Origin of the sequence: Arthrobacter sp. Soil782 (assembly GCF_001428435.1) — a bacterium.
GTDB classification, from domain to species: Bacteria; Actinomycetota; Actinomycetes; order Actinomycetales; family Micrococcaceae; genus Arthrobacter_D; species Arthrobacter_D parietis.
On sequence record NZ_LMSO01000001.1, the window covers coordinates 458,474 to 687,088 of the forward strand.

The following is a 228,615-nucleotide window of genomic DNA, read 5'->3' on the forward strand; positions in this document are numbered from 1 at the left end:
AACGGCACTGAACCCACCGAAAAAACSCTGCGTGCCAGGCAGGGCGTGTTCCTGCGCGGTAGGCGCCACGGCCTGCACTTCATGGAAATCGGCGCCACCGACGAACAATACGAACACCTCATCACCGTCATGAACACARCCACCAACCCCCGAACACAGGGCACAGCTGGCACCACTGGCGACGGAGACCGCACGAGGGACGGCGACAACGAAGCTGGCCCAAGCCCCGATCAGCCGACCCGTGAACAGAACCTCCTCGACGGACTCGTCTCAGCATGCCGGATCGCACTGGSAGGTGATGGCCTTCCAGCAACCGGAGGACACCGACCCCAAGTGATGGTCACCATCAACTACCGCGACCTCCTCAACGACCTGACAGACAGCGGACACGRCGGACACGGCGGACACSACGGCCACTCAATCTTCGCCCAACAGATAAGYGCCCGCAGCATCCGCAARCTYGCCTGCGACGCCGACATCCTCCCCCTCGTCCTCGGCGGCAARGGTCAGGTCCTGGACATCGGCCGAACCCAACGTCTCTTCCCACCGCACCTGCGACGGGCGCTCGTGGCCCGCGACAAGGGCTGCGCGTTCCCCGACTGCACYAYGCCYGCAACCTGGTGCGAAGCCCACCACATCATCCCCTGGGCTGCAGGCGGAACCACCACCATCCACGACGGCGTGCTGCTCTGCACCCGACACCACCACCAGATCCACGAAGGACACTGGACNTGCGAAGCCCACCACATCATCCCCTGGGCTGCAGGCGGAACCACCACCATCCACGACGGCGTGCTGCTCTGCACCCGACACCACCACCAGATCCACGAAGGACACTGGACCGCCGAATCAATCCACGGAATCCCCTGGTTCACACCACCGACATACCTCGACCCGCAACGAACACCCAGACGCAACCGCTACTGGCAAGTAGAACAAGCCATCCACGACCAACTCGCAGACACCGTCAGTCAACTACGCCAGCACCAAAGCTGCAATCAACAACTTCACNATCAATCCACGGAATCCCCTGGTTCACACCACCGACATACCTCGACCCGCAACGAACACCCAGACGCAACCGCTACTGGCAAGTAGAACAAGCCATCCACAACCACCTCGCGCGCTCTGACACCGGCATGAACTCCAACGTGTCCAGGAGCACCCGCACCCACATCGGCACCGGCACCGATGCCGGCACCGGCGTCCGCACGGCACCACCGTGATCAGCGGCAGTGTTGCGGCAGCCAGTAACTTACTGGCTTGGGCCTACTCACCGGACGCACGGTCCCCGGCCTCACGGCGCCGGGTGGCCGCGTGTTCCACGACATCGTCAAGGTCGTCCATGCTGAGCAGGTCCTTGCGCAGGTGCTTGGTGCGGTATCCGGCGCGTCCCACCATGTGTGCCGACACCGGCGCAGTGAGCAACTGGAAGATCCAGCAGACGATCAGGACGGGCACAACTGCCCAGGAGCGCTGTTGCACCGCGATGGCCAACAGGAACAACAACAGTCCCAGCACCTGGGGTTTGGTTGCCGCGTGCATGCGGCTCAGCAGGTCAGGAAACCGCAACAGCCCGACGGCGGCAGCCAGCGACATGAGCGCTCCACCGAGAAGCAAAACGGCGGTCAGGACATCCAGGGCAGCATCCATCAGCGGCTCACTTCTTTTCCGTGACGAACCGGGCGACCGTCACCGAAGCAATAAATCCGACGACGGACGTTGCCACGAGGATCACGAGGCTGTTGGTGTGCCCGTTGAAGACCATGTCAGCAGCGAGCGCGCCACCCACGATCGCGAGCAGAACGTCAACGGCCAGCACCCGGTCGAGGATCGAAGGACCACGCGCCACCCGGTAAATGGCGCACAACGCCGAGACTCCGAGGATTACAGCGATGATTCCGAGAATCACGTTCACGGGTGTCCCCTTCCGTCGAGGTGGTGCGGCGCATCGGTGCCGAGCAGCGCCAGGTCCTCTCGAGTGCCCATGACCCGGATGAGCCATTCCTCGGTACGCCGGGCGTTCTGGCGCACCTTCTCGGCGTCGTCCCTGGTAGTGACATTCAAGCAGTGCAGATACAGCGTCGAAGTGGAGCGGTCCACCTCCACCACCAGGGATCCCGGAATCAGGGATAGGACATGCCCGGTCGCGGTGACCAGCAGGTCGGACGGACTGCGCAAGCGCACGGCCACAACTGCGTTCTGCATCTTCGGGCCGCGGGTGAGTGCCAGCCAGAATACCTGAAAGCTTGCCAGCACCAACTGGTGCAGAAACCGCCCGGCGAATCCGACGGCATAGAACACGTTGAACCGCCCACTGAGCTCAACTGGCGGAAGATACAGCAGGTTGGCGACAGCAAACGCGATGATCGCTCCGAACACCATGTTCCCCAGGCTGAAGTCCTGCCACAGCGCCCCCCACACAATGACGAGCCAGACCAGCAGCGGCAGCTCGACCCGCAGCGGAATCTTTTGTCTGGACATCATGGCGTTGCTCCTGCCGCTTCAGTAGCGCCTTCGCCGAGGACAGCGTCAATATAGGGTGTCCGCTCAAGCATCTGCTGTGCGGCCTGGTCGCTGAGGGCAAACAGCGGACCTCCCAACAGGGTCAGGCTGACGCCCAGCAGCACCAGCCCGGCTGTAGCCCCGACCATGCTGCGGGGCAACAGGTTCACGGCAGTCCGGCCAGCAAATTTTCCGGTGCTATGCCCTGAAACCCTCCGTGAGGTTCGAACGGCTGAGCCGTCGGCTGACGTTGCCATCAGGATGGGATCGGGGTGGGTTGCATCCTCCGGCCGGCGCCAGAAGGCACGGTTCCACACACGTGCAATCACCAGCAGCGTCAGCAGGCTCGTCAGCACTCCCGCGCCCACCAGCACGTACGCCAACGGCGTTCCCAATTCCACACCGGCCTGCAGCAGTCCCAGCTTGCCAAGGAAGCCGGAAAACGGCGGAATGCCGGCCAGGTTCATGCCCGGAACAAAGAACAAGAGAGCCAGTAGCGGGGAGATTTTCGCGAGTCCACCCAGCCGGTCCATGTTGGCCGTCCCACCCCGGCGTTCAATCAGCCCGGTCACGAGGAACAGGCTGGTCTGCACAATGATGTGGTGCGCAACGTAGTACACCGCCGCTCCCAGACCGATAACCGTCGAAATGGCGAGCCCGAAGACCATGTAACCGATATGGCTGACCAGCGTGAAGGAGAGCATACGTTTGATGTCCGACTGCGCCAGCGCACCAAGTATTCCGACGATCATGGTGAGCATCGCAACCACCATCAGCAGCGTGTTGATGCGGTCTCCGGGAAACAGGAGGGTTTCGGTCCGGACCATGGCGTACACGCCGACCTTCGTCAGCAAACCCGCAAACACAGCGGTGACGGGCGCAGGGGCAGTCGGATAGGAGTCAGGGAGCCAAAAGGACAACGGGAAGATCGCAGCCTTGATGCCGAAAGCGACCAGCAGCATCAGGTGCAGGATCATCTGCGTTCCGTGATCAATGTCCGCAAGCTTCAGCGCAAGGTCCGCCATGTTGATCGTGCCGGTAGCCGCATAAATCATTCCGATACTGATGAGGAACAGCATCGATGACACCACACTGACGACGACGTAGGTCACCCCCGCACGGATGCGCGGCGTGGTGCCTCCGAGGGTCATGAGCACGTAACTTGCGGTCAGCAGGATCTCGAATCCCACGTACAGATTGAACAGGTCACCTGCGAGGAACGCGTTGGAGACCCCTGCCACCAGGATCAGGTAGGTCGGGTGGAAGATCGAGATGGGGCCGTCTTCGTCCCCGTCGGTCATTCCCTGGCCGGTGGCATAGATCAGGACTGCCAGGCTGACTGCGGAGGACACCACGAGCATCAGGGCAGAAAACTGATCCACAACCATCGTGATGCCGAACGGCGCCGCCCAATTGCCGATGAAGACCGCCGTGGTGCCTTTCCCGCTGGTGTCGATCAGCAGGAAAATCTCGATCAGGAGGGTCACACACAGTGTTGTGATGCTGACGGCCCGTTGGGAACGGGAATGCCGGATAAGCACGAACGCCAGTGCCGCTCCGAGAAACGGAAGAACGACGGCCAGGGGCGCAAGATTTGCTATATTCATCGCCCCTCCGTCCGTGGCTTGTCTGCTCTTCTGGCGGTTGCCGTACGTTGGGCACCCGGCGCTTCTTCGGCTTCCTCAACCGGCGTGAATTCTGTGGTCTCGATGGGCACCTCGGCGTCGTCTTCGGCGTCAAAGCTGCTCTGCGACGCCACCCGCCGGTCTTCAATGTCATCCTGCACTTCGTCCTGGCGTCCGAGGACCCACGAACGGTAGATGATGCCGAGCATGAAGGCGGTGACGGCGAAGGAAATCACAATGGAGGTAAGGATCAAGGCCTGCGGGAGGGGATCGCTATATTCCTCGGCCGGAATATCAGCCGAGTACAGCGGCGCCTTGCCCGCCGCTCCGCCTCCGGCAAGAAGCAGCATGTTCGCTCCATTGGTGAGCATGATCAGCCCGAGCAATACCCGGGTCAGACTCCGCTCGAGCAGCAGATAGATCCCGGCGGCAAAGAGCGCCCCCATGATGACCAGCAGTGTGATGTTGACGCTCACTGAGCCACCTCTTCTTCCGGGTCCCTGGTCTTCGCCTGCGACGTCTTCGCCTGCGAGGTTTTCGCCTCAGGCGTCTTCGTCGATTCAGGCGTTCCTGCATCGATGGTTGCGGTGACGCCTTCGCTGCGTTCGTCGATCTCGGAGCCCAGGCTGCGCAGCACGTCAAGCACCAGTCCGACCACCACCAGGTAAACCCCGATGTCGAAGATGGTCGACGTCACGAACTTGATGTCCCCGAATACGGGCCAGGTTGTCTCGATGATCGCGCTTTGAAACACCTCACCGCCCAGGAACACCGGCACGATAGCCGTCAGCGCCGCCGTTGCAAGACCTCCGCCAAGGAGCAGGCCGGCACTGATCGGCGTAGCCTCAGCCAGTTCAAAGCGGCCGCCGGCGAGGTAGCGGATGGTCAGGGCCAGCCCTGCCATCAATCCGCCGGCAAACCCACCGCCCGGAAGGTTGTGCCCGGCAAGCAGAAGGTAGATCGAGAAGATGATCACCGAGTGGAAAAGCAGACGGGTGATCACCTCGAAGATGATGGAGCGTCGTTCCGGTGCAAGGGTCCGGCCCGCAACCAGCCAGGCATCGTTCGCGGAGCTCGCGAACTTCTTGGCCAGCTCCAGAGCTGCGGCCTCCCTACCGTACGCGTCGATCGGTTCCTTACCTCGCCCGACCGTACCGCTCTTGACGCCGTCCGCCCGCACTCTTCCGTCGCCACGGCCACGAATGAAAATCAGGCTGGCGACTCCTGTCGCAGCGATCGCGAGCACACTGATTTCGCCGAAAGTGTCCCATGCCCGGATGTCCACGAGAGTGACGTTGACGATGTTGGCGCCTCCGCCGTCGTCGTAAGCAAGCGAGGGAAAGCTCAGCGAGATGGGTTCCGCTACCCGGGAAGCCATCGCCGACATCGCGATCGCCACCATCACCGAGCCGAAGGAGATGCCCAGGACCGCGCGGAGGAGCCGGTATTTGCGGCCAGGCGCACGCTGCCACAGGCGCGCTGGGAGGGACCGCAACGCGAGGACGAACGCAACCAGCACGATCGTCTCGACCAGCAGTTGGGTCAGCGCCAGGTCCGGTGCGCCCTGCAGCGCGAAGATCAGCGCGATCCCGTAACCGGTGACGCCCACCATGATCACGGCCATGAATCGCTTGGTCGCCCGAAGCGCAGCAAATGCACCAAGGATGATGACGACGCCGGCAATGAGCTGAGCCGGCGAGTCCGCCAGGTACCAGTCCTGCGGAACCGGTGCATCAAAGAAGATCAGGGCGCTCAGGGGCGTGACAATCGCCATCGTGAGGATGACAAACAGGTAGAACGCCAGCGAACCTCGCTGAGTTCGGCCGGTGAGCCAGACCGCCACGTCATCGAGCACACCGATAACGGCCTTGTAGTTCCGCTCGGCGTCGACGTCGGGGGCAACCCTGGTCTGAAGCCGTTCGAAGCGATCACGCAGCAGGAAGAGCGTCAGGCCGCCTGCGATCGACAGCAGGGACAGGAACAACGCCGGCGTGACCCCGTGCCAGAGCAGCAGGTGAGGAGTCTCCTCGCCCGCCGGAAAGGTGCTGAGGTAGGGCTGGATCGCCGAGTCCAGCGGCGTCGGCCACAGCCCAAAGACGACCGATGCACCGGCCAGCAGCGCCGGAGCGAACAGGAAGGACGGCTCAACCCGTTTGAATGGCGTTGGGTTCGCGGACTTCCTGGCGAAACCACCCCAGATAAAGCGGGCGCTGTACGCGAAGGTCAGCATGGAGCCCAGAACGATTCCGACGAGCATCACCACGCCTGCCGGCCCCTCCTCCGCCCGGTGGACAAAAGCCTCGAAGACGGATTCCTTGGCCACGAACCCCAGGAGCGGAGGTATTCCGGCCATTGACGCGGCCGCGAGAACAGCGACCACGGCAAGCACCGGCGCAGACCGGCCGATCCCGCACAACTTCCGGATGTCACGGGTAGCGGACTGGTGATCGATGATGCCGACCACGAGAAAGAGCGTCGCCTTGAAGAACCCGTGGGCAAGCAGGAGCCCCAGTCCGGCAAGCGCAGCTTTCTGGCCACCCAGACCAACAACGATGGTCAGGAAACCCAGCTGGCTCACGGTGCCGTAGGCGAGAAGGAGCTTCAGGTCATGCTGGCGCAGGGCGCGCCACCCGCCGAAGATCATCGTTGCGAGACCGAGGCTCAGGACGATCGGCGGCCACAGCAGGGTGTCGGAAAACCCAGGCGCGAAACGGGCAATGAGATAGATGCCGGCTTTCACCATTGCGGCAGCGTGCAGGTAGGCACTGACCGGCGTGGGTGCTGCCATGGCGCTGGGAAGCCAGAAATGGAATGGCACCAATGCGGATTTGGAGAGCGCTCCTACCAGGATCAGGACGATCGCCGTCTCCACTGCAGGGCCGGTGAGCGAGTCTGCACGCGCAAGGATGTCCGAGAGCCGGTAGGTCCCGGCTGACTGACCCAAAACGATGAGGCCCACGAGCATGGCCAGCCCGCCGAGCGTGGTCACAATGAGCGCCTGCAGCGCAGCACGCCTCGCGGAGAGGCGATGCCTCGAATATCCGATCAGTAAGTAGGACAGAACCGTTGTCAGTTCCCAGAAGATGAACAGGAGGATGAGGTCATCGGCGATGACCAGGCCGAACATGGCCCCCGCGAAGGCAAGCAGCTGTGCGCCGAACGGGCCGATGTCGGCGTCGTCCTGCTTGAAGTAGCGCGCACAATAGAACAGCACCAGAGACCCGACGCCGAGAACAAGGATGCTGAGCACCGCGGCCAGCGCGTCCATGCGGAAGGCCAGTTCCAGTTGAAGCTGGGGAATCCAGGGGACGACGACGGACGGCGGTGCGTTGGGTTGGCCGTTGCCGCTGAGCTGGTCCGCGTCGATGTAATCGGCGAAGGTCACCAGCAGCCACACGAATCCCGCTGCAGGTACCGCAGCCAGGAGATAGAAGGCCGAGCGCCCCATCAGGCGGAAGATCGAGGGCGCTATTGCGGCCACCGCGAAGAGGGCGATGAGCACGGATAGCACGATGATCTCCTGATCTCTCAGAGTGAGACGGTCAGCCGGCGGTCAAGGGCATGTGTCCATTCTACCCGTGGCATACACGATGCTGCCTCCTAGTTCTGCCCAGCGCACAAGTCGTCCGTAAGGGAATAAAAGCGGCCCTCACCCAGTTGTCGGTCCGCAGCGGATAGCATGCAGCCTATGAGCACGGACTCCCAACATCCCCCTGGACGACTCCTTTCCAAACCCGTGCTTGCGTGGGCTTCATGGGACTGGGGGTCAGCGGCTTTCAACGCAGTCATGACCACCTTCGTCTTCACCGTCTACCTCACGTCCGACGCCTTCGGTGGGGAAACCTACGCGTCGGAGGTTCTCGGTTGGGGCCTGGCAGTTGCGGGCCTGCTCATTGCGCTCCTCGCGCCCGTAACGGGTCAACGCTCAGATGCGGGCGGTCGCCGCAAACTCTGGCTGGGCGTGAACAGCCTGGCCGTCGCGGCATTGACCGCCCTGTGTTTCTTCGTCTTTCCCCGCCCTGAACTACTGATCCTCGGCGTTGCGCTGATCGCGGCCGCGAATATCTTCTTTGAGTTCGCCGGCGTCAACTACAACGCCATGCTTGCCCAGATCTCCACCCCGTCCAGCGTGGGACGGGTCAGCGGGTTCGGGTGGGCAATGGGATATGTGGGCGGGATCGTGGCCCTGGTGATCGTTCTGGTCGCTTTTGTCCAGCCGGTTTTCGACTGGTTCGGGTCCAGCACAGAGGAAGCGTTGAACATCCGATTGGTCGCTGTGTTCTCCGCCCTTTGGTTTCTTGCCTTCGCACTCCCGGTGATGTTCGCGGTTCCTGAAGTCCCCCGCCAGCGGCAGACCAACCGCCTGAGTTTCCTCGCCTCCTACGGTTTACTCTTCCGGCGCATCAAGGCGATTTACCGGACCAGCCCGCACACCATTTTCTTCCTGCTCGCGAGCGCCATCTTCCGTGACGGTTTGGCGGCGGTGTTCACTTTCGGCGGCATCATCGCTGCCGGAACATTCGGTTTCGAGCTCAGCGAAGTTATTCTGTTCGCCATCGTGGGTAATGTCATCGCTGCAATCGGTGCAGTGATCGGCGGCTACTTCGATGACCGCGTCGGTCCCAAGCTGGTCATCATCGTGTCGCTGATCGGTCTTTTGGTCGCGGGCACCGCCGTGATGGTCCTTGGAGCGGCGGAGCAGCACATGTTCGGGTTGAGCTGGAGCGGAGATACGACGTTCTGGATCTTCGGGCTCCTGCTCACCCTGTTTGTGGGTCCGGCACAGGCTTCTTCCCGCGCCTACCTCGCACGCCTGTCACCACGGGGTGAGGAGGGCGAGATGTTCGGGCTGTATGCCACCACCGGCCGTGCGGTGAGCTTCCTGGCTCCGGCACTGTTCTCCCTCTTCATCGGCATCTTCGGGGAACAGCGGTTCGGGATCCTCGGCATTCTGGTGGTGTTGCTGGCCGGCCTGCTGGTACTGCTCCCGGTGAAGCCGCCCGCAAAGGTGACTCCCGCCGTCGTTCCTGCCTCTTAGCCCCGCTGGTTCTGAGGCGCGGACGCACGTCCGCGCTTCACAGCACGTCCCGCGCTGCACCGCATATCCGGTGCTGCGAAGCCCGCTCAGCAGGAACTCAGCGGGAAGCAGTTTCCTCGGCGATTTCGGTGCGGTGGAAGTTCAGGTGGCTGCGCGACGCCGTCGGCCCCCGCTGGCCCTGATAGCGGTTGCCGTACTGGCCCGAACCGTAGGAGTGCTCCGCGGGCGAGGTGAGCTTGAAGAAGCAGAGCTGGCCGATTTTGGAACCCGGCCACAATTTGATCGGCAGCGTTGCCATGTTGGACAGCTCAAGGGTGACGTGACCCGAGAAGCCGGGATCGATAAAGCCTGCCGTCGAGTGGGTGAGCAGACCCAGACGCCCAAGCGAGGACTTGCCCTCGAGGCGCGCCGCGATGTCGTCAGGAAGCGTGACCTTCTCATACGTGGAGCCGAGGACGAACTCGCCCGGGTGCAGGATGAACGGCTCATCCGGAGCGACCTCCACCAGTCGGGTCAGGTCCGGCTGATTCTCGGCCGGGTCAATGTGCGCGTACTTGTGGTTATCGAAAAGCCGAAAAAACCGGTCGATGCGGACGTCGACGCTCGACGGCTGCACCATTGCCGGATCATAAGGGTCGAGGTGGATGCGCTCGGCGTCAATTTCGGTTCGGATGTCGCGGTCTGAGATCAGCACCGTCTAAAAATACCGTACGCAGTTCATGCGGATCTCACTGGCATGCATCAGCGCCCGATCTCAGTCCTGACTGCGAACAGCTCCGGGAAGAACGTCAGCTCCAGCGCCTTCTGCAGGAACCCGACGCCGCTGGACCCACCGGTTCCGGTCTTGTGGCCGATGGTGCGCTCCACGGTCTTCAGGTGCCGGAACCGCCATAGCTGGAAGTTGTCCTCCAGGTCCACGAGCTCTTCACACGCCTCGTAGACGTCCCAGTGACCGGCAGCGTCCTCATACACCTCCTTGTAGACCTGGACCAGCCCGGGGTTGAACTCATGCGCGCGCGTTACGTCCCGTTCAAGCAGTTCCGTGGGGATAACGTAGCCGCGACGCGAGAGGTAGGCAATGAACTCGTCGTAGATGCTGGTTTCCCGAAGCAGCCGCGACAGGAGCTCGAAAGCTTCAGCGTCGCTTTCGAACACCTGCAGCATTCCCGCGTTCTTGTTGCCGAGCAGGAATTCGACGGCACGGTACTGGTAGGACTGGAACCCGCTGGCTGCCTGGAGCGCACCGCGGAACTCCGCGTATTCCGACGGCGTGAGCGTCGCCAGAACAGACCACTGTTCGGTCAGCGAGCGCTGAATGTGCTTGATGCGCGCTATGCCCTTCATGGCTGCCCGTAGATCATCCGCCTGCAGGTGCGTACGGACCGCACCGAGCTCATGCAGGACAAGCTTCAGCCAGAGTTCGGAGGTCTGGTGCTGGATGATGAACAGCATTTCATCATGGTGTTCCGGCCTACTGACCGGATGCTGCGCGGAAAGAATGGAGTCCAGAGCGAGGTAGGACCCATAACTCATCTTCCCCGAGAAATCCTTTTCGATGCCTGCTTCAAGGTTTCTGGTATTCCGCTCCACGCTCATGCGTCCCAGCGTAGTTCTTCGCACCAGTGAACTGCGCCACCGCGATCGCGCCTTTGGAGACTGCCATTGAAGACTGTCAGGGGCGGCCGCTAGGTTGGGGGAACCCGAGGAGGCACCATGATCCCACCCACACCGTCCCACGTTCGCTGCAGCATTGTTCCGCCCTACCTATTGGCACGGCTGGCTAAACTCGAAGCTCCGGAACATCAGGCTGCCGCGGCCGCCGCCCGGCGCGCACTGGTGGAGTTGGACCCGATCCATCATGCCCGCGCCACAGCTCCCAGGGATCCATCGCGAGGAGCCGGTACCGCCGTCGTCCTGGCCCTGCGCCGAACCATAGCGGACGCTGGCGGCAGCGAATCCCTGCCTGGACAGATTGTCCGCCGGGAAGGCGATCCGCCTATGGGCGATGCAGCGGTGGATGAAGCGTATGCCGGCCTTGGTGCGACGTATGAGCTGTTCAGCGAGGTGTACGGGAGGTCATCCATTGACAACTCGGGCCTGCCGCTGGATGCCACGGTTCACTACGGGCAGCAGTATGACAACGCGTTCTGGGACGGCACCCGGATGGTGTTCGGAGACGGTGACGGTGAGATCTTCGGGCGTTTCACGGCGTCGCTCACGGTGATCGGCCACGAACTGGCACATGGATTCACGCAGTACTCCTCCAACCTGCGGTACCAGGGCCAATCGGGTGCGCTCAACGAATCCATCTCGGATGTCTTCGGGGTGCTGGTCGAGCAGCGAGAGCTGGGGCAGTCCGCAGATGCAGCGAGCTGGCTGGTCGGTGAAGGTCTCTTCACTGACGAGGTAGAGGGGCGCGCGCTGCGCTCGCTGAAGGCGCCGGGAACCGCTTACGACGACGACGTCCTCGGCAAGGATCCGCAGCCCGCCACCATGGCGGATTACGTGGACACCACGTCAGACAACGGCGGCGTGCACATTAATTCCGGTATCCCGAACCATGCCTTCTACATCGCAGCCGCACGGCTGGGCGGAAATGCGTGGGAGCGCTGTGGTCAGATCTGGTATGACGCCGCGACCGGTGGCCGCGTTCCCACGGACTGCGATTTCTCGCTGTTCGCTTCCGTAACCGTTGAAGCCGCCATCGCCCGATTCGGGGACGGGTCACCGGAGGCGGACGCGGTCCGTTATGCGTGGCGGGAAGTGGGCGTGCTGTGACGCGGATTGAGGTGTCGCGTTCGGGCGGATTCGCCGGGCTGACCCGCACGTGGAGTGTGGAGGTGAGCTCCACTGAGGCGGAGGAACGCTGGCTGCCCCTCCTGGAGGGTGCGGACAACAGCGGAGTCGAGGATGCCGAACGCGATCGCTACGTCTACCACATCGCTATCGGCTACCGGGAAGTGACCGTCGCCGAGAGCGCGGTGGAAGGCCCCTGGAAGGAACTCGTGGAGTGGGTCAAAGACGCCTCGTCCAGCCAGCGTGGAGAAGACTCGGGTCAGGAATCCGGTCAGGCGCCTGGCTGATGCCCGCCAAGACGCCGGTTACCGCGCGGGCGCCTAATGCATCCCGCACATGTTGTAGTGTTTATGGAGCGGTTTCGGCCGCATGCGGGCGTAGCTCAATGGTAGAGCGCTAGCTTCCCAAGCTCGATACGCGGGTTCGATTCCCGTCGCCCGCTCCATAGATAGAATCGGCCGCTCCACAGTTGGATTGGACCTGCGCCTCCGAGGTACAACGGTCAGCTCGTAGAGCGCGGCCCAAACATGATTACCGCAACGCCCGCGAGGCAGACGGCGCTTCCGATCAAATCCCAGCGGTCAGGCCGGAAACCGTCAACGGCCATACCCCACGCAAGTGATCCCACAACGAAGACGCCGCCATACGCGGCAAGGATCCGACCGAAGTGAGCATCAGGCTGCAGAGTCGCAACGAAACCGTAAGCACCGAGGGCCATGACCCCCAAACCTGCCCACCACCACGGCTGGTTTTCCCGCACGCTCTGCCACACGAGCCACGCTCCCCCGATCTCGGCCACCGCTGCAACGGCAAAAAGGACAATGACGAGAAGGATGCTCATGACCCCATTATTTCGCTGCGCTGCAATTTACTGCGCTGCTATTTCCCAGCCACGTTCTGGGCGCGCGCACAAGCCAGCCGTCCGGCTACGAAACCTTCGGCACAATCGCAACCAACCGGCGTCGTTCATCGTGCGTTGATGTCCAGCGAAAGCGAACAGTCAACTGGCCGCGACGGGCAAGCACGACGGCGATGCATCCCGCCGCCACAACGGGAACCCCTCCGGCAATCACCATGGTGGGCTGTGCACCGATATTCTCCGCAAGCCACCCGATCATGGGACCACCGAGTGCCTGCCCGCCGATGAGCACCATCATGTAGAGGCTCATCACGCGTCCGCGGATGGCCAGGTTGGTGGATGTCTGAACCAGCTGGTTGGCTCCCGTGACAAACCACAGGCAGCCGATTCCTGCACAGAACATCAGCATCGTGAACACGAGTTGGCTAGGCACATACGCGGCGATCACCATGAACCCTCCAAACGCCGTCATTCCGCCAAGTACCCCGCGCAGCCGCAGCGTTGTTCGGCGGGTGGACGCGAGAGCACCGACCAGCGAGCCGCTCGCCAGAGCGGTATTGAGCAGGCCGTAGCCGCCCGCGCCCGATTCGAAGACGCTGTCGGCAAAAGCTGCCAGAAGCACCGGTGTGCTGAGCGCAAAGACGGCCACGAAGGCGGCGCAGACCGTGGTCCAGAAAATAGCCGGCTTGTTGAGAAGGTACCGTGCACCCGCACGCAACTGCCCCTTCGCGCGGGGTGCCGGCGCCGTCGCGTTGAGTTGGTCAGTACGCAGCCGGGCCAGCGTCAGCACTGTGTAGCAGCAGGCAATCGCATTGATGGCGAACGCCCACCCGCCTCCAACGGCAACAATGAGCAAACCACTGATTGCCGGACCCACCATGGCGCCGAGTTGGAAGATCGACGAGTTGAGGCTGATCGCATTTCGCAGGTGGATTGGCCCAACGAGGTCATTGACGAAGACCTGACGCGCGGGAGCGTCCACCACAGTCACCAGGCCGAGGACAAAGGCAATGAGGTAGACGTGCCACACCTCGATCAGACCCGAGAGCGCCAGCACCGCCATGGCTGCCGCCATGAGTGCCGCAACACTCTGCGAAATGATGAGGAGGGTGCGTTTGGAATAGCGGTCCGCCACCACTCCTCCCCAAGGCCCGAGAATCAGCATCGGAGCAAACTGCAGCGCAACGGTCACGCCTACGGCTGCCACGGATCCCGACAGCTCGAGGACCATCCAGTCCTGTGCGATGCGCTGCATCCAGACAGCTACGACGGCGATGAGGTGGGAGAGTGCGAACAGGCGGAAGTTCGGGATGCGAAGCGAGATGAACGTGTCGCGCCAGGCTGGGCGCTGCGAGGTGACGGGAATCGGGGCGGTCAGTGTGGGATCTCCGGCCGGTACGGAGGGCGGTGGGGGTGCCAAGGGAACTTTCCTGAACTTGGTGGGATAGGGATAGGAGCGGTCAGTACCCTTCAACGCTAACCAGCCACCCACCTATAAGGAATGGTGATCGAGCTTATAAGTACTATTGAGAAACGTAATGGCTGGACGAAGGGTAGCCCGTGTACGACTCCATCCAACTCAAATCCTTCCTGGCCGTCGCCGAGACCCGCAGTTTCACGGGAGCCGCAGCCAAACTCGGGCTGAGTCAGCCCACGGTCAGCCAGCATGTCCGGAAGCTTGAAAAGGCCGCCGGCCGGATGCTCATTGCGCGGGATACCCGGGAAGTCCGTCTCACCGACAACGGCGATGCGATGGCCGGGTTTGCGCGCACCATACTGGCGGCCCAGGAACAGGCACTCGCCTATTTCTCTGGATCCGCCATGCGCGGACGGCTGCGCTTCGGGGTTGCCGATGACCTCGCCATCACCCAGCTTCCCCGGATCCTCCGGCACTTCCGTCAGCTCTACCCACAGATCAACCTTGAACTGACGGTGTCTCAAAGCCCGCCGCTGCTGCGCCGCCTGCGTGCCGGTCAACTGGACCTGATCCTCATCAAGTACATGGCCGGTACGGGTGAGGGCACCCTGGTGCAGCGTGACCGCCTCGTGTGGGCGGGCCATGCCAAGACAACGCTCGACGACGGCGCCCCGGTCCCGCTGATTGCCTACCAGGCGCCCAGCCTCAGCCGGCAAATGGCCATCGAAGCACTTGAAAAGGCGGGCAGGACCTGGCGGATCACGTGCAATACCCGGGAAATCAACGGCGTGCTGGCGGCCGCACGCGCGGGAATCGGGCTGGCCGTTTTTCCCCAGTCCCTCATTCCCGATGACCTCGTCCAGGTGACCAACCGCTTCGATCTGCCTCCGCTGGGTGACGTGGACTTCACACTGCTGAGTAACCCGCTGGCAAACCAGGAGCTTGTCGAGACGTTGAGCACCGCCATCCTCGGCCGTGCGCTGCGCAAACCGACGGACTCCTGACCATTGACTCTTGACCACGGTCGCGTGGCAAGTCTCGGTGGACAGCTGAGCGTGCGCAAGGCCACATAGCAGGCCGGTGGTGGCCAGCGTAGACTTGACGCGATGAATCGCACAATGTTCAAGTCCAAAATCCACCGCGCTACGGTGACCCACGCGGACCTTCACTACGTGGGTTCCGTAACTGTTGATCTGGACCTGCTGGAAGCAGCAGACATCCTTCCCGGTGAGATGGTGTCCATTGTGGACGTCACCAACGGTGCACGCCTGGAAACTTACACCATTGCTGGAGAACGCGGTTCCGGCGTCCTCGGCATCAACGGGCCCGCCGCTCATCTGGTGCATGAAGGAGATACGGTCATTCTCATCACCTACGCTGCAATGACCACCGAAGAGGCACGGTCCTATGTGCCCACCATTGTGCACGTGGATACAGCCAACCGAATTATCGAACTGGGCAATGACCCTGCCGAAGGACTTACCGAGGGCTTGCAGCGGCCCCCCTTCGCCCTGAACAACGCCGCACTGCTCTAGTCTGCCGATCTCCGGAAGATGTAACATCAGGCCCCGCACAAATGTGCGGGGTCTGGTGCTTTTTTCCACTTCGATATCGGCTTGGCAACGGATCCTAGCGAATTTGTCCCTGAGGGCTTAGTGTCAGAAAGGCAAGGCTGCTTTCTTTCCTTTGACCGGCACAGGCTCTCAGGATCGGAGCGGACCAGACTCGAGGTGGAGGCGAGGTACGCATGCCGGGAAATCGCAGGATCAAGCAGCAGAAGAAGCGGATACGGAGGCGTTCGGGTGCCGTTACGGCAACCACGCTCGGGCTAGCTTCACTTCTCCTCAGTGGATGCGGACCAGCGGAATCAGGCGTCCCCACGCTCACCTGGTATATCAACCCGGACGCTGGCGGACAGGCCGCGATCGCGGAGCGCTGTACCGAACAGGCAAACGGTGAATACCGGATCGAAACCTCGCTACTGCCCAATGATGCGGCTGCCCAGCGCGAGCAACTGGCACGCCGGCTGGCCGCGAATGATGACTCCCTGGACATCATGAGCATCGACCCACCGTTCGTCCCTGAGCTGGCAACGTTCCTCGCTCCCGTACCCGAAGGGGTCGCCGAGCGCACCACCGAGAACACGTTGGAAGGCGCACTGCAGGGAGCAATGTACAAGGATGAGCTGGTAACGGTTCCGTTCTGGGCCAATACGCAGATCCTCTGGTACCGCGAGTCCGTCGCTGAGGAAGCCGGTCTCGACATGTCGCAGCCGGTCACCTGGGACCAGCTGATGGAGGTTGCAGCAACGCAGGACGTCGAGCTTGGCGTCCAGGGCTCACAGGCCGAATCGATGACCGTATGGATCAACTCCCTCATCGAGTCAGCCGGTGGAACCATCCTCGAAACTCCGGAAGCACCCGCTGACGAGATTGAGTTGGGCCTTGTCAGTGAGGCAGGGCGTGAGGCTGCCCGCATCATCGGGACAATCGGCGATCAGGAGCTGGGCGGACCGGGGCTGGCAACATCCACCGAGAACACTTCACTGAACCTCTTCCAGGGCGAGTCCGGTTCCTTCATGGTCAACTACCCCTTCGTCTGGCCTGCCACGCAGTCCGCAGTAGAGGGAGGCTCGCTTGATCAGGCAGTGCTCGATGACATCGGGTGGGCGCTATACCCACGGGTTTACGAGGACCAGGAAACTGCTCCCCCGCTGGGCGGAATCAACCTCGGCGTCGGGGCGGACAGTGACAACCCTGAACTGGCGTACAAGGCGATCGAATGCATCGTTCAGCCCGAGAACCAGACCGAGTACTTCCTGACCAACGGCAACCCGCCGTCCAACTCGGAATCCTACGAGGATCCCCGGATCGAGGAACAGTTCCCCATGGCTGAGACCATCCGCCAGTCACTGGAGCTCGCAGCACCGCGGCCGCAGACCCCGTTCTACAACGAAATTTCCACCGGCCTCCAGCAGACCTGGACACCGCCGGATGAAGTGGAGCCGGAAACCACTCCGGAGGAATCGGCGGAATTCATTACCGCCGTGCTGAGAGGGGAGAGGCTGCTGTGACCAGCGCAATCACCAAGAACCCGCGGGCCATGAAGTCCGACGACGGCCCTCACAACGATTACAGCGACCGGGCAAAAGCTGAGCGACGCCTGGGGTGGTTACTCGCCGGTCCCGCCTTCATCATCATGCTGGCGGTCACCCTCTACCCGATCATCCAGGCGTTCTTCGATTCGCTGTATGCCTTCCGGTTGACGGCTCCCGACGAGCGCGAGTTCATCTTCCTGCAGAACTACGTGACCATCCTGGGTGATCCGGTGTGGTGGCGGGATCTGGCAGTCACCTCACTGATCACGGTGGTGACGGTCGCCGTCGAACTTGTCCTCGGTTTTGCCCTTGCCCTGGTGATGCACCGGGCGCTGAAAGCCGTCCGGGGTTGGCTCCGTACCGCCATCCTGGTGCCCTACGGAATCATCACCGTGGTCTCGGCCTACGCGTGGTTCTACGCATTCGACATCAGTTCCGGATATGTGAACTCGTGGTTTGACTGGGTACCGGGCATCGATCAGGACCTGAACTGGTTTGCACAGGCCAGCACGGCTCTGCCGGTCATCATGGCCTCGGAGATCTGGAAGACCACACCGTTCATCTCCCTCCTCCTGTTGGCCGGACTGGCGCAGGTGCCTGATGAACTGACGGAAGCCGCCAAAGTTGACGGCGCCACCTGGTGGGAGCAGATGCGCAAGGTCATCATCCCGAACATGAAGGCGGCCATCATGGTTGCGGTCCTCTTCCGGGCGCTGGACGCGTTCCGAATATTCGACAACGTGTTCATCATGACAAACGGCCAGTACGGAACCGAGGTGCTTTCCCTCCTCGCCTACAGAACCTCCATCAGTAGGTTGGAGATTGGCCTCGGATCAGCTGTGTCAGTACTCCTGTTCGCCTGTGTCCTGCTGATCAGCTTCATTGCGATCAAGGTATTCAAGGTGGACCTGAGCGGATCAACAGGAGGAAAGCGATGAAGTCGACTGGCCGCGAAAAGCTCATCTGGACGATTATCTCGATTGCAGTTCTCATCTATGCCTTGTTTCCCGTGGCATCGATCTTCGCTACCTCGTTCAAGGCACCCGGGGATCTGACCAACGGGAACTTCCTTCCCACGCCGGGCTTGGCCACACTGGACAATTACGAACAGATTCTGGTGGGAGACGCTCAGGGACTCTTCCTCTCCGCGCTGCGGAATTCGATCGGAATCTCGCTGATTGCAACCTTCATCGCAGTTGTGCTGGCCACACTGTGCGCCTACGCCATTGCGCGTCTTGACTTCCCCGGCAAGAAACTCATCCTGACGACGGCGCTGGCAGTCTCAATCTTCCCGGTCATCTCGATCGTCACCCCGCTGTTCAACCTGTGGCGGAACATCGGTCTGTATGACACCTGGCTCGGGCTGATCATCCCCTACCTGTCACTCACGCTCCCGATTTCCATCTGGACGCTGGCGGCCTTCTTCCGCCAGATCCCCTGGGAACTGGAGCAAGCCGCACAGGTGGACGGCGCCACGACCTGGCAAGCGTTCCGCAAGGCAATTGTTCCGCTCGCCGCACCCGGCGTCTTTACGACGGCGATCATCGCCTTCTTCATCGCGTGGAACGACTTCGTGTATGGCATATCGCTGACCTCGACGGAAGCAGCGCGCCCCGTGCCCGCGGCGCTTGCGTTTTTCACCGGGGCCTCGCAGTTCGAGTCCCCCACCGGCGCGATCTCCGCGGCGGCAATCATCGTGACCATTCCGGTTGTGCTGCTGGTCCTGCTGTTCCAGCGGCAGATCGTCTCAGGCCTGACCCAGGGCGCAGTCAAGGGTTGAGTACCAAACACATCTTGAGCAACTGAAAGAAGAGGAACCAGAACATGGCTTCGATAAGGCTGAAGAACCTCGTCAAGAAGTATGGGGACGGGTTTCCCGCCGTCAATGACATCAGTATCGACATCGAGGACGGCGAATTCATCATCCTCGTTGGCCCTTCGGGCTGCGGCAAGTCAACCCTGCTGCGCATGATCGTGGGGCTCGAGGACATCACGTCCGGCGATCTCTACATCAATGACGAACGGGTCAATTCGAAGGCTCCCCGTGACCGGAACCTGGCCATGGTGTTCCAGAACTACGCGCTCTATCCGCACCTGACGGTGTATGAGAACATCGCTTTCCCGCTGCGCCTCGCCAAGGGCAAGCACAGCGAGGAAGAGGTGGACCGTCTGGTGACCGGGGCAGCCGAAACCCTCGAACTGACCGATCATCTGCAGCGCAAGCCCGCCAACCTCTCCGGCGGCCAGCGGCAGCGCGTTGCCATGGGCAGGGCCATCGTCCGGCAGGCAGATGCGTTCCTGTTCGACGAGCCGCTCTCCAACCTCGACGCCAAGCTTCGCGGGCAGATGCGCTCCGAGATTTCGCAGATGCAGCGGCGGCTGGGAACCACATCGGTCTACGTCACCCATGACCAGACCGAAGCCATGACCCTCGGGGACCGCGTGGCTGTCCTGAAGAAGGGTGAGCTCCAGCAGATCGCCTCGCCTCGGGAACTGTACGAACAGCCCGTCAATCTCTTTGTTGCAGGGTTCATTGGCTCCCCATCGATGAACTTCCTTCCGGCCACCATCGAAGGCGGCAAACTCCAGACCGCGCTCGGTGCGTTGGATATTCCTGCGGACCGCGCAGCGAAGGCAGAAGGCCGCAAGGTGGTCCTTGTGGGCGTCCGTCCGGAGTTCTTTGAGGACGCCAAGCTCGTGGATGAGGCAAAGAAGCCGCACGGTTCCACGTTCACGGCAACTCTCACCCATACGGAGTGGCTCGGTAATGAGCAGTATGGCTACATCAATTTCGATCCCGCCCCCGAAGTACGCGAACTCCTGAATAACCTCGCACGCGAGATGGATGCCGACGAGCTGCGGCCGCAGGTTGTGGTCACCCTCGACGCCGCAAGCCGCATCCGTGGCGGCCGCGAGTCGGAAATCTGGTTGGATACCCGCAAGCTGCATCTGTTTGACGCTGAGACCGGCGAGAATCTGACCCGCGATGCCGAGGCGGGAGCAGCGCTGACCGCGGAAGCGAGTGAGGAGCGGGCCGAAGAGATCGAGAATGCCCGTCAGGCCGAGAGCGCCCAGCACGAGCAGAGCGCTGTCACCGGAAGGAGCGGCGGCAGCCACGCGGCTGCGAGCTGATACGGGGACTGACGCGCAACCCGGCATCGGCACGGATCCGATTGACACCTGCACCGACACCGACTGAAGACAACCCGCCGCACGGCCTCCCTGGCCCGCGGCGGGTTGTACGCTGAGCATCATGGCGAGCAAAGAGGCAAAGCACACCCCGGCCCAGCACCTCGAGCAGATTACGACCGGGTACACATTCGATGAACCGTCCATCCAGCTGGGTGCGGCGATCGTCGACAGCGATGTGCATGCGGAAGCCGCCGTCCGGCTGCCGTTGGCCATGATGAATCGCCACGGGCTGGTATCCGGCGCCACCGGGACCGGCAAGACCATCACACTGCAGGTCATCGCCGAACAGCTGAGCGCCCACGGCGTTCCGGTCTTCCTCGCTGACATCAAGGGAGATCTCACCGGGCTCTCGACCCCCGGCACTGGCGCCGAGAAGCTGCTCAAACGCACCCAGTCAGTTGGTCAATCCTGGGCTGCCCAAAGCTTCCCGGTAGAGTACTTCTCGCTCGGCGGAGACGGCGTGGGTGTTCCAATCCGGGCGACAATCTCCGACTTCGGCCCCTTGCTCCTGGCCAGGGTACTGGACCTGAACGAGACGCAGGAGTCCAGTCTGCAGCTCGTATTCCATTACGCCGACAAGGCAGACCTTGAGCTGTTCAACCTCGCTGACCTGCGCGCGGTCATCTCCTTCCTCGTCTCCGACGACGGCAAGGACGCACTGGAGAACCTCGGCGGTCTCTCGAAAGCGACCGCGGGAGTGATTCTGCGCGAGCTCATCACCCTTGAAGCCCAGGGCATGGACCGGTTCTTCGGTGAGCCGGAATTCGACACGGCCGATCTCCTCCGCTCGGATGCCGAGGGGCGCGGAATCATCAGTTGCCTGGAACTGCCCACGCTGCAGCAGAAACCGCAACTGTTCTCCACCTTCCTCATGTGGCTGGTCGCAGATCTCTTCGCGGACCTCCCGGAGGTTGGGGACATCGACAAGCCGAAGCTCGTCTTTTTCCTCGACGAGGCACACCTTCTCTTCAACGGCGCCTCGAAGGCTTTCCTGCAATCCATCCAGACCACCGTCCGGTTGATCCGATCCAAAGGCGTCGGTATCTTCTTCGTCACCCAGACACCGCGTGATGTGCCCGCGGAGGTGCTGGGCCAGCTTGCCAACCGGGTGCAGCACGCCCTTCGCGCTTTCACACCTGATGACGCGAAGGCCCTCAAATCCACGGTTTCCACCTTCCCCATCAGCCCTTACGACCTCGAAGAAGTTCTCACATCAGCCGGCATCGGCGAGGCTGTGGTCACCGTCATGAATGAGAAGGGCGCTCCCACACCAGTGGCCTGGACGAGGATGTTCTCGCCGCAGTCCACCATGGGGCCATCCCCGGCAGGAGTAGTCGAGGGCATAGTGACAGCCTCGCCGCTCCTGGCGGACTACGGCACACCCATCGACAGCCATTCCGCCTTCGAGAAGCTCTCTGCATCCGAACCGGCGTCCACAAACATTCCTGCAGAACCGGGAACAACAGAAACGGGAACTGCAGAACCGCGTACGACGGCGGCTCCCCCTCCGGTCGGTACTCCGCCTCGCGGCCGCCCCTCCCAAGCGGAGATTGATGCCGAGGCACGCCGGATCGAGGAAGACATCCTCGGCCGGCCCAGTAGCCGTCCGCCGACCACCCGCCGGGAACAACCGGCTCCAGAGAACGGCCGGGCTCATCCTCCTGCTCCGCCCGCCGGGCAAAAGCAGCAGGAAAGGAACGAAATGATGGACTTCGCGCTCAAGACTGCGGGCACCATCGGTGTTGAACTGGTTCGCGGGCTTTTTGCTACGCAACGGAGGCGCCGCCGTCGTCGTTGGTAGGTCCGGCACCGCCATTGGGTAACGTAAGAGGGTGCATTCGTCCCGCCTGATCCGAGTCTTGGCCGCCTGGCTGCTCGGGCTCATGCTCGCGGTCGCCGCGGCGATCGTCACGGTGACCCTGGTCAACACCCACATGTTCGGCCCGCACCAGCAGGTGGAAAGCTACCTTGAGGCGCTCCGCCAGGGCGAGGGAGAACGGGCACTCGGGTTGTTGAATGCCACTGTTCCTGACGCAAATGCGGCACTCCTCGACGGGCCTGCCCTGCAGCGAGCTACGCAGGGTGTAGAGAACGTCGAGGTGGGTACGCCGCAACCGGCGGGCGAAAACCGCGTTGAAATTGGCGTCTCCTACACCATCAATGACACCGCGCACACCACCACGTTCCTCCTTGAGAAGACCGGCACTGAGTGGCTGTTCTTCAACCGGTGGGAGTTTGTCCCCTCAACTCTGCCCACGCTGGAAGTGTCGGTCATCAACCAGAACGAGGCCACACTCAACGGCACACGGGTGCTGATGCCCGAAGGACGCAACCGGTTTGCGGCCTTCTACCCCACCGAAGTGGAAGCCCACTACACAAGCGAACACTTTGCTGCGCCGGCCCAGACGGCCGCCGTCACCGGCCGTCAGCAGACGCCGGTCACCCTGAATCTCGCTACGGCAGCAACGCCGGCACTGACCGAGGCTGTGACCGCCCAGCTGAAGACGTTCCTCGACACGTGCGCCAAGCAAACCGTCTTCCAACCAGCCAACTGCCCATTTGGTTTCGAAACCGGGAACCGGGTAGCCGGGCCCATCACCTGGTCCATCACGGAATACCCGGAAGTACGCATTGAACCCTTCAACGGCGACTGGGTGATCTCTCCGCTCACCGGCACTGTCCTGCTGGAGACGAGCCTGCAGGACCTCTTTACGGGCCTCATTGAACCTGTCAGCGTGCCGCAGGAGTTCGGCTTCACCGCGCGCCTCGCCGTTACCGACGAGGACATCACCGTGACCCCCGTGGTGGAGTACTAGTCCAGCCCCCGCAGATCGAGCGTGAGTTCGGTTTCGCCGTTGGAATCGAAGGTCACCGGGATTCCCCAGTCCTGCTGGTAGAGGTGGCACGCGGCATGGTCCGGTATGTCGCCGCCGGGCTCACCGTCGCAGGCCGCAGCACGCGCGGTGATATGCAGGACGCCCTCGGGAACATCACCGGAGAGCACCAGGCGACGTGTCAGGCCCACTCCGGTCCCCGCACCTGAGACCAGGAGGGACTCCGGCGACGAGGAGATCTTGAGCTGCGTCGGATCTCCCCACCGGTCGTCAAGCTTCTGGCCCTTCGGCGCACTGAACCGGACTGTTACGCCAAAGTCCCCTGCAGCCACGGCCGTTTTTGGCCGCTGCGTCTGCGAGGCACCCTCATCCACCGCAAGAGCCTCCCTGGGAATCGGAAGCCGCACGAGCTGGTGCTTGTTCGCCTCGACAACAATGAGCAGCGGTTCGCCGCCTGATTCCAGCGGCGCGTGGTCAACAAGTACGTCAGAGGGCTCGGCCAACCCGCGCATGAGCGTGGAAACCTCACGGGTTGCCGGATCATACCGGCGGATAGCTCCGTTGTAGGTGTCGGCAATAGCAACCGACCCGTCCGGAAGGGCGGTGACACCGAGCGGGTGCTGGAGGCGGGCCTGCCCGGCCTCACCGTCGCGGAACCCGAAGTCGAACAACCCGGTACCGATGGCCGACTGCACCTGCGTCCGGCTCCTGCCGTTGACCGTCAGGAAGCTCAGGACCCGCAGTGCGGAGGTTTCGGAATCAGCGACCCAGATGTTTCCGTGCGCATCTTCAGCCAGCCCGGAGGACTGGGCAAACCAGGCAGCGGACGAATCACCGTCGAGCAGGCCCTCAAGCCCGGTGCCCGCGAGAATGTCCACAGCGTGGCTGAGCGGATCGAACGTGAAAATCTGGTGGGTGCCCGCCATGGCCACGACAACCCGCTCCAGGGTGGTGGACCAGATGACATCCCACGGCGAAGACAACGAGACTGCGAGGGCGTCCGTACCGAGGAACGCGTCCTCCAGCCGCGGCGTGGCGTCCTCCGGTATGTCAGCGGCGTCACCACCGAGATCGTGGGAGACCTCCTGCAGCTCCGCCGGGCGGGCCTTGACCTGGTTGCCGGCATCGAGCAGCCGCTGGACACCGTTGCCCGCGATAGTGGTCACCGTACCGGTTTCAAGCGACACCGCGCGCAGCCGGTGGTTCACGGTGTCCGCAATTACGACGTCGTAACCCACCTTCCGCGCGATCGGTGCCGGAAGGAGGGCGAGGCCCTGCGGTTCATTGAACTGGGCATCGCCAGGACCGCCGTCGGCAAAACCCCGCGTGCCGGAGCCGATGGTGCGCCGCACGGTCTCGAGATCAGCCTCAAGTTCCACCAGCCGGTGGTGGCCGCTGTCCCCCACCAGGAAGGTGTTGGTAGCAGGCAGTGCAAGTACCTTGCCCGGGAAGCGGAGATTGCCGGCGGTCGGTTCAGCGGGCACGTACGGACCGTCGCCGCGGTGCAGGGTGCCCTTCGCCTCGTGCTCGGCCACCAGTTCCTCAACGAGGGACTCCAGTCCCGCCGCGTGCCCCTCGCCGGACAGGTGGGCAACGATATAACCTTCCGGATCGATGACCACCAGAGTAGGCCAGGCGCGGGCGGTGTAGGCCTGCCAGGTGTCCAGTTCCGGGTCATCGAGGACCGGGTGGTGAATCTCGTAGCGCTCGACTGCCGCCGCGAGGGCAACGGGATCCGCCTCATGCTCAAACTTGGGCGAGTGGACGCCCACGGTGACGAAAACATCCGAGTACTTTTCCTCGAGCGGCCGAAGCTCATCGAGCACATGGAGGCAGTTGATGCAGCAGAAGGTCCAGAAATCCAGCAGGACAATCTTCCCGCGCAGATCCTCAAGCTTGAGCTGTTTGCCCCCGGTGTTGAGCCAGTTCCGGCCGACGAGTTCTGAAGCGCGAACGCGGTAGTCGACGCGGAGCGAGGTTTCGGTCATTCAAGGTCTCCTGTGGGGGTTGTGCGCTGTCCTGCGGGAGGGTCGTGTGGCCCACTGACTCTCGAGGACCCGGTGCGGTCCCGCTCTGCCAGTGAGGCGAACATGTTGTTATAAGCCGACAGCTCGGCGTTGTTATTCCGATCAGCGGCCCGGTCCGTGCGCCGCGACTCCTTCGCATCGCTCCGGGACCACATCACGGCCACGCCGATCGCCAGGAGGAGGGTCGGGATTTCACCGATGCCCCAGGTCACTGCACCGCCGATCTGCTGGTCCGCAAGCGCCGACGGCCCCCATTCCCTGCCCATGTTTCCGAACCAGGACGCCTGCAGCAGCGAGGTGCCGCCGGTCAGCGCAACACCGAAGAAAGCGTGGAAGGCCATGGTCGCGAAAAGGAGTACCAGTCGCAGCGGGTAGGGTGCACGGCGTGGGATCGGGTCTGTGCCGATCATCGTCAGCACGAAGATGTACCCGGTGAGCAGGAAGTGCAGGTTCATGAGTTCATGGCCCACATGCTCGCGCAGGGCAAAGCCGAACAGCGGCGAATAGTAGAAGATCACGATGGACCCGGCGAAGTTCGCCGCTGCGAACAGCGGGTGGGTGATCAGTGCCGAGAACTTCGAGTGGACGATCACGAGGATCCATTCACGGATGCCCCTGCTGCCGTCTCCGCGGGGTGTGAGCGCCTTCAGTGCAAGCGTGACGGGTGCGCCGATCACCAGGAACAGCGGAACCACCATGGTGAGCGCCATGTGGTCGATCATGTGAGCGCTGAAGAGCACCATGCCGTACACGGCGGGAGCTCCGGAGGTGAAGTACGTCAGCGCGATCAGCCCGATGAACCAGGAAACGATCCGGAGCACCGGCCAGGAATCACCGCGGCGGTGCAGTTTCATCACGCCCAGAATGTAGGCAACAGCAACAGTGACGGTGAACGCGATCCACAGCCAGTCGGGACGCCACTCGGTGAGCCAGCGCATCGGCGTCGGCTCCGGAGGCAACTCATAGCCGGTGAGGATGCGCGCAGGGGTGGCGTCAGGCTGCAATTCTTCGGAGCGCGGCGGCGCCGTCCTCGCCAGCGCAACGGCAACACCGGAAACGGCACCCATAATCACAAGCTCGACGGCGATGAGCTGCCACAGCACACGGCGGGCTGACATGTTGGTATCCAGCTGCGGAATGATCCACTGCCGGTGCATCAGTCCGATACCGCCGAGGAGAATGGTGGCGATCGCCTTGAAGGTCACCAGCAGGCCCCACTCGGAGCCGAGCTGGGAGAGGCTGCCGATGCGCAGGCTTGCGTTGATGACGCCCGAGAGGAAGACCAGAGCGAAGGCGAAGCCGGCAAGCGCGGAAAAGCGCTTCAGCACCGCCGTCGTCTGGGGTCCAAGTTTTCCGCCGATCGCAGCCAGGACAATGATCCCGCCTACCCACAGGCAAACGCCCACGAGGTGCAGCGCGATGGAGTTGATCGCGGCATAGTGGTCATCACCGCCCGCTGAGTGGCCGATCAGGGCCATGGGAACCAGGCCGCCGATCGACAGCACGAGCGTGAGTGCCAGCCATAGGCTTGACCGCGCGCCGAAGGTCATGGTGGCAACCACTGCGGCGATCATGGTGGTGGACAGCCAGGCCCGCCCGGTGTCGAAGTCCGTCAGGTAGGAGGCCAGACCCTGGGTGTACGCGGGATCGCTGCTGAGGGGCAGCCCTGCGGCATCAGAGTAGGTCAGCACCAGGACTGCCAGCGCCGAAAGGGTCCAGGCGACAGCTGCCCAGGACGCGAGCGCCATGACCCTGGCGAAGGCGGGAGTCTCCTCAGTATCGGGGGCCGGGTCATCCGCACGGCTGGAGCGGCTGGATCCGCTGCCCCGGCGGACGTGACGCGGCAGGATCACCACCGCGAAGACAAGGGAGCCGATGACCGCGGCGACGGAGACGTTGTGGAGTGCCTTTGAGACAGGCAGGCCCCACCGTGTCAGTACGCCCGGGTCGCTCAGCTGGCGTGGTGCTGCTGCTCCGGAGAACGCGAGCGCAAGCACCACCGCGAGAAGAACTGTTACTCCTGCGGCGATCAGCCAGCCCGGCTTGACGCCTCGCTCACCGGTGGCACCGGCGCTGCCGTGCTTCGACTGGTTCGTTGTTGTGGCCACGCTTCCCATTGTCTACCCGCAGTAGAACAACGGCCAACTAAGGGGGTTTGTCGCACGGACGGTGAAACTGGCTGTTCCCTGGGTTAAACGAAGCGAGGGCTGCCACCGGTTGGTGACAGCCCTCGAATCAGCTGACTACTTGACGGCAGCCTTGAGCTTGGAGCCGGCGGTGAGCTTGACGCTGCTGCCTGCTGCAATCTCGATGGTTTCACCCGTCTGGGGGTTGCGGCCGGTGCGTGCTGCGCGCTCGGTGCGCTCGACTGCCAACCAGCCCGGGATGGTGACCTTGACGTCGTTCTTGGCGGAGGAAGCGAGAACGTCGAACAGGGCATCCAGCACGCTGTTCACGGCAGTCTGGCTGGTGTCAGCCTTCGCTGCTACCTCGGCCACCAGTTCGCTGCGGTTCTTGGTCTCTTTCTTAGCCAATGTATGTCCTCCTGGACCTCGTACGGATTATTCAGAACCTCACCGTTCTGGCGAAGCTTCTGGAGGAAAACCTACCAGCTTCAATCGCAAAGTCCCGCAGATTGGGGGACTTTTGCCCGGTTTTTGGCCTTATTCAGGCCAATTCCACGCACCGAGACGGCCTCGGAAGATTTATCGGTCTGCTTAAAGCACTCAGGACAGCGACCGGAGTCGCCGTCCTGAGTTGTACTTCAACGGGGCAGTCTCAGCCCGTGGCTGCTTACCAGCTGGACTTGGTTACACCGGGCAGTTCGCCGCGGTGAGCCATGTCGCGGAAGCGAACACGCGAGATACCAAACTTCTGGAGCGTGCCGCGGGGGCGTCCGTCGATCTGGTCGCGGTTACGCAGGCGAACCGGCGAAGCGTTGCGGGGCAGCTTCTGCAGGCCGAGGCGTGCAGCCTCACGTGCCTCGTCCGTTGCGTTTTCATCGACAAGCGTCTTCTTGAGCTCGAGGCGCTTGGCAGCGTAGCGCTCAACAATGACCTTGCGCTGCTCGTTACGAGCAATCTTTGACTTCTTAGCCATGTTTAGCGCTCCTCTCGGAATTCAACGTGCTTGCGGATCTTGGGGTCATACTTCATCAGAACCATGCGGTCCGGGTCATTACGGCGGTTCTTGCGGGTCACATAGGTGTACCCGGTGCCGGCCGTGGACTTCAGCTTGATGATCGGACGTACGTCTTTGTCCTTTGCCATTAGAGCTTCACTCCCCGCGCCTGGATCTCGGCGACGACGGCGTCAATACCGCGCACGTCGATGGTCTTGATGCCACGGGCTGAAACCTGCAGCGTTACGTTGCGGCGCAGGGACGGAACCCAGTAGCGCTTCTTCTGAATGTTCGGGTCGAACCTGCGCTTGGTGCGCCGGTGCGAGTGCGAGATGCTGTGCCCGAAGCCCGGCTCGGCCCCAGTCACTTGGCAGTGAGCTGCCATGACGATCCTCCAAAGATTGAATAGAACAAGTAGCGGACAGTGCTACCTGCCATGGAATGCGTTCAGGGACGTCACCGTCATGACGGTCGAAAGACCGCCGGGTGTTCGCGATAAGAGCGCAACCTGAGCCCCTAACTACCGGCCTTCGGGAGAATAAATCTCCCGCCAGCCGGAGCAATTGCGCACGCTCCGCCACCTGATGCCCTTCCATTCTAGGAGGGAGCAGGCAATAAGACCAATCGCGGGAGCCTCAGCTGCCGTCCGACTCATCCGGGCGCGTCGCGTTTCCATCGACGTCAACGACGGTGATTGCGTCCGCTTTCCCGAGCTCCTGACCGGGAGCCAGCTGGGCGTTGGCATCGACAATGGTCCAGCGCAGCACCGCACCGGCGGCAATGTGGGCACCATTCAGCACCACCGAATGCTCGACGACGGCGCCCTCCTCCACCACTGCGTCCGGCCCGATCACGCTGTGCCGGACGGTTCCGGAGACAGTGGCACCCGGGGAGATGAGGCTTGATCCCACCTGCGCGGTATCAGTGATGAAAGCAGGCAGGCGGCGCGGGCTGGCGCTCAGGATCGGCCACGCGGGATCATCGAATGCCAGACCGTCCCCAGCGAGCAGGTCCATGTGTGCACGGTGATAGTTTTTCGGTGTGCCGAGGTCCAGCCAATAGGACTCGAGGCGATGCTCGGCGACGGTGAAGTGTTCCACCAGATGCGGGATGAGCTGGTCACCGTAGTCCTTCAGCTCGCCGTCGCGCTTGTGCAGTTCGACCAGCGTGTCCAGCAGCACGTCCGTGGAATAGAGGAAGATCTCCGCCGCCACCACATCGGTGCGGGGTTCCTCGGGCTTGTACTGGAATCCTGTGACCCTGCCGTTCTCCACCTCCGCTACACCATGTTGGGAGGCATCGCCGTCGAACTGCGTGGTGACCATGGTGAGGACAGCACCGGTCTCCTGATGGGTTTTCACCACGTCGCGGTAGTCGAGCTGGTAGAGGTGGTCTGCACTGAGTACAAGCACCAGATCCGGATTGAACTCGCGGATGAATTCGGCCTGCCGGTAGAGGCCGTCCGCGTTGCCCGCCGCGAAGCCCTCGCCGTGATCCCCTTGAAAGGGCGGCAATACCCGCAGACCGCCGTTGGTGCGGTCGAGGTCCCAGGGGCGGCCGTTCGCGAGGTGGTCATTGATGGACTTCGGCTGGTATTGCTCCACAACCCAGACATCCGAGATGTGGCTGTGGTGGAGGTTGGACAGCGGGATGTCGATCAGCCGATAGGTTCCGCCCACCGGAACCACGGGCTTGGCCTTACCGTCCGTCAGCGCACCCAACCTTCCGCCGGTACCGCCGGCGAGGATGATGGCCAGGACGGACGGCTCCGTCATGCCGATCCCACGGGCTGCGACTGCTTGAGGATCCAATGCGTCTCATCGAGCCGCGCGAGGATCTTCTTGCCCACCCGCTCGAGATCCGCGATATCCCGCTCATCCAGCCCGTCGAAGACCAGCCGGCGGACGTGCTCGACGTGCTCGAGCGCCAGTTCCTGCAGGTTGGTGAGCCCCTCGGCCGTGATGGTGGCTGTGGTGACCCGGAGGTCACGGGTGCTCTGACTCCGCTGCACCCAGCCGCGGTTCTCCAGTTTGGTGACCACATGACTCAACCGTGACAGCGAGGCATTGGAACGTCCCGCGAGCTCACTCATGGGGAGTGTGCGTTCTTCGGCCTCGGACAGCATGGCAAGGACGTGATAGTCGAACAGAGTCACCCGGGCACGGCGGTTGAGGTCTGCGTCCAGCGTGCCCGGCAACAGCGTAGCCACCCCGTAGAGGGCAAGCCATGCCTGTCTTTCCGCGGGATTCAACCAGCGCGCGCCTGTCATGGTCCCCATTCTTTCAGAAGCGCCGCCGTCACGGGGACGTAGTTTCCTGCGTCCACACCGGATGGGTCAATTCGGGATATTTCACGGCGACCGTGTCTCCGGAGGACTGGCCGCGCAGCCGCCTGCCCACCCACGGCCCGAGGTAATCGCGGGCCCAGAGCGCGTCCGTCCGGAGCTGGGCGAGGCGTGTTGTCGCAGGCCGCGCCTCGAGCTCGGGAACCTCGATGCTGTGCGCGGCTTTCAGGACTTCCAGGACCCGGGCTGCCATCAGCGTGTGGCCGGCTGCGGCCATGTGCATGCGGTCCACGTCCCAGTACCCCCAGTTCTGGAACTCGCGCATCCGCCAGTAGTCCGCGATCTCGGCATCATGCCGATCAGCGATCTCGCGGACGAGTTCGTTGTAGATCGCCGTCCGGCCCCGGGTCTTGGCGAAGACTGCTGACTTTGATGAGTCAAACCCGGTGAACAGCACCACCGCGGCACCGCTGGCGCGCAGGCGGGCGATTCCGGCGTCGTACTCTGCCAACAGCGCGTCGAGATCAATGGAGGGCCGCAGGATGTCATTGGCGCCGGCGTAGATGGTCACGAGTGTTGGCTTGAGTGCAATCGCTGCATCCACCTGCTCGGCGAGGATCTGCCGCATTTTGCGGCCGCGGATGGCGAGATTGGCGTACCCCCAGGACGGGTCAGCGAGAATCAGTTGCTCGGCGACACGGTCAGCCCATCCCCGCACGCCATTAGGACTGCGTGGGTCCCAGTCCCCCACGCCTTCGGTGAAGGAATCCCCGAGTGCGACATAGCGGTGGGTAAAAGGGGTGGTTTCTTCGCCCAATTCTCTTAGTCCTCTTTCCTGAAGTCACTGTTCCTGGAATCGCTTGTCCCCGAATCGTTTCCGGGATCAGCTTCTGGGTTCTTCTGCTGATGCTCAGCGTCGTACTCGTTCTGGGTGTGGTGCTCGGTCTCCCCATAGGCGCCGTTGAAGCCGGTGGTGCTGCCCGTAGGGCGTGTATTCGAAGGGTCAGGGAAGGTGGGAGACCCGCCGAAGGGGTTGCCCTCCTGCCCGCCGTTCTCCTGTTCCCTGGCTTCGCCTGCGCTGGACTGGTCCTGAGTCATGGCTCCTCCTTCTATTTTGCCCACCCAGCATAGTCCCGCGCGGCCGCGCGTACACGTGACAGGCGCAGACGCTAAGCTCGGGAACAAACCCCTCGTCAGGAGAAAACCTATGACTTCCTTGCCGGATACCGAGTCTGAACAGCAGCGCACTCCTGAAGCCGAAGGCCAGCCGAAATCCCGGACCAGGCGCGCAGCCCTGATTCTCAATCCGGTGAAGCCCACCGACGAGGATATCCGGGCGATTGTCACCGAGCTGAGCCTCGAACAGGGCTGGGCGGAACCCCTGTTCCTGGAGACCACCGAGGATGACCCGGGCCACGGCCAGGCGCAGGAAGCGCTGAAGGCAGGAGTCGACGTCGTTATTGCGGCCGGCGGCGATGGCACCGTCCGGTGCGTGGCGGAAGAACTGGCAGGCACCGCGACGGCACTTGGCCTGCTGCCGCTGGGCACCGGCAACCTCCTCGCGCGCAACCTCGATATCGACGTCGATGATCCCCGTGGAGCCGTCGAAGCTGCGCTCGGAGGTACGGAGCGGATGATCGACGTGGTGCATGTGAACGTCGACAGGGCTCAGGACGCGCACGTGTTTCTGGTCATGGCGGGGCTGGGCTTTGACGCGGCGGTGATGGCGGATACCCGGGATGACCTGAAGGACAAGGTGGGCTGGCTGGCCTACGTCGACGCCGGCATCCGGAACCTTCCCGGAAAGCCGTCCAAGGTTTCCATCTCAATTGACGGAGGCAAGCGCACAACCCGCCGCCTGCGCAGTGTCATGGGCGGAAACTGCGGCAAGATCATGGGCGGGCTGGAAATCTTCCCGGGCGCGAAACTCAATGACGGACTGCTGGACATCATGACCATTGCGCCGAGCGGAAAGTTAGGCTGGTTTGCTGTACTCGGCAAGCTCCTTGCGCGTGGGAAGGGCAAGGACCCCTCACTCGAGTACTTCCAGTGCAAAACTGCCGAGGTGGAGTCTGAGACCCCGCTGGAAATCGAGCTGGACGGAGACTCCCTGGGCAAGGGCACACACATGGCTTTCCGGGTGGAGCCCGATTCCCTGAGGCTGCGGATGCCCTACGGGAAGAAGGACCCGGCGATCCTCGCCGACCCGACGCCGTAGGGCGCTTTAGCCCTCGGCTTGGGTAGCGCCCGTGTGTACTACCCCTCGGCTTTGCCCTGGCGCCAGTAGCCCATGAACGCGACCTGCTTGCGGTCGATGCCGACGTCGCGCACCAGGTAACGGCGCAGGCCGCGCACCACCGCTGCTTCGCCCGCGATCCACGCGTAAAAGGGCAATGCGCCAGAGGGCTTGTCCGGGTTGAGGGAGCCGTCAAGGGCAGCTGCGTCCAGGAGTTGCGGGGTCTCCCACAGGATGGTCTTGTCGACGTCGATGTCCTCCGGTTCCGGCCCGGCTGCACGCTCCGGTCCGCCCGCCCTGCCGGCTGCTGCAGCGAGCGCCTGGCCGGACGGGGTGTCACTTCCGAGGCTGACGCGGAACGGCGCAGCCAGGGATACCCAGCCCGGAACCCTGACGGCCTGCCGGACGGCGGCGTCGAGCAGTTCACCGTGCGGCCGGCCGCCACGCACCAGCCAGCTGATGCCTACCCCGGACCTGGTCTGGATGTCCTGGCAGTCCGAGCCATGCGGAACCTCCAGGAAAGCGTGACCCTTGATGTCCTTCGGCAGCGACTCGAGGATCGCGCTGATCGCCGGAACAGCGGTCTCATCACCTGCAAGCAAAACATTCTGGGCCAGCCCCGGACGCCACTCGATACCTCCGTAGGCGCCGGCAGTAGAGCAGCTTGCGGCATGGATGTTCGGCCCGATCAGCCACACCCGGTCCCCCGGTTCAGCCGCAGCGGCCCACTGGGAAGCCGGTCCGCCGTTGCCCGCTGCATCGAAGTGCATCACGAAGTCGACGTCCAGCTCGGGAGTCTCCTGATCACAGCGGGAATCACGGACCGTATAGGTGCGCATGTCACCGCGTTCTGACGGCTCAAGGGACAGCCACTGCTGGTACCAGCCGCTGCCCTCGCCGTCCATCAGGGCCCCCAGATCGGCACACTCGCCGTTGGCCGGCGGAATCATTACCTTGATGCGCAGGTCCAGGGTAGAACCCTGCACACCGAAATCCGACAGGCAAGCCCCGCCGAAGGTGATGCGCCGGAAGTTCGAACTGATGCGCTCCACGCGGTTCACCACCACGTTGAAGGCGCGGACAGCCGGGATGACCTCCTGATTCCCGGCGGAAGTCTTTGACGGTGCCGCCGCGCTGCGGTTACGGCGGGTACTGACTTCTGTCACGATGCTGCCTCCATTGTCAGTGCGGGTAGCCCGTCCTGCGGGTTCGCTAAAAAACCCGCGATGCCATCCCGGGTGGTTTCTGTGGTTACGTTTTTCGGTGCTGAGTGGTGCCGCCCCAGGGGCACCACCATGGGAGTACCCGAGACGGGATCCGGAATGACGCGGGATTCCAGACCGAAGACGTCCGCCACGGTCGCCTCCGTAACAACCTCTGACGGCGGTCCCTCGGCAACAATCCTGCCGTCCTTCATTGCGATGAGGTGATCCGCGTACCGTGCAGCGAGGTTGAGGTCATGCAGCACAATGGCGACCGTTGTGCCGGCACTGCGGTTCAGGTCAGTGATGAGGTCGAGGACTTCCACCTGATGCGCCACGTCGAGGAAGGTGGTGGGCTCGTCAAGCAGCAGGATGTCCGTCTGCTGCGCCAGCGCCAACGCAATCCAGACACGCTGGCGTTGACCGCCGGACAGCTCGTCGACGTTGCGGTCAGCCAGTTCAATCGTGTCGGTGACGCGCAGCGCGGAGGCGACCGCGGCGTCGTCGTCCGCGTTCCATTGGCGGAACCAGCCCTGGTGCGGGTAGCGGCCGCGGCCCACCAGATCCACTACCGCGATGCCGTCCGGCGCGACCGGCGTCTGTGGAAGCAGGCCAAGGGTCTTCGCCACCGAACGGGTGGAGAGCGAATGGATGTCCTTGCCGTCCAGCAGCACCGTACCGGCCGCCGGCTTGAGCAGCCTGGCCAGACCGCGCAGGAGCGTGGACTTGCCGCATGCGTTCGCCCCGACGATGACGGTGACTTTTCCAGCCGGCAGTTCTACCGTCAGGTCTTCCACCACCCGGCGGTTGTCATACGCAAGCGTCAGGTTTTCAGCGTTCAGCCTCATGTCAGCCTCCCCGGCCTGAGCGGTTGGATGTAGCGAGCAGCCAGAGGAGGAACGGGGCGCCGAGGACGCCCGTAATTACTCCCACCGGCAGGGAGACACCTGGAATCAGGTTGGCACCCAGGAAATCTCCCGCGAGGACAAGCACGGCCCCGACCAGGGCGGCCGTCACCAGCGGACGGTAGCCGCCCAGGAAACGCCGCGCGATCGGCCCGGAGAGGAACGCGATGAAGGCAACCGGTCCGGCTGCCGCCGTCGCAACCGCCGCCAGAAGTACTCCGGTGACAATGAGGGCCAGCCGCGAGCGCTCCACGTTCACGCCCAGGCCGGCTGCGGTGTCATCCCCCAGTTCCAGCCCGCGCAGCGAACGGGACAGTACGACGACGGCGGGCGTCAGGACCGTTAGAGCAACGAACAGGATGGTCACCCGGTCCCAGTTGCTCGAGTTGAGCGAGCCATTGAGCCACGTGAGTGCATCTGATGCAACCCTGATGTCGGTGCGCGTCAGCAGGAAGCTGACCACTGACTGCAGGACCGCGGAGAACCCGATACCCACCAGAATGAGCCGGTAGCCGGCCACCGCGCCGCGCCGGGACAGGAAGTAGATGGCCAGGGCAACAGCGAGTGCTCCGGCCATCGCGAAACCGGACAGTACCAGGCCGGAAGCACCGAGGAAAGCGATTGCAAAGACGGCGGATGCACTGGCGCCATAACTGATCCCGATGATGTCCGGGCTGGCCAGCGGGTTGCGCAGCATCGTCTGGAACACCGCACCGGCTACCCCGAAGGCTCCGCCGATCATGATGCCGATCAACACGCGCGGAATCCTGTTCTCCATCACGATGAAGCTGGCCCCCGGAATATCGGCACCTGCCACGATGCGGAAGAAGTCGGGGATGGTCACGGTGTAACGGCCCAGCAGGAGCGTAACGGCGCTGAGCGCGATGACGAGGAATGCCAGGGCACCCATTTTCATCACCCGCTGGGTGCGCAGGTCGCGGCGTTTCCGGCGAACTGAAGCCTCGTTCTCCGTGCGCTCAGCGGCGGGCGTGGGACGGATGGCGAGGCTCATAGCTCGGCCATCTTCCGCCGTCGTACCAGCCAGATAAACACCGGCGCGCCGATGACGGCCGTGAGGATGCCGACCTGCACCTCGCCCGGCGGAAGGATGACGCGGCCAAGGATGTCAGCGCACAGCAGCAGGACCGGCGCGAGCACCATCGAGAAGGGCAGGATCCACCGGTAGTCAGGACCCGTGAAGGAGCGCACCACGTGCGGGATGACCAGCCCGATGAAGCCGATCGGGCCGGCAGCCGCCGTAGCGGCTCCACAGAGTACGACGACGCCAAGCGCCGTGAGCGCGCGGGCGAGGGCGACGTTCTGGCCGAGGCCGCGGGCAATGTCATCGCCAAGGGACAGGCTGTTCAGAACCTTGCCGGTGAGCAGGGTGAGCACGAATCCAAACGCGAGAAACGGCAGCACCGGAACGATGACGTCCCAGCCGCGCCCGGCAACGGAACCCACCTGCCAGAACCGGAACGTATCGAAAGTCTGCTGGCTGGAGACCAGCACCGCATTGAGCAGCGACACCATGCCTGCTGAGAGCGCTGCCCCGGCGAGGGCCAGTTTCACTGGAGTGGCGCCGTCGCGTCCCAGGCTCGCGATCGCGTAGACCAGGACCGCGGCAACTGCGGCGCCGAGGAAGGCGAACCAGATGTAGCCGGTGAAGTTGGTGACGCCGAAGACGAAGATGCCGATCACCACGGCGAGCGCAGCCCCGGAGTTGACGCCGAGGATGCCGGGATCGGCGAGGGGGTTGCGGGCGACGCCCTGCATCGCTGCACCGGCCAGCCCGAGCGCGGCGCCGGCGAGCAGGCCCACGATGGTCCGCGGGATGCGGGAGAACACCACGGCGTGATCTCCGTTGGCAGGGTCGAAGGCAGTGAGGGCCTGAACCAGCGTGTCCATGCTGATTGGCCGGGCACCGATTGCCAGGGACGCAGCACTGGCAATTCCGAGGGCCAGGATGGCGAGGATGAGCTTCGGGCCCCGTGCTGATGGCCGCTTCGATGTGCGTTGCGGGCTGAGGACGGTCGGGGAGGCAGGCGCATCGAGTGCCATGCATGCCTCCTAAGCCAACACCTTAATTCGCCGGCTTATCACCGGGACTGACTTAAGTAAGGCTAGCCTATGCATGGCTGGATTAGGAAACGGTTATGTTCCCTATTTCTGGATCCACCACCCGGAAATTTTGTGCAGCTCCGGTGGGTCCGGCCCCTGCCGCACCCACCGGAGCTGCACAAAATTTCCTGTCAGGGGGCGGCGGTCGGCGCGGTTCCGCGCCCGAACGGGCTGCCGCCCAGGCGTTCGCGCTGGTGCTCGCTGTGCCAGTTCTCCAGGGAGGGACCCTTCGGCACGATCTGCGTGGGATTGATGTCCTCATGCACGATGTAATAGTGCTTCTTGATCTGCTCGAAGTCGATGGTGTCTCCGAAGCCCGGCGTCTGGAAGAGGTCCCGCGCGTATCCCCACAATGCGGACATCTCGGTCAGTTTGTTCCGGTTGCACTTGAAGTGCCCGTGATAGACCGGGTCGAAGCGCACCAGGGTGGTGAAGAGCCGCACATCGGCTTCGGTGATTGAATCGCCGACGAGGTAGCGCTGGTTGGTCAGACGCTCCTCAAGCCAGTCCAGCGCCGCGAAGAGACGGTCATAGGCATCGTTATACGCCTCCTGCGAGCCGGCGAAACCGCACCGGTACACGCCGTTGTTGACCTCGGTGAACACCCGCTTGTTGACGGTGTCGATCTCTTCACGCAGCTCCTCCGGGTAGAGCTCCGGAGCTCCCTCGCGGTGGTATTCCTTCCACTCAGTAGAGAAGTCCAGGGTGATCTGCGGGAAGTTATTGGTGACCACGGCGCCGGTAGGGACATCGACAATCGCGGGCACGGTAATGCCGCGCGGGTAATCCGGGTCCCGTTTGAAGTACGCCTCCTGGAGCCGCTCGATCCCGAGCACCGGATCCTTGCCGTCCGGATCAAGATCGAACGTCCAGGAGCGTTTGTCATGCGTAGGCCCGGGCGTTCCAAGCGAGATAGCTTCCTCGAGCCCGAGGAGCCGGCGCACGATGATTGCCCGGTTGGCCCAGGGGCAGGCGCGGGCGGCGATGAGCCGGTAACGGCCTGGTTCCACCGCAAAACCGTCGGCACCGTCCCGTGTGATCCGCGTTTCGATGTAGGCCGTATCCCGCTTGAATTCCTTGCCGGAGTCCACGTACGCGCCCTTCGTGCTGTGTTCGGATTCGCTCATGGTGCCACCCTAGTGGCTGGATTCGCCGCTGGAGCGCAGTTTCTCGAGCAGTGTCGAGCAGGCAGCTTCGCAGCGGCGGCAAGCCTCCGCGCAGATCTTGCAGTGATCGTGCATGGAGGCGTGCCGCTCGCATTCCTCGGCGCAGTTCCGGCAGGCCTGCAGGCACGCCTCGAGCAGCGGCGCCAGCACGGCGGGATGGTGGCCACCCTGGCGCTGGAGCATCCGGGCAGTGGCCAGGCAGATGTCAGCGCAATCCTGGTCCGTTCGGATGCAGTGCCGAAGGTCAGCAATACCCTCCTCGCCGAGACACGCGTCTGCACAGCTGCCGCAGGATGCCACACAGTCCAGGCATGCCTCAATGGCGATTGCGAGGTCTCCGGCCTCCAGATGCCCGGAGGGGTGCGGGTGGGCGATGATCATGTCTGCAATATGGGTCATGACTTACTCCTTGTCCGGGCATCACGATCGCGTCCGTACTTCTGGCGCAGTTCGCGTCCCTTGTCTACCAGTTCGATCTGCTTGTCGCGCTTCTTCTCCGCGGCCTTGGTGTCCCGCGGAGGAAGTTGCACTGTCTCTTCCGCCTCAATTCCCGCCTGCAGTTCGCGGCCGCGTTCCAGCTCGGCATCGAACTCCGCTCCGAAGAGCAGTGAGAGGTTCGCGAGCCACAGCCACAGCAGGAAGATGATGACGCCGGCAATGGCGCCGTAAGTCTCCTGGTAGCTGCCGAATCTGGACACGTAGAAGGAGAATCCGAACGTTGTGAGGGCAAGCACCAGAAGCGCGATGAGTGACCCAATACTCACCCATTTGAATTTGGGCTGCTGCAAGTTTGGCGTCGCGTAGTACAGCACCGCGATCATCAGCACTGCGAAAAACACCATGACCGGCCACTTGGCAATGTTCCAGATAGTCAGGGCTGTTGAGCCGAGACCGATTGCGCCGCCGATTGCTTCGGCCACCGGCCCGGAGAGGATCAGCAGCAGCGCCATCAGGACCACCAGGAGCAGTACGACGACGGTGATCAGCAGCATGACCGGACGCAGCTTCCAGAACGGGCGCCCTTCCTCAACCTCGTAGACCCGGTTCATTGCCCGCGAGAATGCGTTGACAAATCCCGAAGCCGACCACAGGGCGCCAAGAAGGCCGATGACGAACGTCAGGCCCGCGGTCTCCGACGAGGCCAACTGCGTAATGACGGGTTCAAGCGTGGTTTCGGCCTGCGACGAGACGTTCCCGAGAATGTTGAGCACGGTGTCCGTGGTGGTGCCGGCCTGTCCGAAGAACCCAAGAATGGAAACCAGCGCCAGCAATGCCGGGAAGATCGCCAGGACTGCGTAATACGTCAGTGCAGCGGCTAGGTCCGTGCACTGGTCCTTGCCGAACTCGCTGACGGTCCGTTTGAAAACGTAACCCCAGGCCGGCTTGGCAAGGTCAGTCGGTGCGTCCGGTTTTCGCGAATCATCAGGGTGGGGGCTCGAGGCTGCCTTGGCTTGCGTGGCTTCCTCCGCCGAATCCGCTTTCGCGGGATCTTTAGTGGTCACGTTTCTACCTCCGGTTCAGAATTGCCTACACCAACCGAACCATAAGGATACTTACTATTGCAATAAGTGGTCGACCCTTTAGTGTGGGTTTCAGGCCGCACATCGATTGAAGGGTTCCATATGCGCATCGCTGTTATCGGGGCAACCGGCAACGTAGGGACGGCGCTCCTCCGCCGCCTTCAGCAGGCCCGGCTGGAAAACCCGGACATTGAGCTGGTTGGCATCTCCCGGAGGAAGCCTTCGCAGGACCATGCGCCCTACGGCGGCGTCGAGTGGCACACGGCCGACGTCGGCACTGACGCCGGGCGCGCAAAGCTTACCGACGCGCTGAAGGGGACTGACGCCGTCGTACATCTTGCCTGGGCCATCCAGCCCAACCGGGATGAGGAGGCAATGCACCGCACCAATGTGACCGGCACGGAGAACGCGCTGCATGCAGCCGCGGACGCCGGCGTACGGCACTTCGTCTGCGCATCCTCGGTGGGGGCGTACAGCCCTGCGCGCAAGGACCAGGTGGTGACGGAGGACTGGCCCACCGGCGGTATCGCAACGTCCCACTACAGCCGGCACAAGGCCGAGCAGGAGGCCCTGCTGGACGCCTTTGAACGGGACTTCCCCGAGATTCCTGTGGCGAGGGTCCGTCCCGGCCTCATCTTCCAGGCCGACGCCGGCGAGGAAATCGGGCGGTACTTCCTGGGGCCGCTCATCCCGAAAGCCATACTCAACAAGCTGAGCCTGCCGGTGCTGCCGATTCCCTCGGAGCTTGTGTTCCAGGCGGTGCACGCGGCGGATATGGCCGATGCCTACTGGCGGATTGTTGACCAGCGGGCTTCGGGGCCCTTCAACATTGCGGCGGATCCCATCCTGACGCCGCGTCTGCTGGGCGGACTGCTCGGCGCCAAGCGTGTGTTCGATCTGCCGGTTCCCGTGCTGCGCGCGGTGGTGGCGGCGTCCTGGGCGCTTCACCTTCAGGCGACGGATCCAGGGTGGATCGACATGGCGTCACAGGCGCCGGTCATGAACACCGACCGCGCACGCACGCTGCTTGGTTGGGAGCCCACGCGGTCCTCGGTGGCTGCGATGCGCGAGGTGATTGACGGTCTGGCAGGTGGCGTGGGAGTGCACGGCTCCCCCAGCCTGCGTCCCGGCGGCTGACGGGACTCACTCTCCCCCGGCCTCGAAGCTGCCCTCACGCCCGGAGGTCAGCCACTCGATTGCCTCCGCCTCGTCGGTGAAGTACTGGCTGGGCGTCGCAGCGCGATAGTTGAAAGCGGTCATCACACGCGCCACCTCATCCGTTCCGAGGACTGCCGTGCGGCTGGAGCATGTTTCCTCCAGCAGGAGGTTCCGGGCCGGCGCGCTTATCCCGTCGACGAGGTCAATGTGTACAAGCAGCGGACGTCTGCAGGAGGGCGAGACTGCCTCCACGGCCATCACGCTCGCCTGCACGTCCCGCAGTTCCATGACTATTCCGGGGTTCCAGCACAGCCGAAGGAACGCGCCCTCGTCCGTCAGCTCGAAGCGCAGGCCGCCGTCGCGCAGATTGTCGTCGGAAATCGGTGCCATGATTCGGTTGTCCCCCAGCATTCACTGTCCCCCAGCATTTACATTTCAGATGTGTAGTGTCCCGGTGTCAGCAGCCAGTCAAGCGCGGCTTCCGGGTCAGAGAAATAACGCGTGGGGTACCGCGGACGGTGAACGCCGTCGAAGAACGCGGCAATCAGCCGGTCTACCGCTGTTGGTCCAACCAGTGCCAGCGCGGCCACGTTCAGGTGCTCAGCAAAGACGGTCTGCCCGGCGGCCTCCACCGAAACCATTGAGTTCAGGATTGCGAGCATCGGATCGCAGCGCTCCGGGTTCACTTCCTCCAGCCGCTGAACCAGATCCAGTGCATCCTGCTCGGTGACCGTGATGCCCTCGTTCCACTCCACGCGGACACAGCCGTTCTCGAGGGCAAGGGTGAAACGGCGGCCAGACTCCACTCCGTTCAACCCCTCCCGCGCTCAGCTGCTCCGGAGGCAAATGTATCCCACCTCACACGGATGCGTCAGGAGCCCGTGCGTGCCTCCCGCTCGTCGAGCACATCCTCGCCCGGTCCGCTGAAGTCCGCTCGTCTCTTCTCTGCCTCCGGGGAGCCGGTGAAGAGGCGGCCGTCGCTGGGGTGCGTGCCGGCGTCGTCGTTGGTTGCGCGGTTGCTGGTTGGCGCAGCCGATGACGACGGCGACACCGCCTCCCAGCGCTGGCGCGGCAGCGCGTCGGGGAACCGGCTCTGGATGAAGCCGACCATCTGCTCGCGGACCAGGCACTGCAGGTCCCATAGAGCTCCGCTGTCTGCCGCGCTGACCAGGATCCGGGCGCGGACCATGCCGTCGGTGGCCTTGGTGATCTGCAGCGTACCGGTGCGGTTGTCCCACAGGTCGGAGGCGTCGAGGATCTCGCGCAACCGGACGCGCATCTTCTCGATCGGCACGCGCCAGTCGAGATCAAGCTCAACGGTTCCCAGCAGCTCGGAGCGCCGGCGCGTCCAGTTCTCGAAGGGTGTGGAGGTGAAGTAGGTGGAGGGAAGGATGAGGCGGCGTTCATCCCAGGACTGAACCACCACGTAGGTCATGGTGATCTCCTCAATCGTTCCCATCTCGCCTTCAACGAGAACAACATCCTCCACTCGGATCGCATCGGTGAAGGCCAATTGCACTCCGGCGAAGACGTTACTCAGGGAGCTCTGGACGGCGAGGCCCGCAACGATCGAAATGAGACCGGCGGAGGCCAGAATTCCGGCTCCGAGCGCGCGGACTTCGTCGATCGTCAGGAGCACCGTGGCGAGCGTAAGGGTGATGATGACGGCAACCGCAACCCGCCGGGCGAGCATGATCTGCGTCTTGAGCCGCCGGGCACGCCGATTATCGCGGCTTGAGTTCTCGTAGTGTCGCAACACCACCGTCTCAACGATCGAGAGCACCGTGACCAACAGCCACGCGAGGGACACGATGAGAGCCAGCACCAGCGTGTAGTCCACGGGCGGATACCAGACGGTGTCCCGGGCAGTGGCGCCGAGGGCTATGCGGACGCCGAAAACCGCGAGTACGGCCTGCAGGGGAGCACGCGATTTCCGGGTGACCTCCTGAATCTGCGGCACTTTCCGGAGGGCGCGTGCTGCCACCCGGCGCAGGATCCAACCCAGTACGACGGCGGCAAGTACCGCGCCCGCCACGGCCAGAAACGGGGTGAGCACCTCAAGAAAATCCATTCCCCTACCGTCTCAGATGTCCCCGGGGGTCAGTCCAATCCCGCTCCAACCTGTTGAGGACCGGACGAGCCTGTTGAGGACCGGTCCACCTGACGGCGGCTAGTAGAGGAAGATCGCGAACCACTCGCGGTTGTGCGCGTGCAGCAGCACGAGGAAGAGCACGAAATCGAACAGCAGGTGCACGCTCACGATGTAGCTCAGCGACTTCGTCTTGGAGAAGATCCACGCCTGAATGAGGGCGAACGGAAAGATGAGGAACGGACCCCAGGCGTGAAAGCCCAGCTCCCAGAGGAACGAGGTGAACAGGACCGCCTGCAGGAGATTGGCCTGCCAGTCCGGAAGATGACGGCGCAGCAGCGTAAACGCTGTGCAGATGAAGAACAGCTCATCCCAGATCCCCAGGACGTTGGTCCCCAGGAATAGCCGCGCTATTGTTCCGGGATCCGAGGCCGCAGGCCAGTTCTCGTAGACACCGGTTGGGATCATGTAGACCGGCAGAAGCACATACCCGATGACGACGACGGCGAGCAGGTACCAGCGTTCCGTCCGGTTCCATTTCTCGCCGGTGAGGACCGGAAAGCGGATGGCGTGGTCTTTGAACACGAAGCGGGACAGGAGGTAGGGCACCGCGACGGCCAGGATCATTGCGGTACCCATGACGGTCATGTGGCTGAAGCTGATGTCCGTAGTGATGGGGACGGCGCTGATGATGACGAGGCCGATGGCCAGCAGCAGCAGATCCCGGAAAAGGCTTTTGCCATGCTGTGCTTTGCCGCTGAAGTAGGCGGTTGTCAGCGCTGCGGCAAGGACCAGGTAGCCGGGAATCCTCTGCTCGAGCGCGAAGATGAGGAAACCGGATGCGGATACCAGCGCTCCGGCGACGACAGGCAGTACCCGGGGGCGCGCGTCAAGGCTCGCCGTGGTGATCATGGTTCGAGCTTACGCCTTGCCCCGCTGTCAGGGCGCACCCCTAGACTGTCGAAATGGTAGAAAACAGCGAACGCGAATCGCTCATCGCCGACACCCTGGTCGAGGCGTTCAAACCCCTGATGGAAGCGGACCCGCATGGCTTCCGCACCAAGTTCCGCAAGATGGCGGCAGACCCCTTCGCGTTCTACCGGGGCAGCGCCTGCCTCTTCTACGCGGACATGCGCGAGATGACGGACCAGTGGGCTGATGACAACACCAGCCGAGTATGGATTCACGGGGACCTTCACGCCGAAAACTTCGGCACGTACATGAGCAGCACGGGCGAGCTCACGTTCGACATCAACGACTTCGACGAGGCCTATCTCGGGCACTTCTCCTGGGATCTGCGCCGGTTTACTACGTCCCTGGCGCTGATGTGCTGGCAGAAGGCACTCCCTGAGGAATCAGTGCGCTCCCTAGCCCGCACGTACCTTTCCGCCTACCTCGACCAGGTGAAACATTACGACGACGCCGGGCAGGATGATTTTGCGCTTCACCTCGGCAACACCTCGGGCACCATCCACGCGGTGCTGCTGACGGCGCGCGCCTCGCGGCGCACCGACCTGCTCGATGCAATGACCTTCGTGGAAGACCACGAGCGCCACTTCCAGAACAACCGCAAGACCCGCAGGCTCGAGGAGGCGGAGCACGCCATGGTGGCGAAGGCGTTCGAGGAGTACCTCAGTACCATTCCCGAAGACAAGCGGTCCACCAGGGAAATCTTCTACAACGTCAAGGACATTGTCGGCAGCTCGGGTTTCGGCATCGGCAGCGCAGGCCTGCCTGCCTACAACGTACTCATCGAGGGTTACAACGAGGCCCTGGAAAACGACATCATCATCTCGATGAAACAGGGCAACAAGGCTGCACCCAGCCGCATCGTCACGGATGATCGGGTGCGCTCGTACTTCGAGCATGACGGCCACCGCACCGTCATCAGCCAGCGGGCGCTCCAGGTTCACACCGACACTTTCCTCGGCTATACCACCGTGGACGGAGTCGGTTTCGTGGTTGATGAGCTCTCCCCCTACAAGGCGGACCTGCGGTGGGACAACCTCACCGAGCCGGACGAGATTGAGCCCGTGCTCGTTGATCTGGGCCGGGCCACCGCCAAGGTGCACTGCGCCTCGGATGAGGACAGCGACCAGGACCTGGTGGACTTCCAGACGGAACGGGCCATCATGCAGGTGATCGGGGGCCGCCGCGAAGAATTCATCGAGGACATCCTGGCGTTCTCCCTCGACTATGCGCGGACGGTCCGTGATGATCACGCCCTGTTCGTTGATGCGTTCCGGGAAAACCGCATCCCGGGCGTTCCGTCCACCTGAGGGATTGTCTGCGCGAAAAGTTGCGGTCAGGAAGAGGTCGTTATGGATTTTGATGTACTGGTGATCGGCGCCGGCCCCGCGGGCATGGCGGCAGCAACACGGGCGGCAGAGCTGGGAGCGCGTACTGCGGTCGTCGAACGCGCACGGCTGGGTGGCACGTGCGTGAACTCGGGCTGCGTGCCCACGCGGGTGCTCGCTAAGACCGCCCGCCTGTTCCGGGAAGTACGGACGGCGCGGGACTACGGGATTGTGGTGCATGAGCCCGCCGTGGATTGGACGCAACTGGTTCGCCGGGTCCGCACCACCGTGGACCGCGTTTTGGATGCCAAAGGCTACGGCGAGGCCATGCAGCAGCTGGACATCACGCTGCTGGAGGGTGAGGCGTCCTTCACCTCGCCGCATGAGGTGTCGATTGACGGGCGCACGGTCAGCGCCGCCTCTGTCATCCTGTGCGTGGGCGGAAGTGCACGACGGCTTCCCATCCCGGGGGCTGAGCACGCGGTGCTTCCCTCCGATGTCCTCGACCTCCCCGAGCTGCCGGGCTCAGTCGCGATTATCGGCGGCGGTCATACCGGCGCGCAATTGGCCACCATCTTTGATGCCCTCGGCTCAAGGGTCACCCTGCTGGACCTTGCGCCGCGCATCCTCACCACCGAGGACCACGACGTCTCCACCGCCGTCACGGATGGCTTCCGGTCCCGCGGCGTGACCGTGGATGTCGGCATCGGCGGTGTGGACGGCATTGAAAAGCATGACGACGGCGCCCTGGAAATCCGCTGGCAGGGAACCGGCGGCGCACAGTCAGTACGCGTGGGAGCGGTCATCATGGCAGCCGGCTGGCCCGCGAACATCTCTGGTCTCGGGCTGGAGGCTGCGGGCGTCGCCACCGCCCGGGGAGCCATACCGGTGGACAACTACCTTCGGTCAAATGTGCCGCACGTCTTTGTTGCCGGTGACGCTAACGGAACCTCCATGCTGGTGCAGGCGGCAGTCTTCGAGGGTGAAACAGCTGCGGAGAACGCGGTCCTGGGCGCACACCGCACCACACCGCACCATCTGCTCCCTGAGGGAGGCTTCACGGATCCGGATTACGCGGGGGTGGGACTCACCGAGGCGACGGCCAGGGAGCGGGACGCCCAGTGCGCCGTCGTCGTTGTTCCCTATGGCTCCGTGGAGCGTCCCATCATTGATGACCGGGAGCAGGGGTTCCTGAAACTGGTCACCGACAGGCACCGCGAGCTGATCCTCGGGGCGCACGCCGTAGGCGAGAATGCGGTCGAGGTCATTCAGGCCGTTGCGTCCGCAATGGCGGCCGGTACTGATGTCGCCACGCTGGCCCGCGTGAAGTTCGCCTACCCTACCTACAGCTCAATCATTGGCCACGCTGCACGCAAGGCGGTGCGGGGAGCAGGGAAAGACTCCTGGTGACCCGACTGCTACTGTGGGACGAGCATCACTACAAAGCTTGCTTATCAACGGGCGACGGCAGAAAGCCGCAGCATCGTCACGAGGGCAGTCAGGAGTAGCCATGGGCAGCGCGGAGAAGAAGTTCACAGTTACCGAGGAGTCGGACAGCAAGCACCCACAGGACTGGGGCCGGGCCATGGCCGTGGCAATCAGCCGTCTGGTGGAGTTGGCCCACGAGGCCGGGGATGTCGTAGAAGACGAGAACCTCTATGGGGAAGATCTGCACCTGTACCTCAGTGAAACCGAGGATGGTGCAAACATCACGATATCCTGGACCCCAAGGGCGTCGGCATCATCCGCATCGCCGGAACAGCCCGGGCAGGAGCTCGGATGAGCAGCCAGAATCCGGATCCGGAGAAAGACAGGGTCACCGGTCTGGAGCCGGGCGGCGGCGTTCCGCCGGGTGAGACTCCTCCGGCAGAGGCGAGCACCGGTGGGCCGCAAGGTCACGAGGAAGGTGCACCCGGGAAGGCCGCATCCCGCATCTGGCTGGTGCTGATCGGTATCTTCGTTTTGCTCGGCCTGCTGTTCTTTGTCGGTTATATCGTCGGGCTGTTCGACTAGGCCTGTTCAGTCAGGCGCTCTATTCCACAGCGAAGCGGCCGAAACCCATGGGGGACGGCCGCTTCACTGTTGCAATCTCAGACCCGGTAGTAGTCCCGCAGGGAAGCCTCCTGGTCAGCGGTCAGGCCTTCCTCTACCGTGAAGTCCGGTGAATCCTTGATGGCGTCCTTGGACACCGCGACATAAAGGTTCTCGCCATCAATCCGGGCGCCTGCGAGCGGCACGAAGTGCTCCCGCGTGTTCAACAGACCGAGACCAACAGTCACCCAGGCCGGCTCGTTCGAGAGCCCGTCGAGATGCACCTGGGTGACGTTCCCGAGTTTTTCTCCGCTGGCATCCCATGCCGTGGCGGCCTGCAGTTCTTCCAGTTCCAGGTTGTCCATGATGCCTCCGAGCTTCGATGAGAAGTACCCTGACCATTCCAGTGCATGAGGCTCAGAAAGGCAACGATGGAGCTCTCGCTGGACCTACGGAAGGGCGCCCCACCGAAGTGGAACGCCCTTCCGCCGGCGCGTGCCGGCGTCGTTCTGGTGTTGCCTGCCCTACTGGTGTTGCCTTGAGCGTTAGGCTGCTTCGGCGGCTTCTGCTGCTTCGTTGATCATCGGAAGCCACTTGTCCAGCGCCCAGACCAGGGACAGCGGGCTGGCGGCGGAGATGGACAGGGTGAGGGTGTTGTCGGCATCCGCGACGAGCGCGCCTGACTCCACAGCCGGAATCTGGCTCAGCAGCGGGTCTGCGGAGATTGCTTCCTTGGTGGCCTCGTCCGGAACCCAGGTCACGAAGATGTCTGACTCAAGCTCATCGGCACGCTCGGCTGACCAGGGAATGAAGAATTCCTCTCCGGTGGCGTTTTCTTCAACGACGCTGGCCATCTCCATTCCAATCTGGGTGAGGAAACGGGGGCGGTTGTCGCTGGCCGTGTAAATATTCACGCCCTCGGAGTTGGCCGGCTCCAGGTTGCCGAAGATGAAGGTCTTGCCGGCGATGGCCGGGTACTCGGCGGCTGCCTCGGCGATCTTGTCTTCGGTCTCGCTGACCAGCTGTTCAGCCTCTTCAGACAGGCCAAGCGCCTTACCGATCATTGCGGTGGAATCCTGCCACGCGGTGCCGTAGGCAACCTCGGGGTAGGCAACAACGGGGGCAATCTCGCTCAGGGTGTTGTAATCCTCTTCGGTGAGACCGGAATAGGCCGCGAGGATGACATCGGGGTTGGTGGCAGCGATCTCGTCGAACGCAATTCCATCAGCCTCGGAGTACTGGACGGGCGCGTTCTCGGTACCGATGGCAGCGCCGAGCTCTTCCAGCTTGGCATCCTTCCACGGGACGGAGCCCTGCTCGTTTCCGCCGTACTCATTGACCGGCATTCCTACGGGCACCACGCCGAGCGCCAACGCAATATCATCATTGACCCAGGACACCGTTGCAACGCGTTCAGGCTTTTCCTCGAGAACGGTCTCACCAAAAGCGTGCTCGATGGTGACGGGGAAGGCATCAGCAGAACCGGCCTCATTGGCTCCGGCTGCTTCCGAGCCGCCGCCTGCCGGACCGGTTGAGCATGCGGAAAGGGACATTACCGCGATGGCTGCTGCGGCTATCAGACCGCGCACACGGGTGGGGGCCATGAGGGCTCCTTGACTTTCGAGACGGCATGAACGGACCGTCGGAATGGTTACGAAAGTAAGGTTAGCCTACGCTTGCTGCTATTACGAAATGTTTGTGTTGCGTAATAGGCGCCTGGCCCTTAGTTCCGGGCTTTACGGGTCTCCCGCTCATTGGCCTTCTGGATGGCGTCGACCAGTTCCTTCTTGGTCATGGTTGAGCGCTTGGGAATCTCAAGCTTCTTCGCAACCTCGTAGAGGTGCTCCTTGGTGGCATTGGCGTTCACCCCGCCGGCGGTTTCCTTCGCCGTTCCGCGACCGCCTTCTGCCTGCTCATCGGAAGGTCCCTTGGCGTCCTTCTGCTCCCAGTGGTCGCCAACCTTCTCATGGGTGTGTTTCAGGGCGCTGTACGCAGTGCGGTGCGCCCGTTCGCCGTCACCATACTGTTCCTCCGCGGAATCGAGCGTCCGGGCATAGGTTTCCTGTGCCTTCTTGTCCGACCGCTGCAGAGTGCTGGGCAGCTCGTTGGTCTTCACCTTGCCTGACTTCGTTACCTTCGGCATTGCTTTTCGCTCCTTCCAAGGCGGGTGGGGCTCGCACTTTCGAGGCTACCGCTGAGCGCGCACTTTTACACGAACGACGGCGCCGGCCCGGCTGCCACCGCCGCCAGGTACTTCGCGAGCGCACGCGGCGCGGAGCGCGGCGCTTCGGCCTCCACCACTGCGTTGTAGTTGGTGTTGGTGTTCACGTCATAGGTCAGTACGCGCCCCTCTGCGGTTTCCATGAATTCGATTCCGCACACCTCGATGTTGTTCCGGCGTGCGAATTCGACGTACTTTCCAATGATCGGATGATCGAAGTCACGGCGGAGGCTGAACAGTTGCTGCCCGGCAACGGGTTCAATGGTGGCCCCCGGTGGCATGATCGGCTTTCCCGTGGCGGGATCGATGGCGCAGGCGTCCGCCGGGCATAGCTGGAAACCGCCGCGGGCTGTATCCGCCTGGATGGCGTAGATGAACTCGCCGCCCACAATCTCCACACGCGTGATGACCGGTTCGGCTGCCTAAATGAATTCCTGGATCAGCGTGATGCCGTCCTGCGGCTCCTCGAATTCATCCGACACCACATACTCGGCCAGTTCGGCGTGGCTCTCGAATTTGCGGACGCCGAGGCCCTTCCCGCCCTGATTGTGTTTGGTGATGAAGGGGGTCGGGAAGCCCTTCGCCGCTTCCAGGATGCGATCGCGTCCGATGGCCGCGACCGTCCGGGGTGTGTCGATGCCCGCCGCTTTCAACGCCGTCAGTTGGTCCACCTTGCTCATCTCGAGCTCAAGGACCCGCCGGCCGTTGATGGTCCGACGGCCGTGGGCTTCGAGCCAGGACAACACTGCCCGCGCATAGTCCTTGGACAGATCGTGGTCCCGCGTATGGGCCGAAGCGCTGATTCTCGACCAGAAAATCCCTTCCGGCGGCGTCGCGTCAAGGTCCAGAACACCGTCGGTCAGCAGCCACTCCTCGAACTGGAGCCCCTCCTGCTCGAAAGCACGGGCGAACGGAGGAAACCACTCGGGGTTCTCGTGCAGGGCATAGATCTTTGGAGCTTCCGACGTAGTCATGTTCGGTGCAACCTCTCTCCCGAAGGGGCTATTCCACCTCGCGCTTCCCGCCTGGAACCCAAAAGCGCCGGGGAGTGGCACGATCGTGGGGACGTCCCCACGAATCTGCCACTCCCCGGCGCTTTTGGCTCGGGCGTGCGCGAGTTAACGCGTGGGCTCGCGTTCGAGTGCGGCTTCATGCTCCTCGTGGGCACGGGTAAGGAGTGCCTTGAACTCGGTCTCGTTCCGGATATAGCGCTTGTACTTTTCCGGCTGCTTCTTGAGCATGGCCTCTTCGGCGCACATCTTCTCGAAGATACGCTCCCGCTCGTTGATGTCTGTCTCGTAGTTGAGGTCGAGGTACTCGATGGCGTGGCGCCGGGCACCGGAGATGAGGGTCTTGGCCTTCCCCTTCGGGCTCACCAGGGAAGCAATGACCGTCACCAACAAAATGCCGAGGATCAGGCTGAGGGAAAGCCCGGTGGAAATTTCCACCACGTTGACCGGCTGGCCATCGTTGATGAACGGGACGTTGTTCTCGTGCAGCGCGTGCAGCATCAGCTTCACCCCGATGAGACCGAGGATCGCGGCGAGGCCGTACGAAAGGTAGACCAGCCGGTCCAACAGCCCATCAAGAAGGAAGTACAACTGGCGCAACCCCATCAGGGAGAAAGCGGTGGCGGTGAAGACGATGAAGACGCTCTGCGTCAGACCGAAGATGGCGGGGATGGAATCAAGCGCAAACAGGATGTCCGTAGCGCCGATGGCCACCATCACCAGCAGCATCGGGGTAAGGACCTTCTTGCCGTTCTCAACGGTGAAGAGTTTGTCGCCGTCGTAATGTTCCGTGGCCGGCAGGAACTTGCGCGCCATCCGGACAATGAAGGTTTCTTCCTCCTCCATGTTTTTCGGCTTGAGGATGTTGCCGGCCGTGATCAGCAGGATGAGACCGAAGATGTAGAACACCCAGGCAAAGGAGTTAATCAGCGCGGCACCGAGAAAAATGAACCCGGTCCGTGCGATCAGCGAAAAGACGATGCCGAACAGGAGCACCTTCTGCTGGTCCGCCCGCGGCACCTTGAACGTGGTCATGATGATGAGGAAGACAAACAGGTTGTCCACGGAGAGTGCCTTCTCCGTGATGTACCCGGCGAAATATTCCGTGCCGTACTGGGGACCGGCAAAGATCAGCACTCCCACGCCGAACAGCACCGCGATGCCCACATAGATGGCGGACCAGACGCTGGCTTCCTTCAGGGACGGGGTGTGCGCCTTGCGCACGTGGAAGAAGAAATCGAAGAGAAGCAGCCCCACAATTCCTGCGATCGTCAGAATCCAAACAAGTGTGGGCACTTCCATGCGAATATCTCCTCGGCAGTGGGCTGTAACTTCACCGTAGTTCCACGTTCAGCACGCCTGCAAGCAGTTCAGCTACCGGTAGAAAGCCCGTCCCGCTGATTCTGCGCCGCAGCGATAATCCGGTCGAACGCTGCATCCAGTTCGTAATCGACCGCCTGGCGGTTGGGATCGGCGTCATACCAGGCGAGGATCTCACGCGCTCCAAGGACAAACGGGGTTGTGCAGGTGAAGTCCGGTACCAGCCCCTTGACCTTGGAGTTGTCGAAGATCACAGAGTGGGACTTGTCGCCGAGCAGTTGGGAACCGAGGTCCGGAAGGTGGGCGGCGATAGTCTCGGACGCGACATGGACCAGCTGGGGTTCCGGCACCCCCGCGGCCTCCGCGAACAACTGGTAGATCCGGTTCCAGGTCAGAAACTCGTCAGAGGTGATGGTGAAGCTGTCCCCGATCGCCTGCGGCAGTCCAAGCAGCCCGACAAACGCCTTCGCGAAGTCAGTGCTGTGCGTCAGCGTCCACAGGGAGGTGCCGTCACCGTGGACCAACACCGGCCGTCCCGCCCGCATCCGTGCGATGTCCGTCCAGCCGCCTGCGATGGCGATCTTCGTGTGGTCGTACGTATGTGACGGCCGCACGATGGTGACGGGGAAGCCGCGCTCCCGGTACTCGGCCACCAGCAGGTCCTCGCAGGCAATTTTCTCCCGCGAGTACTGCCAGAACGGGTTGCGCAGCGGAGTGGACTCACGAATGGGAAGGGCCGCCGGCGGTTTTTGGTATGCCGAGGCGGAACTGACGAACACGTATTGGCCGGTTTTCCCGGTGAACAGTTCAATGTCGGCAGCGATGTGGTCGGGGGTGAAAGCCACGAAGTCGACGACGACGTCGAACGTGCGGTTGCCGAGCGCAGCACGGACTTCGTCCGGCTTCCGGATATCAGCGGTCAACACTTCCGCTCGCGATGCCACCGGGCGCTCGGTGGTGGTTCCCCGGTTGAGGACTGTGACGGAATAGCCCTGCGCGAGCGCCCGGTCGACGACGGCCGTGCTGATGACACCGGTTCCGCCGATGCAGAGAATCCTCACGCGGGGCTCACCACGCGTAATCCTCGGGCGCAGTCTTGTGGCCCGGGAAGATGTCATCGAGCGTGGACAGGGTGTCGTCGTCGAGCTCTATCTCAAGCGCACGCAGGCCGCCGTCGAGCTGTTCCTGGGTTCGTGGGCCGATGATCGGCGCCGTGACGGCAGGCTGCGCAAGGAGCCAGGCAAGGCCCAGGTCCGCCGGCGAGTGGCCGAGCTTCTCAGCCAGATCCTCGTAGCGCTGAATCTGATCCCGGTGCTTTTCAAGGGTGTCGGCGGCGCGGCCCTCGAGACGGCGGACGCCTTCATTCTCCTTCTTCAGGACACCGCTCAGCAGCCCGCCATGCAGCGGCGACCAGGGGATGATGCCTAGCCCGTATTCCTGGGCGGCAGGGAGAACTTCGAGCTCCACGGTGCGGGTGAGCAGGTTGTAGATGGACTGCTCGCTGATGAGGCCCGTGTAGTTGCGGCGAGCAGCGGCCCCCTGCGCCTGGGCAATGTGCCAGCCGGCGAAGTTGCTGCTGCCGGAGTACAGTATCTTGCCCTGCTGGACGGCAACCTCGACGGCCTGCCAGATCTCGTCCCAAGGCGTGTCCCGGTCGACGTGGTGGAACTGGTAGAGGTCGATGTAGTCGGTCTGGAGACGCTTCAGGCTGGCGTCGAGCGCGCGGCGGATATTCAGTGCGGACAGTTTGCCGTTGTTGGGCCACTCATCCATGTCACCGTAGAGCTTCGTCGCCAGCACCGTCTTCTCACGGCGTCCCCCACCCTTTGCGAACCAGCGCCCCACAATCGCTTCGGTGCGGCCCTTGTTCACGCCCCACCCGTACACGTTGGCGGTGTCGAAGAAGTTGATCCCGGAGGCATGGGCCGAATCCATGATGGAGTGCGAATCCGCTTCTTCGGTCTTGGGCCCAAAGTTCATGGTGCCGAGGCACAGGCGGGAAACGGACAGGCCGGAGCGGCCAAGGTGGGTGTACTGCATCAGGAAGAGTTCCTCTCGGGGATGAACGTGCGGGAATCCGCTTTCCATCCTGCCAAGCTCGGCGCCCGTGCGCTAGGGGGTGACAGCTAGCGGGAAACAATTGCGCACCTCCGGTGACTTGGAGCGCTGGCGGACCCGCCGGATCTGCGCAAAAGTTCCCCGGCACCTAGGATTTCACCCATGACTTCTTCAAATCCGCTACCCGTGGCGCTTATTACCGGAGCCTCCCGGGGCATCGGCCGCGCCATTGCCGATGAGCTCGCGCCCACCCATCACCTACTGCTGGGCGGCCGGGACCGTGCGGCACTGGATGCCCTGGCGGCGTCCTACCCGTCAGCGGAATCCTTCGCCGTGGACGTCCGCGAGGTAACGGACGCCGACATCGCCGGCATCCACCGCCTGGATGTCCTGGTGCACTCCGCCGGCGTCCTGCAGATGGGCACGGTTGCCGATCTCGCTGACGAAACCTGGCAGACAAGCTTCGACATCAACGTCTTCGCCGTCGCAAAGCTGACCCGGCTCCTGCTGCCTGCCCTCCGCGAGGCCCGCGGGCAGGTCATCGCGATCAACTCGGGTTCGGGCTACAGCTCCGGCGCGGGCTCGTCTGTCTACAGCGGCACCAAGTTTGCCCTCCGCGCGCTCACTGACGCCCTTCGGGAAGAGGAGCGGCCCAACGGCGTCCGGGTGTCCTCGATCCACCCCGGACGGGTGGCGACGGACATGCAGGCCGAACTTCACGACTTCGAGGGCAAGGAGTACTCCCCCGGTGCCTGGATCCAGCCGGCCCAGGTGGCCAAGGCAGTGCGTCTTGCAGTTGACGCCTCGCGTGATTCGGCAGTGGAGTCCCTCAATATCCGTCCCTCGGGAATGGCATGAGCACGGTTCGGCTCACCGCGACGGTTACGGGCGAGGTGCAGGGCGTCGGCTTCCGCTACCGGACCCGGCAGCAGGCGGAGCATCTTGGGCTGGTCGGTTCGGCCACCAACCGGCCGGACGGTTCGGTGCTGGTTGTTGCCGCCGGACCGTCGTCAGCCGTTGAACAGCTGCTGAAGTGGCTGCGCTCCGCAGATGCTCCCGGCCGCGTTGAGAAGGTGGAAGCGGACCTGCACGACGACGGCGCCAGCGGACTCACAGGCTTCGTCACCGACTAGCGGCGGTCACCCTTAAAGCCTGCGGGGCATCCCGAACTGGGTCTGCACGCCCGGCGAATAGAGCACCGATTCCGGGGGTCCCTCCACTGCCAGGCCTGCAGCCTGCACCAGGGAACCATCCCAGTGCTGCAGTACCGCGCTTTGAAGCGGCCACGGCGTATGGGTGTTGGGGATGTAGAGGGTCCGGCCGGAGAACCGCGAGTGGAGGCCAAACCGCGCGGTCAGGTGGACGGACAGCGGATCGGCAGCAACGCTCCCGGTGGGCAGTACGGAGAATAGCGACGACGCGCCCCGGAACCTGTCCACTGAGTAGCCTGTGCCGTCCGGGCCGTGCCAGGCACGGCAGCGGGACCAGACGTACGGGATCCCTGCCGCCCGGGCGCCTAGCACCACGGCCAGCCGGGACGCGTCGAGCGTGAGGAAAACGACGCCGCGCACGCCGTTTCGGTCCCGCGAGTAGAGCCGTACATTCACTTCCGTGAACGTACCGAAGTACGGCACCGGCACCCCGCGCCCAAAACCTGCTCCGCGCATGCGGAAACCGATGAGCCCCACCCAGGAGTCGCCGTCGTACTCATCCGGAACGGTTCCCGCTGGCATGAAGCGGGCCGCCGCGGAGGAAGGGATGCGCCAGTGGAGGAAGACGGCATGGCCCCAGAACTGGTCCATGACCGCGGGCGTAAGTAGTGGCGGGGGCTCCGGCCACCGCGGAGCAGGGGCGAAGAGATCAGACATGGGTTATCGGCACGTCTCCCCCGCCATCAACCTGGGCCTTTCGCCGGCGGAGGCGATCGAGCGCTGTCATGACTGGGGTTGCCGTGATTCCGTGCAGCACAACGGAAAGCGCCACGACGAGGCCGACGAAACCCCAGACCTCGTTCGCTTCGGCGTCGAAATCACCGTTGCTCAACCCGTACCCGAGGTAGTAGAGGGAACCGATACCGCGGACTCCGAAAAACGCGAGCGCCACTTTTTCCCGCGTGCCCGTCTGGCCGCCGAGGAGTCCAAGGAATCCCGCAAGAGGCCGGACAAGGATCAGGAACGCGAGGGCAAGAACGACGTCGGTCCAGCCGATGGTCTCGAGAAGCCCCCTCGCGATAGCCCCGCCGAGCAGCACCAGGATGACCACGGACAGCAGCCGTTCGAGCTGTTCCACGTAGCTGTGCAGTACGCGGTGATAGCCGTGGTTCCGCTCCGCCGAGCGGATGGTGATGGCGCAAACGAAGACGGCTATGAAGCCGTACCCCTCGAACGTTTCGGTCACGCCGTATGCCAGGAACGTCGCAGCGAGCGCAACGAACCCCTCGGAGTGGGTGGACATCCGGAACGATTCCGCGCGGGAGGAAAAGAAGAGTCGGCCCAGGAGCTTGCCCGTGCCGTAACCCAGTAGGACGCCGAACCCGATGCGCCATAGGACGTCGACCAGGAACCACTGCGGGAACCAGACGCCGGGTGCAGCCCCGACCAGGCTGATGGTGATGGCGAGGTAGACGAATGGGAAGGCGAGGCCGTCGTTAAGTCCCGCCTCGCTGGTCAGCCCGAACCGGACCTCATCCTCGCGGTCGAACCCTTCCTCGCCGTCCGCGGGCTCACCAACCTGCACTTCCGAGGCCAGGACCGGGTCAGTCGGAGCCAGCGCGGCGGCCACCAGGATTGCACTGGCCAGCCCAAGTCCCAGGAACACGTAGCCAAGGACTGTGAAGACGAGGATGCAGATCGGCATGACGATTCCGAGGAGCCGCCAGGTGGTGGACCAGGACCGCCAGCCGGGAGGCCGGTCGAGGGCCAGGCCCGCACCCATCAGGGAGATGATGACGCACACCTCGGTGAAGTGCGTGGTGACCACCTCATACTTCACCGGATCGGGTGTAGGCAGGTACGGTATCAGCGCGAAGGCCAGGACCCCTGCGGAGAGAAAAACCATCGGCATGGAGATCGGGACACGGCGCAGCAGGCGCGGAAGCAACGCGGCAGCAAAGACGATGACGCCGAGCACCGTGTAGATAATGCTGGGTCCCTCAAAAAGCTTGAGCACTCTGGCTCCTTCTCGCATGGGTGTTGCCTAAAGATACTCGGGCAGAAGCTCTTCGTCGCGGGCAGCATCCCCGGATGGGATACTAGTGCCCATCTCGCTACCGCCGGGGGGCTCATGGAATTTCTTGATACGACCACGGTGCGTTTTGTGTTCGCTGTGGTTGCTGTGACGCTGCTGGGCCTCTTCTACTTCGTCACCTTTCAGCGCACGCGCTCGATCTACAGCGCCTGGTGGTGTATTGCCCTCGCACTGTTCCTCACCGGGTCCGCGGCCTACCTGCTGGATGGAACGGCCCACCAGGTCTGGGCCAACCCCACCGGGAACGCGCTGCTGGTGCTCGGCGTGGCCAGCGTCTGGGCCAGCGCCAGAACGCTGCGTGCCCGCCCCGCGCCCGTGTGGCAGCTTCTCGCCGGACCGGCGGTGACCCTGCTGGTCTCGGCACTGGACAGCCCGGCCACGAACGACTGGTCAGGCGGCCCTGTGTTCCTCGCCTTCATGTGCCTGTTGCTGGCCCTGGCTTCAGTGGAGCTCTGGGGTATCAAGCGCTCCTCCAGCAGGGTCACCAAATCCCTGGCGCTCGCCGCCGGCCTTCTCGCCGCTTACTATCTGGGGCGATGGCTCGTTTTCCTGACGGAAGGACCGGACGGACCCACGTTCACTACCTACTTCGATTCCGCGATCACCACACTCATCACCCTGGTACTTCTGGTTGTGGTCTCCTTCAGCATGGCAGCGCTCAGTAACGAGCAGGTGACCCATGACCTTCACCTTCGCGCTACCCGGGACGGGCTCACCGGCCTGCTTAACCGTTCCGGATTTACGGATCTGGCGCTGAACGAGCTGAACCGGATCCGCAGTAACGGGACTCCCGGCGCCCTGGTGCTGGCAGACCTCGACCACTTCAAGGCCGTCAATGACACTCACGGGCACGCCGCAGGAGATGGAGTCCTCCAGGCGTTCGCGGATATCTGTGTGGCCACGGTGCGCTCCACCGACCTGGTGGGCCGCCACGGCGGGGAGGAATTTGTCATCCTGCTGCCCGGTGCGGACTCGAACCGTGCCGAAGCGATCGTGAACCAGCTCAGCACCCGCTTTGCACGTGCCACGTTTGACGGGGGATTCGAGCCGCCGACCGTCAGTTACGGCATCGCTGCGATCAACGCGGAATCAACGGATCTCGCCGAGGTTATCGCCACGGCAGACGCCGCCCTGTACGAGGCCAAGTCGCTGGGCCGCAACCGGGCCGTTCAGGGCCCTCCCGGCCGCAGGAACTGAAGCCGTGGGCCGAGACAAAACTTCCGCCGCCACTCCTGCCACCGCGCTGCTGACACGGCTGGACATCCCGCACCGCACCCTGAGCTACGTGCATGACCCTTCGTCCGAACACTACGGAACCGAGGCCGCGGAGAAGCTGGCGGTTGACCCCGCACGCGTCTTCAAGACGCTCATGGTGGACACCGGCACCCAACTGGCCGTCGCCGTCGTTCCCGTCAACCGCCAACTGAACCTCAAAGCGATGGGCGCCGCGTGCGGAAGCAAGCGCGCCGCCATGGCGGACCGCGCTGCCGCTGAACGGCGAACAGGGTACGTGCTCGGCGGAATCTCGCCGCTGGGACAGCGGCACCGCAGCCCGCTGGTGCTCGACGAATCCGCGCTCGCCTTCGAAACAATCCTCGTCTCGGGCGGCCGCCGCGGACTTGAAATCGAGCTCGCGCCCGCTGACCTCCTCCGTGCAACTGACGGTACGACGGCGGCCCTCGCCTCCGCTTGACCGCCCGTACTAGTGTGGGGTCAGTTGTCCCCATCCCCAGCAGACGAGAGCACCTGTGCATAGTCAGGGCATATTGGCGGTCGTGAACGCGTCCGCCGGAACCGCATACCGCCGCAGTGTCGACGCCGTTGGCTCTTTCCTTGCCTCCGCTTCCGCCAGGCGGGGCACGTCCTTTGAACTTGCCCGCACCCAGGACCTGGGCGAGTTGGATTCAGCCCTCGGAAGCCTGGACGGCAGGCAGCTGGTGCTGTTGGGCGGCGACGGCTCGGTCCACGCCGCGATCCAGTGCCTGCACCAGACCGGCACACTGGCCTCCGCAGGGCCCATCGGCATCATCCCGGTGGGTACCGGAAACGACCTCGCACGGTCACTGGGAATTCCGCTCGATCCGCTGCAGGCTGCCGAGTGTGTGATGTCCGGCCCGGCACGCACCATGGAGCTGCTGGTCAGCGAAGACCGTGTTGCCGTCAACGCTGTCCACGTGGGGATCGGTGCGGATGCCGCAGCCAAGGGCGCGGACCTGAAACAGAAGCTGAAAAAGGTGAAGGCCGGAAAACTCGGGTACCCCCTGGGTGCCGTCGCTGCGGGGTTCAGCTCTCCGGGGCAGCACCTCAGCGTGCGGGTGGATGGTGAACTGCTCCATGATGGATCCCGTCCGCTGCTGATGGTGGCCCTCGGCCTCGGCGGCACCGTCGGCGGAGGCGCCCGGCTCATACCGGACGCCAATCCGCATGACGGGCTTGTCGACGTCGTGCTCTGGGAGTCGGTGGGTTCCGCTGCACGGGTGGGGTACGCGCTCGGCCTCAAGAGCGGCGACCACGCACGGCGCTCTGATGTGCGGATCGGGCGCGGGGAGACGGTGGAAATCACCGCGGTTGACGGCAATGGATTCAGGGTCAGCAATGACGGTGAACTGTGGGGGCCGTTCCCGCATCGCCGCTGGGACGTCGTGTGTGACGCCTGGCAGGTCATCGCCCCGCGGTAGCATGTGCCCTCCAGTAGCATCTGCACCGCAGCAATCAGCATGGGTTTCCGGGTATTGGCGCAGCGCTCACGAAGTTCACTCAAGGTTTCCACAAGAGTGGCGGAGCACTCTATCTCCATGGCAAACAGCCCAGTAGGCTGATTGTCAGCCACCAGCAATTTCGGGCCCCTCGCGGGCACCTGGCGAAGGCTGATTGTTCGGATTCCTCCCCGGGGTTCGGTCGTAACGGACCTTCATCAGGGGAAACACATGGGGAGTTACCAGTGAGTGAAGTCAGGCCGGCATCGGGCCACAGCGTTCTGAGGAGCCGTCGTCGTGCGGTTCGGTCTGGTGTGAGCGTTTGCCTTGCTCTGGCTGTCATCTACTCCTTTGGCTATCCCGGATCCACACCGTTGACCTCCGGTGCGGGTGCAACCGGCACCGTGCTCGCCCAGGGAGCAGGAAGTTTCTCTGACGCCATCGTTCCGGTGACCGGGTATGTGGGTGAGCAGCAGCTCGTGGGTCCAGGGACAGCGTTGCCTTTCGGCACCACGGATTCGCTGGTACCAGGGCGTGAGGTTCCCGGTGCGCAGGAGTCTTCACGTGCCACGGCTACCGCTGACAAGAGGTCGTCGGTTGAGTCCCTCAGCTCCACGCCGCGCCCTGGAAAGGGCATGCTGATCTCCCCCCTGCAGTTCCTGACCCCGAGTTCGCCGTTCGGTCTTCGAACCAGCCCCATCACCGGGGAACACGATGAATTTCACTCCGGCCAGGATTTCGCGGCACCCTGCGGAACCCGGGTCTTTTCAGCGGATGCCGGTGTTGTCCGTGCCGCCGGTTGGCATCCCTGGGGCGGCGGTAACCGCGTGGAGCTTGACCACGGCAACGGCCTCGTCACCACTTACAACCACCTGGAGGGAATCGGGGTAAAGGCCGGAGACCGCGTGGGAGCCGGGCAGGTCATCGCCACGGTAGGCACCACCGGCTGGTCCACCGGGTGCCATCTGCACTTCGAAACCATCCTCGACGGCGGTCACACTGATCCCGACGCCTGGAAGCTCATTCCGCTGGACGGCAGTGGCCCGGTTGAGATGCCGAGCCTGGTCAATTTCACCCCGGGGACCGGCAACGGGAACGACGACGACACCGCCTGGGTTGCCTACCTCGCCACCGCTGCGGCCATTGAGCCGGTTGCGCTGAAGTCACCCGCCCGTGTGGATGCGGAAGTGGCGGCTCAGGGTCCGCGAGCGAGCGGCAAGGCACTTTCCAGCACCAGGTCCTCGAGTAGCAAGTCCTCCGGCAGCACGTCTACGAGCAGCGCTTCTTCGGGCAGCACGTCTTCGGGCAGTAAGAAGGCTACACAGCCCTCGGATACGCCAAGCACGTCGGTTCCCGGAACGTCAACGCCTTCCAGGCCGGGCACGCCGTCGGGGACGCCCTCCGGGACTCCGACCAAGCCGGGTACGCAGCCGCCTTCGACGACAACTCCTCCGCCTACAGAGCCTGGAACGCTGCCGTCGACAGACCCCGGCACGCCGCCCGGAACTCTCGATCCAACGCCGCCGAACACGCCCGTTCCGACGCCACCCGTAAATCCTGTAACGCCGACGCCTCTACCTGTGGACCCGACGCCACCCGTCGACTCCACGCCACCCGTGGACCCAACGCCACCCGTGGACCCCCCGCCGGTCATTCCGGACCCGACACCACCGGTCGACCCCACGCCACCAGTGGATCCGGCGCCCGCCGATCCAACGCCGCCGTCTGCAGACCCCGGCACCCCACCTCCGCCTCCCCCGACGGTCTCGGTGACCGATCCTGCGGAGGCTTGCGATCCCGCAATCGACCCGGATTCCATCATCGTCGACCCGATCACCAAAGAGCCGGTACTTGACCCGACGACGAAGGAGCCGATCACGGCTGCGGAACTGTGCGCTTCGGCAGCCGTTTCACCGACGCCCGCGATCACCGGGACAGAGCCGGCGCGGGAAGCCGATCCAGGTTTGACCACCGCGCCATAGCGAGGTCACGCGCTCCGCATGGCCGAGAGAGCGTAGTCTCGACAGTAGGAAGCCCCTCCGCCATAGCGGTTCGGTGTCCTACGGGCAGGATGCGCATCGAGTAGCCTGCCGTCAGTCGGGGTAGTCGCTCTGGCGCTTGTACAGAATTGAGGCCGCATGGCCACCGACCGCGACATCCCTGACAGTGAAAAGTTGCAGGCTCTGCTTCTTGAGAGCCCGGGATTCACAGGTTTCCTGCTCGGTCTGGGTACCATTTCCGCTTCGCTGTTCAACCAGGACGTCCCAATGCACTGCGCCATAACGGTGGAACGTGACGGCGGGCCCACCACCGTTGCCAGCAGCAGCGCTCTGGCCCAGCGCCTGGACGAGCAGCAGTATGCGTTCGACGACGGACCCTGCCTCATCGCGCTGCGCACGGGCCACACAGTCCTGATCCCTCAACTCGCCGACGATCCACGCTGGCGGCGATACGCTCACGCGATTTCCGGCGAACAGATCCGGTCGGTTCTTGCGGTGCCGATAGTTACAGACGGATCCTCTGCCGCTGCTCTCAACTGCTATTCGCGGGATCTTGCCGGTTTCGACGCCACCATGGTTGCGTCTGTGGAAGAACATGCGGCGTCGTTATCCACCATCCTTCAGCAGGCTCTGCGTATCCATGAACCGGAACACTATCCCGACGACCTCTCTGACGTACTGAGATCACGCGCGGTGGTCGATGCGGCGGTGGCTCTGGTCATGGCTCAGAACCGCTGCAGTCGCGAAGCAGCAATGCTGATGCTGCACGTCGCAGCGCGGCATCATGACGCACGGGTGCACGGTGTTGCCCGTGAACTGCTCGACGCAACCCGGGCGACGACGCTGATCAGCGGCACCGCAAACCGGTCAGGGTGACCCGCGCGGCGCGGCCCGCGTCGCGCGAGCTGAAGTGCCGTCGGCGGACGCCCCACAGGGCTGAGAGCGCCCGCTACGCTGCCGGTGCTGCGGTGCTGGAGCGCACAATCATTTCGGTGTGGGCGGTGTGGTTGGAGCGGTCTCCCGACTCGGCGGGACCGGCGAAGAGCTGCAGCATTCGTTGCACGGCACGGCTTCCCTGCAACGCCGGGTACTGCGCGATGGTGGTCAACCCGAAAACCTCGCCGAGGTCATGTCCGTCAATGCCAATCACCGAGAGGGCATCCGGAACCCTGATTCCCAGTTCCCGTGCGGCAACAATGGCGCCGATCGCCATCTCATCCGAGGCGCAGAAGACGGCGGTGGGACGGTTCCGGGGATACCCGAGCACCTGTTTGGCGCTGGCATATCCACCGGGAATCGTGAAGTCCGCATAGGCAAGCCATGAGGGAAGAATTTCCAGACCGGCAGCTTCCATGGCTACCTCGTAGCCGCGGCGGCGGCCTTCCGAGATATTGAAGTCCCTGGCAGCGTCCTCAGGCCCGCCGATGTAGGCGATCCCGCGGTGTCCCAGACTGATCAGGTGTTCGGTGGCCAACTGGGCAATGGCGAACTCGTTGACGCTGATGGTGTCAGCGCCGGGAAGGGGACCACCGATACCGACAATCGGCTTGCCCACCGCCAGCAGCTGTCCGAGCTCAGTGTCGGACAGCTGTAGGGAAACGGAGATGACGCCGTCGCAGCGTTGGCGCAGCAGGAACTCGGAGAAGACGCGGTCCCGATGGCCTGCGCCGTCACTCACGTTGTAGAGCGTCAGGTCGTAGCCGGCGTCCAGAAGGGACGCCGCAACGCTGTCCACGATCTGGGAGAAGTACCAGCGATTGACGGACGGAACGACGACACCGACATTGCGGTTCCTGCCCGAGGCGAGTGATGACGCCGAGAAGGACGGCACGAAGTCCAGCTGCTTTGCAGCCTGAAGAACCTTCAGCCGTGCCCGCTCGGAGACCTGGCCGTTGCCGCTGAGGGCACGGGACACCGTGGCGGTTGAGACGCCGGCGAGCGCTGCAACATCCTTGATGCCAACCACAGAGCCCTCCCTCAGAGCAAAGGACGGGCGCGGTCCTCTTAGTTGAGTTTCAACCATACGCACCGGTTCGGCGCCAGGACGCCTTCTACACCGGCATCCGCGTGACTCGCTGCGATGACCGTGCCCGATGGTACGTAGGCAACCGATTCTCCCATGTTCATGATCACCATGACGTCATTGTTGAGAAACGCGATGGTTTCCGTGCCGTCGTAATCCGCGGCCCAGCTCAACGAACCGGCACCGAGACGGAGCTGTTTGCGAAGTGCGAGCGCCGAACGGTACAGGTTGAGGGTGGAATCTGGATCGGACTGCTGGACGTCGCGCGCCAGGGTGTACCAGTCTTCCGGCTGGGGCAGCCATCCGCCGCTGGTGGAGCCGAACCCGTAGTGCGGCTCGTCAGCCCGCCATGGCAGCGGAACCCGGCACCCGTCCCGGCCTACGCGTTCTCCGCCCGTGCGGATGAACGTCGGGTCCTGGCGCTGCTCGTCCGGAATCTCCAGGTGGTCCGGCAGCCCGAGTTCCTCACCCTGGTAGAGGTAGACGCCACCGGGGAGTGCCAGCATGGCCAACGACGCCGCCCGTGCACGGTCGAGCCCGACCTCCGGATTGTTTTCGCCTAACCGCGTAGCGTGCCGTGCGACATCGTGGTTGCTCAGGACCCAGGTGGTCGGCGCATCCACGCTGTCGAACGCCTGCAATGAGTCAGTAATGATCCTGCGAAGTTCAGCGGCATTCCAGGGGTGGTTCAGGTAGGCGAAGTTGAAGGCCTGGTGCATCTGGTCATGGCGGACCCAGTTCACCAGACGGGACAGCGGATCAATGCTGGCTTCCGCGCAGAGGATGCGGTCGCCGTCGTACTCTGCAAGAACTGACCGCCACCGGCGGTAGATGTCGTGAATCTCTTTCTGGCCAAACATCGGCGCGGCGTGGCCCGGGTATCCGTCCGAGGAGCAGCCGTCGGGGCGGCCGTGCCAATCCGGGAGCCCCTCGGCCTTGACCAGTGCGTGCGCAACGTCAACGCGGAAACCGGTGACGTTGCGGTCCAGCCAGAACCGCAGGATCCGCTCGAACTCGGCGTGGACGGCAGGGTTATCCCAGTTGAAGTCCGGCTGCGAGGAGTCGAAGAGGTGGAGGTACCACTGGCCGGGCGTGCCGTCGTCGTTCAGTGTGCGTGTCCACGCGGACCCGCCGAAGTGGGACTGCCAGTTGTTCGGCGGGTTTGAGCCGTCCGGTCCGGTGCCATCCCGGAAAATGAACATGGCCCGTTCGTCCGAGCCCGGCCCGGCGGCAAGGGCAGCCTTGAAGAGCGGGTGCTCGCTGGAGCAGTGGTTGGGAACGAGGTCGACGATCACCTTGACGCCCAGCTCGGATGCGCGGGCAGTCAGCTTGTCGAAGTCGTCGAGCGTTCCGAACATCGGGTCGACGTCGCAGTAATCGGCGACGTCATAGCCGCCGTCGCGCTGTGGCGAGGTGTAGAACGGCGACATCCAGATCGCGTCGATGCTGAGGTCGGCCAACTGGTGCAGCTCGGCGGCGATCCCCGCGAGGTCCCCCTGGCCGTCACCGTTCAGGTCCCGGAAAGACCGCGGGTACACCTGATAGATCACAGACGAGCGCCACCAGGCGTCGTCGTCGTGAGCGGTGTGAAGGGGTTCGTGGAAGGTGGGCGCTACAGTCTGCGCGGACACAGCAGGGGTCAGGGAAACAGCGTTGGGCATGGGGAACATGCTAACCCCGGTTGCTAAGAAAATGGAAGCGCTTACAGCTGTCGGGAAATGGCCAACACCGCTGAAACTCGAGTTTTCCGCGGAAACTGGGCGATCGTAGCCGTGGTGTTGTGCAGACCGGCCGCAAGCGCTTACGATGTGTTGTGCCTCACTCGTTCCGTTTCGGATTCGACGTGTTCGGCGCAACCAAATCGGTCTTCCATTTACCACCGCGCCATGCAGCGCAAACCCTCAGTATCGGCTGCCTCGCGGCGCCACAGAAAGGTTCACCAATGAAGGTGCAAACAACCAGACTCCTGAATCGCCGGACGCTGGCCACCGCGGCTTTGTCCGTCGCGATGTTGGCAGTCACCGCCTGCGGTGGCGGATCCACCGACACCGCCGCGGGAGAATCCGCAGCACCGACCGACCTCGCAGAAGGCGGCTCAACCACCCTGACCATGTGGGTCGATGCCGAGCGTGCTCCGGCCCTGGAGCAGATCGCTGCCGACTTCAAGGAAGACACCGGCATCTCGATCGATCTCGCTGTGAAGGACTTCGCAGCGGTACGCGATGACTTCATCACCCAGGTGCCTACCGGCAACGGACCGGACCTGATTGTCGGCCCACATGACTGGATCGGCACCTTCGTTGAGAACGGCGTTGTTGCTCCCATCGAACTGGGAGACAAGGCTGGAGAGTTCCAGGAGTCCGCAATCCAGGCCATGTCCTACGAGGGCAGCCTGTACGGCGTGCCGTACGCAGTCGAGAACATCGCGCTGCTGCGCAACACCGACATGGTCTCCGAGGCTTCCGAAACCTTCGATCAGGTCATCGAGAAGGGCCAGGCAGCGGTTGACGCGGGCGAGGCCGAGTTCCCGTTCCTGGTTGGCCTCGATCCCAAGCAGGCGGATCCGTACCACATGTACCCGTTCCAGACCTCGATGGGCGTTCCTGTCTTCGCTCAGAACGAGGACGGCAGCTACGATCCCTCGAAGCTGATGCTTGGTGAGCCCAACGGCGTTGAGTTCGCGAAAAAGCTTGTTGAGTGGGGCGACACCGGTTCCGGCGTCCTGAACTCCAACATCACAGGAGACATCGCCAAGGAGAAGTTCCTCGCCGGCGAGTCCCCTTACTACCTGACCGGCCCGTGGAACGTTCCTGCTGCACAGGAGGCAGGTATCAACCTGGCCATCGATCCGCTGCCCACCGTGGGTGATGAACCCGCCCAGCCGTTCATCGGCGTCAACGGCTTCTTCATCTCCTCGCAGAGCTCCAATGCTCTCGCAGCCAATGAGTTTGCGGTGAACTACCTGACCTCCGAAGAGGCGCAGGACGCGATGTTCAGCGTCGGCGGCCGTCCCCCGGCACTGACCGCGTCCTTCGACAAGGCAGCGTCAGATCCCGTAGTTGCCGCATTCGGTGAAATCGGCGCCAACGGCGTTCCGATGCCGGCGGTACCCGAGATGCAGGCAGTCTGGGCCGACTGGGGCGCAACTGAACTCGCGCTGATCAAGGGCGCCGTCAAGCCGGAAGAGGCCTGGCCGGCAATGGTGAAGAACATCGAGCAGAAGATCGCTGCCGGATAGTTCCACCCTTTGAAAGCCGTTGTGGGCCGGACAGACCCCGGCCCACAACGGCTTCGCTTTACCTCCATACCTGCCTTACCTGACTCACTGCCTTTTACCTGCCCCGGCCCGCTTCGCCGAAGTGCCCTCAACGAAAGCTCCGCCGCATGCCCACCACCACTGCCTCCCCCGCCGAGTCCACGAAGCGGTCCCGGACCCTTCGCCCTTCAGATTCCGTTGCCGGTCTCCTCGCAAAGATCATTCTGCTGGGACTCGTTGACGCCTTTGCCGTCTATGTCCTGATTGTCCTGTTTCTGCAGGAAAAGTGGATAGTGCTGGTGCTGGCCGCTGCGGTCACACTACTCATCAACTGGATCTACCTCCGGCGCGGCGGGCTGCCCGCCAAGTACCTGGCCCCGGGAATTTTCTTCCTCCTGCTCTTCCAGGTGTTCGTCATGATCTTCAGCGGCTACGTTGCGTTCACCAACTACGGTGACGGCCACAACAGCACCAAGGAAGACGCCATCCTGTCCATCCAGCTGGCGGCGCAGCAGCGGGTACCGGACTCCCCCGCCTACCGGGTCACCATCGTTGAGCAGGGCGGCGAGTTGCACTTCCTCACCACCGATCCCGACGGCGACATCAGCATCGGCAGCACGGAAGAACCGCTCGAAGAAGTTTCCAACGCCGTCACCGACGGCACCGGCAAGGCGACCGAACTCGAGGACTACCGCACCCTGCAGTTCGACGAGATCCTCGCGAACCAGTCCGAGATCCTTGCGCTGACCGTCCCGTTCTCTGAAGATCCCGACGACGGAACCCTGCGCACCAGCGACGGCTCCACTGCGTACGTGTTCAGCCCAACCCTCGTCTACGACGACGCGTCCGACACCTTCACCGACACTGAAACCGGAACGGTCTACTCAGACTCCGGCGAGGGAACCTTTGTCTCTGCGGACGGTCAGCAACTCAACACCGGCTGGAAGATCGACGTCGGCTTTGCGAACTTCGTCAAGGCATTCTCCAATGAGGACATCCGCGGACCCCTCCTGCAGGTGACCCTCTGGACGTTCACCTTTGCGCTGATCTCGGTGCTCTCCACGTTTGCGCTCGGCCTGTTCCTGGCCAACGCTTTCAACCACCCGAACCTTCGCGGCAAGAAGATCTACCGCATCCTGATGATCCTGCCCTACGCGTTTCCCGCCTTCCTTGCCGGCCTCGTCTGGTCCGGTCTGCTCAATCCGGAATTCGGCTACGTCAACAACACGTTCTTCGGCGGCGCGAACATCCCGTGGCTCACGGATCCATTGCTCGCGAAGTTCAGCGTGCTGCTGGTCAACTTGTGGCTCGGATTCCCCTACATGTTCCTGGTGTGCACCGGTGCGCTGCAGTCGCTGCCCGAGGACGTCAACGAAGCCGCACGGCTCGACGGCGCCAGCCCGTGGAAGCTCTTCACCTCCATCAAGCTCCCGCTCCTGCTGGTCTCGGTTGCTCCGCTGCTCATTGCGAGCTTCGCGTTCAACTTCAACAACTTCAACGTGATCTACATGCTTACCGACGGCGGCCCGCGGCTTTCGGACACCACGGTCAACGTGGGCGCAACGGACATCCTCATCACCATGGTTTACGAGGTTGCGTTCGGCAGCGGCGTGGGGCGTGACTACGGCCTCGCAAGCGCGCTGTCCATCATCATCTTCTTCATCGTTGCCGTGATCTCCGTGATCAGCTTCCGGCAGACAAAGTCTCTCGAGGAGATCAACTAATGGCTACCGAAACCCCCACACCGCTCCTCGCTACGCCCAGTCACGGCACGACGACGCCGCCACCGGAACGCCGTAAACAATCCTTCGGTGCGTGGTTCCGTGACAAGGGGTGGCGGCACTTGGTCGCGGTCATCACCACGGCGTTTGCGATCTTCCCGCTGCTGTACGTTCTGTCCGCTGCCCTTAACTCCACTGGCACCATGGCCGGTTCCAACGTACTCTTCAGCCGGATTGACTTCGGCAACTTCGAGGAACTGTTCAGCAATCCCAACCGCCCGTTCGGCAAGTGGTTCATGAACACGCTGGTGATCGGCGTTGTCACCTCGGCAGCAACGGTCTTCCTCGGGGCTTTGGCCGCCTATGCATTCAGCCGCATGCGGTTCAAGGGCCGAAGGGTCAGCCTGCTGTCCCTGCTGGTACTGCAGATGTTTCCGCAGCTGCTTGCCGTCGTCGCAATTTTCCTGCTGCTGAACTTCATCACCGATGTGGTGCCGTGGCTGGGACTGGGCAGCCAGCTAGGGCTGATCATGGTGTACCTCGGCGGTGCACTCGGTGTGAATACCTACCTGATGTACGGGTTCTTCAACACCATTCCGGCGTCCCTCGACGAGGCGGCGCGGATCGATGGCGCCAGCCACGTTCAGGTATTTTTCACGATCATCCTGCCGCTGGTGACGCCGATCCTGGCCGTCGTCGGGCTGTTGGCGTTTATCGGTCTTAGCAGTGAGTTTGTGATTGCCAGTGTGGTGCTCAATGACCCGGACAGCCAGACCCTCGCGGTAGGTCTCTACTCCTATGTGGGCCAGCAGCGTTCCGAGAACTGGGGAGTGTTCGCCGCCGGTGCTGTGCTGGCTGCCCTGCCGGTCATGGCGCTGTTCCTTTACCTGCAGAAGTACATCGTGAACGGGCTCGCGGCCGGATCGGTCAAGGGCTAAGGAACGATGTTCCAGGTTCCGCATCACGACGGATCGGCGCTGTATGTGCCGCCCTCCCCCGCTCTTGGTGCTGCGGTGCCGGTCCGTCTTCGGGTACCGCGGGGATACGGTTCGGTGGAGCGGGTGTTTGTCCGGTCGCTGCGTGATGCGGAGCCGCACTATGACGAGGCGGTCCCTCTCGGCACGGACGGTGCGTGGGACTGGTGGGAGGCCTCGGTTCTGCTGGTGAATCCTGTGACGCGGTACCGGTTTCTGCTGGAGGTTTCTGGTGCTGGCGATGCTTCCGAGGGCTCATCCTGGCACTGGCTGAACGCCGAGGGGTTCTTCACCCGGGATACGCCTGATGTGCACGACTTCCGGATGGTGACCCATGAGCCTGCACCTTCCTGGGCGCGGAGCGGCGTGATCTACCAGATCTTCCCGGACCGGTTCGGGCGTTCCACGTCGGCGGCATCCGAAGCCCCGGATTGGGCGGTTCCCTGCGAATGGGATGCTCCGGTTCACCCAACCGGCCCCGATACGCCGCGCCAGTTCTACGGCGGCGACCTCGACGGGATTACGGAGCGGCTCGATCACATCGTCTCGCTCGGCGCCACGGTGGTGTACCTGACGCCCTTCTTTCCGGCGCGTTCCAACCACCGGTACGACGCCTCGACGTTCGCCATGGTGGATCCGTTGCTCGGCGGCGATGAGGCGCTGATCCGGCTCGTTTCGGCGGCTCATGAGCGGGGCTTGAAGGTAATTGGTGATCTCACCACCAACCACACGGGAGCTGCGCACGAGTGGTTCCGGACGGCGTCGACATCTCCTGCCTCTGAGGAGGCCGGCTTCTACTACTTTTCCGAGGACGGCTCCGAGTACGCGTCGTGGTTCGGTGTGCCGAGCCTGCCCAAGCTGAACTGGCTCTCCCCTGCGCTGCGGGAGCGGTTCGTCAGCGGACCGTCGTCCGTCGTCGCGCGGTTCCTGGAGGCTCCGTTCAATCTGGACGGGTGGCGGATCGATGTGGCGAATATGACCGGCCGCCATGGGGACGTGGACCTGAACCGTTCGGTGGCTTCTGCTGTGCGATCCACCATGCGGTCAGTCAATCCAGACACCCTGCTCCTTGCGGAATCGACCAATGACGCGGCACGGGATTTCGACGGCGGCACCTGGCACGGTGCCATGACCTACTCAAACTTCACGAGGCCGCTGTGGCAGTGGCTGGCCGGGTCCTCGGACGTGAACTTCTTCGGGACTCCCCTGCCCGGGCCCAACCGTATTCCGGCCGAGCAGTTCGTGGAGCTGCATGCAGTGTTTGCGGCGGCGTTTCCGTGGCAGGTCCGGACGCAGAACATGATCGCGCTGAACACGCATGACACTGCCCGTGCTTCGACCGTCATGGTTCCTGGTGGACAGCTGATCGGGCTGGGCATTCTGTTTTCAATGCCCGGGATTCCGACGCTCTTTGCCGGTGACGAGTTTGGCCTCGAAGGCGTCAACGGTGAGGATTCCCGGACGCCGATGCCGTGGGACTCGCTCTCGACGGAACACCGGAACCTGTGCGACGCCGTTGCCCACCTTGGCAGGTTGCGTCGGGCGGTGCCGGCGTTGGTTGAGGGCGGGTTGCGGTGGGTGTATGCGCAGGGGGATGTGCTGGTGTACCTCCGTGAGCATGCGTCGGCGTCGGTGTTGGTGGTGGCTTCACGGTCTGGGTTTGACGAGGTTCAGCTTCCGTTGGACCTGATTGGTGTCCCTTTGGACGGTCAGCCTACAGAACTGTGGAGTACGGGCAGTATCTCGGCGGAGTGGGCTGCCGATTCGGTAGGTTTCAGCGGCGACGGGCTCGGGATTGGGCTGTGGCAGTTGCCGGGGGTCGGGTATGGTTTCAGCCCGTGATTCCCAGTACTGCGAGCGCCACCGCTATGGCAGCCAGCACAGCAACAACTACCACCACTCGTCGCGAACCGCGCAGTACTGTGAAGCACACCGCCGCTGGGAGAGCGATGCCGGCGACTGCACCTCCAATCAGCAGAGCTGAGTAGCCCGGACGCATTCCGGTATCCAGGGGAGAGCCCAGCTCTGATGATTCAACGTAGAGGGCGAGAACACAGCCAAGTGTGGCCAGTGCACCGGCGACAGCGAACGCGATACAGGCCCCCGCGACCAGCGGGGACGATCGCTGCTGACCAGGGCTACTTCGGGTAGACCTCATTTCACCCTGCTCGATTTCCCGCCAGATAGGCGACGCGATGATTCTGGATGCCTGTGAGGGGGTGCCAGCTCTCGAAGAGTATGCGTCGCGTCCGGCAAAGACAAGGGTCGAGCTGATTTTGCCTGTGGTCGACATTCCGACGTCGGATCCCCCCGGGGGCCAAGCGGTTGACCCGGCGAAACGCTCAGCCGGTGATGGTGAGCGGTTCTATCCGCGCCGCGCAGGACACTCGTTGCAGCGGCACGTCAGCCTCGGACACACGATTATTCCGGCCGGTGTCATCACACCAGTCAACGTTATGCGGGTAAGCCTCAACCGCTGCTTTCCCTGTCGCGGCCTCTTCCGGGACCTCGAACGAATAGCTGAAGCCGCCGGCGTCGTTCATGGGTGCGGTTGTGTCGATAATCTTCCGGCCAAGTGAGTCGGTGACGATTACCTGAATTTCGGCGCTCCCTCCGTAGCGGGGATCGCACTCAGCATCCTGCGCGTGGACCGTCACCGTTTCGCCGATTTCGACGGTTGACGGGCTCACCGAATGTGTGGGCGGCATGCAGGGCGGAGCGCCGGGGCCGAAAGTGCTGCACCCAGTCAGGGCGATACCCGCGCCGATCAAGCCGGCCGCGAGCATCGCCGCTGACCGCCGGGTCAGTGTGTGGTGAGACGTTCGAGGCATCCCCATCTGACCATTATGGCGCTGATCCGCCCTATTGCTTCTGCCAGGCTCCGCAGCGTGTGGTGTTGAAGTCCTGCCCATCGACGAGTGTCACCGTGGGACGGCCGCCACCAGGGATGTCGTTCTGCTGTATGTCATCGCCGTTGGTGCCGCTTGTGTAAATCGCCCAGTAGCAGGAAGAACCGACAGCTTCTTTCGTGCGGTACGTTCCCGGCTCTAGGTCGACACCAACCGTCCAAGTCCCCTCAGTGATCGTGTTGGCCGCCTGCTGAGCTTCGGCTCCAGCAACGGCTTCCTCGCGCTTTTTCACAGCGGCTTCGGCTGCTTTGACCTTTTCCTGTGCAGCTGCTGCTTCGGCTTCTCTTGCTTCAACCTCGGTGCGTTCGCTGTCTACGGCACGCTCGCGGTCCTTGATGTCCCCGAGCAGTTCTGCGTATTTGCCGCGCACACCCTGGTAATCCTCTTCAAGGCTGCGCAGGGAAGCATCCAGCTCAGTCTTCTCGGAACTCAGGGACACATACTCATCACTCTGTGTCGGATCCGGCAGGACCGTCCCGAATGCAGCACCGCCACTGAAGAGGACGACGACGGCCGCACCGGCGGCGATCCATCGTGCCCTGGAGTTGGAGGCAACCCCCTTGGCGCGCGTCAGCGTTTCCCCCGGCGCAGCCGGGGATATGTCCTGGCCATCGTTGGCCGGAGTCTGTTCATCAGTCATGTCTGGTCGTCCTTTCATTGAGTCAGTCGGCGCAGTGCGCTCGTGAGTAGAAGGCCGGCCGCGGGATGGGAAACGCCCCCACCCATCTCCCATCCCGCGACCGGGGTCAGGGCACCCGTGTCCAGGTGGTGGTCTGGAACCGCCCGCACCGTGAACACGGCGGCAGAGCATCATCAGGATCGTTGAGCGTAATGGTGTGGCCGGATTCGTCTCGATAGGAGCCGATACCCGGCTTCTCTCCAATTGCGTACATGGTGTTCCTCTCCTGTAGCTGTTGGGAGAAACGGTAGGGTCATTCCCTGCCCGCTCGTTATGGACAGCTGATAACCGTTGTTATCAGCTGTCCAAGATTGGAAGGTCCCTTCCAGCACGTACACTCAAAACCATCCAGCGGCGCGCCCGGGAAGGAGCAGCGTGAACACCGAAACCCTGGAGCAGCGCATCACGCTCTCCGACGTTGCCCGGCTCGCCGGCGTGCAACGTCCGGTCGTTTCCATGTGGCGCAGCCGCAGCAAGGACTCAGCCTTCCCTTTCCCGCCGGTGCGCGGGAACTCCAAGGGTCGTGAAGTTTTCGATGCCGGCGACGTGGTCGACTGGCTCACAGCCACAGGGCGGGGAAACAACTCAAACGCAGTCGACGACGTCGGTGCCTTCACCTTCGCTGCCACCTTCCAAGCCTCTGAAGCGGCAGAGCTATCCGGGTGCACGGCGCTCATTACCCTGCGGGAAGTGCTCGGGCACCCGCTCGCGGAAATGTCGGCTGCGGACCTCGTGGATGCAGCTGATGAGGTGGATCCGGACGACGCGTTCCTTTTCTCTGAAGTCCAGTTCCTGGAGCGGACAGGGAGCCTGATCCAAACTGCTGCTTACTGCGACAACCTGGTGCACGCGGCCTACAGCAACACGGCCGCTTTTGAACAGCTGATCCAGGAGAAGCGTCGGTTGAATCTCCGCGAGCAGGCAGCAACTGCCCTGGCTCCAGGTGCTCTTGAACTCCTTGCCTCCTCAGCCCTCGAGCTCGGAAGCCCGGCGGCGGACGGCGTCCTGGTCGATCCGTTCGCGAGCGCCGGAGACGTACTCCCCGCCGTCCTTCGACGCGCACCGGAGGCAGCGCCGATCACTGTGCTGAGCCCTCTCTTGGATGATCACGCGGTTCGTCTGGCACACCGGCGGTTGCGGCTGCACGGCGCCCTGCACCGGCCGCTCACCTCTGACCCGCTGGAATTCCAGGAAGGGTCCGTCATAGTGGCGCAGTTCCCCTCCGAGCGCGATCCCTCCATGACGCCGGCTGAGATGCTGGCGAAGGTCGAACTGCTTGTCGATGCCATGGACAACACCAACCGCGCACTGCTGGTCGCGCCGTCGTCGGTGCTGTCCGGCTCACTTCATAAGCGCAGCGAAGACCGCCGGCGCGCCGACCTTTTGCGCTCCGGCCGGGTGCGGGCCGCTGTGACCCTTCCGCGCGGGTTGGTGCGGAACAAGCCGCGGCAGCAATACACGCTCTGGGTTCTCGGGCAGGATCACCATGATGTTCCGCTCGCGGACCGGTGGACGCTGGTTGCGGATCTGACCGCTCACGCGCTCGACGACGTCGTCATCCAGGACCTTGTCGGCGACCTTGCAGCGGCGATGGGAAGCCGCCGGGACGTCTTTGCACACTCGTTTCGGTTCGGGCGGATCGTGCTAACCCGGTCGCTGCTGACCGCACGCGGATCACTGACCGGCGCGGCGTTGAAGCCGCGGGGCGCAGCGAGCGATCCCGCAGGAGCGCTGGCCCGGATTGACGCGCTTGCCGAGCTGTTGCAGGACAAAGAGTCGCTGCAGGACCATCCCGGGCCGTCGCTGTCACTCACCGCTGCCGTGCGGAGCGGAGGGAGAGACCTGCCGCCGCTTCTGGTCGGAGACGCAATCGTAGCCAAGACCCTGCGGTATTTCCCCGGCAACCGGGTCCAGGGTGAACACGTCTCAGGAACCACCGGCGTCCGTTTGCTCGGTGTACCGGAACTGCTCGGGGAACTTGAGGCCGGAACCCGGCGTATCGGCCAGCTGGAGCTTGCTTCCACGTACCCATCGGCACGCCGGACGGAACCCGGCGACATCGTGTTCTGCACTTCGCCGCAAACTGCGGCGATGGTGGATGAGGAGGGTGGCGCCGTCGTCGTCTTTCCTGCCCGAGTGCTTCGAATCGATGAAGGCGATCCGGGCGGCCTGGTGCCGGAGCTGGTGGCCCATGCGCTCCGCTGCGGCAAGGGCCCCGACTGGCGGAGTCGGGCGGTGCGCCGCGTGTCGGACGCGCAGCGGGAGCGGGTGCGGGCGGTGTTGGGCAGACTGGAGCAGGAGAAGCGCCGGGCGCAGGAGCGGCTGGCCCGGATCGAAGAGTTGGCCGGTCTGGTCCTGAAAACGGACGGCATTGAGTTTACGGATATCGAAGAGAGCGGAAGGTAGGGCCTGGTGCCACCGAAGAAGAAGGTCGACGCAACGCCGTCCACCATGAAGGAACTGAAGGACACGCTGTGGAAGGCGGCTGACAAGCTGCGCGGCTCAATGGATGCGTCCCAGTACAAGGACGTGATTCTGGGGCTGGTGTTCCTGAAGTATGTGTCGGACGCGTTCGAGGAGCGGCGGGGACAGATTGCTGCTGAACTGACGGCCGAGGGTTTCGATGAGTCGCAGATCGGGGACCTGCTCGACGACGTCGACGAGTACACCGGCCGTGGCGTCTTCTGGGTTCCGGCGGAGGCACGCTGGCAGTTCCTGGCCGAAAATGCGAAGGGGCTGCCGGCGTTTGACGGTGCTCCCGCGAAGTCGATCGGTCAGCTGATCGATGAGGCGATGGACGCCGTCATGACAGCCAACCCGTCGCTCGCTGCGACGCTGCCGAAGCTGTACAACCGGGACAATGTGGACCAGCGGCGGCTGGGCGAGCTGCTGGACCTGTTCAATTCGGCGCGGTTCACCGGGCAGGGCGCCACGAAGGCGCGGGACCTGCTCGGTGAGGTGTACGAGTACTTCCTCGAGAAGTTCGCCCGTGCCGAGGGCAAGCGGGGCGGGGAGTTCTACACACCGGCCGGCGTCGTGCGTGTGCTGGTGGAGGTGTTGGAGCCGGACCATGGCCGGGTGTATGACCCGTGCTGTGGTTCGGGCGGCATGTTTGTGCAGACGGAGAAGTTCCTGGAGTCGCACAAAAAAGAGGGCTCCAACATCTCCGTGTACGGGCAGGAGCTGAACGAGCGCACCTGGCGGATGGCGAAGATGAACCTTGCCATCCATGGGTTGAACGGAAATCTGGCGTCGCGGTGGGGTGACACGTTCGCGCGGGATCAGCATCCCGATCTGCAGGCCGATTTCATCATGGCGAACCCACCGTTCAACATCAAGGACTGGGCGCGGTCGGAGAGCGACCCGCGCTGGAAGTTCGGCGTCCCGCCGGCCGGTAACGCGAACTATGCGTGGATTCAGCACATCATTTCGAAGCTGGCGCCGGGCGGCAGCGCGGGTGTGGTGATGGCGAATGGCTCGATGTCGTCGAACTCAGGCGGTGAGGGTGATATTCGGGCGCAGCTTGTGGAGGCTGATCTGGTCTCCTGTATGGTGGCGTTGCCGACGCAGCTGTTCCGTTCGACCGGCATTCCCGTGTGCCTCTGGTTCTTTGCGAAGGACAAGAGTTCCGGTGCAGTTGACCGGTCAGGCGAGGTGCTGTTCATCGACGCGCGGAACCTGGGTTACATGGTCGATAGGGCCGAGCGTGCGCTGTCGGATGAGGACATCGCGAAGATTGCGAATGCGTACCACTCCTGGCGCGGGTCCCCTTCCGCTGTTTCATCCGGCCTTGAGTACGACGACGAGCCCGGCTTCTGCAAGTCCGTTTCGTTGGCGGAGATCAAGGCCGCGGATTACGCGTTGACGCCGGGCCGGTATGTCGGTGCGGCTGAGATCGCTGATGATGGCGAGCCGATCGAGGAGAAGATCGACCGGCTGAAGAAGGAGCTGTTCGAGCAGTTCGACGAGTCGGAGCGGTTAGCGGCTGTGGTGCGGGAGCAGTTGGGGAGGGTTTCGTGAGGACTATCCGCACGATCGAGGAAGTGTGCACCCAGATCGTCGATTGCGAGCACAAGACAGCGCCGCTTGACCCTGAGGGCGAATATTTCGCGGTTGGCACACCTGCCATGCGGGGAAACGCGATCAATTACGAAGAATCCCGGAGGATCTCGAAGGACACGTTCATAAGATGGACCCGCAGAATGGCTCCGCAGCAGGGCGACCTCCTGTTTGCTCGCGAGGCTCCGGTAGGACCAATCGTGATGATTCCCGACACGGGCAACATCGCTCCGGGACAGCGCACAATGCTTTTGAGGCCAGACCCCGAGCAGATCGACAGCCGGTTTCTCTATTACCTGCTGACCTCTCCCAGACAGCAAGAACTACTTCTTTCCCAAGCATCCGGTTCCACGGTCGCCCACCTCAATGTTGCCGATGTTCGTGCGTTCGAGCTCCCCCCGTTGCCTTCCGTTGACGAACAACGTGCTATCGCGGAGGTACTGGGCGCGCTCGACGACAAGATCGCCGCCAACACCAAGCTCGCGTCTACTTCCGCAGATCTCGCTGGCCTCATTTACGACACTGCTGTCTCGTCTCGAGAGACGCAACCGATGAGCCACGTACTCACGCCGATTCTAGGCGGGACCCCTCCACGGGCCAACCCTGCCTACTGGGAAGAGGAGTATCTTTGGGCATCCGCTCGGGACGTTACGTCGGCGCCCTTCGGCATGATCGTGGACACCGCCGAAAAGATATCGAACGCTGCGGCGACGACCACCAAGGCAAAGCCTCTTCCCCTCGGGAGTGTCATTCTTACCGCGCGTGGAACAGTAGGTGCAGTAGCCCGGCTAGCGGTCCCGTCGTCGTTCAATCAGTCATGCTACGGATTTGTACCGGATGCCTTACCGCCTGGAATTCTCTACTTTTCAATCCTTCGAGCGACGCAGCGAGCCAAGGCGATTGCGCACGGATCTGTATTTGACACCATCACCATGAAAACGTTCGATCACCTTGATATTCCCGTCTTGTGCGAGACCTCGGTCGAGACGTTGGAGTCTAGGATTGGACCGCTTCTGGATGTCATTTCCGAAGCAGTCAAGGAGAACGCAACTCTCGCCAACACCCGGGATGCTCTCCTCCCTCAGCTCATGTCTGGCAGGCTACGAGTGAAGGATGTCGCCGACGTCGTCGGGAGTCTCGTGTGAATCCCTTCCAGCACAAAAACTGCCCGAAGGTGCAGGGTCTCGCCGGTTCGAAGCGGCGATCCTGCACCTGCGGGACTTTTCTGAGCACTAAGTGGCCGTATATCCAACCCTGGAAGTGTCAGAACCGCGGGATAGCTTCGGAGAATCCACCGCGGATTCCTTCGAATGGAGACGCTCATGACCGCCCCTGAGAACAACTCGACCAACACCGCTTCGGAAGCGCCGGCGTCCTTTCCGGCAACGCCCGCGCGAGCGACGATGCCCCACTGGTACCCGGAGCTACTTGACACCATCACCGGGCGCATTGCCGCCGGGCGCACGAAAGCGATCACGGCAGCTAATCAGGAGCTTGCAGCGACGTACTGGGACATCGGACACGAGATCCTTCAGCGACAGAACGCTGAAGGATGGGGCGCAAAGATCATCGCTCGGCTGTCGACTGACATGCGCGAGAAGTTCCCAGATGCCAAGGGCTTCTCGCCACGGAATCTCAAATATATGCGGACCTTCGCCGACAGCTGGACGCTAGAAGCAATTGTGCAAGCACCACTTGCACAATTGCCGTGGTACCACCACGTCGCACTGCTTGAAAAGCTGGACCACCCTGACACGCGGCTTTGGTACGCCGGCAAGGCCGTCGAAGAAGGCTGGTCGCGGAACGTCCTTGTCCACCAGATCGAGAGCCGCCTGTACGAGCGCTCCGGTAAGGCTGTCACCAACTTCAAGGCGACCCTGCCGCCGTCGGACTCGGATCTTGCCCAGCAGCTAACAAAGGATCCGTACGTCTTCGACTTCGTCGCGATGACTGATCGGCGAAATGAGTCGGAGCTCCAACACCAACTGGTGCATCACGTTCAAAAGTTCCTGCTGGAGCTGGGCCAGGGTTTCGCCTTCGTAGGCGAACAGGTACGGCTGGTAATTGGGGGCGACGAGTTCTTTGCCGACCTGCTGTTCTACAACTTCAGGGTGCGCTCTTTCGTTGTAATCGAGCTCAAGGCTGGCAAATTTAACCCCAGCTACCTGGGTCAACTCGGCATGTACATGGCCGCCGTCGATGACCTGCTTGCGCACCCGGACGACAAGCCCACGATCGGTCTACTGCTCTGCAAGGAGAAGAACAACGTCGTAGCCGAGTATGCGCTCCAGGGTTACTCAGCGCCGATTGGTGTGGCTGAATGGGAAGCAGAGATCGTGGAGTCGCTTCCTGAAGAGTTCGCCTCGAGCCTGCCAAGCGTCGAACAACTGGAATCGGAATTGGCCGACGACGGTCCACCAGCATGATCATCAGGGGGAACAGATGACACTACAAACCAGCTACACCGAAGCCGACTGGGAGGGCCTCACCCTCGAGGTCCTCGCTGAACCGCTCGGCTGGGAACCGAAGGCCGGCGAATACATATCGCCCGGCTCCGGTGAACGGGATACCTGGGACGAACTGCTCATCCGCCCCCGCCTGCTCGACGCCCTGAGAAAGCTCAACCCCGACGTCCCCGCCGAGTACATCAAGCAGGCACTGGCTGACATCGCCTCCCCCAAGTCCCAGGACGCCCTCACCGAGAACCACCGCATCCACCGGTTCCTCGTCGAGGGCTACCGGCTCAGCTACATCGACGCCGACGGCACCGAGCAGAACCCCACGCTCCGCCTTCTCAGCTCCGAACCCGCCGATAACAACTGGCTCGCCGTCAACCAGGTCACCCTGCGGCAGGGCGATTACCGCCGGCGCCTTGATGTCGTCCTCTACTGCAACGGCATGCCCGTCAGCATCCTCGAACTCAAAAAAGCCGGCAGCGCCCACGCCGACGTTGGCGGCGCTCACGCCCAACTCCAGACCTACCTACGCGAATTCCCCATGGCGTTCCGGTTCTGCGTCTTCGCGCTCGTCTCGGACGGGATCATCGCCCGCTACGGCACCCCCTTCACCCCGTTCAACCACTTCTCCCCCTGGAACGTCGATGACGACGGCAACCTCATCAAGCCGGGACAGATCGTCGACGGCGAGCCGATGCAGCCGCTCGAAGCCGCGCTTCTCGGCCTCTACGAACAGCTCCGCTTCCTGCAACTGACGACGTCGTTCACCGCCTTCGATGAAGGATCCGACGGACTCTCGAAACGCATCGCCAAACCGCACCAGTACTTTGCCGTCACCAAAGCCGTCGGCAGCACCGTCCAGGCGGTCGAGAGCAACGGCAAGGCCGGCGTCGTCTGGCACACGCAGGGGTCCGGTAAGTCCATGGAGATGGAGCTCTACGCCAACCAGGTCGGCCGGCATCCACGGCTGCGCAATCCCACCATTGTGGTCATCACCGACCGCAACGAACTCGACGGACAGCTGTACGAGACCTTCGCACGGAGCCTGCTGCTGCCCGGAACGCCGCAGCAGATCCGCAAACGCTCCGAACTGCGGGAAGAACTGAGCAACCGCACCACCGGCGGCATCTACTTCACCACCCTGCAGAAGTTCGGCCGCAGCAAGGACGAGCGCGACGCCGGCCACGACCACCCGCTGCTGTCCGACCGGCGCAACATCATCGTCGTCGTCGACGAGGCGCACCGCAGCCACTACGACGACCTCGACGGCTACGCCCGCCACCTCCGCGACGCCCTGCCCAACGCCACACTCATCGCGTTCACCGGCACGCCGATCTCGTTCGAGGACCGCAATACCAAGGAGGTGTTCGGCGAGTACATCGACATCTATGACCTCTCCCGCGCGGTGGAGGACGGAGCCACCGTGCCGGTCTACTTCGAGCCGCGGCTGATCAAGGTCAACCTCGCTGAGTCCGTAACGCAGGAGGACCTGAACCTCGCCGCCGATGAAGCAACCCGCGGCCTCGACGATACGGAGCGTGCGCGCCTTGAGCAGAGTGTCGCCGTCGTCAATGCGGTGTATGGGGCGCCGGAGCGGATCAAGTCGCTCGCCGCGGACCTGGTGGCTCATTGGGAGGACCGGCGGACGCAGATGACCAAGTTCATCGACAAGCCGGGCAAGGCGTTGATCGTCGGCGCAACCAGGGAGATTTGCGCGAACCTGTATTCGGCAATCGTGGCGCTGCGGCCGGACTGGCACTCGGATGATCTCGATAAGGGCCGCATTAAGGTCGTCTACTCGGGCGATGCCACCGACGGACCGCCCGTCAGCAACCACGTCCGCCGCGACAGCGCCAACGCGTCCATCAAGGAGCGGCTCAAGAACGTCGACGATGAGCTGGAGCTGGTGATCGTCAAGGACATGATGCTCACCGGCTACGACTCACCGCCCCTGCACACCCTGTACCTGGACCGGCCGCTGAAGGGTGCGCTGCTGATGCAGACGCTCGCCCGCGTGAACCGCACGTTCCGCGGCAAGCAGGACGGCCTGCTGGTGGCCTACGCGCCCTTGGCAGACAACCTGGCCAAGGCGCTGGCCGAGTACACCGACACCGATCAGGCACGGAAGCCGATCGGCAAGAACATCGACGAGGCGGTGGGGATCGCTACCGACCTGGTGCAGGAGTTGCGCACCTTGCTCGCCGGCTACGACTGGAAAGCGGTCCTGCACCGCGGCGGCCCAAGGGCCTTCCTGAACGCAGTCAGCGGTGCGGCAAATTATCTGCGTGACCCCGGCACCCCCGGCAACAAGCCCGACGACGACGGCGAAACGCTTGCTGACCGGTACCGTCGCATTTCGGGACAGTTGGCGCGGGCATACGCGCTCTGTTCCGGACGGCTCGTGGAACTGCGGCCGGAGATCCAGGTGTACGAAGAGATCCGGGTCTGGATGGCGAAGTTCGACGCCGAGGACAGGCAGTCGCGTGGCGAACCGATCCCGGCCGAGATCCAGCGCATGCTCAACGAGCTGATTGCGACGGCCACCGCCTCGGGTGAAGTTGTAGACATCTACGAGGCGGCCGGAATGCCGAAGCCGTCGCTGGATGACCTGACGCCGGAATTCGTTGCGGCAACGCGGCACGCGCGGAATCCGCAGCTGGCCATTGAGGCGTTGCGGAAGACGCTCGTTGAGGAGTCGACCCGGGTTGCGCGCAACAACGTGGTGCGGCAGCGGGCGTTCGCGGAGCGGATCGCCGAGCTGATGAACAAGTACACCAATCAGCAGCTCACTTCAGCAGAAGTCATCGCGGAACTGGTCGAAATGGCCAAGGAAGTAGCGGCAGAGTCGAAACGCGGTGAGCGCTTTTCACCTCCATTGAATGACGACGAACTCGCTTTCTACGATGCCGTCTCGCAGAACGAGTCGGCGGTGCTGGAGCAGGGCGACGATGTGCTGGCTCGAATCGCGCGGGACCTCGTTGAGGTGATGCGGCGGGATGTGCGGACGGACTGGACGGTACGTGATGATGTCCGGGCCAAGCTGCGGTCCTCCATCAAACGGCTTCTCGTCAAGAACGGGTATCCGCCGGACAAGCAACCGGGTGCGATCAAGCTGGTGATGGAGCAGATGGAGTCGATGGCGCCGAGGTTTGCGGAGGCGCGGGGGTAACGGTTCAGGCAGGCGCAGACGATCTCAGCCTCCACGCAGTCGGTTGCAGGGCTCAAGAAGACCAGTCGCTCAAGTCGAAGCCGCTGCAAAGTGCGCTGAGCCGCGCCTGGCCAACGGTCGTCCGGTTCATAGCGAGAGTATGCTGACGGGCATGGGAATGGTCCCGATGAAGTTTTGGCGTGACCCCTCGGTAGCCCAGCGGAAGGCTTCCCGTTGAGGGCCTCCGTGCCGGGCGCTTTTCTGGCCCTTCTGCTGCTGATGACCGGCTGCGCCGACAACGGCGAGGTGGCCGGTCCGACGCAACAGGCGCCTTCCGAGTCCGCGGGTTCACCGAGCACGTCGGGCACTTCGAGCACACCGAGCGCGTCCCCGCTAGCCGTGGAGTCTGCTCCGGAAGTCTCGCCGAGCAGCGCCTCGCCTCCCCCCACGCCGCTCACACCCGAAGAACAGATCGCGCTCAATCAGAACCTGATCAACGCCGCCTGGGAGAACAACGTCGCCGAAGCTAACCGGCTCATCGAGGCTGGTGCTGACGTCAACTACGAGGACGAGACCCAACAGAGCGCTTTCCTCATCGCGGCGAGTGAGGGCTACCTCGAGCTGCTGGAGCTGACCTTGAGGAACGGTGCAGACGTCCACGCGCTCGACAGTTTCAACGGCACCGCCCTGATCCGCGCCGCGGAGCGTGGCCACGCGGACGTGGTGCGTAGGCTGCTGGAGACCGATGTGGACGTTAACCACGTCAACAACCTGGGCTGGACCGCACTGAACGAGGCGATCATTTTCGGCGATGGCTCGCCCCGGTATGTGGAGACCGTGCAGCTGCTCGTCGAAGGCGGCGCCGATGTAAGACTTCCCTCCCAGGGCGATGGTCTGACGCCCCTACAGCAAGCCACGTCCCTGGGATTCGAAGAGATCGCCGCCGTTCTGCGCACAGCGGTGGAACAGTAGAGCGAGGCTCGGCCGTCGTCGTTCCTCACACCCGCCCGAGGACGTCGATATCCTCCAGGAATTGCCGGTGCACCTCTTCGCTCACGGTGGTCCGCGTGTCCTCGATCGCGTCCAGGTAGTCCTGGGTGGCCGGACCCTTGGTGGCTCCCTCCGTGGCTCCACCTCCACCGTTGCCATAGACCGCCTTCTCCAGCGCCCGTTGGGAAGCGCTCCGCGCGGCGTATTCGATGTCTGCTGGAGTGAAGCCATCGGTGCGCCGCACCAGAAGGGGCACATCGACGTCGTTCACCACTGAGGAAGGAATAAAACGCTGCCACATTGCCTCGCGCGCCTGCTGATCCGGAAGTCCAATGGGGATGACATAGTCGAAGCGTCCGTGGCGCAGGAACGCGGAGTCCAGGGTGCGGATGAAGTTCGTGGCACAGATGAGGAGCCTGCCTGGCTGTTCACGGAAGGCCGGAATGATCTTCAACAACTCGTTGGTGACGCCCTGCAGCGGAGACGGCGGCTCACCCGACCGATGCGAGGCAATTTCCTCGACCTCATCGATGAAAACGACTGCGTGCTCAAGCTCCGCGACCTCCAGGAACGTTTCTCGCAAGGCTCCCGCGAGTCCCTTGGAATCGGAAGCCAGCCGCGACGGGAATATCTCCACGAAAGGCCATTCAAGCCGTGAGGAAATTGCTTTCGCGAAGGTTGTCTTGCCTGTGCCCGGCGGACCAAAGAGAACGACGGCGCGTGGAGGCACTACCCCGAATTCGTCAGCCAGATCCGCTTTGGCCAGGGGCAACACCAGGCGCCGCTCCAACAGTTCCTTTTCCTTGCGCATCCCGGAAACGTTCTCCCAGAGGCCGCGTGCGAGGACCCTGCCTCCCAGCGAACTGAGCGGTTCGAGCTCCTGCCGCTGAACCGGAATTTTCCGCTCGAGATAGCGCAGGTTCTGTTTCAGACTGAAACCCCTGGCAAGGAATGCACCCACCCGGGTTTCAGCTTCCGGCATCAGCGCCGACAGCTTGTTCAATCCGTGCGGGGCCATGCGGGTTTCGACGCCGGCGAGCAGCGCCGTTCCGATTCCGCTGCTGCGGTACTCAGGCAGGACGGCCAGAAAAACGATCCACCCCTGATCATGCGCTGCCCTCCCGACGGCGGCACCTATCACCTGATCGCCCTCCACCGCGACAATGGCATAATCCTTCTCACACGACGCCAACACTTCCGAAAGCGCATAGACGGATTCGGCGCTTGCAGCTTTGGCAGACTCCCAGAGGTGCAGTATTCCGTCCAGATCGGTCGTGTGAAAGTCGCGGACTCGCCACTTGGTCATGATGCACCTTCATTGGTGGAGGCAACGTGTACCTATACTCTCCAGCACGATGACGCCATCTGTTGGTGAAATCTCGAAGATGAAGTCGTCTTTCTTCGCGAGCTGACTATGACGGACGATTAGGGGGCCTTGGACCGGGCACAGCCTGCCCGCCGGTCGTTCAGACTACTCTTGACGCCGAACTTGCCGCCGGGTGACCATAAAGCATCATTTCTCCTGGGTCTCCTTATTGATGGCGGTCATTCATGTCCTGGGACTTTCTCCAAACGCACTGGAGCTCTCGCCTGGCCGGGCCCTTCGCTCTGGCCGGCGGAGCCTTGGGCTCACTCGCGATACTCCTCCACTCCCTCCAACCGAGCGGCTGCGTCGGAAGTGACTGCGGCGCTCAATCGATGCGGACTGCGTCAGGTCTCGTTACCGGCCTTGGTTCTGTTGCGGCCATCCTCGTTCTCATGGGGATCGTTGGGTTGACCTTCAGGGCACGTCTATCCGGACGTCCGCCGAGGCTCATGCACATCGGGGTGGGATCCGCCGCCCTGGGCTTTCTGGTGCTGCTTGCAGCGGTTTTTCTCCAGGCTGCGTTCTTCGATGGTGACTTTTCCGGCATGCCCTACTTCGTCGTCGTCGGCATGGTGGCGCTCATTATCGGGTTTGTGCTGATCGGCATCTTTATCCTCCGCTCAGAAGTGCTGCCGCGGTGGATCGGCGTCTTCCTTGTGGTTAGCAGCGCACTGCTGCTGGTGGCAAACGAACAGACCTCAGCAGTCCTGTTTGCCGTTCCGTTCCAGCTCGCGATCGCGTCGGCGGGCTACGTCATGTGGACGGCGGACAGGCAGGAACGTAAGTCTTCGCATCCCGGATCGCTGCGTCTAAGAGCTGAGTAAACGCCGGCTTCTTCCGCTTGTTCAGGCACTGATCCAAAAATGTCAGACCCGGATGATTAGCTGTTTTGTATGGGAATCGCGATGTGGGAGACGCTCGAGGAAGCCGATGGGCTGACTCGCGAAGAAGCGTACGAGCGCGTTCTTGATGCCGCCTATGCTGAGGCGGACCAGCGCTGGTGGGACCTGCCTGCCGGCCAGTCCTTTGCACTGGATTGGGACGATGAATTTGACGACGGCGAATCCGAGGCGCGTTCCCGCGCGGCCGTGGACTCCGCATCGGCGTACCAACTGGTTGGCCGGTTGCAGAACATTCGCTCGTCAGAGTCCCGGCGGTCGCGGACCATCGCTGACAGTCTCGACCTTCTCCGAGCAGCACAGCGGTTGGCGTCCTGGGCCGCAGCCAGACAAGCCGTACTTATCGCTGATGTCTTCGACCATATTAATGCAATTGACGGCACCGCTTTGGGGAAGCCCGGAGAAGGCGGTACCTCTCCGGATCTGAGCTTCACCATGGCGGCTGAGGAAATCGCCCCGTTGCTGCGGGTGCCGGGCAGGGCAGCACAACGGATGCTTGGCGAAGCGCTCCGCTTGAGGGAAGACCTACCGGGAACGTTGGAGGCGCTTGACGACGGCACGATCAGTCCCACCCAGGCGCAGGTCATCGTTGAGGAATCTCAATGCATCCCGGCAGAGACCACGGCGGGGTTTGAAGATACGGTCCTGGAAACGGCAGGCGCGCTGACGCGCCCCAAACTTGTCCGGCGCTGCAGGCAGCTCCGCGAAAAACTGCATCCGGAATCGATCATCGAGCGGAAGGCCCGCTCGATGAAAGATCGCCGCGTTGCGGTGGAGCCTGAGCAGGACGGTATGGCCTGGCTCAGCGCCTACCTCCCAGCGGAGCAGGCACACGGGATCTTCAACCGGGTTGACGCCGCGGCCCGCTCCTTGCAGGGTCCCGACGAGGCCCGGACTCTGTCACAGTTGCGTGCAGATGTGTTCGCTGATGTCCTGACCCATACTTGCGCGGGAGACCCGAAGAAGGGCACAGGCTTCCGCGGGGTAGGAGCCACGGTTTTTGTCACCGTTCCCGTGATGACTCTGCTCGGTCACACTCGCGCTGACTGGCAGAATCCTTCCGCCGCACGTGGCGCCGAGTTCGATGAAAGCGCGGCGGTGGACCTACCAGCTAGCGGTGCGGAGGCTGTTGCGCAAAGCGGCGAGGGCGCCGCCCCGGATCTCGAGGGCTGTGAAAACGGCTACCTCAATGGACACGGGCCCATTGACCCCGAAACGGCCAGGAACCTCGCGGCGCATGCACCGAGCTTCACCAGAATCCTCGTCCACCCCGAAACGGGCGCGGTGCTCAGCGTCGGCAGGGACAGATACCGGCCACCGAAACACCTTCAGGATTGGGTGAGAACCAAGAGCCCAACCTGTATTCATCCGGGGTGCAACCGGTCGTCGTGGTCCTGCGAAATCGATCACCTCATCCCCTGGGCACATGGCGGGCAAACGTCGCTGACTAATCTCGGGCCTCGGTGTAAACGACACCACATGATGAAGACCGAGGGCCTCTGGTCTATCGGGCAGGACGCCTCCGGCACACCAAACGTCACGTCGCTGGGTGGTGAGACCTACGTCGAACCGCCCGAACTACCGCCGCCGTTTTAGCGGAGCTTGCACGACGCCCCTCGTCAGCCCCCTATACAGGCCTACCGCCGAAACCGCAGCGTCACCAACTGGAAGGGTCGCAGCGAGAGAGCAACACCGCCGTCGTCGGTGGTTTGGACGCAGTCCGCTGAAACGGGACGCTCCAACAGGTCTGTAGCAATCACTGACGAATACTCAAAGCCGGTCGAAAGCACCGCCGACGCACGCCCACCGAACGCCTCATACAGCCGCACCACAACATCACCGCTCCGGTCCTCGGCAAGCTTCACCGCCTCCACCACCACTGCTGGGTTGGAGACCGTCAGGACCGGCTCAACAGCCGATGATCCCACCCCCGACACCGTACGCACCGGCAGATTCAACCGATAGCCCTCCGCAACCGCCTCGGAGATTCCGGACGACGGCCGCAGCGAAAACTCGAACGTATGCGCGCCCTGATCCGCCTGGGGATCCGGAAACAGCGGCCCCCTCAGCAGTGATGCACGCACCAGTGTGTGCGAAACACCGGACGGCGATTCCGCCCGCGTGACGTCATAGCCGTACGTCGAATCATTCGCCAGCGACACCCCAAACCCGGGCTCCCCCACCTGGACCCAGCGGTGCGCAACCGTCTCGAACCGCGCGGCATCCCAGGACGTGTTCGTGGTGGTAGGCCGCTGGATATGCCCGAACTGGATTTCCGACGCCGCCCGGTCAGCCAGCACGTCAACCGGGAACGCGAGTTTGAGGAGCTTTTGCTGCTCATGCCAGTCGACCTCGATCGACAGGTCCACCGCGGTGCCGTCAGCACTCAACGAAATCCGCTGGACCAGCCTCGACTTCCCGAACACCCGCTCCACCCGCAACACCGAACCGACCGCATCAACGGACGCTGCCTCGGTCAGCTCGGTGACATTGAACTTGTAATGCTCATCGATATCCCAGGCGTCCCACTGATTCGGCGTATCCCGGAACAGCTGGAACACGTTCGCGCTCGTTCCGGCAGGAATGACCTCACGACCGCCCGCGGCACTCAAGCCGCCAACCACCAACGAGGTGAACAACCCGTTCTCATCAACCGTCAGCCGCAGGGATTCGCTTTCCAATACCCACGATGACCCCTCGCGTGCCGGTTCATAAACAGCCGACGACGACGGCGCCGCACCTCCCAGTGCAGGCACACCCTCCACGCGATAGGGGCCGGCATTCAGCGCGGCGGTCGCTGAACCGGTGCCCAGCAGCGCCCCCAACGCCACCGCAATCAGCGACTCCAGCGAAGCCGTGACCGCCGCGTAGTTCCGCTCGGCCTCCTCATGGACCCAGGCAATCGAGGATCCCGGCAGGATGTCATGGAACTGCTGCAACAGCACCGTATGCCAGGCGGTTTCCAGCTCGTCATACGGGTACTCGAACCCCGATCGCACCGCAGCAATCGTGCACCACAGCTCCGCCTCACGCAGCAGGTGTTCACACCGGCGGTTGCCCCGTTTGGTCCGCGCCTGCGACGTGTACGTACCGCGGTGGAACTCAAGGTACAGCTCACCGGACCACACCGGCGCATCCGGATACTCGGCGGCTGCCTCCGAGAAGAACCGTGCAGGAGAAGACAGCGTCACCGTGGGCGATCCCTCGAGGGAAGCGGCGCGGGCAGCAGCGGCGAGCATCTCCCGGGTGGGTCCGCCACCGCCGTCCCCCCAGCCGAACGGGACCAGCGACGTGTTGGCCGCCCCCTTCTCCCGGTAGTTCCGCTGGGCGCGCGCAAGATCGGGCCCGCTGAGATCCGAGTTGTAGGTGTCCACCGGCGGGAAGTGCGTGAAGACCCTCGTGCCGTCAATGCCCTCCCAGTTGAAGGAGGAATGCGGAAACAGGTTCGTCTCGTTCCACGAGATCTTCTGGGTGAGGAAGTACTCCGACCCCGCCGCACGGACAATCTGCGGCAGTGCAGCCGAGTACCCGAAAGAATCCGGCAACCACACCTCCTGCGGCTCCACGCCGAAGTTCTCGAGGAAGAAACGCTTACCGGCAACAAACTGCCGCGCGAGCGCCTCGCCGCCCGGCATATTGGTATCCGACTCCACCCACATACCGCCGGCCGGCGCGAACTGCCCTGACCGGACCTTCTCCGCGACCCGCTCGAACAGGTCCGGGTAGGAAGACTTGAGCCACGCGTACTGCTGCGCCGAGGAGGCGGCAAACACGAAGTCCGGATTGTGATCCATCAGCTCAAGCACGTTGGAGAACGTCCGCGCCACCTTGCGCACTGTCTCCCGGACCGGCCACAGCCACGCGCTGTCGATATGCGCATGCCCCACAGCGTGCAACCGGTGCGCACTCGCGTGCGGTGGCGCAGCCAGCACTGCAGCCAGACACGCGCGGCCCGCCGATGCTGTCCCGGAGATATCCGTTGGGTCGACGGCGTTGACCGCCTTCTCCAGTGCGCGCAGGATTTCGTGCCGTCGCGGCAGGTCAACCGGCAGCTCGTGCATGAGTCCGTTCAGCGTCCAGACATCCTGGCCCAGCTCCCACGCCTCGCGGTCGAACAGCGCCACCTCCGCCCGGCGGAACGTGTACAGCGGATCCGAACCCGCAGTGGACAGCGAGCCCAACGGAGTGGGCTGGTAATCGAACCCGTCAATGACATTGGGGTTGGACGCCGCCTCAACATAGAACTCGACGGCGGTGCCCGGCGCCGCGTCCAGCGGAACCCACATGTTCAGCGGCTCCAGTGCCTTGATCACCCGCCCGTCCGGTGCATACACCAGCCCCTCGGCCTGGAAGCCCGGCATGATCGTGGAGAATCCGAGGTCAATCACGGCCTCAAGCTGGTGCCCGGAAGAGACAGACCACTCCTCCGGCACGGTCGCGGTGAAGCGGAACCAGGTGGTTCCCCACGGTCGCCCCCACATGGAGCCCACAACGAACGGCTCGAACTGCTCGGCGACGACGGAAGAAAACGGCACCGGCTCCCCGGGCGCCTGCCACGCGGAGACCTCGAGCGGCACCGAGACCGTCCAGACCGCAGGGGTCAGCCGCTCGGCAAGGAACCGGGCGATTCGCGCCTCGACGAGAAGTCGATTGTCATGCATGAAGCTAACCTTTCAGGGCGCCGGACATGGCAAACGAGCCACCGAACACACGCGAGACGAGGATGTACAGGACAATCACGGGCAGTGCATAGAGGATCGAGAATGCGGCCAGCTGCCCGTACGCGACCGTCCCGAACTGCCCGAAGAACCGGAAGATACTCACCGCTGCGGGCTGGTTCTCCTGCGAGAACAGCAGGATGAACGGCACAAAAAAGTTCCCCCACGCCTGAATGAACACGAAGATGAACACGACGCCGAGTCCCGGCCGCATCAGCGGCACCACAATGTGCCACAGCGCTTTCATGGCGGACGCGCCATCTACCCACGCCGCTTCCTCGAGTGACACCGGCACTGAATCCATGAAGTTCTTGGTCATCCAGATGGCCATCGGCAGGGACGTCGCGGCGAGGAAAAACGTGGTCGCGGCGAGTGAATCCAGCAGGTTCAGCTGCACAAACAGGCTGTACACCGGAACCATGATCGCCGTAATCGGCAGGCAGGTGCCAAACAGCACGGTGTAGAGGAACGGTCGGTTGAACCGGGTGTTGAAGCGGGACAGCGGGTAGGCGGCCAACACTGCGGCAATCACGGTCAGCGCCGCCGATCCACCGGACAGGATGAAGCTGTTCCACAGCGGCACAAACGTCTGTTCCGGCGTCAGAATGGCGGTGAAATTGGCCAGCGAGAAGGACGCCGGCAGGGCAGTCTCGTACGTCGCTTCAGCATCGAAGGACGCCAGCACCAGCCAGCTCAGCGGCACCACGAAACACAGGGCGATCACGGCCAGAACAACACTGGCGCTCCAGCTGGCCGCCCCGCGGCGCAGGCTGCGGGCACCCTGGCGGACGCTGCGGGACCGCTGCGAATCCGGGGGCGCCGCCGTCGTCGTCGTACTGGAAACCGGCCCGCTCATGAGGGTTTCCTCTCGCGCAGCAGGCGGATGTACGCGAGGGAGAACGCGGCGCCGATGATCAGCATGACCACCGCGATCGCCGTGCCGTAGCCGATGTCGCTGTAGCGGAAGGCTTCCTCGTACGCCATGATCGGCAGGGTGGTGCTCCGGTTGGTGGGCCCGCCGGCGGTCATCACGTAGATCAGCGTGAACACGGCGAGGGTCTGCAGAGTGATCAGCATCAGGTTGGTGGCGATGCTGCGCCGAATCATCGGAACGGTGACGAAAACCAGCGTCTTGGCCCCGCCCGCCCCGTCGATTTCCGCGGCCTCAGTGATCTCCTTCGGCACGTCATTAAGCGCCGCCTGGTAGACCATCATCGAGAACGCGGTCCCCCGCCAGATGTTGGCGAGAATGATCGCGAGCATCGGATGCTCAAAGAGCCAGTCCACCGCCGGCAAGCCCGCAAAACCGGTGATTTGATTCAGCGTCCCGTCCCGGAAGAAGAACGCGTACGCAACAAACGCTGCCACGATTTCCGGCAGCACCCACGCTGCCACCACACACACGCCGACGACGGCGGCAACCGCCTTGTGTGCCCGCTGCATGAGCAGTGCGAGGCCAAGTCCAAGGAAGTTCTGCCCAATCACGGCCGACACCAGCACAAAGACAACGGTGAGTAGCAGTGACTGCGGAAAGAGCGGGTCGGCAAAGAGAGTGGTGTAGTTTTCCAGGCCGATCCACTCGGGGTTCTTCGCGTTGGGACCGGTCAGGGCGGCATTGGTGAAGGACCCGTAGAAGGACCAGATGATCGGCCCGGCCAGAAAGATCCCGATAAGGATGATGGCCGGCGCGAGGGGTATGAGCTTCAACGCCGACGCCAGGGAACGGGAGGCCCGTCCGTTACGCTCCCGCTCCTGGCTGTTGTTCCCGCTGCCGCCGCGGCGCGCGGCGCCGGAGGACGAACCGCGGGAAGTGACCGTGGAGGAGATGGCTACTCCTCGACGACGTTCTCTTCGCCGACGATCGCCGTCAACGCCTCGTCGTACGTTGCCGCCGCTTCCTCGGGAGTGGCTCCTCCAGTGATGACGGCCTCGGTGGCTTCCTGCACCGCTGTCGAAATCTCGGCATAGTTGGAGGTTGCGGGCCGGTAGTTCGTAACATCAAGCACCGCCGAGACATCCGCCACGAACGGGTTTGCGTCAAGGTACTCAGGCGCTTCCGCAATGTCAGTACGCACGGCGATCTGCGAGCTGTCCACCGTGTACTGCAGCAGGTTTTCCTGGCTCATGGCGGTGGTGAGGAACTCGAAGGCGAGGTCCGGGTTCTCCGTGCCCGCACCGACTGCCAGCGTCCAGCCGCCGGACATGCTGGTGGCGCCGGGCTCCTGTCCGTTCTGGGTGGGGAACGGAGCAACGCCCATCACGTCCGCGTATTCCGGCCACTCGAACATGCCACCTTCCTGCCAGAACGACGGCGCATAGGAACCTTCCACCGTGGCTGCCATCTGGTTCTCGGGCAGCATGGTGCCGAGGACTACCTGCCACACGTTGGGATCGAGGGCCTCGGCCGGGGTGACGGCGAATTCCTCGTCATAGAGAGTCTTCAGGAACGCCAGTGAATCGACGAAGCCCTGTGATCCGGCGATCCACTTCGATGACTCGTCATCATAGAGACCGCCGCTTTCAGTGCCGTAGAGCAGCTCGTAGAAGCTCTGCATGACGGTGCCTTCACCGGTGCCGGTTCCCGCGTACATGCTGAACGGCCGGGAGTCGGGCTGCGCTTCCTTGACGGTACGTGCCATTTCGAGGAGGTCATCCCATGATTCGGGCTGCCAGGGAACCTCGATCCCGGCGTCCTGGAGCACCTGCTTGTTGTACCAGATGACCCGGGTGTCGGTGCCGAGCGGCACCGCGTAGGTGCCGCCGTCGTCCGCCTTTCCTGCTTCCTTTGCGCGCTCGTTGAAGGCGTCCCACTCATCCCAGCCGGCTAGGTGTTCGTCGAGATTGAGCAAGTACCCGGCCTCAACGTCGGAGCGGAGGCGGAAGGTGTCCTCATAGAAGACGTCCGGAGCGGTATCCGGCGAGCGCTGCGAGAGCGCAAGGCGGGTGTTGTAGTCCTCATCAGTGCCCTCGACCGGCTCAAGTTCCACGGTGACGCCCTCATTGGCGGCCTCGAACTGTTCCTTGGTGGTCTGCATGAGGGTGTCCAGCGGAGAGGCCTCGCCGGCCTTCTGGTAGATGATCCGCAGGGTGTTGTCCGTGGCCTCCTCCTCTCCGCCGCCGCCTGCGCAGCCGCTGAGGACGAGGAGCGCGGCAACCGCCGCTGCTGGGAGGGTTCGAGAGGCGCCGCGCATGGTTTCTCCTTTGAAACTTAGGCATCGGGAGACTTCCGATACCGGAAATAGTACATCGAGTGGATTTAACCCACAATCCCCGCTTGAAAGAGCAGGACACGCCCTCATGGCCAACCATTCAGGGCGTGTCCTGCCAAATCAACGGTGGTGGAAACCAGCCTAGAGCCTGCCGCCTACAGTTCCGCGAGCAACTCCTTCATCTCCTCGATTTCCGCCTCCTGCGTTTCGACGATGTCTTCGGCGAGCGCAATGGCCTCAGGGTTCTCGCCGTTCTCGATTTCCTCCTGTGCCATGTCCACGGCTCCGTTGTGGTGAGCGGTCATGGACTCGAGGAACATGCGCGCTGCCTCCTCGCCCTGGGCGACCTCAAGCTCACCCATCTGGTCCTCGCTCAGCATGCCGTCCATGCCGTCCTCGCCGTCAGCAGATTCCATGTGGTGGCCCTCAACCGGCTCTCCCCAGGCATCGAGCCAGCCGGTCATCGTCTCGATTTCGGGCGCCTGGGCGTCCTTGACCTGGGTGGCCAGCTCAGTGATCTCGGGGCTGAGGCCGTCCTTGGCGAGAACGACGTCGCTCATCTGAACCGCCTGCTCATGGTGGGGAATCATCATCTGCGCGAACATTACGTCGGCGTCGTTATGCTCCCCGGACACCTCACCGCCGGATGAGCCGGCTGCTGATTCACCCGGATCGGCAGCCCCACAGCCGGCAAGCACGACGACGGCGGCAAGGCCGAGCGCTGACAGGGATAGGTAACGCTTCATGATGGTCTGATCCTTCTGGTTCATTGGGTGATGCGGTCTGGGTTGAGGTCGATCCTGCGCAGCAGCTGCGCATTCAGCGCAACCACAATGGTGGAGACGCTCATCAGCACGGCCCCGGCAGCGGGCGAGAGCACGATGCCCGCAAAGGCGAGCACTCCCGCCGCCAGCGGAACGGCGAGGACGTTGTAGCCGGTGGCCCAGACGAGGTTCTGGATCATTTTCCGGTAGCTGGCCCGGGACAGGTCGATCATCGCCAGCACCGACCGCGGATCATTTCCCGCAAGCACGACGCCGGCAGATTCCATTGCGACGTCGGTGCCCGCACCGATCGCAATCCCCACTTCCGAGCGGGCCAGCGCCGGAGCGTCATTCACGCCGTCGCCGACCATAGCCACCTTGAGCCCGCGTGACTGCAGCTCGGCTACCTTGGAGTCTTTGTCCTGCGGCAAAACGTCAGCGAAGACCTCATCGATGCCCAATTCGGCACCCACAGCCTCAGCCACCTGGCGCGCGTCTCCGGTGATCATCGCAACCTTGACTCCGCGATCCTGCAGCGCCTTCACGGCCGCCCGGGACTCATCCCGTACCCGATCCTCAAGCCGGAGCACACCAATGATGGCACCGTCCCGGACCACGTGCAGCACCGAAGCGCCGCGGCCCATCCACTCCTGGACGGCGCCGCTCAGGTCCGGCGGCGTATCGAGGGAGAGTTCCCGGAGCAGGTTGGGGCCGCCGACAGCGATCCGGGAACTGTTGACTACCGCCTGCACTCCCCGTCCCGTCATTGACGAGAACCCGGTGCCACGGAAACCGAAGGCTACGGCGTCAGGATTGTCCGCTGTCGCCTGCACAATGGCACGGGCCACCGGGTGCTCGCTGTCGGATTCGGCAGCGCCGGCCAGGGCCAGCAGTTCCGCCTCTGCAACACCGCCGGTGGCGGCGGCAGCGGTCACCGCGTGACGGCCTTCGGTGAGCGTGCCCGTCTTGTCGAACAGCACGACGTCGATGGTCCGCATGCGCTCCAGCGCCATCCGGTTCTTGATCAGCACTCCGCTCTTGGCCGCGCGCTCCGTGGAAATGGCAATGACCAGCGGAATCGCCAGGCCGAGGGCGTGCGGGCAGGCGATCACCAGCACGGTCACGGTCCGGATCACCGCATCATCCGGACTGCCGAGCAGCAGCCAGGCAATGAAGGTGAGGATGCCCGCGGTGAGCGCAAAGTAGAACAGAAGCGCTGCCGCACGGTCAGCGAGGGCCTGCGCCTTGGAGGAGGAGGCCTGGGCTTCGGCGACCAGACGCTGGATACCGGCCAGAGTGGTGTCGGAGCCGACGGCGGTGACGCGCACCCGCACGGCGTTGTCCGTTGCGACCGTGCCAGCCACCACTTTCTCGCCGACGGCGCGGGAGACGGTGCGGGACTCACCGGTGATCATCGACTCATCGAACTCGGCGGCGCCGTCGACAATGTCGCCGTCGGCCGGAACGCGGGCACCGGAGCGGACCAGGACTATATCCCCGCTCGCGAGCGAGCTGACCGGCACAGTCTCGATACCGGCGTCGGTCACCTTGTCCGCCTCATCCGGCAGGAGTGCCGCCAGGGCGTCGAGGGCGCCGGCGGCTGAGCCGAGGGCACGCATTTCCATCCAGTGGCCCAGCAGCATGATCACCACCAGCAGAGCCAGTTCCCACCAGAAATCGAGGTTGAAGTTCCCGATCCCAAGGGTGGTGATCCAGGACGCGATGAAGGCGACGCTGATGGCCATGGCAATCAGCAGCATCATGCCGGGCTGACGGGACTTCAGCTCGGAAATGCCGCCCTTGAGGAACGGCGCACCGCCGTAGAGGAAAATGATGGTGCCCAGAATCGGTGAGATCCACAGTACGCCGGGAAACTCGGGCGGTGTGTAGCCGACGATTTCCGCGAACATGTGGCTGAACAGGACAACGGGGACGGCCAGGACCAGGCTGATCCAAAACCGATTTTTGAACATCGCGGTGGAGTGCCCGGCATGCTGGCCATGCGTATGCACTCCAGAATCGGCGTGGGAGGAATGGTCGAGGTGTTCCGGCGTTTCATGGTCCGCGACCTGCGCACCCGCGTGGCCGGAAGTCTGGTGTTTCATGATGATTCCCTTCGGCCCTCAGGAAAAGCCTTCCGAGGGACCTGGAAAGTCAGGCGTTGATGGAGGAATGTTTGGCCTGCCGCTGAACATCAACCAGATGAGCGACGGCGGCATCGAATGACCTTCAAGGAGTATGCGGCCCGGTGAGCGGGCTCGGACTTCCTGACTCCGGTACCAGTAAGCTATACCCCCAGGGGGTATCCGTCAACCCCGGAAATTTTGCGCACCTCCGGTGACTTCCACGGCATGCAAAGTCACCGGAGGTGCGCAAAAATCAAGGGGAAGCTAGCGCGCCAACATCAATCGCTCGGCCCGCGGACCCAGCGTCCGCTCAAGCATGAGGCAGGCGGCTCCGACGGCCGCAACGTCGTCGCCGATCCCGGTGGAAACCACCTCCACCGGATGGATACTCCGCGCAGCCCGGAAGTCCAATAACGACGACGGCACCACCTCCAGGTACCGGTTCGCCAACGGCGCCCAGAACGGCCCGCCGAAGACCACGCGGTCGACGTCGAGCACGTTGGCGAGGACCGACACAGCGCGGGCCGTGCGCACGGCAGCAGTGGTGATGATGTCGCAGGCGATCCTGTCCCCCGCCTCCGCCGCTGCGCACAACCGCACGAGCCCGTCTGCCACATCGCCGCTGCGGTGCCGCTCCGCGCTCAGCACGCCGGCGCGCTCGGCTTCGCGCACGAGCGACTGCGGATCACATGTCACCGCAATGCATCCGCGCATCCCGCAGGCGCACTCGGGGCCGTTGGGGTCCGTCACGATGTGCCCGATCTCCCCGGCATTGCCTGAGGTTCCGCGCAGCACCTCACCGTCCACCACTATGCCGCTGCCGATACCCGTGCCGATATAGACGAAGACGAAGCTCTGCGTGCTCCCGTGGCCGCCGCCCCAGATCTCCGCAACCGCTGCCGCTGTCACATCCTTCTCCACGAAGACCGGCATCTCGGTGGCCTCCGCGAGCGCATCCCGCAGCGGAACACGGTGCCAGCCCATCAGGAGGGGAGGGTCGACGACGGCGCCCGCCGGCTGATCGATCGGCCCCGGAGGTGCCACCCCGATTCCTTCGATGCGGGTCTGGTCCACGGATGACTCGGCGAGCAGGGCGCGTACCTCACCGGCAATCGCGTCGATGATCTGGCCCGGCTCGGTGCCAAGCGGTGTATCGCGCACCCGGCGGTGCAGTACCACCCCCATCAGGTCCATCAGCACCACCGTCATCAGCGCAGGGTCCAGGTGCACGCCGACGGCGTACCGGCCGGATGGATTGATGCGCAGGATGGTCCGCGGCTTACCCGGTCCGCTGCCGGATTTGCCGGCCTCCACGATCAGTTCCTCGGAGAGCAGGCGCCGGGTGATGTTGGAGACGGCCTGCGGTGACAGGCCGATCAGATCCACCAGTTCAACCCTGCTGAGGCCCTCGCTGGACCGGCGGATGGCATCGAGAATGACACTCTGGTTAAAGTCCCCCATCCGGGGAAGATTGGTGCCACGGCGCACGTTCGGGCCTTTCGTCGGGGCGGCTGATGCACGATCCTACCGTTCCCTGTCAGCGGGACAACCGGCACATCGCTAGACTCGGCAGAACCTGCTGTACCAACGGTCTGCAATATTGAACACAAGGGGACGAGTCTTGCGCGCAACCAGCGAGATCACTACTACCGGGGGCACTGCCCTGGTGGTCGACTCGGACATCGACCTACTCAACCAACTTGCCGGCGGCCTGCGCAACGCCGGTTTCACCGTAGCCGCGCACAGCACAGTCAGCCCGGCCATCGAGGCGGCGCGGGAGCTCACGGCTGATGTCGCCGTCGTCGGTGCGGACATTGCACTGGAGTATCTGGCGACCATCGCCAAGGAAGCCGACCACCTGCTGCCGCGGAATATCCCGGTGGTGCTGACAGCGAAGTCGGCCGAGCAGGTGACGTCCCATCCCGAGCTGGCGATGCGCTCCAGCGATTACCTGCTGCTGCCGATTGCCTCCGAGGAGCTGCTGCACCGGGTCAATACCGCGATCCACCGTAACCGGCTTCGCGAAGAACGGCGGAATGAATCGGCGTTCCTGCGGGACCGGGTGCGGCGCATCTCCGACGACATCCGCCAGACCAACGAACCAGCGGACATGGTTGAACTGGCCTTGCGGGGAATCGGTGAAGCACTCGGCGCTGAGGACGTGACCCTTCATACCTTTGACGACGCCCGGGTTTCCTACGGTGGTGCCCGCTGGCAGCGCGGTGTCGGAAGCGCTCAACCGAATGACGTCAGTGAATTACTGGATGAGCTGTGGGTGCTCGGGACTGAGCTGTGGCGTACCTCGGGTTCCCTCGCAGTGATCGCCGGGCAGCTCACTGAGGTTCCGGATACGCTGCCCAAAATTCACGCCAGAATGGAGGGTTTCGACAGCAGCGGCCTGCTGCTGCCGATCGGCGAGGGCGCTACGCCGTTCGGCCTCCTATGGATCGTTGCAGACCGCGGCGCGCGCAAGTGGTCGGGTGCCGAGATCGCCCTGCTGCAACACTTGCTCGGGAACCTTGCCCACGGGATGATCCAGGGCCAGCTGATCGTCGGCCAGCAGCAGGTGGTGGACAGACTCCGCGAACTGGATGCAGCCAAGAACGGTTTTGTGGCCACGGTGCACCATGAGCTGCGCACTCCCCTCTCCTCGATCCTCGGGTACGTTGAGCTGCTGCAGGACGGCGACGGCGGTGATCTGCCCGCGCCGGCGGAGAAGATGCTGAAGATCATTGAGCGCAACGGTCAGCGCCTGAGCAGCCTCGTGGAGAACGTTCTTGCGTTGTCAGTGCTCGACGCCGGTACGGCGCTTGGCCGCACGTCGATTGATGTGGTTCATCTGCTTGAGACGGTTACCGCAGACCTGCTGCCGCTCGCTGCCAGGAAGAACGTCTCGATTCAGGTCCTGCCTACTGATCAGGCGCTGTATGTGAACGGCATGTGGGCGCTGCTCGAGCGCGCTTTCGTGAATGTGCTGTCCAACGCGGTGAAGTTCAGTCCCGACGGCGGGAAGGTCACCGTGAGCTTCACAACCGAGAGCGGCGCAGTGCAGGTGACGGTCGAAGACGCAGGCATGGGTATTCCAGCAGACGAGCTCCCCCAGCTGCTGACCCGCTTCTACCGCGCGACCAACTCGGTGGCCGCGGAGATCCCCGGTACCGGGCTGGGCCTGTCGATAGCTGCCGAGGCTGTGGAACGGCACGGCGGATCGCTGGTCATCCAGTCCGAGCTGGGCGAAGGAACCACGGTGGTCATCGAGTTGCCGCGATCATGAAAGGTTCATCCCATGGGTACTGACTCCTTCGAACGCACGGCCGTGGTGGTGGAGGATGATCCCGACATCCGCGAGCTCCTGGTGCTCACGCTTTCGATGGTGGGGTTCAACATCATCGAAACTGCGAGTGGAAGGGAAGCGCTCGCCCTGGTCCGGGAACATAAACCGGACCTGGTGACCCTGGACCTGAACCTGCCGGATCTCGACGGCATGGAGGTCTGCCGCCAGCTGCGGCCGGAGACCGATGCCTACATTGTGATGATCACGGCCCGCGTCGAAGAAATTGAGCGGGTATTGGGCCTGGAGATCGGGGCAGACGACTTCATTATCAAGCCGTTCAGTCCGCGTGAGGTGCGGGCAAGGGTTGCGGCTATGTTCCGCCGTCCGCGCTCCTTTGTCGACAGCGGGTCGGGGTCACGGGACGCTGTGTCACGGGACGCGGCTGGAACTGAAGCTGCAGCGGGGAACGCAGTTGACGGCGTCGTCGTTCATGGAAGTCTCTCGGTCGATGTTGAGGGAAGGGTGGCGCGGCTTGGGGGTGAGGAGCTGCCGCTGACCAAGATTGAGTTCGATCTGCTCGCAACGCTCATCACCGGATCCCGCCGGGTGTGGACCCGGGAGACCCTGCTTGAGCGTGTGTGGGGTGAGGGGTGGACGGACGATCATCACCTCGTTGAGGTGCACATCCGGAATCTCCGGAAGAAGCTCGGCGAGGACACCCGGGAGCCCCGGTTCATCAAGACTGTTCGGGGCGTGGGCTACCGGATGATCCCGGTGGAGTGACGCCGGTCGACTAATGCTCCGGTGTCTTTTGCTCCGGTCGCTAGTACTCCGGTCGCTAGTACTGCGGTCGCTAGTACTGCGCGCAGGCCGACTACGTGCTGGAACAGGTTGGCAGTTTGGTGCGCAGGGCGTCTTCTCCGACGTCGAAAAGATTTGTCCGGTCTGCGGGATCAGGCGGGAAGTTGGTGACTGGGACATAACCGGTGTCCTGTCCCGCTTCAATCCTGACTGCGCTTCCAGTGTCACCGGCCTGCGTTTGGGCTTCCGGAACAAAGCAGAGGGCGGTTGCCACGTCCCCCTCGCGAATCATACCCACCATGACGTCTTCGAGGGGCTCCAGGGAAATCAGGACGTCCTGGAGAGCTGAGATCTCCATACTGTTGGGCGCAGGAGCGGAGCTGCTGGGAGCAGGAGTCGAGGCGGACGGGGACTGTGGCTCTGACGATGACGGTGACACCGGGGAGGGTGTCGGTGCGGATGCTGTCGGTGTCTGCCTCTGCGTCGGTGGGGATGTCGGCGAAGTCGAGACAGGCGAAGCCGCACAACCGGCAGCGAGTAAGGCCGCTGAAACCGCAAGGATTCCCGCTGATCTCTGGGTGCTATATCGCGACAACATCTTCACCACGGTATCCCCACAGCGGACGGCATGAATCACGTTCCGGCAACCATTGGATAACTGATCGGCAAGCTCAATCGAGGGTCGCGTCCTCCGGCCCTGACAGCAACATGAGGAACCGCTCGGCTTCACCCACGAGTGCCGGCAGGCAGCTCATTTCGCGGCCGCCGCGGAAGTCGGACAAGCACCGGTCCGCGACGTACTGCAGTCTCGGGGCTCCGACCATGGTGGCGCCAACGTTGAGGCTCAGGAGAGTACCCTCGGCGTCTTCGAGGTTCTTGGAGCTCTTTGACCGAAGATCCGCCTCAAGGTCCCGGATGCGCTTGGGCAGGAGCCGGGCAAAGTTGTCCCGGTAGCGGAGGGCATCGGCGAGAGTCGCCAGTTCCTCACCCAGTTGTGTGATGACTTCGGGACGGTGCACCGGCAGGTTTGCGGGAACACAGTCCTCAAGTGCTTCAGTCGATGCCGCCCGGGCCAGTGCGGGCACACCGGATACTGCCGAGGTTCGTTTGTTCTTCAGCCAGGCCACCGCACTTGCTCCCAACCCGTCAAAGAAGTCGACCTCCGGGCCGGCGAACGGTCCGGTCCGGAGGAGTCTTCCTCCACTGTGACCCATCCAGATCAAGCCACTATGCGCTTTTGGCCGAAGCTTTCCTCAAGAATGGTCAGATCCAGAGCAATCCGAAACCCGCTGCTGTGTTGAACTAGAGTCGTCAGGAATGCGGCGACGTGAAGCTATAGCGTCGTGAAGCTATAGACGAGTCAGCGGGAGCAGAGGGAGGACGCGTAGATGGCCGGCACATCGCCCAAGCGGCCCCCCACCGCGCAGGCCTTCGCCCTCGCTGAGCTGCGCCGCATGATCATCGCCGGTGAAGTCCAGCCCGGCGAGCCGCTGCGGCAGGACGCCCTCGCCGAACGGCTTGGCGTCAGCAGGGTTCCGCTGCGCGAGGCGTTCAAGATCCTCGAGGGCGAGGGGCAGATTGTCTACGAGCCGCATCGCGGGTTCAAAGTTGCCCGGCTCTCCCTCGCGGACCTTCTTGAGACGTACCGCATCCGGCAGCTCCTGGAGACTGAAGCCGCGTACGCCGCCGTGAAACGTGCCGACAGCTCGGTGCTGCAGGCGATGAAAGACGCCGCCCGCGAAGTCGAGGCGGCCAGCGCCGCAGCGGACATCCTGCCCATGACCGAAGCCAACCGCCGGTTCCACTTTGTGCTGCTTTCCGCCTCGGGGATGCCGCGGCTCGACCGGCTCATCCAGGTCCTCTGGGACGCCACTGATACCTACCGGTTTGTCTACTATGGCGTTCCGACCAACCGCCACCTCGTCGAGGAAGAGCACAACCTCATCATCGACGCCTTCGCGGACCGGGACGCCGACCGGCTCGTCAAGCACATGGATGAGCATCGCGACCACGCCGTGGACGCCCTCCGGAAGTTCCTCGACGCCAAGTAGGAATCCGGACGAGGTGATGAGCGATCCGGACTCAAGTTGGAGCAAGTTGGTCCGAAGTGTCTCACCCAAGGCTGGCATACAGGGAATAATGCACCGCTTTGTCCAGGTTGCTCGCCCCTACTCAGTAACATGTCACACTCTCGTAACACTCCTCCGAACCCCTCCCGCAACGAAGTTACCTCTGGTAACTTCTCGTGTGTGACCGGGGTTACATTCCGTCCCATTTTTGTATACAATCTCCAATAGCGCTTATTTCGATGACACCAACAACGACGACGCAAAGGGATCGCATTTCGTGGAGAACTGGCTAGGACTCACCGATCGGCGCGTGCTGATTGCAGGAGCCGGCGGCATCGGGGAAGCCTGTGCCGCTGCCTTCACCGCAGCTGGTGCCCGCGTGGTCGTCGCCGATATTGACGAGTCACGCCTGACGGCCCACGAGAACGGCCTCACCGCAGACTTCTCCACCGCCGAAGGCTGCGAGAACGCTGTCCAGGCAACGGTCGAAGTACTCGGCGGCATCGACATCCTCCTCCACGCGGTCGGCATGAACCAGCGGGTCCCGGTCCTCGACACTGCGGACGAGGACTGGCAGCGCACCCTCGACATCAACCTCTCGAGCGCCTTCCGCCTCGGCAAGGCCGCGGGCAAGCACATGGTCAGCGCAGGCTGGGGCCGCCAGATCTACTGCTCTTCAGTCTCGGGCCTCCTCGCCCATCCGGATCACGCCCCTTACGCGGCCAGCAAGGGCGGCATCAACCAGATGATGCGCGTCATGGCCCGCGAATGGGCCTCCAGCGGCGTGACCGTCAACGCCATAGCCCCCGGCTACACCGAAACGGATCTCACCCGCACCCATCTGGACAAGCCCGGCGTCCGCGAGCACTACACCTCGCTGGTTCCAGCAGGGCGGCTCGGCAGTGTCGATGACCTCACCGGCCCCGTGCTCTTCCTCGCCTCCGAGCAGGCCTCCTTTGTCACCGGGCATGTCCTCTACGTGGACGGAGGGCGGACCCTTGTTTAACCACTTCCCCCTCCTGCAGCCCGCGGACCTGTCACCGGACCAGCAGGACCTCTACGAAAAGATTACTGCCGGCCCGCGCGCCAACGGTCCGTTCCGGATCATGCACGACGACGGCACCCTCGCCGGCCCGTTCAACGCCCTCCTCTTCGCACCGGCAATCGGCAACGCGGTCCAGGAACTCGGCGCCGCGCTTCGATTCGGCGGCGAACTCCCCGACCGCACCCGGGAACTGGTGATCTGCGCTGTCGCGGCAGCCCTCAATTCCGAGTACGAGTGGTACGCGCACAGCCGGGCGGCCGTCGTCGTCGGCGTTTCAGCGGAGGAACTGAGCCAACTGCAGGCAGGCAGCGTCCCGGCGAGCGTCTCCGACAGCGAGGCTGCAGCCCTCGAACTCACCCGCGAACTGGTGACCGAAGCCGGAGTGAATGAAACCATCCGCGCCACCGCACAGAAGCACTTCGGGCACAGCGGGCTCACCGAAATTTCAGTCCTCGTAGGGTACTACCGCACCCTCGCCGGACTGCTTGCCGTGGCTGACGTCCCAGCCCCGGCTGACACCGCTCCAGAGGAGGGGCACCAGCAGTGAAGATCACACCCATGAAAATCAACACCGCACCAAAAACCCAACACATATCAAGGGAGATATCCATGACCAGCACCTCGAACAAGGTCCGCGGATCGCGCATTGCTGCCGCCGCACTCCTTGCACCGGCACTGTTCCTGAGCGCCTGTGGAAGTCCGGCACCCAGCGGAGGAGGTGACGGCGGCGGCGCGGACAGCGGCGAAGGCGGCACCCTGTCCATCGCAACCGGCGGCACCGGCGGCGTCTACTACCCGCTGGGCGGCGGTTTCGCGACTGTCATCCGCGAGAACGTTGAGGGCTACGACGCCACGGTCCAGGAGACCAACGCGTCGGTAGACAACATCCTGCTGCTCGAAAGCGGGGCCGCTGACCTCGCCCTTGCCGTGGGCGACGTCGTTGCGGATGCCGTTGAAGGCGTCAATGACTTCGAGGGCAAGGCCCAGGAGATCTGCTCGCTCGGCAACGTCTACAACAACTTCCTGCAGCCCGTCACGGTTGAGGGCACCGGAATTCAGAGTGTCGAGGACATGAAGGGCAAGGTCGTCTCCGTGGGCGCACCGGGTTCGGCTACCGAGGTTGCCGCAATCCGTACCCTGGAGGCAGCCGGACTGGATCCCGAAGCTGACATCGACCGCCGCCAGCTCGGGGTTGCCGAAACAGTGGCAGCCCTGCGTGACGGCACCATCGACGCCGGTTTCTGGTCAGGCGGGCTGCCCACCGGCGCGCTGATCGACCTCGCGGCCGACGGCGACATGGTGATTGTGCCCATCGGAGAGTACGCAGCTTCGATGGCCGAGGAATACGGCGAGTACTACGTCGAGCAGGAAATCCCCGCCGAGACCTACGAGGGACAGACTGAGCCGATCTCCGTGATCGCCTCGCCGAACATCCTTGTTGCTCCGTCCAGCATGGATGAGCAGCTCCAGGAGGACATCACCACCGCACTCTTCGAGAACAAGGAACAGCTCATCCAGGTCCACCCCGCCGCGGAGGAGATGGACGCCGCCACCGCCGGTGACGTGCCCTTCGTTGAGACCTGCCCAGGCGCCCAGGCGTACTACGACCAGGCCGGCTAAGGCTGACCGGACATGCGTAAGCTCGCCGTCGTCGTTGCCGTGTTGGTGTGCCTTGGCACACTGGCCGGCGTGACCGCCGGAAACGCTGGCCCCACCCAGCGTTTCCTGACAGTGACAAACGACGGCGGCGAGCTTGCCCGTGTGCCCCTTGACGGGGGCACCTTCGCGGTGAGCTACCGCAACTCGATCTACCAGACCCTCGCCGAGGAACGCTACGAGGTGCAGCCGGACGGTTCCTACCGCCTGGTGCAGATAGCGGCTGATCAGCTCGCTGTCCTCGAGGAGTACTACGGCGTCCCCGATGCCCCTACAGCCGCCGGTCCGTCCGACCGACGCAATTACGTTGTGCCGCCGAACCCTGAGCGTCCGGTGGTCTTTGACACCCTCTCAATCGCTGCCACCGATCTGGGGCAGCGCACCCTCCACGTCCCCGGAGAGCCGCCGCTGGAACTGTGGCCGCTGGTGGGGAACGCCAATCCGTTTGTTGTGCTAGATATCAAGGAGACCCAATGACCGAGCGACCTGACGGCAAGGGAGCCGTAGCTGCGCATAAGTCGCCACCGTCCGAGGATCAGCCGCCCGGCGAGAAACACGGCCGCGGGGAGAAACACGGCAAAGGCTCCCATCGGGCTGTCCACAGCAGGGTTGCCGACCAGAAGTTCACCGGCTCCCCCGATCCCTACAAGGACACGGACGGCAAGTTCGACGAAGAGGCGCTGATTGCCGAGTTCGAGGCGGAGAAACCCGCCCGGCACCTCACCGGAACGCCCGCCGCCATCATCAAGGCAGTCGGCGTGGCGTTGTCCCTCTTCGGCCTGTACTGGGTGTTCAACCCCATGGCCACGCAGTTCTACCTTCCCGCGTTTCTGATGATCGGGCTGTCAATGACGTTCCTCGTCTACCGCGGCTGGGGCCGGTCCGACAAGGACAAAGCGGCCGGCAAGAGCGATAACCCGCACATTCTGGACTGGGCGCTGGCGATCATCGCCGTTGTCCCGTTTGCCTACATCATTTCCGACTGGGACGCCTTCTTCCGCCGGGCGATCATCCCCACCTACCTCGACCTCATCATGGGCACCATCGCCATCCTCGTAGTGCTGGAAGCCTGCCGGCGGACGGTGGGCATCCTGGTGCCGATCGTCGTGGCCGGATTCTTCGCCTACGCCTACTTCGGTCCGTATATTCCGGATCCGTTCCAGACGTCGTCGTTCGGGTGGATCCGCCTCGTGGGCCACAACGTGATGGGAACGCAGGGCATCTTCGGTGTTCCCACGGACGTCGCGGCGACGTACATCATCCTGTTCACCATCTACGGCGCCGTGCTGACGGCGTCGGGGGCCACCAAGTTCTTCATTGACCTGTCCTTCTCCGCGTTCGGTCAGTCCAAGTCAGGTCCGGGCCGTACAGTGACGCTGGCAGGCTTCCTGCTCGGTACCGTCTCCGGCTCGGGGGTGGCCACCACGGTGACCCTCGGTGGTATTTCCTGGCCGCTGCTGAAAAAGGCAGGCTACCCGAAGGAACACGGTGGCGCAGTTCTGGCTGCTGCCGGTATCGGCGCGATCATGTCTCCGCCGACCCTGGGCGCTGCGGCCTTCATCATTGCCGCGCTGCTGAACGTCTCCTACCTCGAGGTGCTGATCTGGGCGACGATCCCCACGCTGCTCTACTACCTCGGCATCATCCTCGCCATTGAGATGGACGCCCGCAGGTTCAAGACCCAGCCGGTGGACATGGAAACCCAGAAGGCCGGCAAACTGCTGCTGCGCTTCGGCTACCACTTCAGCTCCCTGATCGCGATCGTGGTGTTCATGGCCACCGGCATGACCCCGTTCCGCGCAGTGGTGTACGCGACAATCCTTGCGTTCCTGCTCAGCTTCCTGGACCGCAAGTCCTGGATGACCCCCAAGCGCATCTGGGATGCGCTGGCCACCGGCGCCACCGGCGCCCTCTCGGTCATCCCCGTCATGGCGGCGGCCGGCCTGATCGTGGGCATCATGACGCTCACCGGGCTGGGCCTGAAGCTCGCGAACATCATCGTGGACTTCGCCGGCGGCAGCCTGTTCCTCACCGCGTTGTTCTCGGCGATCTCGGTGATCCTGCTGGGCCTCGCGGTGCCGGTGACGGCGAGCTTCATCATCTCGTGGGTCATCATCGGCCCGGCGCTGCAGGATGTCGGCGTCCCGGCCTTCGCCGCTGCGATGTTCATCTTCTACTACTCCGTTCTCAGCGAAGTGTCCCCTCCGACCGCGCTCTCCCCGTTCGCGGCGTCGGCCATCACGGGCGGCAAGCCGATCAAGACCATGTGGCTCACCTGGCGGTACACCCTCTCTGCCTTCCTGGTTCCGTTCATCTTCGTGCTCACCGGCCCGGGTATCGGCCTGCTCATGCAGGGCGGATTCGGCACCGTGCTGATGGCGCTGGTGGTCTCGACCATCGCCGTAGCGGCCCTGGCCGTGGCAACCGGCGGCTGGATCATGGGCCCGGCCAACTGGCTTGAGCGCCTGCTCATCGGCGTCGGCTCGCTGCCGATGCTGGTGATGGAGCCGATGTACCTGATCGTCGGCGGCGCGCTGATCGCCCTCGGCCTTGTGATGCATGTGGTCCGGATGAAGCGGCACCCGCATGACGATTCGACCACGCCGGAACGTTCAGGAACTGACCGCTCACGGACGGCTGAATCGACCTCGTGAACCTACCGTCCTCCGGGCGGCCTGTAACCACCCTGTTGCAGGCCGTCTCGGTCACTACCACCGGAGTACTGCCGGCGTTCCTTCTGGGCGCGCTGGCGGTGCAGATCCGCGACGACCTCGATCTGGGGCCGGCGCAGATGGGCATCGCAGCAGCAACGCTGTTTGCGGTCTCCGGAACCCTCGCCCGCCCGCTTGGAGGAGTTGTCCAGCGGGTGGGAGCAGGGCGGGGCATGGTCTTCTCGGCCATTCTCGCGACCGTGGCGTTGGCAGGCGCCGGTGCAGCACCGTCATTTCCCGTTTTGGTGGCGGCGCTGTTCATCGGTGGCCTTGCCAACGCCATGGCCCAGCCCTCGGCAAACCTCGGCATTTCCCGCAGCATCGGCAGCAACCGGCTGGGCCTGGCGTTCGGCGTGAAGCAGTCGTCCATCCCAATGGCATCGCTGCTGGGCGGCCTTGCCGTTCCGGGCATAGCCCTGGTGCTCGGCTGGCGATACGCGTTCTTCTTCGGCGCCGGACTGGCGCTGTGCCTGGCGGTCTGGGCCTTCTTCCGCGGTCAGGCACCACTGACAACGACGACGACGGCCGGCCACCCAGAGGACCGCGGCACCCCGCGCGCCGGGCTGGTTGTCCTCACAATCGGCGCCGGCCTCGCTGCTGCGGCCGCCACCTCCTTGGGGGTGTTCCTCGTGGACTCGATGGTGCAGTCCGGGATCGAGCCCAGCACCGCCGGGTTCATCTTCGCGGCAGCCGCGGTAGTGGGCCTCAGCATCCGCATCCTCCTCGGTGCGCTCATGGACAAGATGCCCACCCGCAGCCCCTACGTACTGATCGCCAATCTGCTGGTGGCCGGCGTCGTCGGCTATCTCATGCTCAGTGTCGGCTCCACGGCGCTGATGGTGACCGGCACACTCCTCGCCTACAGCGCAGGCTGGACCTGGCCGGGACTGCTGCACTTCGCCGTCGTGCGCGATAACCGGCAGGCTGCAGCGTCTGCAACCGGTGTTGTGCAGACCGGGCTCTCGCTCGGCGCGGCCGGCGGGCCGCTGCTGTTCGGCCTGTTGGTGAGCGCCACGTCGTATTCCACTGCCTGGGTGGTGGCCGGAGTTGTTGCGTTGGCTGCAGCCATTACGTTCCGCATCGGGCGGAGGATGATTCGCCGCGCACGCGGCGTGTCGGTCTTCACGCTGCGGCGTCCATTTTCGAACCCTGTAAAGGAGACTTCATGACAGCCACACGCTATGCGGTGATCGGCGGCGGCATCCTGGGAACCGCCGTCGCGCGCCGGCTGCTCCAGCAGCAGCCGGACGCATCGGTGACCGTGCTTGAGAAGGAAGATTCGCTTGCCGCCCACCAGACCGGGCGGAACTCGGGCGTGGTCCATGCCGGGCTGTATTACACGCCCGGGTCGCTGAAGGCGAAGCTGTGCCGACGCGGCGTGGAACTGTTGAAGGAGTACTGCGGCGAGCGTAGCCTCGCCTATGACGAGATCGGCAAGGTGCTTGTCGCCCGGGACGCGGTGGAGGAATCGCGGCTGGGTGACATCATGGCCCGCGCCCAGGCCAACGGAGTCCCGGGCGTGCGGATCATCAACCGCGCAGAGCTGCGCGAACTTGAGCCGCATGTTGAGGGAGTGGGCGGGCTGCATTCCCCGCACACGGCGATCGTGGACTACGGTGCGGTGACCCGTTCCTTTGCGGAAGACGTGGTCGCGGCCGGAGGAACCGTGCACACGGGATTCGAGGTCACCGGCATCACCCAGCGCGGGAAAGAGACGCTGGTGACCGGGACCCACAACGGCACGGACACCTGGGAGATCTTCGACTCGGTGATTATCTGCGCCGGGCTGCAGGCGGACCGGGTGGCCGGGCTGGCCGGTGACCGTGAGGATCCGAAGATTGTGCCGTTCCGCGGTGAGTACTACCTGCTCAAGCCCGAGAAGCGTTCGCTGGTGCGGGGGCTCGTGTACCCGGTGCCGGATCCGCGCTACCCGTTCCTCGGCGTGCACCTGACGCCGCGGACGGACGGCGAGGTCATGGTGGGTCCCAACGCCGTACTGGCGCTGGCCCGTGAGGCTTACGGCTGGGGCACGGTCTCCCCGCGCGACCTCGGGGACGCAGTCGGCTACCCCGGTTTCCGGGCCTTCGCGAAGCAGCACTGGAAGACGGGCGCCGTCGAAATGGTGGGCTCGCTGAGCAAGCGCCGCTTCGTGAACGAGGCACGCAAGTACGTGCCGGAGCTGACCGTCGACGACGTCGTTCCCGGGCCGAGCGGCATCCGCGCCCAGGCGCTGGACCGCGACGGTTCGCTGGTGGACGACTTCCGGATTTCCCACCATGGATCGGTGCTGGCGGTACGGAATGCGCCGTCACCGGCCGCGACCTCCTCGCTCGCCATTGCTGAGCACATTGTTTCGCTTGTCCTTGATTCAGACAGTAAGGAAGTTGCATGACGCACTTGAAGAAGGGGCTCTGGGGTGTGCTGGCCACGCCGTTCACCGGCCCGTCATTCGCCGTCGATACCGAGTCGCTGAAGCGGGAGGTGGAGCTCTACACCCACATTCCGGCCACCGGCATGGTGGTGCTCGGCGTGTTCGGCGAGGGCGGCACGTTGGATACCCGTGAGCAGGCCCTGACCGTCTCAACGGTTGCTGAAGCTGCTGGGGAAACACCGCTGATTGTGGGGTTGTCGGCGCGCAGTACTAACGTCGCGATTGAGCAGGCGCGCACCGCCGTCGAGGCTGCGGGGTCGAACCTCGCCTCGCTCATGGTGCAGGCGAATACACCGAACCCGGACCTGCTGACCGCCCACTTCACCGCAATCCATGAGGCAACCGGCGCGGACATCGTGCTGCAGGACTACCCTGTGGCCTCCGGAGTGAAGATCAGCACCGCGCAGATTCTCGCCGTCGTCGAGCGTTGCCCGTTCATCTCGGCCATCAAGTCCGAGGCACCGCCCACGGCTGCCGCGATTGCCCAGTTGACGCGAGCCACGGACGTGCCGGTGTTCGGCGGGCTCGGCGGTGTCGGCCTGATCGATGAGCTCGCGGCCGGTGCCGCCGGCGCCATGACCGGCTTCTCCCACCCGGAAGCACTGCAGCTTGCCATTACCGCGAACGACGACGGCGGCTTCCGTGCCGCCCGCGACGTCTTTGCGCCGTGGTTACCGTTGGCGAACTTCGAGGGACAGCCCGGAATTGGGCTGGCCCTGCGCAAGGAGATCCTTCGTAGGCGCGGCATCATCGCCGAAGCCCTGGTCCGCCCGCCGGCGCCAACGCTGCCTGCTGAACTGGCCGACATGATCGACGCACACCTCGATGCTGTTAAGGAGCTTGCCTAGATGGAAATGGGTCTCAACGGGAAGAACGTACTGGTGCCGGGTTCAAGCTCCGGGATCGGGCTGGCCATCGCTCAGGCGCTGGCCGCGGAGGGCGCCAATGTGGTGCTCGCCGCCCGACGCGAGGACGTGGTGCAGGCCGAGGCAGGAAAGCTGCCGTCCGCCGTCGGGATCGGGATTGACCTGAACCAGGACGGCGCACCGGAGCATCTGGTCGCCGAGGCGGAGAAGGCCTTCGGGCCCATCGATGTACTGATCCTCAACAGCGGCGGCCCGCCGCCCGGTGGCGCCGCCGATGTGTCGGATGAGCAGACGCTGGCCGCCGTGAACCAGCTGCTGGTGCAGCACATCCGCCTTGTTTCGTTGGTGCTGCCCGGGATGCGGGAGCGGGGCTGGGGACGGATTGTCGCCGTCGGCTCCTCCGGTGTGCAGAGTCCGCTGCCCAACCTGGCGCTGTCCAACATCGGCCGTGCCGGGCTCGCCGGGTACCTGAAGACGCTGGCAGGCGAGGTCGCCAAGGACGGTGTCACCGTGAACATGGTGCTGCCGGGCCGGATCGATACCGACCGCGTGGCCTCGCTGGATGCGGGCGCCGCGAAGCGCACCGGCAAAACGCCCGAGGAGGCCCGGGCCTCGTCCGAGGCCACCATCCCCGCCGGAAGGTACGGGAAGCCGGAGGAGTTCGGCGCCGTCGTCGCTTTCCTGGCAAGTGAGCCGGCCGCCTATGTGACCGGTGAACAGATCCGCTGCGACGGCGGACTGGTAAGGAGCTACTGATGATGAACCATACTGTGCACTTGTGCTCGATCCGCGAGGGAGCGGAGGAGATTGCCGCCGTAGTACATCCCCGACGCGGGCTCGCGCTGGTCCGGGATCTGATTCCCGGCTGGCAGGGCGACGTCCGGGAAATCCTCTCGGAAGAGTTGCTCGACAAACTGGAGTCACTCGTTTCCACCGTCGACGACGGCGCGTTTCGTGATCCGGACTCCGTCACCTACGGCCCGCCCTACCGGCACCCGCGGATGCTGTGGGGCATCGGACTGAACTACGTGGAGCACGCCTCGGACCTGTCCGAGGGTGTACCGGAGGAGCCGGCGTCGTTCATCAAGGGCGACCACACCATCATCGGCCCGGGCGAGGACATCCCCATCCCGTCGCAGAGCGAGCGGACCACCGCGGAGGGGGAAGTCGCCGTCGTCATCGGGCGGTACTGCCGCAATGTGGAGGTGGAGGACGCGCTGGACTATGTGGCCGGCGTAGTGCCCGTGCTGGACCAGACAGCGGAGGACATTCTGCAGCGGAACCCGCGGTTCCTGACGCGGTCCAAGAACTTCCCCGGGTTCTTTTCGTTTGGGCCGCGGATTGTGCCGCTGGCCGAGGCGGTGGGTGACGGGATGCTCGCGGACATGGAGGTGTCCACTGTGGTGAACGGTGAGGTGCTGCGGACCAATACCGTGGCGCACATGCGGTACAGCCCCGAGTTCCTCATCAGCTTCCACTCGAAGGTGATGCCGCTGTTCCCGGGCGACATCATTTCGACAGGCACGCCGGGCGCGATCCACATCAAGCCCGGGGATGTTGCTGAGGCGCGGGTGGCGGGCGTGGGTACGCTGACCAACCCCGTGACGCAAGGAACCTGAGTTACAAGAGCACCACCATCGAGTGGGCGCTGAGAACGGGTTCCCGGCAGGGAGCACGTAACCAGCGCCCACTCGATGCACCAAAAGTAAGGAGATGACGATGGGCACGTCAGGATCAGGCCCTCTCGAGGGCGTTCGGGTGGCGGACTTTTCCCGTGTTCTCGCGGGGCCGTATGCGTCGATGATGCTTGCCGATTTCGGGGCGGACGTCATCAAGGTGGAGAGCCCTGCCGGGGATGACACCCGTTCCTGGACACCGCCCGTCGACGAGCACGGCGTCGGCACGTACTTCTCGAGCGTGAACCGGAACAAACGCTCGGTGGTGTGTGACCTGCGGACCGACGAGGGGCTGGCGCGCGCTAAGGAGCTGGCGCTGAGCTCGGATGTGATCATCGAGAACTTCCGGCCCGGCGTGATGAAGAAGTTCGGGCTGGACTACGAGACGCTGCACGCGCTCAAACCCGACCTCATCTACTGCTCCATCACCGGATTCGGTTCGACGGCGGGGGCCCACCTTCCGGGGTATGACCTGTTGGTGCAGGCCGTCGGCGGACTGATGAGCGTGACCGGGTCCCTGGATTCGGAGCCGAGCAAGGTGGGCGTGGCGCTGGTCGACGTGGTCACCGGGCAGAACGCGGCACTCGGGATTCTGGCTGCGCTGCGGCACAAGGACGCGACCGGGCAGGGGCAGCGGATCGACGTGAACCTGCTGTCGTCGTTGCTGGCGGGGCTGGTGAACCAGGCGTCGAGCACGCTGGCCACCGGCGAGGCACCGCAGCGGATGGGGAACGCGCACCCGTCGATCGCGCCCTACGAAACGCTGGCCACCGCGGACGGACCGCTGGCTGTCGCCGTCGGGACCGACCGGCAGTTCGCCGGCCTGGTGCGGGTTCTTGGGGTGCCTGAGATGGCAACGGACCCCCGGTTCGAGACCAACACCCAGCGCGTGGCCCACCGCGACGAGCTGAAGGCGCGTCTTGAGAAGCAGCTCGCCAAGCGTCCTGCGGCCGAGTGGTCCGCCGTCCTGTCGAAGGAGGGCGTTCCGGCCGGGAAGGTGAACTCTATTGTGGAGGCGCTCCAACTGGCTGAGGAGCTGGGACTTGATCCCGCCGTCGAAATGGCCGACGACGCCGGCCCGCGCACCAGCCACCAGGTCGCCAACCCAATCCATCTCTCCGAGACTCCTGCCAGTTACCGGAGACTGCCGCCGCTGCTCGGCGAACATAACGATGCGACGTTCGCCGCGCTGTCGACCACCACCACTTCTCACTGAAAGTACGTTGAACCATGACTGTTGACCTTCTGTCCATCGACTCGCTCCTGTCACAGGAGGAGATTGACCTCCGCTCCACAGTCCGTTCCTTTGTGGATACCGAAATCAAGCCGAACATCGCCGAGTGGTATGACAACGCGGTGTTCCCGCTGGAGATCGTGCCGAAGATGGCTGAGCTGGGGCTCCTCGGTATGCACATCAAGGGGTACGGCTGCCCGGGACGCAGTTCGGTGGAGTACGGGCTTGCCGCGCTGGAGCTCGAGGCGGGCGACTCCGGTCTGCGCACGTTCGTGAGCGTGCAGGGTTCCCTGGCGATGAGCGCCATCGCCAAGCACGGCTCCGAGGAGCAGAAGAACGAGTGGCTGCCGAAAATGGCTGCCGGTGAGGCGATCGGTTGCTTCGGTTTGACGGAGCCGACGGCTGGGTCAGACCCGGGTTCGATGGCGACTTTTGCTAAGCGCGACGGCGACGATTGGGTGCTGAGCGGTGCCAAGCGCTGGATCGGGCTGGCTTCGGTGGCGCAGGTTGCCATCATCTGGGCCATGACCGACGACGGCGTCCGCGGCTTCGTGGTGCCGACCGACAGTCCGGGGTTCACGGCCACGCCGATTACGCAGAAGCTGTCGATGCGCGCGTCGATCCAGTGTGACATCACGCTTGAGGACGTGCGGCTGCCGGAATCGGCGATGCTGCCGAAGGCCAAGGGGTTGCGCGGCCCGTTCGAGTGCCTGAACGAGGCTCGGTACGGCATCATCTGGGGTGCGATGGGTGCGGCGCGGGACAGCTACGAGGCGGCGCTGAACTATTCGAAGGAGCGTCTGCAGTTCGGCAAGCCGCTGTCCGGGTACCAGCTGACTCAGGAGAAGCTGGTGAATATGGCGCTGGAAATTAACAAGGGCATGTTGCTAGCGCTGCAGGTGGGCCGGTTGAAGGATGCCGGGACGCTGGAGCCGTACCAGATCTCCGTGGGCAAGCTGAACAATTGCCGCGAGGCGATTCAGATCTGCCGTGACGCCCGGGCGATGCTCGGCGGCAACGGGATCACGCTGGACTATTCGCCGCTGCGGCACGCGAACAACCTGGAGAGTGTGCGGACGTACGAGGGCACTGACGAGGTGCACACCCTGATCCTGGGCAACCACATCACCGGGACACCTGCGTTCCGATGAGCGACTCTTCCTCCCCTACACCTTCGCGTGAACCCACCGGCCTCCGCCGCGGCCTCACGAGCTACGGGGACGCCGAGTTCTCGCTGTTCCTCCGGAAGGCATTCATCAAGGGCGCCGGGTATTCGGATGATGCGCTGGACCGGACCGTCGTCGGGATCGTGAACACCGGCAGCGGTTACAACCCGTGTCACGGCAACATGCCGGCGCTGGTAGAGGCCGTGAAGCGCGGCGTGATGCTGGCCGGTGGGCTGCCGGTGGAGTTCCCGACCATCTCGGTGCACGAGAGCTTCTCCTCCCCCACCAGCATGTTCCTGCGGAACCTGATGTCTATGGACACGGAGGAGATGATCCGCGCGCAGCCGATGGACGCCGTCGTGCTCATCGGCGGGTGTGACAAGACGGTGCCGGCGCAGCTGATGGGTGCGGCGTCGGCCGGAGTGCCGGCGATTTCGCTGGTCACCGGGTCGATGCTGACCGGCGGGTACCGCGGCGAGCGGGTCGGTGCGTGTACGGATTGCCGGGCGTTCTGGGGCAAGTTCCGTGCGCAGGAGATCTCAAAACCAGAGATCGACGACGTGAACTCGCGTCTGGTGGGCAGCGTCGGCACCTGTTCGGTGATGGGCACGGCGAGCACCATGGCGTGTATCGCCGAGGCGATGGGGATTGCCTTGCCGGGGTCTGCGTCGGCGCCGGCGGTGACGGCGGACCGGGTGCGGATCGCTGAGGCTACCGGGACGCAGGCTGTGGCGCTGGCCGCTGGCGGGATTGCGCCGTCGTCCATCCTGACGCCGGAGGCCTTCGAGAACGGGCTGCGGATGCTGCTGGCGATCGGCGGTTCGACGAACGCGATCATCCACCTGACCGCTGTGGCCGGGCGGCTTGGCATCAAGCTGTCGCTGGATGAGCTGGACCGCATGAGCGCCGAGACGCCGGTGCTGGTGGACCTGAAGCCGTCGGGCAAGTACTACATGGAGGACTTCCACCGTGCCGGCGGTGTACCCGCGGTGCTGCGTGAACTGGGTTCGCTGATCAATCGCGACGTCATGACTGTCACCGGCCGCACGCTGGGTGAAGAGATCGACGACGCCGGTCCCGGCTTCCCGCAGGACATCATCCGGCCGCTGTCTGACCCGATCTACCCGCAGGGCAGCCTCGCGGTGCTGCGCGGGAACCTGGCTCCGGGTGGCGCGATCATCAAGCAGGCGGCGGTGTCGCCGGCGTTGCTGGAGCATTCCGGGCCCGCTGTGGTGTTCGAGAATGCGGCGGACCTGGCGGCGCGGATCGACGATCCGTCCCTCGACGTCACGGCCGATTCAGTGCTGGTGCTGAAGAACATCGGTCCGGTGGGCAACCCCGGTATGCCGGAGGCCGGCTATCTGCCGATCCCCAAGAAAATCGCAGCCCAGGGTGTGAAGGACATGGTGCGGATCTCGGATGGCCGGATGTCCGGGACGGCGGCTGGTGCGGTGGTGTTGCATGTGACACCCGAGTCAGCGGTTGGTGGGCCGCTGAGGCTGGTGCGGACGGGTGACACGATCACGTTGAGTGTGAGCCGGCGGTTGGTGCAGCTTGAGGTTTCTGACGAGGAGCTCGAGCGGCGTGAATCGGAGCTCGGGCCGGCGTCGCCGACGATCCCGGACCGTGGCTACTGGCGCCTCTACGTCCAAGAGGTGACTCAAGCGGACGAGGGCTGTGACTTCCGTTTTCTCCAGGCTTCAGGAGAAACGCCCATGACGCCAATCCGATCGTATTGCTAGGCCAATCTGCCTTTCTGTGATCCCCCGTTAGTTGACGTAGCATTCCGTTATCGGCACTTTACGATGCCGAGTTGCATCTGCTGCGCGAACTCGACACCCTCTGAGATTAACCGCTGTTTCCGCTGATTTCAGCCTTCGAGGAGCCGGACGGGTGGGATCGCGTCAAGTGTTTGCGGCTGGATGAAATGGTTCCTGACCAGAGCGTTTGTATTTGATCAATCATCTAATGAATGATTTGGGCACCTGTCAGTGTTGAGCCGTGGCGCTTCGCGCGCATCAGCACCCCTACGCCGCCGGTGAATTCTGTTGTGTGAAATTTCGGAGCCCGAGCCGCCTCAATGAACCCCCACCGACGATGAAGTTCGATGGAAGCGCTATTGGAGGGGTTGACTACATACCAGGCGTCCATGGAGCGGTGCCAGATCCATTCCAACCGGGCCTGGGTTAGGGCGATCCCAATGCCTCGGCGTCTCAGGTTGGGCGTCACGGTTACCCCACCCAAGTAGTGACCGGCAGGGGCAGGCCCGTCGGCGTAGTGCCAGAAATGGGTCTTACCCCAGCCGACAACGCTTCCGTCCAGAACGGCGACAACGACCAATCGAGTGACATCGTCAATTGCTGGGGCAAGAGCTTCGGCATCAATAGAAGATCCGTCAGCTTCGACCTGCAGCTTGAGTATCGGAAGGATGTCGTTCTTGACCGCAGGACGAACTCCCACCGCACCCGCCCACGTGCTGCTTAGGCCCTGGTTTGGTGAACAGTCAGCAAATCCAGCGTCGCTCACTTATCTCTGCCACCCCATCCAACTGCCGAACCTGGCCTTCACCATGGACCACAGTACTGATTTGCCCCTGCGGATGACCGTGCACCCGACACCGTTGAACACGACGTGTTGCCGGTAAGCCGCCGGAAACATTGATTGACCTATCTGGCCTTGGTCTTCATTGCCGGTAGATGCCTTTGCATAACCCCCGTTAGTTTGGCAGAATGAATGTGCTAGGCCATCGCGGTGGTACTAGAAGTGAACCTCGGGAGATCCTGCCGGACGACAGGGCCTGAGGTTTTGCGTTTTAACTACGTTTCCGCGTTTCAAGCGTCAAGGCTGATGATGTCCAGTTTGGCGCTTAGCAGCTCCACGTAGACCATGTTCCCGGTCCTTGCTTGGGACAAGGCTCCGCAAAAAATATCGGGTACCCAGAGGAGAGGTTCGGCTTTTCCTGCTAGATGGTCAACGCGGAATGATCCAGTGATCTGCTTGCGTGCTTTAAGGGAGTCCAGATGCGTTCTGTCGCGGCGATCATCGGCGGGCCCCCTGGATTCAAAAACGGCGTTCCGCACACCATTCTGTTGCAATTCGTAGTACATCCGCTCGCCGCATAGGCGTCGCCGGCGCTCGTCCTTTTCACCCGGTAGTCCGTTGCGAACGACTATGAGGCCTAGGCCTTCAAGCCTGGCTACCTCATTGACGAGCTTGAGTCGACGTCGTTCGTCTTCGTCATGCCAATGAACCTTTGTCTGGCCGGGCAGCAGAAGGCTTTGCATTGCTGCCGAGGCTTTCAGCGCGGCTTCGGAATTGTAGATTGCGGCGCCCAACATGTACGTGTTTGGGTCTAGGGATCGGTGGGATCCTGACTCGTCGATGAACGCAGAGAGGTCACTCACTGCACGCCTCCTGAAAGTGCAGCGTGCCGCGGCTCGAGCCAGTGTTGGAAGGTTGTAGGTCCTGCCGGCTTCATTTCTTCGGGTCTTCCTGGTTCATGGGCGTTCGTGTTCGTGATCGGCTGTACTTGTTCACTAAGGCGTTGATTTGGTCTTGCCCGAAGGGTCCGGCGAGGTTGTATTCGTTGACAGTGGTTAGTCCTGTGGGGCTTAGAGGGGCTTTCTTCACCCTCTCGGTTATGGACAGGACGTGAAGCTCTTGAAGACGTTTGAAGCCCCGTTCGGCAGTGTCGGCCGACCATCCGTACCAGAAAGGTACTTTTTCAGCGGGTAGTTGGAACCCCGGTTTTTCGTGCAGGGCGACGAGAAGCATGGCGGTTGCGGGTAGATCGAGGTCTTTGTACCAACCCTCGGTCCAGAAAATGTGGGGGAGGCGGAAGAACCTGTCTTCGTTGTTTAATCCAGGCCGCTGGTAGGCCTTCCCTGATCCATCTTCACGCAGCAGGGTTACACGCACATTGCGTTCGCGTCCCTTGCGGGCGCGGGTGATTAGCTGTCTGTCCTCTAACCGGGTGAGGATTTTGCTGGCCGCGTTAGATGCTGATGCCGCGGTTGCTGTTGCGGTTGTGTCGAATGCTCTTGCCCATACTTGTATCGGCAGGGTAGTACTCCAGCCGTCATGAGCGTCGCTGCTGATGATGCCGTAGAGCAGCAATTGTGCGCGAAGTCCTCTTAGGTCTCCTTTTCGGACGAACTCACTAAGAGGTCCATGGCGACTGTCTCGACCGGGGGGAGCTTGGACGAAAACCTTACCGATAGGGGCGAAAGGCCGGTTCGATCGCTCCAGAAGAGCTGCCCGCGTCTCATCTTCGGTTGCCGCTTCGGTAGGTCGTTCCTCGTGTTTCACACCTTGATTATGCGGGAGGCCGATGTTCTCTGGCAAACGCACCACTGTGTCTTTAAATGGCGCTCCAGCGGGTGTTATGGAAGATCAATGCGATATCCACTGCGAGACCCATGTAAACCCTTGTTAGAGCCATAGCCCAGTGGCGCTCCGGCCCTTCTCCTTTGACGCGTGATCACCGCTGGTAACTCCCCTTCAGGGCAGGCAGACTTCCGATGGACTGCAGGGCCTTGGGAGGTAAACATAGGTAGGAGCTCAAAGCCTTCCAAAGCGGCACTGTCCAAAGCTGGTCCGAAGCTTGCATCTGACTCGTCGAGCAAGGCTACGAAGTCCAAGGCAGGATCGACGGTTGGAAAGGGCTAACGTTCCGGGAGGCCCGTTTGGAGGCGGGAGTCGGGCGTTCCTACTCGCGCCCCATCGGAAGCAGCGGTTGGGTACACCCATATGTGCCAGGCAGTGCCAGCAAGTTTCGCGATGCGTTAGGGTCGGTTCCGGTCTTTGCAATGGATGTGTGCAGAGGTCTAGATAGAAGGCATCAGGAATCAGGCATCAGGCAGCTGCGGAGGCGTCATCATTCCCTGGGAAGCGTGGCGATCCATTGCTGTGCGTCGAGGTTGGTGATTCGCCGGTACAGGGTGGCTCTGGACATGCCGAGGTCGCGAGCGACGTGGGATGCGGGTTGGCTTTGTTCGATGAGTCGGCGGGCGTTGGCGATTTGGCTGTCGCTGAAGATCGGTCGTCGGCCGCCGAGGTCGAGGCCTGCGGTGGCGTTTGGTGTTGGAGCCGTTGACGCGTTCGCGTTTGATCTCGAGCTCCATCTGCGCGAGGGCGGCCATGACGATGAAGACCATGGATCCCATGGGTGTGCCGGTGTCGACGTTCCCGCCGCCGAGGTTCAGGACGCGCAGGTTCACCTTTTGCGCCCGGAATCCGTCGGCCAGGGCAAGCATGTTGGCAGTGGAGCGGCCGAGGCGATCGAGGGTGGTGACTATCAGGGTGTCGCCTTCATGGAGCGCGTCGAGGGCTTTGTCGAACTGGGGCCGCCGCGCATGGGCACCGCTGACGCCGTGGTCGATGTAAAGGTCATCGCGGCGGACATCGGCGGCGAGTAGATTAGCGAACTTACCGGTCGGGGTCCTGGGCACGAGTGGATACCCGCGCGTACCCGATGAGCTTGCCCATGCGGCTCCTCTATGTCGATTGGTCCCCATAACTGTCTCGCAACCTACTTCTCGGTCACGAAGGGATACCCCTACTTAGGAGACAGGGTAGCAAGACATAGAGGGAGTAGTAGTGGCGGGGGAGTCGTGTTGTCTCGTCCTAGTGTGTTGCAACTCTAAGCTTGAAAGACACTACTCATTGTTCCGTGTATGGCCCTCACCGCGCACAGGCCATCGGGTGAATCTTTGGCTGGTCTAAGCAGGTGCTATCGCCGCGTCCGCTTATAAAGATGAGGCTTGCGGCCCGGCTCGTTGCAGGATCGAGACGCGTGACTCCATCTCGGATGTGCTGACGAGAGCGCTACGAACGAATAGCATCGCAACATGTCCTCCCGCTTTCGCCTTGCACTGGAACAGCTACCGTCAACCGACTGGCGTTCTTTCGAAACGCTCGCCCTGCAGTTCCTCGCCGCAGAGTACCCGATGCTTCGCAGCACTGCTTCACAAGCCGGCGACGGCGGCAGGGACGGTGAGTTGTTTAGCCCCGAAGGTATGCCGGATACCGGTTTCCAGTTTTCCGTGCGCAAAGATTGGGCGGCCAAAATCGGGGAAACCCGGCAGCGCCTTGCGAAAACCTTCCCGGAGATACGAAGAATTATCTACGTGACCAACCAGGAGATTGGCGCCAGCGCAGATAAGTTGCGAGCCGAAGTATGGGACGAGCACAAAGTCCTCATTGACGTACTGGACATTTCATACTTCCTCGACCGGCAGAACCGCGACTCACAACGCAGGGCCGCTGCCGAGGAGCTCGCGGCCAAGATTGTCGACCCGTTCTTGTCCAAGCGAGGGGTCGCTAACACGGTGACCGACGCATTGGAACCAGAGGAAGGGAAACTCGCTCTCCTTCATCTAACCCTGAGCAGGCGGGATGGTGAGGGGGGACAGAATCTTACGAAAAGCTGCTTCGATTCTCTCGTGCTATCCACATTGCACGGCTCCACCTCAGAGAATGTGCGAGCTAAAGAAGAAATCGTGGACGAGCTGTCCGCTATAGTAACGGGCCCTAGCTATCAGATTCAGGCCCTTGTAGATAGTGCTCTTGGTCGACTAAGCGTGAAGAACGGTCCTGTCATGTTCAACCGCAGTCGCGGCGGGTATCACATCGCGTTCCAGGAGTCGCTCCGGCTAAATGAGGAGACAGCGAACTTTCTTCTAGGCGAGAATGCGCTCGAAGACGATCTTTTGGCCGGGCTCTACGGCCTGGATGAGCGCCTCGACCAGGACGCAACCAAGGCTCGGGCCGAGGCGAACCGTCTCAAGCATGCATTAGAGATGATTCTAATGAAACGAGGAGAATCCTTCGCGGACGCGATCAGCAGCGGTGAAGTACTTCATCTAGATGCTCACGAGATCGGTGTTGATCTTGACAATATCGGACATAAGGGAGCGCTAACTCAGCCGCATGCCGCCATCGCGATCCTTCGAGTGCTAGAGGGTGCTTCTGCTGAAGCCCGCGACCATCTGCGTCGTATCATCGACGCATACACGCTGCTGGCCTTCCTCCGGGTAACGCCGGATGTGCAAAAAACGATGTCGAGGATATTTTCCGACGCTGACATCTGGCTGGATACGTCCGCAGTTCTTCCGCTCTTGGGGGAAATACTGCTTGAGGATAGTGAAGAGCGCCATTACACCAACCTCCTCGCCGCGGCGCGAGCCACTGGCATGAACTTGTTCATAACAGATGGAGTGGTAGAGGAAGTTGCAAGCCACCTGAAGCGATGCGAGGGCGTATCGAACAGGGTTCATCGCGGTGACCCCATCGAAGGCCAGCTCCCGTTCATCTACGCGATTTATGTAGTATCAGGACGAGACACCCGCGAGTTCGGAGATTGGCTCTTAGAGATCCGGGGTAGTCAGCGCCCTGAGGAAGATGTGCGGACTTATTTGAAGGAAGTTTTCGGGATTGAGAGAAAGAGTCTTCGGGAGTTTTCGGACAACGCGAACCCAGACCTGCGCGCTGCGGTGCAGGAACTTTGGTATCCAACGCACGACAGGCGCCGTGACCTCGATCAGGGAACGAAGGCTCGATTGGTCGCTCACGACGTTGAGAACACAGTCGGGGTCATTGAGGTACGCAGACAAAGCCCGGATTCACCGATGGGATATCGGGCTTGGTGGCTCACGCTTGATCGGACTGCGTTCAGACTCAAGAAGCACCTCATCAGCTTCCTTGGAGAGGATGCCCCTGCATCCCCAGCACTGAGTCCAGACTTCTTGTTGCAACTCCTACGTCTCCGTCCGCTGCCTGCGGGTGTGGAGGCCCGCACCTTGCCGCCCATCGTGGCGCAACTTGCGAGGTTCCGTGGTTCGGCGCAGGAAGTCCTGAACGCAGCCGATCAAATTCGCCAGAAGCACGCCGGAATGAGCGAGCGTCTCATACGGCGAGAAGTGCGTGACGGTCTGGACACGCTCCGGGGATCGTTCACCCCCGATGCTGAGATCACTCCGATGGCCCTTGAAGAGCGGCTGAAGTCTGACTTGGAGACGCAACGCTCTGCTTTGTGACAAGCCAGGACGTATGTCCTGATCAGCGAGCTCTGGTCATCGACCGGGCTATGAAGGTGTTGACCGCTGCCGACGCCTTGCAGGCCCGCCGATGGGCCCTGGCTGCGCCGACCGTAAGTGCCCGATGTTTCGGATGGGCAACGTCTAACGGGACTGTCTCGTACTTTGTCTTGTATCCCATGGGTTACGAGATCCTTCTGGCTCGAAAGTCTTAGCAGCTGGGATACCGAGACGGAACACCGTCAGATATCCTTTCCAGCCGAGCATGGTCCCGACCCGCGAATTCGGACTCGCTGGGAACTGAAGTCGACCTCCGGCGAAAGACCCTTTCGAGGGCTAAGCAGGCGTCTCGTCAGCAGATACTTCCCTGTAACCGGGACCTGAACCTCATTGTTCGAGCGGCTCCTTGCGTAGCCTTTGGTACGGCGGATCGCTACATCCGTCGCCTAGACAGTCGCTGCGCGCCCCGAAGAGAGGACCCACAATGACGTTCACGGAGTCGCACTCAGCGAGCCATCCGGAGCCACAGAGCCCCCTCTGGTGGCAGGACGCCGTCATCTATCAGGTCTACCCGCGCTCCTTCGGCGACGGCGACGGCGACGGTGTCGGTGACCTCGCCGGGCTGCTGACCCGCCTGCCCTACATCGCATCGCTCGGCGTGGATGGCATCTGGATGACACCGTTCCAGCCGTCCCCGCAGGTTGACCAGGGCTACGACGTCAGCGACTACTGCGGCGTCGATCCGCTGTTCGGCACCATGGGGCAGTTCGACCAACTGCTGGACGCCGCCCACACGCTCGGGCTCCGCATCTTTCTCGACGTGGTGCCCAACCACTGCTCCTCCGAGCATCCCCTGTTCCAGGCCGCGGTCGCCGCCGGCCCCGGTTCCCCGGAGCGGGCGATGTTCCACTTCGGCAACGGGCCCGACGGCGACACCCCGCCGAACAACTGGCAGAGCGTCTTCGGCGGCAGCGCCTGGCACCGCGTGAACCCCGGCTCCGACACCGACACCGAGTGGTACCTGCACCTCTTCTCCCCACAGCAACCGGACTGGAACTGGCGCAACCCCGCAGTGGGCGACTACTTCGAGGACGTACTCCGGTTCTGGTTCGACATGGGCGTGGACGGGCTCCGCATCGATGTCGCACACGCTCTCTTCAAGGCCGACGGGCTCCCCGACGCCGCCAACGCCAACTCCGTGGTCGACGGCCTGCGCTCCAACCCCCAGGTGTCCGACCAGGAGGAGGTCCACGAGGTGTACCGGCGATGGCGTCGCGTCGCCGACTCCTACTCCCCCGGACGCGTGCTCGTCGGCGAGGTCAACCTCGATCCCCGCCGCGCCGCCCGCTACACTCGCCACGACGAGATGCACCAGGCGTTCGCCTTCGCCTTCGTGAAACTCGGCTGGGACGCCGACGCGTGGGCAGCGGTCGGCACCGAACTGGAAGCCGCCCGCCGGGAACACGGGGCGCCACCGAGCTGGGCACTCGAAAACCACGACATCGTCCGCTCCGCCACACGCTTCGGCAGAGGCGACCGCGGTTTCCTCCGCGCACGAGCCGGCCTGCTGGCCATCCTCGGCCTCCCCGGCGGCGCGTTCATCTACCAGGGTCAGGAACTCAACCTGCCCGAGGTCGACGTGCCGCTCGACGCCCGGGTGGACCCGATGTGGGCGCGCGGTGGAGTGTCCCGCGACGGCGCCCGCGTCCCGCTGCCCTGGACCGTCACACCGGCCAACACCTTCGGTTTCTCGTCCGACGGAGCGGCCGAACCATGGCTGCCGACCCCGGCGGACTGGGGCACGCGGTCCGTGGAAGCGAACCTGCAGGACGAGAACTCCACCCTGCACCTGACCATCGAGGCCCTCAAACTGCGGAAGCAGTTGACCGAGAAGGAAATACTTTCACCCGGCGACGGCGGCACCTGGCGGGTCGACGACGGCGGTCTGCTCACCTGCCAGCGAGGCGAACAGTTCCTCGTCGCCGTCGCCATGGGTGATGAGCCCGCACGGCTGCCCGATGGACAGGTAGTACTGACGTCCTCACCGCTTACCGCCGAGGGGTTACTCCCACCCGACGCTGCGGCCTGGGTTCTCCTACGCTGAAAGGCAGTCGACCACAGCGAAGCACTTCGAGGTGCGGTGAGAACCTATTTGGGTCCGTCAGCGAACTGAGACCGATAGCTGCCGACCTTCTTGAGGAATCGCCGTCGTCGGTAGGCTGACCAAGGTGAGCGAGATCCGCATCGGCACCTCCGGGTGGAGTTACGACCACTGGGACGGCGTCTGCTATCCGCACGGCACACCGCCGGCGAAGCGGCGGGACCACTATGTGGCCCGGTTCGACACGGTGGAACTGAACGCCAGCTTCTACCGCTGGCCGCGCGACACCACGTTCGCCGGGTGGCGCCGTCGTCTTCCGCACGGGTTTGCACTGTCCGTCAAAGCGCCGCGCGGACTGACGCACGGAAAGAAGCTGTACGCGCCGGAGGTGTGGATCGAGCGGATCGCCCGCTGCTGGCACGAGCTCGGCGACCGCCGCGCCGTCCTGCTGGTCCAGCTCCCGCCATGCATGGAGCGCGACGACGCCCGCCTCGACTACTTCCTCTCCTGCCTGCCGTGGTGGATCCGCGTCGCCGTCGAATTCCGGCACCCCAGCTGGGACGACGACGCCGTCTACGCGCTGCTCGAGCGGCACGGCGCCGCATACTGCGTGATGAGCGGAGCGGGACTCCCCTGCGTCCTGAGGGCGACAGCCCCGTTCGTGTATGCGCGGCTGCACGGGCCGGACCACAACTATCTGTATGGAGGCTCATACTCCGACGACGACCTGCGCTGGTGGGCGGACCGCATCCGTGAATGGCACGGCGCCGGCCGGGACGTCTACGTGTATTTCAATAACGACGGCGGCGGGAACGCCGTGCGGAATGCGGAGACGCTGCGCGGGCTGGTGAGATAAAACGCCCGTATCAACCTTGTCCCGAATACCCGCGCAGAGGACAGTGATTCCATGAGCACACGCCGCCTGGCCCTGATTCTCTTCGGTGGAGTGCTCGGCGTCTTCCTCCTGGTGCTCCTGCTCATGTTCTCCATGGGCGACCCGCCACCCGACCCCAGCACCGCTCCCCTCGAGGTTGTGGCGAACAGCCCCGACGACGGTCGGTGTCTCCTCAACCGGGAGGAGGTTGCCGCCGGGATGCACGAGATGTCAGTGATCACCGAGGGCTCGGACGCCACAGTGGCGCTGCGCGACGAGACCGGGCAGACGGTCTTCCAGTCCGAGGACCCTCAGGTTCCTCCAGCCGACGAGGAACCGGAAGCCGCCGCCGTCGAGCTCCTGGAAGGCCAATACACGGTGGTCTGCCAGTATCCGGACGGCTCCACGGGTGAGACGCCGCTGACCGTAACGGCGGACTGAGCCCGGAGGCTCCCGCTATCCGCGGGATACGTGCGCACGATCGTTTGAACGCCGCTTCCGAAACCGGGAAGTCGGCTACGACGCGACCCAATCCTCCAGTTGGAGGCCGGGGACCCGCTCGAATTCCCGCAGGTTATTGGTGACCACCACCAGCCCTCGTGACCGGGCGTGGCCGGCGATCATGGCGTCATAGGGACCGATCCGCGTTCCAGCACGTTTCAGTTCGGCGCGGATCTGCGCAGTGTGGTGGGCAGCAGAAGCATCGAAGTCTAGAAGCACCAGTCGGGCGGCCAGGCCTTCGACCACCCGAAGGTTCGCCTCGACGTTCGCTGATGCCTCCGCACCATAAACCAGCTCGGAGAGCACTACCGTTGACAGCGCCATCCGTCCGGCATGTTCGTTGAACGCCAGCCGGAGGTTTTCGGGCTTGTACCGGACGGCGTGAATCAGCGTGTTGGTATCAAGCAGGTATTTAAGAGTCACAGGACCGGACGCCGCTGCTCTTCGGGCTGCTCACGGTCAGCGAAGGTCTCGTCCACCGGTGGGCCGGCAAACCAGGTGTCCCACACCAGATCGACCGGGGAGACGATACGCACGTCCCCGTCTGCGATGACCTCCACTTCACGCACACCCTCCGGCCATTCCAAAGCCTTGGGTATGCGTACAGCCTGCGACTGGTTATTCCTGAAAAGCCGTGTAGTTGCCATGGCGCCTCCAATGTCTATCCAACGAGTATATACAGCTGACAGAACCAGGACACGGCGGCGTAGCCGCATCGCTGGTGGCCACCTTCCGACGGCGCCAGATAACCACGCATGGACGGGTCAAACCCGTCCGGCGAGGTTTAAAATGTGAGGGTCCACCAGTATGAGAGAGGTCGAACCATGCTTAGTTCCAGCAAGGTGACGACGATCCTGCCTGTGAAAGACATGGACCGCGCACGCAGTTTTTACGAGAAAACCCTCGGCCTGACCCCGGCGGGACGCATGGAGGAGGGAACATATCTCTTCAGCGACGACGGCCATCACGGAATACAGCTCATGCTGAAACCGGAAGGCAGCCCGTCCGGCAATACGGAACTCAGTTTTGAGGTGGAGGACATCGCGGCGGAATTGAGGGCGCTGGAGTCCAACGGGGTGAAATTCGAGGACTACGATCTCCCCGGCCTGAAAACCGTCAATCACGTCGCCGAGAGCGACGGGCAGAAAGCGGCCTGGTTCACAGACACCGAGGGAAACATCCTATGCCTTCATCAGATCGTGGGCTAAACCACATCTGACGGGGGCGGGGTAAGAGCACCGCCGTTGCTCCTCTCCGGGCTGACCACTCCTTCGGCTCTTGACGCCCCGCCCAGGTGATGCCAAACTCCGCTCGTGACGAAGGAAACACTGACCGCGAGGCCGCGGCTCGTGCGTCGAACCGCGGTTGCGATCGGCGTCCTGATCACCATCGTGATGGCGTCCACAGCGGTTCGGTTTGCCGTCGATGGGCCGAACATCCTCGCGGGCACCACCCCCCGCGACGACGTGTTCGCCCAGCGGTACATAGCTCATCCGTGGCTGGCCTACCTCCATATTGCGCCGGGTGTCGTGTACCTCCTCGGGGCACCGCTGCAGCTGTCGCGGCGTTTCCGAACCCGGCACTATGACGTACACCGCCGGCTTGGCCGTGTACTGCTTGTCTGTGCGCTGGTATCCGGACTGTTTGCACTCCTGTTCGGCGTGCCCTACGCCTGGGGAGGAGCATCGGAGGCCATCGCGACGGTGGTATTCGGCTGCTGGTTTCTTGCTTGCCTTGTTCTCGCGTTCAGGGCAATCCGGCGCGATGACGTACGCCAACACCGGCGCTGGATGATCCGGGCATTCGCCGTCGCCGTAGGCATCGGCACTATCAGGATCTGGGCGGCCATCTTCGAGAGCGTGGAGCAGGCCGTCTCCGGCGGAACGACGTCGGAGGCGCTCGACCCGACAATGTTCGGTATTGCCTTCTGGCTTGCGTTCACGATGCACGTTGCCGTCGGGGAATGGTGGCTGCGCCGCACCCCCGCCCTGACCGGATAACGACGCCGGACTGCCGCCGCCAGAAGCACCCATCGCAGTAGCGCCGTCCTACCCAATCGAGACACCTCTCACGACGAACGGCCTGGCGAACCGGGCCGCGACCCGCCCAGCTGTGACCCACCTCTCGCATTTCGGTTGACATGTGACCTGAGGCACGTCATGCTTATTACCAGCAAGTGGAAGTGATTACCACAGAATGGTAAACACAACACCTCCACCCCTGCGAAGAAGCAGAAAGGAAACGCATGCACTGCGCAATCATCGGACTGGGCGAGGCAGGCTCTCGCTACGCGACAGCGCTGGTGGGGGCCGGACACACCGTGACCGCCTTCGATCCCCGGGACGTCCCGGCACCGCAAGGTGTCCTCCTGGCAGCATCGGAAGCTGAAGCCGTCTCCAACGCGGACATCGTCCTGGTACTCACCTCCGCCGCCGTGGCACGCAAGATCGCCGAAACGTGCGCCCCACACCTCAAGGCCGGCGCCATCTACGCTGACCTGACGTCGTCGGCCCCCGTAGAGATGGAGTCCCTGGCCGCCGAAGTGGAACAGACCGGCGCGCGCTTTGCCGACGTCGCCATCCTCGGTCCCGTCACCGTCGCGGGCGCCGCTACTCCGCTGATGATCAGCGGATCCGGTGCCCGGACCGCCGCCGATATCCTCGGCGGACTCGGCGCACCGGTGGACACGCTCGATGCCCCGGCCGGCGCCGCCATGGCCCACAAGCTGCTCCGCAGCGTCTTCATGAAGGGCCTCGCCTCACTCATTGTCGAGGCGGTCTCCGCCGGCGAGGCCGCCGGTGCCAGAGAATGGATCCGCAATGAAATCGCGAAGCAGCTCGCCGGAGATGGACAGGCCGTCATCGACCGGTTCCTCACCGGTACCCGGCTGCACGCCGAACGGCGAGGGTTCGAAATGGAATCAGTTCGCGACTATCTTTCATCGATGGGCGTGGCTGCTGAAATGACTTCGGGAACCGTCGCTTCCCTGAAGCGCCTGGCACAGGAAACTGCGTCCGGCACCCCTACCCCCAGGAGTTCGGACAATGAGTCCAATCTGGCCGCGAGCAGCGCGAAAGTCTGATGACGTGGTAATCATGTCAAAGACGACGACGCCGGCCGCCCGCCCCGCCGAATCCATGGAACCTCCCGCAGGCCCTCCGAAGATCCTCCTTGTCGCGACTCCCCTTGCGCTGGCCGCACTTTCCGCCGCCGTCGTCTTTACGAGCTTCGGCCTGGGTTACTGGACCACCCTCGGCCCCGGTCCTGGGTTCTTCCCCTTCTGGATCGGCCTCCTGATGGGGATTTCCTCCCTCGTCTGGCTTCTCCAGGCCCTGCGCGGCAACCCCAACGTGCTCCCGCAGCCGGAGGAACCGGTCACACTGGACACTGACACCGTCAGCACCGCGCCGACCGCGAAGAAGCGGCCCATCTGGACGGTGCTGCTGAGCCTGGTGATCCTGGCCGGCCTGCTCGAACTGATCGGGTTCCAGCTCAGCATGTTCGCGTTTCTGCTCTTCCAGCTCAAGTTCCAGGGCGGCCGTAAGTGGCTCTCGTCCCTGATCATCGCGCTGGTGGGAAGCTTCGGCGTCTTCTACCTCTTCACCGAGGTGCTTCAGGTGACCCTGCCGACGTCGTCCATCAACGTCCTCGAAGATCTGGGGCTGTGAGGCCGTCATGGATGCTCTGAACAACCTCATGATGGGCTTCGCTGAAGCCCTCACCTTCCAGAACCTGCTGTTCGCGCTGATCGGCTGCCTCGTCGGCACCATGCTCGGCATCCTTCCGGGCATCGGCGCCACAGCGGGCATCGCGATCCTCATTCCGCTCACGCTGAACATGGAACCGGTCTCGGCGATCATCATGCTCGCCGCCATCTTCTACGGCACCGCGTACGGCGGAACCATCACCTCCGTGCTGCTGAACATCCCCGGCGAGAGCGAGTCGGCGATCACCTGTATTGACGGCTACGCCATGACCAAGAAGGGCAAGGCAGGCGTCGCGCTCACCATGGCCGGCGTCGGGTCCTTCTTCGGCGGCATCGTCGCCACCATAGGGCTCGCCCTTGGCGCCCAGGCTCTCGCCGGCGTGGGCCTCCTGATCGGTCCGCCCGAGTTTTTCGCCCTCGTGATCGTCGGCCTCTCGCTGCTCGTGGGGCTGGTGGGCAGGTCCATCGCGGCCGGCCTGATCTCGGCGTCGATCGGCCTGCTCATCGCCATGGTGGGCATCGATCCGGTCGCCGGTCTCCCCCGGTTTACCTTCGGGTCCGCCCACCTCTTCGACGGACTTAACTTTGTCCCGGTGATCATCGGCATTTTCGGCCTCGGGGAGCTGCTGGACAACCTGGTGGCTCCGACCCTCCGGCCCAAGGCACCCCGCCTGCGTGACCTGATTCCCGGCCGCACCGATCTCCGCCGGGGCGGCGTGGCCATGCTGCGCGGAACCGCCCTCGGCGTGCCGATCGGCCTGGTACCCGGCATTACCAACGCCATCTCGTCCCTGCTGTCCTACAGCGTGGAAAAGAAGGTGGGCCGCTACCGCCATGAGCTGGGCACCGGGGCCATCGAGGGCGTCGTCGGACCGGAAACGGCCAACAATGCGCACTCCAGTGCTTCGCTCGTCCCGCTCTTTGCACTCGGCATCCCCGCAACGCCGGCCATCGCCGTCCTGATGGGCGCCTTCCTGCAGAACGGGCTCACTCCGGGGCCGCTGCTGTTCACCCAGGAACCGCTCCTGGTGTGGACCATCATTGCGAGCTTCTTCATCGGCAACATCATCCTGCTGATCCTGAACGTTCCGCTGGTGGGCCTGTGGACGCGCGTGCTGGCCATCCCGCACGAGGTGCTGGTGGCGCTGATCTTCGCGTTCCTCATCATCGGCTCCTACTCGGTGAGCAACAGCGTGATCGACGTGTTCATCATGATCGTGTTCGGCATTGTCGGGCTGATCTTCCGCCGCCTCAGCATCCCGCTGGCGCCTCTGGTGCTGGCCGTGGTCCTGGGCCCGTTCCTGGAGTCGGCGCTGCGGCAGTCGCTGCAGCTCTCCCAGGGTAGCTTCGACATCTTCTTCACCCGCCCCATCACCCTGACCCTGCTCACCACTGCCGCCCTGATCTTCATCGGCTCCATCGCGGCGAGCGGGCTGAAGCGCAAAGCGCTGCTGCCCGCCGACGCCGAAAGCTAAAACCATGTCCCCTTCCATCCGTCCAATCCGTACCACCACATCCACTAGGAGTTCGACAATGCGCAAGACCATCACTTCAGTTTCGGGAGCAGCGCTGCTCCTGATCTCCGTGGCCGCCTGTGGCGATGCTTCCGGTTCCCAGGAACAGGGCGAAGCCAGTGCCAACTACCCGGAGGAAAACCTCACCATGATCGTGGGCTACGGTCCCGGCGGAAGCACCGACGTCGGAGCCCGTCTGATGGCCGATGCCCTCGAGGACGAGCTCGGCGTCAATGTCACCGTCGAGAACAAGGAAGGTGCCGGCGGCCAGGTGGGCCTCACCGCCGTGGCCAACGCCGACTGCGACGGCTACACCTTCGGCACCGCCAACTTCCCCTCCGCGATTGTCTCCGTGCTGGACGAAAGCCGCGGCGCCACCTACGACCGCGAAAGCTTCGCGCCCATCGCACTGCAGGTGGTCGACCCGACGGCAATCGTGGTGGCCCAGGACAGCCCCTACGACACCATCGATGACCTCTTGGCCGCCGCCGAAGAGAATCCGGGTGACATCCTGTACACCACTACCGGCGTCGCCAGCAACGAGCACTTCGCCATGGCCGCTGTGGAGGAGGCAACCGGCGCCGAGTTTGCTCCGGTCCACTTCCCCGACGGCGGCGGCGCACCCAAGACCGCCTTCCTTGGAGGCGAAGTGGAGATGTATGTGGCGAACGTCAGCGACGTCGTCGAAATGACTGAAAACGGCCAGGGCAAGGTCATCGGCATCATGGATTCCGAGCGCAGCCCCTTCCTGCCGGACGTTCCTACCTTCACTGAAGCAGGGCACGACGTCGAAATCTCCTCCTCGCGCGGCTACGCCTTCCCTGCCTGCGCACCCGAGGAGGCAGTGACCACCATCTCCGAGACCATGGGCACCATCATGGAGGACGAGGAGTTCCAGACGAAGATGAAGGAACTGGGGCTGGCTCCGAGCTACAAGAACGCCGAGGAGTACGCCGGGTACTGGACCGAGACCGAGGGTACCTTCGAGACCCTCTTCCCGCTGGTTCGTGAGGAAGGTAAATGAGCACCTTCGCCACTATCCCGGAGCGCCCCCATCAGCCGCTCACGCCGGAGCTGAAAGAGCGCCTCTGGGCGCTCCCCAGCGCGAACATCGGTGACGCGATGGGAAGGCTCGGCGTGATGGACCCTGCGATCCACCCCGTGTGGAGCGGCGCCCGCTGCGTCGGCACCGCCCACACGGTCTGGACCCGCGCCGGTGACAACAAGTACGTCCACGAGGCGCTTGCCACCGTGCAGCCCGGGGACATCGTTGTTATCAGCGGCCAGGCGGATGAGAGCCGCGCGCTGATCGGTGAGCTCATCGGCGGCAAGGCCAGGATCCGCGGTGTGGAAGGCTTCGTCATCGACGGCGCCGTCCGCGATGCTCCCGGGCTGGAGGAGTACCGTATGCCAGTGTTCGCCCGGGCTGTCACTGCTGCCGGCCCGTACAAGAACGGGCCCGGCGTGGTCGGGGCAACCATCGCCGTCGGCGGTGTCCCGGTCAACCCGGGAGACATCATTGTGGGTGACCCTGACGGCGTCGTCGTGATTCCGCGGCAGCATGCCGAGGCGGTGGTGGCCGCTGCGGAGGCCAAGCGCGACGCCGAGCAGGCCACGCGGGACCAGATCGACCGCGAGCTGGAACTGTCCGTTCCGGACACCCGGGTAGGCGCGTCGGGCTAAAGTGTTTCCCGGCCGGACCCCCACGTCCGGCCGGGAACGCCTGTCCCGAAAATCCAGCTGAAAGAGACACCGTGGCACCGAACGAATCGCCCATGCGATCGCTGGAACGCGCCTTCGATGTACTGGCCGTCCTCGAGCAGAACATCCGTCCGCTACGCCTGACGGACATCGCCCAACAGGCGGGGCTTGCCGTCAGCACCACCCAGCGCATCCTGAACGTGCTGGAGGGCCGCGGCCTCGTGGAGCGCGATGACTCGACCTATCAGTTGGGCGTCGGCACCGTCCCTATGGCCCACGCATTCCTGCGCGGCAACCGGCTCAGCGCCGCCGCCCTTCCCGTACTGCAGGAACTGGCGTCTGCGACCGGACTCACGGCGTCGCTGTTTGTCCGGTCCGGACTCAGCCGGGTGGTAGTCGCCCGTGTTGAGGGCGAACATCCGCTCCGGTACGCGCTGCCCATCGGCGAGCGGCTGCCGCTGCATCTCGGCGCCGGACGCGTCCTCGCCTCCGGAATGACCGACGAGGAGGTCGATGAGCTCCTGCAGACGGTCGATGGGATCCACATGCAGTCAGGTGTGGAGCTGACCCCTCAGCAGTTCAAGGAATCCCTTCAGACCATCCGCGAGGACGGCTATCTCGTTGCGCACAGCGAGCGTGCCGTCGGCATCACCTCCGTCTCTGCTCCGGTGTTCAGCGCCAGCGGGCGGATGGTCGGCGTCGTCATTGTCAGCGGCGCCGATGCCCACATGCCGGAGGAGAAGATCCAGCAGGTGGTGTGGGAGGTCCGGCAGGCCGCCCAGTCGATCGGCCAGCGCCACCTGAGCGCACCGGAGCCGGTGCAGGCCCGAAACACCATAGGACGCTGATGGTGAGCGGCAGATGACTTCACGGGGCACTTCTGCTGCGCTCTGGCTGATCTTCGTCCAGGCCGTCATCACCCAGGGCATGGCGTTCACGGTCCGCCCCACCATCTCCTACCGCGCCCTTGAGATCGGGATTGCTCCCGCCTGGCTGGGCGCGCTCGCCGCAACCTATGCCGCCGCTCCCCTGCTGTGTGCGCTGCTCGTCGGGCAGGCTACCGACCGGTTCGGGCCGAAGAAGATCATGGTGGTCGGCACGCTGCTGATGGCGCTGTCGGGGGTTGCATTGACCTTCATCGGCGGCACCATCACCGTACTCATCGTCGGCAGCGTACTGCTGGGCATCGGCCATCTGATGGCCGTCATCGGGCAACAGGCCGGGGTGGCCGGGCTGACGTCGCCCGGGAAACTCCAGTCCGTGTTCGGTCACTACACGCTGGCCGGCTCACTCGGTCAGGCACTCGGCCCCGGACTGATCGCCGTCTTCGGTGCCAACGCCACCATCCCGGACACCGGTTTGATCTTCGCCGTCGCGGCGGTGCTGATGACCCTCTCGGTGGGAGTCGCCGTCGTACTTCCGGTGCCGCGTTCGCGCAAAGGCCGCAGCGACGCCCAGCCGGCGAGCTGGCGGGAAATCCTGCGGATCCGCGGGCTGGTTCCGGCGATCACCATCACTGCGATTGTGCTCGCCGCCGTGGACATCACGCTGATCTACCTTCCGGTGCTCGGCGCCGAGCTGGGCATCAGCGCGGGGGTGGTGGGGCTGCTCCTGTCGGTGCGCGCTGCCTCATCGATGCTGTCCCGGTTCTTCCTGGGCTCGCTTGTCCGCGTGCTCGGTTCCAACCGGCTGCTGCTCCTTAGCCTGGTGATCGCAGCCGTGTCGATGGCCCTGATTCCGATTGGCATGCCGATGGCGGCGCTGGTTGTCCTGCTGGTGTTCCTGGGGTTCGGCCTGGGCATCGGTCAGCCGGTGACCATGGCCTGGCTCGCCGCGGCGGCCCCGCCCGGAAGCCAGGGCAGAGCCATGTCCCTTCGCATCAGCGGTAGCCGATTGGGCCAGATCGTCTTCCCCACCGCTGCGGGTGCAGTCGCCGCCGGCTTCGGCGCATCCGGCGCGCTGTGGGGTATCGCCGTGGCCCTGGGCGCCGCTGGTTTCATCTCAGCACGGCATCCGCTTCAATTTCGACCCCATAAGTAAGGACCTTGATGAACCTGTATCCGGCAGAAACCGTACGAGCCCAGATCCTCGCGGTGCTCAGCGCGTGGGGGATGGCTTCCGCGAAGGCGAGCACGACGGCGGAAGTCATGATTGAGACGGACCTCGCCGGGATTGATTCCCACGGTATTTCGATGCTGCCCGGCTACCAGCGGCTCATCGACCTGGGCAAGCTGGACATTCGCGCCGATCCGGTGGTGAGCCGCGAGTCCGCTGCCACCGCCGTCGTCGACGGTGGAAACAATCTGGGTCACGCCACCATGGTGGCGGCGATGGAACTGGCTTGCTCAAAGGCGCGGGAGACCGGCGTCGGCGTGGTCACGGTTCGTCGCTCCCATCACTTCGGTGCGGCCGGGTACTACTCCAAGCTTGCGGCGGATGCCGGACTGGTGGGACTGCTTACCTCGACCACGCGCACCAAGGCCGTGGTGCCCACCCGTAGTAGCCGGCCGTTGCTTGGTACCAATCCGCTGGCGTTCGCGGCACCAAGCAGTAATCCGGACGCACCGTTTGTGCTGGACATGTCCACCAGCACCGTGGCCGTCAACAAGGTCAAGGTGTATGACTACCTCGGTCAGCCGCTGCCCGCGGGGTGGGTGCTTGATGGAGCCGGCGAGCCGGTCACAGATCCCGGCACTGCATACTCTCTGCTTCGCAGCGAAGCAGGGGGCGGGCTTAGCCCGCTCGGTGGATCCGAGTCGCTCTCCAGCCACAAGGGCTACGGTCTTGCGGTCATGGTTCAGATCCTTGCCGGTGCCCTTGCCGGAGCGACCTTTGCGCCGCTGAAGGACGCGTCCGACGACGACAACATCGGACACTTCTGCCTCGCTATTGATCCGGGGTTCTTCGGCGAGCCCGAGGACTTCTCTGCCTCGGTCTCGCAGATTCTGGACACGCTCCGGGCCGAGCCCCCGGCTTCCCCGGACCGGCCGGTGCTGGTGGCCGGGGACAACGAGCGGCGGGTGCGCGCTGAGCGGCTGGAGATCGGGATCCCTGTGAGTGCCGCGTTGATCGAGCAATTAGGTGGGATCTGTGCGAAGACCGGGGCTGCGTTTCTGCTTTAGGCCGCGGTAGGCGGGTGCGAGGTGACAGCTACGATCGCGCTGCATCCCGCACGGCCAAATGGTACGCTTTTATGTACCACTTCGAAGGGGATGGACAATGTCCGCAATTACTGCAACGGATGCTCGACGCAACCTGTTCGGACTCATCCAGCAGGTCAACGAGGACCGTGCTCCGGTCGAGGTCGTGTCGAAGCACGGCAACGCCGTCATCATGTCCAAGGACGACTACGACGCGATCACCGAAACCGCTTACCTGTTGCGGCATTCGAAAGGTGCGGAGCGGCTGCTCGCGGCCATGGAACGCGCCCGGCGCGGCGAGTTCGAGACCCACGAACTCCATGAGGCGTGAGCCGACAGCTCGCATTCGACCGGAACGGGTGGGAAGACTACACCTACTGGAAAAGCCAGGACAGAAAGACGCTGAAGCGAATCAATCTACTGATTCTGGATGTCTTACGGGACCCGTTCACCGGCACCGGCAAACCCGAGCCGCTCAAGCACATCTTGGCCGGCGCCTGGTCCAGACGAATCGATGAAGCGAATCGCCTCGTCTACCTCGTGACCGACACGCACATCACCGTGATGCAGGCGCGCGACCACTACTGATCCATAAGCGCTACAAAAGGCCTCCGGGTCACCACGCGAGAGGAACCCGCCTTGGCATTCACCGTCCGCGGACGCACCGTCCTGATCACCGGCGCCGGAATGGGCATGGGAAAGCTGTATGCCGAACGCGCCGCCCGCGAGGGGGCAGCCGCCGTCGTGCTCTGGGATATTGACGAAACCGCGCTCCAAACCGTCGCGGCAGGCCTCACCACAAGCACGACGACGGTCCACACCAAAGTGGTGGATCTTGCCTCGGTGGAGTCGATCACCACCGCAGCCCAGTCGGTGTTGGATAACGTCGGCACCCCGGATGTCCTGATCAACAACGCCGGGATTGTGCGCGGGAAATACTTCTGGGAACACGACCACCACGCGGACATTGACCTCACCCTGCGCATCAATACCGGCGGACCCATGCACGTCACCCGGGCATTCCTGCCGGCGATGATGGAACGCGGAACACCCGCGCGCATCCTGAACGTGGCCTCAGCCTCCGGTACGCTCTCGGTCCCCCGCATGAGCGTGTACGCGGCGTCGAAATGGGCCGTCATCGGCTGGAGCGATTCCCTGCGCCTCGAGCTCGCTTCCACCGGCCATCCCATTGCCGTCACCACCCTCATCCCCAGCTACATCAAGACCGGCATGTTCGAGGGAGCCCGCGGACCGCTACTGACCCCGCTCATGGAACCGGAGTACGTGGTGGACAAAGCTTGGCGCGCAACGCTGGCCGGCAAGGCCCGCGTCCAGCTGCCCTGGACCGTGCAGCTCGCCGGAACTCTTCGCAATGTCCTGCCGCAACCGGCCTGGGACTTCGTCGCCGACCGCGTCTTCAAGGTGTACAGCTCAATGGACCACTTCACCGGGCGGCCAGCCCCTTCAGCCAAGGAGGAAACCACCCGATGAGCGCCGCCGACCTGCTCGCAGACCACAAACAGTACTTCCACACCGGCGTCACCCGGCCAGCCGAATGGCGGCGCAGGCAACTGCAGTCTCTCCTGCAGCTGCTCACCGAACGCGAAGACGCCCTCACCGATGCCCTCGAGAAAGACCTGGGAAAGAGCCGCACCGAGGCCTTCATCTCAGAGGTCGCCGTGGTCCGGGCGGAGACCGACTACGCACTGAAGCACCTTGACCGCTGGATGACGCCGGCAAAGGTCAGCGTGCCGCTCGGCCTGCAACCGGCGAAGGCCTGGACCCAACCCCGGCCGCTGGGCACCGTGCTCATCATCGGCCCCTGGAACTACCCGCTGCAGCTGGTCCTTGCGCCGCTGGTCGGTGCGCTCGCGGCCGGCAACACAGCGGTCCTCAAACCCAGCGAACTGGCACTGGCCACCTCGAGCGTGCTCGCCGAGCTCGTTCCCCAGTACCTCGATCGATCCGCCGTGACCGTCGTGGAAGGCGGCGTGGACGTGAGCACCGATCTCCTTGCCCAGCCCTTCGACTACATCTTCTACACCGGCGGCGAGCGCGTCGGCAAGATCGTCATGAAAGCTGCCTCCGAGCACCTCACTCCGGTGACGCTGGAGCTGGGAGGGAAGTCTCCCGCCGTCGTCGTCGGTGGTGACCTCAAGGCCGCAGCCCGGCGCATTGCCTACGGCAAATTCATGAACGCTGCCCAGACGTGCGTGGCACCGGACTACATATTGACGACGCCGGCTGCCGCCCCTGCACTGGCGCTGGCGCTGTCGGAGGCCGTCCGGGAGTTCTACGGCAGCGATCCGCAGACCTCCGGTGACTACGGCCGGATCATCAACGAGCATCACTTCGACCGGCTGGTGAAGCTCCTAGACGGCGGAACCGTCGTCACCGGCGGCAGGCACGAGCGCTCCGAGCGGTACATCGAGCCGACCATCCTGCGCGACGTCGACCCCGCCTCACCGCTCATGCAGGAGGAAATCTTCGGCCCGCTCCTGCCCATCCTTGAGGTGGAAGACCTCGACGACGCGATCCGCTTCATCGGCGAGCGTCCCCACCCGCTCGCCGCCTACCTGTTCAGCGACCGGGACGAGCACCTCGACGCTTTCACGGAGCAGGTGAAGGCCGGCGGCATCGCGCACAACGTCTGCACCATCCAACTTGCGGTGCCCGGGCTGCCCTTCGGCGGTGTGGGCGCGAGCGGGACCGGCAGCTACCACGGCCGCCAGTCCTTCGACACGTTCAGCCACCTGCAGCCGGTCTTTTCCAAGCCGACGGCGGTGGATACCCTCAGGCTCGCCTACCCGCCGTTCGGTGCGCTCAAACGGAAGCTGCTGCGCAGGCTGCTCTGAGGAAACCGTCCCGGCTTGCTGAGACGGCTCCACCGCTTCACGTGATCTGAAGCTCGCGCTTCACGAACGCGGTCAGCAGTTCCCGTGCCCGGTCCACTGCTATGGACGTTCGGCGCGAATAGCACTGGACGACGAGACCATCCACCATGGCTGCCGTCGTTGCTGCGAAAACCGCGGGGTCCTCGCAGGAGAAAGCGCCTTCGGCGACCCCGCGCTCGGCAATTCCCTGCAGTGCAGCCCGCCACGCGTCATAGTGCTCGTTCATCCAGCTGCCGTAGCTGTCATCGCGGGCAGCCGCAGCCCAGAAGTCCAGCCAGATGAGCCAGTGACGCCGTGTTTCCTCATCGGACCCGAACAGCCCGTCAAGGAAGAACAGCAGTTCCCTGCCCGGATCCTCCGAGCCTTGTGCGGCCTCCCGCAGCGGGAGGTAGAAGCTTGCCGTCTCGGCCATGACCACTTCCATCAACACCTCGTCAAGGCCCTTGAAGTGATAGGTGATGGTGCCGGGGGAAACGCCGCACGCCTGGGAGATGTCCCGGATTCCTACGTTGAACAGACCCTTGTCAGCAATCACGGTACGGGCGGCATCGATCACCAGCTGCCGCCTCACCTCGGTGGGGTGACGCTGACGTTCACCGACGGTCTTGGCCCTCGGCCGGCCGGCAGGCTCCTGCGTGCTCAGTGCCATCACTCGTGCTCGCTTCCTTGCCACGCGGACGTCCGAAGTTACGCGGACGTCCGCGCGATCTGCTTGTCGAAAGTTTTCTCGAAAAACACTTCGTCACCCTTATAGGTGGTGACCGAATGGCGCAGCACATAGTGTTCCGCAGTTGCGGTCACCGTAGCGCTGGTCTCAATCCGAACGGACCAACCCTCGCGCTCCATGCTGATCTTCCACCGTGATTCGGCAGAGGCTGACAGCGGGTCGTCTTCCTCGATCCGGTAGATCTCCACCGCTTCCTCCCCGTAGTGCAGCCCGTCGGGGTAAATCCGGTTGCCGCCGAAGTTCGGATCCACGGTCAGGATCCAGGAACCCGTAGCGGGCTCATAACGGACTTCACGTTCCGGACGCGGTTCAAGAACCGGTCCGGGCTTGATGTCCAGAGGTGCTGACTGTTCGGCCTCCTCGAAGGAGACTCCACCTGCAGCGATGACCGCCGGATCCAGTACGTCCAGGCTCAGTTCGGAGCCTGAAGCATCGATAGTCAGGGCGCCCTGCTCCCCATGCGGCCAGATCCACGGCCAGTAGGTGTTCGAGAGCGCCAACCGCAGCTTGTGCCCCGCCGGCAGTTGCCACGAGATTGCCCGCAGTTCAATCTCGGCCTCTACGAACTCGCCCGGGACGACGTCCTCCGCATGGTCCATTCCGTTGCGTTTGCACAGGTTAATTGCTCCCCGGGTGATCAGGGTGCTGGAACCATCCGGTGCCACATCGCACAATCTCGCGAACACGTTGCCCCGCCGCGCGGTACTGCTCACGCGCAGGCGCAACCTGGGGAAACCAAGAATGTTCAGGTTTTCCGTCAGCTCGGGGGTTTCGAACACGACGGAACGCCCGTCCTCGGACCGCTGATCCGGAGGCAGGTCCGAAAGGTTCCCGTAGGGAAACCACCGCGCGGCGTCAATGCCGGTGTGCTGCGGCGTCGCCACGACAGCCAGTTGTGCGGCATTGGTCGCTGTACTCCGCAGGTCATCTGCCAGGTTGAACGTTGCCGTGTTCACGCTCTCGGATGGCCAGGACTCAAGCCCCACCCAGGTACCGGTACGCACCGGGTAGTGGGTGGCCGGGCGTGCGGAATCCTGGTGGAGTGCGCGCAGCGCGGGCTCGTCCATAATGCCGGTGTCGATCCCCTTGAGCCAGTAGTCCCACCAGCGCAGGGTCTCCTGGAGGAATCCGATGTTGGGACCGGGGGTCCGTGCGATGTCCGGGTACTGGTGGGACCACGGGCCGATCAGGCCCTGCACCGGCCCGTCCAAACCCGCAAGTAGTCGCAGCACGGCGCTGCGGTAGGGATCCGCCCAGCCTCCGACAGCCATGACAGCAGCCTTGACCCTGGAATAGTCCTCACAGACCGAGCCGCGACGCCAGTACTCGTCCCGCTCCTGATGATCCATCCAGGTTTCCGCGAACGGCTGCAGGCCCTCCAGCCGTTCCTTCCACATGGTCTCCCACGAATCGCCCACCCGCCAGGGTGCCGGTGGCCTGCATTGGAACGCCAGCATGGTTCCGGCCCAGGAGAGCATGTCGATCCCCAGCATGGCGCCGCCGAAGTAGTGCACGTCATCCGCATAGCGGTCATCAGTAGAGCACACCGTGACGATGGCTTTGACCGCCTCAGGTTGTTCGGCGGCGATCTGCAGGCTGTTGAAGCCGCCCCAGGAGATGCCGAACATTCCTACCTTGCCCGTACACCAGGGCTGCGCGGCCAGCCACTCGATAACCTCGACGCCGTCGGCTTGTTCCTGCGGGTGGTATTCATCGAGCATGATGCCCTCGGAGTCACCGCACCCGCGGATGTCCACACGGACGGAAGCATACCCATGCCCTGCGTACCAGGGGTGGCGTTGTGCGTCGCGCGGCGCTGTCCAGTCGCCGCGACGATACGGCAGGTACTCCAACAGGGCGGGAACCGGATTGCTGATGGCGTCCTCCGGCAACCAGACGGTGGCCGCCAGCCGGGTGCCGTCGCTGAGCGGGATCAGGACGTCCTCCATAACGGCAACGCTATGGGAGAAGACTGTTCGGATCTGCAAGGGAACCCTTCCTGGAGCGTCTACGAAGAGCACAGTTGAGTGCACGCACAATCTAATTATCGTAGTGTACAAATAAGTGCTGAAACTCGGCTATTGTGAGGCCATGACCGACACCCTGGCCCCAGTTCGCCGCGCCCGGACCGCTATTGACGACGTCGCGGACGCCTTCTTCCTGAGGCTGCTGGAGCTCAAGCCGGAGCTGGCTACCTCCCTCGGAATCCTCGGCTACGGGAGCGGGTTCTTCGACTACTCCCCCGCCGGCCAACAGGCCTACTCCCAAGCCATCCAGGAAACACTCGCCGAGCTGGAAGGCCTCAACCCGGCCGACGACGTCGATGGAGTCACCCTGGACGCCATGCGCGAGCGGTTGGGGCTGGAGCTGGAGTTCCTCGCTACGGGCATCACCGAGCTGAACAACATTGAGTGCCCGTCGCAGCTGATCCGGAACGTCTTTGACCTGATGCCTACCGAAACGGCTGCAGACTGGGAGCACATCGCTGAAAGACTGGCGAACGTCAGCGGTGCGCTGGAGGGCTACATCGCCTCTTTGCGCAAGAGCCGCGATGAAGGGCACGTCGCAGCTGCCCGGCAGGTCCGTGCTGTCGCCTGGCAAGCGCGTGAACATGCCAACAACAACGGTTTCTTCACGTCCCTGGCAGCCGGAGCGCAGGGCAGGCAGCTCGACGCCGGTACCCGTGACCTGCTCGAACGCGGCGCAGCGGGCGCCGCAGCAGCTTATGCGGGCTTCGCGAACTTCCTCGAAACCGAACTGCTGCCGGCAGCGCCCGGGAAGGACGCCGTCGGGCGCGAGTACTACGAGCTGTGCTCACGGCGCTTCCTGGGTACCGCCGTCGACCTCGATGAAACCTACGCGTGGGCAGTGGCTGAACTGGACCGGTTGATTGCGGAACAGGTGGCGGTGGCTGGCCGGATCAAGTCCGGCGCCACGATCGAAGAAGCCAAGGCGATCCTGAACTCGGACCCGGCCCGCCAGCTCAAGGGCTCGGCTGCCCTCAGGGACTGGATGCAGGCCACAGCAGACCAGGCGTTGTCAGACCTCGCCGGCGTGCACTTCGACATCCCGGCACCCATGAACCGGCTTGAATGCATGATCGCCCCCACTCAGGAGGGCGTGATCTACTACTCGGTGCCCTCCGATGACTTCAGCCGGCCCGGGCGCATGTGGTGGTCCATCCCGCCCGGTGAGGACGAGTTCACCACCTGGGCCGAAACCAGCACCGTGTACCACGAGGGGGTGCCGGGACATCATCTGCAATACGGAACCGCGACCTACCAGAAGGAGCTGCTGAACAACTGGCGGCGCCACGCCTGCTGGGTTTCCGGCCACGGTGAAGGTTGGGCGCTTTATGCCGAGCGGTTGATGCTGGAGCTGGGCTACCTCGCCGATCCGGGTGACCACCTGGGAATGCTGGATATGCAGCGGATGCGCGCAGCCCGGGTTGTCTTCGATATCGGGGTGCACCTGGAGCTGGAGGTCCCCGCGCCCTGGGGAAGCGGAACCTGGACGCCCGAGAAAGGATACGAGTTCCTTACCCGGCACCTCGATATTTCCGAGGGTGCCCTCGAGTTCGAGTTCACCCGCTACCTCGGGTGGCCGGGCCAGGCTTCCTCGTACAAAGTCGGTCAGCGGCTGTGGGAAGAGATCCGCGCGGTCCGCGAACAGGCCGACGGCGCGGCATTCGATCTCCGCGCGTTCCATACCGAGGCACTGAACCTGGGCTCGGTGGGGCTGGATACCCTGCGCCGGGCCTTACTTCCGGCCGGACCGGGCCTGGTCGTCTAGCAACGCCGACGACGACGCAGCGCGCCGCAATCAGCGGTCGGACTTGGGCAGCACGATCCACAAAATGATGTAGACGAGCTCGCCGACGCCCACCAGCCCGAAGATGATGAAGCCGAGCCGGACGAGCCACTTGGGCAAGCCAAACCCGGTTGCGATAGCCGCGCAGACTCCTGCGATGAGTTTGCCGTTACGGGGACGTGTCAATGTGCCAGCCATGCGGGCGACTCTACGCCGCCCACGGTCCGGAGGAAACCCTGATGCGCAGCTGGATCAGAAGCATCGGCCGAACTGTGCCGTAATCAAATCGTTCCGCAACACCCGTAACCACCGACGCGCTTCCACAAACATACGGATCATGACGGCACAAATGATCGAACAGCTTCAGAAGGTCGACTCCCACGATGGCACATTGTGGGAGGTGAAGGTGGGAACGGCCGCAGGCCAGTTCCTCTCGATGCCCAGGAAGGCGGCCGAGCGGCTCGCAGCCATCGCCGAGCGGCGTCTCGCCCAGGGTCGTCCCATTATGTTCACGGTGTACCGGCTCAATGGGGACGACAAACCTGACTGGGACGCAAGCGCGCGGATCGCCGAAATCTTTGCGGTGACGGGTTGGCCGGCGTCGAACTGCTCGATCCAACGCGCGCAGGTGATCGACATCCTCGAGGCCGCCCTCACTCAGGAAATTCATCCCTTTGACGGTCGAATGTGAACTCGATGTGTTGAGACCATGGAACGCATCCAGTGCACAGGTGGAACATGCAACAGGGGGAATTCGTGAGGGGCACTCGAACACGAGGTTTTGGCGCAGCGGCTGCAGTAACGCTGTTGCTCTTGCTGACCGGCTGCAGCGGCGAACCCGCAGCTGCGCCGGCACCACCGACCCAGGGCAACGTCCTGGATGCCGCCGAGGTGCTCAGCGACCAGCAGGAGCAGCAACTCAATACGCTCATCGAGAATGAGAATCGCAGCACCGATGCCGCCCGGGTCGCCGTCCTGACCGTCGAGAACGCCGGCGGATCCATCGAGGACTATGCGCGCACCGTCGCCACCGAGTGGGAAGTAGGCGACGACGGTGCGGACAACGGAGTGCTCATCGTCGCCGACACGGCAGAGCGGGAGCTTCGCGTCGAAACAGCCGACGGCGTGCGGGAACAGTTCTCCGACGACGAGGCGGAAGACGTGGTCGAGGATGTCCTCGAACCTGCCTTCGCCGACGAAAAGTACGCGCAGGGCCTCACCGAGGCCGTCGAGCAGATCTACCTGTACGCAGACGGAGAGGAGCCGCCCAGCGATCCCTTCGCCTGGGTTCTGCCAGCCTCAATCGTCGGCGCTATGGTGGCCTTTTTCGGCATTGTGGTGGCTGTCATCGTGCGGGACAGCCGCCGTCGTCGTCGTATTGCTGACGAGGAAATCCGCGCCGCGGAGGAGAGCGATCCGGACCTGCGCCTCACCGATGAACAGCGCGAGGCGTACCGGAAGTATCGCTATAACCACCGCAAGGACGACGCCGTTACGAACCCGGCCATGTGGCTGCCCCTTTTCATCGCCAACCCTTCGCTCTACTCGGGCGGCAGCAGCGGGAACGCCTCGGGTTCGTCCTTCAACAGCGGCGGCGGCTTCACCGGCGGAGGAGCCTCCGGAAGCTACTAGCCGAGTCAGGCGCTGCGAGTAAACTAAGGCGCATGACCGGGCAGGATCCGGCCCCGGAACGGGCCGCTGCGGTTACCCAGAACGACGACGCGACGGACAGCCGCGATGTCACGGACAGCGACGCCGTCGACACCTCGCTACGCAGTCCGGAGGAACGGTCCCGGACGTTCTGGGGCATCCTCCTCAACACCGGCGTTGCAAACATCACCACCAGTTACCTCTGGTTTGCCCTGACATTCTGGGCCTACCTGGAGACGCGAAACGTGATCGCCACCGGGGTGATCGGCGGTGCCTACATGCTGTTGATCGCGCTCTCGAGCATCAGCTTCGGCACGTTTGTGGACCGCTACCGCAAACTCGCGGTGATGCGGTTCGCCGGAGCCTTCACCCTTGGCATGTTCCTGCTGGCCGGCGTCATGTTCCTCTACACGCCCGAGTCCAGTCTGCTGGATCTGACGCAGCCGTGGTTCTGGGTTTTCACGCTGATCATCCTGATCGGCGCTGTTGTGGAGAATCTGCGCAACATTGCCCTGTCCACTACGGTCACCATTCTCATCGAGCCGGACCGGCGGGCCAACGCCAACGGGCTGGTGGGGATGGTGCAGGGCTTGATGTTCATCATCACCTCGGTGCTCTCCGGGTTGTCGGTCGGGCTGCTCGGGATGGGGTGGACGATCGTCGTCGCCCTGGTGCTGACAGCGCTTGCCTATGCGCACCTGCTCACCCTGCGCATGCCCGAGGAAGTGCGCGCCGCCGCCACGGATGCACATGGGAGCTTTGACCTGCGCGGCTCCTGGGCCGCCGTTCTAGCGATCTCCGGTTTGTTCGCGCTGATCCTGTTCTCCACGTTCAACAACTTTGTGGGCGGCGTCTATATGGCGTTGATGGACCCCTATGGCTTGGAACTGTTCCCCGTGGAACTGTGGGGAGTGTACTTTGCACTCGGTTCGACCGGGTTCCTGGTGGGCGGCGCCCTGATCGGCAAGTTCGGCCTCGGTTCCAATCCGCTGCGCACCATGCTCATCGCCGTCGTCATCATGGGAGTCATCGGCGCGGTCTTCACCATCCGCGAGTGGTCGTGGCTCTACATCGCCGGTATCTGGCTCTATCTGGTGCTCATCCCGTTCATCGAGGCCGCCGAGCAGACGGTCATCCAACGGGTGGTGCCGCTGCCGCGTCAGGGGCGCGTCTTCGGGCTCGCCATGGCATTCGAGGCGGGCGCAGCCCCGATCACTGCGTTCCTCATCGCGCCCATCGCCGAAATCTGGATCATCCCGTACGCCCGCTCGGCAGAAGGTGCAGCGCAGCTAGCCCCGCTCCTGGGAGAAGGAACCTCCCGCGGCATAGCGCTGGTGTTCCTGATCGCCGGGATCGTCATCATCGCCGCGGCGCTGCTGGCCTTCCTGACTCCGGTCTACCGGCGCGTCTCGGCATCCTATGCGCAGGCCGCCGCGGAGACGACGGCGGCACAGACACCCGGCACGACGTCGCCACAGAAACCCGCGGCGCCTACGCCGTGACGGCGTCCTCCCTGACCTGTTCCTGCAGCGCTCCGCTGAGAATCCGCACGCCTTCGGGGAACGCACTGGGGTTGGGCCCCGCGTAATTCAGCCGGATGAATGGGCCCACCGGTTCCGCCGGGAACCATTCGTTCCCGGCAGCGATGACGACGCCGTTGGCCTCGCAGTCACGAGCCAACTGTTCGACGTCCGTTCCGTCAGGCAGCCGTGCCCACAGATTCAGCCCGCCCTTGGGCACGTGGTCGATATGCGCGGAGGGCGCGTGCCGGCGCAGGCTGCTGAGCAGCAGGTCGCGGCGGGATTGGAGCTGGTGGCGGAGCCCACGGAGGTGGGTCTGCCACGCCGGTTGGGTGACAACATCCAGCGCCGCAGCCTGGAGAAGACCGCTCACGTACATGGATTCGGCGCCCTGGTCAGCGAGGATCCGCTCACGTGCAGGGCCGCGGGCGATCACTGCGGCAACCCGGATGGACGGCGAAACGCTCTTGGTCAGCGAGCGCAAGTACACCACGTGGCCGGAGTCGTCCTGCGCCGCCACCGGTGCGGGGCTGGTGTTGATCCCGAAGTCGTGGGCCCAATCATCCTCCACAAGGAAGGCGCCGTGCGCGCGGACGATGTCCAGCACCTGATCGCGGCGCTCGGCGTCCCACTGGGCACCGGTGGGGTTGGCGTAGTTGGGCTGGGCGTAGAACAGGCGGGCGCCTGTCTCCTCGAAGGCCCGCGCCAGTGCTTCAGGGTCCGGTCCGTCAGCGCCCGTCGGAACCGGGATGATGGTGGTACCGGCCTGCGTTGCGGCCAGGATGGCGCCCCAATAAGTGGGTGACTCCATGAGTACGGGCTGCCCGCTGCCGGCGAGCGCCCTGAAGATGGCGCTCAGTCCACTCTGGCTGCCGGGCAACACCAGAACGTCGCTGGGCGTCGGCGGACTGATACTCGCCGGCGTTGCGGCGCGCAGTTCCTGGGCGAACCACGATCGCAGTTCGGGAAGCCCTGCGGCGGGTGGGCGGGACAGCGCGGCGTCGCTGCGTGATGCCCTCGCCAAGGCTGCCCGGACCGCACGGACCGGCAACAGTTCGGAGTCCGGATAGCCGGAATGGAAGGCGATCGTGTCGTTTGGCGTGTCCCGCAGGGTGGTCGGCAGGCCATGCCGGGGCGCCTTGGGGGATCGCAACGCGGCGGTCTGCCAGCCATAGTCAGCGGGCCGGGCTGTTCGGACTGACCGAACGAACGTTCCCGAACCTGGACGGCTCTCCACCAGCCCGCGGGCAGTGAGGACCTGCAGGGCTTTCTGCACCGTTACCGGACTCACTTTGTGCTCGGCGACCAGCGCCCGGGTGGACGGCAACCGCGATCCCGGGGCCACCCCGGAAATCCAGTCACTCAGTGCCGCAGCAATACGGGAACTGCTATCGTTGTTCATGTATAGCAATAGTAGCGCTACTCTCCCGCGAACTGAACCGCTATCCCATCGGCCAGCCGGAATCTGGTGGGGGCTTCTCGGCGTAGCGGCGTTTTCCTTCACCGTCCCGTTCACGAAGGTGGCAGTGGACGGGATGTCGCCGCTGTTCATCGGCTCCGGCCGAGCGGTGCTGGCCGCGCTACTCGCTGCCCTCGCGTTAGCAATCATGCGGCAGCGGCTCCCCCGCGGCGTCCAGTGGGCGCGACTCGCGATCATCGCAGGTGGCGTCGTCGTCGGCTTCCCGGTCCTGACCTCCTACGCACTCACCGCTGTGCCGGCGAGCCATGCCGCCGTCGTCACAGCGCTGCTGCCAGCAGCGACTGCGACGGCGGCTGTCCTCCGCGGGCATGAACGTCCGCCGTTTCTTTTCTGGATCATGAGCGGCATCGGCGGAGCGGTCACGGTTGCCTTCGCCGCCTATACATCCGGCGGGCTTGGAGGCTTCAGCTGGCCGGACCTTCTACTGCTTGGTGCTGTGGCGGCCGGCGCAGTCGGCTACGCAGAGGGCGGCCTGCTGGCCCGCGACATGGGTTCCTGGCAGGTGATCTCCTGGGCCCTCGTTGTGGCCGCTCCCCTCATGGTTCTGCTGACCACCATCGCCATGGTCGAGCAGCCTCCCGCCGCGTCACCGGTGCAGTGGGCAGCCTTCGCCTATCTCGGAGTGATCAGCATGTTCCTCGGCTTCTTTGCCTGGTACCGAGGCCTGGCAATCGGGCCGATGACCCGGGTGAGCCAGATACAACTGGTGCAGCCCGTCCTGACTATCGCGTGGGCTGCACTCCTGCTCGGGGAGCACCTGACGTGGCCGACCGTTGTGGGAGGCCTCGCCGTCGTTCTCTGTGCGGGTGTGGCCGTGCGGGCGCGCGCCGGAACCCGGGAGAAGGCGGGCAGGATTCCGTGAAGAACGACCGGCGCCAGGGACGTGCCCTGGCGCCGGCCGCCCTGCGACACCCCTCCTACGTATTGTTCGACTTCGGCGCACCTATGCCGGCGTTGATCTTGTGCGGCCCAGCGGCAGAAGGACGGACGTCGAACTCGAACATCGCAGTCGGGAGGTAGACGGTTGAACAGGAGTTGGGGATATCCACCACCCCGGACAACCTGCCCTCAATCGGCGCGGATCCCAGCAACAGGTAGGCCTGCTCCGGGCTGTAGCCGAACTTCGTCAGGTAGTCGATTGCATGCAGGCACGCTCGCTGGTAGGACAAGTGCGAGTCAAGGTAATGCTGTTTGCCGTCCAGGGTCACAGAGGTGCCGGAGAAAGCAATCCACTCGCTATAGCGCGGATCCACAATGCCGGGCATGAAGATCGCGTTTTCACTGACGCCGTAGGTCTCCATGCCGCCCTTGATGACATCAACCCTGAGGTCTATGAAGCCGCCCATCTCGATGGCACCGCAGAAGGTGATTTCGCCGTCGCCCTGTGAAAAGTGGAGATCGCCCAGTGACAGGTTGGCGCCGTCCACGAAGACCGGATAGAAGATCCGGGATCCCTTGGAGAGATTCTTGATGTCCTGGTTGCCGCCGTTTTCCCGGGGTGGCGCGGTGCGCGCCGCCTCGCCCGCTACGCGATCGAATTCCGACGCGGCCAGGCTTCCGAGCACGGCATGCTCCGCTTCGGGCGGCAGAGCCAGGGGCGGCACACGGTTGGGATCCGTGGCGATGAGGTCTCCCTCGCGCTTGTTCCACTTCGCCAGCAGCTCTGCCGAGGGAGCCGTACCCATGAGACCGGGGTGGATAAGTCCGGCATAGGACACTTCCGGCACGTGCCGCGACGTCGCCATCTGACCGGTGAAGTCCCAAATCGCCTTATAGGCGTCAGGAAACTGCTCGGTCAGGAAGCCTCCGCCGTTGTTTCGGGCGAAGATACCCGTGTAGCCCCATCCCTGCCCGGCCAGCGGGCCTGAATCTTCCTGCGGGATTGGGCCCACGTCGAGGATGTCGACGATGAGCAGGTCGCCCGGTTTGACTCCTTCGACGGCGAAGGGCCCGCTGAGCTTGTGGACGGTGAGCAACGGAGCGTTCAGAATGTCATCAGCGGAGTCGTCGTTGACTATAGCGCCGTCGAACCACTCGCGGCAGTGAACCCTGAATGAATCACCGGGCTTCACTGTGGCTACCGGAGGAATCTCCGGGTGCCACCGGTTATGTCCAACCTTTTCCTGATCTTCGAACTTCTTTGATGAATCAAGGGGAAATATAACGTCGGGCATTGCATCTCCTTAGGACTATTTTTTCGGACGGTAGATCAGGGCCGCGGCAGTTTTTTGTGAAGCGGATTGGATGAATAGCGCTGCGTCTTTCGACTACCCGTTGCGGGAAGCCCTCCGGAAACAACCTGCGGCTCCGATGCCGAACGGTACGTTGAATCGATCAATCGGAAGGCTGCCGAACCTGTCCGAGAGATGTTTGGCACGCTCATCTTCCGGTGGGCCGTCTGCCGGCACTGCGGACACGTAGTCGATTCCGCAGCTGCGCTCATGGGGCGAATGGCCTCGAACACATCACATTGGGGACAAAGGTATTCATAGATCGGCATGCAGAACGCGCCCTTCCGTGTCTTCTGTGTCGGATGGATGATCAGGCAGTTACCGCCACGCCATCTTGGGTGGACGGCTTAGCGTGCGGGATGCCTCTTCGGCCAAGGAAGAACGCCGCCGCAAGAGCAGCAACTGCTGCGACCGTCACCAACAAGGCGAGGCCGGTGTTCGTCTCATACCTGCCTACCAGCAGGAAAAACGCGGGGATGGTGCCGGTTATGTGGGCCACAAAGATCGTGAACCAGCCAGTGGTGTAGGCCAGGGAGTCCTTACCCAGCCCCAACAGCAGGAAGAACAGAAACCACAGGACCGCCCAAGTCAGCCAGATTGCGCCGAACACCGGGTCCGCAACCAGAGTGAATTGAAGGATTCCGATCACCACCGCACAGGCTGCAACAAAGAGAGAGAACCAGCCAAGGCCCTCACCGCTGATTCCGGTCGCTTGAAGGATTCCCACATACAGGTAGGTGAAGCCAAAAAGATACAGGCCAGCAGCGCCGAAGATCGTCGGCAAGTCGTTGTTGGCCTGAATCAGGATGATGGTCGGGAAGACGACCTGCATAATCCCGACGAAGAAATTCAAGATGGCTGCCGATTTACCGGGAACCACTCCAATAAGCATGAGACCGTTAATGAAAAGAACTGCGCCAACATATAACAGACCAACATTGCTCATGGCACTCCGTTGCAATACAAAGAGTGAATGGGAACCTGCGAGGGGAAAACCACCTGCGCGTGCCGACGGCTTTCACAGAATCAGCAGAAGAATATGATATAAGTGCGTTGTATCGGCAACCATAGTCCTGCTCAATTTTTCTGTCAACGATGAAAATCCCGTCCTGCAGTCCGGGCGCAACGGGTTATCCCCCCGGTAGAACTTTCCTTGATTCCTGATGGACAAGAGAGCCGCAATTCTCTGTTCCGAAACACGTGTAAGTGCTTCACTGGACAGTACGACGACGGCCCTGTCGCCTCCCGCTGCCTCCGGAGGTTCCTGAATGAACAAGATCATCCTCATGATGTCCGTCTCCCTGGACGGCTACTTCGAAGGGCTCGACCGGGACATCAGCTGGCACCGGGTGGACGAGGAGCTCCACCGCTACTTCAACGATCAGTGCCGCGCGATGGCCGGTTTCTTCGACGGACGCGTCACCCATGAGCTGATGGCCGAGTACTGGCCCACCGCTGACCAGAATCCGGATGCCTCCGAACCGGAAATCGAGTTCGCACAGATCTGGCGGGATGCGCGCAAGTATGTGTTTTCGCGGACCCTCTCGGAGGCGGGCCGGAACACGACGGTGATTTCCGACGTCGTTCCTGAACAGATCGCCGAGCTGAAGGCGCAGATCGGCGGCGATATCGCGCTGGGCGGAGCCAACCTCGCAGCCAGCTTTCTCCGGCTCGGTCTGGTGGACGAGTATCGCATCTGCGTCCATCCAGTGGTGCTGGGGAAAGGCCGGCCGCTCTTCGAAGACCCCAAGGTCCAACTGAACCTCAAGCTCGAGGAGACAAGGACGTTCAGCAACGGCGTGGTTCTGCTGCGGTACATGAACGATCACTAGCGTCTTATCCGGCCAGAGAGGGCCGAGGCTGGTCTCCTTCGCGCAGTCCTGACAGACTTCCTCGCATGACTTCCTCCCGTCCCTTTGCACAAGTTGATGTGTTCTCTCCGACTCCGTACCTGGGAAATCCAGTCGCCGTCGTACTGAATGGTGCGGGGCTGAGCGACGACGCGATGCAGCGCGTGGCTCGCTGGACCAATCTCTCTGAGACCACGTTTCTGCTGCCGCCCACCAATCCGGAAGCGGACTACCGCGTACGGATCTTCACACCGGGAGGTGAGCTTCCGTTCGCCGGTCATCCGACTCTCGGTTCAGCGCACGCCTGGCTTGAGGGCGGCGGCACACCGCGGCGCGATGACCTGGTTGTGCAGGAGTGCACGGCGGGGCTCATCAATGTCCGGCGCGGCGACGGGATCCTGTCCTTCGCCGCTCCGCCCACGCGACGCACCGGGAACTTGGAGGGCGAGTACCTCGCAGAGATCGTCGCCGCGTTCGGCATCCGGGAGGACCAGGTGCTCTCACACCAGTGGGTGGACAACGGGCCGGGCTGGGCGGTCATCCGGCTGGCCACCGCGCAGGAGGTGCTCGATCTGGAACCTGATCTGTCGCGGATTCCGACGGCGATGATCGGTGCGGTCGGCGCCCATCCCGAAGGTTCCGAGCATGCCTACGAGATGCGGACCTTCGCTCCCGCCCTTGGTGTCCCCGAAGACCCGGTGTGCGGAAGCATGAACGCCTCGGTGGGCCAGTGGCTGACCGCCACCGGTGGGATGCCGAGCAGCTACCGGGTGTCGCAGGGTTCCCGGCTGGGCAGGGCGGGAGACATCACCATCACAGCCGACGACGACGGCACCGTCTGGGTGGGCGGCGCCACGACAACGTGCTTCCGGGGAACTGCCGAGATTTGATCTTTGCGGGGCCAGCCTGCTTTCGGACGAGCTGGTGGCGCTAATCGACGACGGCGGTGGCTTCCATTTCAAGCGCCGCTGCGTGATTGAGCGCGTTCACCCCTGCGACGGCTCGGGCAGGGCGGTGTGAACCAATCCATTCGCCATAGATCTCGTCGAACTCTTTCCAGTTGGACATATCCGTCAGGTACACCCGCACCTGGACGAGACTGGTTCGTTCAAGTCCCGCCGATGCCAGGCAGGCGTCGAGGTTGCTCAGCGTTTGTTTGGCCTGCACCGCGAAGCTCTCGGAAGTAACCGGCTCCCCCTCGCTGTTCACGGGCAACTGACCGGAGATGTAGGCAGTGCCGTGAGCGATGGTGACGTGACTGTACTTGCCACGCGGGGGCATCAGCCCGGCTGCGTTAATCTGTCTGATCGTTTCTTTGGAGTGCATGACGTTCACCTTAGGCAGGTGTAGCGAGCAGTGCACTCCTTGGCCTAGAAGCGGAGCCGCCTCCAGTCTCCGGCGTGCAGACCATGCGGAGAGCAGAAAGCCCCGGAGAGGAGCAAACCATCCGGGGGCTTCGGCAGACTTATCAGAGCGGCTTCGCGGCCAGGTCCTTGACCCACTTCGGGGTTTCCTTGTCCAGCTTGCTGTCGGTTGGTGACAGTCTCATTGTCTCGCACGTCGCGGCCAAAATGGCGAACGGCCCCAGGTTGGCCACGATATCCCAGCCCGAGATGTCCTCCGAGACGACGTCGATGAGTATCGGCGCAGTGTTCTTTTCGGTCGCCGAAATCATGGAGCCAGCCTATCGGTCAGAGGTGACGTTTCTGCTGGATCCCCTGCGCCAGGTGCTCGGGCGAGCTTGTTGTTGAGCGAGACGTTGACGCCGACCGTCACGACGAGCCTAGCCAGTAATAGCCCGGATCCCGCCAACCGCACCAATCCGTAGGTATCGGACGTACCAGCGGTCACCCCCGCCACCACAGGTTCGGAGTGAGCCCAACCGAGTACCGCCGTCGTAAGCTTGCTGCGCCGGCGTAGCGGGGTTTCGTCCTAGTGTTGTCAGTGAGGGATGAAGTAGAACCAGGCCGCGGGAGGCACCGATGACGCAGTACTCAGCAGGCACTGTCCGGCAGCAGATTCTGGCGGTACTTTCCGCGTGGGGTATGGCTTCGGAGCGTGCGGAGATCACCGCGGAAGTGATGGTGGATACCGATCTGGCGGGCATCGATTCCCACGGGATTTCCATGCTGCCCATGTACCAGCGGCTCATCGATGCAGGGAAGCTCGATGCCCGCGCCGAAGCGGTGATCGAGCGTGAGGGTGCGTCGACCGCCGTCGTCGATGGCGGGCACAATCTTGGGCATTCAGCGATGGTGACCGCAATGCGGCTCGCCGTCTCCAAGGCGCGGGAGACCGGCGTCGGAGTTGTGACCGTGCGGCGGTCGCACCACTTCGGGGCGGCTGGCTACTACGCGAGGATCGCCGCGGAAGCCGGTCAGATTGGGCTCGTCACCTCGACCACCCCTACCAAGACGGTGGTTCCCACCCGCGGTTCCAGGCCTGTGCTCGGCACCAACCCGTTGGCTTTCGCGGCCCCCAGTGCCAACACAGCGGAGCCGTTCCTCCTCGACATGTCCACCAGCACCGTCGCGATGAACAAGGTGAAGGTGTATGACTACCTCGACAAGCCGCTGCCCGCCGGGTGGGTGCTGGACGGCGCCGGACGGCCGGTCACCGACTCCCACGCGGGCTATAGCCAGCTCCGGGATCAGCAGGAGGGCGGTTTGAGCCCATTGGGCGGGACGGAGCAGCTCTCCAGCCACAAGGGATACGGGCTCGCGCTCATGGTCCAGATCCTGGCCGGTGCACTTGCCGGTGCAACTTTCGCTCCACTGAGGGAGCCGTCGGATCCGAATGACATTGGTCACTTCTGCCTGGTGATCGATCCCGCGTTTTTCGGAGCGCCGGAGCAGTTCGCGGGATCGGTGTCGCAGATCGTCGATCTGCTCCGTGCGGAGCCTCCGGCAGCAGCCGACCGCCCCGTGCTGGTGCCCGGGGATATTGAACGTACTGTCCGCACGGAACGGCTGGAGTCCGGCATCCCACTTAGTGACGGGCTCGTGGAGCACATTCGTGACATCTGTGACCAGAACGAGGCACCTTTTCACTTGTGAGTCCGGCCGGTTAATCGTTGGTTGTAGTGTTCGCCCGTGGCGGATGTGACCCGTCGAAGACACTCCCTGCTGCCTCCCCGCAGCTGTGTCCAGAAAATACGTGTAGCCTGTTGCAGCACCTCAAGCAGCAAAGGACGAATGAGCACCCATGGCTACGGATTACGACGCACCGCGCGTACGCGAAGAGGATCAGCCGGCCAACGAGTCGCTGGAGGCACTCAAAGCCCAGCGCAGCGCCTCAACTCAAAATTCGGCGATCGATGCAGACGAGACAGACACAGCTGAAGGCCTGGATCTGCCCGGCGCTGTCCTCGAAGAGGAACTTCAGATACAGGTCATCCCGGAACAGCAGGATGAATTCACCTGCATGTCCTGTTTCCTGGTTCGACACCGTTCACAGCTCGCCCGGGAAAAGAACGGCAACAAGTACTGCGCCGACTGCGAGGGATAGTTCCGTGTAACCGCCCGGTAAGAAACACCTCACCGGGCGGTTAGGCAACATCACGGCCGCTAGACGACCCCGAGCGCCAGCATCGCGTTGGCAACCTGCACAAAACCGGCGATATTGGCGCCCGCAACATAGTTGCCCGGCAGTCCGTACTCGTCAGCCGTGGTAGCGCACCGCTCATGGATGTTGGCCATGATTTCCTCAAGCCGCCGCTCGGTGTGCTCGAAGGTCCACGCATCGCGGCTGGCGTTCTGCTGCATCTCCAAAGCCGACGTCGCCACACCTCCGGCGTTTGCTGCCTTGCCCGGACCGAAAAGGATCTTCGCATCCTGGAACAACTCAATCGCGTCAGGCGTACTAGGCATGTTCGCGCCCTCAGCCACAGCGATAAGTCCGCGCGAGAGCAGGCGCTTCGCGGCGACGTCGTCCAATTCATTCTGGGTGGCGCACGGCAGCGCGACGGTCGCGTCCACATCCCAGATGGAACCGTCCTGGACGAACACCGCTCCTGACCCGCGCTGCTCGGCGTAATCACTGACGCGCAGACGCTGGTTTTCCTTGATGTCGCGGAGGAGTTCGACGTCGATACCCTGCTCCTCGACGACGTAACCGGAGGAGTCCGAGCAGGTGATGACATTGGCGCCCATCGACTGCGCCTTGGCGATCGCGTGCAGCGCCACGTTGCCGGAACCGGACACAACAACGCGCTGGCCCTCGAAACTCAGGCCGCGGGTAGCGAGCATCTCCTTGGCGAAGAGGACGGCACCGAAGCCGGTTGCCTCCGGACGAACCAGCGAACCGCCCCAGCCAGTGCCCTTGCCGGTCAGAACGCCCGACTCATAGCGGTTGGTGATCCGCTTGTACTGGCCGAACATGTAACCGATCTCGCGGGTGCCCACGCCGATATCCCCAGCGGGCACATCAGTGTATTCCCCGATGTGACGGTAGAGCTCCAGCATGAATGACTGGCAGAAGCGCATGACCTCGCCGTCGCTGCGGCCACGGGGGTCGAAGTCGGATCCGCCCTTGCCGCCGCCGATTGGCATGCCTGTGAGCGCGTTCTTGAAGATCTGCTCGAAACCTAGGAACTTGACAATCCCGAGGTATACCGACGGGTGGAAGCGGAGGCCGCCCTTGTAGGGGCCGAGTGCGGAGTTGAACTCGACGCGGAAACCACGGTTGATGCGGACCTTGCCCGCGTCATCGACCCAGGGCACGCGGAAGATGATTTGCCGCTCAGGCTCGCAGATCCGCTCGAGGATGGAGGCCTGGACAAACTCGGGGTGCTTCTTGAGCACCGGGCCGAGGGAATCGAAGACCTCGTCCGCGGCCTGGTGGAATTCCGTTTCACCGGGGTTCCGGCGTACTACGTCGTTGCGGATCGCTTCTATTGTCGAGTCCATTCGACTCTCCTATCGCTGCTGAGGTACCCGGGAAAGGATAGCGCCGGAGGAAAGCGCCCTCCGAATGTTTCCTTCATGTGAACGAGCACCGGAGTCAGCTTGCATTTCGCTTCCGCAACACCTGTTGACCCGGCTTCGTGACCTGTGCCATAGTTTGTAATCGATTCCATGGAAACGATTCCATCGAAGATCGACCATCAGGAGAATGCACAGATGCGATCAGTGACGATCAGAAACGTCGCCGACATGGCGGGCGTATCCGTAGCCACCGCATCCCGCGTACTCTCAGGGCATCCGTCTACCTCTGAAGTGGCCCGCGACGCGGTCAGCAAGGCTGCGACCAAGCTCGGTTTCCGGCCCAACGCCCAGGCGCGGTCGCTGCGCAAGACCAGCACCCAGACCATCGGACTGGTCCTCCCCGACGTCCGGAACCCCTTCTTCGCGGACCTTGCCCACGCCGTGGAACAGCGCGCTCGTGACTTCAAGTACCTCACGCTGTTCGGCAACGCGAATGAAGACGCCGATCAGCAGGACCGGTATTTCGACATCATGCTGACCCAGCGGGTCGACGGCCTCATCGCCGCACCGCAGGGGAATGTCACCGATCTGCAGTCGGTGCTGGACAGCGGAGTGCCGACCGTCTTCGTGGACCGCGTCATCCCGGACACCACCGTCCCCAGCGTGACGCCCGATAACGTCACCGGCGTCCGGGAAGCCGTCCGCCACCTGACCAATAGTGGGCATCGCCGCATCGGCTACATCGCCGGCCCGCAGTCCACCTCCACAGGCCGGGAACGTCTCGCCGCCTTTCAGTCCGCCCTCGCGGACACACACGCCGACGACGACGCCGACCTCATCTTCTTCGGTGACTTTCAGTCCGCCAGTGGTGCCGCCGGAGCCCACCACCTGCTCGAACTCCCCCACCCTCCGACTGCCCTGCTTGCAGCGGACAGCCTGATGAGCATCGGCGCTGTCGGCGTCTGCAACGAACGCGGCCTGACCATCGGTACGGACCTCGCTTTTGTCGCTTATGACGACATCGAGGCCTTCAGCCTGATCAACCCCGCGCTCACCGTCATTGCCCATGACGTCAACGCCATGGGCCGCCTTGCCGTTGATCTCCTCACTCAGGTGATCGCCGGTGAATCCCCGGAATCGGTCATCCTTCCCAGCCGCCTCATTGTCCGCGGTTCCACCCCGTCCCTTTCAGGAGGCCTCACATCGTGAGCGATAGCACCATGAGCGATAACCCAGGGACCGACAACCCCATCCTGACGCTCGACAACGTCATCAAATCCTTCGGACCAGTGACGGTCATCAAAGGTGTGACCGTCAACGTCTACCCCGGCAAGGTGCAGGTGCTCCTCGGAGAGAACGGCGCCGGCAAATCAACTCTCATCAAGATGATGGCCGGCGTGTACCAGCCCGACGGCGGCCGCATCCTCGTGGACGGCAAGGAAGTCCGCCTGCCGGACACCAACGCCTCCGAGGCTCTTGGCATTGCCACCATCCACCAGGAACTGAACCTGGTGGGCTCAATGACCGTCGCCGAGAACATCACCATGGGACGCATCCCCCGGCGCTTCGGGCTCGTAGACCGGAAGAAGATGCGCGAGGTCGCACGTGAGGCGCTGGCCATGATCGGTCTGGACATCGACGTTGACCACAAGGTAGCCGAACTCGGAATCGCCCGACAGCAACTGGTCGAGATCGCGAAAGCGCTGAGCCTCGATGCCCGCATGCTTATCCTCGACGAGCCGACGGCGGCTCTCACCAAGCGTGAGATCGCCGCTCTGTTCTCGGTGGTGGAGGATCTCCGGGAACGCGGTGTCGGCATGGTCTTCATCTCTCACCACCTGGATGAGATCGCCGCCATCGGCGACTCGGTTTCGGTTCTGCGGGACGGCGAATTCGTTGCCGAGGTCCCAGCGGATACCCATGAGGATGAGCTCGTCCGTCTCATGGTCGGCCGATCCATCGAACAGCAGTTTCCCCGCCGCCGCGAGTACGACGGACCGGACGCCACCCTCCTCGAAGTCAACGGGCTTTCCACCAAGGGAACGATCAACAACGTCTCCTTCACCGTGAAGGCCGGCGAAATCGTCGGCCTGGCCGGGCTGGTGGGGGCAGGCCGTACCGAGGTCATCCGGGCAATCGCCGGCGTTGATCCTTACGCCAGCGGCTCCGTCCGCGTCCGTGGCAAGGAGCTGCCAAAGTCCAGCATCGGCGCGGCCATTCGTGCCGGCGTCGGGCATGTTCCGGAAGACCGGAAGGCACATGGACTGGTGCTCGGCGCGCCGGTCAACGAGAACATTGGCTACGCCACGCTTTCAACGACCGCCAAGTCCGGGCTTGTGGACCGCGCCGGCCAGCGCAAGCGGGCAGAGGACGTCGCTGACAAGCTGCGGATTCGCATGCACAACCTCGACCAAGTGGTGGGCTCGCTCTCCGGCGGCAACCAGCAGAAGACAGTGTTCGCACGCTGGATCGTCGCGAATTCATCAGTGCTCCTGCTGGATGAGCCGACCCGCGGCGTCGACGTCGGCGCCAAGGTTGAAATCTACGAACTGATGAACGCAATCACCGCTGCAGGCGGCGCCGTCGTCATGGTGTCCAGCGAATTGCCCGAGGTGCTCGGCATGAGCGACCGGGTGCTGGTGATGAGCGGCGGACATATTTCCGGTGAACTAAACGCCGACGACGCCACGCAGGATGCCGTGATGTCGCTGGCGGTGCGCGATGTACAGCGCGATCTAGAAGACAAGCTGATGGAGGACGGTCATGAATAAGGTTGCAACCGCGGCGGCGCCGAAGAAGGCGCGCGGCGGCTCACGGATCGGCAGGTTCCTCGCCGACAACGGCGCCCTGGTGGGCCTCTTCGTCCTCGGCCTGGCGCTGTTCATCGCGACGCCGGACTTCCTCACCGGCCCCAACCTGCTGAACATCGGCATCCAGGCATCCGTGATCGCGGTGCTCGCCTTCGGTCTGACCTTCGTGATCGTGGCCGCCGGGATCGATCTGTCCGTGGGATCTGTTGCAGCGCTCTCCGCGATGGGGTCGGCGTGGATCTTCTCCGAGGGGTCCATGCCCGGCTGGATCGCGCTGATCGGCGGGCTCGCCATCGGTGCCCTGAGCGGCGCCGTCAGCGGTTTCGCCGTCGCGTACGGCAGGCTTCCCTCCTTCATCGCTACCCTCGCCATGCTCAGCATTGCCCGCGGACTCACCCTGGTTATCTCCGAAGGACGGCCCATCGGCACCGCACCCGAGGTTTCATTCCTCGGCGGCGATCTCGGTGTCATTCCCATGCCGATCATCGTCCTCGTCGTCGCCGGTCTGGTCGCCGCTTTCATCCTCAACTTCACCGTGATGGGCCGCTACATGTACGCCGTCGGCGGTAACAAGGAAGCTGCACGGCTCTCCGGTGTTCCCGTCCGCAAGGTCCTCGTCACCGTGTTCACGCTCTCCGGCCTCTTCGCCGGGCTCGCCGGGCTCCTGCTGTCCGGCCGTCTCGACTCGGCGCAGCCGCAGGCAGCGGTGGGCTACGAGCTCGACGCGATTGCCGCCGTCGTCATCGGTGGTGCCTCGCTCGCGGGCGGTATCGGACGCATCAGCGGAACGCTGGTCGGGGCGCTGGTCCTCGTGGTGATCCGCAACGGCCTCAACCTCCTCAATGTCTCCTCCTTCTGGCAGCAGGTGGTCATCGGCCTGGTGATCGCGGTAGCCGTCGGAATCGACTCACTGCGGCGCAAGAATCAGCCGCATTAGACCCACAACTGAATACGTTCAGGAAATCCGAGAAGTCCCAATCCAAGCAAAGGAAACAACAATGAAGTTCTCCGCTCCCCGCAAGGCAGCAGTACTCACCATGTCCCTGGCACTCGCGCTCTCCGCCACTGCCTGCAACCGCGGCGAGGAAGGTGCTGAAGGATCGACGTCGGCAACCCTCGCCCTGTCCACCCTGAACAACCCGTTCTTCGTCGAACTGCGTGACGGCGCTGAAGCCGCCGCTGAAGAGGCGGGCATCGAGCTCGAAGTAGTCGACGCGCAGAACGACTCCGCAACCCAGACCAACCAGCTCGCTACTGCCGCTACCAGCGGTACCGACGGCGTCATCATCAACCCGGTTGACTCCGACGCTGCGGCCGCCGCCGTTGCACCGCTGATCGATGCCGACGTCCCCGTTGTAGCGGTGGACCGCGCTGTCAACGGGGCCGAGGTTGAGTCCCTTGTCTCCAGCGACAACGTAGCCGGCGGACGCCAGGCAGCGGACGCACTCGCCGAAGCGATGGGCGAGGAAGGTAAGGTCATCGTCCTCCAGGGCGTCGCCGGAACCTCCGCCAGCCGTGACCGAGGCGCCGGCTTCGAAGAGGGCATCGCCGCATACCCGAACATTGAAGTAGTTGCCAAGCAGACAGCCAACTTCGACCGCGCCGAGGCGCTCAACGTCGCCACCAACCTGCTGCAGGCCAACCCCGACGTGACAGGCATCTTCGCCGAAAATGACGAGATGGCACTGGGCGCCATCCAGGCTCTCGGCGACCGCGCGGGCTCAGAGGTGAAGGTTGTCGGCTTCGATGGGACCGAGGACGGACTCGCCGCCATTGAAGCGGGCACGATGACCGCCACTATCGCGCAGCAGCCCGCCGAGCTCGGCAAGCGGTCCGTCGAGGTCCTCGAGCAGCTTCTTGCCGGTGAAACCGTCGAAGCTACCATCCCCGTTCCGGTCACCACCGTGAACTCCGAGAACGTGGGTGAATTCACCGAATGAGCACCCAGCCGCCGGGCGTTGTCGTTGTAGGGTCCATCAACGCCGACCTCGTAGTAACACTGGAACGCCACCCCCAGCCGGGCGAAACTTTGCTCGGCCGGACCATGACGGTGATGCCCGGCGGCAAGGGCGCCAACCAGGCCGTAGCTGCGGCGAAGCTTGGTGCGCCCACCACGATGATCGGCGCCGTGGGGCAGGATGCCTACACCGACGTCGCACTCTCGGGCCTGTTCTCCGCCGGCGTCAATACTGACGGTGTGCAGCGCGTCGGTGCCACCACCGGCGTCGCCATTGTGGAGGTCGACGACGACGGCGAGAACACTATCGTTGTCATCCCCGGTGCAAATGGGGAAGTGACACCTGCGCTGGTTACCTCAGCTGCGGACCTGATTTCCGATGCCGGTGTGCTGGTTTTGCAGGGCGAGATCCCTGCCGCTTCGGTCGCGGTGGCGGTTGCGTGCGCAACCGGGAGGGTGCTGATCAACCTGGCGCCCGTGATCGAGCTCGATCGGGACACACTACTGCGCGCCGATCCGCTGGTGGTCAACGAGCATGAGGGCGCGCTGGTGTTGGAACAACTGACCGGCGCTGTTGAGCCGGTGGGCTCGGAACCTTCGAACCACGCTCACACTGCCCGCGCGCTGCTTGGCTGCGGCTTCTCCTCCGTGGTGATGACCCTGGGCGGGGCCGGTGCCCTGCTGGCGACATCCTCGGGGGTGCTGGAGGTTCCGGCGCCATCAGTGGCAGTCGTCGATACAACCGGGGCGGGTGACGCCTTTGTAGGTGCGCTGGCCGCTCGGTTGGTTGCCGGAGACGCGTTGCCCGTAGCCGTTGCCGTCGCTGTGAGGGTCGGCGCGTTCGCTGTCGGATCCGAAGGAGCGCAGCCGTCCTACCCATCACAGAGTGATGCCCTGCCCGGGGCAGCAACCCCGAAAGGAGCGCAGGCATGAAGAAGAGCGGATTATTGAACGGCCCGATCAACGCGCGGCTTGCCACCTTGGGCCATGGGCATCTGGTGATGATCACTGACTGCGGCATGCCGCTTCCCGAGTCTGCCGCCGTCGTCGACCTGGCACTCGTGAAAGGCACGCCGACGTTCGCGGAGGTGCTGCGTGCGGTGATGGCCGACATCGAGATCGAGGGATCTGTCATCGCCTCGGAAGCATCCGGGACCGTCGTTGAAGACGTTGTACGCGGCGAAGGTCTGTCCCCTGGGTTCGTGAGTCATCAGGAGTTGAAGTCTCTGCTTGAGGAGGCACGGCTCATTATCCGGACGGGCGAGGCAACCTCGTACGCGAATGCGGCGCTGCGCTGCGGGGTGACGTTTTAAAGCTCGACAAGCTCTTGAATCAGTCCTGACGACGCCTCGCCGGGCGAACAGCCATGGCAACCAGCCAGAGCACCACCAGGGCGACGGCCGCAGCGGAAACCCACACCACTACGGTGGTGCCCACACCTTGGGTTGACACCTCAGCCGCCGTCTCGCTGGCTTCCTCCTGAACGTACTGGTCGACGACGGGGGCCAGGAGGACATCCGGGGCCTCCTCAAGTGTCTGCCGCAGGGCTGCCGAGGTTGCCTCCTCCGCTCCCAGCCGCCAGTCGACGGTTCGGCCCTCCGCTTCAGGCTCCGGACGGACAAGCTCCAACCACGAGATCATCCCGATCTCGGGATATTCCTCGGCGATGGCAGGATCGAAAAGCTGCTCTAGCCACGCCGTCTTGATGTCCGTTTCTTCTGCGCTGTCGGGGTCCGCCGGGTCATAGAGCGCAGCTGTCTGCACGAAGAAGCGCTGGCCCCGCTCCGCCCCGTACTCCTTCGCGAAATCGATCGTCGGTGCTCCGGGCGGCATGCCGTACGTTCCTTCGAGCTGCCTCCGGAACTTGTCCTGCTCGGGAAGAACGGAGGTGATGATCGCTCCTGAATACTCGCGGGGATCGTCGATGTCCGCAACCGCACCGGGTTCGTAGCTGCCGTAGTGGTACATGCTCAGACCCACCCAGTCCACTGCGTCATCACCCGGGTAATAGGGCCGGTAGGGGTCATCGCCGGTCTCGACCAACCCGTTGCCGTTGGTATCGAGCGCCTCGACGATTTCCGCCTCGCCGTCGTCAAGAGCGCCGTATGCCTCCGTGAAGGGATAGCCCGCTGCGTACGAGGGCGCCCACAGCATCGCCGCGGACGGCGCACCGGCGTGCACCGCCGAAGCGACGGTCTGGAAAGCCGAAACATAGTCCTCCGGCTGCTGCCCCCACTCATACCAGGTACCGTTCATTTCCGGCGCGAACCGGACAAAGAAGGCGGTGCCGTACTCTTCGCCGGCCAACTCCAGCACCTGAGCAAGGTCCGTGGCGTCATTCTGGGTGAGTTCGGCGAGCGGTTTCGATGGTTCAAGGGTGACAACAACGGCGGAACCCAGCGTGGCAGCCTGCAGCGCAGTGTCACGGAGGTCCCGCACGAGGGCTTCCTGCAGCGGATAGGAGAACGGCCTGCTGAAGAACGACGGCGTCACGCGGGTTTGGTCCACATACCCGGCCGCATCAGCACCGGACCAATCAAGCTCGGGCCCGAAGTATCGCCCATCCTCCAACTCCGTCGGCGCCAAGGGTTGCACCTGGCTCTGCCTGCCGACTACCCCGGATTCATTGGCGGGTGCCACTGCCCACGCAGAGGGGCCGCCGGCTCCCTGTGTCACCAGCAGAGCCAGTGCCATCGCCAGTGAAGACCGGATGGCTGCCCACACCGCCGTCATACGTCACCCTGAGACATGATGAGACCGCTTTCCGCTGAGGCACCGCCGGCTCGTCATCGCAGCGCTGTGGGCAGATATCGTGCAGTCAGCTGGAAGACGAGGATGCAATCGAGATAATTCATTGAGACCATTCAGTGAGAACCAAATTACCTGATCGGAGGGAAGGCATGACCAATTTGGACGTGCATCCTGAGGAGATCGTCTGCCGCGGGGATCGGGCACCCTCCACCGCCGAGTTGCTGGTCCCCCGTGACGTACCGCTCGGTGGGCCGCGAGCCATGACCGTGCGCCGGACACTGCCACAGCGCCGGCGCAGCCTGATCGGGTCGTGGTGCTTTCTGGATCACTACGGGCCGGACCCGGTGTCCGCCTCCGGCGGAATGAAGGTCCCCCGGCACCCGCATACCGGCCTGGCCACCGTGAGCCTGCTCTTCACTGGTGGAATCAGCCATCGCGATTCCTCCGGCGCCGACGCCCTGGTGCGTCCCGGCGAGGTCAACCTCATGATCGCCGGCCGCGGAATCTCGCACCAGGAGTTTTCCACTCCCGACACCTCGCTCCTGCACGGTGTGCAGCTCTGGTACGCCCTGCCCGATTCAACCCGGCACATGCCGCCCACGTTTGAGCATTACGAACCGGAGCCGGTAACCGGTAACGGAACTATGCTGCGCGTCTTCATCGGCTCTCTGGCGGGTGCGGCTTCCCCTGTCGAAACGCACACGCCGCCGCTGCTGGCAGCCGAGGTCAACCTGGAGTCCGGCGTCTCCCTGGAGCTGCAGCTGGACCCGGCGTTCGAGTACGGCGTGTTGCTGGATGCCGGTGATCTGACCCTCAACGGGTCCCAGCTACCGGTGAACCATCTTGCCTACTTGCCTGTCGGGCAGCGGTCCCTCACTGTCGAGGCCGGGACGGATCCGGTACGGCTCATCCTGATCGGCGGCGAACCGCTGGGCGAGAAGATCGTGATGTGGTGGAACTTCGTTGGCCGCTCGCATGAAGAGGTGGTCGCTTACCGCGCTGCCTGGCAAGCGGAAATTGGTGCAGAACCCGCCCTGTCGAACACCGGAAAGTACGACGACGGCGCCCCCTACCCGCGCTTCGGCCCCTTCCCCTCCGGTCAGCCGGACCCGCTGCCGGCACCGACGATGCCCGCAGTCCAACTGCGTCCCCGCGCCTGAAAACGACGCCGCTCGCCCTTCCCTCTTGCAAGCAGCAGCCATACCTAGCACTGCTATGGTTCATACACCTAACACCTCTAGGTATGTGGAGCAGCAGTGCGCATCGACAAAGACCTCGTGGCGGCCTCCGCCACCCCGCTCGTCTTGGGCATCCTCGCGGAGGGCGATCTCTACGGGTACGCCATTCTCAAGCGCGTCGGCGAGCTGTCCGGCGGCAGCATGCAGTGGACCGACGGCATGCTTTATCCACTCCTGCACAGGCTGGAGCGGTTCGGCTACGTCAACGCAACGTGGGGCACCTCGGACGCCGGCCGCCGTCGTAAGCACTACGCCATCACGCAGACCGGCAGGGAAGCTCTCGCTGAACGTCAGCAGCAGTGGACCGTGGTGGCCGACGCACTCCGGCAGGTCTGGCACGCCTCCCCCACGCCACCGGCAGTGACAGAGGGGTGGGCGTGATGGCAGCTCATGCAGAGCTGGAGGCTCAGATTGACCGGTGGCGCAGCTACGTTCAGCGCCGCCAGGCCATCTCCCCCGCCGACGTCGACGAGCTCGAAGACCACCTCCGCGAACAGATCGCCGAGCGTCAAGCCACCGGACTTGATGACGAGGAAGCCTTCCTCGTTGCGATCAAGCGTCTCGGAAACCTCGACGCCGTCTCGCAGGAATTCGCACGCGAACACTCAGACCGGCTGTGGAAGCAGCTTGTCCTCCTTCCGGAGAAAACACCCGACGACGACGGCGGCACCCCTGCGTGGCGCGAGCTGGCAGTCGTTCTCGCGCTGGCCGTGGGTGCGGGGATCGCAGTCAAGGTTGGGTTCCTCCTGATCGAAAACGAGAACGTATTCGCACGGAACCTGGGGTTGCTGGTATTCCCCTTCATCGCCGGCTACTTCGCGTGGAAGCGGCGGCTGACACCGCGGGTCGGCCTTGCACTGCTGATCCCCTACGGTGTCCTCGCCGCGGCCCTCAACATCTATCCGTTCTCCGTTGGCGGGTCCACGGAGTTACTCGCGGTGCTGCATGCTCCGGTGATCCTGTGGCTGCTGGCCGGGCTGGCGTACGTCGGCGGGCGATGGCGCTCCGACAGCCGCCGCATGGACTTTGTCCGCTTCACGGGCGAGTTCGCGATCTACTACACCCTGCTTGCCCTCGGCGGCGCCGTGTTGAGTGGCCTGACGCTCGGCGCCTTCACGCTCATCGGCACCGACTTCGAACCCGTCCTGGCCGAGTGGATCCTGCCCTTTGCCGTGCCGGGCGCACTGGTGGTGGCGGCCTGGCTTGTCGAAGCCAAACAGAACGTCGTCGAGAACATCGCTCCGGTCCTCACGCGCATCTTCACACCGCTGACCATTGTGATGCTGCTGGCGCTCCTGGGCGTCATCGCCGCTGCCGGCGGCCTGGTGGGCCTCCAACGCGAGCTGCTCATCCTCATGGACGCGATCCTAATCCTGGTGCTGTCCTTACTGCTGTATTCGATCTCCGCGCGGGACTCCCTGGCACGACCCGGCCTGTTCGATGGCCTGCAGCTCGTCCTCGTCGTCGCAGCCATCGCGGTGGACACCGTCATGCTGACCGCGATGCTCACCCGCATCGCCGAGTTTGGCTTCAGCCCCAACAAGATCGCCGCCCTCGGCCTCAACCTCCTGCTATTGGTGCACCTAGTGCGCGCCGCATGGCTGACCGTCGGGTTCCTGCAGGGACGGCGCCCATTCGGGCAGGTCGAAAACTGGCAGACGCGGTACCTTCCCATTTATGGCGCGTGGGCCGCCGTCGTCGTCGTGATTTTTCCGCCTGTTTTCGGCTTCAGCTGATCAGAAGTCGAACATCTCGCCTAGCCAGTTGTCCTTCTTCTTGCGGTAGGGCTTGCGTCCGTACTGGTCTTCGCCCCGGCGGTCGTTGCTGTAGCGGCGGGTGTCGTCGTCGTACCGGCGTCGGTAGTCGTCATCTCTACGGCCGTAGTCATCATCCCTGCGCTCGGCTCCCAGCAGCGGGGAAGGCAGCGGCGGGGCGATGGGCGGTGCGCTCGGTGCGTGCGGGCGGGCGGCAGGCTGCGCGGTGAGGGCGCCGGCGCGGTCGATGATCTTGTCGAGCTCCCCCCGGTCCAGCCAGACTCCGCGACAGGTGGGACAGTAATCAATCTCCACACCACTTCGCTCCGACATCACGAGTTCAATCTTGTCCACCGGGCACAGCATGGGTTCCTCCTGCATTGAGTGAGTTGCGATCAGTTGTGTAGCTCAAACGTAGGTCATTCGGTCGCTTGTCCCTACCCAATGCGTGCTAATCCGTTCGGTGACGAAAAAGCGGCCTGCCCAAGCGATGAATGCTCGGGCAGGCCGCCTGCGGTTACTGGAACTACTACAGCGTCGAGGTGTCGATGACGAAGCGGTACCGCACATCGGATGCCAGCACGCGCTCGTAGGCGTCGTTGATCTTGTCGGCCGGAATGACCTCGATCTCGGCACCGAGCTTGTGCTCAGCGCAGAAGTCGAGCATCTCCTGGGTCTCGCGGATCCCACCGATCATCGAGCCGGCAAAGGACCGCCGGCCGCCGATGAGCGCAAATGCCTGAACGGGCAGCGGCTCGGCCGGGGCGCCAACGTTGACCAGCGCGCCATCGAGGCTCAGCAGTCCGAGGTAAGCGCTGATGTCCAGTGACGCACTGACCGTGTTGATGATCAGGTCGAAGGAGCCGGCGAGTTCCGTGAAGGTGTTCTCATCGCTCGTCGCGTAATACGCATCCGCGCCAAGACGCAGGCCGTCCTCCTGCTTTTTCAGCGACTGGGACAGAACCGTCACCTCCGCGCCCATGGCGTGAGCCAGCTTGACGGCCATGTGGCCCAGCCCACCGAGGCCGACGACGGCTACCTTCTTCCCCGGACCGGCACCCCAGTGCCGCAACGGCGAGAAGGTGGTGATGCCTGCGCACAGAAGGGGTGCGGCGGCGTCGAGCTCGATGCCCTCAGGAATGCGGAGAACGAAGTCCTCGGTCACCACAACGTGGGTGGAGTAGCCGCCCTGGGTAATAGTGCCGTCGCGGTCCACTGCGCCGTACGTGCCGACGTTGCCGTTGAGGCAGTACTGCTCCTCGCCGGCCAGGCAGTTCTTGCATTCGCGGCAGGAGTTGACCATGCAGCCGACTCCCACGCGATCGCCGACAGCGTGCTTGGTCACGTTGGCGCCAACCTCGGTGACGATTCCGGCGATCTCATGTCCCGGAGCCAGCGGGAACTGCTGGGGCCCCCAGTCGCCTCGGACCGTGTGGATGTCCGAGTGGCAGATGCCCGCGAACTTGATGTCGATCAGGACATCGTCGGGTCCAACATCCCGGCGTTCGATAGTGGTGGGGACGAGGTCCTCGGTGGCCGACGGAGCGGCGTAAGCGGAAACGGTCATGGGCATGGATAGAGCTCCTGGGGATCGTGGTGACGTATTCGGTCTCAGTGCTGGGCAACGTACGCAGGCCAACAGGTATTCCGGAACCCTAACTCCGCTAGGCTCGTACATTGAGTCCGACGCCGAAGGAGAGAGACCACCCGTGACTGAAAACCAGAGTTCCGCGGCCGACTTTGATCCGGATGCACGCGGCGAGCAGTCCCCCTCCGCCCTCGAAGCATTCATCGAGCGCGTTGAGGAGGAAACCCGCAAACTCCAGCTGGCGAGGTTCAGCCAGGAGGATGCGCTTACGCTTGGGTTGCTGATCGTGGAGCTGGCGACAGAACGTGAACTGCCAGTGGCCGTAGATATCCGGCGGGGAGCGCACATCCTGTTCCATGTGTCGCTGCCTGGCGCCACACCGGATAATGACGCCTGGGTCGAGCGAAAGTCACGGACTGCCGAGCGCTTCGGCATTCCCTCTCTGCTGCTGGGCCTGCGCGGACGGCGCGGCGGCGGACGGATGGAAGACAACGGCTGGTTCGACCAGTCGAGGTACGCAGCACACGGCGGCGCGTTCCCGGTCTACGTGCGTGGAACGGGGCCGGTGGCCGTGGTCACCGTTTCGGGGCTGCCGCAGGTAGCGGACCACGAGCTCGTGGTCGAAGCGCTGACAAAGTTCAGTCGGCGCAAGAAGAAGGCCACGACCTAACTTTGGCCGACGGCGGACCTATCTGTTGGCGGAAATCAGGGACTCGATGAGCCCTTCGATGCGGCTGCGGATTTCATCGCGGATGGGCCGGACGGATTCGACACCTTTGCCTGCCGGGTCCTCCAGCACCCAGTCCTCGTAGCGCTTGCCGGGGAAGTACGGGCACTCGTCGCCGCAACCCATGGTGATGACGACGTCGGACTCCTGCACCGCCTCGGTGGTGAGCACTTTCGGAATCTCACTGCTCATGTCGATCCCGACCTCCGCCATGGCTTCCACCGCAGACGGGTTGATCTTCCCGGCCGGCTGGGACCCGGCCGAGCGAACCTCGATGGCACCCTCTGACAGGGTAGTGAGGAACGCCGCCGCCATCTGCGAGCGGCCGGCATTGTGGACGCAAGCGAACAGGACGGAGGGCTTTTTGGGCGGTTCAGTGGTCATCCGGGGTCTCCGATAAGAATTGATGAGGATCGATATGAATCGAACCAGCTATATCGATCGATGTCAATCCGTCGGTGCATAATGGATTCATGAGCACTGCGCCAACCACGGAAACCAGCCTTGACGCGTCCTGCTGCCCTCCCGCGGAACAACCCGGGATCAGCCTCGAAGATGCGCAGCAGCGGGCAGCTGTGTTCAAGGCCCTGGCGGATCCGAACCGGCTGCGGCTGCTGTCCATTGTGAAGGCGGGAGAGTCAGGCGAGGCCTGCGTGTGTGACATGACCGAACCACTGGACCTCGGTCAGCCGACTGTCTCCCACCATTTGAAGATTCTCGTCGAAGCCGGACTGCTGAACCGCGAGAAGCGAGGAACCTGGGCCTACTACTCCCTGGTTCCCGGCGCACTGGACAGGGTGACGGGGCTGCTCGCGTCGCTCTGACGCTGCTGCCCCGCGCTCCTACCAACGCGGGTGGACGGCCTCCCTGAAGTACCGGTCGTAGATGTCCAGGACACCCGCGCTGATTTCATTTCCGAGAGTGGCTTCCGAGGCCGCTTCAGCATTTGCCCGCGCCTGTGCCGGTGTCCGGGCGCCCGGAATCACCGTGGTGACACCCTCCTGGGCAGCGACCCACGCCAGAGCCGCCTGAGAGGTGCTCACGCCGTCCGGAACCAGCCCGTTGAACTCGTCAACTGCCGCCAGACCAGTCTCGAAATCCACACCGGAGAACGTCTCACCGACGTCGAACGCTGAACCCGTGCGGTTGTAGTTGCGGTGATCATCCTCTGGAAACTCCGTGTCCTTCGTGTACTTCCCGGACAACAGCCCCGAGGCCAGCGGAACGCGGGCGATGATCCCGACACCCGCTGCCACCGCTGCAGGAAGCACCTCATCCAGCGGTTTGAGACGGAAGGCGTTGAGGATGATCTGCACCGTCGCAGTATTGCCACGCTTGATTGCTTCCATAGCTTCTTCGGTCCGCTCGACACTGACGCCGTAGTTGCGGATGACGCCCTCGCTCACCAGGGTATCCAGGGCGTCATACACTTCTGAATTGCCGTACACAGCAGTAGGCGGGCAATGCAGTTGTTCCATGGCTCGACTATATGACCGACCGGTCAGACCCGCGGCGTTCGTGGTGGAGCTACCCGGCGTGAGCCAGTTGCTTCGAAGGCAGCAGCCAGCCGCAGCAGCTCGTTGTCCGAATACGCCTTTCCTGCGAAAGTCAGGCCCACCGGCATCCCGAGATCGGCCATCACGCCCATCGGAACGGTGACCGTCGGGATGCCCAGGTGGCGCGGCACCAGGTTGCCGTTGGACACCCATACGCCGTTGCGCCACGCGAGGTCCGCGGAGGTGACGGAGGTATCCGCGTCCGCAGGGCCGACGTCGGCAGCTGCCGGGAAGATGACCGCGTCCAGTCCGTTTTCATCCATCCAGTCGTGTAGGTCCAGCCGGCGGGTCTCCTGCAGACCGCGAAGCCCTTCCTCCAGGTGAGGGATTTCGGCCAGAGACATCGCGCCGCTCCGGCGGATGACGTCCGGGTAGTCGGCGATGTCGTCGTCGAAGCCGTTATACCGGTCCGGCAGTGCGCCGTCCGGCGCAGGGAAGATCGCGGCGCCGTCGACGTCGGCAAGTGATGCCAGCTGCGGATCAGCGTTCGCCTGTAGGAAGTCTTCCCAGGCCCAGGCGGACAGGTCAACGATCTCGTGCTTGAGGTATTCGGGGCTGACGAGTCCGCGGGTGCTGATGGTCGGCGCACCGGGCCTGTCACCCTCGTAGTTGGAGACTACGGGGAAGTCGACCTCGACCACCTCGGCGCCCGCGTTCTTCAGATCCCGCCGCGCTGCCTCCCAGAGTTCGATGACCGACTGGCGCGTTTCGATCCGCTGGCCCGTGGAGCCACCGATGCCGGGTGTTGCCGCAGTGCCGGCGTCGTTGTCCTTGTTGATGTACATGCGGGGCACGCCAAAGCGCTTCCCCTTCAGTGCGCTGCGGTCAGCGGCCAACGACCGGTACGACGGCGGACGCACCTCCGAGGCGCGCGGAATGGAAACCCAGGGCTGGACCCTCCAGAAGTCGCCGCGGGTCTCGGTATCGTTGGCGACGATGACGTCGAGGACCTCGAGCAGATCCGCCATGGTGCGCGTATGGGGAACCACGACGTCCATGGTGGGCACGAGCGGCCAGTTTCCGCGCACCGAGATGACACCCGGCGAGGGCGTGTACGCGCACAGTCCATTGTTCGACGCCGGAGCACGGCCTGATGACCACGTCTCCTCGGCCAGGCCGAAGGCGGCGAAGCTGGCGGCCGTCGCGGTGCCGGATCCGTTGGAGGAGCCGGACGCGAAAGCGGCGGGAAGGTAGTCAGCGTTGTAGGGGCTTTCAGCCCGTCCGTAAACGCCGCGCTGCATTCCGCCGTTGGCCATGGGCGGCATGTTGGTGAGACCGATCAGGATGGCACCGGCGCCGCGGAGCCGCTCGATGGTGAACGCGTCCTGCTGCGCGATGAGGCCCTGGAACGCCGGGGAGCCGGCGGCGACCGTGAGCCCCTTAGCCTGGTAGCTGTCCTTCGCGGTGTACGGGATGCCGTCCAACGGACCGAGGGTTTCACCCTTCTGCCGGCGGCGGTCAGAGGCCCGCGCTTCTTCCAGCGCAGCCGGGTTCATGACGACGACTGAGTTGAGCCGGATGCCCGCCTTGTCATAGACCGCAATGCGGTTCAGGTAGCTCCCGACGAGCTCCTCGCTGGTTACCTGGCCGGTCTCGAGTGCCGCGCGAAGATCCGCGATGCCCGCTTCGACGACGTTGAAACCCATCAGCGGCCGCCCTCGAAAGTGCGCGCCTCCGGCTGTTGCTGGGTGATGCAGTGGATCCCGCCGCCGAAGGAGAAGATGTCGCGGGCGTCGACCAATTCAACGGTGCGCCCAGGGTAGGCGCGGCCGAGGATGTCGGCGGCAACGGCGTCGTTCTCGTCATCGAAGGCGCACAGAATCACCGCGCCATTGGCCACGTAGTGGTTGATATAGGAGTAGTCCACAAAGCCGTCGTCGTCGGTGAGGACCGTGGGGGCTGGGACGTCGATAATCTCCAGAGGGTGACCATCGGCGTCGGCTGCTCTCTCCAGTTCGGAGCGCAGGAAACGGGTCACCTCGTAGTCGGGGTGTTCAGGGTTGTCCTGCCTGTGGAGGAGAACAGCGCCCGACGGCGTGAACGCGGCGACGATGTCCACGTGGCCACGGGTGCCGAACTCCTCATAATCGCGGCTGAGTCCGCGCGGCAGCCAGACGGCGTGCCGGGTGCCCAGACGGGCGTGAAGCTCTGCTTCGACGGATTCCCTCGTGGCGCCCGGGTTTCGTCCGGGATCGAGTTGGACCGTCTTAGTGAGCAGAACCGTTCCGCGGCCGTCGACGTGGAAACCGCCGCCCTCATTCACAAGCGCACTGTCCTCTACCGCGGCGCCGGCGTGCGCGGCGACCGCCCGGCCGACGTGCTGGTCCTTGTCCCACGCCGCCCAGTGCTGGGCTCCCCACCCGTTGAAAATCCAGTTCACGGCGCGGGTGGAACCGTCCGGTGCATGGACGAAAGTAGGCCCGGAATCGCGGAGCCAGGCGTCGTCCAGCTCGGTCTCCTGCACCGCGATTTCGGCTCCCAGCAGTGTGCGGGCAGTCTCGGCGTCGGCCGGATCCGCGAGGACGGTCACGGGTTCGTAGCGGGCGATGGTCCGGGCCACCCGGGACCAGGCCGCGCGTGCCCGGCCGAGGCTCTCGCTATCGGGTGCGCCGAACGTGTCATTGGAAGGCGGGAAGGCCATCCAGGTGCGCTCATGCCGCTCCCACTCGGCGGGCATGACGGTGATGGCGGTCAGTGAAGCGTTCATCCGATGAGAGCGCGCTGCTTCTGAAGCGCCGTCGTCAGCGTCCGGGCGGTCAGCTGACCCATGCGAACGGCGCCGTCGACGTGCTGGTAGCCCTCGGCCGCGAGGTCGGAGCTGGACCAGTAGATGGGGCCCACCGGGGTCAGCTGGTGCTTGGAGTAGCGGTGCAGGCCGCCGAGGTCATAGCTGGCTGCGTAGGCGCCCCGGGTCCATTCCTCGGAGCCCCAGTCCGACTCGTAGTACACCTCGGTCTCCAGGGCTTTCGGTCCCAGGAACCCGGCGATGGACTCGAGGATCTGCCGGCGCCGGTCCTCGACGGAGAGTTCGAACATGGCGTCGGCCTTCTCATCGGAAATGAAGGCAACGAGGGTTCCGCGGGAGTCTTCGTGGTTGGTGTTGTCGTAAACCTCCTGCACAATCGACCCTGCACTGAAGCCGGTGCCGGACAATCCGTCCTCGCGCCAGAACGGCGTCTCATAGACGGCGTGCACTTTGATGACCAGGCCCAGTGACTGGTGCTGGTGCATCTGATGCTGCCTGCGCGGCAACGGGGGTTCGTAGGAGACCCGCGAGTACAGGTTCGGCGGAACGGCCATGACGGCGTACCGCGCGTTGACGGTGACGCTTTCCGAGATGGCGGTCACCGTGGTGGTTCCGTCCCGGCTCTCCGACCAGCGGAGGGTGCGGACGGGACTGTTCAGGACGACGTCCTCCCCCAGCTCCGCTGCGATGCGCTCTGACACCGACTGCATTCCGCCAACAACACGCTTGTCGAGGATGAAGTCCTCGTCCACCAGGTTCGAGAACGAGCCGGCGGACGCGGCCATCAGCACGGCCTGCAGCGTTGAGAAAGCGTGAGCCGGCTTGGTGAGCATGCCGCCCGCGATGAAGAGGCCGATGTTGTTGCAGGCTTCCTCATCATCCGACTGCTGCCGGAGCCAGGAATGGAAGGAAACGGTATCCAGCTCCCTGGCCTGCGGGTGCTCCCACGGAGCCTTGGGATCCATCTGGGCAGCCAGGCGGTCCAGTTCATCGATAAGCCGTGACATCTCCGCGCTCGTCCGGCGGCTCACGGGGAACATCTCGCCGGTGTACCGGACGGCCTTGCCGTCCGCTCCGATGTAGACGGACTCACCCTCGCGGTAGCGCGAGTAGGTTTCCAGTCCGAGCTCATTGAGTAAGCCGATCAGCGCCTCCTGATCCGGCGACACCCACTGTCCGCCGAGTTCCAGGACAGCGCCGTCGATCACATCGGTATGGGTCCGGCCGCCCACGCGGTCCCGCGCCTCAAGAACGGTAACGGAGTGGCCGGCCTTCCGCAGCTCCCTCGCTGCAGTCAGTCCTGACGGTCCTGCACCAACGACGACGACGTCGCTTTCGATAATCCTCATGATGTCCTCTCCACACGGGTGGCGCCGTGCTAAAACGAATCACATTCGTTTATGTCCACCACTGTAGAGGAAGGGTTTCGGTTTGAAAAGCCCTGTAGCCTCGCCACTGTTGCGCCGCCGTCGTCATACCGATGTTTTCCCATGCTTCCTCTCCTACGCTGAGCCGCATGTCGAAGAACAAACGCCCTCCGCTTGTGGACCGGAAGGTTCTGCACAGGCTGGAGGATGAGTTCGAGGATCCCGGTCCTGCGCATTCCTTTGTGCGCGACTTCGTTGCCTTCTGGGACGAACGGTACCTCCGCCTCGCGGAGGCCGTGCAACGACATGATGAAGCCGCATCCCTCGACGCACTGCTCAGCGTGCGGATTGGCTCGGCCATGATCGGCGCCGCCCGGCTCGCGAAACTCGCGGCGGAACTTGAATCGAGCCTGAAACGCGGACACCTGGGTGCCGTGGCCGAAGCACTTCCGCAGGTCAAGGAGTGCGGCGATGCAACGGTCAGAAAGCTGACAACGAAGTACATCGACGCGAGTTGGTGATGCTCGGGGCCGCGATCCGGACAGAATGTAGGCATGCACACCTCCTCCATCCCCGCTCCCGTGCTCATGATCATGGCGGTGCTGTCCGTCCAGTTCGGTGCCGCCTTGGCCAGGACCCAGTTCGACGCCGTGGGCCCCACGGGCGCGGTGTTTCTCCGGTTGCTGTTCGGTGCGCTGATCCTGCTGGCCGTTGTGCGCCCGAAAGTGCGCGGATGGAAGCGCCAGCAGTGGGCTGCCGCAGCGGTGCTGGGCGTCGCGCTTGCAGGGATGAACAGCCTCATCTACCTCGCCATCGGCGTCATTCCCATCGGTGTGGCCGTGACGCTCGAGTTCACCGGCCCCCTCCTGCTGGCACTGGTGCAGACCCGGCGCCTCGCTGACGCGGCGTGGGCACTGCTGGCGTTTGCCGGCGTCGTTCTCCTGGGGTTCGATGACGGCAGTGCGCTGCCGCTCGCCGGCATCCTCTTTGCGCTCGGCGCGGGCGCGTTCTGGGCCCTCTACATTCTCGCCAGCGCACGCGTGGGGCGACTGGTTCCCGGTGTCGAGGGCCTGGCTGTGTCCATGGCGATCGGAGCGGTGATCGTCCTGCCGTTCGGTGCGCCGTCCGCCGCCGCGGGCGCTCTCGTGTCACCGCTGGTGCTGCCGGTGTTCGTTGGTGTTGCCCTGCTCTCCAGCGCATTCCCCTATGCACTGGAGATGCTCGCACTGCAGCGGCTGTCCACGCGGGTGTTCGGTGTGCTGTCCGCTCTGGGGCCGGCGATGGCCGCGCTTGCGGGACTGCTGGTGCTCAGCCAGGCGCTGGGCACCCGGGAAATCATTGCGCTGGTGCTGGTCACTGCTGCATCGATTGGAGTAACGGTCGGCGTACGACGACGGCGCCCGCCTGCTTCGGAGATTCCGCCCACTCCCGCCCCGTGAGCGTTGGCAACCGTCGCTAGACTGGGCTCGTTGCCGTCGGCAACCTTGGCGTATGAGCGAGGAGGCTCCGAATGATTCTGCACCAGGTACGCCCGTGGGGCGGCGAGCTGTCGGACGTGGAACTGCAGGACGGGCGCATTGCCGCCATCCGGCCTTCCTCAACTGCACCGGAGGGTGCTGCCGCGGGCGGCGAGACACGCGCCGACGTCGTCGACGGCAGGGGGCGCCTGCTGCTTCCGTCCTTCTCCGATGTCCACGTGCACCTTGATTCGACGCGGCTCGGGCTGCCGTTCCGGCCGCATACCGGCCGCCCGGGCGTGTGGGGCATGATGCTGAACGACCGCGAGAACTGGCGCACGGCCGAGGCACCCCTTGCGGACCGAACGGCATTCACCCTTGCCACCATGATTGAGTACGGCACCACACGGGTACGCAGTTATGCGCAGATCGACGCCGACTGCCGGCTCGAACGTTTCGACGCGGTGGTTGCTGCCCGGGAAACGCACCGCGCACGCGCTGACGTGGAAATCATCGCGTTCCCGCAGGCCGGGCTCCTGCTTGAAGAGGGCGTGGTGCCGCTGATCGAGGAATCCCTGAAACAGGGCGCGGACGTGATCGGCGGGATCGACCCCTGCCAGCTGGACCGGGACCCCGTGCGCCATCTCGACATTGTTTTCGGGCTGGCAGAGAAGTATCAGGTGCCGATCGACATCCACCTGCATGAGCCGGGTGAGCTCGGTGTCTACAGCGCGGACCTCATCCTCGAGCGGACCCGGGCCACCGGGATGCAGGGCAGGGTCACCATTTCCCACGGGTACTCACTCGGCAGCGTGTCGGAAAGCACCACCCGCCGGTTGATCGACGAGTTCGCGGCGGCTGACATTGCCATGGCGACGGTAGCGCCGTCAGTTCGGGATCCGTTGCCGCTGCGGCAGCTCACTGAAGCCGGCGTCCGTGTGGGGCTCGGCGAGGACGGTCAGCGCGATTACTGGTCGCCCTATGGCAATGGGGACATGCTCGACCGCACCTGGCAACTCGCGTTCACCAACGGTTACCGGGCGGACGAGCTCATTGAGCACTGCTTCGCGGTCGCCAGTATCGGCGGTGCGGCAATCCTGGATCCTGGGGCGGAACGGTTGACCAGCGTCAGCGACCGGCCTGGCCTGCAGGTCGGTGACCCGGCGGAGCTGTTGCTCCTTGCGGGTGAAACCGTCACTTCGGCAATCATGGACCGGCCGTCGGACCGTACGGTTCTTCATCAGGGACGTGTGGTGGCGGATCAGCTGGGACTGGCGCCGCTTTCCTGACCAGGCGCAACGCTCCGAGGTTCGGCGAGGAGCCCGGCGAACACCGCCTCTGCGGCTCCCACGAGGAGCAGTTCGGCGCCGAGGGCGGCACGTTCAAGGCGCACCTTAGTTCCCAGGCCGCTGATCGGTCCCGCCGCTACGGCCGCGCTCAACCGCTCCCTGTCCGCGGCAAGCAACACCCCGAGGAAGCCGCCGAGCACAATTATCTGCGGATTGAAGACGTTCACGAGGTTGCCAAGTGCAATGGCCAACAGGTCCGTCTGCCGCCGGATCTCGCGCAGCACCGGGAATGTCTGGGTGGCAAGCAGGGCGTCCTCGAGTTGTTCCGCCTGGGCATGGTTCAGGTTGACAACCTTCAGCAGCCGATCCACGTTGACCTCGGTTTCAAGGCACCCACGGCGGCCGCAGTGGCATTGCTCCCCGCCGGGCCGCGTCACCATGTGCCCGAACTCGCCGGCGTATCCGGACGCCCCACCCAAAGGCTGCCCGCCGACAATCGCACCCCCGCCGATTCCGGAGGCGCTGCCATTCAGGTAGAGCGCGTCACTGTAGCCCGCCGCTGCGCCGAAGATACTCTCGGCGAGTGTGCCGAGCGTCGCATCATTGGCCGCCACAACGGGCATGCCCAGCGCTTGGCGGAAGGGCCCGACGACGTCGACATCCTTCCAGCCGAGATGCGGCGCGAGCAACACCTGGCCTACTTCCGCGTTGACCAGTCCGGGGATGGCAAGGCCCAGACCGAGCACATGCTCGCTTCCCGCCAGTTCCACCGAAAGCCCCTCCACGACGGCGCGCGTGATGTTGACCGCCTCCTCCAGCGAAGGGATGGATGAGGTGTTGTAGCGGATCCGGCGATGGACCATGCCGCCCAGGCCAACGACGCCCACCGTCACCGCATCGACGTCGGGATTGACCGCCAGCGCAACGACGCGTTCACTGGCGTGGACCATGGGGCTGGGGCGGCCAACCCTCGCAGCAGCAACATCCGTCTCATACACCAGGCCAAGAGCGGACAGTTCGCCAACGAGGGCGCCAATGGTGGACCGGGTGAGGTTGCAGCGCTGAACGAGGGCGGCGCGGGTGAGGGGGCCGTGCCGGTGGGCAGCGGTGAGCACGGCGGAGAGGTTGCGGCGCCGCAGATCCTCAGTGCCGCTCCGCTCGCTCACTCCCAGCCCCTCACCCTATTTGTCCTGGACGTAAACATAGCACTTGACCGGTCGAAATCTGGGCCGAAAGGTGTTGACGGATGGAGAGTGCGGCTATATGTTTTAGTCACGAACTTATCGCTTCATTCAGCTCAACTCAGTGCGGAGTACATCCATGTCACCTCAGCCCACACCGGCAGATCGCTTCACCTTCGGCCTCTGGACCGTCGGATGGACCGGGACCGACCCCTTCGGCACCGACACGCGCGCAGCGCTCGATCCCGTTGAGGCGGTCCACCGTCTCGCCGAACTCGGCGCCTACGGCGTCACCTTCCATGACAATGACCTTGTCCCGTTCGGTTCCACGGACCAGCAGCGCGAAAGCATTCTCGGCAGCTTCCGCGACGCATTGGCTGAGACCGGTCTGAAGGTTCCGATGGTGACCACCAACCTTTTCAGCCACCCGGTGTTCAAGGATGGCGGCTTCACCAGCAATGACCGCTCTATCCGCCGGTTCGCCCTGCGGAAGGTACTGACCAACATCGACCTCGCGGCTGAGCTCGGCGCCGAGACGTTCGTGATGTGGGGAGGCCGTGAGGGTGCGGAGTATGACGGCTCCAAGGATCTGGCGGCTGCCCTGAACCGAATGAAGGAAGGCGTGGACACTGTCGCCGGCTACATCAAGGAGAAGGGCTACGGCCTCCGCCTTGCCCTTGAGCCGAAGCCGAACGAACCCCGCGGGGACATCTTCCTGCCGACGGTGGGCCATGCCCTGGCTTTCATCGCCGAACTCGAGCACGGCGACATTGTGGGTGTGAACCCTGAGACCGGCCACGAGCAGATGGCGGGCCTGAACTTCACTCACGGTATCGCGCAGGCGCTCTGGGCGGGCAAGCTGTTCCACATCGACCTCAACGGCCAGCGCGGCGTCAAGTATGACCAGGATCTGGTGTTCGGCCACGGCGATCTCACCAGCGCCTTCTTCACGGTCGACCTCCTGGAGAACGGCTTCCCGAACGGCGGTCCACGCTACGAGGGCCCGCGCCACTTCGACTACAAGCCGTCACGCACCGATGGCTACGACGGCGTCTGGGACTCCGCCCGCGCCAACATGTCCATGTACCTCCTGCTCAAGGAACGCGCTCTCGCTTTCCGTGCCGATCCGGAGGTGCAGGAGGCACTGAAGACGTCCGGCGTCGTTGAACTCGGTGAGACCACGCTGGCCGCGGGGGAAACCACCGCTGATCTTCTCGCGGACCGTACTGCGTTTGAGGATTTCGACGCCGAGAAGGCCTCCGAGCGGTCCTTCGCCTTCATCCGGCTGAACCAGCTGGCAATGGAGCACCTCCTCGGATCGCGCTCCTAGCAGGCAGACGGAAGAAGCAGCGAGGAACCCATGGCACTGGTAGCCGGAGTAGATAGCTCCACGCAGTCGTGCAAGGTGGTGATCAGGGACGCGGAATCTGGCGAACTGGTGCGCTCCGGCTCAGCGCAGCACCCGCCGGGCACCGAAGTGCATCCCGATGCCTGGTGGACCGCCCTGCAGGAAGCCATTGCGGCGGCGGGAGGCTTCGACGACGTCGCGGCCGTCTCGGTCGCCGGCCAGCAGCACGGCATGGTGTGCCTGGACGCCACTGGCGAGGTGGTCCGTCCGGCGCTGCTCTGGAACGACACGCGCTCGGCCGTAGCCGCGGCGGCGCTTGTCCGCGAGAAGGGCGCACAGTGGTGGGCCGAGACAACCGGCACCGTCCCCGTTGCATCATTGACCGCAACGAAACTGCGGTGGCTCGCCGAGAATGAGCCGGAGAACGCCGCGCGGACGGCGGCCGTGTGCCTGCCGCACGACTGGCTCAGCTGGCGCCTCGCGGGCTACGGCCCGGGGTCGGGGTCCGAAGGGCTGAAGGAGCTGGCCACCGACCGCTCGGACGCATCCGGGACGGGTTACTGGTCGCCGACCGAGGGATACCTGACCGAGGTCCTTGAAGCCACGCTCGGGCACATCCCGGTCCTTCCTGAGGTCCTGGGTCCGCTTGAGTTCCGGAAGGATCCCGGCGGGCTCATCATCGGTGCCGGCACGGGTGACAACGCTGGGGCGGGACTGGGCGTCGGAGCGTCGGAGGGCGACGTCGTTGTTTCCGTTGGTACGTCAGGCACCGTGTTCGCGGTGTCCGGCAGGCCGGCATCGGACGCTTCCGGCCTGGTGGCCGGCTTTGCCGATGCGACAGGCAACTATCTGCCCCTGGTGTGTACTCTCAACGCCACCCTCGTGCTTGACGCGACCGCGCGTTTGCTCGGTGTCGCCCATGAGGAATTCGCCCGGCTCGCGCTGCAGGCGCCTGCCGGCGCGGACGGCCTGACTCTGGTGCCCTATTTTGCCGGCGAGCGCACTCCCAACCTGCCGGACGCGACAGGTTCGCTGCACGGCCTGACCCTGGACAACTACGCGCCCGCGAACGTGGCGAGAGCCGCCGTCGAGGGCGTGGTCTGCTCCCTCGCGGACGGGCTCCAGGCGCTGACCGACGCGGGAGTTGTTGCGCGGCGGGTCATCCTCGTGGGCGGAGGCGCGCGCTCAGAAGCACTGCGGGAGATTGTTAGTGCCGTTTTCGGTCTACCGGTGTCGGTTCCGAGTCCGGGCGAATACGTAGCCGACGGCGCTGCCCGCCAAGCTGCCGGAGCGCTGCATGGTGCGCTGCCGGACTGGCGGACCAGCGGCGTCGAGCTCGTCGATTCTGCTCCGACTCCGGAGGTGCTGGCCCGGTACCGGGAAGTGGCGAGGAGCTCCTACGGCAGGTAGCTACACTCGCTCTGCCGTACCGGCTTGCTCCTGCCAGTTCTCGACCAAAAGTCCCGGTACCCGCGCAAATTCACGGACATTATTCGTCACCACCGTGAGCCCGCGAGAACGCGCATGCCCTGCGATCATGGCGTCGTAAGGACCGATGGACTGGCCCTCACGCTTGAGGTGTGCGCGAATGCCAGCCGTGTGATGAGCAGCCGCTGTATCGAAGTCGACAATTTGCATCCTGGAAGCCAGCCCCTCGACTGAACGGAGATTAGCTTCGACCCTCTCGGACACTTCAGCGCCGTAAACCAGTTCGGACAGCACAACGGAAGACAGTGCCATCTGACCGGCGTGCTCATTGAAGCGAATTCTCAGGTTGTCTGGCTTATACCGAATCGTCTGGATCAGGATGTTGGTGTCCAGCAGGTACTTGAGGGTCACAGAGGCGGCCTTTCCTGTTCCGCCGGCTGATCGCGCTCTGCGGGGTAGTTTGTGTCCTCAGGAGAATCAGCAAACCAGGAATCCCACACCAAGTCGACAGGCGAAATGATTCTGGACTGGCCGTCCTGAATCACCTCGACCTCCTTTACGCCATCAGGCCACTCCAGCGCCTTCGGTATTCGTACAGCTTGAGATTGATTGTTCTTGAACAGTTTGGTTCTCGCCATGGGGACTCCTATGTATATACATAGGATATATGTTCACGGCCGAGGGGGCAAGGGATTCGTAAGGAATGCACCACCGTTCTGCGTGGTTGACGCGGATATGAAGCGCATCGGATTCCTGTCCTTCGGCCACTGGTCGCCACTCGAAGGCTCACGCACGCGCACTGCCCGTGATTCCCTGCTGCAGGGAATCGAGCTTGCCGAAGCAGCCGAGGAGATCGGCATCGACGGCGCGTACTTCCGCGTGCACCACTTTGCCCGCCAGCAGGCGGCGCCGTTCCCGCTGCTCTCCGCAATCGCGGCGCGCACCTCGCGCATCGAAATAGGGACCGGCGTCATCGATATGCGGTATGAGAACCCCCTGTATATGGCAGAAGAGGCAGCCGAAGCGGACCTCATCAGCGGCGGTCGGCTGCAGCTCGGCATCAGCCGGGGGTCACCCGAGCCCGCGCTCAATGGCGCGGCCAACTTCGGCTACGTTCCAGCCGACGGCGAAGAGCCGGCGGACATGGCCCGCCGCCACACAGAGGTGTTCCGCTATGCAATCAGCGGCGCGGGGGTTGCCCAGGCCGATCCCCGCCAGGGCTCCGGCCTCCTCCCTGTCCAGCCGCATTCCCCCGGGCTCAGTGAGCGCATCTGGTGGGGCGCCGGAACACGGAAAACTGCTGTCTGGGCCGCAGAGCAGGGCATGAGCCTGATGAGTTCGACTCTGCTGACCGAAGACACCGGTGTGCCGTTTGATCAGCTCCAGGCCGAGCAGATCCAGCTGTTCCGCGACGCGTGGGACAAAGCCGGTCGCTCCTTTGCTCCCCGTGTTTCGGTCAGCCGCAGCGTCATCCCCATCGTCGATGACGAGGACCGCCAGTACTTCGCCCTGAGCGCGCTCCGTGAGACCCGGGACCAGGTGGGAGTGCTCGATGGCGCAATGTCCCGTTTCGGCAAGAGCTACATCGGCGAGCCGGACAAGATCGCCGCTGAACTGGCAAACGACGACGCCGTGCGCGCTGCGGACACGCTCATGCTTACGGTGCCGAACCAGCTCGGTGTGGATTACAACGCGAAGCTGCTGCGCAACATCGCTGAGCACGTTGCGCCGGCGATCGGGTGGGAGCGGAAGATCGCCTAAGCCAGCAACCCGCCCGTGTTGTTGGTGGAACAATCATTCCCATGGACCAGCGGCTTCATTTCATCACCCTCACCACCCAGGACCTCGACGCAGCCCGCGCTTTCTATCGGGACGGCCTCGGCTGGGAAGCGAACCTCGATGTACCCGGCGAGATCCTCTTCTATCAGGTTGGACCGGGACTGCTGCTCGGACTGTTCGACGCCGACAAGTTCGCCGAGGACCTCGGGGTCGCCACCGCAGATGCACCCACGGGTGTCACGCTCTCGCACAACGTCGACAGCCCCGACGCCGTCCGAAGCACCGTCGACGCGATGACTGCAGCGGGCGGCTCCATACTCAAGCAGCCGCAGCAGGGCCAGTTCGGCGGGATCTTCCACGCGCACGTCCAGGATCCGAACGGCGTCATCTGGGAGATCGCACACAACCCCGGCTGGCGCATCAGCGACGACGGCACAGTGGTACTCGCTTAGCCGCCGCCCCTATAGTGGCGAAATGAGCGACGAGACCAAGAGCAATGCCGATATCCACTTCTACTTCGACCCCGTCTGCCCCTTCGCCTGGATGACCAGCAAGTGGGTTCGTCTCGTCATGGAGGAACGGAACTACTCCGTTGAGTGGCGCTTCATCTCCCTGCGCCTACTCAACGCGTCGGTCGATTACGATTCACACTTCCCCGAAGGCTATGAGGCCGGGCACACTGCCGGCCTGCGCCTGCTCCGCGTCGCCGCGCAGGTCCGGAAGGATCACGGGCCAGACGCCGTCGCTACCCTTTATGCCCGCCTCGGCGCCCACATCTTCGATACAGAACGGGACGACCCGTCGCAATCCGGCGCCACCGGATATCACGGAACCCGTGAATTTCTCGAGCCGATCCTCGCGGAGGCCGGCCTGCCGTCGTCGTTGGCGGACGCGCTCGACGACCGCTCACTCGACTCGATAATTCAGGCAGAGACGGACGAGGCGCTTTCCCATACGGGCAAGGACGTCGGCACTCCCATCATCCACTTCGAGCCGCCGGAGGGCGTGGCGTTCTTCGGACCGGTGATCAGTAGGCTCCCCTCCCGCGGTGAGGCGGCGCAACTATGGGACCACGTGGTGGCTCTGGCCAGCTTCCCCGGCTTCGCCGAACTGAAGCGAAGCCTCCGCGAACGTCCACAGCTGCGCAGTTTCGGGATCACCGATGCAGATGCCGGCGTCGAGGAAGACTGGCACGGCGGGAGCCGCCGCCAGAAGAAGTAGCGCGCCCGCAAGAGTGTTTACTGGATGAGTGAACGTAAACCACAGGGGAGGATCGCTTGCCACAGGCGCGTCGTCGACCACCATGCTGCGCCGGTCCAATGCGAGGCTGATCCTCGACGCGATCCGGCGGGCCCCCTCCGGGGACTCTGTCACCGCAAATGAACTCATCGGTGCCACCTCGCTCACGCGCGCCACTGTCCTCGGGGTCTGCGATGACCTGCTCCGCGACGGCTGGATCCGCGAGCAGCCCGCGCTCGCCGCCACCGGCAAAGGCCGACCGGCCCGGCACTTCGCCCTTGACGACAACGCCGGATACGTCCTCGGAATCGACGCCGGCTACAGCCATATCCGCAGCGTCGTCGCCAATCTGCGCGGGGAGGTAGTTGGCCGCGGTGGAGCGGCCTTCACAGCGGACATCGACAACGCGGATCCCGCTCCCCGCACCGCAGCTCTACAGCTCGCCATAGAATCAGCGCTCGGCGACGGCGGCATCGCCCCTTCCCGCGTCCTGACCGTCTGTTTCGGCATCCCGGCCCCGGTCGGCCGCCATGGCACCATCCCGACGGGCAACCCGTTCTGGGAGCGGATGGCAGTAGATCAGGAAGCGGTGCTTGCCGGGCGCCCACAGTGGACGTCTTTCATTGAGAATGACGCCAACCTCGCGGCGCTCGCCGAACGCTACAACGGCACCGTGGACCCGGATGGCAGCTTCCTGGTGCTCCTCGCCGGCGAACGGTTCGGTGCCGGGGTCATCGAAGACGGACATCTCCTGCACGGATCGCTCGGCGGCGGTGGGGAAATGCACTATCTCGACCTCGTGGAGGGCGTTGGCAGCCCGGCAGCCATCGCTCCCCTGGCCCGTGCCTGGGCGACAGAGGCTCTGGTTGCAGGCCGGACCACGATCCTGTCGGGCGGGCCTTCGAGGAAGAATGGCCCGTCGGCGGAGGCCGTGTTCGCGGCAGCGGAAGCCGGTGACGCCGTCGCAATTGAAATCGTGGAGCGCCTGGCGGAGCGGCTGTCCCGCGTCATCTCAACTCTCGCGTCATTGCTCAACCCGGACACCGTGGTCATCGGCGGTGCGGTGGCGCCGTCCATCGCCCGCCTCGCTGAGCAGATCGAGGCAAAGGTGGCAACGACGTCGCACTTCCCGCCGCGGGTGGTGGCGTCCTCGCTCGCTGGGGACATTGTGCTGACCGGGGCCGTAAACGCGGCGCTCGCCAGAGTCAGCCGGGACGCGATGGATATTGAATTGCGCCGGGCTTGAACCAGCTGTGCGCTCAGCCTGATCTGAGTGCCGGTTACCCCGTTTCGTGTTCCTGTTTCCGCTCGGGCTCCCTTCGCTTGAGCCAGGCACTGAGCGGCGCGGTCGAGAGTCCGTGGATGAGGACAGACAATGTGATGGCGAGGGTGGCGTAGATGAAGATCTCGTGATTGCCGGTGTGCCGCTCGGCGAGGGTCGCATAGAACAGCGCCGAGATTCCCACCGGTCCAAACCAGCTCAGGAACGTTGTATCAGGGACGTCGTGCAGCGATGTGATCAGGGGACGCAGGGCCCACAGGGTGATGATCCGCCGCAGCAGCACCGCAGCGGCGAGCGCAACGGGCGGAATCCAGCCGAGAGCGGCCCACTCACCGATGGGCAAGGCGAGCCCCAGCAGGATGAAGACGGGCAGGAGAAAGAAGCGGGCAACGGCGTCGTCAATCTTGTCCTCCTGCTCCTCGTCCCGCTCGGGGATCACCTGTCCGAATACCGCGGCGCCAACAAAGACGGCGAGAATGGCGTCCGTGCCGAGCAGTTTCCCTGCGCCGAGGATGAGGAGGCCGAAAGGCACGAAGAAGCCCAGGTAGGAGCTTTCCTCCATGAGCCCCACGTTCTTTGACCAGACGAAAAGCTTGGCAAGGACGAAACCCGCAATAACCCCGAAGAGCATCGCTCCCAGTACCTCCCACAGCAGCACCTTCACAAGCATCTCGTGCCAAGCTTGTCCCGGTTTGGTCAGCAGCAGGACAGGGAGCATGACGAACAGATAGCCAAGCCCGTCATTGAGCCCGCTCTCCGCAGAAAGGTTGTGGCGGACGCGTTCGGGGATGCGCTCTTCCGCGAGGGATCCGGTGACAATCGGTGTAGTAACCACGGGGTCTGTCGGCGTGATGATCGCACCCAGCAGGAGGGCCAGGAGAAACGGGACCCCCAACAACGCCCAAAGCACACCGGTGGCCACTACGAGCATGGCGATCATGCCGAGCAGAATGATGACCGCGATCCAGCGCAGGTTCTTCCGCCAGTACCCGTGCGGCAAGCGGAGTGCTACGCCGGTCAGCCCGATCGCGAGGGTAATTCGCGACGCCTCTTCAAGCAGCGTGCCTTGGGGAACACCGAAGTCCTCAATGCTGAGGACTCCGAAGGCATACGGCCCGATCAGCGCGCCGAACAGCAGCGCGAGAACCGGGCCAGGCAGGCTTACCCGCTGCGCCAGGGTGGAGAAGGCGGAGAGTACGAGCACCGCACCGGCAAAGAGCGTCAGCACGAGGTTGATGGTCATAGCTTCCCCGTACCCCCTTTTCCACGGGCCAAACGTGCAGCGGCCTTTACACCTCCGGTACGGCGGTGACGATCACGTTCTTTCCCCAGAGGTCCTCGGTGTAACAGCTGATCAGCACAAGCCGGTTCGGGACGATGTTCCAGATGTCGCTGACCTTCAGTGTGTCCTTGTTGTGGGTGGTGACGGAGTCAACGACGTAGTTGATCTTGCCCTCGGCAGTGGTGAGTACAACGGAATCCCCAACCTCAACCTCTGAGCTGAGCCGATTGAAGGGACTGTCACGGTCCTCCCAGCTGTGTCCCGTGATGTAGACCGTGTTTTCGGACCCTTCTCCCGGTGCGCCGTAGTTCGTGAGCCAGTAGCCGTCGAGGGTTTCCGGCGGAACCAGCGACTGCGCTGCCAGGTCAGCATCTGTTGGAGTCAACGGAAGGACGGGAACGGAGATATCCGCCGATTCGATGCTGAGCTTTTGCGGCGCGGACGCGGGAGGGAGAGTCACTTCCGGCGCGGGTGTTGAGGCCTCGGGTGACGGTGATTGCGAAGATGTGGCCGGGGCGGAAGCCGGAGCAGCGGTTGTCGGAGCAGTGGTTGTCGGAGTTGCTCCTCCGGACCCGGCGAACAGCTGAATCCCGAAAACCAGCAGGGCGAGGAACAGCACCACAACGACGGCGCCAATCGCCAGCCGCGGAATCCTGCGGTCTTTCTCGTCCGGCCCGGTGGGCGCGCGATGTGCATTACTCATGGTGGAGCGGTCTTTCCGAACTGGTGCCGAATGCGCAGGGGCGCCGCCCGAACGGGACGGCGCCCCTGCGCATTCTCTGCTGTCTTAGCTGTTGTGGACCCGACGCGCAGCCATTGTGCCGGCCACAACCAGGAAGCCGATACCGGCCGCAAGCGCGCCGATTCCTGCTGGGTCGGTGCTGGCGGTCGGTACGGCCGTCTGCACGTTCATTCCGCGGTTGGTTCCGCCGGTGCCGCCGGTACCACCCGTGCCGCCGCCTGTTGTCACGGCCCCGCCTGTCCCGCCTGCTCCGTTGCCGTAATCGTGGTCATCGTCATCTTTGTCGCCGCCGCCGACAACGCCACCTACGGCAGCTCCGGTGCACGCTTCGATTGCTGCTGCGAAGAGTGCTTCGAGCTCGAGCAGGTCAACGTCCAGCGCATCAAGTTGCACAGCAAGACCGTTGACCACAGCGATGGCTGCATCAAGGTTTGCCTGCGCTTCGAGGATGGCCAGAGCAGCAAAGAGCTCCGTCTCGAGGTCGATCAGCGCAGAGAAATCGAGATCGACACCCAGCAGAGCTTCGAATCGCGCTTCAGCGTCAAGGATTGCCGTGATGTCGCCGCTGACCAACAGATCGAGCAGAAGGCGCGCTTCGGCGGCTGCCGCGATGTCAAGCTGCAAGTCAGCGATCAGTGCACGAAGGGCCGCTTCCAGCTCGACCAGATCGACCTCGGCCTCAAGCTGGAAATCAGCTGGATCGAGCTCGATGTCCGCCAGCGCCTCAACTGTCGCATCTTCCAACACACCATCGCTGATGTCGGCGATGAGGATGTCAGCTTCATCCTGCGTGAGGTCCCCCGCGGTCACGGCGGCGTTCACGGCTAAAGTCAAGCCTTCGACATCAAGTACCTGAGGGAGCAGGAACTCGTTCAGGTTGATGCCCAGTACTGCCAAGGCAGCCGCGTCCAATTCACCGCCAGCCAGTACGGCGTCGAGCAGTAGCTGAGCCTGCCCCACCGCACTGTTGGCGGCGGCCTCTGCATTGATGATGGCGTTGATGTTTGGAAGTTGCTCGGTCTCCAGGGCGATTAGAGCGTCACCGATAAGAACTTCAAGCTCCGCAAGCGTCGGGGTCCCCTCGACGTCAAGCAGATCCAGGGTTTCCTGAGCATCCACCAGGTTCTGGAGAGCGACGGCCAGCTCAACTTCGAGCTCGGCATTGAGCTCGGCGTTGTGAAGGGCTGCAGTGAACTGGTTTTGCGCGGAAATACATTCCGGCGAGTCGTGAACGGCGGAGGCCGGCGCGGCGCTAAAAAAAAGACCACCGGCAACGAGCGTGGCGGTGGATCCTGCTGCGAGTAACTGCTTGCGTACGTGCATGTTGTCCCCTATGCGAGTGATACATCGGCTTCTGGGCCGACGGCGATGACCGAGTTGCGTACGGCAACTAAGGCCCTCCCAGTTCTACCGGAGAGACGCACGTCACAGGTAAACAAGCTGATTAAGTTATCGAACCGTTACAGTGGGCTCCTACTTCGCTGGCTACTTCGCCGGCAGTTTTTCCGCCAACAGCTGCGCCAGGTGGATACCCTTCCGCTCGCTGAGGTCCTCCAGTTGAGTGCGGCAGGAGTACCCGTCAGCGAGGACGACGGCGTCAGCCGCCGCCGCGCGAACCGCCGGCAGTAACTGCTGCTCAGCTACCGCAACGGACACCTCGTAGTGGCCGCGTTCCACGCCGAAGTTCCCGGCGAGGCCGCAGCAACCGCCAAGTTTTTGAAGGGAGGCGCCCGCACCTTCCAGTAGTGCGGCATCGGGGCTCCAGCCCATGACGGCGTGGTGATGGCAGTGCGGCTGCGCGACGACTGTGATTCCCTCCAGCGACGGCGCCTCGTAGTCCGGCGTCTTGGCCAGCAGTTCCGCGAGCGTGTGCGTTGCACTCGCGACTTGCCCCGCAACAGCCCTGCCCAACAGTTCGATCGAGTCGGACCGCAGCACCCCGGTACACGAAGGTTCAAGGCCCACGATCGGTATCCCCTGCTCCGCATACTCCTTCAACGTCTCCACCGACGAGCGCAGGATCTTCCGGGCGCTGTCGAGTTGACCGGTCGAGATCCAGGTCAGTCCGCAACACACCGGCTTTTCAGGGATCAGGACCTCATATCCCGCGTCCTCGAGCACCCGGACCGCTGCCTTACCCACTTCGGGGGAGAAGTTGTTCGTGAAGGAGTCAGCCCAGAGAAGGACCTGCGGGCGACCGTCGGGTCCGGAGGCCGAAAGGGCCACCGAAACCCGCCGCGACCCGAACCACTTGTGGAACGTCTGCGGCGCGAAGGCGGGGATCCTTCGGCGCTGGTCCACTCCCGCAAGCCGCAACCCAAGCTTCCCCAGACCCGGCAGGCTCACCAGCGCATTCACAACGCGCGGTGCAACCGAGGCCAGCATTGCCCACCGCGGCAACCAGCCGAGCGAATAGTGCGACGCCGGTCGGATCCGACCCTTGTAACTCTGGTGCAGCACTTCCGCCTTATAGGACGCCATGTCGATACCCGTAGGACAATCCGAGGCGCACCCCTTGCACGACAGGCACAGATCGAGTGCCTCATGAACCTCCGGCGCCCGCCAGTTCGGCTTGCCGTGGTTGTGACCGACAGCCGCACCGCCAACAACGCTGCCGTTGATCATCTCCTGCAACGCCCGGGCGCGGCCCCGAGTGGAGTCCTTCTCCTCCAGCGTCGCGATGTAGGACGGACACATCACCGTCTGGTTATCCCTGTGCGCGGCGCGGCACTGGCCCACGCCGGTGCAGCGGTGGACCGCCTGGCTGAAGTCGCCGTCGTCATGTTCGTAACCGAACGCCAGTCCGGTACGCAGCGGGCCGGCCTCAGCCACGCGGACGTTCGCGTCCAGCGGCTCAGGATCAACGAGCACTCCCGGGTTGAGGATGTTGTCCGGGTCGAGAATGCCCTTCACCTTGCCGAACAAGGACAGGGCCGCGGGCGTGTACATGAAGGGGAGGAGCTCGCTGCGCGCCCGCCCATCGCCGTGTTCGCCGGACAGAGATCCGCCGTACGATGCGACCAAACGCGCCGCATCGGTGAGGAAAGCGCGGAAGACTGCGGCGCCGTCGTCGTGCTGGAAGGGGAAGTCCAGCCTCACGTGGACGCAGCCGTCGCCGAAGTGGCCGAACGGGAATCCTTTGAGGTGATGGTTGAGCAGGAGTTCGTCGAACTCGCGCAGGTAATCGCCGAGGCGCTCCGGCGGAACGGCCGCGTCCTCCCACCCGGCATGCGCGGGCGCTCCCGCGGGCGAACGTCCGGCCAGCCCGCCGCCGTCCTCCCGGATCCGCCACAGCGCGGCCGCCTGTGCAGGACTGGTGATGATGCGGGAGTGGCGGGCAGTGGCAACCAGGCTCACCGCAGCAGCCCGGTCTGCAACCTCGGCTGCGTCATCACCAGAAATCTCGACGAACAGCCACGCCGCTCCGCCGGGCAGTTCAGGCACGGCCTGCGGTCCCTTCCGGTCCGTCCCGAGTTGCATCCAGATGAGGTTTCGTCACCCTTTGATAAGCGCTGAAACTTGCGGAACTATCGATGACGGTAGATCGCTGTAGGCAGCAATGGCAAGGCGGGNGTCCGTCCCGAGTTGCATCCAGATGAGGTTTCGTCACCCTTTGATAAGCGCTGAAACTTGCGGAACTATCGATGACGGTAGATCGCTGTAGGCAGCAATGGCAAGGCGGGTTGCGCGAGTGACGCAATGTTGTATTTAATGCAACATCGTGAGCACGTTTGATTCGAACGCCGGAGCAGTGGCGCCCTTGGCGCTGGTAAAGGAGTTGGGCCTCCTTGACCCTGAAGTCGCGGTGCTGGATGGAATGTTGGATGGATGGGCTCTCCAGCAGCGCGCGCGGTTCCTCAAACCGGATAGCATTCGGCGGCGCATGAGCATTGTTCGGCGTATGGTTGATTTCGCCAATCAGTACCCGTGGCAATGGACAGCAGCTGAGATCGAAGCGTTCATCGTTTCTCTGTCCAATGGGTCAGCGCCCATTGCCGTGTCCACCGCCCGCTCCTACCTCGGCGATCTGCGTATGTTCCTTGAGTACGTCACCGATAGTCGTTATGGGTGGTCGCAGGTCTGCATCGAGCGCTTCGGGGAGGCCCCGAAGCAGGTGCTCGATGAGTGGAACACGGTCGTTCACGCTAGCGAGTATGAGGGCCGCCCTGGGCGCCGACCGTTGACATACGACGAGGTGCAGCAACTCTTCGACGCTGCCGATGACAGGGTCGATAGAGCGCGCGCTCAGAAACGCAAGGGGGTGCTTTCCGCTCACCGCGATGCTGTGATCCTAAAGACGGTCTACGCCTTCGGGCTCCGCCGGCGTGAGGCATGGGGACTTGATCTTGCTGATCTGCGACATAACCCGAAGGTCCCCGCCTTCGACCAGTTCGGCGCGCTGATGGTGCGATGGGGTAAATCGGCTCGAGGTGGCCCGCCCCGCCGACGCACTGCAATGCTCGTGCCGGAGATGGATTGGGTGGTGCCTGTTCTTCGTCAATGGTTGGATGAAGTAAGGCCCCGCTTCGATCCCGGCAAGCATCCTGCGCTATGGATTACGGAACGACGCGGCCGCCTCGATTGGCGGGGAATCAACGCAGCCTTCGTTGCCGCCAGAGATGCGGCAGGACTTGATCCGACACTCGACCTGCACTGTCTGCGACACTCCTATGTGACCCATCTGGTCGAGTTCGATTATCCGGAGCGCTTCGTGCAGGAGCAGGTCGGTCATGCTTATGCCGCCACCACCGCTATCTACACCGGAGTCTCTGATGCCTACCGCAACACCTTGCTTCGCCGCGCCATCTCGGCGCACCAACCTGACCTTTGGCGGACCGAAAAAGGGGATGAGTCGCCGTGAATAGAAAGATGGGCGTTGAATGGAACCTTCGCTTGCGCATGGCCGAACGCGGATTGTTCGCCACCACCGATCTGGTGCCCCTTCTGGCAGAACGCGGCATTCACCTTTCGCGAGAACAGGTCTACCGACTTGTCACCTCAGCGCCACAACGCTTGAGCACCGACATCTTGGCAGCCTTATGCGACATTCTGAGTTGCACCCCGAATGATCTCATCACCGTTGTGAAGGTCGATGCCCAGGTAGCGAAGCGGTCGGCAGCAGGTGGCGGATCGGCAAGCAGCCCGCCGGTTCGGCGTACGACCATTCGACGCCCGAACTTGGAATGATCTCGTATAGGAGCCAGCCGTGATTGCCCTATGCGTAACGTGCGGGCAGACCGCTCGGCGGGCCGCCGAGTGGCCGATCGGCGCGATCTGCTTCTCCTGCTACCAGAAGGCCCGCTCGCGGCCGGGTCAGTGCTCGAGCTGCTCTGAATTACGCGTCCTCGTGGCTGGTGCGCATCTGGATCCGATTACCGGTCTGATTACGCCGACCGTTTGTGGTGGCTGCGTGGGCAGCAAGTTCGTCTACTTGTGTCAGCGATGCGGCGGAAGTGAAGAACCTTACAAGGGCGGTCTATGCGTGCGTTGCGCCGCCCGAGAGCAACTGCAGGCAGCGTTCGCGTCCGCGAGCAACACAAGTCCCGCAGATCCGGCAGCGATTCTCATAGAAGCGCTCAGCACTAGTCGGCGACCCCGGTCGGTGATCAAATGGCTTTCCAATCCTCGAGGAGGCGCGCGGGTTGTGAAGGAGCTGCTCGGCCAGAACATCGCCGTTGATCATGCAGCCCTCGACACTTTCGATGAGAGGGAGGTCTGGTCTTTGCGGCGAAGCCTCGTCGACTTGGGCGCCCTACCGGAACGACATGAACCCATCGCACGCCTGGATGCCTTACTGGCGAAAAAGGTTGCTCCCCTTCCAACCGAGATGCACCAACTCGTTCACACCTACGGCTCCTGGTGGCTACTGCGGCGATCACGGCAACGATTCGAACGGACAGGCAAATTCACCTACAACTCCTTCCGCGCTATCTGGAATCGCTTGGATCAGGTCATTGGCTTCCTGTCCTGGCTGGCAGACAACGGCATTCCCCTTGACGCATTAGACCAGCGAACCGTTGACACTTGGCTCGCTGACCCAAAGAAGGACGCCCGAGCGGTTTCCGATTTCCTGCGCTGGGCCTCACGCCACCATCTGGCACCGCGGCTGACAACGACCGGATCACCCGACCGTGAACCCGCTGCAGGGATGACCGAGCAGCAGCGCTGGGCTGAGTTATCACGCTGCCTCACCGACGACTCGATCCCCGATGATGTGCGCGCAGCTGGTGCGCTCGTGCTGCTTTATGGTCTGCAATTGGCGCAAGTCATGCGGCTCACCACCGACCACCTCCACGGGGACAAAACCAGGCCAGGAAAAACCATAGAGGGCTTTTCGGTTCACGTCGGCGGTCCGTTCATCCTCGTACCTCCGGCGCTCGGGCTCATTCTTGACCGGCTACCGGCCACCCCCGCCACGCGAGGCAGATCGCTTATCACCGCAAACCCCGAAGGACCATCGTGGCTTTTCCCAGGAAGGGGCTCCTCCGGCCACATCACGTACACGGGTCTGGCCACCAGAATGAGAAAACACCAACTGCGGGTGCGTCCTGCCCGCAATACAGCCCTAATCTCCCTGGCTGCTGACCTTCCCGCACCGGTCATCAGCGACCTGTTCGGAATCAGTATCGCTGCCTCCGTGAAATGGACCAGGCGCGCCGGCCGAGACTGGCAGGGCTACATCTCAGCGCTACGACAGCGCGAACGCCGAACTCACGACCAGAGGATCCGCAATCCATACGCGGGCGAGCTTGGATGAAACACGAATCCAAATAATCGGTCAACAGCGATATGATCGCCTAGTGACGATCATAGAGACCGGCGAGGACGTTCGTCCTGCCGTAGCCCTGTTCCATTCCTTGGCGGACCAAACGCGGCTGGCGATTATCCGGCGGCTCATGCTGGGCGAGCAACGGGTACGGGACCTCGTCGGGGATCTGGGTCTCGCCCAATCGACTGTGTCAGCGCACATGGCTTGCCTACGTGACTGCGGCCTGGTCGAGGGACGCAACGAGGGACGGCAGACGTATTACTCGCTGAGTCGGCCCGAACTGATGGACACGTTGGTCGCGGCCGAGGCGCTGCTAACGGCCACTGGCAACAAGGTGGCGCTTTGCCCGAACTACGGAAACCCCGAGGAGGCCCGATGAGCACCGAAACACTCTCGGAGCAGAAGATCGAACAGCTGACCCGCAAAGGCCTGCGCCTGGCTCAGTTCACCGTGGCCTATAACGTCTTGGAAGGCGCGGCCGCGATCACCGTAGGGTTGATGGCCGGGCTGGTGTCCGTCGTCGGTTTCGGCATCGATTCAGGCATCGAATCCATCGCCGCCATTCTCGTCGGAATCCGCTTAGCGGCACGCCTTCGCCACGGCCACGCGGATGAACGCAAGGAACGGATCGCCCTCAAACTCGTCGCGGTGACATTCTTCATCCTCGCCGCCTACGTGACGTTCGAGGGCATCCGCAGCCTCATCGAAGCCGAAACACCGGAGAACTCCCCGATCAGCATCGTCATCCTGGTGCTGTCCCTGTTGATCATGCCTGTCCTGGCAGTCATGAAAAAGCGAGTCGGCACTGCACTCGGGGACAACCTAATCCTCGCGGACGCCGCAGAAACGAAGATCTGCGTCCTGCTGAGCATCTCCACTCTGCTCGGCGTGGGCCTCTACATGCTCACCGGCGCCACCTGGCTTGACCCAGTGGCCGGCTTCATCATCGCCGCCTTCGCTATCTGGGAGGGCAAGGAAGCGTGGGAAGGCGAACTCGTCGAAGACGACGATGACGATGACGACTGACCTCCTTCTGGATCCTGGGGCTCCGTCCATGTCCTATCCAGATTGATCACCCCTGCACGACGTGTACCGCCAAAAAAGGAACATCCATCCCATGGCATCCCGCCCCGCGCTGAGCACACCCAACAAGATCGCGATCGGACTGCTACTGGCCGCAGTACTGGCCGTCATCGCCATCGTGGTGACAGCGAACATCAGAAGCACCGCGAACCAGACTGCACTGGCAGGCACGGCGCAGATAGTACGCCCGGACAGCCACCGTCTGTCCACCGCAACCAATGAGAAGGCCGTCCTAGTCGAATTCCTCGATTTCGAATGCGAATCATGCCTGGCCGCCAAGCCTTTCATCGAGGACCTGAGCGTGAAATACGGGAACGAACTGACCATCGTGACCCGTTACTTCCCCCTCCCGGGACATCCGAACTCCGTGACGGCCGCCCTCGCGGTGGAAGCCGCAGCACAGCAGGGCGAATTCGAGAGCATGTACCACCGGATGTTTGACACCCAGACCGACTGGTCACACAACGAGGAATCCCAAGCCGACACCTTCCGCGGCTATGCAGAAGAGTTGGGGCTAGACATGGTGGCCTATGACGCGGCCATCGCAGATCCAGCCACAGCCGATCGCATCGAAAAAGACAAAAACGACGGCATCGGTCTCGGTGTCAGTGGCACCCCAACCTTCTTCCTCGACGGGGAACTAATCGAACCGGCCACCCTCGAAGAGTTCGAACAACTCGTCGCCGACGCGGTCTCCAAATAGCAGGACGGCGAGAGAATACCTACGGCTTCGAATACCGGATCCCGCCAGGTGTGAGCGATCACCGGTCCGGTCGTGTCGGCGCCCTGGAAGACGTCCCAAACAATCGAGTCTTCCTCCCACGTCATCCGGACGGTGGCCTGGGTGACGCCNACCCTCGAAGAGTTCGAACAACTCGTCGCCGACGCGGTCTCCAAATAGCAGGACGGCGAGAGAATACCTACGGCTTCGAATACCGGATCCCGCCAGGTCGAGCGCACAACCTCGACGATGCGGGAATCCAGCCCCTCGCACGCCGTGGGTTTGAATGGCAGGACCGAGGTCACGGCGTCACCGGCCTCGCCGATGTTCTCGAATCCGAGTACCACCATGGTTTTATGCGGTGCATCCGTCACCAGCCGAACGCCGGCTTCCAGCACGACGGCGAGCGTCCCCTCGCTACCCACCAGCATCCGCCGCAGGTCGAACCCACGCTCCGGCAGCAGGTGCTCGAGTGAGTACCCGGACACCTGCCGGCCAAACCTGCCCAGTTCAGTGCGGATTGTCCCGAGATTAGCGCTCACTAGAGAGCGCAGTGCGTCTGTTTCAGCAGACGACGGCGTCTCCCCCGGTCCCAGTCTCAGCCGCGCACCGGAGCCGGTCATCACGTCGAGGTGCGTCACGTTGTCGGCCGTCCGGCCGTAGGCGAGGGCGCGCGATCCGCACGCGTTATTGCCGATCATGCCGCCCACGGTGCAGCGCGTGTGCGTCGACGGATCGGGCCCGAAGCGCAGTCCACTGGAAAGTGCCACCTTTTGCAGGGTGGCGTGGACAGCGCCGGGTTCGACGACGGCGGTCCGGCTTTCGGCGTCGAACTCCAGAACACGGTTGAGATGGCGACTGAAATCGATCACCACCCCGCGGCCGATCGCGTTGCCCGCCAAAGAGGTCCCGGCGCCGCGCGACGTGAATGGGATGCCACGTTCCCGGCAGACCTCGAGCGTGGTGAGCACCTCGTCGAGGTGGCGCGGGAAGACGACGGCGGCAGGTTGGATCCGGTAGAGCGAGGCATCGCTCGAGTAGACGACACGCGAGGTTGCGTCGGCCCGCGCGTCCCCAACGCCACGGGAATGCAGTTCGGAGACAAGGGACCGGGGAGCTGTGAGCGTCGTCGCCATGGGTAACATGTTACTACCTCATCCCGGTCCTTTGCGCGGCTACGCTTGGCTTATGCCTCCTGCCCAGACGCCGCGACCACCGTCGCTCACCGAGCGCACCATCGAAGCGGTGCGGGACGGGATACGAAACGGCACATTCGTGCCCGGCGAGCTGTACTCGGTGTACCAGTTGGCGGACAGGCTGGGCGTGTCCCGCAGCCCCGTTCGTGAGGCGCTGCTGCGGCTGGCCGAGACCGGCATGGTGGCGATCGAGAAGAACCGCGGCTTCCGGGTTGTACTCCCGGGAGCCCGCGAACTGGCGGAAATCATGGCGGTGCGGGTGGCGCTTGAGGTCCCTGCAGCTGCCCAGGCCGCCCGGCGCGCCGGCGCGAGGGACCGCGCCGCTCTCGAGAAGGAGCGCGAAGCCATGCAGCAGGCGGTCCGCGACGGGGATGAAGGTGCCTTCCTCCTCCACGACCAGCGCCTCCACGGACTCCTGCTCAACCTCGCGAGCAACAGCCACACCATCCGCATCATCGAGAACCTGCGGGACGCGACGCGGCTCATCGGCATGTCCACCATCCGCACGTCCCGCTCCCTCGAAGATGTCTACGCCGAGCACCTGCCAATCCTCACCGCCGTCGAAAACGGCGACGCGGACGCCGCGTCCCTCGCAATGCGCCGCCATCTCGAATCGACGGGAAAGCTATTGCTGCGCGGTGCGGCCACCGAGAACGACGACGTCGATCGCCTCTGGGAGGACTACGTCGGCTGAGGGCGGGTCCACAGAATCGTCAAAGGTTTTCGGCGACCTAGGTCTTCCAGTCCAGTGATGGCGCCGGCACGCAATGCACGGGTAGAACTGAAGTATGGACAGCGCGCTGGTACTTGGACCCATGCTTCGGTATGTCGACGACACGACCGCAAGTGTGTGGGTGGAAACGCGCGGGAAAGCACGGGTTCGGGTCACCGCTTCCGGCCGTGAATGGGAAGCCGGCACTTTTTCTGTGCACGGGCATCACTACGCGCTGGTTGAGGTTGAGGGGCTTGAGCCGAGATCCAGCTCGCCGTACACAGTGACCATTGACGGGCAGCAGGTTTGGCCGGAAGAAGGGTCGCCATTCCCTACGCCCACTATCCGGACTCTTGACCCGGAGCGACCCTTCTGCCTCGCTTACGGATCGTGCAGGACAAGCGAAGCGAACGACCTCGCAGCGCACAAGACGCACGGCGCCGACTCCCTGCTGGCCTTCGCTCTTAACCTCGCCGCCCGGGATGAGGCAGTGCGCCCGGACCTCATCGCGTTCCTCGGCGACCAGGTGTACGCGGACATTCCAAGCGACGAGATGCTTCAGTTGATCCGGGATGACAGAGGCATCGACACCAAGCTGGATGCCGAGCTGCGCAACTACGAGGAATACACGCAGATCTACCGGCTCGCATGGTCCGGCGCTGCAATCCGCTGGCTGCTGTCCACTCTTCCCAGCGCCATGATCTTCGATGACCACGACATCCGGGATGACTGGAACTCGTCCCTGCTGTGGAAGAGGAAGGTTGCAACGATCCCCTGGTGGCGGGACCGCATTGTCTCCGGCCTGGCGTCCTACTGGGTATACCAGCACCTCGGGAACCTTTCTCCGTCAGAACGCGCGGCCGATGAAATCTGGCAAGCTATCAAGTCTCACCAAGGGCCCGGCGAACTTGAGCTCAGCCCCATCGTCGAGGCGGTCGTGGAGGAAGCGGACCGTAATCCCGAACGCTACCGCTGGAGCTTCTGCCGGGACTTCGGCGACACCCGGCTCATTGTCCTGGATTCACGGGCTGCCCGGGTCTTGCAACCCGGTCAGCGCTCCATGCTGGACCGGAAGGAACTGCAGTGGCTCGATGAGCGGATGCAGGGCAACCGGCGGCACCTGCTCGTGGCCACGTCGCTTCCGTTCCTGCTTCCGCGCGGGCTCCACCACATCGAGGATTGGAACGCCGTGCTCGCTGACGGCCGCTGGGGTGAACGCCTCGCCGCGGTCGGTGAGTGGATCCGCCAGGCGATCGATCTGGAGCACTGGGCGGCGTTTCCCGAGAGCTTCCGCGCCGTCGCAACCATGGCCACGGAGGTAGCCACAGGCCAGCGCGGCGCGGCTCCGGAAACAGTGACGTTCCTGTCCGGTGACGTTCACTTTTCCTACATCGAGGAGGTGGACCAACCCATGCAGTCCCGCGTCCTGCAGGCGGTCTGCTCTCCCATCCGGAATCCGCTGCGGCCGGCATTGCGCTGGGTCGCAGCGCTAATGTCCACACGGGTGGCGGGTCCGCTCGGCGGCGTGCTCGCGCGATTTGTTCCGCAGCCGCCGTTCCACTGGTCAACGTTGAAGAAACCCTGGTTCGACAACAACCTCGCAAGCCTGGAAGTGACGGAGGAGGGGTTGAAGCTGCGGTGGGACACCGGCGTCGTCAGCGGTGGAAACCATGCCGCCCCTCAACTGAAGGAAGTCACCTCGATCACCATCGCTCCGCGGGCAGTTGAGGCTACGACCGCTCACCCCCGTTAGCACCTTGGCCACCCGATAGCGGTTAACACCTATCGGATGCCGCAACCCCTATCCGGTGCCCACATGGCTATCACAACCTGACCGCACCTAGGAACCCGCCGGCTCAAGCAACTTAGCCGCAAGGTCGGCGAGCTGGTCCCGGGTGACGCCGTCGAGCTGGCCTTGGCTCATCGCCTGTACGTTTGCGATCACTCCGTTACCGCGCGCTGTAACCGAGAGGTTGTGGAAGACCGGCTGCCCGCCCAGCTCCTGGGTCACACGAAGCGCGAAGGATTCTTCGCCAATCAGGTCCAGCGGCACCTCCTCCGTGATGGAGGTGATGGTGTTGCCCTGGATGGTCGCGGTCACTTCAGCACACCTCTCGAGCGCCTCGCGGCTGACGTTGAACCCCTGCTGAACTGCGTCCTCCGTTGAGCCGTCCATCACGACGACAGCCAGGTAACCGCCCGATGAGTCAGCAGCTCCGACACCGCTGACCGCTCCAGCTGCCAGGTCCGCAGAGGCCGCAGCATTCCCGGTCGCGTGGTCCTTGCACTCGGGGGGCTGAATGTCTGCGCCCTCCATCGCGGACTGCACGATTTCAAGACCCGCAGCGGCCTGCTCTGCAGAGACGAGCTGAAACGGATCGCCAAGCGCATCAGTCAAAGCAGTCACCCTCGCCTCAAGTTCTGCCTTGTTTGGAGCCTCGACATCCACAGGAGTCGCGGCCGGCGTCGAGGAGGTTGGCGCCGTGGTCGCTGCACTGGTGGGTGCCGGCGCCGCACTCTCAGAGGTTTGAGCCGAAGCCGGGGCGCTCGCGCTCGGTCGGCCGGCCTCCGGCTCGTCATCGGAGCCGCCGCTGCAGCCGGTCAACAGCAGCGCTGCTGCGAGCGCGCAGGAAGTTACCAGTGATGCCTTCATGAAGTCCCCCAAAAATCGGCCACGGCCGTTTCATCGACGGTCGAGCTGGTTCCCGATAGCAATTCGGCCATCGGATAGCGGTTGAATGCTATCGCATGGCGCAAGCGCTATCGCTGAGCGTACCGCTGAGAGAACCGCGCAGGTAGCGGTCCAGGAATCTGCGGCCCTTGACGCCCTCTCCGTGCAGGCGTTTCGTTGACGCATGGAGTGGTTGAGCGGCGTGCTCGACACCGAGGGATACGAAGTGGGGCGGCAGATCCTCCAGCGCGGGGTGGCCGCCATCTACCTCCTCGCGTTCATCTCCGCCATCAACCAGTTCCCAGCTTTGCTCGGGGAAAACGGGCTACTGCCTGCTCCCCGCTTCATTGAGCGGGCGGGGAAACGCGCCGGCCCCACGCTGTTCCGATGGCGTTACTCGGACCGGATGTTGCTTACGGTCTGCTGGGTCGGCGCTGGAATTGCGGCGCTGATCGTGATCGGAATTCCCCAGGCCGGCCCGCCGTGGCTTCCGATGGTCGCGTTCCTGATCCTCTGGGGTTTGTACGTGTCGATCGTCAACATCGGCCAGGTGTTCTACGGCTTCGGCTGGGAGAGCTTGCTCCTCGAGGCCGGATTCCTGGTGGCCTTTCTCGGTTCCAACGAGGTAGCTCCGCCGCTCCTGGTCCTGCTGGCGATTCGCTGGCTCGTGTTTCGGCTCGAGTTCGGTGCGGGCATGATCAAGATGCGCGGCGACCGGTCCTGGCGAGACCTCACCGCTCTCTACTATCACCACGAGACCCAACCGATGCCGAATCCTGCCAGCCGCTTCTTCCACCTCCTTCCCAAGCCGCTGCACCGCATGGAAGTCGCCGGCAACCATTTCACCCAACTGGTAGTGCCGTTCTTCCTCTTCGCGCCGCAGCCGGTCGCGGGTGTCGCGGCCGTCATCATCATCGTGACTCAGGGCTGGCTGGTGATCTCCGGCAACTTCGCCTGGCTCAACTGGATCACCATCGTCCTCACCTTCGGCGCAGTGCCGGACTCCTTCTACGAAGCTGTGGGCTTCACCATCGCACCTACGTACGAAACGACGCCGATCTGGTTCGCCGCGGTCGTCGTTCTCATGGCCATCTTCATCGCCTACCTGAGTTGGCAGCCGCTGCGGAACCTCTTCGCGAAGCGGCAGCTGATGAACGCCAGTTTCAACCGCTTCCACCTCGTGAACGCGTACGGTGCGTTCGGCAGCGTCACCAAGGTGCGTTACGAGGTGATCATCGAAGGAACGACGGACAATGTAGAGCACGACGGCGCTGCCTCCTCCCACTGGGAGGAGTATGGGTTTCGGGGCAAACCGGGCGATCCCGGCCGCATGCCGCGCCAGTACGCGCCGTACCACCTGCGCCTCGACTGGCTCATGTGGTTCCTGGCTCTCGGATCCGACGGCGGCTGGTTCACACCGCTGCTGGTGAAGCTACTGCAAGCGGACCCGAAAATCCTCAAGCTTCTGAGACACGATCCGTTCGACGGCGAGCCGCCCCGCTACGTGAGAGCGCGCATCTTCCGCTACCGATTCACCACGCGGGAGGAAAAGCGCACGACCGGACTGTGGTGGATGCGCGAGGAAGCCGGAATACTCGTGGATCCGGCGTCGCTGAAGGGAGGCCAACCCCGCCGAGCGAGCACACACCAACCCGCTGAGCAAGCGCAGGATCCTCCTTTCGGTTGATGCCCGGACGCAGGCTCAGGACTAATCTGAAATGCGGTTCTTTTGGTTCGACGCGCTGATCCCACCTCAACACAACGGGCCTCCCGCCACATCAGCCCACTATTCGAGGAACCGGCTTCATGCTGATCACCCTGGTCCGCTCATACCTGCGGCCCTACGCACCACTGGTTACGGTTGTCGTTGTGCTGCAGTTGGCCTCGACCATCGCCGCCCTCTTCCTGCCCAGCCTGAACGCGCAGATCATCGATGAGGGGGTTGCCGAGGGCGACACGGAGTACATCTGGAGCATCGGGATGGTGATGCTCTGGGTGAGTCTTGTCCAGGTGGCCGCAGCAATCGCGGCAGTCTTTTTCGGCTCCAAAGCAGCCATGGCCCTGGGCCGCGACCTCCGCAAGAGCGTGTTTCATCGAGTGTCCGGCTACTCGGCGCAGGAAGTCAGCCACTTCGGGGCCCCCAGCCTCATCACGCGCGGAACCAATGACGTGCAGCAGGTGCAGATGCTCGTCCTGATGGGCCTGAATTTCATGGTTGCGGCGCCGATCATGTGCATCGGCGGCATCTTCATGGCGCTGCGCGAAGAACCGGCGCTCTCGTGGCTGGTGTGGGTTTCCGTGCCGGCGCTGTTCGTCGTCGTCGGTTTCCTGGTCTGGCGTCTGATGCCGCTGTTCCGCACCATGCAGGTCAAGATCGACAACATCAACGGTGTGCTGCGTGAGCAGATCACCGGCATCCGTGTGGTCCGCGCGTTTGTCCGTGAGCCGTACGAGGCGCAGCGGTTCGGCCGCGCAAACCGGGAACTCACGAACGTCTCGCTTGCCGTCGGCTCACTTTTCGTCCTCATGTTCCCGGCCATCGGCATGATCCTCCACCTCGCCACCGCGGCGGTACTGTGGTTCGGCGGCATCCGGGTAGCCGCGGGAGAAATGGAAGTGGGCGCGCTCACCGCGTTCCTGCAGTACCTGCTCCAGATCCTCGTGGCAGTCATGATGGGCACGTTCATGGCCATGATGATCCCCCGTGCGTCCGTTTGTGCCGAACGCATCGGCGAAGTCCTGGACATCGAGCCTTCCATCCACGAAACGGACCGCCCGCTGCAACCCGCTTCCAAGGCCGGCGTGGTCGAATTCCGCGGCGTCACCTTCGCCTACCCGGGTGCCGAGGAGCCCGTCCTCAAGAACATCAGCTTCACTGCCCGGCCCGGGCAGACGACTGCCATTGTAGGAAGCACCGGTGCCGGAAAGAGCACGCTGATTTCCATGCTCCCCCGCCTTTTCGACGTCGGCAGCGGCCAGGTTCTGCTGGACGGCGTGCCGGTCACCGACATGGCCCGCCCGGACATCACGGACCGGGTAGCGCTGGTGCCGCAACGTCCTTACCTCTTTTCGGGCACCATTGCTCATAACCTGCGGTTTGGGAACCCCAACGCGCACGACGACGACCTCTGGGACGCGCTCACAGTCGCCCAGGCAGCGGATTTCGTCCGCGCGAAAGACCACGCGCTTCAGGCTCCGGTCTCGCAGGGTGGCACCAACGTCTCGGGCGGGCAGCGTCAGCGGCTCTGCATCGCGCGGGCACTGGTAGCCGAACCGAAGGTGTATCTTTTCGACGACTCATTCTCGGCGCTCGACGTCACCACCGATTCCCGCCTGAGGGCCGCGCTGAAATCGAAAACCAGGGACGCCACGGTAATCATCGTGGCCCAACGCGTCACCACCATCACCGAGGCCGACCAGATCCTCGTGATGGAGAACGGCGAAATCGTCGCCCGCGGTACGCATGAGGAGCTGCTCGAGACCTCGCCTACGTACCAGGAAATCGTTGAATCGCAGACGACGGCCGAGGAGGTGGCATGAGCACGGACAAAGATTACCGTCCCGATGAAGACCGGACCATCGACCCGGTTGTTGCCCCCACACCCGGCGCCGCGGCGGACGCCGAAGCACAGGTGCTCGACGAAGAGTTCCGGCCGTCCGAAGCTGACGGAGACATGTTCGGCGGCACCCCGGCAAAGAAGGCCAAACATTTCTGGCCGTCCGCCAAGCGGCTCTTCAGCCTGCTGGCACCGGAAAAAACCGCCATCGTGGTGGTGCTCGCGATGGTGGTCATCGCCGTCGTACTCAATGTCATTGCACCGCGGGTACTCGGCAGCGCCATGGATGTCATCTTCAGCGGCGTTATCAGCAGCAACCTTCCCGACGGCGCCAACCAGCAACAGGTTATTGAAGGGCTGCGGGCAGAAGGCCAGGATCAGTTCGCTGACATGCTCTCCGGCATGGAGTTGACCCCCGGCGCGGGCATCGACTTCACCCTGCTCGGCCGGCTCATTCTGCTTGTGCTCGGCATGTACCTGGTGTCTTCGGTCTTCATGTGGCTGCAGGGATACCTGCTGAACAAGGTGGTCATGCGGGTGGTCTACAATCTGCGCCGGGATGTGGAGGCCAAGCTGAACCGGCTCCCGCTGAACTACTTCGACACCCGGCAGCGCGGGGACCTGCTTTCCCGCGTCACCAACGACGTCGACAATGTCCAGCAGGCGCTGCAGCAGGCTTTCGCTCAGCTCATCATGTCGGCGCTGAGCCTGATCGGCATCACTGTGATGATGTTTGTGGTCTCGTGGCAGCTCGCGCTCATAGCGCTGGTTGCGCTGCCGTTATCGGCGCTGGGAGCGGGGCTGATTGGCGTCCGCAGCCAGAAGCTTTTCGCGGAGCAATGGAAGAACACAGGCCAGTTGAACGGGCACATTGAGGAGTCCTTCAGCGGTCATGACCTGGTTCGGGTTTTCGGCCGGGAGAAGGAATCGCTCGAGCAGTTCGACCAGAAGAACGAGGATCTTTACAAGGCGTCCTTCGGTGCGCAATTTGTTTCCGGGATGATCATGCCCGTCATGCAGTTCATCTCCTACCTGTCCTACGTGGGGATCGCAGTGGTAGGTGGACTGCGCGTCGCGTCCGGTTCAATGACCCTCGGCGAGGCGACGGCGTTCATTCAGTACTCGCGGGAGTTCAACCAGCCGCTGAGCCAGATGGCGGGCATGGCGAACATGCTGCAATCAGGAGTTGCTTCGGCCGAACGGGTGTTCGAGCTCCTCGACGCCGAGGAGCAGGGCCCTGACACGGCCATCGCCTCGTTGCCGGCCCGGACAACCGGCCACGTTGAATTCGAGCACGTGAGCTTCAGCTACACGCCGGATCGTCCGCTGATCGAAGACCTCTCCTTTGCGGCCAAACCGGGTGAGACAGTGGCGATCGTGGGTCCGACCGGCGCCGGCAAGACCACTCTGGTGAATCTCGTGATGCGCTTCTACGAACTCAATTCCGGGCGCATCACCCTGGACGGCGTGGACATCACCCGGATCAGCCGCGCGGAGCTGCGCTCCCGGGTGGGCATGGTGCTGCAGGATGCCTGGCTCTTTGGCGGGTCGATCTACGAGAACATCCGCTACGGCAATTTGGATGCCACCCAGGAACAGGTGATGCAGGCGGCAAAAGCCACCTTCGTGGACCGCTTCGTGCGCGCGCTGCCGGACGGCTATGACACCGTCATTGACGAGGAAGGCAACAACGTCAGTGCGGGTGAGAAACAGCTGATCACCATCGCGCGGGCATTCCTCGCCAGTCCGTCGCTGCTGATCCTTGATGAAGCCACCAGCTCGGTTGATACCCGGACGGAGCTACTGGTACAGCATGCCATGGCTGCGCTGCGGACAGACCGTACGAGCTTCGTCATCGCCCACCGCCTGTCCACCATCCGCGACGCTGACATCATCCTCGTGATGGAGGACGGCCGGATCGTGGAGCAGGGCAGCCATTCGGACCTACTTGAAGCACAGGGAGCCTACTACCGGCTCTACATGTCGCAATTCGCGGCGGCGACTAATCCGGTTTAGAGGTTTTATTTTCTAGAGTTACTGAATCTTTATCGCCGTTACTGAATCGGTACTGGAGTAAGGCACGGCGTATCCGTTAAACCCCCTAATAATGGAGCTATTCACTTCTAATCCCAGGGGAACTCTCGATGACATTGCTGTCCAAAATTCGGGTGGGATTGCTTTCCACCCTTATCCTCTCCACCACTTTCACCGCTCTTCCAGCGCAGGCTGAGCCGACGCCACCCGCCCCTACCCCGTCCATTCGCGCAGGCGACCTTATAGCGTTCGACACCGATGGAAAGCTGTGGGACTACCGCCCCAGCGGAGAGACTACCTGGAGCCGCCATCAAATCGGCTCCGGCTGGAATGTCATGCGCGACCTGAAAACAGTGGACTGGAATCAGGACTACATCGAGGACATCATCGCAGTAGGTAAAAACGGAGACCTCCACCTCTACCTCGGCAAGCGAGAGGGCGGATTCATCCGGACAACCATCGGAACAGGTTGGGGTTCGTACGACATCTCAGTTGGCCAGTGGAAAGTATCCGATGAATATCCGTCGATAATTGCGGTGAATCTGGACACAGAAATCCTGTACAACTACCCCAATCTTTCCGGAGGCGCATTGTCTCCACGAGTGATCGAAGGTCGGGGATGGAGCCGTTCTCTGCAACATCAACTCCTTGACTATGACTTCGACGGCAAAGCGGACATCCTGGCCCAACAGTCTGCAACAGGGAAATTGCTCCGGTACAGAACCGATGGCAACGGAAACTTCATCAATGAGCCCCGCCCGGTAGTTGGTACGGGCTGGAGCGTAATGAATGAGGTCGCGGCGTATTCCGGCTATCAGGGGGATGGACTCATCTGTAACTGCCCCACCCAAATCACCCACCCTGGCCTTCTAGCCCGAACGCACGACGGAATTCTTTACTACTACGGGTTATGGGATGGTAAATGGAGTACTCCCGATCGAATTGGAACCGGCTGGAACGGTTACACGTTCGCCGGATCTGAAAGCCCCCGCCGATTCAGCTATTAGGAGCGCGGTTCGCCGTCGGCAACGGCGGCGAACCCTCTCAAGCGCCCGGCCGGGTTCCGCTTCGCCGTTGCGGCTGTTTGAATGGAATACGACCATTCAAGGGGAACGTCTTGACCTACACCAAACTTCTACTCACCGGCGGCACGTCGCTGCTTGCCGGCTTCTTCCTATTCCTGGCCCCGCTTAGCACCATCCTTGAGGGCACAGCCGGTGGACTGGACTGGTTCCTTGCAGCTGTCGGCGCCTTTCTGCTGCTGGAGGGAATCACCATGTTCTTCCTCGGTATGAAAGCACGCAAACGAGACCTCAGCCGTGCCCGCACCTACAGGGAAGAATCGAGTGACAGGCCGTTCGACGATGACCGCCCGCAGAACCCGCACCAATTTCCGGGAGCCGGCGTCCAGGGGCAGGTCGGAACGGGCGGAATGCCCTGAGCGCGATCGATCAATTCCTCCGTCGCAGTCGCGCTTGGATGACTCGTCGTTGAGGCGATCGAAGTTTGACCCTTCACTGCTCAAGATCGAGCGGCGGCCTCACGGAATGAGGCGAGATCGCCCCACTCACCTGGTTCATCAAGTGGCTGATCATCGTAAGCACTATATTCTGCGTCAACCAGCACGGCATTCGAGAATCCAAGCACCCTGTGCCGCATGTCTTCGAACATTCGCGCGATGAACCAGACGCTCAGCCACTGGTGAGTCATGCCAGAATTCTGCCACTCGTCTCCCAGAGACCGAAAGAGCCTACTGAGGCTTAGCCGTGCGGGTTGGTCATCGCAACCACCAGGAACACCACGCCACTGATCACCGCTTGAACAACAAGCACCGGCAGCGCAACCACGCCGAGGTACAGCGTGAGGACCACCGGCATCAGGCTCAAAACAGTCACGTCCACACCCCGCAGCAAGGCTGCCAGTTGCGCGCGAGGGACGGGGCCGAAGGGAGTCTCAACAGGTGGCGCTGACCAGTCCGTCGCAGGGCGGCTGGCACCACGAACGGTACCCGCACCCATCCCGATTCCGGCGAGTGCCGACACCACGATCAGCATCGGTCCAGCCGCTCCGAGGACCACCAGCACCCCGCCGAGCAGTGCCATCCACAGCACCATGGTGGCGGCTGGCATGACAGCCCGGCTGGCCCGAACCAGTGCCGGGTTCACCGGCACCAGCCCATCGAGCTCCGGCACCAGTGCCGCTCTCCGCGCTACCGTCCCAAAACCCGACGCGGCTGCGCACCCAGCGAGAACGACAGCGCCCAGCTGCACAAAGACCGGCAGCCCGCCGTCTACAAGCATCACCGCAACACACGCAACCAGCCAGAGCACCGCCGTCGTCGGCGTAGGGTGCAGGCGCAGGAAAGCAACGACGTCGGCGCGCAGCAGTGCTGCGAACGGACCCCGCGTGGGCAGGGCAAAAAACCGGGCACCGCGGCGGTACGCGGTACGTGACTCAGCTCGGACGGCACGGAACAACTCATTCGAATCCATCAAATACAGCGACGAACCTACGTGCCCCGACACGGCCCCCGCACGGGTGAGCTCACCACCGGGGACAAACCCCGCGCGCGATGAAACGAGCACCAACAGTGCGCTGGCAATCACCAGTCCTGCACCGAACGACCACGCTGACGGCACCAGCACGGTGACCAGCGCGCCGGCAACCACAAGGCTTGCCGCCGCCACCTTCAGCCCAACGGATTGTGGCCTCCCCTGGAGCAATGCGGCAATGCCTACCACGGCCACCACGAGAGCTCCGAACGTTGCGGCAGCATAGGCATGGCTCAGAACAGTCCGATCCAGAGCACCCAGGACGCTGACCGGGACGTAGGCCAGAGCTGCGCCAGCACCGGCGAGCACGGCACGCCGCAGGAACGGACCCCAGACCATCGGCCGCCGGTCCACCGGCAGCGAAAGCCACCACGTGCTCTCAGGCCCGCCCACCGCGAGCGGTCCCAGCCTCCTGCCAAGAACGACGACGGCGGCAAGCGCCGCGAAGGTCAGCAGAACCTCCAGTGCCTGGCTGGGGAGGACGAGTACCGGGTCGGCGATAAGGCCGCCGTCCGTGGCTGAGCGTTGGGCGAATTCACCACGCAGCGCGAGCACGAAAGACACCGCGAGGGCAACCGCACACCCGAGAGCGAGAACGCTGACGTAGACGTCAACGAAGAGTTCAGGCAACGAGGTCCGGGACCGGTTGTAGCGCCGAGCGGACCGCCGAGTGAACCTGACGATTTCCCCGGCGCGACCGGCCGTGCCGGTCTCCGTCGCCTTACTCATCAGGCGCCCGCGATGATGGCCGCTGCCACCTCCGGCGTTGCGAGGGTCACCTCGTCATCGATGACCAGGCAGGAGGTTGCCGTGTCCAGCAGGAGCTGCGGATCATGTGTGACGAGCACTACCGTTGCCCCGCCGTCCGCCAATGACCGGACGCGCCGGCCAAGCGCCTCGCGCATCACCGGGTCCAGCCGCTGTTCCGGCTCGTCGAGGATGAGCAGCGAGGCCGGCCGCATCAAACCCGCAGCGAGCAGGGTGCGCCGGCGCTGGCCCGATGAGAGCGATTCAGGCACGACGTCCGCCCGCTCCTGCAGGCCGAAGAAGCTCAACTCCTCCTCCACCTGTTCCTCAGGATCGGGGAGGGAATGCCCGCGTGCAACCAGCAGCAGGTGTTCGCGGACCGTGAGTGACGGGAAGAACAGGTCCTCGTCGAAGACGGCGGACACCTCCCGCCGGAAGGCAACGGCGTCGGGATTTGCCAGCAATCCGTGGACTTTCACTTCCCCCGAAATCGGGAGCTGCCGGCCGGCAAGCGTGCGTGCCGCCGTCGACTTCCCCGCCCCATTGAAACCGACGACGCCGAGCACCTCTCCCGCACCGACGGCCACCGACATCTCACCGCAGACCGGCGCACCGGCGTAGCCGACAACGAGGCGCTCGGCCTCCAGAACAGTCCCCCGTGAACTCACCCTCCAACCCTAGCGGGGAGGCACGGCCGTGGCCGCGTAACGTTTCAACTCCCCCGCCGCGCGGCTCATAATCGGTTTACAGTTGATCGAGTGACTGAACTGCCTGCGCCCCAGGCCAAAACTCCCCGCTATGTACCCGGGATCAAGTACATCCTGATGCTGGGCGCGCTGGCCGCCCTGCCCGCGGTCACCACCGACATGTATCTACCCTCGCTTCCCGCGGTAGCGGAGGACCTGCAGGCGAGCCAGGCGGCCGTGCAGTTCACGCTGTCCGGCATGCTGCTGGGCGGCGGTGTCGGGCAACTGGTGATCGGCCCGTTGTCCGACCGCTTCGGTCGGCGGCTCCCACTCCTTGTCGGGATCACGCTGCACGTGGTCATCTCGCTGCTCTGCTCGATCGCGCCGGACATCGGCACGCTGATTGTGCTGCGGGTGCTGCAGGGCTTCTTCAACGCTGCCGCCGCCGTCGTCGCCATCGCGGTCATCCGTGACCGGTTTGTCGGGTCTGATGCGGCGCGGCTCCTCTCCCGCCTCATGCTCGTGATCGGCGTTGCACCGCTCTTCGCTCCCACCATCGGGCAAGCCATCGCCGGCGTCTGGGAATGGCGTGCGGTGTTCTACGCGCTTGCGCTCATCGGCGCAGCCCTCGTGGTGATCGTCTGGCGGTTCATGCCCGAAACGCTTCCGGTTGAACGACGGCGTCCCGCCCGGCCCGCCAGGGTGGCCGGTGGCTACTGGCAGCTGCTGCGGAACGTCCGCTTTATGTCCCTCGCCGTGATCCCCGGGCTGGGGCTGGGCGTGATCATGAGCTACGTGGTGGGTTCCCCGTTTGTGTTCCAGGACCAGTACGGCCTCAGCCAGGGCCATTTTGCACTGGTGTTCGCGCTTAACGGCGTTGCCCTGGTGTTGTCCGCCCAGCTGAACGCGTCGCTGGTCCGCAGGGTTGCGCCGGCCAAGCTGCTGCGCACCGCGTCCGTTGCGCAACTCGTGTTCGCTCTGATTCTTGTAGCCGTGGCAGCCACCGGCTTCGGCGGTGTCATCGGGCTGTGCGCCGCCCTGTGGCTGGTCCTTGGCACCCAGGGCATGATCCCGGCCAACGCATCGGTTCTCGCACTCAACTCCTACGGGCATATGGCTGGCACGGCTGCGGCAGTCATCGGCGCGCTGCAGTCCGGGGTCGCAGGAATCGTGAGCCCGCTCGTCGGCCTGCTCGGCGGTGACGCCAGATCCATGGCGGTTGTCATGCTCGGCACCGTGGCGCTCACCGTCGTCGTACTGCTTGTGGGGACCCCGGTGTTCCGCAAGTGCGGCTGGCGCGCGTTCGACGTGCCCGAAGATCAACCCACCGAACAGCGCTAGTCGCTGGGGCTGGTGTCCGTTGTCAGCTTCCGGTCGTCGTCGCCTTTGTTGTCCTCATCCTCGGCAGGACCGGGTGCCTCGTTGACGCCCTCAGCAGCGCCCTTCGCCTCATCTTCGGCTTCATCCGCGGCTTTATCCTCGGCCTTATCTGCTGCTCGATCCTCCACCCGCTCATCATCTGTCCGCGCCGGATCCCGCGAAATGGGGCTATGCGCGTTCTGAAGGCCGTCCTGAACGGGGTTCTGGTGGTCGTCTACTTCGCTGTCCATCATTTCCTCCTGCGATTGTCGCCGCCGTGGTGCATCAAACGTTACCGCTCGTCGCGGCCCGGTGGGGATGCTAGACATCCCTGTCAGCGTTGGCAGACTCGACCCATGCAGCCGAAGCCGAAACGCATCCCGTGGTGGTGGTATCCGAACGGCTCCTCGCCCGTTTGAGTAGGCTGAGCCCATGACAGCCCCGCAGATTTATGTAAGTTTCCCCGGTACAGCGCGTGAAGCTCTGAGCTTCTACGCCGGCGTCTTCGGCGGAGAGCTCTCCCTGCACACGCATGAGGACTTCGGCAGGAGCGAGGGCACTCCTGATGCCATTGCCCACGGAGAACTCCACGGCGTTGTTGCTTTGGGCGGTTCGGATGCAGGAGCCGGCGACAAAAGCGTCCGGTTCGAGGGCATGATGCTCTCTTTGCTGGGAACCGCTGAACCGGCTGTTCTCCATACCTGGTTCGACAAACTGGCCGACGGCGGCACCGTGGTCGATCCCCTCGCACCAAAACCGTGGGGCGCCTCCGACGGACAGGTCATTGACCGTCACGGGCTTCACTGGCTCATCGGCTACGAGCCCGAAGTGTGAGCTGACAGATTCGACTCCATGCGCGAACTCGTGATCCTCGGCACCGCCTCCCAGGTTCCCACCCGGACCCGCAACCACAACGGGTACCTTCTCCGGTGGGACGGCGAGGGGCTGCTCTTCGATCCGGGCGAGGGAACCCAGCGGCAGATGACCTACGCCGGTGTCAGCACGTCTAACATCACCCGCATCTGCCTGACCCACCTGCACGGCGACCACTGCTTCGGCCTGCCGGGCGTACTCTCGCGCATGGTGCTCGACGGCGTTACCCACCCGGTGCATCTGCACTACCCCGCCTCCGGCGAGGAAGCTGTCCGCGCCCTCGTGTCCCTCGCGACGCCGGGCATCGACCTCCGGCTCAGCCCACACGGATCCGCCGGTGCCATCGCCGACGGGCTTGAGGTGCAGCCCTTGCGGCACCGGATCGAGGCCTACGGCTACCGGCTCAGCGAACCGGCGTCACGGAGCCTGGTGCCGGAACGTCTGGCCGCGGCAGGAATCACGGGTCCGGACGTCGGCCGCCTGCAGCGTAAGGGGCGGATCCGCGACACTTCGCTTGAGGACGTCAGCGTGCCACGGCCGGGGCAAACCTTCGCTTTTGTCATGGACACCGCTGAGTGTGCGGGAGCCGAGGCACTCGCCGAGAACGCGGACCTTCTGGTTGCCGAGTCTACTTTCAGCGACGACGACGCCGGCCTCGCCGCCGAGTACCTGCACCTCACCGCGGGGCAGGCAGGCGCGCTGGCTGGGAACGCACACGCACACACGCTGGTGCTCACGCACTTCTCGTCCCGCTACCCGGATGTCGGAGTGCTGAAAGATCAGGCAAGCGCCGCCGTCGTCGGAACAGATGCCAACAGCACGCAGGTTATCGCGGCCAACGACCTCGACCGCATCCCGCTTCCCAAGCGCCGCTCGCTGCCCTAGCCTCCTGCCGACTCAGCGCTTGGAGAGAACCTTTCCCAGCCCCGGATGGTGCAGTTCGGCGACGTCGGGGTGGGCACGCACCCGCCCCTTGAGCACGTTCATGCCGTAGGAGGACAGCATGGGGTTTTCCGGGTCATCGGAGATCCCGCGGGCTGCAGCCTGCAGCTCGGGCGGAAGCGAAACGGGCTGGACCACCGCGTCAAGGCGCGGCGACCAGAAGAACGGGACGGAGTAGCGGTCCACTCCGGGCGGCGGCGCCTGCACCTGGTGGATGGTTGCTGCAAGGTAGCCTCCGGTGGCCACCTCCAACATCTCGCCGAGGTTCACCACGAGCGCCCCCGGAATGGGTTCGACCGGAATCGGTGTGTCCGTACCGGGCGGAAGCACCTCAAGTCCGCCCACCTCGTCCTGCAGGAGCAGCGTCACAAAGCCGTAGTCGGCATGGAGTCCGACGCCCTGGCTGCCGGAACCCTCCAGCCCGCCGACATAGTGCACGAGCTTGGCCATCCAGGCCGGCGTGGACTCGAAGAGGTCCGCAAAGTGCTCCTCGTGCTGGCCCAAGGCAACGGCGATCGCCGACAACAGCTCCGCACCGACCTCGGACATCAGGTCAGCCCAGCCCATCGCCCGGCTCTCGAGCTCCGGCAGGCTCTCTCCCGGCCACTGGTTGGGCCCCTGAAGCAGCCAGTACGGTTGGTCCTCCGGGTAGTCGGGAACCGGCTCGCGCTCGGGCGAAAAATCGATCTGCTCGCGGGAGTCCGCACGGCCGCGCGTCACCTCGGTTCCGAGCCGGGCATAGCCCCGGAAGTGCGGGGAGTTGCGATTGTCGAGCGTGAGCCGCTCCTCCACCGGCAGATCAAAGAATTGCTTCATCCCGCTGAACAGGTCATCCACCTGGGACGGAGCAGCGCCGTAGTTGATGATCTGGAAGAACCCCACGGCATGGGCGGCTTCGCGCAGCTGCTCGATGAAGTCCTGGTCGAAAGAGCCGTCAGAGCGGCGGGCTGTGCTGAGATCGAGCACGGGGATCGATCGCTGGGTATGGGTCATTGATGGAGCCTAACGCGAGCACCCCTACCTGATACTTCTCTTTATGACGCAATGTTTCATTCAGGCGGGAAGGGATTGCCGGACCACTTCTGCGGCCCGGCGCAGCATGGGTTCCTGGTCCTGCGCCCAACGGCCGACGACGGCCAACGCCTTCATGCGGTCCTGTCCCGTGAGGCGTGCAACTAGCGGCCGGACGACGTCGGCCGCCAGTGGAGCGGCCAGAGATTCCGTCCGCGACTCCCGCAGAAAACCTTCAATCCTCGTCAAGTCAGTGTTCCGAAGCATGGGAACGCTCGACTGCAGAAGGACCACTGCAGCGAGCCGCCGCTCGAACACCGGCGAGTTGCCCCAGAGTTCGGAGCTGAGAAAGGCCACCTCGTCGTGCGTCAGGTGGCGGAACTTGCGGCGGGCATCACGAACGGCGCCCCGGATGGCACCTACCGAAGCGCCGTAGTAGCAGAAGCCGTCTTCCAGCGAGTTCAGTGCATCTGCCCGCTCCCACGAGGCTTCCCTCTGGAGCGCGGCATCAATGAAATCCGCTGCCTCGGTCAATGCTCAGGGGCGCGGGTTTCCGGGATCACTCCCCGGCGCCTGCGGTCCGGCTCCGGGGCCCTGAGCCTGCGGGCCGTCGTCGGGGCCGCCCAGGTGCTTCTGGGCCTGACCGCGGGCGTTCTGGATCTTGTCCTGGTGCTTACCCTTGGTGGCTTTGTCCGCGGCCTCGGCTACCCGATCCACAACCTTGCTGCCCATCTGCTTCGCCTGAGGGCTGTTGAGGGCTTCCCTAACCTTGGGATTACGCGCAAGTCCCATTGCGATTTTGCCGAGCGATCCAAATCCAGCCATGACCGTTTCCTTCTTTCGAGTGCGTGGGCGTCCTGAGATGACAACGTGGTTCCACAGGGAATTGTCCCCCGCGAACGGCCCGGGCGGAAAGCAGGGCCGCTGCAACCAAGGGCCCTACTGCTCCAGCTTCATGGCCTTGCGCAGCGACAGCGCGCCGCCGCCCTGCATGACGGCCCGGCGGTAGATCTTCTCGCCGAGGTGAAGCAAGGCGGCCGCCGCCCCGAGCGCGATCACCAGGGACAGGATCGGCTCCCATAGTGCGACCTCGGAGTTGAGCATGCGGATCGGCATGGCCACGGATGACACCACCGGCACGTAGGACGCCACCACCAGCAGTTGCCCCGAAGCGAACAACCCTGCACCCAGTGCCGCGAAAATCAGCGCCATCACCGGCGTCGAGCTGCTGGTCAGATCCTCCGGCCGGCTGGCCAGTGAACCCAGCACCGCCCACATCGACGCGAGGATCAGGAAGCCGAAGAGGAAGAACACCATGAACCATCCCGAGGCCGGAATGATGCTTCCCACAAGGTCCGCCGTGTCGGTCAGGTTCAGGGCCAACAGGGCCGCCCCGCCGTACAGTGCGAGCTGCACCATGGCCAGGATGGTATTTCCCAGGACCTTGCCGTACAACAGTTGCCGCACGGGTATCGCTGTCGCGAGGATCTCGACGACCCGGTTCTGCTTCTCCTCCACCACCGAATTTGCGATGGCCATTCCGAAGATGATGGACGCCATGTAGAAGAGGAAGCTGAAGGCGAAACCGGCCACGTCTGCCACGGCCTGATCCTCCGCGTTCCCCTCGAGCAACGATTCCTCCAGCTCGGAACCAGCCAACAACTCCTCCGGTGACGTTCCGGCCGCAGCTGCATTCGCTTCCAGCATGTAGGCCTCCAGCGACGCGCTGATCCCGGCACTCAGACTCCTGGGAATCTCGTTCCTGCCCGTCAGCGTCCACGCACCGTCATCGTCCCGAATGAGCGCAGCGTCGGCTTCCTCTGACCGGACTTCCTCGAGTGCTGCTTCCTCCGACTCAACGACGATCGCCGTGAACGTCGTGTTGCCGTCGTCGGCCCGGCCGTCCTCGTCCGCGAGCGCGGTCACCGACTGTCCAGCCTCCGAGGTCACAGCCACCGTAAAGTCCTCACCGCGGCTGGACATGTAGGCGTTGAACACGACGCCGGCGACAATCAGTACCAGCGTCACGATGGTGGAGATCGCGAATCCGCGGTCCTTTGCCTTCACCATCACCTCACGCAGGGTGACAATCAGCCAGGCCGGCTGGGCGTTGCGATCCGACGAGGACGACGACGGCGCCCCCGGCCGCACGCGCCGTTCCGTTGTTTCGGTGCTCACTGGGATACCCCCCGGTAGATTTCGCTCAGGCTCGGCCTGATCCTGCTGAATTCATGCACGCTTCCGCGTGCCATGGCGGCGACAAGCAGCCGCTGCGCGTCGTCGTCGTTCTCCAGCTCGACGACGGCATCCCGGCCCGCGACGTCGATGACCGTCACTCCGGCTTCCTCCCGGACCCACCCGGCGTCGGGCGAGACCGTCAGCCTGTGCCGGCGGGGAGCCGTGGCGCGCAGGTCATCCCCGGTGCCGGCAGCGACCAGCCGCCCCTTTTGCAACACCACAAGGTTGTCGCAGAGGCGGTCCACCAGGTCGAGCTGATGACTCGAGAAAAGGACCGGGACACCCTGCGCGGTGTGCTCGCGAAGCAGGTCCACCATGGAGTCCACGGCAACGGGATCGAGCCCGGAGAACGGTTCATCGAGGATGAGGACCGATGGCCTGTGCAGGAGCGACGCCGCGATCTGGACGCGTTGTTGATTACCGAGTGAGAGGGACTCCAGCTTGTCCTTCCCGCGGTCGCCGAGCTGGAACCGCTCGAGCAGGTCCTGCGCGCGGGACCGCGCATCCGCCTGACTCATCCGGTGCAGCTGGCCCAGGTAGACGAGCTGGTCGAGGATGGGCTGTTTCGGGTAGAGGCCGCGCTCTTCCGGCATGTATCCGAAAGTGGCGCGGTCAGCCGCCGTGACCGGGCGCCCGTCCATCAGGACTGCTCCGGCATGCGCAGTGAGCACACCCATGATCATGCGCATGGTGGTGGTTTTTCCGGCGCCATTGGCACCCACGAACCCGGTCATCTTCCCCGAAGGGACTGTGAAACTGACGTCGTCGACGGCGGTGTTCTCCCCGAAGCGCCGGGTCAGGTTCTGCACCTGCAGCATTGGTTTCCTCCCGATTGAGCCTTACTGTCATCAACAGTAGGCAAACAGGATGCACGGCGGATGAGCCGTAAGGCGGAACCTCTATTCCCCCGGACGGATGAGCCCGCTCTCATAAGCAAAGACCACGGCCTGTACCCGGTCGCGGACCTGGATCTTGGCCAGCAGCGAGGACACATGGGATTTCACCGTGGCCTCGGCGAGGAAGAGCTTCCGTGCCAGCTCGGCATTACTCAGGCCCGCGGCCATGCACTCGAGGACTTCCTTCTCGCGCTGGGTCAGTAAGGCAAGCAGGCTCTGCTGGCGGAGCTGCCCGGCACTGGGCTGCTTCGCCACCGGTGCCGGCGCTTCGGATTCCAGGTGGTGGGCAAAGCGCTCGATCACGCGGAGGGTGACCTCAGGCGCCAGCAGCGCGTATCCGCCGGCGACCGCCTGAACCGCAGCAACAAGGTCATCCGGATCGGCGTTTTTCAGGAGGAAGCCGCTTGCACCGGCACGGATCGCGTCGAATAGGTAGTCATCGCGTTCGAAGGTGGTCAGGATGATGACCTTCCCCCGGCCCGCTGCCGTAATCTGCGCAGTGGCCTCGATTCCATCCAGTACCGGCATCTGCACGTCCATGAGGATGATGTCGACGTCGTTGGCTGCGGCGAAGTCCACCGCCTCCTGCCCGTTGGTCACCTGGCCGACCACCTCGATGTCCTCCTCGATGGACAGGATGGTAGCGAAGCCGGCACGGACCAGCCCCTGGTCATCGGCGAGCAGCACGCGGATGGTGTTCATCACGTTCTTTCCTGAGATCTCGGTTGAGGGGAAGGTCGGTTGGATTCGACGAGTGCTCACTGCAGCGGGAAGCGGGCACGTACCCGCCAGCCGCCGTCGGAACGGGGACCGATCTCAGCCGTCCCGCGGTGCAGAGCAACGCGTTCGCGGATCCCCTGCAGCCCGTAACCGGAGCTGGCCGCCACGCGCTGCCGGGGCCTTCCGTTGTCCACGGTTTCCAGTTCTACCCAGCGCTGCTCGCCAGCGCGTCCGGTGCGCAGTGTCATCACCGCGGCCGAGGCGGTGGAGTGCCGGCGGACGTTCGTCAGTGATTCCTGGGCTGTCCGGTACAGCGACAACGCGAGCGGTGCAGAGACCTCATCGAGTGCCCCCGGCACGTCCTCCACCCTCGAGAAGGTGACCTCGGGGCCGCCGTCCTGCTGGTTGCCGGCCAGAGCCGCGATGTCGGCGAGTCCGGGCTCCGGATGGCGACCGTCGTCGTCGTTGTGGGGGTTCTGTACTGACGCCTCGGACCGGAGTACGCCGAGCAGGTTCCGCATGTCAGTGACGGCCTGGCGGCTGGCCTGCTCGATGGTGCGCAAGGACTCGGCGGCGACCTCCGGTTTCCGGTCCATCACCCGGCGTGCGGCAGCGGCCTGCACACCGATGACCGACACGTGGTGTGCAACGACGTCGTGCAGTTCGCGGGCAATGCGCAGCCGCTCCTCGATGACCGCACGGCGTGCAAGTTCAGCGGACTGCCTGGCGATCTGCGTTGCCTGGCCCGCCAGTTGCGTCCGCTGGAGAGCATTGCGCCAGGAGGACATGCCCGCCAGGATGGCGCCGCCGAAGTAGGCGAAGTTCACCATGAAGTAGTAGAGCGCCGCGGAAGTCAGTGGGTCGAAGATCCCGCGCCAGGTCTCGTCCCCCTCTGACACCCGCTCCAGCAGCCCGTCATACGTATTCGCGACCGTCAGGGAGAGGATGAGCCACAGCGTCATGGCGACCACAACAACCGTGGTTCCGAGCCACAGCACCCTGCGGTCCTTCGCCCAGGCAACCGCCGAGTACAGCGATGCGAAGTACGCCACCTGATAGGAGAGCTGCAGTGAGAGCGCCGGAATCCAGAGGCTGAGGATGATGAACAGCGATGACATGACGAGCATGACCAGCACCGGGAAGCGCCGCCTGAACACGAGCGGGAAGATCATCAGGGCAAGAACCGCGTGCTGGAGCCAGACTGGGCTGCGCTCCTCGGCCATAGCCCCTACGCCGCGGCTCAATTCCAGTGCGAGGGCGCTCACCAGGAAGAAAATGACGACGCCGATCACATCCCGGCGCAGGTGGTCACCGGTAGGGCCGGGCCGCTCCCACCGCCGCTCCTCGGAGTCCAACCCGAAGGTGAGCCGTTTGAGTATCTTCACCATGTTGACGTGCAGCACCCTCCGCATTGTTCCTGCGCCAGTGTAGCCAGCGGAGGCGCAGGACCGGCTCCGCCGGACGGTCTAGTTCGTTTGGATGAGGGCCTGCTGTGGATCCCGCAGCTAGCAGTAGCTCGCTTCAAGCTCGCGCTGCGCCTGGCCGGCCAACAGTCGCAAGGCCATCTCATCCTCCAGGGAGAATGCGCGCGGCTTGTCATCGATGATGCAGAGGGACCCGATGCGCCACCCCTCGGGACCGGTGAGCGGATAGCCCGCGTAGAAGCGGATGTGCGGCTGTTCGAGCACCAGCGGGTTTGTCCGGAACTGCTCATGCACCAGCGCATCCCTCACCACCAGCATGCGCTTCTCCCGGATGGTCTCGTTGCAGAAGGAGATGTCCCGCGGCACGTTCTGGCCAATTGGCCCCGTCACCGACTTGATGAACTGCTGATGCTCGCCGATCAGCGCCAGGGATGCGGAACTCACGCCGAACACCCGCTGCGCTTCGCGGGTGATCCGGTCAAACCGCTCTTCCGCGGACGTTCCGAGGAGGCCCGTCTGTGTCAGTGAGTCGAGCCGGCGCCGCTCCGCGTCAGCGCCTTCAAGATACGCGCACGACGACGTCACGAACCTTTGCAGCGCAGCATCCGTGCAGCTCTCGAAACTGCTCTCCGTGATCACCCCGGTCGCCAGGGATACGTCGTCCGTCGAGTAGGCGGCGCGCCGGGCAGGCGAACTGACGCCGTCGAGTGCCTCGTTCACGGCGTGCGACACCATGTCCCGCTGAAGTTCGTCAATCAGCGCCAGGCCGGAGAGGTAGGCCTGGAATTCCACGCGATCGCACCAACCGCCCAGGTTGGTGTAACCCGTCCATACGTCATCGAGATCGAGAGCCGTATCAGCTACCGCACGGGCGGTGAACCACTGCTGCAGATAGGGATTCATTGCCGCCTTCCAGCTACCCGTTTTACACATGCTTGGACCGGGTCCAGCGGACCCGGTAGAGATCCATTGTGCTACCTCGAGCGCGCTCCGTAGCCATCGGCTTCCATTGCGTTGCGCAGGCACGCCAGTCCGGACTGGATACGGGACTTGGCGGTCGGAACTTTCACCTGCAGCGCTTCAGCCACTTCGGTGTAGGTGAGGCCGCCGTAGTAGGCAAGCCTGATCGCTTCCGCCTGCAGGTCCGTCAGGGAGGAGAGGCAGCGTTTCACGCTCTCGCTCATGAGGGTGTGATGAACCCGCTCATCCACGGGCTCCTGAACGAAGTATTCCTTCTGCGCGTACTGCGCATCCCGTGCCACCGACCGTTGCTCGCTGCGCACACGGTCCACTGCGCGCCTGTGCGCAAGCGTAAAGATCCAGGCCTCGGGGGAACCGAGCTCGGCTTTGTACCGGTCAGCAGAGACCCACAGCATCAGGAACACTTCCTGGACCACTTCGGCAGAGATCGCATGGTTACGCACAACACGCACCACCAGTCCATGGACCCGCCTGGAAATCTGTTCATAGAGCCCGGCGAAAGCGCTCTGGTCCCCCTCCGCCACACGAAACAGCAGATCGCTGAGCGTCTCTGTGCCTGGTCCTGCTTTGTGCATCGCTACCCCGTCTGTCGCGACGACGGCGCAGGAAGCGACGTCGACCGTTCACCACTGATACCGCCGGGTACGAGCCGGCCGCACCGCAATCACACTATGCCCCCGACATGCCGTTCATCACAGAGCCTAACAACATCCGGCGTAAATCCGCGCCCCCTGTGGCGCACGGGCCATCTCGCGGCCTCCCGCGTTCCGTCCGGCGTCGCAGGGTCAGTATCCTAGATTTACGTCACCGCCGGACACCCCGGCGAAAGAGAGGACCTGATCATCGTGGATCACAAACCTTCCGTCACCCGCGACACCTGGATGAGCCGGGAGGCTCTCGCCGAAGGGATGATTCCCGTCATCGGCCGCCTCTACCGCGAGAACAACGTGGTGACCAGCATCCATGGACGCAGCCTTATCAACAAGTCCACCATGGGCATTCTCAAGGCACACCGGTTCGCGCGCCGCATGAGCAAGGAAGAGCTGCTCCTCGAAGAGACCGCACCTCTGCTGCGTACGCTCGCCGACCTGGAGTTGGGAGCAGCAGCCATTGATGTCGCCCGCCTGGCCCAGAAGTACAGGTCACATCAGGAGGAGGGCGGCACCTCCTCTTTGGAGGAATTCCTCCGCTCAGAACTCGCCGACGTCGTCGGGAAGCGTGGTGCCGACACACGGACGAGCACCGACGTCGTCCTCTATGGTTTCGGCCGGATTGGCCGCCTGGTGGCCCGGCTGCTCATCGAGAAGGCGGGCGGTGGGCACGGACTGTGCCTGCGGGCGATCGTGGTGCGCAAGGGCGCCGAGAATGACCTCATGAAGCGCGGAAGCCTGCTGCGCCGCGACTCGGTGCACGGCTCCTTCGAGGGCAGCATCCAGGTGGATGAGGAGACCAACACCATTACCGCCAACGGTGTGCGGATCCAGGTCATCTACTCGAATGACCCGTCCACCATCGACTACACCGCCTACGGCATCAACAACGCGCTGGTCGTTGACAACACCGGCCGCTGGCGTGATGAGGAAGGCCTCAGCCAGCACCTGCAGAGCAAGGGTGTTGCGAAGGTCCTGCTGACTGCACCGGGCAAGGGCGGCCTGAAGAACATCGTTCACGGCATCAACCACACGGACATCGCGGCCGGGGACACCATCGTCACGGCGGCATCCTGCACCACCAACGCCATCACCCCCGTACTCAAGGCGATCAATGACGAGTTCGGCGTGGTGCACGGACATGTGGAGACGGTGCACTCCTTCACCAATGACCAGAACCTGATCGACAACTTCCACAAGGGCGACCGCCGCGGCCGTTCGGCTGCCCTGAATATGGTCATCACCGAGACGGGTGCGGCCAAAGCCGTGGCCAAGGCTCTGCCCGAACTGCAGGGCAAGCTCACGGGCAGCTCCATCCGCGTACCCACCCCGGACGTATCGATCGCGATCCTGAACCTGTCGCTTGAGAACGTCACCACCAAGGACGACGTCAACGACTACCTCCGAGAGATGTCGCTGCACTCCGACCTGCGCAAGCAGTTGGACTACATCGATTCCCCTGACGTTGTCTCCACCGACTTCGTCGGTTCACGCCGCTCCGGCACGGTCGACGGCCTCGCCACCATCTGCAATGACAAGAACCTGGTCCTCTACGTCTGGTATGACAACGAGTTCGGCTACAGCTGCCAGGTAGTACGCGTCATGGAGGAGATGGCTGGTGTCCACCCGCCGTCGTTCCCTGCGAAGGAAGCCATCCCGACGGCGGAGCTTGCCTCCACGCGCTGACGTCCGCGCAAAAGCGCCGGTCGATACGCTCCCGTCGACGCAGAAGCGCCGGTGAGTGGCACGATCGTGGGGATGTCCCCACGTTCCTGCCACGCACCGGCGCTTTTGCTGTTGCGCTGCTGTCGCGCTGCGCTGCCCTCGACCGCGACGGCGTCTCCGTTCTAGGGTGAAAGGACGTATACCCGAACAGAATGGAGATTCACCGATGAATGACCTCAGTGAAGTTCGAGAAGGTATGGACGTCATCAATGCCGAGGGCAAGAAGATAGGCACGGTGAAGAGCGTCAAAATGGGTGATCCGCAGGCAGTCACCCCGGAAGGCCAAACGCAGGAGCGAGGCGGACTCGTCAGTTTCCTCGCAGGCGCCTTCAGCACGGAGGAGGTGGACGAGGAACGCGCGCAGCGTCTCCTTCGCCTCGGTTACATCCATGTGGATGGCACCGGCATCGGCAACAACTTTTATGAGGCCGCCGACGCCGTCGAACGAATCGACGACGCCGGCGTACACCTCAGTTCCAGCGCAGCTAGCCGGTAAAGAGCGCGGCAACCCTGGAGAGGGTGGTGAAGATCCCGTAGGCCAGGGGCACTGCAACCAGCGCCCAGACAAAGGTCAGTCGAGCCTTGCTCATTTCCATCTCATGCCTCCATTGCGGGTTCGGCGGTCTTCTTCGGTTCGTGGAATCGTGAGTCCACGGACTTGATCATCAGGTTGGCGATGAATCCGATGATCAGCAGGCCAACCATGGTCAGCAGTGCCGGCTGATAGTCGGCGGCGACAAGCTCTCCGGGGGTGCCTCGTGCATCGAGGAACCCGTTCACGATCAGTGGTCCGGCAATACCGGCGGCTGACCAGGCGGTCAGCAGGCGGCCGTGGATTGCACCCACCTCAAACGTGCCGAAGAGATCGCGGAGGTACGCGGGCACTGTGGAGAAGCCGCCGCCGTAGAAGGAAATGATCACGAAAGCCAACAGCACGTAGAGCACTGTGGTGGAGGAGCCTGCGAGAGCAAGAACGGTATAGAGGACAGCGCCGACGCCCAGATAGATCATGTAAATGCGCTTGCGGCCAATGTGGTCGGACAGGGTCGACCATCCGAAGCGACCCGCCATGTTGCCGATGGACAGCAGGCCTACGAAGCCGCCCGCTACAGCCGCGGACACGGCGCTGACGCCGTCTGACTGCCGGAAGAAGTCCTGGATCATTGGGGCGGCCTGCTCAAGAATGCCGATTCCCGCGGTCACGTTGCAGAACAGCGCGATCCAGATCAGCCAGAACTGCTTGGTACGGATGGCGTTCTTCGCGGAAACATTGTCACTGGTGACCAGCGCACTGGTCTTCCGGGTGCTCGGGTCGAAGCCGTCCGGCCGCCAGTCGGCAGCGGGAACCTTGATGGTGAAGGCTCCGAAGACCATGTAAATGAGGTAGATCACCGCGAGGGTCACGAAGAGCATGCCGACAGCCTCACCGCTGGCAACCCAACCCTCGGTACCCGACTCCGGGTCGAACATCCTCAGCAGCTGGGTGGACAGTGGGCTCGCGATCAGCGCACCGCCGCCAAAGCCCATGATCGCCATTCCGGTAGCCAGTCCCGGCCGGTCGGGGAACCATTTGATCAGTGTGGAGACAGGCGAGATGTAGCCGATACCCAGCCCGATTCCGCCAATCACGCCGTACCCGAGGTATACGAGCCAGAGCTGGTTGGTGAAGATGCCGAGGGCTCCAACGAGGAACCCGCTCACCCAGAACATGGCCGAGGTGAACATGGCCTTGCGCGGACCGTTGCGGTCCACCCAGGTGCCCATCACCGCGGCGGACAGTCCGAGCATGACGATCGCTATGGAGAAGATCAGGCCTATCTCAGTCAGGCTCGCATCGAAGTGCTCCACGAGGGCCGTCTTGTAGACGCTGGTGGCGTAAGCCTGGCCGATGCACAGGTGCACGGCGAGTGCCGCGGGCGGGATAAGCCAACGGTTGAATCCGGGTGGAGCTATTGTGTGTTCCCTATCGAGCCAGCTCATGAACGGAATGCCTCTCCCTCTACTTGTGGACGCCGTCGTCCCTTGGCCCCCACCATGGAATATTGTGCATTAGCTCACATATTGCCTGAGGCAAACAACATCGGTGTGCGGTGAACGGTCACTCTGGTGCGGTAAGCGGTAGAACCGGTTCACCGTTGAAGAGCGCGCACCAGCTCATCGAACCGCTCCAGGTCCGGCAGGTCCTCAACGAGCACGACGCCGGCCGGCCCCGCCAGCGGAACCTGCCAGTTGGGATACTGCTCGGCGGTGGTTCCCGGCTGGTTCTGCGTGCGTTCCTCGCCTACCGCGTCGGTGAGCGCCACCCCGAGCAGCACCGACGGGGTTTGCGCAATGAAGGAGTGCATTGCCTCGACTGTCTCCTGCACGGTCGCGGGCACAGAGCCGGTCGTGGACCGTACAAGCGCAAGCACCCGCTCCTGAGCCTGCCGGTCGGCGGACTTCTCTTCCTCCACAGGCCGCCCCAGCAGACCGAGCTGCTCGCGCAGTTCAACGTGCCTGCCCGCGAGATAGCCCGCGCTCGGCGGCAGGTCATGGGTGGTGACGGTGGTGAGGCACGCCGTCCGGTACTGCTCTGCAGGGCGCGGCTCGTC

The 228,615-nt window shown here is 63.7% G+C and carries 223 protein-coding genes, 1 tRNA gene and 3 pseudogenes (1 of these 227 running past the window's edge); 121 read left to right on the forward strand and 106 right to left on the reverse strand.

The window, feature by feature from the left end; translation table 11 throughout:
* Positions 1-129: 129 nt before the first annotated feature.
* Positions 130-731 (forward strand): DUF222 domain-containing protein (locus ASH00_RS17195; protein WP_442854340.1); only part of this gene is annotated, 602 nt, incomplete at its 3' end.
* Positions 732-1,269: 538 nt separating this feature from the next.
* On the opposite strand, the gene mnhG is transcribed toward ASH00_RS17195, so the two are convergent.
* The 6 genes from mnhG to ASH00_RS02235 are packed head-to-tail and all read right to left on the reverse strand — an operon-like array spanning position 1,270 to position 7,641.
* Positions 1,270-1,653 carry a monovalent cation/H(+) antiporter subunit G gene (gene mnhG, locus ASH00_RS02210; protein ID WP_056544401.1) on the reverse strand — a complete coding sequence of 128 codons (384 nt, stop codon included), beginning with the start codon at positions 1,651-1,653 and terminating at the stop codon, positions 1,270-1,272.
* A 7-nt stretch (positions 1,654-1,660) separates the two neighbouring features.
* Entirely contained in the window at positions 1,661-1,918 is a 258-nt protein-coding gene (locus tag ASH00_RS02215; RefSeq protein WP_056544404.1) for a monovalent cation/H+ antiporter complex subunit F, read from the reverse strand.
* Positions 1,915-2,484 carry a Na+/H+ antiporter subunit E gene (locus ASH00_RS02220; RefSeq protein ID WP_056544408.1) on the reverse strand — a complete coding sequence of 190 codons (570 nt, stop codon included), beginning with the start codon at positions 2,482-2,484 and terminating at the stop codon, positions 1,915-1,917. Before ASH00_RS02220 ends, ASH00_RS02215 begins: the two co-directional genes overlap by 4 nt.
* Complete coding sequence (locus ASH00_RS02225) at positions 2,484-4,112, reverse strand: Na+/H+ antiporter subunit D (RefSeq protein ID WP_056544412.1); 1,629 nt, start codon at positions 4,110-4,112, stop codon at positions 2,484-2,486. Before ASH00_RS02225 ends, ASH00_RS02220 begins: the two co-directional genes overlap by 1 nt.
* The gene (locus ASH00_RS02230; RefSeq protein ID WP_056544416.1) at positions 4,109-4,606 is read right to left on the reverse strand and encodes a Na(+)/H(+) antiporter subunit C; all 498 of its coding nucleotides are present in this window, start codon (positions 4,604-4,606) and stop codon (positions 4,109-4,111) included. Before ASH00_RS02230 ends, ASH00_RS02225 begins: the two co-directional genes overlap by 4 nt.
* The gene (locus ASH00_RS02235) at positions 4,603-7,641 is read right to left on the reverse strand and encodes a Na+/H+ antiporter subunit A (protein ID WP_082565844.1); all 3,039 of its coding nucleotides are present in this window, start codon (positions 7,639-7,641) and stop codon (positions 4,603-4,605) included. Before ASH00_RS02235 ends, ASH00_RS02230 begins: the two co-directional genes overlap by 4 nt.
* Before the next feature lie 177 nt (positions 7,642-7,818).
* Between ASH00_RS02235 and ASH00_RS02240 the strand changes: the two genes are divergently transcribed.
* Complete coding sequence (locus ASH00_RS02240; protein WP_235563122.1) at positions 7,819-9,168, forward strand: MFS transporter; 1,350 nt, start codon at positions 7,819-7,821, stop codon at positions 9,166-9,168.
* Between the two features lie 97 nt (positions 9,169-9,265).
* Here ASH00_RS02240 and dcd read toward each other — a convergent pair whose 3' ends face one another.
* A complete protein-coding gene (dcd, locus tag ASH00_RS02245; RefSeq protein ID WP_056544423.1) occupies positions 9,266-9,862 on the reverse strand; it encodes a dCTP deaminase in 597 nt (198 codons plus the stop codon).
* Positions 9,863-9,909: 47 nt separating this feature from the next.
* Positions 9,910-10,764 (reverse strand): tryptophan 2,3-dioxygenase, encoded by an 855-nt coding sequence (gene kynA / locus ASH00_RS02250; RefSeq protein WP_056544427.1) that lies wholly within the window; start codon positions 10,762-10,764, stop codon positions 9,910-9,912.
* A gap of 117 nt (positions 10,765-10,881) precedes the next feature.
* Here kynA and ASH00_RS02255 point away from each other — a divergent pair, with 117 nt between their 5' ends.
* The 3 genes from ASH00_RS02255 (at position 10,882) to ASH00_RS02265 (ending at position 12,409) form a co-directional block, all read left to right on the forward strand.
* Positions 10,882-11,946, forward strand: a complete 1,065-nt coding sequence (locus tag ASH00_RS02255; RefSeq protein WP_056544430.1) for a M4 family metallopeptidase — start codon at positions 10,882-10,884, stop codon at positions 11,944-11,946.
* Between the two features lie 11 nt (positions 11,947-11,957).
* Complete coding sequence (locus tag ASH00_RS02260) at positions 11,958-12,251, forward strand: protealysin inhibitor emfourin (RefSeq protein WP_327019685.1); 294 nt, start codon at positions 11,958-11,960, stop codon at positions 12,249-12,251.
* Positions 12,252-12,335: 84 nt separating this feature from the next.
* A tRNA-Gly gene (locus ASH00_RS02265) sits at positions 12,336-12,409 on the forward strand.
* 57 nt (positions 12,410-12,466) lie between these two features.
* On the opposite strand, the gene ASH00_RS02270 is transcribed toward ASH00_RS02265, so the two are convergent.
* Complete coding sequence (locus ASH00_RS02270; protein WP_056544436.1) at positions 12,467-12,805, reverse strand: YnfA family protein; 339 nt, start codon at positions 12,803-12,805, stop codon at positions 12,467-12,469.
* An 85-nt stretch (positions 12,806-12,890) separates the two neighbouring features.
* Entirely contained in the window at positions 12,891-14,243 is a 1,353-nt protein-coding gene (locus ASH00_RS02275) for an MFS transporter (protein ID WP_056544439.1), read from the reverse strand.
* 140 nt (positions 14,244-14,383) lie between these two features.
* On the opposite strand from ASH00_RS02275, the gene ASH00_RS02280 reads away from it, so the two are divergent.
* From ASH00_RS02280 to ASH00_RS02315, 8 genes are all read left to right on the forward strand, one after another.
* Complete coding sequence (locus ASH00_RS02280) at positions 14,384-15,244, forward strand: LysR substrate-binding domain-containing protein (protein ID WP_056544442.1); 861 nt, start codon at positions 14,384-14,386, stop codon at positions 15,242-15,244.
* 102 nt (positions 15,245-15,346) lie between these two features.
* On the forward strand, positions 15,347-15,775 hold the full coding sequence (gene panD, locus ASH00_RS02285) for an aspartate 1-decarboxylase (RefSeq protein ID WP_200954731.1): 429 nt from the start codon (positions 15,347-15,349) through the stop codon (positions 15,773-15,775).
* A gap of 212 nt (positions 15,776-15,987) precedes the next feature.
* On the forward strand, positions 15,988-17,313 hold the full coding sequence (locus ASH00_RS02290) for an extracellular solute-binding protein (RefSeq protein ID WP_056544448.1): 1,326 nt from the start codon (positions 15,988-15,990) through the stop codon (positions 17,311-17,313).
* A 29-nt stretch (positions 17,314-17,342) separates the two neighbouring features.
* A complete protein-coding gene (locus ASH00_RS02295; protein WP_056546506.1) occupies positions 17,343-18,275 on the forward strand; it encodes a carbohydrate ABC transporter permease in 933 nt (310 codons plus the stop codon).
* A complete protein-coding gene (locus ASH00_RS02300; protein WP_056544451.1) occupies positions 18,272-19,117 on the forward strand; it encodes a carbohydrate ABC transporter permease in 846 nt (281 codons plus the stop codon). The genes ASH00_RS02295 and ASH00_RS02300 overlap by 4 nt, the downstream gene beginning before the upstream one ends.
* A 44-nt stretch (positions 19,118-19,161) precedes the next feature.
* Complete coding sequence (locus tag ASH00_RS02305; RefSeq protein ID WP_056544454.1) at positions 19,162-20,469, forward strand: ABC transporter ATP-binding protein; 1,308 nt, start codon at positions 19,162-19,164, stop codon at positions 20,467-20,469.
* Positions 20,470-20,590: 121 nt separating this feature from the next.
* Complete coding sequence (locus ASH00_RS02310; protein ID WP_056544456.1) at positions 20,591-22,330, forward strand: helicase HerA-like domain-containing protein; 1,740 nt, start codon at positions 20,591-20,593, stop codon at positions 22,328-22,330.
* 31 nt (positions 22,331-22,361) lie between these two features.
* Complete coding sequence (locus ASH00_RS02315) at positions 22,362-23,345, forward strand: hypothetical protein (RefSeq protein ID WP_235563123.1); 984 nt, start codon at positions 22,362-22,364, stop codon at positions 23,343-23,345.
* On the opposite strand, the gene ASH00_RS02320 is transcribed toward ASH00_RS02315, so the two are convergent.
* The 10 genes from ASH00_RS02320 to ASH00_RS02365 all read right to left on the reverse strand — a co-directional run bounded on the left by ASH00_RS02320 (position 23,342) and on the right by ASH00_RS02365 (position 31,892).
* Complete coding sequence (locus ASH00_RS02320; protein ID WP_056544459.1) at positions 23,342-25,351, reverse strand: NHL domain-containing thioredoxin family protein; 2,010 nt, start codon at positions 25,349-25,351, stop codon at positions 23,342-23,344. The genes ASH00_RS02315 and ASH00_RS02320 overlap by 4 nt on opposite strands.
* Positions 25,348-27,507: a cytochrome c oxidase assembly protein gene (locus ASH00_RS02325; RefSeq protein WP_082565845.1), complete on the reverse strand. Its 2,160-nt coding sequence runs from the start codon at positions 27,505-27,507 to the stop codon at positions 25,348-25,350. The genes ASH00_RS02320 and ASH00_RS02325 overlap by 4 nt, the downstream gene beginning before the upstream one ends.
* A 126-nt stretch (positions 27,508-27,633) precedes the next feature.
* Positions 27,634-27,924: an HU family DNA-binding protein gene (locus ASH00_RS02330; RefSeq protein ID WP_056544463.1), complete on the reverse strand. Its 291-nt coding sequence runs from the start codon at positions 27,922-27,924 to the stop codon at positions 27,634-27,636.
* A 259-nt stretch (positions 27,925-28,183) separates the two neighbouring features.
* Positions 28,184-28,489 (reverse strand): 30S ribosomal protein S14, encoded by a 306-nt coding sequence (gene rpsN, locus ASH00_RS02335; RefSeq protein WP_026545363.1) that lies wholly within the window; start codon positions 28,487-28,489, stop codon positions 28,184-28,186.
* 2 nt (positions 28,490-28,491) lie between these two features.
* A complete protein-coding gene (gene rpmG, locus ASH00_RS02340; RefSeq protein ID WP_019481734.1) occupies positions 28,492-28,659 on the reverse strand; it encodes a 50S ribosomal protein L33 in 168 nt (55 codons plus the stop codon).
* Positions 28,659-28,895, reverse strand: coding sequence for a 50S ribosomal protein L28 (gene rpmB / locus ASH00_RS02345; protein ID WP_026545364.1), 237 nt, complete (start codon positions 28,893-28,895; stop codon positions 28,659-28,661). The genes rpmG and rpmB overlap by 1 nt, the downstream gene beginning before the upstream one ends.
* 250 nt (positions 28,896-29,145) lie before the next feature.
* Positions 29,146-30,285, reverse strand: coding sequence for a glucose-1-phosphate adenylyltransferase family protein (locus tag ASH00_RS02350; RefSeq protein WP_056544466.1), 1,140 nt, complete (start codon positions 30,283-30,285; stop codon positions 29,146-29,148).
* Positions 30,282-30,779, reverse strand: a complete 498-nt coding sequence (locus ASH00_RS02355) for a MarR family winged helix-turn-helix transcriptional regulator (RefSeq protein ID WP_056546511.1) — start codon at positions 30,777-30,779, stop codon at positions 30,282-30,284. The genes ASH00_RS02350 and ASH00_RS02355 overlap by 4 nt, the downstream gene beginning before the upstream one ends.
* Before the next feature lie 28 nt (positions 30,780-30,807).
* Positions 30,808-31,611 (reverse strand): SGNH/GDSL hydrolase family protein, encoded by an 804-nt coding sequence (locus ASH00_RS02360; RefSeq protein ID WP_056544469.1) that lies wholly within the window; start codon positions 31,609-31,611, stop codon positions 30,808-30,810.
* 5 nt (positions 31,612-31,616) lie between these two features.
* Positions 31,617-31,892, reverse strand: a complete 276-nt coding sequence (locus ASH00_RS02365) for a hypothetical protein (RefSeq protein WP_056544472.1) — start codon at positions 31,890-31,892, stop codon at positions 31,617-31,619.
* Positions 31,893-32,001: 109 nt separating this feature from the next.
* Between ASH00_RS02365 and ASH00_RS02370 the strand changes: the two genes are divergently transcribed.
* Positions 32,002-33,012 (forward strand): diacylglycerol/lipid kinase family protein, encoded by a 1,011-nt coding sequence (locus ASH00_RS02370; RefSeq protein WP_082565846.1) that lies wholly within the window; start codon positions 32,002-32,004, stop codon positions 33,010-33,012.
* A 38-nt stretch (positions 33,013-33,050) separates the two neighbouring features.
* Here the strand turns inward: ASH00_RS02370 and ASH00_RS02375 are convergent, their stop codons facing one another.
* The 7 genes from ASH00_RS02375 to ASH00_RS02405 form a co-directional block, all read right to left on the reverse strand.
* A complete protein-coding gene (locus ASH00_RS02375; RefSeq protein WP_056544475.1) occupies positions 33,051-34,196 on the reverse strand; it encodes a siderophore-interacting protein in 1,146 nt (381 codons plus the stop codon).
* Positions 34,193-35,080, reverse strand: a complete 888-nt coding sequence (locus tag ASH00_RS02380) for an ABC transporter ATP-binding protein (RefSeq protein WP_056544478.1) — start codon at positions 35,078-35,080, stop codon at positions 34,193-34,195. Before ASH00_RS02380 ends, ASH00_RS02375 begins: the two co-directional genes overlap by 4 nt.
* A gap of 1 nt (position 35,081) precedes the next feature.
* Positions 35,082-36,149 carry an iron chelate uptake ABC transporter family permease subunit gene (locus ASH00_RS02385; protein ID WP_082565847.1) on the reverse strand — a complete coding sequence of 356 codons (1,068 nt, stop codon included), beginning with the start codon at positions 36,147-36,149 and terminating at the stop codon, positions 35,082-35,084.
* Positions 36,146-37,198: a FecCD family ABC transporter permease gene (locus tag ASH00_RS02390; protein ID WP_056544481.1), complete on the reverse strand. Its 1,053-nt coding sequence runs from the start codon at positions 37,196-37,198 to the stop codon at positions 36,146-36,148. The genes ASH00_RS02385 and ASH00_RS02390 overlap by 4 nt, the downstream gene beginning before the upstream one ends.
* Before the next feature lie 191 nt (positions 37,199-37,389).
* Positions 37,390-38,385, reverse strand: coding sequence for a glutathione S-transferase family protein (locus ASH00_RS02395; RefSeq protein ID WP_056544484.1), 996 nt, complete (start codon positions 38,383-38,385; stop codon positions 37,390-37,392).
* A 9-nt stretch (positions 38,386-38,394) separates the two neighbouring features.
* Positions 38,395-38,823: a four-helix bundle copper-binding protein gene (locus ASH00_RS02400; RefSeq protein WP_056544487.1), complete on the reverse strand. Its 429-nt coding sequence runs from the start codon at positions 38,821-38,823 to the stop codon at positions 38,395-38,397.
* Complete coding sequence (locus ASH00_RS02405) at positions 38,820-39,926, reverse strand: YihY/virulence factor BrkB family protein (protein WP_056544491.1); 1,107 nt, start codon at positions 39,924-39,926, stop codon at positions 38,820-38,822. Before ASH00_RS02405 ends, ASH00_RS02400 begins: the two co-directional genes overlap by 4 nt.
* Before the next feature lie 120 nt (positions 39,927-40,046).
* On the opposite strand from ASH00_RS02405, the gene ASH00_RS02410 reads away from it, so the two are divergent.
* Positions 40,047-41,081 (forward strand): NAD-dependent epimerase/dehydratase family protein, encoded by a 1,035-nt coding sequence (locus tag ASH00_RS02410; protein WP_056544494.1) that lies wholly within the window; start codon positions 40,047-40,049, stop codon positions 41,079-41,081.
* Positions 41,082-41,087: 6 nt separating this feature from the next.
* Here ASH00_RS02410 and ASH00_RS02415 read toward each other — a convergent pair whose 3' ends face one another.
* The 4 genes from ASH00_RS02415 to ASH00_RS02430 form a co-directional block, all read right to left on the reverse strand.
* Positions 41,088-41,492, reverse strand: coding sequence for a DUF7793 family protein (locus tag ASH00_RS02415; protein ID WP_157358967.1), 405 nt, complete (start codon positions 41,490-41,492; stop codon positions 41,088-41,090).
* Positions 41,493-41,530: 38 nt separating this feature from the next.
* Complete coding sequence (locus tag ASH00_RS02420; protein WP_056544500.1) at positions 41,531-41,908, reverse strand: DUF7793 family protein; 378 nt, start codon at positions 41,906-41,908, stop codon at positions 41,531-41,533.
* Positions 41,909-41,973: 65 nt separating this feature from the next.
* Entirely contained in the window at positions 41,974-43,173 is a 1,200-nt protein-coding gene (locus ASH00_RS02425) for a mechanosensitive ion channel family protein (protein WP_056544503.1), read from the reverse strand.
* A 99-nt stretch (positions 43,174-43,272) separates the two neighbouring features.
* Positions 43,273-44,103 (reverse strand): CPBP family intramembrane glutamic endopeptidase, encoded by an 831-nt coding sequence (locus ASH00_RS02430; RefSeq protein WP_056544505.1) that lies wholly within the window; start codon positions 44,101-44,103, stop codon positions 43,273-43,275.
* 53 nt (positions 44,104-44,156) lie between these two features.
* Here ASH00_RS02430 and ASH00_RS02435 point away from each other — a divergent pair, with 53 nt between their 5' ends.
* From ASH00_RS02435 to ASH00_RS02450, 4 genes are all read left to right on the forward strand, one after another.
* Positions 44,157-45,470 (forward strand): DUF2252 domain-containing protein, encoded by a 1,314-nt coding sequence (locus ASH00_RS02435; protein ID WP_056544507.1) that lies wholly within the window; start codon positions 44,157-44,159, stop codon positions 45,468-45,470.
* Positions 45,471-45,512: 42 nt separating this feature from the next.
* Positions 45,513-46,898, forward strand: coding sequence for a dihydrolipoyl dehydrogenase family protein (locus ASH00_RS02440; RefSeq protein ID WP_056544511.1), 1,386 nt, complete (start codon positions 45,513-45,515; stop codon positions 46,896-46,898).
* A gap of 100 nt (positions 46,899-46,998) precedes the next feature.
* Positions 46,999-47,271, forward strand: a complete 273-nt coding sequence (locus ASH00_RS02445) for a hypothetical protein (protein WP_056544513.1) — start codon at positions 46,999-47,001, stop codon at positions 47,269-47,271.
* Positions 47,268-47,501: a DUF6480 family protein gene (locus ASH00_RS02450; protein WP_056544516.1), complete on the forward strand. Its 234-nt coding sequence runs from the start codon at positions 47,268-47,270 to the stop codon at positions 47,499-47,501. Before ASH00_RS02445 ends, ASH00_RS02450 begins: the two co-directional genes overlap by 4 nt.
* A gap of 77 nt (positions 47,502-47,578) precedes the next feature.
* Here ASH00_RS02450 and ASH00_RS02455 read toward each other — a convergent pair whose 3' ends face one another.
* The 8 genes from ASH00_RS02455 to ASH00_RS02485 form a co-directional block, all read right to left on the reverse strand.
* The gene (locus ASH00_RS02455) at positions 47,579-47,884 is read right to left on the reverse strand and encodes a PRC-barrel domain-containing protein (RefSeq protein WP_056544521.1); all 306 of its coding nucleotides are present in this window, start codon (positions 47,882-47,884) and stop codon (positions 47,579-47,581) included.
* Positions 47,885-48,064: 180 nt separating this feature from the next.
* A complete protein-coding gene (locus tag ASH00_RS02460) occupies positions 48,065-49,123 on the reverse strand; it encodes an iron-siderophore ABC transporter substrate-binding protein (RefSeq protein ID WP_056544524.1) in 1,059 nt (352 codons plus the stop codon).
* 119 nt (positions 49,124-49,242) lie between these two features.
* Complete coding sequence (locus ASH00_RS02465) at positions 49,243-49,662, reverse strand: ChaB family protein (protein WP_056544527.1); 420 nt, start codon at positions 49,660-49,662, stop codon at positions 49,243-49,245.
* Positions 49,663-49,727: 65 nt separating this feature from the next.
* A complete protein-coding gene (locus tag ASH00_RS17140; RefSeq protein ID WP_327019679.1) occupies positions 49,728-50,129 on the reverse strand; it encodes a hypothetical protein in 402 nt (133 codons plus the stop codon).
* Between the two features lie 33 nt (positions 50,130-50,162).
* Positions 50,163-50,714 carry an ATP-grasp domain-containing protein gene (locus tag ASH00_RS17145; RefSeq protein ID WP_327019680.1) on the reverse strand — a complete coding sequence of 184 codons (552 nt, stop codon included), beginning with the start codon at positions 50,712-50,714 and terminating at the stop codon, positions 50,163-50,165.
* Positions 50,715-50,858: 144 nt separating this feature from the next.
* Positions 50,859-52,052, reverse strand: coding sequence for a TerC family protein (locus tag ASH00_RS02475; RefSeq protein ID WP_056544530.1), 1,194 nt, complete (start codon positions 52,050-52,052; stop codon positions 50,859-50,861).
* A gap of 68 nt (positions 52,053-52,120) precedes the next feature.
* Positions 52,121-53,131, reverse strand: coding sequence for an SDR family oxidoreductase (locus ASH00_RS02480; protein WP_442854333.1), 1,011 nt, complete (start codon positions 53,129-53,131; stop codon positions 52,121-52,123).
* A 7-nt stretch (positions 53,132-53,138) separates the two neighbouring features.
* Entirely contained in the window at positions 53,139-54,110 is a 972-nt protein-coding gene (locus ASH00_RS02485; RefSeq protein ID WP_056544532.1) for an aldo/keto reductase, read from the reverse strand.
* 180 nt (positions 54,111-54,290) lie between these two features.
* On the opposite strand from ASH00_RS02485, the gene ASH00_RS02490 reads away from it, so the two are divergent.
* The gene (locus ASH00_RS02490) at positions 54,291-54,986 is read left to right on the forward strand and encodes an SDR family oxidoreductase (RefSeq protein ID WP_056544535.1); all 696 of its coding nucleotides are present in this window, start codon (positions 54,291-54,293) and stop codon (positions 54,984-54,986) included.
* Positions 54,983-55,261, forward strand: a complete 279-nt coding sequence (locus ASH00_RS02495; RefSeq protein ID WP_056544538.1) for an acylphosphatase — start codon at positions 54,983-54,985, stop codon at positions 55,259-55,261. Before ASH00_RS02490 ends, ASH00_RS02495 begins: the two co-directional genes overlap by 4 nt.
* Before the next feature lie 12 nt (positions 55,262-55,273).
* On the opposite strand, the gene ASH00_RS02500 is transcribed toward ASH00_RS02495, so the two are convergent.
* Entirely contained in the window at positions 55,274-55,930 is a 657-nt protein-coding gene (locus tag ASH00_RS02500) for a DUF2071 domain-containing protein (protein WP_056544541.1), read from the reverse strand.
* A 58-nt stretch (positions 55,931-55,988) separates the two neighbouring features.
* The gene (locus ASH00_RS02505; protein WP_235563124.1) at positions 55,989-57,296 is read right to left on the reverse strand and encodes a cation:proton antiporter; all 1,308 of its coding nucleotides are present in this window, start codon (positions 57,294-57,296) and stop codon (positions 55,989-55,991) included.
* Positions 57,297-57,410: 114 nt separating this feature from the next.
* Here ASH00_RS02505 and ASH00_RS02510 point away from each other — a divergent pair, with 114 nt between their 5' ends.
* The 5 genes from ASH00_RS02510 to ASH00_RS02530 all read left to right on the forward strand — a co-directional run bounded on the left by ASH00_RS02510 (position 57,411) and on the right by ASH00_RS02530 (position 62,946).
* Entirely contained in the window at positions 57,411-58,571 is a 1,161-nt protein-coding gene (locus tag ASH00_RS02510) for a GGDEF domain-containing protein (RefSeq protein ID WP_056544547.1), read from the forward strand.
* A 4-nt stretch (positions 58,572-58,575) separates the two neighbouring features.
* Entirely contained in the window at positions 58,576-59,067 is a 492-nt protein-coding gene (gene ybaK, locus ASH00_RS02515; RefSeq protein ID WP_056544550.1) for a Cys-tRNA(Pro) deacylase, read from the forward strand.
* Positions 59,068-59,149: 82 nt separating this feature from the next.
* Positions 59,150-60,052 carry a diacylglycerol/lipid kinase family protein gene (locus ASH00_RS02520; protein WP_056544553.1) on the forward strand — a complete coding sequence of 301 codons (903 nt, stop codon included), beginning with the start codon at positions 59,150-59,152 and terminating at the stop codon, positions 60,050-60,052.
* A gap of 332 nt (positions 60,053-60,384) precedes the next feature.
* Positions 60,385-62,052, forward strand: a complete 1,668-nt coding sequence (locus ASH00_RS16840) for a M23 family metallopeptidase (RefSeq protein ID WP_056544558.1) — start codon at positions 60,385-60,387, stop codon at positions 62,050-62,052.
* A gap of 156 nt (positions 62,053-62,208) precedes the next feature.
* Positions 62,209-62,946, forward strand: coding sequence for a GAF domain-containing protein (locus tag ASH00_RS02530; RefSeq protein ID WP_056544559.1), 738 nt, complete (start codon positions 62,209-62,211; stop codon positions 62,944-62,946).
* Positions 62,947-63,019: 73 nt separating this feature from the next.
* Here the strand turns inward: ASH00_RS02530 and ASH00_RS02535 are convergent, their stop codons facing one another.
* Positions 63,020-64,036, reverse strand: coding sequence for a LacI family DNA-binding transcriptional regulator (locus tag ASH00_RS02535; RefSeq protein ID WP_056544562.1), 1,017 nt, complete (start codon positions 64,034-64,036; stop codon positions 63,020-63,022).
* A gap of 38 nt (positions 64,037-64,074) precedes the next feature.
* Entirely contained in the window at positions 64,075-65,754 is a 1,680-nt protein-coding gene (locus tag ASH00_RS02540) for a glycoside hydrolase family 13 protein (protein ID WP_056544565.1), read from the reverse strand.
* Positions 65,755-66,035: 281 nt separating this feature from the next.
* On the opposite strand from ASH00_RS02540, the gene ASH00_RS02545 reads away from it, so the two are divergent.
* The 4 genes from ASH00_RS02545 (at position 66,036) to ASH00_RS02560 (ending at position 71,886) form a co-directional block, all read left to right on the forward strand.
* The gene (locus ASH00_RS02545; protein ID WP_056544568.1) at positions 66,036-67,331 is read left to right on the forward strand and encodes a sugar ABC transporter substrate-binding protein; all 1,296 of its coding nucleotides are present in this window, start codon (positions 66,036-66,038) and stop codon (positions 67,329-67,331) included.
* Positions 67,332-67,477: 146 nt separating this feature from the next.
* Positions 67,478-69,073, forward strand: a complete 1,596-nt coding sequence (locus ASH00_RS02550) for an ABC transporter permease subunit (RefSeq protein ID WP_056544570.1) — start codon at positions 67,478-67,480, stop codon at positions 69,071-69,073.
* On the forward strand, positions 69,073-70,008 hold the full coding sequence (locus tag ASH00_RS02555) for a sugar ABC transporter permease (protein WP_056544573.1): 936 nt from the start codon (positions 69,073-69,075) through the stop codon (positions 70,006-70,008). Before ASH00_RS02550 ends, ASH00_RS02555 begins: the two co-directional genes overlap by 1 nt.
* Positions 70,009-70,014: 6 nt before the next feature.
* Positions 70,015-71,886 (forward strand): glycoside hydrolase family 13 protein, encoded by a 1,872-nt coding sequence (locus ASH00_RS02560; protein WP_056544576.1) that lies wholly within the window; start codon positions 70,015-70,017, stop codon positions 71,884-71,886.
* Here the strand turns inward: ASH00_RS02560 and ASH00_RS16560 are convergent.
* From ASH00_RS16560 to ASH00_RS16565, 4 genes are all read right to left on the reverse strand, one after another.
* Positions 71,876-72,337 (reverse strand): hypothetical protein, encoded by a 462-nt coding sequence (locus ASH00_RS16560; RefSeq protein ID WP_157358969.1) that lies wholly within the window; start codon positions 72,335-72,337, stop codon positions 71,876-71,878. The two genes, ASH00_RS02560 and ASH00_RS16560, sit on opposite strands and share 11 nt — an antisense overlap.
* Positions 72,338-72,386: 49 nt before the next feature.
* The gene (locus tag ASH00_RS16935) at positions 72,387-72,881 is read right to left on the reverse strand and encodes a hypothetical protein (protein WP_235563125.1); all 495 of its coding nucleotides are present in this window, start codon (positions 72,879-72,881) and stop codon (positions 72,387-72,389) included.
* A gap of 25 nt (positions 72,882-72,906) precedes the next feature.
* A complete protein-coding gene (locus tag ASH00_RS02570; protein WP_157358970.1) occupies positions 72,907-73,593 on the reverse strand; it encodes a hypothetical protein in 687 nt (228 codons plus the stop codon).
* Positions 73,594-73,699: 106 nt separating this feature from the next.
* Positions 73,700-73,846 (reverse strand): hypothetical protein, encoded by a 147-nt coding sequence (locus ASH00_RS16565; protein WP_157358971.1) that lies wholly within the window; start codon positions 73,844-73,846, stop codon positions 73,700-73,702.
* A 161-nt stretch (positions 73,847-74,007) separates the two neighbouring features.
* Here ASH00_RS16565 and ASH00_RS02575 point away from each other — a divergent pair, with 161 nt between their 5' ends.
* The 6 genes from ASH00_RS02575 (at position 74,008) to ASH00_RS02600 (ending at position 84,267) form a co-directional block, all read left to right on the forward strand.
* Positions 74,008-76,038, forward strand: a complete 2,031-nt coding sequence (locus tag ASH00_RS02575; RefSeq protein ID WP_056544579.1) for a hypothetical protein — start codon at positions 74,008-74,010, stop codon at positions 76,036-76,038.
* Positions 76,039-76,044: 6 nt separating this feature from the next.
* Complete coding sequence (locus ASH00_RS02580; RefSeq protein ID WP_056544580.1) at positions 76,045-77,652, forward strand: class I SAM-dependent DNA methyltransferase; 1,608 nt, start codon at positions 76,045-76,047, stop codon at positions 77,650-77,652.
* The gene (locus ASH00_RS02585) at positions 77,649-78,836 is read left to right on the forward strand and encodes a restriction endonuclease subunit S (protein ID WP_056544583.1); all 1,188 of its coding nucleotides are present in this window, start codon (positions 77,649-77,651) and stop codon (positions 78,834-78,836) included. The genes ASH00_RS02580 and ASH00_RS02585 overlap by 4 nt, the downstream gene beginning before the upstream one ends.
* Positions 78,837-79,013: 177 nt before the next feature.
* Entirely contained in the window at positions 79,014-80,117 is a 1,104-nt protein-coding gene (locus tag ASH00_RS02590) for a PDDEXK nuclease domain-containing protein (RefSeq protein WP_056544586.1), read from the forward strand.
* A gap of 16 nt (positions 80,118-80,133) precedes the next feature.
* A complete protein-coding gene (locus ASH00_RS02595; RefSeq protein ID WP_056544589.1) occupies positions 80,134-83,316 on the forward strand; it encodes a type I restriction endonuclease subunit R in 3,183 nt (1,060 codons plus the stop codon).
* A 213-nt stretch (positions 83,317-83,529) separates the two neighbouring features.
* Entirely contained in the window at positions 83,530-84,267 is a 738-nt protein-coding gene (locus ASH00_RS02600) for an ankyrin repeat domain-containing protein (RefSeq protein ID WP_235563126.1), read from the forward strand.
* Between the two features lie 25 nt (positions 84,268-84,292).
* Here ASH00_RS02600 and ASH00_RS02605 read toward each other — a convergent pair whose 3' ends face one another.
* Entirely contained in the window at positions 84,293-85,591 is a 1,299-nt protein-coding gene (locus ASH00_RS02605; protein ID WP_056544595.1) for an ATP-binding protein, read from the reverse strand.
* A gap of 392 nt (positions 85,592-85,983) precedes the next feature.
* Here ASH00_RS02605 and ASH00_RS02610 point away from each other — a divergent pair, with 392 nt between their 5' ends.
* Positions 85,984-86,475: a hypothetical protein gene (locus tag ASH00_RS02610; protein WP_056544598.1), complete on the forward strand. Its 492-nt coding sequence runs from the start codon at positions 85,984-85,986 to the stop codon at positions 86,473-86,475.
* A 69-nt stretch (positions 86,476-86,544) separates the two neighbouring features.
* A complete protein-coding gene (locus ASH00_RS02615; RefSeq protein ID WP_056544601.1) occupies positions 86,545-88,146 on the forward strand; it encodes an HNH endonuclease signature motif containing protein in 1,602 nt (533 codons plus the stop codon).
* 41 nt (positions 88,147-88,187) lie between these two features.
* On the opposite strand, the gene ASH00_RS02620 is transcribed toward ASH00_RS02615, so the two are convergent.
* From ASH00_RS02620 to ASH00_RS02645, 6 genes are all read right to left on the reverse strand, one after another.
* The gene (locus tag ASH00_RS02620) at positions 88,188-91,211 is read right to left on the reverse strand and encodes an alpha-mannosidase (RefSeq protein ID WP_056544604.1); all 3,024 of its coding nucleotides are present in this window, start codon (positions 91,209-91,211) and stop codon (positions 88,188-88,190) included.
* A 4-nt stretch (positions 91,212-91,215) separates the two neighbouring features.
* Positions 91,216-92,124, reverse strand: coding sequence for a carbohydrate ABC transporter permease (locus ASH00_RS02625; protein ID WP_082565850.1), 909 nt, complete (start codon positions 92,122-92,124; stop codon positions 91,216-91,218).
* On the reverse strand, positions 92,121-92,975 hold the full coding sequence (locus tag ASH00_RS02630) for a carbohydrate ABC transporter permease (protein WP_318532998.1): 855 nt from the start codon (positions 92,973-92,975) through the stop codon (positions 92,121-92,123). The genes ASH00_RS02625 and ASH00_RS02630 overlap by 4 nt, the downstream gene beginning before the upstream one ends.
* A gap of 122 nt (positions 92,976-93,097) precedes the next feature.
* On the reverse strand, positions 93,098-94,459 hold the full coding sequence (locus tag ASH00_RS02635; protein ID WP_056544610.1) for an extracellular solute-binding protein: 1,362 nt from the start codon (positions 94,457-94,459) through the stop codon (positions 93,098-93,100).
* A gap of 173 nt (positions 94,460-94,632) precedes the next feature.
* Entirely contained in the window at positions 94,633-95,223 is a 591-nt protein-coding gene (locus ASH00_RS02640) for a DUF305 domain-containing protein (protein WP_056546529.1), read from the reverse strand.
* A 20-nt stretch (positions 95,224-95,243) separates the two neighbouring features.
* The gene (locus tag ASH00_RS02645; protein ID WP_056544612.1) at positions 95,244-97,346 is read right to left on the reverse strand and encodes a heavy metal translocating P-type ATPase; all 2,103 of its coding nucleotides are present in this window, start codon (positions 97,344-97,346) and stop codon (positions 95,244-95,246) included.
* Between ASH00_RS02645 and ASH00_RS17095 the strand changes: the two genes are divergently transcribed.
* On the forward strand, positions 97,345-97,467 hold the full coding sequence (locus ASH00_RS17095; protein ID WP_268760477.1) for a hypothetical protein: 123 nt from the start codon (positions 97,345-97,347) through the stop codon (positions 97,465-97,467). The two genes, ASH00_RS02645 and ASH00_RS17095, sit on opposite strands and share 2 nt — an antisense overlap.
* A gap of 164 nt (positions 97,468-97,631) precedes the next feature.
* Here the strand turns inward: ASH00_RS17095 and ASH00_RS02650 are convergent, their stop codons facing one another.
* A complete protein-coding gene (locus ASH00_RS02650; RefSeq protein WP_056546532.1) occupies positions 97,632-98,828 on the reverse strand; it encodes an ROK family transcriptional regulator in 1,197 nt (398 codons plus the stop codon).
* Between the two features lie 160 nt (positions 98,829-98,988).
* Between ASH00_RS02650 and ASH00_RS02655 the strand changes: the two genes are divergently transcribed.
* Both ASH00_RS02655 and ASH00_RS02660 read left to right on the forward strand, forming a co-directional pair.
* Positions 98,989-100,641: an ATP-binding protein gene (locus ASH00_RS02655; RefSeq protein WP_056544615.1), complete on the forward strand. Its 1,653-nt coding sequence runs from the start codon at positions 98,989-98,991 to the stop codon at positions 100,639-100,641.
* Between the two features lie 12 nt (positions 100,642-100,653).
* Positions 100,654-101,424, forward strand: coding sequence for a response regulator transcription factor (locus tag ASH00_RS02660; RefSeq protein WP_056544619.1), 771 nt, complete (start codon positions 100,654-100,656; stop codon positions 101,422-101,424).
* Between the two features lie 91 nt (positions 101,425-101,515).
* Here the strand turns inward: ASH00_RS02660 and ASH00_RS02665 are convergent, their stop codons facing one another.
* Entirely contained in the window at positions 101,516-101,800 is a 285-nt protein-coding gene (locus ASH00_RS02665; RefSeq protein WP_056544622.1) for a hypothetical protein, read from the reverse strand.
* Between the two features lie 4 nt (positions 101,801-101,804).
* Between ASH00_RS02665 and ASH00_RS02670 the strand changes: the two genes are divergently transcribed.
* Positions 101,805-102,074, forward strand: coding sequence for a hypothetical protein (locus tag ASH00_RS02670; RefSeq protein ID WP_056544625.1), 270 nt, complete (start codon positions 101,805-101,807; stop codon positions 102,072-102,074).
* Positions 102,075-102,113: 39 nt separating this feature from the next.
* Here the strand turns inward: ASH00_RS02670 and ASH00_RS02675 are convergent, their stop codons facing one another.
* A complete protein-coding gene (locus tag ASH00_RS02675) occupies positions 102,114-102,656 on the reverse strand; it encodes a hypothetical protein (protein ID WP_056544628.1) in 543 nt (180 codons plus the stop codon).
* Between the two features lie 174 nt (positions 102,657-102,830).
* Between ASH00_RS02675 and ASH00_RS02680 the strand changes: the two genes are divergently transcribed.
* The 14 genes from ASH00_RS02680 (at position 102,831) to ASH00_RS02745 (ending at position 118,038) form a co-directional block, all read left to right on the forward strand.
* A complete protein-coding gene (locus tag ASH00_RS02680) occupies positions 102,831-103,493 on the forward strand; it encodes a GntR family transcriptional regulator (protein ID WP_056544631.1) in 663 nt (220 codons plus the stop codon).
* Between the two features lie 226 nt (positions 103,494-103,719).
* The gene (locus tag ASH00_RS02685; RefSeq protein WP_235563128.1) at positions 103,720-104,517 is read left to right on the forward strand and encodes an SDR family NAD(P)-dependent oxidoreductase; all 798 of its coding nucleotides are present in this window, start codon (positions 103,720-103,722) and stop codon (positions 104,515-104,517) included.
* The gene (locus ASH00_RS02690; protein WP_056544637.1) at positions 104,510-105,103 is read left to right on the forward strand and encodes a carboxymuconolactone decarboxylase family protein; all 594 of its coding nucleotides are present in this window, start codon (positions 104,510-104,512) and stop codon (positions 105,101-105,103) included. The genes ASH00_RS02685 and ASH00_RS02690 overlap by 8 nt, the downstream gene beginning before the upstream one ends.
* Positions 105,104-105,165: 62 nt before the next feature.
* Positions 105,166-106,176 carry a TAXI family TRAP transporter solute-binding subunit gene (locus ASH00_RS02695; protein WP_056544639.1) on the forward strand — a complete coding sequence of 337 codons (1,011 nt, stop codon included), beginning with the start codon at positions 105,166-105,168 and terminating at the stop codon, positions 106,174-106,176.
* Between the two features lie 12 nt (positions 106,177-106,188).
* Positions 106,189-106,689: a hypothetical protein gene (locus ASH00_RS02700; protein ID WP_056544642.1), complete on the forward strand. Its 501-nt coding sequence runs from the start codon at positions 106,189-106,191 to the stop codon at positions 106,687-106,689.
* Positions 106,686-108,866, forward strand: coding sequence for a TRAP transporter permease (locus ASH00_RS02705; protein WP_056544644.1), 2,181 nt, complete (start codon positions 106,686-106,688; stop codon positions 108,864-108,866). The genes ASH00_RS02700 and ASH00_RS02705 overlap by 4 nt, the downstream gene beginning before the upstream one ends.
* Complete coding sequence (locus tag ASH00_RS02710) at positions 108,863-110,092, forward strand: MFS transporter (protein ID WP_056544647.1); 1,230 nt, start codon at positions 108,863-108,865, stop codon at positions 110,090-110,092. Before ASH00_RS02705 ends, ASH00_RS02710 begins: the two co-directional genes overlap by 4 nt.
* Positions 110,089-111,315, forward strand: coding sequence for an L-2-hydroxyglutarate oxidase (lhgO, locus tag ASH00_RS02715; RefSeq protein WP_056544650.1), 1,227 nt, complete (start codon positions 110,089-110,091; stop codon positions 111,313-111,315). Before ASH00_RS02710 ends, lhgO begins: the two co-directional genes overlap by 4 nt.
* On the forward strand, positions 111,312-112,202 hold the full coding sequence (locus tag ASH00_RS02720) for a dihydrodipicolinate synthase family protein (RefSeq protein ID WP_056544652.1): 891 nt from the start codon (positions 111,312-111,314) through the stop codon (positions 112,200-112,202). Before lhgO ends, ASH00_RS02720 begins: the two co-directional genes overlap by 4 nt.
* A complete protein-coding gene (locus tag ASH00_RS02725; RefSeq protein ID WP_056544655.1) occupies positions 112,203-112,976 on the forward strand; it encodes an SDR family oxidoreductase in 774 nt (257 codons plus the stop codon).
* On the forward strand, positions 112,976-113,839 hold the full coding sequence (locus ASH00_RS02730) for a fumarylacetoacetate hydrolase family protein (protein ID WP_235563129.1): 864 nt from the start codon (positions 112,976-112,978) through the stop codon (positions 113,837-113,839). The genes ASH00_RS02725 and ASH00_RS02730 overlap by 1 nt, the downstream gene beginning before the upstream one ends.
* 100 nt (positions 113,840-113,939) lie before the next feature.
* Entirely contained in the window at positions 113,940-115,112 is a 1,173-nt protein-coding gene (locus ASH00_RS02735) for a CaiB/BaiF CoA transferase family protein (RefSeq protein WP_235563131.1), read from the forward strand.
* A 14-nt stretch (positions 115,113-115,126) separates the two neighbouring features.
* On the forward strand, positions 115,127-116,281 hold the full coding sequence (locus tag ASH00_RS02740; RefSeq protein WP_056544660.1) for an acyl-CoA dehydrogenase family protein: 1,155 nt from the start codon (positions 115,127-115,129) through the stop codon (positions 116,279-116,281).
* Entirely contained in the window at positions 116,278-118,038 is a 1,761-nt protein-coding gene (locus tag ASH00_RS02745; protein WP_056544664.1) for an IlvD/Edd family dehydratase, read from the forward strand. Before ASH00_RS02740 ends, ASH00_RS02745 begins: the two co-directional genes overlap by 4 nt.
* Positions 118,039-118,261: 223 nt before the next feature.
* Here ASH00_RS02745 and ASH00_RS02750 read toward each other — a convergent pair whose 3' ends face one another.
* The 4 genes and pseudogenes from ASH00_RS02750 to ASH00_RS16310 all read right to left on the reverse strand — a co-directional run bounded on the left by ASH00_RS02750 (position 118,262) and on the right by ASH00_RS16310 (position 121,783).
* On the reverse strand, positions 118,262-118,756 hold the full coding sequence (locus tag ASH00_RS02750) for a GNAT family N-acetyltransferase (RefSeq protein WP_056544666.1): 495 nt from the start codon (positions 118,754-118,756) through the stop codon (positions 118,262-118,264).
* A 371-nt stretch (positions 118,757-119,127) separates the two neighbouring features.
* Positions 119,128-119,700: a hypothetical protein gene (locus tag ASH00_RS02755; RefSeq protein ID WP_056544670.1), complete on the reverse strand. Its 573-nt coding sequence runs from the start codon at positions 119,698-119,700 to the stop codon at positions 119,128-119,130.
* A 70-nt stretch (positions 119,701-119,770) separates the two neighbouring features.
* The gene (locus tag ASH00_RS02760) at positions 119,771-120,640 is read right to left on the reverse strand and encodes a hypothetical protein (RefSeq protein ID WP_200954732.1); all 870 of its coding nucleotides are present in this window, start codon (positions 120,638-120,640) and stop codon (positions 119,771-119,773) included.
* 532 nt (positions 120,641-121,172) lie between these two features.
* Positions 121,173-121,783 (reverse strand): annotated as a pseudogene (locus ASH00_RS16310) (recombinase family protein).
* A gap of 362 nt (positions 121,784-122,145) precedes the next feature.
* Between ASH00_RS16310 and ASH00_RS02770 the strand changes: the two are divergent.
* From ASH00_RS02770 to ASH00_RS02785, 4 genes are all read left to right on the forward strand, one after another.
* Positions 122,146-124,332 (forward strand): hypothetical protein, encoded by a 2,187-nt coding sequence (locus ASH00_RS02770; RefSeq protein WP_056544679.1) that lies wholly within the window; start codon positions 122,146-122,148, stop codon positions 124,330-124,332.
* Between the two features lie 484 nt (positions 124,333-124,816).
* Positions 124,817-126,436, forward strand: a complete 1,620-nt coding sequence (locus ASH00_RS02775; protein WP_056544682.1) for an alpha-amylase family glycosyl hydrolase — start codon at positions 124,817-124,819, stop codon at positions 126,434-126,436.
* A 124-nt stretch (positions 126,437-126,560) separates the two neighbouring features.
* The gene (locus ASH00_RS02780) at positions 126,561-127,289 is read left to right on the forward strand and encodes a DUF72 domain-containing protein (protein ID WP_200954733.1); all 729 of its coding nucleotides are present in this window, start codon (positions 126,561-126,563) and stop codon (positions 127,287-127,289) included.
* A gap of 51 nt (positions 127,290-127,340) precedes the next feature.
* Positions 127,341-127,748: a hypothetical protein gene (locus ASH00_RS02785; protein WP_056544685.1), complete on the forward strand. Its 408-nt coding sequence runs from the start codon at positions 127,341-127,343 to the stop codon at positions 127,746-127,748.
* A 75-nt stretch (positions 127,749-127,823) separates the two neighbouring features.
* On the opposite strand, the gene vapC (ASH00_RS02790) is transcribed toward ASH00_RS02785, so the two are convergent.
* Both vapC (ASH00_RS02790) and vapB (ASH00_RS02795) read right to left on the reverse strand, forming a co-directional pair.
* On the reverse strand, positions 127,824-128,231 hold the full coding sequence (vapC, locus tag ASH00_RS02790; protein ID WP_056544688.1) for a tRNA(fMet)-specific endonuclease VapC: 408 nt from the start codon (positions 128,229-128,231) through the stop codon (positions 127,824-127,826).
* Positions 128,228-128,455 carry a type II toxin-antitoxin system VapB family antitoxin gene (gene vapB, locus ASH00_RS02795; RefSeq protein WP_056544691.1) on the reverse strand — a complete coding sequence of 76 codons (228 nt, stop codon included), beginning with the start codon at positions 128,453-128,455 and terminating at the stop codon, positions 128,228-128,230. Before vapB (ASH00_RS02795) ends, vapC (ASH00_RS02790) begins: the two co-directional genes overlap by 4 nt.
* A 177-nt stretch (positions 128,456-128,632) precedes the next feature.
* On the opposite strand from vapB (ASH00_RS02795), the gene ASH00_RS02800 reads away from it, so the two are divergent.
* From ASH00_RS02800 to ASH00_RS02865, 14 genes are all read left to right on the forward strand, one after another.
* Entirely contained in the window at positions 128,633-129,016 is a 384-nt protein-coding gene (locus ASH00_RS02800) for a VOC family protein (RefSeq protein WP_056544695.1), read from the forward strand.
* Positions 129,017-129,121: 105 nt separating this feature from the next.
* Positions 129,122-129,808 (forward strand): DUF2306 domain-containing protein, encoded by a 687-nt coding sequence (locus tag ASH00_RS02805; RefSeq protein WP_157358974.1) that lies wholly within the window; start codon positions 129,122-129,124, stop codon positions 129,806-129,808.
* 245 nt (positions 129,809-130,053) lie between these two features.
* A complete protein-coding gene (locus ASH00_RS02810) occupies positions 130,054-130,890 on the forward strand; it encodes an NAD(P)-dependent oxidoreductase (protein WP_082565852.1) in 837 nt (278 codons plus the stop codon).
* Between the two features lie 13 nt (positions 130,891-130,903).
* On the forward strand, positions 130,904-131,476 hold the full coding sequence (locus ASH00_RS02815; RefSeq protein ID WP_056544701.1) for a tripartite tricarboxylate transporter TctB family protein: 573 nt from the start codon (positions 130,904-130,906) through the stop codon (positions 131,474-131,476).
* A 7-nt stretch (positions 131,477-131,483) separates the two neighbouring features.
* Entirely contained in the window at positions 131,484-132,989 is a 1,506-nt protein-coding gene (locus ASH00_RS02820) for a tripartite tricarboxylate transporter permease (RefSeq protein ID WP_056544704.1), read from the forward strand.
* Between the two features lie 58 nt (positions 132,990-133,047).
* Complete coding sequence (locus ASH00_RS02825; RefSeq protein WP_056544707.1) at positions 133,048-134,052, forward strand: tripartite tricarboxylate transporter substrate binding protein; 1,005 nt, start codon at positions 133,048-133,050, stop codon at positions 134,050-134,052.
* Positions 134,049-134,711: an RraA family protein gene (locus tag ASH00_RS02830; RefSeq protein ID WP_056544710.1), complete on the forward strand. Its 663-nt coding sequence runs from the start codon at positions 134,049-134,051 to the stop codon at positions 134,709-134,711. The genes ASH00_RS02825 and ASH00_RS02830 overlap by 4 nt, the downstream gene beginning before the upstream one ends.
* A 71-nt stretch (positions 134,712-134,782) precedes the next feature.
* On the forward strand, positions 134,783-135,577 hold the full coding sequence (locus ASH00_RS02835; RefSeq protein WP_056544713.1) for an IclR family transcriptional regulator: 795 nt from the start codon (positions 134,783-134,785) through the stop codon (positions 135,575-135,577).
* 13 nt (positions 135,578-135,590) lie between these two features.
* Positions 135,591-136,769: an MFS transporter gene (locus ASH00_RS02840; protein ID WP_056544716.1), complete on the forward strand. Its 1,179-nt coding sequence runs from the start codon at positions 135,591-135,593 to the stop codon at positions 136,767-136,769.
* An 8-nt stretch (positions 136,770-136,777) separates the two neighbouring features.
* Complete coding sequence (locus ASH00_RS02845; protein WP_056544719.1) at positions 136,778-137,851, forward strand: Ldh family oxidoreductase; 1,074 nt, start codon at positions 136,778-136,780, stop codon at positions 137,849-137,851.
* Positions 137,852-137,948: 97 nt separating this feature from the next.
* Positions 137,949-138,200, forward strand: coding sequence for a type II toxin-antitoxin system Phd/YefM family antitoxin (locus ASH00_RS02850; protein WP_056544722.1), 252 nt, complete (start codon positions 137,949-137,951; stop codon positions 138,198-138,200).
* Positions 138,197-138,457: a Txe/YoeB family addiction module toxin gene (locus ASH00_RS02855; protein WP_056544726.1), complete on the forward strand. Its 261-nt coding sequence runs from the start codon at positions 138,197-138,199 to the stop codon at positions 138,455-138,457. Before ASH00_RS02850 ends, ASH00_RS02855 begins: the two co-directional genes overlap by 4 nt.
* Positions 138,458-138,508: 51 nt before the next feature.
* Positions 138,509-139,360 carry an SDR family NAD(P)-dependent oxidoreductase gene (locus ASH00_RS02860; RefSeq protein ID WP_056544728.1) on the forward strand — a complete coding sequence of 284 codons (852 nt, stop codon included), beginning with the start codon at positions 138,509-138,511 and terminating at the stop codon, positions 139,358-139,360.
* Positions 139,357-140,724 carry an aldehyde dehydrogenase family protein gene (locus ASH00_RS02865; RefSeq protein ID WP_056544732.1) on the forward strand — a complete coding sequence of 456 codons (1,368 nt, stop codon included), beginning with the start codon at positions 139,357-139,359 and terminating at the stop codon, positions 140,722-140,724. Before ASH00_RS02860 ends, ASH00_RS02865 begins: the two co-directional genes overlap by 4 nt.
* Before the next feature lie 37 nt (positions 140,725-140,761).
* Here the strand turns inward: ASH00_RS02865 and ASH00_RS02870 are convergent, their stop codons facing one another.
* Positions 140,762-141,412: a TetR/AcrR family transcriptional regulator gene (locus ASH00_RS02870; RefSeq protein WP_056544734.1), complete on the reverse strand. Its 651-nt coding sequence runs from the start codon at positions 141,410-141,412 to the stop codon at positions 140,762-140,764.
* Positions 141,413-141,450: 38 nt separating this feature from the next.
* Entirely contained in the window at positions 141,451-143,478 is a 2,028-nt protein-coding gene (locus ASH00_RS02875) for a CocE/NonD family hydrolase (RefSeq protein WP_082565853.1), read from the reverse strand.
* 103 nt (positions 143,479-143,581) lie between these two features.
* On the opposite strand from ASH00_RS02875, the gene ASH00_RS02880 reads away from it, so the two are divergent.
* Positions 143,582-145,282: a DUF885 domain-containing protein gene (locus ASH00_RS02880; protein ID WP_056544737.1), complete on the forward strand. Its 1,701-nt coding sequence runs from the start codon at positions 143,582-143,584 to the stop codon at positions 145,280-145,282.
* A 30-nt stretch (positions 145,283-145,312) separates the two neighbouring features.
* Here the strand turns inward: ASH00_RS02880 and ASH00_RS02885 are convergent, their stop codons facing one another.
* The gene (locus ASH00_RS02885; protein WP_056544741.1) at positions 145,313-145,498 is read right to left on the reverse strand and encodes a PspC domain-containing protein; all 186 of its coding nucleotides are present in this window, start codon (positions 145,496-145,498) and stop codon (positions 145,313-145,315) included.
* A 139-nt stretch (positions 145,499-145,637) separates the two neighbouring features.
* Between ASH00_RS02885 and ASH00_RS02890 the strand changes: the two genes are divergently transcribed.
* From ASH00_RS02890 to ASH00_RS02900, 3 genes are all read left to right on the forward strand, one after another.
* Entirely contained in the window at positions 145,638-145,991 is a 354-nt protein-coding gene (locus tag ASH00_RS02890; RefSeq protein WP_157358976.1) for a hypothetical protein, read from the forward strand.
* A 65-nt stretch (positions 145,992-146,056) separates the two neighbouring features.
* A complete protein-coding gene (locus tag ASH00_RS02895) occupies positions 146,057-146,932 on the forward strand; it encodes a TPM domain-containing protein (RefSeq protein ID WP_162252836.1) in 876 nt (291 codons plus the stop codon).
* Between the two features lie 32 nt (positions 146,933-146,964).
* Positions 146,965-148,452: an MFS transporter gene (locus tag ASH00_RS02900; RefSeq protein WP_056544751.1), complete on the forward strand. Its 1,488-nt coding sequence runs from the start codon at positions 146,965-146,967 to the stop codon at positions 148,450-148,452.
* Here ASH00_RS02900 and ASH00_RS02905 read toward each other — a convergent pair.
* On the reverse strand, positions 148,442-149,872 hold the full coding sequence (locus ASH00_RS02905; RefSeq protein ID WP_056544753.1) for an aminotransferase-like domain-containing protein: 1,431 nt from the start codon (positions 149,870-149,872) through the stop codon (positions 148,442-148,444). The genes ASH00_RS02900 and ASH00_RS02905 overlap by 11 nt on opposite strands.
* Here ASH00_RS02905 and ASH00_RS02910 point away from each other — a divergent pair.
* Positions 149,871-150,812: a DMT family transporter gene (locus ASH00_RS02910; protein WP_056544756.1), complete on the forward strand. Its 942-nt coding sequence runs from the start codon at positions 149,871-149,873 to the stop codon at positions 150,810-150,812. The two genes, ASH00_RS02905 and ASH00_RS02910, sit on opposite strands and share 2 nt — an antisense overlap.
* A 55-nt stretch (positions 150,813-150,867) precedes the next feature.
* On the opposite strand, the gene fmdA is transcribed toward ASH00_RS02910, so the two are convergent.
* The 3 genes from fmdA to ASH00_RS02920 are packed head-to-tail and all read right to left on the reverse strand — an operon-like array spanning position 150,868 to position 153,127.
* Positions 150,868-152,124 (reverse strand): formamidase, encoded by a 1,257-nt coding sequence (fmdA, locus tag ASH00_RS02915; protein ID WP_056544758.1) that lies wholly within the window; start codon positions 152,122-152,124, stop codon positions 150,868-150,870.
* Positions 152,125-152,159: 35 nt separating this feature from the next.
* Positions 152,160-152,450 (reverse strand): FmdB family zinc ribbon protein, encoded by a 291-nt coding sequence (locus ASH00_RS16315; protein WP_082565854.1) that lies wholly within the window; start codon positions 152,448-152,450, stop codon positions 152,160-152,162.
* A 41-nt stretch (positions 152,451-152,491) separates the two neighbouring features.
* Positions 152,492-153,127 carry an AmiS/UreI family transporter gene (locus tag ASH00_RS02920; RefSeq protein ID WP_056544761.1) on the reverse strand — a complete coding sequence of 212 codons (636 nt, stop codon included), beginning with the start codon at positions 153,125-153,127 and terminating at the stop codon, positions 152,492-152,494.
* Positions 153,128-153,449: 322 nt separating this feature from the next.
* Between ASH00_RS02920 and ASH00_RS02925 the strand changes: the two genes are divergently transcribed.
* Both ASH00_RS02925 and ASH00_RS02930 read left to right on the forward strand, forming a co-directional pair.
* Positions 153,450-154,013 (forward strand): dihydrofolate reductase family protein, encoded by a 564-nt coding sequence (locus ASH00_RS02925; RefSeq protein ID WP_056544764.1) that lies wholly within the window; start codon positions 153,450-153,452, stop codon positions 154,011-154,013.
* A 65-nt stretch (positions 154,014-154,078) separates the two neighbouring features.
* Complete coding sequence (locus ASH00_RS02930; RefSeq protein WP_056544767.1) at positions 154,079-154,921, forward strand: PhzF family phenazine biosynthesis protein; 843 nt, start codon at positions 154,079-154,081, stop codon at positions 154,919-154,921.
* Between the two features lie 40 nt (positions 154,922-154,961).
* Here ASH00_RS02930 and ASH00_RS02935 read toward each other — a convergent pair whose 3' ends face one another.
* Together ASH00_RS02935 and ASH00_RS02940 are read right to left on the reverse strand one after the other, a co-directional pair.
* Positions 154,962-155,357: a RidA family protein gene (locus ASH00_RS02935; RefSeq protein WP_056546542.1), complete on the reverse strand. Its 396-nt coding sequence runs from the start codon at positions 155,355-155,357 to the stop codon at positions 154,962-154,964.
* 142 nt (positions 155,358-155,499) lie between these two features.
* Complete coding sequence (locus ASH00_RS02940) at positions 155,500-155,706, reverse strand: hypothetical protein (protein WP_056544770.1); 207 nt, start codon at positions 155,704-155,706, stop codon at positions 155,500-155,502.
* Positions 155,707-156,013: 307 nt separating this feature from the next.
* Between ASH00_RS02940 and ASH00_RS02945 the strand changes: the two genes are divergently transcribed.
* The gene (locus tag ASH00_RS02945) at positions 156,014-157,087 is read left to right on the forward strand and encodes an Ldh family oxidoreductase (protein WP_056544773.1); all 1,074 of its coding nucleotides are present in this window, start codon (positions 156,014-156,016) and stop codon (positions 157,085-157,087) included.
* 148 nt (positions 157,088-157,235) lie between these two features.
* Positions 157,236-157,538: a DUF4193 domain-containing protein gene (locus ASH00_RS02950; protein WP_056544775.1), complete on the forward strand. Its 303-nt coding sequence runs from the start codon at positions 157,236-157,238 to the stop codon at positions 157,536-157,538.
* Positions 157,539-157,597: 59 nt separating this feature from the next.
* On the opposite strand, the gene gdhA is transcribed toward ASH00_RS02950, so the two are convergent.
* Positions 157,598-158,938, reverse strand: coding sequence for an NADP-specific glutamate dehydrogenase (gene gdhA, locus ASH00_RS02955; protein ID WP_056544777.1), 1,341 nt, complete (start codon positions 158,936-158,938; stop codon positions 157,598-157,600).
* A 168-nt stretch (positions 158,939-159,106) separates the two neighbouring features.
* On the opposite strand from gdhA, the gene ASH00_RS02960 reads away from it, so the two are divergent.
* The 6 genes from ASH00_RS02960 to rbsD all read left to right on the forward strand — a co-directional run bounded on the left by ASH00_RS02960 (position 159,107) and on the right by rbsD (position 165,036).
* Complete coding sequence (locus ASH00_RS02960) at positions 159,107-160,165, forward strand: LacI family DNA-binding transcriptional regulator (RefSeq protein WP_235563134.1); 1,059 nt, start codon at positions 159,107-159,109, stop codon at positions 160,163-160,165.
* Positions 160,162-161,727, forward strand: coding sequence for a sugar ABC transporter ATP-binding protein (locus ASH00_RS02965; RefSeq protein ID WP_327019681.1), 1,566 nt, complete (start codon positions 160,162-160,164; stop codon positions 161,725-161,727). The genes ASH00_RS02960 and ASH00_RS02965 overlap by 4 nt, the downstream gene beginning before the upstream one ends.
* On the forward strand, positions 161,720-162,703 hold the full coding sequence (locus ASH00_RS02970) for an ABC transporter permease (protein ID WP_056544780.1): 984 nt from the start codon (positions 161,720-161,722) through the stop codon (positions 162,701-162,703). Before ASH00_RS02965 ends, ASH00_RS02970 begins: the two co-directional genes overlap by 8 nt.
* 61 nt (positions 162,704-162,764) lie before the next feature.
* A complete protein-coding gene (locus tag ASH00_RS02975) occupies positions 162,765-163,706 on the forward strand; it encodes a substrate-binding domain-containing protein (RefSeq protein ID WP_056544783.1) in 942 nt (313 codons plus the stop codon).
* Positions 163,703-164,656: a ribokinase gene (locus tag ASH00_RS02980; RefSeq protein WP_056544787.1), complete on the forward strand. Its 954-nt coding sequence runs from the start codon at positions 163,703-163,705 to the stop codon at positions 164,654-164,656. Before ASH00_RS02975 ends, ASH00_RS02980 begins: the two co-directional genes overlap by 4 nt.
* Positions 164,653-165,036, forward strand: coding sequence for a D-ribose pyranase (gene rbsD / locus ASH00_RS02985; RefSeq protein ID WP_056544789.1), 384 nt, complete (start codon positions 164,653-164,655; stop codon positions 165,034-165,036). The genes ASH00_RS02980 and rbsD overlap by 4 nt, the downstream gene beginning before the upstream one ends.
* Before the next feature lie 19 nt (positions 165,037-165,055).
* On the opposite strand, the gene ASH00_RS02990 is transcribed toward rbsD, so the two are convergent.
* Positions 165,056-166,456, reverse strand: a complete 1,401-nt coding sequence (locus ASH00_RS02990; RefSeq protein ID WP_056544792.1) for a hypothetical protein — start codon at positions 166,454-166,456, stop codon at positions 165,056-165,058.
* A 167-nt stretch (positions 166,457-166,623) separates the two neighbouring features.
* Between ASH00_RS02990 and ASH00_RS02995 the strand changes: the two genes are divergently transcribed.
* The 3 genes from ASH00_RS02995 (at position 166,624) to ASH00_RS03005 (ending at position 169,448) form a co-directional block, all read left to right on the forward strand.
* Positions 166,624-167,634 carry a pirin family protein gene (locus ASH00_RS02995; protein ID WP_056544795.1) on the forward strand — a complete coding sequence of 337 codons (1,011 nt, stop codon included), beginning with the start codon at positions 166,624-166,626 and terminating at the stop codon, positions 167,632-167,634.
* Positions 167,635-167,730: 96 nt separating this feature from the next.
* Positions 167,731-168,093 (forward strand): PadR family transcriptional regulator, encoded by a 363-nt coding sequence (locus tag ASH00_RS03000; protein ID WP_056544798.1) that lies wholly within the window; start codon positions 167,731-167,733, stop codon positions 168,091-168,093.
* On the forward strand, positions 168,093-169,448 hold the full coding sequence (locus ASH00_RS03005; RefSeq protein ID WP_056546551.1) for a permease prefix domain 1-containing protein: 1,356 nt from the start codon (positions 168,093-168,095) through the stop codon (positions 169,446-169,448). The genes ASH00_RS03000 and ASH00_RS03005 overlap by 1 nt, the downstream gene beginning before the upstream one ends.
* Here the strand turns inward: ASH00_RS03005 and ASH00_RS03010 are convergent, their stop codons facing one another.
* Both ASH00_RS03010 and ASH00_RS03015 read right to left on the reverse strand, forming a co-directional pair.
* A complete protein-coding gene (locus tag ASH00_RS03010; RefSeq protein WP_056544801.1) occupies positions 169,449-169,832 on the reverse strand; it encodes a TFIIB-type zinc ribbon-containing protein in 384 nt (127 codons plus the stop codon).
* A gap of 163 nt (positions 169,833-169,995) precedes the next feature.
* Positions 169,996-171,039: an NAD(P)-dependent alcohol dehydrogenase gene (locus ASH00_RS03015; protein ID WP_056544805.1), complete on the reverse strand. Its 1,044-nt coding sequence runs from the start codon at positions 171,037-171,039 to the stop codon at positions 169,996-169,998.
* Positions 171,040-171,175: 136 nt separating this feature from the next.
* Between ASH00_RS03015 and ASH00_RS03020 the strand changes: the two genes are divergently transcribed.
* A complete protein-coding gene (locus ASH00_RS03020; RefSeq protein ID WP_056544807.1) occupies positions 171,176-171,724 on the forward strand; it encodes a heme-degrading domain-containing protein in 549 nt (182 codons plus the stop codon).
* 18 nt (positions 171,725-171,742) lie between these two features.
* On the opposite strand, the gene ASH00_RS03025 is transcribed toward ASH00_RS03020, so the two are convergent.
* On the reverse strand, positions 171,743-172,165 hold the full coding sequence (locus ASH00_RS03025; protein ID WP_056544811.1) for an arsenate reductase ArsC: 423 nt from the start codon (positions 172,163-172,165) through the stop codon (positions 171,743-171,745).
* A gap of 89 nt (positions 172,166-172,254) precedes the next feature.
* Between ASH00_RS03025 and ASH00_RS03030 the strand changes: the two genes are divergently transcribed.
* The gene (locus tag ASH00_RS03030; RefSeq protein ID WP_056544815.1) at positions 172,255-172,605 is read left to right on the forward strand and encodes an ArsR/SmtB family transcription factor; all 351 of its coding nucleotides are present in this window, start codon (positions 172,255-172,257) and stop codon (positions 172,603-172,605) included.
* Between the two features lie 18 nt (positions 172,606-172,623).
* Here the strand turns inward: ASH00_RS03030 and ASH00_RS03035 are convergent.
* The 4 genes and pseudogenes from ASH00_RS03035 to ASH00_RS03050 all read right to left on the reverse strand — a co-directional run.
* Positions 172,624-173,253, reverse strand: a pseudogene (locus tag ASH00_RS03035) (aldo/keto reductase); the annotation flags it as partial.
* A 29-nt stretch (positions 173,254-173,282) separates the two neighbouring features.
* The gene (locus tag ASH00_RS03040) at positions 173,283-174,983 is read right to left on the reverse strand and encodes an amidase (protein WP_056544818.1); all 1,701 of its coding nucleotides are present in this window, start codon (positions 174,981-174,983) and stop codon (positions 173,283-173,285) included.
* Positions 174,983-176,044: an agmatine deiminase family protein gene (locus ASH00_RS03045; RefSeq protein ID WP_056544820.1), complete on the reverse strand. Its 1,062-nt coding sequence runs from the start codon at positions 176,042-176,044 to the stop codon at positions 174,983-174,985. The genes ASH00_RS03040 and ASH00_RS03045 overlap by 1 nt, the downstream gene beginning before the upstream one ends.
* Positions 176,041-177,432 carry a flavin monoamine oxidase family protein gene (locus ASH00_RS03050; protein WP_056544825.1) on the reverse strand — a complete coding sequence of 464 codons (1,392 nt, stop codon included), beginning with the start codon at positions 177,430-177,432 and terminating at the stop codon, positions 176,041-176,043. Before ASH00_RS03050 ends, ASH00_RS03045 begins: the two co-directional genes overlap by 4 nt.
* A gap of 167 nt (positions 177,433-177,599) precedes the next feature.
* Here ASH00_RS03050 and ASH00_RS03055 point away from each other — a divergent pair, with 167 nt between their 5' ends.
* The 3 genes from ASH00_RS03055 (at position 177,600) to ASH00_RS03065 (ending at position 180,196) form a co-directional block, all read left to right on the forward strand.
* Positions 177,600-177,971: an Hpt domain-containing protein gene (locus tag ASH00_RS03055; RefSeq protein ID WP_056544827.1), complete on the forward strand. Its 372-nt coding sequence runs from the start codon at positions 177,600-177,602 to the stop codon at positions 177,969-177,971.
* 33 nt (positions 177,972-178,004) lie between these two features.
* Positions 178,005-178,889: an EamA family transporter gene (locus ASH00_RS03060; protein WP_056544831.1), complete on the forward strand. Its 885-nt coding sequence runs from the start codon at positions 178,005-178,007 to the stop codon at positions 178,887-178,889.
* A 71-nt stretch (positions 178,890-178,960) separates the two neighbouring features.
* Complete coding sequence (locus tag ASH00_RS03065; RefSeq protein WP_056544835.1) at positions 178,961-180,196, forward strand: amidohydrolase; 1,236 nt, start codon at positions 178,961-178,963, stop codon at positions 180,194-180,196.
* Here the strand turns inward: ASH00_RS03065 and ASH00_RS03070 are convergent.
* Complete coding sequence (locus ASH00_RS03070; protein ID WP_235563135.1) at positions 180,169-181,362, reverse strand: ROK family transcriptional regulator; 1,194 nt, start codon at positions 181,360-181,362, stop codon at positions 180,169-180,171. The two genes, ASH00_RS03065 and ASH00_RS03070, sit on opposite strands and share 28 nt — an antisense overlap.
* A gap of 154 nt (positions 181,363-181,516) precedes the next feature.
* Here ASH00_RS03070 and xylA point away from each other — a divergent pair, with 154 nt between their 5' ends.
* Together xylA and xylB are read left to right on the forward strand one after the other, a co-directional pair.
* Positions 181,517-182,707 carry a xylose isomerase gene (gene xylA / locus ASH00_RS03075; protein WP_056544840.1) on the forward strand — a complete coding sequence of 397 codons (1,191 nt, stop codon included), beginning with the start codon at positions 181,517-181,519 and terminating at the stop codon, positions 182,705-182,707.
* Positions 182,708-182,737: 30 nt separating this feature from the next.
* The gene (xylB, locus tag ASH00_RS03080) at positions 182,738-184,135 is read left to right on the forward strand and encodes a xylulokinase (protein WP_056544843.1); all 1,398 of its coding nucleotides are present in this window, start codon (positions 182,738-182,740) and stop codon (positions 184,133-184,135) included.
* Here xylB and vapC (ASH00_RS03085) read toward each other — a convergent pair whose 3' ends face one another.
* Together vapC (ASH00_RS03085) and vapB (ASH00_RS03090) are read right to left on the reverse strand one after the other, a co-directional pair.
* Positions 184,136-184,564: a type II toxin-antitoxin system tRNA(fMet)-specific endonuclease VapC gene (vapC, locus tag ASH00_RS03085; RefSeq protein WP_056544847.1), complete on the reverse strand. Its 429-nt coding sequence runs from the start codon at positions 184,562-184,564 to the stop codon at positions 184,136-184,138.
* Positions 184,561-184,791 (reverse strand): type II toxin-antitoxin system VapB family antitoxin, encoded by a 231-nt coding sequence (gene vapB, locus ASH00_RS03090; RefSeq protein WP_056544850.1) that lies wholly within the window; start codon positions 184,789-184,791, stop codon positions 184,561-184,563. The genes vapC (ASH00_RS03085) and vapB (ASH00_RS03090) overlap by 4 nt, the downstream gene beginning before the upstream one ends.
* 97 nt (positions 184,792-184,888) lie before the next feature.
* Here vapB (ASH00_RS03090) and ASH00_RS03095 point away from each other — a divergent pair, with 97 nt between their 5' ends.
* The 4 genes from ASH00_RS03095 to ASH00_RS03110 are packed head-to-tail and all read left to right on the forward strand — an operon-like array spanning position 184,889 to position 188,417.
* Positions 184,889-185,914 carry an LLM class flavin-dependent oxidoreductase gene (locus ASH00_RS03095; protein WP_056546557.1) on the forward strand — a complete coding sequence of 342 codons (1,026 nt, stop codon included), beginning with the start codon at positions 184,889-184,891 and terminating at the stop codon, positions 185,912-185,914.
* Positions 185,915-185,955: 41 nt separating this feature from the next.
* Complete coding sequence (locus ASH00_RS03100) at positions 185,956-186,384, forward strand: VOC family protein (protein ID WP_056544853.1); 429 nt, start codon at positions 185,956-185,958, stop codon at positions 186,382-186,384.
* 22 nt (positions 186,385-186,406) lie between these two features.
* Positions 186,407-187,153 carry a DsbA family protein gene (locus ASH00_RS03105; protein ID WP_056544855.1) on the forward strand — a complete coding sequence of 249 codons (747 nt, stop codon included), beginning with the start codon at positions 186,407-186,409 and terminating at the stop codon, positions 187,151-187,153.
* Positions 187,154-187,181: 28 nt separating this feature from the next.
* Positions 187,182-188,417 (forward strand): ROK family transcriptional regulator, encoded by a 1,236-nt coding sequence (locus ASH00_RS03110; RefSeq protein ID WP_157358979.1) that lies wholly within the window; start codon positions 187,182-187,184, stop codon positions 188,415-188,417.
* 34 nt (positions 188,418-188,451) lie between these two features.
* Here ASH00_RS03110 and ASH00_RS03115 read toward each other — a convergent pair whose 3' ends face one another.
* From ASH00_RS03115 to ASH00_RS03130, 4 genes are all read right to left on the reverse strand, one after another.
* Positions 188,452-189,696, reverse strand: coding sequence for a cation:proton antiporter (locus ASH00_RS03115; protein WP_056544860.1), 1,245 nt, complete (start codon positions 189,694-189,696; stop codon positions 188,452-188,454).
* Between the two features lie 46 nt (positions 189,697-189,742).
* Positions 189,743-190,438 carry a class F sortase gene (locus ASH00_RS03120; RefSeq protein ID WP_056544865.1) on the reverse strand — a complete coding sequence of 232 codons (696 nt, stop codon included), beginning with the start codon at positions 190,436-190,438 and terminating at the stop codon, positions 189,743-189,745.
* Positions 190,439-190,522: 84 nt separating this feature from the next.
* Positions 190,523-191,800, reverse strand: coding sequence for a hypothetical protein (locus tag ASH00_RS16570; RefSeq protein ID WP_056544868.1), 1,278 nt, complete (start codon positions 191,798-191,800; stop codon positions 190,523-190,525).
* 162 nt (positions 191,801-191,962) lie between these two features.
* On the reverse strand, positions 191,963-193,921 hold the full coding sequence (locus tag ASH00_RS03130) for an FAD-binding and (Fe-S)-binding domain-containing protein (protein ID WP_235563136.1): 1,959 nt from the start codon (positions 193,919-193,921) through the stop codon (positions 191,963-191,965).
* A gap of 277 nt (positions 193,922-194,198) precedes the next feature.
* Here ASH00_RS03130 and ASH00_RS03135 point away from each other — a divergent pair, with 277 nt between their 5' ends.
* The 6 genes from ASH00_RS03135 to ASH00_RS03160 all read left to right on the forward strand — a co-directional run bounded on the left by ASH00_RS03135 (position 194,199) and on the right by ASH00_RS03160 (position 199,032).
* Complete coding sequence (locus tag ASH00_RS03135; protein WP_235563137.1) at positions 194,199-195,338, forward strand: tyrosine-type recombinase/integrase; 1,140 nt, start codon at positions 194,199-194,201, stop codon at positions 195,336-195,338.
* 8 nt (positions 195,339-195,346) lie between these two features.
* The gene (locus tag ASH00_RS03140) at positions 195,347-195,664 is read left to right on the forward strand and encodes a helix-turn-helix domain-containing protein (RefSeq protein ID WP_200954736.1); all 318 of its coding nucleotides are present in this window, start codon (positions 195,347-195,349) and stop codon (positions 195,662-195,664) included.
* Positions 195,665-196,121: 457 nt separating this feature from the next.
* On the forward strand, positions 196,122-197,234 hold the full coding sequence (locus ASH00_RS03145; protein WP_056544881.1) for a hypothetical protein: 1,113 nt from the start codon (positions 196,122-196,124) through the stop codon (positions 197,232-197,234).
* Between the two features lie 43 nt (positions 197,235-197,277).
* Positions 197,278-197,625, forward strand: a complete 348-nt coding sequence (locus ASH00_RS03150; protein WP_056544884.1) for an ArsR/SmtB family transcription factor — start codon at positions 197,278-197,280, stop codon at positions 197,623-197,625.
* Positions 197,622-198,272: a cation diffusion facilitator family transporter gene (locus tag ASH00_RS03155; RefSeq protein WP_056544887.1), complete on the forward strand. Its 651-nt coding sequence runs from the start codon at positions 197,622-197,624 to the stop codon at positions 198,270-198,272. Before ASH00_RS03150 ends, ASH00_RS03155 begins: the two co-directional genes overlap by 4 nt.
* Before the next feature lie 91 nt (positions 198,273-198,363).
* Positions 198,364-199,032: a DsbA family protein gene (locus ASH00_RS03160; protein ID WP_056544890.1), complete on the forward strand. Its 669-nt coding sequence runs from the start codon at positions 198,364-198,366 to the stop codon at positions 199,030-199,032.
* A 150-nt stretch (positions 199,033-199,182) separates the two neighbouring features.
* Here ASH00_RS03160 and ASH00_RS16325 read toward each other — a convergent pair.
* Positions 199,183-200,195 (reverse strand): annotated as a pseudogene (locus ASH00_RS16325) (FAD-binding oxidoreductase); the annotation flags it as partial.
* Between the two features lie 43 nt (positions 200,196-200,238).
* Here ASH00_RS16325 and ASH00_RS03170 point away from each other — a divergent pair.
* Both ASH00_RS03170 and ASH00_RS03175 read left to right on the forward strand, forming a co-directional pair.
* Positions 200,239-200,940 (forward strand): GntR family transcriptional regulator, encoded by a 702-nt coding sequence (locus ASH00_RS03170; protein ID WP_056544897.1) that lies wholly within the window; start codon positions 200,239-200,241, stop codon positions 200,938-200,940.
* A 94-nt stretch (positions 200,941-201,034) separates the two neighbouring features.
* Positions 201,035-202,711 carry an alkaline phosphatase D family protein gene (locus tag ASH00_RS03175; protein ID WP_056544902.1) on the forward strand — a complete coding sequence of 559 codons (1,677 nt, stop codon included), beginning with the start codon at positions 201,035-201,037 and terminating at the stop codon, positions 202,709-202,711.
* 87 nt (positions 202,712-202,798) lie between these two features.
* Here ASH00_RS03175 and ASH00_RS03180 read toward each other — a convergent pair whose 3' ends face one another.
* Positions 202,799-203,611 (reverse strand): hypothetical protein, encoded by an 813-nt coding sequence (locus tag ASH00_RS03180; protein ID WP_056544907.1) that lies wholly within the window; start codon positions 203,609-203,611, stop codon positions 202,799-202,801.
* A gap of 202 nt (positions 203,612-203,813) precedes the next feature.
* Between ASH00_RS03180 and ASH00_RS03185 the strand changes: the two genes are divergently transcribed.
* The 5 genes from ASH00_RS03185 to ASH00_RS03205 all read left to right on the forward strand — a co-directional run bounded on the left by ASH00_RS03185 (position 203,814) and on the right by ASH00_RS03205 (position 210,661).
* The gene (locus ASH00_RS03185; protein ID WP_056544910.1) at positions 203,814-205,316 is read left to right on the forward strand and encodes a lipase maturation factor family protein; all 1,503 of its coding nucleotides are present in this window, start codon (positions 203,814-203,816) and stop codon (positions 205,314-205,316) included.
* Positions 205,317-205,435: 119 nt separating this feature from the next.
* The gene (locus ASH00_RS03190; protein WP_056544915.1) at positions 205,436-207,169 is read left to right on the forward strand and encodes an ABC transporter ATP-binding protein; all 1,734 of its coding nucleotides are present in this window, start codon (positions 205,436-205,438) and stop codon (positions 207,167-207,169) included.
* A 134-nt stretch (positions 207,170-207,303) separates the two neighbouring features.
* Complete coding sequence (locus ASH00_RS03195) at positions 207,304-209,202, forward strand: ABC transporter ATP-binding protein (RefSeq protein WP_157359037.1); 1,899 nt, start codon at positions 207,304-207,306, stop codon at positions 209,200-209,202.
* A 128-nt stretch (positions 209,203-209,330) separates the two neighbouring features.
* Entirely contained in the window at positions 209,331-210,227 is an 897-nt protein-coding gene (locus ASH00_RS03200) for a hypothetical protein (RefSeq protein WP_056544920.1), read from the forward strand.
* A gap of 110 nt (positions 210,228-210,337) precedes the next feature.
* Positions 210,338-210,661: a hypothetical protein gene (locus ASH00_RS03205; protein ID WP_056544923.1), complete on the forward strand. Its 324-nt coding sequence runs from the start codon at positions 210,338-210,340 to the stop codon at positions 210,659-210,661.
* A gap of 80 nt (positions 210,662-210,741) precedes the next feature.
* Here the strand turns inward: ASH00_RS03205 and ASH00_RS17150 are convergent, their stop codons facing one another.
* Genes ASH00_RS17150 through ASH00_RS03220 form a run of 3 tightly spaced genes read right to left on the reverse strand, consistent with a single transcriptional unit; the run spans position 210,742 to position 213,187 of the window.
* Positions 210,742-210,930 (reverse strand): hypothetical protein, encoded by a 189-nt coding sequence (locus ASH00_RS17150; RefSeq protein ID WP_056544926.1) that lies wholly within the window; start codon positions 210,928-210,930, stop codon positions 210,742-210,744.
* Positions 210,931-210,980: 50 nt separating this feature from the next.
* Entirely contained in the window at positions 210,981-212,501 is a 1,521-nt protein-coding gene (locus ASH00_RS03215; RefSeq protein ID WP_056544928.1) for a DUF6297 family protein, read from the reverse strand.
* On the reverse strand, positions 212,501-213,187 hold the full coding sequence (locus ASH00_RS03220) for an ABC transporter ATP-binding protein (protein WP_056544931.1): 687 nt from the start codon (positions 213,185-213,187) through the stop codon (positions 212,501-212,503). The genes ASH00_RS03215 and ASH00_RS03220 overlap by 1 nt, the downstream gene beginning before the upstream one ends.
* 90 nt (positions 213,188-213,277) lie before the next feature.
* Between ASH00_RS03220 and ASH00_RS03225 the strand changes: the two genes are divergently transcribed.
* On the forward strand, positions 213,278-214,546 hold the full coding sequence (locus ASH00_RS03225; RefSeq protein ID WP_235563138.1) for a multidrug effflux MFS transporter: 1,269 nt from the start codon (positions 213,278-213,280) through the stop codon (positions 214,544-214,546).
* Here ASH00_RS03225 and ASH00_RS03230 read toward each other — a convergent pair.
* Positions 214,543-214,893 carry a hypothetical protein gene (locus ASH00_RS03230; RefSeq protein WP_157358980.1) on the reverse strand — a complete coding sequence of 117 codons (351 nt, stop codon included), beginning with the start codon at positions 214,891-214,893 and terminating at the stop codon, positions 214,543-214,545. The two genes, ASH00_RS03225 and ASH00_RS03230, sit on opposite strands and share 4 nt — an antisense overlap.
* 103 nt (positions 214,894-214,996) lie before the next feature.
* Here ASH00_RS03230 and ASH00_RS03235 point away from each other — a divergent pair, with 103 nt between their 5' ends.
* Positions 214,997-215,398, forward strand: a complete 402-nt coding sequence (locus tag ASH00_RS03235) for a VOC family protein (protein ID WP_056544937.1) — start codon at positions 214,997-214,999, stop codon at positions 215,396-215,398.
* A gap of 18 nt (positions 215,399-215,416) precedes the next feature.
* The gene (locus tag ASH00_RS03240) at positions 215,417-216,322 is read left to right on the forward strand and encodes a ribonuclease Z (protein WP_056544941.1); all 906 of its coding nucleotides are present in this window, start codon (positions 215,417-215,419) and stop codon (positions 216,320-216,322) included.
* 12 nt (positions 216,323-216,334) lie between these two features.
* Here ASH00_RS03240 and ASH00_RS03245 read toward each other — a convergent pair whose 3' ends face one another.
* From ASH00_RS03245 to ASH00_RS03285, 9 genes are all read right to left on the reverse strand, one after another.
* The gene (locus ASH00_RS03245; protein ID WP_056544942.1) at positions 216,335-217,372 is read right to left on the reverse strand and encodes an isopenicillin N synthase family dioxygenase; all 1,038 of its coding nucleotides are present in this window, start codon (positions 217,370-217,372) and stop codon (positions 216,335-216,337) included.
* Positions 217,373-217,432: 60 nt separating this feature from the next.
* Positions 217,433-217,924 carry a DNA alkylation repair protein gene (locus tag ASH00_RS03250; RefSeq protein ID WP_056544945.1) on the reverse strand — a complete coding sequence of 164 codons (492 nt, stop codon included), beginning with the start codon at positions 217,922-217,924 and terminating at the stop codon, positions 217,433-217,435.
* Positions 217,925-217,927: 3 nt separating this feature from the next.
* Positions 217,928-218,215 carry an antitoxin gene (locus ASH00_RS03255; protein WP_082565859.1) on the reverse strand — a complete coding sequence of 96 codons (288 nt, stop codon included), beginning with the start codon at positions 218,213-218,215 and terminating at the stop codon, positions 217,928-217,930.
* A 114-nt stretch (positions 218,216-218,329) separates the two neighbouring features.
* The gene (locus tag ASH00_RS03260) at positions 218,330-219,568 is read right to left on the reverse strand and encodes an ABC transporter permease (RefSeq protein ID WP_056544950.1); all 1,239 of its coding nucleotides are present in this window, start codon (positions 219,566-219,568) and stop codon (positions 218,330-218,332) included.
* Positions 219,565-220,446, reverse strand: coding sequence for an ABC transporter ATP-binding protein (locus ASH00_RS03265; RefSeq protein ID WP_056544953.1), 882 nt, complete (start codon positions 220,444-220,446; stop codon positions 219,565-219,567). The genes ASH00_RS03260 and ASH00_RS03265 overlap by 4 nt, the downstream gene beginning before the upstream one ends.
* A gap of 81 nt (positions 220,447-220,527) precedes the next feature.
* Positions 220,528-221,226, reverse strand: coding sequence for a response regulator (locus ASH00_RS03270; RefSeq protein ID WP_056544956.1), 699 nt, complete (start codon positions 221,224-221,226; stop codon positions 220,528-220,530).
* 56 nt (positions 221,227-221,282) lie between these two features.
* Positions 221,283-222,647 (reverse strand): sensor histidine kinase, encoded by a 1,365-nt coding sequence (locus ASH00_RS03275; protein WP_162252837.1) that lies wholly within the window; start codon positions 222,645-222,647, stop codon positions 221,283-221,285.
* 102 nt (positions 222,648-222,749) lie between these two features.
* Positions 222,750-223,571, reverse strand: a complete 822-nt coding sequence (locus ASH00_RS03280) for a GAF domain-containing protein (RefSeq protein WP_056544959.1) — start codon at positions 223,569-223,571, stop codon at positions 222,750-222,752.
* Positions 223,572-223,642: 71 nt separating this feature from the next.
* Complete coding sequence (locus ASH00_RS03285; protein ID WP_056544963.1) at positions 223,643-224,224, reverse strand: sigma-70 family RNA polymerase sigma factor; 582 nt, start codon at positions 224,222-224,224, stop codon at positions 223,643-223,645.
* A 270-nt stretch (positions 224,225-224,494) separates the two neighbouring features.
* Here ASH00_RS03285 and ASH00_RS03290 point away from each other — a divergent pair, with 270 nt between their 5' ends.
* The gene (locus ASH00_RS03290) at positions 224,495-225,985 is read left to right on the forward strand and encodes a glyceraldehyde-3-phosphate dehydrogenase (RefSeq protein ID WP_268760482.1); all 1,491 of its coding nucleotides are present in this window, start codon (positions 224,495-224,497) and stop codon (positions 225,983-225,985) included.
* A 205-nt stretch (positions 225,986-226,190) separates the two neighbouring features.
* Positions 226,191-226,520 (forward strand): hypothetical protein, encoded by a 330-nt coding sequence (locus ASH00_RS16580; protein WP_157358981.1) that lies wholly within the window; start codon positions 226,191-226,193, stop codon positions 226,518-226,520.
* Here ASH00_RS16580 and ASH00_RS17200 read toward each other — a convergent pair.
* The 3 genes from ASH00_RS17200 to malQ all read right to left on the reverse strand — a co-directional run.
* Positions 226,510-226,614, reverse strand: a complete 105-nt coding sequence (locus tag ASH00_RS17200; protein ID WP_442854334.1) for an MFS transporter small subunit — start codon at positions 226,612-226,614, stop codon at positions 226,510-226,512. The genes ASH00_RS16580 and ASH00_RS17200 overlap by 11 nt on opposite strands.
* Positions 226,615-226,621: 7 nt before the next feature.
* Entirely contained in the window at positions 226,622-228,004 is a 1,383-nt protein-coding gene (locus ASH00_RS03300; protein WP_056544968.1) for an OFA family MFS transporter, read from the reverse strand.
* Between the two features lie 149 nt (positions 228,005-228,153).
* Positions 228,154-228,615, reverse strand: partial view of a 4-alpha-glucanotransferase gene (gene malQ, locus ASH00_RS03305; RefSeq protein WP_056544970.1) — the end only. Its footprint extends 1,611 nt past the window's final position; the window shows 462 of its 2,073 coding nt (coding positions 1,612-2,073); its start codon lies off the right edge, out of view; the stop codon is at positions 228,154-228,156.

Coding starts and splice junctions, on each gene's coding strand:
- mnhG (WP_056544401.1), bottom strand. CDS start 1,653: ATGGATGCTGCCCTGGATGTCCTGACCGCCGTTTTGCTTCTCGGTGGA.
- ASH00_RS02220 (WP_056544408.1), bottom strand. CDS start 2,484: ATGTCCAGACAAAAGATTCCGCTGCGGGTCGAGCTGCCGCTGCTGGTC.
- ASH00_RS02225 (WP_056544412.1), bottom strand. CDS start 4,112: ATGAATATAGCAAATCTTGCGCCCCTGGCCGTCGTTCTTCCGTTTCTC.
- ASH00_RS02240 (WP_235563122.1), top strand. CDS start 7,819: ATGAGCACGGACTCCCAACATCCCCCTGGACGACTCCTTTCCAAACCC.
- kynA (WP_056544427.1), bottom strand. CDS start 10,764: ATGAGCGTGGAGCGGAATACCAGAAACCTTGAAGCAGGCATCGAAAAG.
- ASH00_RS02255 (WP_056544430.1), top strand. CDS start 10,882: ATGATCCCACCCACACCGTCCCACGTTCGCTGCAGCATTGTTCCGCCC.
- ASH00_RS02270 (WP_056544436.1), bottom strand. CDS start 12,805: ATGAGCATCCTTCTCGTCATTGTCCTTTTTGCCGTTGCAGCGGTGGCC.
- panD (WP_200954731.1), top strand. CDS start 15,347: ATGAATCGCACAATGTTCAAGTCCAAAATCCACCGCGCTACGGTGACC.
- ASH00_RS02290 (WP_056544448.1), top strand. CDS start 15,988: ATGCCGGGAAATCGCAGGATCAAGCAGCAGAAGAAGCGGATACGGAGG.
- ASH00_RS02295 (WP_056546506.1), top strand. CDS start 17,343: ATGAAGTCCGACGACGGCCCTCACAACGATTACAGCGACCGGGCAAAA.
- ASH00_RS02300 (WP_056544451.1), top strand. CDS start 18,272: ATGAAGTCGACTGGCCGCGAAAAGCTCATCTGGACGATTATCTCGATT.
- ASH00_RS02305 (WP_056544454.1), top strand. CDS start 19,162: ATGGCTTCGATAAGGCTGAAGAACCTCGTCAAGAAGTATGGGGACGGG.
- ASH00_RS02310 (WP_056544456.1), top strand. CDS start 20,591: ATGGCGAGCAAAGAGGCAAAGCACACCCCGGCCCAGCACCTCGAGCAG.
- ASH00_RS02320 (WP_056544459.1), bottom strand. CDS start 25,351: ATGACCGAAACCTCGCTCCGCGTCGACTACCGCGTTCGCGCTTCAGAA.
- ASH00_RS02325 (WP_082565845.1), bottom strand. CDS start 27,507: ATGGGAAGCGTGGCCACAACAACGAACCAGTCGAAGCACGGCAGCGCC.
- rpsN (WP_026545363.1), bottom strand. CDS start 28,489: ATGGCTAAGAAGTCAAAGATTGCTCGTAACGAGCAGCGCAAGGTCATT.
- rpmG (WP_019481734.1), bottom strand. CDS start 28,659: ATGGCAAAGGACAAAGACGTACGTCCGATCATCAAGCTGAAGTCCACG.
- rpmB (WP_026545364.1), bottom strand. CDS start 28,895: ATGGCAGCTCACTGCCAAGTGACTGGGGCCGAGCCGGGCTTCGGGCAC.
- ASH00_RS02350 (WP_056544466.1), bottom strand. CDS start 30,285: ATGACGGAGCCGTCCGTCCTGGCCATCATCCTCGCCGGCGGTACCGGC.
- ASH00_RS02355 (WP_056546511.1), bottom strand. CDS start 30,779: ATGACAGGCGCGCGCTGGTTGAATCCCGCGGAAAGACAGGCATGGCTT.
- ASH00_RS02365 (WP_056544472.1), bottom strand. CDS start 31,892: ATGACTCAGGACCAGTCCAGCGCAGGCGAAGCCAGGGAACAGGAGAAC.
- ASH00_RS02370 (WP_082565846.1), top strand. CDS start 32,002: ATGACTTCCTTGCCGGATACCGAGTCTGAACAGCAGCGCACTCCTGAA.
- ASH00_RS02380 (WP_056544478.1), bottom strand. CDS start 35,080: ATGAGGCTGAACGCTGAAAACCTGACGCTTGCGTATGACAACCGCCGG.
- ASH00_RS02385 (WP_082565847.1), bottom strand. CDS start 36,149: ATGAGCCTCGCCATCCGTCCCACGCCCGCCGCTGAGCGCACGGAGAAC.
- ASH00_RS02390 (WP_056544481.1), bottom strand. CDS start 37,198: ATGGCACTCGATGCGCCTGCCTCCCCGACCGTCCTCAGCCCGCAACGC.
- ASH00_RS02395 (WP_056544484.1), bottom strand. CDS start 38,385: ATGAGCGAATCCGAACACAGCACGAAGGGCGCGTACGTGGACTCCGGC.
- ASH00_RS02400 (WP_056544487.1), bottom strand. CDS start 38,823: ATGACCCATATTGCAGACATGATCATCGCCCACCCGCACCCCTCCGGG.
- ASH00_RS02410 (WP_056544494.1), top strand. CDS start 40,047: ATGCGCATCGCTGTTATCGGGGCAACCGGCAACGTAGGGACGGCGCTC.
- ASH00_RS02415 (WP_157358967.1), bottom strand. CDS start 41,492: ATGGCACCGATTTCCGACGACAATCTGCGCGACGGCGGCCTGCGCTTC.
- ASH00_RS02425 (WP_056544503.1), bottom strand. CDS start 43,173: ATGGATTTTCTTGAGGTGCTCACCCCGTTTCTGGCCGTGGCGGGCGCG.
- ASH00_RS02430 (WP_056544505.1), bottom strand. CDS start 44,103: ATGATCACCACGGCGAGCCTTGACGCGCGCCCCCGGGTACTGCCTGTC.
- ASH00_RS02435 (WP_056544507.1), top strand. CDS start 44,157: ATGGTAGAAAACAGCGAACGCGAATCGCTCATCGCCGACACCCTGGTC.
- ASH00_RS02440 (WP_056544511.1), top strand. CDS start 45,513: ATGGATTTTGATGTACTGGTGATCGGCGCCGGCCCCGCGGGCATGGCG.
- ASH00_RS02445 (WP_056544513.1), top strand. CDS start 46,999: ATGGGCAGCGCGGAGAAGAAGTTCACAGTTACCGAGGAGTCGGACAGC.
- ASH00_RS02450 (WP_056544516.1), top strand. CDS start 47,268: ATGAGCAGCCAGAATCCGGATCCGGAGAAAGACAGGGTCACCGGTCTG.
- ASH00_RS02455 (WP_056544521.1), bottom strand. CDS start 47,884: ATGGACAACCTGGAACTGGAAGAACTGCAGGCCGCCACGGCATGGGAT.
- ASH00_RS02460 (WP_056544524.1), bottom strand. CDS start 49,123: ATGGCCCCCACCCGTGTGCGCGGTCTGATAGCCGCAGCAGCCATCGCG.
- ASH00_RS02465 (WP_056544527.1), bottom strand. CDS start 49,662: ATGCCGAAGGTAACGAAGTCAGGCAAGGTGAAGACCAACGAGCTGCCC.
- ASH00_RS17145 (WP_327019680.1), bottom strand. CDS start 50,714: ATGACTACGTCGGAAGCTCCAAAGATCTATGCCCTGCACGAGAACCCC.
- ASH00_RS02475 (WP_056544530.1), bottom strand. CDS start 52,052: ATGGAAGTGCCCACACTTGTTTGGATTCTGACGATCGCAGGAATTGTG.
- ASH00_RS02485 (WP_056544532.1), bottom strand. CDS start 54,110: ATGCAGTACACCCACCTTGGCCGCTCCGGCCTGTCCGTTTCCCGCCTG.
- ASH00_RS02490 (WP_056544535.1), top strand. CDS start 54,291: ATGACTTCTTCAAATCCGCTACCCGTGGCGCTTATTACCGGAGCCTCC.
- ASH00_RS02495 (WP_056544538.1), top strand. CDS start 54,983: ATGAGCACGGTTCGGCTCACCGCGACGGTTACGGGCGAGGTGCAGGGC.
- ASH00_RS02500 (WP_056544541.1), bottom strand. CDS start 55,930: ATGGACCAGTTCTGGGGCCATGCCGTCTTCCTCCACTGGCGCATCCCT.
- ASH00_RS02510 (WP_056544547.1), top strand. CDS start 57,411: ATGGAATTTCTTGATACGACCACGGTGCGTTTTGTGTTCGCTGTGGTT.
- ASH00_RS02530 (WP_056544559.1), top strand. CDS start 62,209: ATGGCCACCGACCGCGACATCCCTGACAGTGAAAAGTTGCAGGCTCTG.
- ASH00_RS02540 (WP_056544565.1), bottom strand. CDS start 65,754: ATGCCCAACGCTGTTTCCCTGACCCCTGCTGTGTCCGCGCAGACTGTA.
- ASH00_RS02545 (WP_056544568.1), top strand. CDS start 66,036: ATGAAGGTGCAAACAACCAGACTCCTGAATCGCCGGACGCTGGCCACC.
- ASH00_RS02550 (WP_056544570.1), top strand. CDS start 67,478: ATGCCCACCACCACTGCCTCCCCCGCCGAGTCCACGAAGCGGTCCCGG.
- ASH00_RS02555 (WP_056544573.1), top strand. CDS start 69,073: ATGGCTACCGAAACCCCCACACCGCTCCTCGCTACGCCCAGTCACGGC.
- ASH00_RS02560 (WP_056544576.1), top strand. CDS start 70,015: ATGTTCCAGGTTCCGCATCACGACGGATCGGCGCTGTATGTGCCGCCC.
- ASH00_RS16560 (WP_157358969.1), bottom strand. CDS start 72,337: ATGTCGACCACAGGCAAAATCAGCTCGACCCTTGTCTTTGCCGGACGC.
- ASH00_RS16935 (WP_235563125.1), bottom strand. CDS start 72,881: ATGGGGATGCCTCGAACGTCTCACCACACACTGACCCGGCGGTCAGCG.
- ASH00_RS02570 (WP_157358970.1), bottom strand. CDS start 73,593: ATGACTGATGAACAGACTCCGGCCAACGATGGCCAGGACATATCCCCG.
- ASH00_RS16565 (WP_157358971.1), bottom strand. CDS start 73,846: ATGTACGCAATTGGAGAGAAGCCGGGTATCGGCTCCTATCGAGACGAA.
- ASH00_RS02590 (WP_056544586.1), top strand. CDS start 79,014: ATGACCGCCCCTGAGAACAACTCGACCAACACCGCTTCGGAAGCGCCG.
- ASH00_RS02595 (WP_056544589.1), top strand. CDS start 80,134: ATGACACTACAAACCAGCTACACCGAAGCCGACTGGGAGGGCCTCACC.
- ASH00_RS02605 (WP_056544595.1), bottom strand. CDS start 85,591: ATGACCAAGTGGCGAGTCCGCGACTTTCACACGACCGATCTGGACGGA.
- ASH00_RS02610 (WP_056544598.1), top strand. CDS start 85,984: ATGCGGACTGCGTCAGGTCTCGTTACCGGCCTTGGTTCTGTTGCGGCC.
- ASH00_RS02615 (WP_056544601.1), top strand. CDS start 86,545: ATGGGAATCGCGATGTGGGAGACGCTCGAGGAAGCCGATGGGCTGACT.
- ASH00_RS02620 (WP_056544604.1), bottom strand. CDS start 91,211: ATGCATGACAATCGACTTCTCGTCGAGGCGCGAATCGCCCGGTTCCTT.
- ASH00_RS02625 (WP_082565850.1), bottom strand. CDS start 92,124: ATGAGCGGGCCGGTTTCCAGTACGACGACGACGGCGGCGCCCCCGGAT.
- ASH00_RS02635 (WP_056544610.1), bottom strand. CDS start 94,459: ATGCGCGGCGCCTCTCGAACCCTCCCAGCAGCGGCGGTTGCCGCGCTC.
- ASH00_RS02640 (WP_056546529.1), bottom strand. CDS start 95,223: ATGAAGCGTTACCTATCCCTGTCAGCGCTCGGCCTTGCCGCCGTCGTC.
- ASH00_RS17095 (WP_268760477.1), top strand. CDS start 97,345: ATGATGATTCCCTTCGGCCCTCAGGAAAAGCCTTCCGAGGGACCTGGA.
- ASH00_RS02645 (WP_056544612.1), bottom strand. CDS start 97,346: ATGAAACACCAGACTTCCGGCCACGCGGGTGCGCAGGTCGCGGACCAT.
- ASH00_RS02650 (WP_056546532.1), bottom strand. CDS start 98,828: ATGGGGGACTTTAACCAGAGTGTCATTCTCGATGCCATCCGCCGGTCC.
- ASH00_RS02660 (WP_056544619.1), top strand. CDS start 100,654: ATGGGTACTGACTCCTTCGAACGCACGGCCGTGGTGGTGGAGGATGAT.
- ASH00_RS02665 (WP_056544622.1), bottom strand. CDS start 101,800: ATGGAGATCTCAGCTCTCCAGGACGTCCTGATTTCCCTGGAGCCCCTC.
- ASH00_RS02675 (WP_056544628.1), bottom strand. CDS start 102,656: ATGGGTCACAGTGGAGGAAGACTCCTCCGGACCGGACCGTTCGCCGGC.
- ASH00_RS02680 (WP_056544631.1), top strand. CDS start 102,831: ATGGCCGGCACATCGCCCAAGCGGCCCCCCACCGCGCAGGCCTTCGCC.
- ASH00_RS02695 (WP_056544639.1), top strand. CDS start 105,166: ATGACCAGCACCTCGAACAAGGTCCGCGGATCGCGCATTGCTGCCGCC.
- ASH00_RS02700 (WP_056544642.1), top strand. CDS start 106,189: ATGCGTAAGCTCGCCGTCGTCGTTGCCGTGTTGGTGTGCCTTGGCACA.
- ASH00_RS02705 (WP_056544644.1), top strand. CDS start 106,686: ATGACCGAGCGACCTGACGGCAAGGGAGCCGTAGCTGCGCATAAGTCG.
- lhgO (WP_056544650.1), top strand. CDS start 110,089: ATGACAGCCACACGCTATGCGGTGATCGGCGGCGGCATCCTGGGAACC.
- ASH00_RS02720 (WP_056544652.1), top strand. CDS start 111,312: ATGACGCACTTGAAGAAGGGGCTCTGGGGTGTGCTGGCCACGCCGTTC.
- ASH00_RS02725 (WP_056544655.1), top strand. CDS start 112,203: ATGGAAATGGGTCTCAACGGGAAGAACGTACTGGTGCCGGGTTCAAGC.
- ASH00_RS02730 (WP_235563129.1), top strand. CDS start 112,976: ATGATGAACCATACTGTGCACTTGTGCTCGATCCGCGAGGGAGCGGAG.
- ASH00_RS02735 (WP_235563131.1), top strand. CDS start 113,940: ATGGGCACGTCAGGATCAGGCCCTCTCGAGGGCGTTCGGGTGGCGGAC.
- ASH00_RS02740 (WP_056544660.1), top strand. CDS start 115,127: ATGACTGTTGACCTTCTGTCCATCGACTCGCTCCTGTCACAGGAGGAG.
- ASH00_RS02745 (WP_056544664.1), top strand. CDS start 116,278: ATGAGCGACTCTTCCTCCCCTACACCTTCGCGTGAACCCACCGGCCTC.
- ASH00_RS02770 (WP_056544679.1), top strand. CDS start 122,146: ATGTCCTCCCGCTTTCGCCTTGCACTGGAACAGCTACCGTCAACCGAC.
- ASH00_RS02775 (WP_056544682.1), top strand. CDS start 124,817: ATGACGTTCACGGAGTCGCACTCAGCGAGCCATCCGGAGCCACAGAGC.
- ASH00_RS02785 (WP_056544685.1), top strand. CDS start 127,341: ATGAGCACACGCCGCCTGGCCCTGATTCTCTTCGGTGGAGTGCTCGGC.
- vapB (WP_056544691.1), bottom strand. CDS start 128,455: ATGGCAACTACACGGCTTTTCAGGAATAACCAGTCGCAGGCTGTACGC.
- ASH00_RS02800 (WP_056544695.1), top strand. CDS start 128,633: ATGCTTAGTTCCAGCAAGGTGACGACGATCCTGCCTGTGAAAGACATG.
- ASH00_RS02810 (WP_082565852.1), top strand. CDS start 130,054: ATGCACTGCGCAATCATCGGACTGGGCGAGGCAGGCTCTCGCTACGCG.
- ASH00_RS02815 (WP_056544701.1), top strand. CDS start 130,904: ATGTCAAAGACGACGACGCCGGCCGCCCGCCCCGCCGAATCCATGGAA.
- ASH00_RS02820 (WP_056544704.1), top strand. CDS start 131,484: ATGGATGCTCTGAACAACCTCATGATGGGCTTCGCTGAAGCCCTCACC.
- ASH00_RS02825 (WP_056544707.1), top strand. CDS start 133,048: ATGCGCAAGACCATCACTTCAGTTTCGGGAGCAGCGCTGCTCCTGATC.
- ASH00_RS02830 (WP_056544710.1), top strand. CDS start 134,049: ATGAGCACCTTCGCCACTATCCCGGAGCGCCCCCATCAGCCGCTCACG.
- ASH00_RS02840 (WP_056544716.1), top strand. CDS start 135,591: ATGACTTCACGGGGCACTTCTGCTGCGCTCTGGCTGATCTTCGTCCAG.
- ASH00_RS02845 (WP_056544719.1), top strand. CDS start 136,778: ATGAACCTGTATCCGGCAGAAACCGTACGAGCCCAGATCCTCGCGGTG.
- ASH00_RS02850 (WP_056544722.1), top strand. CDS start 137,949: ATGTCCGCAATTACTGCAACGGATGCTCGACGCAACCTGTTCGGACTC.
- ASH00_RS02865 (WP_056544732.1), top strand. CDS start 139,357: ATGAGCGCCGCCGACCTGCTCGCAGACCACAAACAGTACTTCCACACC.
- ASH00_RS02870 (WP_056544734.1), bottom strand. CDS start 141,412: ATGGCACTGAGCACGCAGGAGCCTGCCGGCCGGCCGAGGGCCAAGACC.
- ASH00_RS02880 (WP_056544737.1), top strand. CDS start 143,582: ATGACCGACACCCTGGCCCCAGTTCGCCGCGCCCGGACCGCTATTGAC.
- ASH00_RS02885 (WP_056544741.1), bottom strand. CDS start 145,498: ATGGCTGGCACATTGACACGTCCCCGTAACGGCAAACTCATCGCAGGA.
- ASH00_RS02890 (WP_157358976.1), top strand. CDS start 145,638: ATGACGGCACAAATGATCGAACAGCTTCAGAAGGTCGACTCCCACGAT.
- ASH00_RS02900 (WP_056544751.1), top strand. CDS start 146,965: ATGACCGGGCAGGATCCGGCCCCGGAACGGGCCGCTGCGGTTACCCAG.
- ASH00_RS02910 (WP_056544756.1), top strand. CDS start 149,871: ATGTATAGCAATAGTAGCGCTACTCTCCCGCGAACTGAACCGCTATCC.
- ASH00_RS02905 (WP_056544753.1), bottom strand. CDS start 149,872: ATGAACAACGATAGCAGTTCCCGTATTGCTGCGGCACTGAGTGACTGG.
- fmdA (WP_056544758.1), bottom strand. CDS start 152,124: ATGCCCGACGTTATATTTCCCCTTGATTCATCAAAGAAGTTCGAAGAT.
- ASH00_RS16315 (WP_082565854.1), bottom strand. CDS start 152,450: ATGCCGATCTATGAATACCTTTGTCCCCAATGTGATGTGTTCGAGGCC.
- ASH00_RS02920 (WP_056544761.1), bottom strand. CDS start 153,127: ATGAGCAATGTTGGTCTGTTATATGTTGGCGCAGTTCTTTTCATTAAC.
- ASH00_RS02925 (WP_056544764.1), top strand. CDS start 153,450: ATGAACAAGATCATCCTCATGATGTCCGTCTCCCTGGACGGCTACTTC.
- ASH00_RS02930 (WP_056544767.1), top strand. CDS start 154,079: ATGACTTCCTCCCGTCCCTTTGCACAAGTTGATGTGTTCTCTCCGACT.
- ASH00_RS02935 (WP_056546542.1), bottom strand. CDS start 155,357: ATGCACTCCAAAGAAACGATCAGACAGATTAACGCAGCCGGGCTGATG.
- ASH00_RS02940 (WP_056544770.1), bottom strand. CDS start 155,706: ATGATTTCGGCGACCGAAAAGAACACTGCGCCGATACTCATCGACGTC.
- ASH00_RS02945 (WP_056544773.1), top strand. CDS start 156,014: ATGACGCAGTACTCAGCAGGCACTGTCCGGCAGCAGATTCTGGCGGTA.
- ASH00_RS02950 (WP_056544775.1), top strand. CDS start 157,236: ATGGCTACGGATTACGACGCACCGCGCGTACGCGAAGAGGATCAGCCG.
- gdhA (WP_056544777.1), bottom strand. CDS start 158,938: ATGGACTCGACAATAGAAGCGATCCGCAACGACGTAGTACGCCGGAAC.
- ASH00_RS02960 (WP_235563134.1), top strand. CDS start 159,107: ATGGAAACGATTCCATCGAAGATCGACCATCAGGAGAATGCACAGATG.
- ASH00_RS02970 (WP_056544780.1), top strand. CDS start 161,720: ATGAATAAGGTTGCAACCGCGGCGGCGCCGAAGAAGGCGCGCGGCGGC.
- ASH00_RS02975 (WP_056544783.1), top strand. CDS start 162,765: ATGAAGTTCTCCGCTCCCCGCAAGGCAGCAGTACTCACCATGTCCCTG.
- ASH00_RS02980 (WP_056544787.1), top strand. CDS start 163,703: ATGAGCACCCAGCCGCCGGGCGTTGTCGTTGTAGGGTCCATCAACGCC.
- rbsD (WP_056544789.1), top strand. CDS start 164,653: ATGAAGAAGAGCGGATTATTGAACGGCCCGATCAACGCGCGGCTTGCC.
- ASH00_RS02990 (WP_056544792.1), bottom strand. CDS start 166,456: ATGACGGCGGTGTGGGCAGCCATCCGGTCTTCACTGGCGATGGCACTG.
- ASH00_RS02995 (WP_056544795.1), top strand. CDS start 166,624: ATGACCAATTTGGACGTGCATCCTGAGGAGATCGTCTGCCGCGGGGAT.
- ASH00_RS03005 (WP_056546551.1), top strand. CDS start 168,093: ATGGCAGCTCATGCAGAGCTGGAGGCTCAGATTGACCGGTGGCGCAGC.
- ASH00_RS03010 (WP_056544801.1), bottom strand. CDS start 169,832: ATGCTGTGCCCGGTGGACAAGATTGAACTCGTGATGTCGGAGCGAAGT.
- ASH00_RS03015 (WP_056544805.1), bottom strand. CDS start 171,039: ATGCCCATGACCGTTTCCGCTTACGCCGCTCCGTCGGCCACCGAGGAC.
- ASH00_RS03025 (WP_056544811.1), bottom strand. CDS start 172,165: ATGACCACTGAACCGCCCAAAAAGCCCTCCGTCCTGTTCGCTTGCGTC.
- ASH00_RS03030 (WP_056544815.1), top strand. CDS start 172,255: ATGAGCACTGCGCCAACCACGGAAACCAGCCTTGACGCGTCCTGCTGC.
- ASH00_RS03040 (WP_056544818.1), bottom strand. CDS start 174,983: ATGGGTTTCAACGTCGTCGAAGCGGGCATCGCGGATCTTCGCGCGGCA.
- ASH00_RS03045 (WP_056544820.1), bottom strand. CDS start 176,044: ATGAACGCTTCACTGACCGCCATCACCGTCATGCCCGCCGAGTGGGAG.
- ASH00_RS03050 (WP_056544825.1), bottom strand. CDS start 177,432: ATGAGGATTATCGAAAGCGACGTCGTCGTCGTTGGTGCAGGACCGTCA.
- ASH00_RS03055 (WP_056544827.1), top strand. CDS start 177,600: ATGTCGAAGAACAAACGCCCTCCGCTTGTGGACCGGAAGGTTCTGCAC.
- ASH00_RS03060 (WP_056544831.1), top strand. CDS start 178,005: ATGCACACCTCCTCCATCCCCGCTCCCGTGCTCATGATCATGGCGGTG.
- ASH00_RS03065 (WP_056544835.1), top strand. CDS start 178,961: ATGATTCTGCACCAGGTACGCCCGTGGGGCGGCGAGCTGTCGGACGTG.
- xylA (WP_056544840.1), top strand. CDS start 181,517: ATGTCACCTCAGCCCACACCGGCAGATCGCTTCACCTTCGGCCTCTGG.
- xylB (WP_056544843.1), top strand. CDS start 182,738: ATGGCACTGGTAGCCGGAGTAGATAGCTCCACGCAGTCGTGCAAGGTG.
- vapB (WP_056544850.1), bottom strand. CDS start 184,791: ATGGCGAGAACCAAACTGTTCAAGAACAATCAATCTCAAGCTGTACGA.
- ASH00_RS03095 (WP_056546557.1), top strand. CDS start 184,889: ATGAAGCGCATCGGATTCCTGTCCTTCGGCCACTGGTCGCCACTCGAA.
- ASH00_RS03100 (WP_056544853.1), top strand. CDS start 185,956: ATGGACCAGCGGCTTCATTTCATCACCCTCACCACCCAGGACCTCGAC.
- ASH00_RS03105 (WP_056544855.1), top strand. CDS start 186,407: ATGAGCGACGAGACCAAGAGCAATGCCGATATCCACTTCTACTTCGAC.
- ASH00_RS03115 (WP_056544860.1), bottom strand. CDS start 189,696: ATGACCATCAACCTCGTGCTGACGCTCTTTGCCGGTGCGGTGCTCGTA.
- ASH00_RS03120 (WP_056544865.1), bottom strand. CDS start 190,438: ATGAGTAATGCACATCGCGCGCCCACCGGGCCGGACGAGAAAGACCGC.
- ASH00_RS16570 (WP_056544868.1), bottom strand. CDS start 191,800: ATGCACGTACGCAAGCAGTTACTCGCAGCAGGATCCACCGCCACGCTC.
- ASH00_RS03140 (WP_200954736.1), top strand. CDS start 195,347: ATGGGCGTTGAATGGAACCTTCGCTTGCGCATGGCCGAACGCGGATTG.
- ASH00_RS03155 (WP_056544887.1), top strand. CDS start 197,622: ATGAGCACCGAAACACTCTCGGAGCAGAAGATCGAACAGCTGACCCGC.
- ASH00_RS03160 (WP_056544890.1), top strand. CDS start 198,364: ATGGCATCCCGCCCCGCGCTGAGCACACCCAACAAGATCGCGATCGGA.
- ASH00_RS03170 (WP_056544897.1), top strand. CDS start 200,239: ATGCCTCCTGCCCAGACGCCGCGACCACCGTCGCTCACCGAGCGCACC.
- ASH00_RS03175 (WP_056544902.1), top strand. CDS start 201,035: ATGGACAGCGCGCTGGTACTTGGACCCATGCTTCGGTATGTCGACGAC.
- ASH00_RS03180 (WP_056544907.1), bottom strand. CDS start 203,611: ATGAAGGCATCACTGGTAACTTCCTGCGCGCTCGCAGCAGCGCTGCTG.
- ASH00_RS03185 (WP_056544910.1), top strand. CDS start 203,814: ATGGAGTGGTTGAGCGGCGTGCTCGACACCGAGGGATACGAAGTGGGG.
- ASH00_RS03190 (WP_056544915.1), top strand. CDS start 205,436: ATGCTGATCACCCTGGTCCGCTCATACCTGCGGCCCTACGCACCACTG.
- ASH00_RS03195 (WP_157359037.1), top strand. CDS start 207,304: ATGTTCGGCGGCACCCCGGCAAAGAAGGCCAAACATTTCTGGCCGTCC.
- ASH00_RS03200 (WP_056544920.1), top strand. CDS start 209,331: ATGACATTGCTGTCCAAAATTCGGGTGGGATTGCTTTCCACCCTTATC.
- ASH00_RS17150 (WP_056544926.1), bottom strand. CDS start 210,930: ATGACTCACCAGTGGCTGAGCGTCTGGTTCATCGCGCGAATGTTCGAA.
- ASH00_RS03215 (WP_056544928.1), bottom strand. CDS start 212,501: ATGAGTAAGGCGACGGAGACCGGCACGGCCGGTCGCGCCGGGGAAATC.
- ASH00_RS03230 (WP_157358980.1), bottom strand. CDS start 214,893: ATGTCTAGCATCCCCACCGGGCCGCGACGAGCGGTAACGTTTGATGCA.
- ASH00_RS03235 (WP_056544937.1), top strand. CDS start 214,997: ATGACAGCCCCGCAGATTTATGTAAGTTTCCCCGGTACAGCGCGTGAA.
- ASH00_RS03240 (WP_056544941.1), top strand. CDS start 215,417: ATGCGCGAACTCGTGATCCTCGGCACCGCCTCCCAGGTTCCCACCCGG.
- ASH00_RS03245 (WP_056544942.1), bottom strand. CDS start 217,372: ATGACCCATACCCAGCGATCGATCCCCGTGCTCGATCTCAGCACAGCC.
- ASH00_RS03255 (WP_082565859.1), bottom strand. CDS start 218,215: ATGGCTGGATTTGGATCGCTCGGCAAAATCGCAATGGGACTTGCGCGT.
- ASH00_RS03265 (WP_056544953.1), bottom strand. CDS start 220,446: ATGCTGCAGGTGCAGAACCTGACCCGGCGCTTCGGGGAGAACACCGCC.
- ASH00_RS03270 (WP_056544956.1), bottom strand. CDS start 221,226: ATGAACACCATCCGCGTGCTGCTCGCCGATGACCAGGGGCTGGTCCGT.
- ASH00_RS03280 (WP_056544959.1), bottom strand. CDS start 223,571: ATGAATCCCTATCTGCAGCAGTGGTTCACCGCCCGTGCGGTAGCTGAT.
- ASH00_RS03285 (WP_056544963.1), bottom strand. CDS start 224,224: ATGCACAAAGCAGGACCAGGCACAGAGACGCTCAGCGATCTGCTGTTT.
- ASH00_RS16580 (WP_157358981.1), top strand. CDS start 226,191: ATGAATGACCTCAGTGAAGTTCGAGAAGGTATGGACGTCATCAATGCC.
- ASH00_RS17200 (WP_442854334.1), bottom strand. CDS start 226,614: ATGAGCAAGGCTCGACTGACCTTTGTCTGGGCGCTGGTTGCAGTGCCC.
- ASH00_RS03300 (WP_056544968.1), bottom strand. CDS start 228,004: ATGAGCTGGCTCGATAGGGAACACACAATAGCTCCACCCGGATTCAAC.